The following is a 204,733-nucleotide window of genomic DNA, read 5'->3' on the forward strand; positions in this document are numbered from 1 at the left end:
CCCAAACACCGCAACCCCTTTTTCAACGAAAATCATAAATTCATACAAAAATTCAAATAACATACTGATATGTATATAGTTATTTTCCAGACTAATACTGCCCATATTTTAACCACCGCTCCAGAAAGAGGAGTTCAAGGCGTATTTTTCCCTCATAAGGCGGCAGAATCGCATTCATTCACACCTTTTGCACCCTCCGGCATAAGGCCGGATATGGAAAAAGCCTGCCACTATCTGGCAGGCTTTTCGAATTCTCCCGTTCTGGCGGCAAGTCAGAAGAGACGCCCCTTTGCCCGGAATATCGGCGGCACAAGCAGCACGATATAGATACAGCCACAGATAACCGTCAGTAGCCAGAAACGGGTAAAAATCATCCCCATCATCACGACCATCGCCATAAAGAGGAAGATGGTGAGCCCTTTCGGGATACGGATAGCCTTGGGCGAGATCGTCTTGATCCGCGAGATCATCAGAAGCCCCACGATCCCGACCCAGATCGCGACCGCCACCGGCATCTGGCGCGCATCGGCGATCCCCGAAAGTGTCAGGAAAACCGGCATGAGGCAGAGCCCCGCACCAGCCGGAGCGGGAACTCCGGTGAAATGGCGCATCGATTCCGGCTCGGAGCGCATCACGTTGAAGCGCGCGAGGCGCAGGCACCCTGCCCCCGCGAAGGCCAGCACAAAGACCCAACCGAGAGAATTGGTCTCGCCTAGCGCAAACTGATAGACCAGCAGCGCCGGCGCGACCCCGAAGCAGAGAAAATCGGACAGGCTGTCCAGCTCGGCCCCGAATTCGGAGGTTGCCCGTAAACGGCGGGCCAGCAGCCCGTCCATGCCATCGATCACCGCCGCCAGCACGATCAGGACTACCGCCGTCTCGAATTTGCCCGTCATTGTGAACCGGATCGAGGTCAGCCCAAGGCACATGCCCGAGATTGTGACCAAATTGGGGATCAACTGCAGGAATGGTAGCCTGTCTTCGCGCTCGGCCATCTTGCCCTCCTTAACGCTGGCCGCCCAGTCGCGGCTCTTCTGTCGATGTGAGATCAGCTAGCACGGTTTCCCCCGCAATCATCGTCTGACCGATCACAACCTGCGGCGAGACGCCTTCGGGGAGATAGATATCGAGGCGCGAGCCGAAGCGGATCAGACCGAAACGCTCGCCGGTCAGCAGGCTCTGCCCCTCCTTGGCCTCGCACAGGATGCGGCGCGCCACGAGACCCGCGATCTGCACCACACCATAGGACCGTCCGTCCTGCATCTGCACGGCCAGACCGTTGCGCTCGTTCTCGGAGCTTGCCTTGTCGAGCGACGCATTCAGGAACTTGCCCGGATGATAGGCGACGCGGGTGATCTTGCCCTCATAGGGAAGACGGTTCACATGGCAGTTGAACACGCTCATGAAAACCGAGATGCGGGTCAGCGGCTGATCCCCCAGCCCCAGCTCGACCGGCGGCACTGCGGGCTCCAGCAGAGAGACGATCCCGTCGGCGGGCGAAACCATCAGGCCGTCACGCAGCGGCGTGACCCGCTCGGGGTCGCGGAAGAAATAGTAGCACCACACGGTGAGGCCGACACCGATCCAGCCCAGAGGCTCGCAGATCAGGAACAAGACCACCGTCACAGCGGCGAAGATCGCGACGAACTTGCGCCCCTCGCGGTGCATCGGCTTAATGAAGGTAGAAAGCATTGAGACGGACATAATGGCCCTTTCTGGTGTTTTTCCGACAGCTAGGAAAATCCGGGCGGATATGCAAACCGTATCATGCCTTTGTCGCCGCGCCCAGAGCTCTGCCCGTTGCTCTGCCCACCGCTTCAGCCGGGCGCGGGAGCGGCGCTCGTGGCCGGATATCAGGCGAGCGCGGGCCGGTCTTCCTCGGTCACGTAGCGTTCGGCGGCCTTGGCACGGCGCCGCGCCTGCACCACCAGCCCCTCGATCGGCATGCCGCGATCAAGACGCAGCCAGTCCTTTTCGATCACCGCATCAAATCCCGCAAGTTCCAACAGCTCTGCCAGATGCGCCTCGGAATGGGCATAGCGGCGCGATGGGCGCAGCAGATAGGCTTCGGCGCCATCATGGCACTCGACGGTAAACGCCAGCCGCCCATCCTCGCGAATCGCCCCCGAACACCAACCGATGATCTGCTCGAGCGCGCCAAGATAGGCAAAGACATCGGCTGCCGTGACCAGATCCCACGCATCCCGCACCGGCGCGAGTGTCCCCAGATCGCGCTTTTCAAGCACCTGATAGCACCCTTTGGCCTCGGCCTCGCGCAGCATCTCTGACGAGATATCCCAGCCTTCCAGCCACTGGACACGATCCGCAAGCGCCAGCCCCATAAGCCCCGTGCCGCAGCCCAGATCGAGCCCACGGCTGTAAGTGCCCGCAAGACCTGCCGCGATCAGCTCCGGCGCGCGGTATTCAAGCTTCTCGACAAGCGATTCCTCGAAACCCGCCGCATATTGGTCGAACAGTGCCTCGACAAAAGCGACCGGCATCGCGTTAGAGAGCGAGCGTGGCATCAGCAGGTCGAGCTTCAGACTGGCGCCAAGCGTATCCGCCGGATCGAGTTCCAGAACCTGCTCGAATGCCTGCTGCGCCTGTGGCAGCCCCGCATCGGCACGGATCTCGCCCAACCGGAACCATCCCGCCACCCAGCCGGGCGCTCGCTCAAGCGCCTGCTCGTAAAGCTCGGCTGCCGCTTGAGGATCATCGGGAAGATAGGATTCGGCATAATCGGCACGGCGATCTGCCAAGAGATCGCCTGACGTCATCGCAAAGGGAATCATGTCGGTAAAACGCCTTGAGACGGAGCCAATTCTCCGTCAGCGCGCTTTATTCGACCCGTAGGACAAGTCAAGAAAATATGCGCCACCAGAGAGACGCGCTTACTTGCGCCGCACGAGATAGGTGAGCACCTCGCCCCTCTCCTCTGCGCGGATCATCTCATGGCCCGTTTGCGCGCAGAAATGTGGAACATCCACCCATGAGGCGCCATCGGTTGCTTCCAGAAGCGCCACGGCCCCCGAGGGTAGCCCCTCGAGAACCTTACGCAACCGTAGCACCGGCAGCGGGCACAAAAGCCCCTTGGCATCGATCCATGTCGTATCATCATCCATGCCGCGAAGATGGGGATGTAGGCGAGGGTTGTCTACCGCTCTTTTATCCGCGTGAACATCTTCGTGACCGTCGCCGATAAGAGAAGTGACCGACACAGAAATCTAATGTATGCGGTCTTGCATGTTAGATGCACAGCTTGTCCTTGATGCCGCCTTCCTCCCTGCCCTGCTTGTTGCGGTGCTGGCAGGAGTTTTGTCCTTCCTCAGCCCCTGCGTGCTGCCGATCGTCCCACCTTATCTGGCCTTCATGGGCGGAGTATCGGTCTCGGATATGCAGGGCGGCCAATCGAGCGCGCGCGGCAAGGTGCTGCTGGCGGCGGTGTTCTTTGTTCTGGGATTGTCGACGGTATTCCTGCTCATGGGTATTTCGGCCTCTGCGGTCGGTCGCGCGCTTGGTCCCTACCAGGAATGGCTCACGAAAGGCGCAGCCATCATCGTGATGGTCTTTGGCGCGCATTTTATCGGCGTATTCCGCATCGGGTTCATGGATCGCGAGGCACGTTTCAACACCGGCGATACGGGTGGCTCGGCACTGGGGGCCTATGTGCTGGGGCTTGCCTTTGCGTTCGGGTGGACCCCCTGCCTCGGCCCGATCCTCGGGGCGATCCTCAGCGTGGCAGCCTCCGGCAGCGATGTAACACGCGGGGCCGGGTTGCTGGCTGCCTATGCGGTGGGTCTGGGCATTCCCTTCCTGCTGGTCGCCGCCTTCTTTCCCAAGCTTCAGGGAGTGATGCGCTGGATGAAACGGCATATGGGCCGGATCGAGAAGATCTCGGGGCTTCTTCTATGGACCGTCGGTCTGATGATGCTGACCGGCCAGTTCACCGATTTCAGCTTCTGGCTGCTCGACACCTTCCCCTTCCTCGCGGTGATCGGCTGACCTCCCCCGATCATATGGATTCTACGGCCTGCCCCCGAATAACCCGTCAAATATTGGGGTATTTTAATACCAAAATTGTAAGACTTTGTTTTATCTGGCTTTTATAGCAATCAATGGGCTTGCTTTTAATCTGAAGATCGTGGAAAAGCCCCCAATCTGAATTCACAACCCGTCAAGGGACGATCTTATGAACACCTATACCGCAAAACCGGCGGAGATCGAAAAGAAGTGGATCCTGATCGACGCTGAAGGCGTCGTTCTGGGCCGCCTCGCGTCGATCGTCGCAATGCGTCTGCGTGGCAAGCACAAAGCCACCTTCACGCCGCACATGGACATGGGCGACAATGTCATCATCATCAACGCCGACAAGGTGCAGATGACTGGCAAGAAGCGCGAAGACAAGACCTACTACTGGCACACCAACCACCCGGGCGGGATCAAGTCGCGCACCGCGCGCCAGATCCTCGAGGGCAACCACCCCGAGCGCGTCGTGATCAAAGCCGTCGAGCGTATGATCTCGCGTAACCGTCTGGGCCGCGCCCAGATGTCGAACCTGCGCGTCTATGCCGGTGCCGCGCACCCGCATGAAGCACAGTCGCCCGAAGTTCTCGACGTCAAGTCGCTGAACAAAAAGAACACCCGGAGCTGATCATGGCTGAAGAACTCAAATCCCTCGACGATCTGAAGTCGGCCGTATCGGGCGTTGAAACTGCTGGCGAAACCACTGTTTCGATCCACCGCGAGCCCGTCCGTGATGCGCAAGGCCGCTCCTACGCGACCGGTAAGCGTAAAGACGCAGTTGCACGCGTGTGGGTCAAGCCGGGCACCGGCAAGGTCACCGTGAACGGCAAAGAGATGAAGGAATACTTCGCTCGCCCCGTTCTGCAGCTGATCGTGAACCAGCCCTTCGGCATCGCAGGCGTGGAAGGCGAATTCGACGTCTACGCGACTGTTGTTGGCGGCGGTCTGTCGGGTCAAGCAGGTGCCGTGAAGCACGGTATCTCGAAAGCCCTTCAGGTATACGAACCCGCTCTGCGCCCGGCGCTGAAAGCCGCAGGCTTCCTGACCCGCGACTCGCGCGTTGTTGAACGTAAGAAGTTCGGTAAGCGCAAAGCACGCCGTTCGTTCCAGTTCTCGAAGCGCTAATCTTCGCGACAATACTTTCCGGAAAGGGCCTGCCGCCGCGCAGGCCCTTTTCTTATGTCCGAACCCACACGGTCATATTTCTCACAAAGAGCGTAATTTTAGGCCGCCTGACCTTCTGATAAACCTTTGTTAACCATTCGTTGACGAAAAACAGATTGTGTTTTCCACAAGGCAACGTCTATTGTCGTAGTTATGTTGGTGTATCGTCACGCGATGTGACCCACACCCACGGATTTCGCTGACTTCCGGTCGGAAGGTCTGCGCGGCATTCGCGCGGCCCCGTCCAGGATCAACCGATTGGCCGCAAGGCCGTAGCCACGCCGGGCAACCCGCTCATGGGAAGAACGGCAACAGTTTGGGGGCAGATCTTAGGGTCCTACCCCGCTTTTAGGATGAAACGCGATGACGCGAGTGGATAGACCAAGGAAGATGTCGGGCAGGCCAAACGCCGCCGCCTTCCCTCTGGCACCTCGCGCTCACGCCCCAAAAACAGACCACAGACCCCGCCCGCCCGGCTTATGCCGCGTGCGGGTGCCTCTGTGGGAAAGCAGGATAAATGGCAAAGAAGATGCTGATCGATGCCACGCACGCGGAAGAAACCCGCGTGGTGGTTGTGGACGGGAATAAAGTCGAGGAATTCGATTTCGAGACGATAAACAAGCGCCAGCTCGCGGGAAATATCTACCTCGCGAAAGTGACGCGGGTCGAGCCCTCGCTTCAGGCAGCGTTCGTTGATTACGGCGGAAACCGCCACGGATTCCTCGCATTCGCCGAGATCCACCCCGATTACTACCAGATTCCCTCCGCTGACCGCGAGGCGCTCCTGGCCGAAGAACAGGCCATGGCGCAATCCGATGACGAGGAAGAGGACAAACCACAGCGTTCGCGCCGCCGTCGCCGCTCTTCCCGCAAGGATGACAGCCCCGCAGCTCAGGCCGAAGCCGCTGCCGCAGATGAAACTCTGCGTTCGGAAGACATTCCGGGCATGGGTGTTGCCGATCCGACCGACGAGGACGACCAGCACGAGGATCAGGGCTCGCTCGACGATCTCTCGGATGATCAGGATGACGATAACGCCTCCGAGAGCGATGACGATATCGAGTCGGTTGCCGAAGAAGATGTAACCGAAGAGATCCGCCGTCCGCGCAAACCCCGCGCACGCCGCTTCAAGATTCAGGAAGTCATCAAGGTCCGCCAGATCATGCTGGTCCAGGTCGTCAAGGAAGAGCGCGGAAACAAAGGCGCGGCCCTGACCACCTATCTCTCGCTTGCAGGCCGTTACTGCGTTCTGATGCCCAACACCGCGCGTGGTGGCGGCATCTCGCGCAAGATCACTAATGCACCCGACCGCAAGAAACTCAAGGAAATCGCCTCGGAACTGTCAGTTCCGCAGGGCGCGGGCCTCATCATCCGCACGGCCGGCGCTCAGCGCACCAAGACCGAGATCCGCCGCGATTACGAATACCTTATCCGCATGTGGCAGCAGATCCGCGAACTGACGATGAAATCGGTCGCCCCTGCCCCCATCTATGAGGAAGGCGATCTGATCAAACGCTCGATCCGCGATCTCTACTCCAAGGATATCGACGAGGTTCTGGTCGAGGGCGAGCGCGGCTACCGTGCGGCCAAAGACTTCATGCGGATGATCATGCCCTCGCATGCGAAGAACGTGAAGCACTATGCCGAGGCGCTGCCGCTTTTCGCGCGCTATCAGGTCGAGGGCTATCTGGCCTCGATGTTCAACCCCGTAGTGCAGCTGAAATCCGGCGGTTATCTGGTGATCGGCGTGACCGAGGCCCTCGTGGCCATCGACGTCAACTCTGGCCGCGCCACCAAAGAAGGCTCGATCGAGGAGACTGCGCTCAAGACCAATCTCGAGGCTGCGGAAGAGGTCGCCCGTCAGGTGCGCCTGCGCGACCTTGCCGGTCTGATCGTCATCGACTTCATCGATATGGACGAGCGCAAGAACAACACCGCCGTTGAAAAGCGGATGAAAGACAAGCTCAAGACCGACCGCGCCCGCATCCAGGTGGGCCGTATCTCGGGCTTTGGCCTGATGGAAATGTCGCGCCAGCGTCTGCGCCCGGGGATGATCGAATCCACGACGCAGCCCTGCTCGCATTGCCACGGCACGGGCCTCATCCGCTCGGATGACAGTATGGCGCTGCAGGTCCTGCGCGCAATCGAGGAAGAAGCTACCCGCAAACGCGCCCGCGAGGTGCTGGTGCGTGTGCCGGTCGCCGTGGCCAACTTCCTGATCAACCAGAAGCGAGAGCATATCGCGCTGATCGAGAGCCGCTATGGTCTGTCTGTGCGTATCGAGGCGGATCCGGCGCTTGTCTCGCCCGATTACACGCTCGAGAAGTTCAAGACGGCCACGCGTGTGGTGGCGGAAGTGACCTCGAATGTGGTCCATGCCAGTGCCGAATTCATGACCGAGCTCGAGGAGTTCGACGCCGCCATCGACGCGGAAACGGCGGATGCGGAAGACGAGGACGCACCGGAGACCCTGACAGACACTCCGAGCGATACGACCAGCGAAGAAGGCCCGAAGAAAAAGAAACGCCGCCGTCGTCGCCGTCGGAAGTCCAACGGTGAGCAGAACGGTATCGAGGGTGAGTCGGATGACGAGAGCGCCGAGGATGCGGACGACCTCTCCGAAGAGAGCGCGGAGGACGAGACGGTAGACACCGAAGAGGCCTCCAAACCGAAACGTTCGCGTTCCCGCTCGCGCCGCCGCTCGAAATCGGATGCGGACACCGATGCCGAAGCGGATGCCGAGCCTCAAAAGGCGGAAGAGGCAGCGGAGCAACCGGCTGAAGAGACTGCACCGGAAGATGCACCCAAGCCGAAGCGCACCCGCTCGCGGAGCCGGAGCCGCTCGCGCAAAGACGAGACCGAGGCCGCATCAGAAGCATCGACGAATACGGTGGAGAACGCGCCTGTTCAGGCAGAAGAGGCGCCCGTCGCAGAGGCCGCGCCCGCGCCCGCCGAGCAACCTGCCGCCGAGCCCGTTGCCGAGGCTTCAGCGGATGAGGGGCTGGCCGAGATCGCCGCGCCTGCCGCGCCGGTCGCACAAGCCGAGACCACGCCGGAGCCTGCACCCGAACCGGCAATGGCGGAAGATCAGCCCGACGCGCCCACCGCTCCCAAACGTCGCGGCTGGTGGAACGCAGGAAATTAACTTACGGAGGCCGGGCTCAGTCCCGGCCTCTTTCCTATCCGGTGCGTGCATCATTCGGGTCCCCCGCCTGCAACCACCCGATATTAAAAAAGGCGGGGTAGCCCCCGCCTTTTTGCCAGTCGAAAAGTCCTTGCCCGAACAGGGTCAGAGGTAGTCCTGACGGGCCAACCCGTATTTGGCCATCTTCTCGTTCAGCGTCCGGCGCGGTAGGCACAGCTCGTCCATCACGCTGGCAATCGAGCCCTTATGGCGGCGCATCGTATTATCGATGAGCATCTTCTCGAAATTCTCGACATATTCCTTGAGCGGCTTGCCCTCGGTGGTGATGGCCGGAATCGAGCTGTCATTGTCATCGGTCATCAGAAGCGAGGCGATCGAGCCCGACCCCCTACGAGACTGCAGCACGGCACGCTCGGCCACATTGATCAGCTGGCGCACATTGCCCGGCCACGGCGCCTGCAGAAGCTGGGCAGCTTCCTGTGCCGTCAGCTCGGGCGTGTCGCAGCCATATTCATCGGCGAACTGCTCGGCCAGACGCGCGAAGATGGTCAGCACATCCTCGCCACGGTTGCGCAGCGGCGGCAACGTGATCTTCAGCGCGGCCAGACGGAAATAGAGATCGGGACGCAGCACATCCTCAAGCGTCATCCCCTCGCCATGCTGGTTACAGATCGCCACGATCCGTGTCTCGGCAGGCACCCCCTGATCGGAGATGAAGGTCAGAAGGCGCGCTTGCAGTGATTGTGACAGCGCCTCGATATCCTCGAGGCAGAGCGTGCCACCACGGGCCTTCTCCACCAGCGGCAGGCCGCTTTCGACGGGGCCGAATAGCATCGACGCAAGATCTTCCTCGGAATAGGCCGCGCAGGAGACCGTCACCATCGCCTTGCCCGCGCGCGAGCCCGTGGCATGGAGCGCATGCGCCACCAGCGTCTTGCCGGTGCCCGTCTCGCCATCGATCAGCACATGGCCATCGGCTTGGCTCAGATCCAGAATATCCTCGCGCAGACGCTCCATCGGCTCGGACGTGCCGATCAGCTTGCCGATCATCTGCTCGCCATTGGCCAGATCCTTGCGGATCGCACGGTTCTCGAGCGTCTGGCGGCGTGCTTGGGTCGCGCGCTTGGCCAGTTCGTTCATCCGGTCCGGATCGAAGGGTTTCTCGAGGAAGTCCATCGCGCCCAAGCGCATCGCCTCCACGGCCATCGGCACATCGCCGTGGCCGGTGATCATGATCACCGGCAGACCGCTATCCACGCCCATCAGACGCTTGAGGAATTCCATGCCGTCCATTCCCGGCATCCGGATATCGGAGATCACCACACCGGGCCAATCTGCCCCGATTTCCTTCAGCGCGGCCTCGGCGCAGTCATAGCTGACCGTGTCAAAGCCGGACAGCGCGAGCCATTGGCTGACGGATTGGCGCATGTCTTCTTCATCATCGACAATCGCAATCTTCATCATTCGTGACATATCGTTCTCCGTGGCGCGTTCAGGTCAAGCACGCTCTTCATCTGTTATTGTTTCATCCGAAAGCAAAGGCAGGCGCAATTCGAATACGGCGCCCCCCGCTTCGGCATTCCGGGCCGTTAGACGGCCGCCAAGGTCGCTGGCGATCGAAGACGAAATCGCCAGCCCCAATCCGGTTCCCTCTCCGGGCTTCTTCGTCGTCCAGAAAGGCTCGAAGAGTTTCTCGAGATCCGCGATCCCCGGCCCGTTATCACGCACCGTGAGAACCGCCTGCGCCCCGTCGGAGAGCAGGATCTCGATCTGCGGTTCGGGAGTTGACTTCGTGGCATCCAATGCGTTGCGCAGGAGGTTGATGATCACCTGCTCCAGCCGGATCCGGTCGGCGGTGACCATGACTGCATTGCGCGGTAACGTGCGCGTAATCTGCACCGTGCGCGATTTCAGCTGCGGCTCCATCATCGAAAGCGCCGACGAGACCGCGTCGCGCAGATCCACCGGCTCGAAGGCCGTCCCGCCCTTGCGGGCATAGGATTTCAGCTGGCGGGTGATCGCGCCCATCCGGTCGATCAGATCGTCGATCCGCTGGAAGCTGGTCATCGCCTCCTCGCCACGCTTGCGCTGCAGCAGGAGCCGCGCGCCCGCCAGATAGGTCTTCATCGCGGCCAGCGGCTGGTTCAACTCGTGACTGACCGAGGCCGACATCTCGCCCAGAGCCGCCAGTTTGGAGCTCTGTGCCAGTGTCTGCTCGGCCACGGCGAGTTCCTTCTGCGCCTTCTCGCGTTCGGCGATCTCGCGTGTCAGGCGAGCATTGAGCGCGCGCAGTTCCTTCGATTCCTGTCGTAGCGCCAGAGACTGCATCCGTGCCCTGCGCGAGAGCCAGTAGAAAGCCAGAGCGAGGAAAATGGCAAAGCCCATGATCTCGAGCGCCAGCACAGCATTCACCCGTTCGCGGACCGAATCATAAGAGGTGAAGGCGATCATCTTCCAGCCGCGGAACGGGATGCGGGTATCGGTCTGCATCACCCCCGCACCGCCCAGATAGGCATCTGGCGGTTCATTGGCAAAATCGGCGGTGGCCTGCAGCGCGCGCTGGATGGCGGTGGGCGCATCCCGCGCCTCCAGCGCCTCGGCCATCGTCAATCCGCGCCAACGGGGTTCGGTCGTCAGGATAATTTTGTTATCGTTATTGGTTACGGCCACCGCATCCGAAATCCCGGCCCAGGCCCGCTCGAATTTCGCGAGATCAGCCTCGACCACGATCACGCCCAAGGGGGTGCCATTGGCAGTAAGGAGCCGCGAATAGTTGAACTCGGTGCCGGTGCTCTCCATGGAATCGGTGGTGAAGACCGTATCGCGCGAGCGTTGCGCCTCCACGAAGAAGGGCGCCGAGGCATAGCTCGTGCCGATCAGGTTGCGGTTGGTGGCCGCAACCACCCGCCCCGACAGATCCAGAAGCCGCACCGAGGCCGCCGAGACATCATCGCGGGCCGAGATCAGCGCCGCCGAGGTCTCCGAGAAATCACCGCTCGAGAGCGAGCGCGTCAGCGCCGGATCGCGGGCCAGCAAAAGCGGCACGATCGACATCCGCTGCAATTCCGAGATCAGGTTCCCCGTATAGAGCGCCAGACGCAGCTCGGTGCGCACGCGGGTTGTCTCGGTAAACCGCTGGGTGAGCCACGCATTGGTGAACCACATGGCCCCTGCGGCAAGGCACAGGATGCCCAGCACCGCCAAGCGCACAAGAATACGCCCGCGTCGTGTCCGATCGCGGGGCGCAGGTCTTGTCTCGAGGGTCAAGGTGCTCGCCATGGGCCAAATTTAGGCGATGGCCCAAGGCGCAACAAGTGTCAAAGCTTCACGCGGTGACGAGACCGTCCAGCAGGGAGCGGAAAAGCGCCGCCCCGTCGGTGCCACCATGATTGGCATCCACCGCCCGCTCGGGGTGGGGCATCATGCCCAGCACGCGGCGGTTCTCGGACAGCACACCGGCAATATCATCAACCGAACCATTGGGGTTGGCGCCATAGCGGAAGGCCACACGGTCCTCGCCCTGCAGCGCCTTCAGCCCTTCGGCGTCAATCTGGTAATTGCCGTCATGGTGGGCGATCGGGATCAGGATCTCCTGACCTTTGGAATAGCCCGCCGTAAACGCGCTCTCTTCGGTCGAGACCACCAGCGGCACCGGCTTCGAGATATATTTCAGCCCGCCATTGCGCATCAGAGCGCCCGGCAGGAGGCGCATCTCGGTCAGGACCTGGAAGCCGTTGCAGACGCCGATGACATAACCACCCTTGCCCGCATAATCGACAAGCGCACGCCCGATCGGCGATTGAGCGGCGATCGCGCCACAGCGCAGATAATCGCCATAGGAGAACCCGCCGGGGACGCCCACGACGTCCACCCCTGCCGGCAATTCGGTTTCTTTGTGCCAGACACGAATGACCTCGGCACCGGCTTTCTCGAAACCGACGATCAGATCACGGTCGCAATTCGACCCGGGAAAGGTGATGACGGCTGCCTTCATGGCGGGGCTCCTGTCTTCCAGCTGCGCTAAACATTGCGGAGGAGAGCGCTGCGCTCTCCCCGATCTCGTCTCAGACGATTTCGACCGTGTATTGCTCGATCACGGTATTGGCCAGAAGCTTCTCGCACATGGCCTGCACTTCGGCTTCGGCAGCGGCCTTGTCGGCGGCGTTCAGATCAAGCTCGATCACCTTGCCCTGACGGACGCCTTCGACGCCCGCAAAACCGAGCGCGCCAAGCGCGTGGCGAACAGCTTCACCTTGCGGGTCCAGAACCCCATCCTTGAGCATCACGTGAACGCGGGCTTTCATCGGTGTCATCCTCTGCAAGTCTTGAGGGCAGCGCGCTGCCTTTTGGTCTGTCGGGACCGGGCCTGCCGGTCCCTGTTCAATTTGTGTCGGTCCCGCCCACAAGGACAAGACCGCGGTTTGGTCAATTGATCAGCGTCGGCGCTGCGCCATTGCCCTGCTCAGGCAGCACGCCAAGACGTTTGGCCACTTCGCTATAGGCGTCTGTCAGGCTGCCCAGATCGCGGCGGAACACGTCCTTGTCGAGCTTCTGGCCGGTTTTCACATCCCAAAGGCGGCAGCTGTCGGGGCTGATCTCGTCAGCCACGATAAGGCGCATGAAATCGCCTTCCCAGATGCGGCCGATCTCGATCTTGAAGTCGACCAGCTTGATGCCCACGCCAAAGAAGATCCCCGACAGGAAGTCGTTCACGCGCAGCGCCAGCGCCACGATGTCGTCGAGATCCTGCTGGCTCGCCCAGCCGAAGGCCACGATGTATTCTTCCGGAACCAGCGGATCGCCGAGCGCGTCGTTCTTGTAGCTGTATTCCACGATCGGACGCGGCAGCGGCGTGCCCTCTTCCAGACCCAGACGCTTCGCGATGGAGCCTGCGGCGAAATTGCGCACGATGACTTCAAGCGGCACAACCTCGACCTGACGGATCAGCTGCTCGCGCATGTTCAGACGGCGAATGAAGTGGTTCGGGATACCGACATTGGTCAGACCGTTCATGAAGAACTCCGACAGGCGGTTGTTGAGCACGCCCTTACCGTCGATCACGTCCTTCTTCTGCGCGTTGAATGCCGTGGCATCGTCCTTGAAATACTGCACCAAGGTACCCGGCTCCGGGCCTTCGAACAGGATCTTCGCTTTACCTTCGTAAATCTTCTTGCGCCGGGGTGCCATGTGCTCTCCACTCGGATGATGACCCGGGCACGCCCCATGCGCGCCGATCGGACAGTCGGGCCAATCATGCCCTTTCCCGCCCCTATAGGCCAAGCCCTCTTTCCCCGCAAGCCTGCAACGCAGTCCAAAGGTTCCCGACAAGGCATTTCGCAGGGTTTGCGGTCTGTCGCACGGCAAACCGGCACAACCTCCGCCTGCCTGTCGAATGCTCTGCTCAGGATTATTAAGCTCGTGTAAGGGCATTGTGCCTAATCTTGCCGGCAAGACATGAACGGAGAATGTGATGCGGCATTACGGCAAGGTTACCGGAGACGATGCAGCCCGAGCAAAGGCCTGGCCGGAGCGGCCCGCGACCACGGCGCGCGAGGCGGTTCTGCCTGCACAGAGCCCCCCGAAAGCCGAGATCATAGCCGAAACGGCGCGCCTTCTGGATTACGAAGGGGCGGAGCACCTTGCCGATGACCCGCAACAGATCGCGCCCAGAACCCAGTCGTTGGCATGGGGCAAGGCGATCCGGCGCCAGATTGCGGCTATCGTCATGCTGGCCTGCTTTGCGTGGATCCTGCGCGACCGTGTCACGGGGCTCGATTATGCCGCGATTCTCGCCTCTCTCGGGCAGGTCTCGGCATGGCAATGGCTGGGCGCCGCACTGGCGACGCTGGCCTCGTTCGCCGCCCTGGCCAATTACGATGCCCTGATCCACAAGATCATGGATACGGGGCAGAACGAGGGCCAGAGCAAACGCGCAGGCTGGGTGTCCATCGCCATCTCGCAGACCGTAGGCTTCGGCCTGATTTCGGGCGCGCTCGTGCGCTGGCGCATGTTACCCGGTTTCTCGATGATCGAGGCCTCCAAACTGACCGCCATGGTGGCCGCTACCTTTCTGGCGGGGTGGGCCGTCGTCACGGCGATGGTGGTGATCGTCACCCCCGTGCAGCTGCCGGGCCTGCCGATCTTCGCACTTCAGGGTTTCGCCCTTTTGGGACTTCTCTTGGGCGGCGCGGTCGCGGCCCTCGCTCTATGGAATCCGGTGGTCAAAATCGGCAAATGGCAGCCACGCCTGCCGAGCTTGCCGGTCATGGGACGCATCCTGTGGCTTACCATCGCCGATACCGCCTTCGCTGCGCTGGCGCTTTGGGTGCTGATGCCTCCCGATACCGTCCACCCGCTGATCGCGCTCTATCCGGCCTTCCTGCTGGCGCTGGGTGCAGGGTTCATTTCCGGCACACCGGGCGGCGTCGGGCCGTTCGAGGTCACGCTGCTCATGCTTCTGCCGGGCGCCGAACAGGCTCCGCTTCTGGCCGCGATCGTTGCATGGCGGGCCGTCTATTACGGCGCGCCTGCCGCGCTGGCGCTGGCGGTACTGGCACTGGGGGCGCCTGTGCGGCACATTCCGCCGCGTGGCCGTCTCGTGCCTGCCGCGCCTGAATATACTCCCCGAATCGCGGAGCTCGCCCGCCTGAGCCCCCATGCCGAATTCGGTATCTTGCGCCAGGGTGAGCATTTCGTGCTACTGGGCGAGAATATGCGCTCGGGCTGGATGGTCGGACAGACGCAGCAGGCGCTTGTGGGAATGCGCGACCCGGTGGGAGAGACGGACCTGCGCGAGATGCTTCGCGCGCTGCGGATCGAGGCACGCGCGCAGGGCCGTCTGGCCTGCCTCTACAAGGTCCATGCACGCACCGCACTCGAGGCGCGCAGGCTTGGCTGGTCGGTGGTGCCGGTGGCACAGGAATGCTGGCTCCGGCCGGACCGGTTCACGCTTGACGCCCCCGCCATGTCGGGACTGCGGCGCAAGCTGCGCAAGGCAGCCAAGGCGGGCCTTACCTGCGAGCATTGCATGACTCAGATGCCGATGGCGCAGATGTCCGAGGTCGCCGCCGAATGGACCACCGCACGCGGCGGCGAGAGAGGCTTTTCCATGGGCCGTTTCACCCCCGATTATGTCAGCGAACACGAGGTTGTTCTGGCATGGTTCGATGGACGGCTCGTAGGATTTGCCAGTTTCCATGCCAATGATCATGAATGGGCGCTGGATCTGATGCGCACCAGTGATGACGCCCCCGACGGCACGATGCACCAGCTCATCGTCACCGCCATCGCGGCCGCCCGTGAGATGGGTTGTCCACGGCTCTCGCTTGCGGCTCTTCCTCCCCGTCCCGACCAGATCGAGGGCCCCGCCGCCATGATCTGGCGGCGCGCCGAGAGGGGTCATGGCGCGGCGGGGCTACGCCAGTTCAAGATGGGTTTTGCTCCGCATCTCACCACGCTCTATGTCTCAGCCCCCTCGGCTTCGGCACTTGCGCTGGCCTGTGCGGATATCGCCCGTATCATCCGCAAACCGCCCGCCCTCCGACCGGCGCGCGATCCGGATGGATCGGGCGTCTGGACACATGAGATCACCGATCGCGGCGGAGAACATTAGACTCGCGGTAGGGCCTACTTTGAGTCTTCGGCTCTGACAGGGCCGGACGTATCGCAACCGCCAAACTGCCCGCGCTTTCACAGGCCTGCATAATCAACAGGCAGATGTCGCAAGGATGTGATGGTTTTCACGGTTTCCGGAAGAGGGAAGATCTTTTCTTAATTCTTCGCCGCCCCATAATAGGAAAGTAAGGAGATTATCATGCCGTTGCCGACCTTTCTCTTACTCCTCGTCGCTGTCATTACTGCAGCAGGGGTCACGCTTTGTCTGGCAGTCTCGCTCGGGGTGCCGGCGCCCGCCCTTGCGCTCGCGCTTTTATGCTGTGTGGGCGTTGCGCGCATGATGGAGCGGGTCGAGTAGACATCGGCATATCGGCTTCCGCAGGGCCGCAAGGACCGGACCCCGCGTAATCCTCAGATCGCGAGACCCTGACGACCGGCAAGATCGGTGACGAACTGCCATGCAACGCGCCCCGAGCGCGCCCCGCGCGTGGCCTGCCATTCGATCGCTTCGGCACGGAGCATCTCGTCGGAAATCTCGATCCCGTAGGTATCGCAGTAGGCACGGATCATCTTGAGATAATCATCCTGCGAACAGGGATGGAAGCCCAGCCAGAGGCCGAACCGGTCAGAAAGCGAAACCTTTTCCTCCACCGCCTCACCCGGATTGATCGCTGTCGAGCGCTCGTTCTCGATCATATCGCGCGGCATCAGATGGCGACGGTTCGATGTGGCGTAGAGGATGACATTGGCAGGCCGCCCTTCGATCCCGCCATCGAGAATGGCCTTCAGCGATTTGTAATGGCGGTCATCGTGATCGAAGGACAGATCATCGCAGAACAGGATGAAGCGGACATCCGGCGCCGCGCGGAGATGCGCCAGCAGCCGCCCGACAGATGGCAGATCATCGCGCGACAGTTCCACCAGCTTCAGCGGCAGCCCCTGCGCCACAGCCTGCGCATGCGCCGCCTTCACGAGCGAGGATTTCCCCATCCCCCGCGCGCCCCAGAGCAGCGCGTTATTGGCGGCCCCACCGCGGGCAAATTGCAGCGTATTGGCCAGAAGCGTGTCGCGCGAGCGTTCGATCCCCTGCAACAGCTCGAAGGCCACGCCATTCACCTGGGCCACCGGATCCAGCCGGTCCGGCGCCGTGCGCCATGCAAAGGCGGTGGCCGCGGTAAAATCGGGCGCGGGCATCGGCGCGGGCGACATCCGCTCCAGTGCATCGGCGATCCGCCCCAGTGCGTCAGCCCGACTGACGCGGGGCGAGACAGTGGCAAGATAGTCGAGAATCCGGCCCTCCTCCGCGTCGCCGAGTGGCCGCTGACCATCAAGAAACTGCACAAGAACATCCTCGCGCAGCCCCGTGGCCGTCCCCAGATCCTGATTGGTCAGCTTGCGCCGTGCCAGCTCGTGTTTCAGATCTTGGCGATGCATCGGGCTCCTCCTTCGAAATCGGCCCCGGACATGCAGAGCATCTCCGGGGCCTTGTCATTCATCGTGTCGGACGGTCAGGACGATCTGGTCTCGTCGTCCCCATCGTCTTCCTCGTCTTCCTCGTCTTCCTCGACCCATGTGCCATCGGCCCGCATCCGCGCTTCGCGGTTCCGTTCGATCCGCCGCACTAGGAAGATCGACACCTCATAGAGCCCATAGACTACCACGAAAAGAATCACCTGCGAGATCACATCCGGCGGTGTGGCAATGGCAGCAACGATCAGGATCGCGACCACCGCATATTTGCGCACACTGGCAAGCCCTGCAGCCGAAACCAGCCCCGCCTTTCCCATCAGCGACAAAAGCACAGGCAGCTGGAAACAGATTCCGAAGGCCATGACGAATTTCACGGTCAGCGAGAGATATTCCTGCACCGAACCCTGGAAACCGATGGCCGCCATGTCATTGGCCGCCTTGCCCTCCGGCGTGAAGTTGCCCTGCTGGAACCCCAGGAAGAACTGGAAGGCCAGCGGAAGAATGACGTAATAGGCAAAGGCCGCACCGAGGAAGAACATCACCGGCGAAGCGATCAGGAAGGGCAAAAAGGCATTCTTTTCGGTCTTGTAGAGGCCAGGCGCAACAAACCGCCACATCTGATAGGCGATCACCGGGAAGGACAGTGCGAAACCGCCCATGAAGGAGATCGTCACCGCAACAAAGAAACCTTCCTGCAGCTTGATGAGATACAGCCCGCATTCCTGCCCGCGATCGGCAAGCGCGCCGCAGATCGGGTGGGTCAGGAAGTTGAAAATCGGGTTCCAGACCGTGTAGCAGGCCACCATCGCAACGATGAAAGCGGCCAGTGAATACAGGATACGGGTGCGCAGCTCGGCAAGATGCTCGATCAGCGGCGCGGCGCTATCTTCAATATCATCCTCGGCGCTCATGGCGTCTCTTTTCTTTTCTCGTCAGCGCTTGCCGCCCTGGTGACGGGCTCCGGAGCCTCGGCCTCGGAGACGGTGACCGGCAGATCCGGCTCGTCCTCGATCTCGTGGGGCGCGACATCACTTGCCGTGCTTGCGGAATCGGGGCTCTCGAGATTGGGATCGGGCTGGGCAACAGGGGCGCTGGTCTTTTCGACCTTCTCGGCCTTTTTGGGCATCGAAGGCTGCCACTTTTCGAACTTGTCCGTGGCACGTTCCAGAGCATCAAGGCCAAGCGCCTTTTTCGAGGTCATCCCCTTGAGCTCTTTTGTTGTCTCGGCGATGCCGGCCTGATCGGCCGCATCCTCCATCGCCCGCGAAAATTCGCGCGCCATGGCTTTGGCCTTACCCGTCAAACGGCCAAGGGTCCGAAACATTACAGGCAAATCCTTCGGCCCGACGACGATCAATGCGACCACGCCGATGACCAGAAGTTCGCTCCAACCGATATCAAACATTCAGGGCCTCCAGCCGCTGGCTCGCAGCTCAGACCTTGTCTTTCTTGTCCTCGGGGGTCACGTCACGAGCGTCAGTTTTCGAGGGCTCGTTGCTGGCATCCTCGATCTCGTTCGAGCTGTCCTTCACGCCTTTCTTGAAGGCCGTGATCCCCTTGCCGACTTCGCCCATCAGCGACGAGATCTTGCCGCGTCCGAACAGGACGAGAACCACAACAGCGATCAGAAGAAGGCCCGGAAGGCCGATATTGTTCAGCATAGTCTACTCCACACGCGCGGCCGGAGCACACAAGGCTTTGCGGCTCAGACCAAATCGGAGACAACGTTTATGGCCTCGGGCCCCGCAATCAAACCCCCAATCGTGCCAGTTGACATGAATTTTAAGCAACAGCTCCGGATTCGCCCAATATCTAGGCAACCATTTTTCGCTCCGACGGAATCGACACTGGCCCCAAAAGACCGGCTATGGCACAAACAGTGTAAGTTGAATTTTCGGGGATCAGATGCCAGCCACCGACTATCTTACCGCTTTCGTGACGCTTTTCGTCGTGATCGACCCGATCGGTCTGGCGCCCGTCTTCATCGCATTGACCAGCGGCGTGCCCGCGGCCAAGCGCCGGAGCATCGGGTTTCGGGCCGTAACCATCGGCGCGGGGTTGCTGACCCTATTCGGCCTGTTCGGACAGAATATTCTCGATGGAATCGGCATTTCCATGCCCGCTTTTCGCATTGCGGGCGGTGTCTTGCTGTTCCTGACCGCGCTCGACATGCTGTTTGAACGCCGCACCAAACGCCGCGAGGGACAGGGCGAGGAGCATGTGCAGGACCCCGATCATGATGACCCCTCGGTCTTCCCGCTTGCCACACCGCTAATCGCCGGACCCGGCGCTATGGCGTCGATGATCCTGCTGATGGGGCAAGGCGATGGTAGCACGTTGCACATCCTCGCCATTCTGGGCGTGATGCTGGCCGTGCTGGCCTGTGTAATGGCGCTTTTCGCCATCGCCGCGCCGGTGGAGCGGCTTCTTGGCCGGACGGGCGTGATGGTGGTCACGCGGCTTCTGGGCATGCTGCTTGCCGCGCTTGCCATCCAGTTCATCCTCGACGGCCTGCACCGTGCAGGCGTCACCGACGTGCTCTAGCGCATTGTTTCCGATTTCTGGATAGCGGACATACGATGACAGGCGACGATATCGGTCAATTTGTCTATCTGATCCTTCTGCTGACGGTGGTTGGCGGCTATGTCATGTTCGATTTCCGCCGCAACCTCTCGCGCAGGCTCCAGCAACTGGCGGTCTGGGCCCTGCTCCTGCTGGGGCTTCTTGCCGCGATGGGACTGTGGAGCGACATCCGCAAAACGGTACTTCCCGCACAGGAGATCGTGGGCGAGAACCGGATCGAGGTCCCCAAATCCGCTGACGGCCATTTCTACCTCGTCGCCAAAATCAACGGCACGCCGGTGCGCTTCGTCGTGGATACGGGGGCCACCAATATCGTGCTGTCGCTCGCGGATGCCCGCAAGGTCGGCATCGACCCCGACCGGCTTGCCTTCATCGGCCGTGCCAGCACTGCCAATGGAGTGATTCGAACCGCTTCCGTCCGGCTCGACAGCATCGAAGTGGGGCCGATCCATGACACCGACGTCCCAGCCAGCATTAATGGGGGCGAAATGGACGGATCATTGCTCGGAATGACCTATTTGAGCAAATTCGCGCGCATCGAGTTCAATCGTGATAAGCTTATCCTTGAGCGCTAAGGCTTTATTTGCGATCAAACGAAATAAACATTATATTAAAACATATTATCTGATGAATCTTCTTCCGGCCATGTATTTGTGCAGCGGCCCGATCTGGCAGGATGCCAGCCACCAAACACGAAAGGATCGCTACAATGGTTCCGGCCTCGGATGTGGCGCAAAATGATGAAGTGACAACCCTGTCGCCCGAGGAGATGACCCATCGCGCGCGCGAGGCTGCATGTCTTCTCAAGGCGCTGTCCCATGAGGGGCGCCTGATGATCCTGTGCCACCTGACCGCAGGCGAACGCTCGGTCAGCGACTTGGAGGTGCTATTGAATGCCCGTCAGGCCGCCGTTAGCCAGCAACTGGCGCGTCTGCGTCAGGACGGGCTGGTCTCGACCCGCCGCGATGGCAAGACCGTCTATTATTCGATCCGCGACGAACGGGTAAAACGTCTTCTGACCACCATGTACGAGTTGTTCTGCGTCTGACGGGGCGTGTTTTCCGGTCACGCACCTGCATTGAGCACGATCGTGATCTTTTCCCTATGACCAAATAGGGATAAAGCCTGTGACGCAATCACAGCGATTTAGAGGACCGTCATGCACGATATTCGCGCGATCCGTGAAAACCCCGAAACCTTCGATGCCGCTCTGGCACGCCGCGGGCTGGAGCCGATGTCGGCCACGATCCTCTCGATCGATGAAGCCCGCCGCCGTGCAATCCAGACCGCCGAGGAAGCCAAAGCCGAGCAGAACGCCGCCTCCAAGAAGGTCGGCGCCGCCAAAGCCGCTGGTGATGACGCAGAATTCGAGCGTCTGCGCGGGCTTGTGGCCGAGAAAAAGGCCGAAGTGGCCGCCATGCAGACCGAAGCCGGTGCAAAAGATGCCGAGCTGCGCGATCTGCTGCTGACCATCCCCAATCTCGTGCTTGACGAGGTGCCTGAAGGCGCGGATGAGGATGATAACGTCGAGATCCATAAGTGGGGCGAGGTTCCGAGCTTCAGCTTCAAGCCGAAAGAGCATTTCGAGCTGGCGGGCGTTGGCACCAATATGGACTTTGAAACCGCGGCCAAACTCTCCGGCTCGCGCTTTGTGGCGCTGCGTGGCGGTGTGGCCCGTGTGCACCGCGCCTTGGCGCAATATATGCTCGACCTGCATGTCGACAGCCATGATCTTGTCGAAAACATCACCCCCGTTCTGGTGCGTGATGAGGCGATGCTGGGCACCGGCCAGCTACCGAAATTCTCGGAAGACAGCTACCAGACGACCAATGGCTGGTGGCTGATCCCCACCGCCGAGGTCACGCTGACCAATTTCGCCAGCGGTGAGGTCTGGGACGAATCCACCCTGCCGCGCCGCTATGTGGCCCATACCAACTGCTTCCGTTCCGAGGCAGGCTCGGCTGGTAAGGACACCTCGGGCATGCTGCGCCAGCACCAGTTCGAGAAGGTCGAGATGGTGACCATATGCCATCCCGAAAAAGCCATCGAAGAACACGAGCGTATGGTGAAATGTGCCGAGGCCGTGCTCGAAGGGCTGAACCTGCCCTACCGCCGCATCATCCTGTGCACCGGCGATATCGGCTTTGGTGCGCAGAAGACCTATGACCTCGAGGTCTGGCTGCCCGGTCAGGACACCTATCGAGAGATCTCCTCTGTTTCCACCTGCGGCCAGTTCCAGGCCCGCCGGATGAATGGCCGCTTCAAGCCCGCAGATGGCGGCAAGCCGGAATTCATGGCCACGCTGAACGGATCGGGTCTGGCGGTGGGCCGGTGCCTGATTGCCGTGCTGGAAAACGGCCAGCGCGAGGATGGCTCGGTGGTTCTCCCCGAGGTCTTGCATCCCTATCTGGGTGGCAAAACGATGCTTGTCGACGGGCGTCTCGTTTAAGCGTCACGACATCCGCATGACAGTTATATGAAATCTCTGCGCTCCCATGACATGGATCATGGGAGCGTTCTGCATTTTGTGTTAATCTCGGGGCCAGGCAAAGCCAAGGGAGTGCCCTGATGGACCGGACGTTTCTCGACATCCAAGCCACCGCGCGCAAGATTTGCGCGCTCGACAACCAGGCGGTGGCCGAATTCATCTGGCAGCTGCGGCAGGACCGCAAGCTGACGAAACTGGTGCATGCGCTGAACGAGGCCGCTTCCGAAAGCCGCCCAGACGCCCGCGCGGCGCTCGATCATCTCGGTTTCGTCTGAGGAGCGGGAACCCGTCGCGGATCGGGCGCGTTAAGCCCTGTTAGAAGCCGTTTAGGACAACCGCACATGGTCCGCCCCTCCTCCCCGCCGTCATTCCGTCTGAAAGCCGTTCTGGTTCTCGTGGCGGTTGTGGCCTTTGTCGTCTCTCCGATCTGGTCGCCCTCGTTCAAAGGGTATGACCCGACACAATTCCCCAATCCGGTCGACGCTCCCGCGATCCAGCCCGCCGGATGGGCTTTCTCCATCTGGTCGCTGATCTATCTCTGGCTCGTGGCCCATGCCCTTTGGGGGCTTTTGCGCCATAACGATGATGCGGGGTGGGACCGCACGCGGCTTCCGCTCCTGCTCTCCACCGGATTAGGTGCCAGCTGGCTGGTCGTTGCGACATCCATGCCGTGGCTGGCAACTCTGCAGATCTGGCTTATGTGGGCGCTCGCGCTCTGGGCAATGATGCGCGCACGCGATGCCGGCCAACCCGCCCTCTGTGCTGGACCCATCGGGCTCTATACGGGCTGGCTCACCGCCGCCTCCGCCGTGGGCACCGGCGTTGTGCTGATCGGCTATAATATCGGCTCCGAGATTACGGTGACGCTGCTGATGCTTTGCGTTGTTGCCGCAATCAGCCTCGCGATCGTTCTGCTGGCCCGTCCGCCGCGCACATTCGCGATTGCCGTAATCTGGGCCCTGATCGGGGTGATCGCGGCAAATTGGGGCGATGGCGTGGTCATGCTGCCGGCATCGATCTTCGCGCTGGCACTCGCAGCTGTGGCCTGGCGCGACCTGCTGCCCAAAGCCCAGGCCGTCGGGCGGTAGAGGGGGCCGCGACCCGACGCGAGGCAGCCCCTTCCATGTCTGCGTCAGGCGGCGGCCATCGCGGGACGACTGCGCCGGCGTCGCGCAAGCCCCAGAAGCGCCAGAGCCGAGCCGAAGAGCCACATCGCGGCAGGAACCGGCACGGCCGAGAGGTTGGTCGTCTCGCCTGTCAGCGGGTCCATGGCATAGCTGTCGCCCGCTGCGGTCTCGGTGGTCGTAACGCCGAACAAGATACTCTCGAAACCCGAGAACATGATCGAGAACCCGTCCTCGAAGACATAGGTCATGATGAGGCTCACGGTATCGAATGTCGAAGTGAAGGCGTCATCGGCATAGCCTTCGAACCAGAGTGTATCGGTATCATCCGCGCTATCGCCACCGTAGAAGACACTATCGAGCCACCCTGTCGCACTGGTGCCGGTGATCGTTAGCGTATCGGCCCCGTCACCGAGGTAAAAATCCCCGACAAGCGTCGCGCCCGCCCCAATCGTCACCTCATCATCACCACCGAACAGTTCGACAGCCGTGCCGGACAGGCCAGTAATAGACACATCGCTCGTGAAGTTGAGGCTGTCCATGCCGGAGGCCCCGCCCGAAATCGCGACCTGACCGGTGATACTTCCCGAGAAACCTGCGGAATTATAGTAACTGTCATCAACCGTGACCGCGCCGGTGCTGGTAGATGTCGCCTTAATCGCTGTGCCATTGGCGCTGGAAATATCCAGATTGTCGCCACGCACAGCGACCGCATTACCGACGACCGCATCGCCGGAACTCTCCATGCTTGAATCATAGCCATAGACATAGACATAGACATAGGCTGTGCCATCCGTGTCGACGATCCCGCCATTGGTGGCACTCACACCGGAGTTATAAAGCGTCAGAGTTGCGTAACTATCGGTGTCGATGACATCTCCCGAGGTTACGGAGACATCCGTGCTCCGGCTAATCGTAAGACTACCGTTTCCTCCCCCCGTGAGCAGCGGCGCCGAATAGCTCGATCCACCCATATTTGCGAGGTAAAGCGAGAGATACCCCCCTGTCTCGACAACACCGAGCGACTGGTTTGAAGATGCCGTGAAATCGGTAAACACGGCGGAAAGGCTGTCTCCCTCCTCTGCTACGGCGAGATGATCGGAGACGGTTACCGGACCGTAAAAGTCGGCATAGCCGGAACCGGTTACTGCAACATCCGCAGAGACATCGCCATAGCTATACACTTCCCCGCCATAGCTATTTCCGCCGTCAAGATCGAATGCGTAGCTGCCGCCGGAAATCGTGCCGTAGCTGTGCATGATGCCGCGCGCCATTGTCACGGCGGTATCGCTCGCAATCTCGCTTCCGTCGCGCGTGAAGACGTAGCTATACCCCTCTGTCGTCAGGCCGCCATCCACCGTGCCATTCACGACCACGATGGCGTCCTCGCCCGCGTCAATCGCCCCCGTCGTCGCGGCTGCGGATACCAGCACCGACGTGTCGCTATAGCCGCTCAGATCGAAACCCGAAAAGACACCGCTCCCGCAATAGGCGGAGGTGTTCGTGCCGTAAATGAAACTGCATGTTGCCGCTTGGGCGAAACTTGGCGCAACCAGAAGTGCGGCGCCGACAGGTAGAAATAGTCTGATCATGGGGTCCCCCAAAAGAAAATCTACTTCCTTGGGTGTATCTCTGATCTTCATATGTCGCGCGCAGGTTGTGCCAAATTCGTATAGAATTGACGTAGCGTCATGCGTGACTACGGATTAAGCACGATTGACGCTGCGTTAGGCATAAACAAAACCCCGCTTTCGCGGGGTTTGCTATCAGTCTTCCGATTTGCTGGCGCGTTTTGCGGCGGCATTGGCTTTGTGGGTAGCCTTTTTCTTGGCGTCCACGTGCTTCTTGAGCCGCGAGGGAATCGACTTCTTTCTGTCCTTATAGGGGTTTTCCTTGCCCTGATCGCGGAAATAGATCCGGATCGGCGTGCCGCCCATATCAAAGGTCTCGCGCAGGCCGTTGACCAGATAGCGGCCATAGGCTTCGGGGATCTTGTCGGTATGGGTTGCCTTTACCACAAATCCCGGCGGACGGGTCTTGGCCTGGGTCATGTAGCGCAGCTTGATACGGCGACCGCCCGGAGCGGGTGGCGGGTGCGCCTCGGTCATGGCCGAGAGCCAGTTGTTCAGCTTGGCGGTCGGCACACGGCGGTTCCAGACCTCATGCGCCTTCAGGATCGCGGCATGCAGACGGTCGAGCCCCTTGCCGGTCTTGGCCGAGACGGTCACCAGCGGCGCGCCTTTCAGCTGCGGCAGAAGACGTTCGAACGCCTCGCGCAGTTCCAGCAGTTTCGCGGGCTTGTCATCCTCGAGGTCCCACTTGTTCGCGGCGACCACAACAGCACGGCCTTCGGTTTCCGCGAAATCCGCGATGCGCAGATCCTGCGTCTCGAAGGGGATATTCACATCCAGCAGAACAACCACGACCTCGGCAAAGCGCACGGCGCGCAGGCCATCGGCGACCGAGAGCTTCTCGAGCTTCTCGTTCACACGCGCCTTCTTGCGCATACCTGCCGTGTCCCAGATACGCATGGGCGTGCCCATATAGTCGGTTTTCACCGAGATCGCATCGCGGGTAATGCCCGCCTCGGGGCCGGTCAGCAGGCGGTCCTCGTTGAGGATCTTGTTGATCAGCGTCGATTTACCGGCATTCGGACGGCCGATCACGGCCAGCTGCAGGGGCTTGGCGGCAGAGGGCGGGATATAGGCGGGAATATCATCCTCACCGAGTTCCTCGTCGATCACCACATCGGTTTCGGGGATCGCGGCCACGTTGCGCGCGGCGAACTCGTCGGCCATCGGACGCAGGACGTGATAGAGCTCGTCCATGCCCAGACCATGTTCTGCGGAAATCTGCATGGGCTCGCCCAGACCGAGGCTCCATGCCTCAAGCGCACCGGCCTCACCCGCCGAGCCTTCGGCCTTGTTGGCCGCCAGAATCACATTGGCATTCTTGCGGCGCAGGATATCGGCAAAGATCTCGTCGGCAGGGGTCACCCCTACACGCGCATCCACGACGAAGAGGCAGATATCGGCCTCCTCGACGGCGCGTTCGGTCAGGCGGCGCATACGTCCCTGGAGGCTGTCATCCTCGGCCAGTTCCAGACCGGCGCTGTCGATCACGATGAACCGCAGGTCGCCAAGGCGCGCATCGCCCTCGCGCAGGTCACGGGTCACGCCGGGTGTGTCATCGACAAGCGCCAGACGCTTGCCGACCAGACGGTTGAACAGGGTCGACTTGCCGACATTGGGGCGACCGACGATCGCGAGGGTAAAGCTCATAAGGCCCTCCTTGGGCGGCGCAGCCCCGGGCGGGATACGCAGATTCGAACGCGTCTCCTACACGGGACGCGGGCGCGGGTCAAATCCTCATACAGGAAAACCGCGGCGGGGAAAAGAAAACCGGGCATTTGCCCGGCTTTCCTTTTGACTTAGCGATAGGCCAGAAGCTTGCCGTCGCGGGAGACGACATAGAGCGTGCCGCCCGCCACCACCGGCGCCGAGGCCGCGCCCCCCGGAAGCGGCGCTTCCGAGATCAGCTTGCCCGTTGCCGGATCGAAAACCCGCAGACGCTCGTCCGAGGACGCCACGAACAACTTGTTGCCCGCCAGAACCGGCCCGTAATGGACATAGATCGCCTGCTGCTTCTTGGCTTTTTCCTTGATGTAATAGGGCATCGGCACCGAATAGATCTCGGCGCCCGTGGCAGCATCGAGCCGCGTGAGCTTGGCCTCGTCGGACACGAGGAAGACCGAACCGCCGGCCACGACCAGCGGCGAGTTCGCCCCCGTCTTGGCGACCCATTTCTGCTTGCCCGACGCCAGATCGAAGGCTGCGGACCGGCCAGCCGAGGTGCCGGCATAAACCACATCGCCCGCGATGACCGGATCGCCCGTCAGGTCGACGACCGATCCGAAAGCGCGGCCCAAACGACGGCCCGGCACACGCGCCTGCCACATATCGAAGCCACCTTTGGGCAGCGTGGCCATCAGATCGCCCGAGGGGAACGGGAAGACGACCGTGTTACCGCCCACTGCGGGGGCCGAGACTCCGGTCATCGCCGAGGGCGAGGCGCCCCCCTGCATCTGCCATTCGACCTTGCCGTCGCTCTCGCGAATGGCCCAGGCGGAGCCGTCACGCGCCACGACATAGACGAGACCGCCCGAAACGGTCGGTGCGCCGCCAAGGGAGACGCCGAAATCCTGCCGCCAGCGGATAGTGCCCGAGGCCGCATCCACGGCCACCAGTTCGCCATAGCCCGTGGTGACAAACAGCGTATTGCCATCAGCCGCCAGACCGCCGCCCGAGGCCGAGCCTGCGGTCTCGTTGGCGGGGAGCAGATTGGCGCGCCAGAGGGTCTGGCCGGAGGTCGAGGTCGCTGTTACATCGGTATGGCTGTCGAGAGTAAAGATCCGTCCGCCCGAGACCACCGGATCGGCGGTGATGCGGTAGCGTTTCGCATCGCCCTGACCGATACCGGCCTGCCACAGAAGCGTGGTGCCCTGCCCGATCGCCGCATTGGGCGCATGATGCGAGGCATTGCCCGCCCGCTGGGCCCAGTCGGCATTGGAGGTCACGGCAGGCAGGTTGAGCGCGGTCGAGGTTACGGGCGCGGGGCCCGACGCGCTATCGGAAAGCACATCCCGCGGATCGAGCCTGTCACCCTGCAGGATCACTTCCTTTTCGCAGGCGGATACCGCCAGCATCATGCCAAGGGCCGCCATTTTGTGAATAAGCTTCACCGCGCTACTCCTGCCGTCAATGTTACATCGCAATGGCGCGGGCAACCTGCCCGCGCGAGGGGTTTACCCCTGCTTCGTCTCACCACCTAGGGCGGTAATCAGCTGTGTCAGGCGCTGTTGCACGCCAGAGGTCAGACCGGCCTCCTGCAGCATCTCCTGCGCGCGCTTGATCGCCTCGTCGGTTTTGCCGGCCTCGACCAGCACCAGAACCTGCTGTTCCTGTGCCAGTTCCGAATAGGGCGCGCCGGGCTTGGCCAGATCGGCCAGCATCGCATCGCGCTCGGAAGCGGGCATATCTGCCCCCTGCGCAAGGATCAGCTTGAGCCGCGCCATATCGCGCAGGCTGGCAGGCAATGCCTGATTGTCGGCGGCTGCCTGAAAATGGGTCACGGCCGCGTCGCGCTTGCCGTCATCGATAGCCTGCGAGCCTGCCATCAGATCCAGCACGCCGGCGCGCGCGCCATCGGCTTCGATCCCCTTGAGCGCCGCCAGCGGCTCCTTGCCCTGCACGGCGGCCATCACGCTATCGCCAAAGCTCTCGGCTGCGGCATCATGCTTGCTGGTCTGGATCTCGTTCCATGCCGCCCCGCCTACGATGGCGATCACGGCAACCACGCCCAGCCAGCCCCAGCGCTTGAGCACGCGGTAAAGACGGTCGCGACGCACCTCTTCGGTGACTTCGTCGATAAAGCTGTCGGTCTCGCTCACAGGCGGGCCTCCTTCGTCTTTGTCTGCGGAAATGCAAGATTCCCGCCGCTCGGGCATCGCTGCCCGCATCTGTCCGGCACTACTTATACGCAAGCCGGAGGTCGCGGCAAGGGCAGCTGCTCACGCGCTCAGGCCTGCGAGCCATCTTCGTGATCGATTTCCGCCGATTGTCGCGCCCACATCTGGGCATAGCGCCCCCCTTGGGCAAGCAGCGCCTCGTGGCGGCCCTGCTCGACGATGCGTCCCGCCTCCATCACGACAATCTGATCCGCATCGACGATAGTCGACAGGCGGTGGGCGATGGTGATCACCGTGCGCCCCTGCCCCGCCTCTGCCAGCGAGGCCTGAATATCGCGCTCGGTCTGGGTGTCGAGCGCCGAGGTCGCCTCGTCCAGAAGCAGGATCGGCGGGTTCTTCAGGATGGTGCGGGCGATCCCCACGCGCTGCTTCTCGCCGCCCGAGAGTTTGAGCCCGCGCTCGCCCACCTGCGTGTCATAGCCCTCGGGCAGGCTTTCGATGAAGTCATGGATGCGGGCGGCCTTGGCGGCGGCAATGACTTCCTCGCGCGTGGCCTGCGGGCGCGCATAGGCAATGTTGTAACCCACCGTGTCGTTGAACAGCACCGTATCCTGCGGAACGACCCCGATCGCATCATGGACCGATCCCTGCGTCACATCGCGCAGATCCTGCCCGTCGATGGTGATCGCCCCGCCCGTCACATCGTAGAACCGGAACATCAACCGCCCGATGGTGGATTTTCCAGACCCCGACGGCCCGACCAGCGCCACAGTCTGCCCTGCGGCGATATCAAGGCTAATCCCCTTCAGAATGGGGCGTTCGGGGCTATAGTGGAAGTGCACATCGTGGAAGGAGATCCGCCCGCCCTGCACCTGCAAGGCAGTGGCCCCTGCCTTGTCCTGCACCTCGGGCTGCTGTTCCAGAAGATCATGCATCTCGCCCATATCGGTCAGGCCCTGCCGGATATTGCGATATACCGAGCCCAGGAAGTTCAGCGGTGTGGTGATCTGGATCATGTAGGCCTGCACCATCACGAAATCCCCCACGCTGAGGGTGCCGCGCATGGTTTCAATCGCCGCCATCACCATCACTGCACAGAGCCCCGCCGAGATGATCAGCGCCTGACCGGCATTGAGAAAGGCCAGCGAGCGGTCAGTGCGGATCGCGGCCTTCGCATACTGATCCATAGAGACGTCATAGCGGTCGGTTTCCCAACGGTCGGCATTGAAATATTTTACCGTCTCGAAATTCAGCAGGCTGTCGATGGCCTTCTGGTTGGCCTCCTGATCGGCGGCATTCATCTCGCGGCGCACCTGCACCCGCCATTCGGTGATTTTCAGCGTGAAGCTCACATAGGCGGCAATCGTGACCAACAGCACCAGCGCATAGCGCCAGTCGAAGGCCAGCGCGAAGATTACCAGAACAAAAACCAGCTCGATGATCAGCGGCACGATGTTGAACAAAAGGAACGAGAGCACGAACTCGATGGCCTTCACCCCGCGCTCGATAATGCGCGAGAGCGCCCCTGTGCGCCGCCCGATATGGAAGCGCAGCGACATCGCATGCATATGGCGGAAGGTCTGGATCGCCATCCCCTGCAGCGCGCGCATCCTGACCGGCGCGAAGATGGCATTGCGCAGCTCGTTCACCCCCGAGGAGAGAAACCGCGCCACGCCATAGGCCACGGTCAGCGATACCGCTCCCAGAGGCAGCAGAAGTGCCGGATCGCGGGCATCGCCGGACAGGGCATCAACCGCTAGCTTGTAAAGATAGGGCGTGCCCAGCGTCACCGCCTTGGCCCCCACCAGCAAAAGCATCGCCCAGACCACAGTGCGCTTCACCCATGCCGCATCCGAGGGCCAGAGATAGGGCAGGATGAAGCGGATCAGCTTCATCCCACGCTTGCGGTCGGCTCTGGCGGCATCGGAAGGCAGGGAGGTATCGGGCGGCATATCTGGCGTCTTTCGGCTGGATGGCGAAGCGCGACCCTAAAGAACGCCACGCATATTGCCAAGCACCCCCGCGTCAGACACCCCGCTATCGCCCGCTCAGCGCGGCAGGTTGAAGACCTGTCCGGGATAGATCAGATCGGGATTGCGGATCTGGTCACGATTGGCGTCGAACACCCGCACATAGAGGAACCCGTCGCCATAGGTCTCGCGCGCAATCGCCCAGAGCGTATTGCCGGGCTGAACGGTCAGGATCCTGGTGCCCTCTCCCGATCTGTCTGCCACCGCATTGGCGAGGCTTTCGGGCGTCTCGCGCAGGAAGGGGGTCTCGGCGCGCGAGACGACCTTGCCATCCGCATCCACCGCATCGACGCGCAGCCGATAGGTGCCGGGCGCGATATCGGGCAGGCTCAGTTGCCAGCCCGTCTTGTCACGCGCGGCAGGCGTCGAGAGCGCCACCTGTTTGTTATCGAGATAGATGACGAGCTGGGCATCCTCGGCCAGACCGCGCCCCGCGATCACCACCTCGCCCTGTGGATCATAGGAGAGCGTATCGATTGCCAGACGGTCGAGCGCCGGACCCAGCACGCGGGCACTGGTCGCGTCGGTCACGATGGAGCGCGGCGGCTCGGTGACCGCGCTTACCGGCGCGGCGGCCATATCCGCCTCCGGAGCGGATGCCACGGAGGATGCGGGCTGGGCGATGTTCGCAGGCATCGTGGCATCGGATGTCGCCGCCGCAAGCGCCTGCGGTTCCAAGGGCGCGATCTGCAGACTCTCGGGGCTCTCCACCGGCGCCTGTCCTGCCGGCGTTATCCGCAGGCCCACCGATTGTGGCTCGCCGGAGGGCACCACATCGAACTGGGTGGCAAAGGCTCCATCGGCATCGCTCCGGGCTTCGGCCATGACCTCGCCATCGACCAGAATCTCGACCCTCGCATCGGGGGCGGCCCGACCGGCCAGCGTCACTGCCCCGTCAGAGGCGACATGGAGATTGTCGAACCGGCCCATATCGGGGTCCTCCGACATTTCGGGGGTCTGCGGTGCGGGCATATCCTGCGAAGAGGCCGCCTGTGTCACCCCATCCACCGCCCGGACCTCTTTGGCGGGCTCGGGGCTCGCTCCGCTCTCCTGCACCGGATCGACGGAACGCTGCGTCCCCAGCAGCACCAGAAGAACGGCCACAGCGGCAACGCCTGCGCCGATAACGGTCCGTGTCGTGGAAATGTTACTCATGGCATGCGAACTCCTCGGGACCCGCACCCCGCGCTCTTCCCTTGCGAGAGCCTAGCGGCGCGCGTATGACCATACAACACGTTATTACGGGCAATTTACGCTCAAAGACGCTGATATTCCGTGAAAAAAGGAAAGAGACCCCATGACCCAGCCCCAAATCTCCGTCTGCGTCTTCTGTGGATCGCGTCTTGGCGCGAAGGAAAGCTATGCGGAGGCGGCCACCAAGACAGGCGAGATGCTGGCCAAGCGCGGCTGGCGACTGGTCTATGGCGCGGGTGATGTGGGGTTGATGGTCACGGTGGCGCGCGCGGCCCAAGAGGTAGGCGGTGCCACCTTCGGCGTGATCCCCGAGCATCTCTTCTCGCGCGAGGTCGGAAAGCGCGATCTGACCACCTATATCGTCACCGAGACCATGCACGAGCGCAAAAAGGTCATGTTCATGAACTCGGATGCGATCGTGCTCCTGCCGGGGGGGGCTGGGTCGCTCGACGAGATCTTCGAGGTGCTCACATGGCGCCAGATCGGGCTGCATGGTAAGCCGATCCTGATCCTCAATACCGACGGCTACTGGGAGCCCCTGCGCGCCCTGATTGATCAGTTCATCAACGAGGGGTTTGCCGATCCGAGCATCGGCGAGTTCCTGATCTGGGCCGATACCGTGCCCGAGCTGGAAGCGGCATTGGCCGGAACATTCGACGCCTGATCGCGGATCTCAGGGCGCGGGCGCGGATTTGCGCGCCCCTGCCCTGAACCCCGCCACCGAATAGAGCGCCAGCGCCACCCAGATTAGAGGCAGCACCACCATCTGCACCTGCGAGAGCGGGTCCTGTAGCACCAGCACCGCAACGAAAAGCTGCAGACTGGGGTTGAGATATTGCATCAGCCCGACCGTCGCCAGCCGCAGGCGTTGGGCGGCGTAGGAAAACAGCATCAGCGGCACGGCGGTCATGCCCGCAGACAGGAGCAAAAACGCCGTCTCGGTCGCATCGCGCCCGAAATGGCCCGAATGGGCGGGACCGAACCAGCCCAGTTCCAGCCCCAGCAGATAGACTGCTGAAATGGGTGCCAGCACCAGCACCTCGACCGTCACGGTAACCAGAGGCTCGGTGCGAAGTTGCTTCTTTATCAGCCCGTAAAGCCCGAACGTCACCGCGATCACCAGCGGGATCACCGGCGCATGACCCTCGGCAATGCCCATATAGAGCACCGCCAGCGTGACCAGCGCGATCGCGGCCAGCTGCAACCGCCCTAGCCTCTCGCGCAACACGAGCACCCCCAGAAGCACGGACAGGAGCGGAAAGATATAATAGCCGAAGCTGGCCTCTACCGCGTGATTATGCTGGATCGCCCAGACATAGGTGAACCAGTTGCCGCTGATAAAGATCGCGGCCAGGGCGATAATCATCAAAGAGCGCGGACGCAGCGCCTCGCGCAGCGCCGCCAGCCGTCCCGTCAGGGCGAGGATAATTAGGAACAGGATCGCCGACCAGAGCGTGCGATGCGCCAGAACCTCGATCACCGGCACCTCGCGCAGCACGGCAAAAAAGAGCCCCGACAGGCCCCACATCGTGCAGCAGACGACCATCGCGATCACACCTTTTCCTGCCTCGCTCATCATTTCCCGCTCCACTATCACTCGCGTTCCTAGGACCGGCTCTTGCGCTTTTCGCCCGTCATTGACAACCCATGATGATAAGCCTGCTTGATACCGGACGCCAATAAACAACGCCGCCCCTCAAGGGACGGCGTCAGGTCAACCAGTGGATAGGCCGCGCTCAGGCCGCAAGATCGGCGCAAAGCCAGCGTTCGATCTGGTCGCGCGGAGCGTTGGTATAGGTTTTGGGGATCTCGGCCACCAGCTTGTCGGCGACCTCCTTGTGCAGCGCAGGCCTCAATACACCCAGCACCTTGGGGCTGGCGGCGATCACGAGGCGCTTGAAGGCGCCTTTATGGGCGAGCTTGTAGAGTTGCTCGGCCAGATCCTCGGCGAAACGGTCCTTGGCGAGCTGGTGCCAGTCGGTCTCGTCAAAGGCGGATTTCTGGCCCGGCCCGTTATCGGCCATCCGCCCCGGTCGGTCGGTGCCTTGTGCACTGTCGGGCGGGTTGTCCTGCGTCTTTACCTCTCGGACCTCGAGATTGGGGTCTTTGGAATCGGTGATGTTCTCCAGAAACAGCGCCTTCTCGCCATCGGCGATCACCACCCATGTTCCGGTCTCGAGTTTCTTGGTGTCAAACTTGGCCATGAGGGGCCTCCTTCTCTCCATATTCGGTGAGAGGAAAACGCGCGCAGTGGCGGGCCGTTCCGACACGCGCGTTCACGGCTGAGTGGGAACCCGTGCCGCAAAAGAAAAGGCGCCCCGAAGGACGCCTTTCCCGAAAACCTGCCGCTCGCGATTACAGGCGCGAGGCAACGTTTTCCCAGTTGACCAGCTTGTCGAGGAAGTTCGACAGATAGGCCGGACGCTTGTTGCGGAAATCGATGTAGTAGGAATGTTCCCACACGTCGCAGCCCAGAAGTGCGGTCTGGCCGAAGCAGAGCGGGTTCACGCCATTCTCGGTCTTGGTCACCTTCAGCGCGCCATCGGTGTCTTTCACGAGCCACGCCCAGCCCGAACCGAACTGGCCTGCGCCAGCGGCTGCGAACTCTTCCTTGAACTTGTCGACCGACCCGAAGGACTCGGTGATCGCTTTTTCCAGCTCGGAAGGCATGGATTTGCCGGTCGGGCCCATCATTTCCCAGAACTGGGTGTGGTTCCAGTGCTGCGAGGCGTTGTTGAAGATACCGTTCTGCGCGACAGCCGACGCGTTATAGGTGCCCTTGATGATCTCTTCGACCGATTTGCCTTCCCATTCGGTGCCAGCGATCAGCTTGTTGCCGTTATCGACATAAGCTTTGTGGTGGATATCATGGTGATATTCCATCGTCTCCTTCGACATGCCCAGATCGGCAAGTGCGTCATGAGCATAGGGAAGTGCGGGAAGTTCGAAAGCCATGGGTAAACCCCTTCTTGACAGATAGTGAATGTCTTCGCGCTCAATAGAAGCCCGCTAACCGAGGAGGTCAAGGGGGGTCATCCGGCGATCAGGGGCTTATTGCAGTGTTTCCCTCAACTATTTCAGGGCATTGCGCATCAGTTTGAAAGGTTTGCCTGCCGTGGTGCAACCCTGCACAGTTTCTGTCCCGAAATGGAAGATTGCCGGAAGATGGGCACAGGCCTAGCTTTGGATCAAACGGGCCTGATGCCCGACAACTGGAGATCGAGATGTCTAAGAAAATTGCTATTCTTGTCGGGTCTTTGCGCAAAGGCTCTTTCAACCGGATGATCGCGCAGACGCTGGTGGAGCAGGCCCCCGAAGGCTACGAGTTCGCCTTTGTCGAACTCGGCGATCTGCCGCTCTACAACCCCGATCTGGACGAGGGCGATGTGCCCGCAGCCTGGACACGCCTGCGCGGCGACATCAAATCCGCCGATGCCGTGATGTTCGTGACGCCCGAATATAACCGCTCGGTCCCGGCCTCGATCAAGAACGCGCTCGATGTGGGCTCGCGCCCCTATGGCGAGAGCGTCTGGGCCGGCAAACCGGCGCTTGTGGTCTCGGGCTCGATGGGCGGCATCGCGGGATTCGGCGCCAACCACCATCTGCGCCAGTCGCTCGTCTTCCTCGATATGCCGGTGCTGCAACAGCCCGAAGCCTATATCGGCGGCATCCATACGCTGTTCGACGAGGCGGGGAACATGACCAATGACGGTACGAAAGACTTCATGGGGACGATCATGAAAGCCTTCGATGCCTGGATCAAGAAGCTGGCCTGATCGCGCTGGCCCGATCGCGTTGGCAAGACAGAAAAAGGGCGCCCCGCGGGGCGCCCTTCCTGTTTGCGTGTGGTGGCTCAGCTCTCGGGCCGCATCATCCGCGCCATGAGACCGTCCTTCAGGACATAGTGGTGGAAAAGTCCCATCGCGGCATGCGCCCCCGCAAGGATCAGCAGAGCGTCGGCGCAGAGCTTGTGGATATCGCCCGCCGCATCGATCCCCGCAAACCACATGGCCATCCCCAGAAGCGGCACGGCAAAGAGCAGGACATACAGAAGGCGATGCCCCCAGACGCCTGCCACATGCAAAAGCCCCTGACCCGGAACGTCAGGACCCCCGCGGGCCTTGCGCAGACCAAAACGCACCACGACCAGCACAAGAACGGCGACGCCCACCCAGACATGGATCTGCGGGTTGAGCTCGAGCGGGCCCGTGCTGCCGTCAAGGCGGTTATCGACCGCACGTCCCATGCCCTCGCTATAGAACCAGTTGAATACCACCAACACCGCCACAGCCCAATGCAGCAGGATCTGGATCCCTGAATATCCCGTTCTTCGTGCCATCACAGCCTTTTCCCTTCGACAGACGCGGAGCGATCTTCCGCAACCACCGCAGACTGCAACCCGAGGCTTACAGGAGGCTTACGGTAGAACCGGAAACGCAAAACGCGCCGGGAAGGCCCCCCGGCGCGTTTTCTTCCGTCATCGGAACGGATTTCAGAAGAGTTCGCCACCCTTGCGCGCGCTGACTTCCAGCAAGCCCATCAGATAGGTGGCGTAGGAGCGGAAGCAGACGAGCGAGAGCTGCTCCTCGCCCGACCACCAGACCGCCGCCGCCGTCTGGGCGGTGCGGGTGCGGCGCACCTCGTCCTTTGCCATCATCGCGAAATCGATGGGCGAGATCTTCATCACTACCTCGGCGGCACGCGCCCCCGTCACGGTGAAGATCGAACGCGCCTCGGAGACATTGGCCACAAGGAAATGCTCGCCCTTGAGCGCGGTCTCCATCGCCTGCGCCACAGAGACGGCATCGGCGTAGGGCACGAGGATCAGAAGCTCGTCGGGGCTCATCCACAGCACCGATTTCGCGCCCTTCGAGATCACCTTGCGCGGCTCGGGCAGCGACAGCCCCAGCCATTCCAGCGCATCGGCAAGTGCTTTTGACCCGAAATCGGCGCGCAGGGTGATCATCCCCTGCAGGCCCCCTTCCGCCACGGTGCAGAAACCGGACACCGTCTTGCCATTCAGCGCACTTACAGCGGTCATTGCCTCAGACATCCTGTTTTGCTCCTTCTTTGTCGAAGAATACCGGATCGACGATCCGACATTTCACGAGACCGGTTTCGTTCTGGAACTCGATCTCCTCGCCCATCCGCTCGGGACCACGATGGACAAGCGCCATCGCGATGCCCTTCTTGAGGGTCGGCGAGTAATAGGTCGAGGTCACGCGGCCTTGGGTATTGCGCTGGCCCATATCGTTATTGCCGGGCGCGGGTGCATAGACGCCATCAGGCAGTACCGAGCCGTCCAGCGTCTCGAGCCCCACCAGACGCCAGCGATCGGGGCTGGCCATGGCCTTACGGGCATGGGCGCGTTTGCCGAGGAAGTCGTCCTTCTTCTTGGAGATCGCCCAATGCAGACCCAGATCCTGCGGGATCACGGTGCCATCGGTCTCGTCGCCGATCATGATGAAGCCCTTCTCGGCGCGCATGACGTGCAGCGCCTCGGTGCCATAGGGCATCACGCCGAATTCCTGACCGGCTTCATAGAGCTTCTCCCAAAGCGCCAGACCCATATTGGCAGGGGCCGCGATCTCGTAGGACAACTCGCCCGAGAAGGAGATACGGAAGATGCGCACCGGAATACCGCCCAGCTCGCCCTCTTTCCATTCCATGAAGGGCAGCGTCTCTTTGGACACATCCATGCCGCCGAGTTTCTCCAGAAGCTTGCGGGCTTTGGGCCCGACCACGGCGATCTGGGCGTAGTTCTCGGTCACGTTGGCGGTATAGACCTTCCAGTCCCACCACTCGCATTGCAGCCAGTCTTCCATCCAGTCGTGGATATGCGCCACACCGCCCGAGGTAGTGTGCACGAGGAAGGTGTCCTCCGACAGGCGCGCCACCACACCGTCATCCATCAGGAAGCCGTTCTCGTTACACATCAGGCCATAGCGGCATTTGCCGACCTTCAGCGTGGACATCATGTTGGTATAGAGCATATCGAGGAATTTCCCCGCATCCGGCCCTTTGACCAAGATCTTGCCCAGCGTCGAGGCATCGAGCATCCCCACATTCTCGCGGGTATTCAGGATCTCGCGATTGACCGACTGGCGATGCGTCTCGCCCGCTTTGGCATAGGTATAGGGGCGGCGCCACTGGCCGACCGGTTCCCAATGGGCGCCCATCTTCTCGTGCCAGTCCTGGATCGGTGTGCGGCGCAGCGGCTGGAACAGATCGCCGCGGGCCTCTGCCGTAACCACACCGAAGGAGATCGGCGTATAGGGCGGACGGAAGGTGGTGGTGCCGGTGGCGGGGATCGCCTGACCCAGCGCATCCGACAGAACCGCCAGACCGTTGATATTGGAGAGTTTGCCCTGATCAGTGGCCATGCCGAGCGTGGTATAGCGCTTGGTATGTTCGACCGATTCATAGCCCTCACGCGCGGCCAGCTGCACGTCCGAGACCTTCACATCGTTCTGGAAATCGAGGAAGGACTTGAACTTGAGTGCCTCGGGCGCGCCCGCAGGCATCTGCCAGACCGCCATCATCGGTGCCTCGGGTTCGCATTGCATATCAACGCCCGCCTCGGTGCCGATATCCGCGAGCGACAGCTTGCCATTGGCCGCACCGACCGGCTCGCAGAGCGCCGCGCCATCATGGCTGAGCGGCGGCGCCGCGAGGTTCGGCACGAACATCGCCTGCGCCTCGTCCCAGTTCAGCTTGCCCCCCACATGCGACCACAGGTGCACGACCGGCGACCAGCCGCCCGACATGGCGACACAGTCACAGGCGATGGTCTCGATAACGCCACCCTCGCCGTTCTGGGCGCAGATCTCGACGCCGGTCACGGCTTTCGAGCCGAGCACCTTGGTGATGCCACGGCCCTCGAGGATCCGCACGCCGCGCGCCTTCAGCTCCGCCGCCAATGCGCCGGTTGCCGCAGGGCGGGCATCCACGATCGCAGGCACCGAAAGGCCCGCATCCAGAAGCACCTTGGCGGTGCGGTAGGCATCGTCGTTATTGGTGACCACAACGGTGCGGTCGCCCGGGCTTACGGCCCAGTTCACGACATAGTCGCGCACCGCCGAGGCCAACATCACGCCCGGCACATCGTTGCAGGCAAAGGACAGCGGACGCTCGATCGCGCCGGTCGCGGTCACGACCTTGCCCACGCGCATCCGCCACAACCGGTGACGCGGCTTGCCGGAGCCCGGCTCGCTATCGCCCGCGGTATCATAGCCCAGAGCGTAACCGTGGTTATAGAGCCCCGAAATCATGAAGCGGGTGCGCAGGGTGACATTGTCCATCGCTTCCAGTTTGGCGATGGAGGCATCGATCCAGGCCTGCGGCTCCATGCCCTCGATCAGGCCGCCATCGACCGGCGCACGACCGCCCCAGGCGGCGGTCTGTTCGACCAGCCAGACGCGCTTGCCCTCGCCCGCAGCCTTCAGCGCCGCCGCGATACCGGCCACGCCGCCGCCCGCAACCAGCACGTCGCAATAGGCATAGATCTGTTCGTAGCGGTCGACATCGGCCTCTTTGGGCGCATCGCCCAGACCCGCCGCACGGCGGATGATCGGCTCGTAGAGATGCTTCCATGCGGCTTTCGGACCCATGAAGGTCTTGTAGTAGAAGCCTGCGGGGAAGAATTTGTAGAGCTTGTCGTTGATGATGCCCACATCCGTCTCGAGGCTCGGCCAGTGGTTCTGGGTCTTCACCTCGGCCTGATCGAAGAGGAGCGTCGTGGTGGTGCGCTGGTCGGGCTCGAAACGGGCATTGCGGCCCAGACCCACGAGTGCGTTGGGCTCCTCGGCACCGGAGCCCACGAGGCCGCGGGGACGGTGATATTTGAACGAGCGGCCGAGCAGCGTCTGGCCATTACCGAGAATGGCCGAGGCCAGCGTATCGCCCGCATAGCCGCGCATCGGACGGCCGTTGAAGGTGAAGGTCAGGGATTTCGCGCGGTCGATCAGGCGACCGCCTTTGGACAGACGGGTGCTCATTTGCTGTAACCTTCGAAGTCGGGGCGTTTGGCGCGGATGGCGTCGATGACGTCTTGCGGCGGCTCTTTGGTCTGGGCCGAATAGGTCGCAAAGACTTCCAGCGTCACGGTGCAGCGCGCCGCCAAAAACCACTTGCCGCAGCCTGCGGAATGGCGCCAGCGTTCGAAATGGACGCCCTTGGGGTTCTTGCGCGTGAAGAGATAGTTCTCGAACTCGGCATCGCTGGAGCCCGGCCCGAAGCGCGTCAGATGCGCCTCGCCGCCATAATGCAGTTCGGTTTCCTCGGCTTTGATGCCACAGCAGGGGCATTGAAGGATCAGCATATGCGCGCTCCCTGAAGACGGGGGCGCGCCTGGGTGCTGCGCCCGTTAGTTGTTGTTGTCACCCGGCAGATCGATCTGGATCTCGGGCTCATCCTTTTGCGGGACATCGCCGCCCGACCAGATATACCAGCCAAGGCCCGCGACGATGACGATGAGCGCCCCGATGAGGAAGCTCTTGGTGTTGCCGCTACCGTTACCTTCGGACATGTGTCGTATTCCTTCTGAAGCATGTTCAGAGGCGTAACAGAGCCGTGAGCGGAATGGTTCCGCCCGCAAATATCTTTTTCTGCCGTGGCAGGCAGATGCCCTGCCCAGACCGACACCGTGCCCATCAGTGTGCCACCCCTGCGGCCACGGATTCGTCCACGAAACGGCCTTCGGTGAAGCGGTCGAGGCCAAAGCCCTTGGCCAGCGGTCCCGGCTCACCCTTGGCGATCAGCTCGGCCATCGCCCAGCCCGACCCCGGAATGGCCTTGAAGCCACCCGTGCCCCAGCCGCAATTGACGAAGATGTTCTTGACCGGCGTTTTCGACAGGATCGGCGAGTGGTCACCCGTAATATCCACGATCCCGCCCCATTGGCGCAGCATTTTTAGCCGCGAGACAATCGGATAGGTCTCGACGAGCGAGCGCACGGTTTCCTCGATGGTATACCACGAGCCGCGCTGCGAATAGTTGTTGGGGTGATCGATGCCACCGCCCAGAACCAACTCGCCCTTGTCGGATTGGCTGATATAGCAATGCACGAGGTTCGCCATCACGACAACGTCGATACAGGGTTTGATCGGTTCAGACACCCAAGCCTGCAGCGCCACCGATTCGAGCGGCAGACGGAAGCCCGCCATATTGGCCACGGTGCCCGCATGCCCTGCGGTCACAATCGACAGCTTCTCGCAGTCAATCGCGCCCTTGGTGGTGTCGACGCCGCGCACCTCGCCATTTTCGGTGCGGATGCCGGTGACTTCGCATTTCTGGATGATATCCATGCCCATATTCGAGCAGGCCCGTGCCAGACCCCATGCGACCGCATCGTGGCGCGCGGTGCCGCCGCGCTCCTGATAGAGCGCGCCCAGCACCGGATAGCGCGGCCCGTCGATATTGAGAATCGGCACGAGGCTCTTGACCTCTTCGCGCCCGATCCACTTGGTCTCGATGCCCTGCAGCTGGTTGGCATAGACGGTGCGCTTGTAGCCGCGCATCTCATGCTCGGATTGCGCCAGCATCAGAAGGCCGCGCGGCGAGAACATGATATTGTAGTTGAGGTCCTGGCTCAGGCCCTCGTAGAGCTGGAGCGCCTTGTCGAAGATGCCGGCCGAAGGGTCCTGCAGGTAGTTCGAGCGGATGATCGTGGTGTTACGGCCCGTATTGCCGCCGCCGAGCCAGCCTTTCTCGATGATCGCGACATCCTTGATGCCATGGACCTTGCCCAGGTAATAGGCGGTCGCCAGACCATGTCCGCCCGCGCCGATCACGATGACCTTGTATTTGCGCTTGGGCTCTGGGCTGCGCCAGGCTTTTTCCCATCCGGCGTGATAGCGCATCGCCTCGCGCGCAACGGCAAAGATGGAATATTTCCGCATGCCCCGGCTCTCCTGTCCTGAAATCATCCAACACGGGTCACCGCCCGTCTTCTCCTTTTTGATGGACCCGAGCGCCCGAGGAAACCCCGCCAGTCGCGGCATTTTTCGTCTAAATGCGACACGCGTTTAAAATGACGCGATTTCGCGACACATAACAGGCATTCGCCATGCGAATACCGGTGCCGCAGACCCGCTCCGGAAGGGCCGCGGATCACGGTCTCGTTCCCGCCACGCGCTCTATAAGGCTTCCGTCCCTCCACGAATTTCCCTAAGGGAGACAGGAATGAAGGGGATTGGGTTATGCTGTTCTGGATTGTAGTCGCGATTGTCTTGCTGCTCGTGGCGTTGGTCTTTCTGTCGGCGCTCTGGCGCCTGCGCATGGAAGGGGATGAAAACGACATCACCGAGAGCGCGGATATGCGCGTCTATCGCGATCAGCTGAGCGAGGTCGATCGCGACCGCGCCCGTGGCACCCTCTCCGAAGATGATGCCGGGCGCGCGCGGATCGAAATCTCGCGCAAGCTCCTCGAGGCCGATCGCGCAGCCCGCGCTGCCGCCCGTCCGCCGCGCTCCCCGAAAACGGCGCGGATCGCGGCGAGCGTGGTGATTCTGGCCTGTCTGGGCGGGGCCGTCGCGCTTTATGCCTATCTGGGCGATGACGGTTATGCCGACCAGCCCATCGGCACCCGCCTGGCTCTGGCCGATGAGAGCTATCTGGGCCGCCCCCATCAGGATCAGGCCGAGGCCGATTTTGCCAAAACCTTCCAAAAGCCCAAGGTCGATGCACAATTCGCAGCCCTCATGGACAAGCTGCGTCAGGCCGTGAAGGACCGCCCCGATGATCCGCAGGGCCTGCGTCTTCTGGCGCGCAACGAGATCACGATGGGCAATTTCGCCGATGGTGTCGCGGCGCAACAACAGCTGATCAAGGTGCTGGGCGACAAGGCCACAGCCGATGATCAGGCCGACCTCGGAGAGTATATGGTGATCGCGGCGGGTGGTCTGGTGACCCCCGAGGCCGAGGCCGCCTTCGGTCAGGCCGTGCAGCTAGATAAGACCAACGGGCGGGCGCGGTATTATATCGGGCTGATGATGGCCCAGAACGGCCGCCCCGACCGGACCTTCCGCATCTGGGATGCGCTTCTGACCGATAGCAAGGCCTCGGATGACTGGGTGAAACCGATGCTCGCCAATATGCCTACCATCGCGTGGCTCGCAGGCCAGCCCGATTACCAGCCGCCCGAATTAGGCCGCGACGGCCCGAGCCTGAGCGATCTGGTCGCCGCCCAGAAACTGCCGCAGGCACAACGCGCGGGCGCGATTGGCGACAAGGTGGATGCGCTTCAGGCCCGCATGGCCAATCAGGGCGGTAGCGCCGAGGATTGGGCGACGCTGCTGGCGGGGCTGCGGCTTCTGGGGCGCGATGATCAGGTCACCGCGATCCTCTCGGAGGCGCGTGGCACCTTCGCCAAGGCCCCCGAGGCGCTAAAGCTCCTGGATCAGGCGGCCAAGGGCACATGGCCTGCCGATGTCACCGCCGATCTGCCCGGTCCATCAGCAGAGGATGTGAAAAATGCCGAGAGCCTGTCGGCGCAGGATCGCCAGCAGATGATTCAGGGCATGGTCGACGGGCTGGTCTCGCGGCTGGAAACCGATGGCGGCTCGGCCGCCGAATGGACCCGCGCCCTGCGCGCCCTGATGACCCTCAACCAGAAAGACCGTGCGCACGATCTTCTGGCCAAGGCACAAACCGCTTTGGCCGCGGATCAATCCGCGCTAGAGGAGGTGATCGCCACCGCCAAGGAGCTCGGGCTCGACCAATGATCCACGAAGATATCGCCGAATTCGCAGCAGCCCTCCCCCGTATGGGGTCGATCCTCGGGCTCGATCTGGGCACCAAGACCATCGGGGTTGCGGGCTCCGATATGCTGCGCTCGGTCGCAAGCCCGATCCTGACGATCAAGCGCACCAAGTTCACCGCCGATGCCGAGGCGCTGTTCAAGATCGTGGCCGAGCGCGAGACCTGCGCCATCATCCTCGGCCTGCCGCGCAATATGGACGGCTCCGAAGGCCCGCGCGCGCAATCGACGCGCGCCTTTGCCCGCAATATCGCCCGCATGTGCGAACTGCCCATCGGCTATTGGGACGAACGCCTGTCTACCGTGGCCGCCGAACGCGCCATGCTGGAGGCAGATCTCTCGCGCGCCAAACGCGCCGAGCGGATCGACAATGTGGCGGCGAGTTTCATCCTGCAGGGCGCGCTCGACCGGCTGGCCAATCTGCGAGGCTGATATGGCGCGCATCAAGAGCCCCTGCCGCAATATCTGCAGCTTCGACCAGCCGAGCCAGACCTGCCTCGACTGTCACCGCAAGATCGACGAGATTGCGCGCTGGGGAACCATGTCGCATATGGAACGCCAGAAGATCCTCAAGGACCTGCCGCGCCGCCGCAAGGAAGCGGCCCGTAACTAGGGCTCCGCGATCAACCGACCGGATAGACGAAACAGCGGTCGCGGCGGATCATCAGCCACATCGGCGTGCCCGCTTTGGGCAGGAAGACATTGGGCACGGTGGCCTTGAGCACCGAGCCGTCATAGTCCATCCGGAATTCCACAAGGCTCTCGCGCCCCATGAAACGGGCGCGCTCCACCACGCCGCGCGCGGCGGTGCCGTCCTGCGGCGTGGGCAGTGGCCCCTGACCGGCACGGTCGAAATCGATCTTCAGATGCTGCGGGCGGATCACGATGTCCACCTCGGACCCGTCGGCCCGACCGGGGGCCAGAAACTCGCCAAAGGCGGTGCGGGTCAGCGCGCCCTGCACACGGGCGCGGATCACATTGATATCCGAGAAGAACGCCGCCGCCGCCCGATCCACCGGCGCATTATAAAGGTTATAGGGCGCCCCGCCCTGCACGATCCGCCCGCCGCGCATCAGAAGGATCTCGTCGGCCATGCGCATGGCCTCCTGCGGCTCGTGGGTGACCAGCAGAACGGCGGTGCCTTCCTCCTTCAGAAGCGAGAGCGTCTCGTCGCGGATATCGTCGCGCAGCCGTTCGTCGAGCCCCGAGAAAGGCTCGTCCATCAACAGGATACGCGGACGCGGCGCCAGCGCACGGGCCAGTGCCACACGCTGCTGCTCGCCCCCCGACAGCTCGTGCGGGAAATGGTCGATATGATGGGCCAGATGGACGCGCGCCAAAAGATCCTCGACCCGTGCCCGTTTCTCGCGCGCAGGGTCGGAGAGCCCGAAGGCCACGTTATCGGCCACCGACAGATGCGGGAACAGCGCGAAATCCTGAAACATCAACCCGATGGCGCGGCGCTCCGGCGGCACGCGGAACACGGTATCGCAGATCAGCTGGCCATCGACAAAGATCTTGCCGCGATCTTGCATATCAACGCCCGCGATCATCCGCAGCGTCGTGGATTTGCCACAGCCTGACGGACCCAGCAGGCAGGTCACCTGCCCCGCCTGAATGGAGAAAGACACATCGCGCACCACCTCCCGCCCTTCGAACGAACGGAAAAGCCCCTGCACTTCGAGGCGCGGGGTCACGTCGAGGCGCGGGGTCGGGGCGGTTGCAGTCATCTCGGTCCTGTCGCGTGGCACATCGTGAGGCAATCCATAGAGAAAAGCTCAAGCTTTGCCAATATTGCGATCGGGGCAAGGCGACCGCCCCGCCCCGACGCGATCACACCGAGATATTGGCCGCCCCGCCATCGAGCGAGATATTCTGGCCCACGATGAAGCCCGCATGCTGCGAGCACAGGAACGCGCACATCGAACCGAACTCGGTCGAAGTGCCGTAGCGCCCTGCCGGAATGGTCTTGGCACGGCGCGCCTGTGCCTCCTCCATGCTGATGCCCTCGGCCTTCATCACGCCGCTATCGAGCGAGATCGCGCGGTCGGTCGCGTGGATACCGGGCAGCATGTTGTTGATCGTGACGCCATAGCCTGCCACCTGCCGCGAGGTTCCCGCCACAAAACCCGTCAGCCCCGAACGCGCCGAATTCGACAGGCCCAGCTGCGCGATGGGCGCCTTGACCGATTGCGAGGTGATGTTCACGATCCGGCCCCAGCCGCGATCGATCATGGTCGGCAGAACCGCCTGCATCATCGCGATCGGCGCCAGCATATTGGCATCGAGCGCCTTGATGAAATCGTCGCGGTTCCAGTCCGACCAGAGGCCGGGGGGCGGGCCGCCCGCGTTATTGACAAGGATATCGGCCCCCTCGCCGGCCGCCAGAACCGCCTTGCGGCCATCTTCGGTCGTGATATCGGCCGCAACCGGCGTGACCTTCACGCCATATTTTCCGGCGATCTCCCGCGCCGTCGCCTCGAGCACATCCGCTGATCGCGCATTCAGCACGATCTCGACGCCCGCCTCCGCCAGCGCCTCGGCACAGCCGCGCCCAAGCCCCTTGGAGCCTGCACATACGATTGCCTTTTTATCCCAAATTCCCAGATCCATCGGCCCCTCCTGTCATCAAATCCTCCAACAGCTATCACCTGCAGTCCCCGCCGCAAGCCCAGGATTGACACAGTCACGCCTTTCTTAAGTCATCGTCAGGGAATATAGGTTAACATCAAGGCCCAAAGCCAAGATACTGCCATTCCATGAGCCACGCGACATTGCAAACGACCCAAACCGTTCACGTCTTCGATGCCAGCCTTTTCTGGGTGACAGCCGGTGCCAATCAGGGCGACGGGCTGGATCTGGCCGAATATTGTGTGCCGGGCGATATCTACCAACTCGACCGCGAGGCCGTGCCGATGAAACTGATGGTCGAGATCGAGGGTGACGCGCAACTGATCGCCTCGGGCTCCGAGGTCGGGCAAGAAGGCGACGCGCTCGAACTGGTCTCGCGCCATGTGCTGATGGCCCCCGAAGGCGATAGCGTCGATATCCTGCTTCTGATCAATCGCGCGGATGATACGCTTTACGCGCTGCCCATGTCGCCGATTGCCGCGCGGGTCGATTATACGCTGCTGGAGGCACATGAGGATGCCGGCTCGGCGCGGCTGACCGATCTGATCTGCGTGGCCTTTACCGCAGGCACCATGATTACCATCGCGGGCGGCGCGCAGCGTCCGATCGAGGCGCTGAAAACCGGTGATCGCATCCTGACCCGCGACAACGGCCCGCAGCCCCTGCGCCTTGTGACCAAATCCACCATGCGTGCCTTTGGCAGCTTCGCCCCCGTCGTGATCTCGCGCGGGACGCTGGGCAACGAAGGCGATCTGGTGGTCAGTCCGCATCATCGGCTGTTTCTCTATCGCCGTGGCCAAGCCCGCATCGGCACGACCGCCGAACTACTGGTGCAGGCCAAACACCTCGTCGATGACGAGCATGTCTGGCGGCGCGAGGGCGGTTATGTCGATTACTACGCGCTGATTTTCGACCGGCACGAGATCATCTATGCCGAAGGAATTCCGATCGAGAGCCTGATGGTGACCAAGGCAAGCCTCTCGCAGATGCCCGACCAGCTGACCGCCGATATCCGCGCGCGCCTGCCCGATCTGGCGCATAAGCCGCATTTCGGCACGGAGGCGGGGCGCGATCTCCTTGAGAAGGTCGGGCGCGACAAGCTGTTCAGCCGCAAGAAGAGCTGAGATGTGGCGCCCCTAATGGGTGCGCAGCGCGTCGATCAGCTCCGGTTTCGACATTTTCGAGCGGCCATCGATGCCGATCTCCTGCGCACGGGCGTAGAGGTCGGCTTTGGTCCAGTCCTCATAGGGCGGGGCTTTGCCACCTTTTTGCGACGGGTGCATGTTCGGGTTGGCCTTCGCATTCGAGATACGCGCCGCCTTTTCCTTCGACATTCCCTCCTCGCGCAGGGTCTGGTAGAGATCTTCGTCCTTCAGACTGGGATTGGCCATGATGTCCTCCTTTGGGGACAAAACCGTCATCGGGCCCCTCCGGTTCCCGCTGCGGATGAGGGCCCTCATACCCTGCCCCGACCCTGCGCTTCACAATTGCCATAGGTGCCGCGCCATTGTATGAGGCGCATCATGAGCAACCGTCCCGCACTCCCGCCCGAAATCGCCCGCCGCCGGACCTTCGCGATCATCTCGCACCCCGACGCTGGTAAGACCACACTCACCGAAAAGTTCCTGCTTTTCGGCGGCGCCATCCAGATGGCCGGACAGGTCCGCGCCAAGGGCGAGGCACGCCGGACGCGCTCGGACTTCATGCAGATGGAAAAAGATCGCGGCATCTCGGTCTCGGCATCGGCAATGTCCTTCGATTACAAGAACTTCCGTTATAATCTGGTCGATACTCCCGGCCACTCGGATTTCTCGGAAGACACCTACCGGACCCTGACGGCGGTGGATGCGGCGATCATGGTGATCGACGGGGCCAAAGGCGTGGAGAGCCAGACCCAGAAGCTCTTCGAGGTCTGCCGGTTGCGCGACCTGCCGATCCTGACCTTCTGTAACAAGATGGACCGCGAATCCCGCGAGGTCTTCGAGATCATCGACGAGATCCAGGAAAACCTCGCCATCGATGTGGCACCGGCCTCCTGGCCGATCGGTGTTGGCCGCGATTTCCTTGGCGCCTACGATATGCTCAATGACCGTCTCGAGCTGATGGACCGAGCGGACCGGAACAAGGTGGCGGAATCCATCAAGCTGGACGGGCTCGACGACCCGAAACTGGCCGACCATATTCCCACAGATCTGCTGGCCAAGCTGCGTGAGGAGATCGAGATGGCGCGCGAGCTGCTGCCGGCCTTCGACCGCCAGTCCTTCCTCGAGGGCCATATGACCCCGATCTGGTTCGGCTCGGCCATCAACAGCTTCGGCGTGAAGGAACTGATGGACGGGATCGGCAATTACGGCCCCGAGCCGCAATTCGCCAATGCCGCCGAACGCCAGATCGCGCCCGACGAGAAGAAGGTGCAGGGCTTCGTGTTCAAGGTGCAGGCTAATATGGACCCCAAGCACCGCGACCGCGTGGCCTTCGTGCGGCTGATCTCGGGGCATTTCGAACGCGGCATGAAACTGACCCATGTACGCTCGAAAAAGCCGATGGCGATCTCGAACCCCGTGCTCTTCCTCGCCGCCGACCGCGAACTGGCCGAGGAGGCCTGGGGTGGCGATATCATCGGCATCCCCAACCACGGCCAGCTGCGCATCGGCGATGCGCTGACCGAGGGCGAGATGCTGCATATCACCGGCATCCCCTCCTTTGCGCCGGAACTCCTGCAATCGGTGCGGGCGACCGACCCGATGAAGGGCAAGCATCTGGAAAAAGCACTGATGCAGTTTGCCGAGGAAGGCGCCGCCAAGGTCTTCAAGCCGATGATCGGCTCGGGCTTCATCGTGGGCGTCGTGGGCGCGCTGCAATTCGAGGTTCTGGCAAGCCGGATCGAGCTGGAATACGGCATTCCGGTGCGGTTCGAGCCCTCGCAATTCACCTCGGCCCGCTGGGTCTTGGGCAAGGAAGAGGCGACAGAGAAGCTGGTCAATGCCAACAAGCAGCATATGGCCACCGATAATGACGGCGATCCGGTCTTCCTGACCCGCCTGCAATGGGACATCGACCGCGTTGTGCGCGACTATCCCGATGTCACGCTTTCGGCGACCAAAGAGCTGATGCAATAACGCGCCCGCCCCCGTTCAGCGGGGGCGTTTGCGTTATCTTGCCCCTCCCCCGACGGTCGGCCCGAATATGGCGCTCCACCGCGCCAATGGCCGTTCCCGAAAGAAAGAACCGCGAATGACGACGCCTCTCCCCCCCGATCTGGTCACTCGCCTCTGCGATGCCGCAACCGCGCCGGACGATATCGTGACACTCGAGGCGCTGCTGGCCTGCTGGCTCGAGGATCTGCGCAAGCCTCTGGCGGAGACCGAGGAGGCCAGCTGGGCCGAACTGTGTGTCTTCGAGCTGACCGATTACCCCGAGCATATCCTGCAGTTCATCGAGCTGGCCCTGCCCCGCCTGTCGGCCCCTGCCGAGGCAGTGATGCTGGCTGCAGGGCCGTTGGAGGATGTGATCAACGCCCATGGCCTTTTGGTGATCGAGCGGCTCGAGGCACTGGCCGCGCAGTCCCCGCGCTTGCGTTTCGTGCTGACGGGAGTCGAGTTTGCCGAGACAGCGGATGCCGCCCAGAGCCATGTGATCGAGCGGATCGCCAGCCTGCGGGCCGAGGCGATGGCGCAGGGTCTGACCAGAGGCGGGCCGTTGCCACCGCCGGATCCGCGCCCCGCCTGATCCCCCATCTGATCCACACATAGAAAAACGCCCGCCAATCCGGCGGGCGTTCTGCATCTCTCGGGCGGGACGGATCAGTTGACCGTCAGATCCAGAGAGATCTCGCAATTGAGAAGTTTCGAAATCGGGCAACCGGCCTTTGCCGCCTCTGCCGCCGCGCGGATCTTTTCGGCATCGCCCGCCGAGGTGACCTTGCAGGTCAGCTCCGAGGATTTCACGGCAAAGCCGTCACCTTCCTTATCCATCGAGATTTTCGAGGTGGTCTCGATCACCGCATCGGTAATCTCCGCACCGGTCAGCTGGCCAGAAAGCGCCATCGAGAAACAGGCCGCATGGGCCGCACCGATCAGCTCTTCGGGATTGGTGCCGGGCTTGTCCTCGAAACGGGTGTTGAAGCCGTAGGGCTGGGCATCGAGGGCTTTCGACTGCGTCGAAACGGTGCCTTTGCCCTCTTTGATGGTGCCTTCCCAATGGGCGGAGCCGCGTTTGACGATCATATCTGTCTCCTTCAGAACTTGTGTAACTTGCATGGATAACGCCGCCGCCTGCCCTCCTGTTCCATCCCCGGCTAAAGGATAAGGATTGCCCTGAAGTCATTTACATTGGTCAGCGTTGGGCCCGGCACGACCTGCTGCCCAAGAGCGGCGAAGAACCCGTGGCTGTCATGCACGGCCATCGCCTCCGGGGCGCTCACACCCAGCCTATGGGCAAGGGTCAGCGTGCCGGGGCCCACCCATGCGCCCGCCACCTCCGCCGAGCCATCCACCCCATCGGTATCGCAGGCCATCGCCCAGATCCGCGGTGCGCCCGCAAGCGTCAGCGCCAGCCCCAGCATATATTCGGCATTCGGCCCGCCACTGGCCGTGGCCGATTTGCCTCTCTGGGTCACGGTGCATTCGCCGCCCGACAGCAACAGAAGCGGCTTGGTGCCCTTGGCCGAGAGATCCATCGCCAGACGGGCCTGTTTCGCGGCCAGATCGCGGGCCTCGCCTTCGAGCGCATCGCCCAGGATCTCGACACCGATCCCTTCGGTCTGCGCAAGCTCGGCCGCGGCCTCGAGCGAAACGCTAGGCGCGGCGATAATCTCGGTCGTGGCACGCGAAAGGCGCGGATCGCCCGGAGCCACCACACCGGTGGGCCCGTCCAGCACCGCCCGCACAGATGCGGGCAGATCCAGCTTGAACATATCGGCAATCGCGCGTGCATCGGCGGAGGTCGTGGCATCGCCCACGGTCGGCCCCGAGGCGATGAAGGCCGGATCATCTCCGGGCACATCCGAGATCATCAGCGTGCGCATCCGGGCCGGATAGGCCGCAGCCGCCAGCTGCCCGCCCTTCACGCGGCTCAGATGTTTGCGCAGCACATTCATCCGGTCGATCGTGGCACCCGATTCCAGCAAGGCCCGGTTCACGGCCTGTTTCTCGGCCAGAGTAATCTCCCCCGCAGGCGCACATAAAAGCGCCGACCCACCGCCCGAGATGAGCGCGATGACCGTATCATCCTCGCCCAGCCCCTCCAGCAGATCCAGCATCCGGCGCGTGGCCTCGACGCCCGCCTGATCGGGAACCGGATGCGCAGCCTCGACGATCTCGATCCCCTTGGTCGGGCGGCCATAGCCGTAACGGGTGATCACCAGCCCCTCACAGGGCCCCCAGACCGATTCCACCGCTTCGGCCATCCGCGCCGAGGCCTTCCCCGCCCCCACGATCACCACGCGGCCGTCGGGTTTGGGGCCCAGCGCTTCGGGCACGCAGATCATCGGATCGGCGGCGGCGACGGCGGCGTTGAACAGTCTGTGCAACAGGGCGACGGGTTCGGGCATCGGTATTTTCGGGACCAAGGAAACCTCCTGCAATAGAAAAGGGGGCAGTCACCTGCCCCCCGTCATGTCACTCGGCAACCGTGATACGGCCATCGGTATAGGGTTTCACCGGCCCGTTTGCAGCCATGTATTCGGCCAGCACATCTGCCAGATCGGGGCCATAGTCGTAGACATTGGTAGCATCGGTCCCGAACATGGCATAGCCATCACCGCCCGCGCGGACATAGTTGTTGGTCACTACACCATAGGTGGCCTCGGGGTCGATCGGCGCCCAGTCTCCATCCTTCATGACCATCACATCCGAGATGCGCGATCCGGCCTCGGCCGACGGCGTCACGGTATATTTCAGCCCGCCCACCTGCGAGAAGCGCCCTGCGACCTCCTCCATCTGGCTCGCGCCATTTTCCAGCGCGGCCACGATGACCGAGCCTTTCGCGTCGAATGTGGCAAGCGTATTCTGGAACGGCAATACCGTCAGCACATCGCCCATCGTTACATCCCCCGCCGGCAACGAGGCCCGGAGCCCCCCCCCATTGGTGATCGCGATGGTGATGCCCTGATCCTTCACACGTTCAATCATCGCATCGGTCATCAGATCGCCCATCGGGCATTCCTTCAGGCGGCAGACATCGCGCGAGCCGTCAATGGCATCGGTGGATTGCGCCACCACCTTCTGGCGGATCTCCTCGAGCGGTTTGGCAAGCTCGGTCAGACGCGCCTTGGCCTCGGGGTCTTCGGCGACCGAGGCATCGAGCAGGATCGGCTGACCTTCGGTCGATTTGACCACACCGGCATCATCGAAGGTGACCGTAAGATCGCCCAGATATTTGCTATGCGCCGAGGCCGTGACAATCGCCGTCTTGCCAACCATGGTCGGATAGGACCCCTCTGCCCCCTCCATATCGCCCAGAAGCGTATGGGTATGGCCGCCCACGATCACATCCAGATCCGGCACCGCCTTGGCGGTTTCCTGATCCACATAATAGCCCGAATGCGACAGCAGGATGATCTTGTCCACGCCTTCGGCCTTGAGCTTTTCTACCTCTTCCTTGATGACAGGCACCGGCTCCGAGAAGGTGATGTTCTTGCCCGGGCTCGACAGGATCGCGTTATCCTGCGCGGTAGTCCCGATCAGGCCGATCTTCTGCCCGCCCACCTCAAGCACCACCGATTTCTTGATCTTGCCATCGAGCGCGGGCTCTTTCGACACATCGCCATTGGCCATCAGCATCGGGAAATCGAGCGCGTCAATATATTTACCCAGCACCTCCGGCCCGTCATCGAACTCGTGATTGCCCACGACCATCGCCTGATAGCCCATCATATCCATGAACTCGGCCGACGCCTTGCCCTTGTAATAGGTATAGAACAGCGTGCCCTGGAACTGGTCGCCCGCATCCACGAGGATCGAGTTCTCGGCCTTGGCACGCGCCTCCCTGATCGCCGTCACCTGACGCGCGGTGCCGCCAAAGCACTCCCCCGCGTCATTATCCTCGGTGGAACAGGTCGAATCATATTTGTTGATCGGTTCGAAGCGTGCATGGAAATCATTCGTGTGCAGAATGGTCAGCGTATAATCGGCATGGGCAGCACCTGCGGCCGTAAGCCCCGCCATCAGCGCAATTCCCGCCACGCGCGTTTTCAGAAATCCTGTAGACATCAAAATCCTCCACTCAGGTCATCGCCAGTCTCGCAAATTTGACCGGACTGTCAAAACTCTGTGTGACATTGCCCCGAGGTGAGGCCGATTTTCGCCGCTTTCGTGAAAGAGATTGATTATTTCCGCGCCATTGGGCATGTGAAACCCATGCTTATATACAAGATCTTCCGCCCCGCCGAATGGCAGGCTCTCCAATCGCAGGGATCGACCTCGGGCGCGCCCATCGATCTCGCCGACGGCTATATCCATATCTCGACCGCAGAGCAGGTGCGCGAGACCGCTGCCAAGCATTTCGCCCAAGCCGGTGATCTGGTGCTGGTCAGCCTTGAGGCCGACACTCTCGGTAACGCCCTCCGATGGGAGGTCTCGCGTGGCGGGGCGCTCTTCCCGCATCTTTACCGCGATATGACCATGGCGGATGTGATCGCCCATATGCCCCTGCCCCAAGGCCCCGAGGGCCATATCTTTCCGGAGACCCTGTAAATGCCCTTGATCGAGAGCCTCGGCCTGCGCTCGCTGCACCAGTTGAACCCCGAAACCGCCCATGGCCTCTCGATCAAGGCCCTCGCCGCCGGCCTCGTGCCGATGAAAGGCGTCTGGACCAGTCCGCGCGTTGCCACGCAGGTGGCGGGTCTCGATCTTCCCAATCCGGTGGGGCTTGCCGCAGGTTTCGACAAGAATGCCGAGGCCGTGGCCCCCCTCATGCGGGCGGGCTTCGGCTTCATCGAGGTGGGCGCTGCCACGCCCCGCGCCCAGCCCGGAAACCCCAAGCCCCGCCTCTTCCGCCTGACCGAGGACCGCGCGGTCATCAACCGTTTCGGCTTCAACAACGAAGGCATGGAACCCATCTCGCACCGCCTTGCCGCCCGCCCCACGGGCATTCCGGTGGGCCTCAATCTGGGCGCCAACAAGGATAGCGAGGACCGCGCCGCCGATTTCGCCAAGGTGCTGGCCCATGCAGGCCCCTGGCTCGATTTCGCCACCGTCAATGTCTCCTCGCCCAATACCGAGAAGCTGCGCGACCTGCAGGGCGCCGAGGCCCTGACGGCGCTCCTTTCGGGGGTGATCGCGACCCGCAACACGCTGACCCGCCCGATCCCCGTCTTCCTCAAGATCGCCCCCGATCTGACGGATGCCGAGATTGACGATATCGCACAGGTCGCCAGAACCACCGGTATCGACGCGATCATCGCCACCAACACCACCCTCTCGCGTGAGGGGCTGCAAAGCCCCTATGCACCGGAAAAGGGCGGCATGTCCGGTGCGCCTCTCTTCGAGACATCCACCCGCGTGCTGGCGAAACTCTCGCAGGCGACCGATGGGCAGATCCCGCTGATCGGCGTGGGCGGCATTTCCTCCGCCGAGGACGCCTATCAGAAGATCCTCGCAGGTGCCTCCGCGGTGCAGCTCTACTCGGCGCTCGTCTATCACGGGCTCTCGCTCGCGGACCGGATCGCCCGCGGTCTCGACACACTTCTCGAACGCGACGGCTATGCCAATATCGCGGACGCCACCGGCAAGGGGCGCGACGCATGGCTCTGACACTCTGGCACAATCCGCGCTGCTCCAAATCCCGCGAGACCCTCGCGCTGCTGCAGGCGCGGGGCCATAGCCCCGAGATCCGTCTCTACCTGACAGATGCTCCCAGCCGCACCGAATTGGAGGCCGTCATCTCCAAGCTCGGCCAGAGCGCAGACACCCTTGTCCGCTGGAAAGACGCGAAGGGCCTGATCGAACGCGACGCGGATCACGACACGATCCTCGCCACGCTTGCCGAAAACCCGAAACTCATCGAGCGCCCGATCCTGATCACCGGTCAATCCGCGCGCCTCGGCCGCCCGCCCGAACAGGTGCTGGAAATCCTCTGATCTTCCAGCGTCCCTAAATATCCCGGGGTGAATGGCCCGGAACGGGCCAGAGGGGCAGCGCCCCTGTTCGACCCGATCGAACAAAACATCCGGATCATTCAATTGGACCGATAAGCCAGTCTCCCCCATGATCAGGGCATCCCAGACGGAGGATGCCCCATGATCGCGCAGAACCGCCCCACCCTTATACCGGGCCTTGCCCTCTGTGTCGCTGTTGCCGCAGTGGCGTTCGGGCTCCACACGCTGCCCGCCCTCTCGGCCTTCTCGCCCCTGATCCTTGCCATCATGCTGGGCATGGCCTTCAATACGCTGTGCCCGCTCTCTCCCTCCTGCGCGGAAGGCATCGCGTTCAGCCTACGCTATATCCTGCGCGCGGGCATCGTGCTTCTGGGCCTGCAGCTGACCTTCGGACAGGTGGCCGAGATAGGGGCCGGCGGGCTCGCAACCATCCTCCTCACATTGCTTGCGACCTTTTTCTTCACACGCTGGCTCGGGCGAGTGATGGGTGTCCCGCGCGGGCTCACCGATCTTATCGCAGCCGGCACGTCGATCTGCGGGGCTTCGGCGGTGATTGCCGTCAATACTGTCACCCGCGCGCGCGAGGAGGATGTGGCCTATGCCATCGCCTGCGTGACGGTCTTCGGCTCGGCCTCGATGCTGCTCATGCCGCTGCTCGCCCCGCTTACACCCCTCGGACCCAAAGCCTTCGGCATGTGGACAGGCGCCTCCATCCATGAGGTCGCGCAGGTCGTGGCGGCAAGCTTTCAGGGGGGCGATACAGCAGGGCATTTCGGGACTATTTCCAAGCTGACCCGCGTCATGATGCTGGCGCCGATGGTGCTTCTCCTCGGGATCGGCACGAGAAACAGAAATACCGGGCAGACAACCACCCCCGCAGGCGCTCCGGTGCCGTGGTTCGTTATGGGCTTTGTAGCGATGGTCGCCATTTCTTCCACTGGCTGGCTGCCCCCGCCCGTTGTCGAAGCCAGCAAAACGATCGACCAGATTCTGCTGACCATCGCCCTGGCAGGAATGGGACTTTCGACCGATCTGCGTAAACTGGCGGCAGCCGGTCCCCGCCCCGCGCTGCTGGGGGGCGCCGCATGGCTCTTCATCTCGGGCGTCAGCCTGTTATTGATAACGCTCATCCAGTGACAGAAAGGCATGCGCCATGACCCTCGACCAGCTTCGGATCTTTCTGGCGGTGGCCGAACGCGAGCATATCACCCGTGCGGCAGAGGCGCTCAACTTGACCCCGAGCGCCACCAGTTCGGCGATCTCGGCGCTCGAAACCCGCCATGCGGTGAGGCTCTTCGACAGGATTGGGCGGCGCATTGTGCTCAGCGATGCCGGACGCCATTTCCTGCCCGAGGCCCGCAGGCTACTGGCTCATGCCGCCCGGACCGAGCGGGTGCTGGAGGATCTGGCGGGGCTTGCGCAAGGCCATCTGCGGCTCATCGCCAGCCAGACAGCGGGCACATACTGGCTGCCGCCGCTGCTGGCACGCTACCGGCAGGCCTATCCGGGGATCACGCTCGATATCCGGCTCAGCAATTCCGAGACCGCGGCGCGGGCCGTGCGCGATCTCGAGGCGGATCTGGCGGTGATCGAGGACGCGTGCCATGACGATCTGCTTCTCGTCGAGCCGCTGGTGCGCGACCGGATGATGCTTGTGCGCGCCAAGGCGCAAGCGGGCCAACCTCTGGACCCGCGGACGCAGGACTGGGTGCTGCGCGAGCACGGCTCCGGCACACGCGCCATTTTCGACCGCTGGCTCGAGAGCCAGAACATCGCCCCCGCCGATCTGAGCCCCTTGCTGGAGCTGCCCTCCAACGAGGCCGTGCGGGCAGCGGTCGAGGCGGATGCTGGCGCGAGTATCCTCTCCGAGATGGTGGTAGCCTCTTCGGTGGCGGCAGGACGGCTTGACTGCGTGGCGCTCGATCTGGCCCCACGCCCCTTTTCGCTCCTGCGTCACCGCGAACGTCCCTTTACCCGCGCCGAGGCCGCCCTTGCTGCCATTCTGCGCGGCAAAACAGGTGGTGGAACAGCAACGCGGAGCTAGAATCCCCGTGAAATCCAGCATGTTCCTGCCCATTCACAGGATCTTCTGTTGCGCTTTGCCGAAATCGCCGCACTTATCGGGCTGAGCACGATATCCGGAGCATTTGATGACAGATTCTCACCCCTCCCGCCGTCAGGTCCTCGCCTCCGCCCTCGGGACCGGCGCCTTTTTCCTTCTGCCCGAGCTGGCGCGCGCCCAGAGTGACGAAATTGCCCACGGCATGGCGCTCGGTCAAGCCGAGCCCTTCTCCTATGACATGCTGCGCGACATGGCCCGCGACCTCTCCAAAGGGCCCTATAACGCGATGAAGGTGGCCGACCCCGAGATCATCCAAGCCATCGATTATGACGCGCATGGCAAGATCAAGTTCCGCAAGGATCATGCGCTCTGGGGCAATGGCGATGATTACCCCGTGCATTTCTTCTTCCCCGGCAAGTATTTCCCCGATCCGGTCCACATCTATTCGGTGAGCGGCAACATGGCACGCGAGGTGCCGTTCTCCAAAGACTACTTCACCATTCCCCAAGACAGCCCTGCGCAGAACCTGCATAACACCGAAGGCTTTGCGGGCTTCTCGGTGCAGGACCGCAAACATAATGCCGACTGGATGGCGTTCCTTGGGGCCTCCTACTGGCGCACGGCGGGCTACTCGGGACAGTTCGGCCTGTCCGTGCGGGGCCTTGCGCTCGATACGGCGGTGGCCCAGGGCCCCGAGGAATTCCCCCGTTTCACCCGGTTCTGGCTCGAAGAGCCGGAAGATGGCAGCTTTGTCACCTATGCGCTTCTCGAAAGCCCGCGTGCGACCGGTGCCTACCGGATCGTCTCGCGTCTGGGCGGCGGGGTCGTGCAGGATGTCTCGGCCGATATCTTCCTGCGCGGCGATGTGAACCGGCTCGGGATCGCGCCGCTGACCTCGATGTACTGGTTTGGCAAACATGACCGTCAGGTTTCGCCCGACTGGCGCCCCGAGGTGCATGACAGCGACGGGCTGGAAATCCATACCGGCAGCGGCGAGAAGATCTGGCGACCGCTGAACAACCCGCCGCGCGTGATGGCCAACAGCTTCCATTCGCCCAATGTCAAAGGCTTCGGCCTTGCACAGCGCGAACGCGATTTTGCGCAATATCAGGATGATGGTGTTTTCTACGAGAAACGGGCCACCGCATGGATCGAGCCGAAAGAGGGTTGGGGCGAAGGGGCTGTGACCCTCATCGAGATCCCGACCGATGACGAGACCATGGATAATATCGTGGCCTTCTGGACCCCCTCGGACGCAGCCACCACCGGCACCGAGTTCAACGTGAATTACACGCTGAGCTGGGTGAAGGATGTGCCGGTGCCGCGCGAGAAGGCGCAGTTCACTGCGATCCGGATCGGCACTGGTGGTGTGCCCGGACAGGACCGCCCCGCCAACACGGTGAAGATCGTCTGCGATCTGGACAGCACCGGCCTGCAGGGGCTGAGCCGCGCCGACGGGCTGGAACCCAATGTCACCACCTCGGTGGGCGTGATCTCGATGCAGACCGCCTTCCCCGTGGTGGGCGCCGACTATTGGCGTGCGATCTTCGATCTCGATTTCTCGGCCATCGCGGCGGATAATAACGACCCGATCGACCTGCGCGTCTATGTGGATAACAAGGGCGAGGCGATGACCGAGACGTTGATCCTGCAACTCTTCCCCTCGCAGCTGCGCGAATTGCTGGCCAGCCACGGCTGAGCCTCGCCGATCAGGACACACCACCACATAAAGGGAGGCGAAGGCCTTCCTTTTTCTATGCCCGACATGTCAGACGGGGCGGGCCTGCGCCGCAAAACACCCCGCCTTGGCATAATGCAAATGGACATAGGCGACAGCCTCATTACCCGCGAAGATCCCTGCAAGCGCCGTATGAAGATCCGCACCTGAAACGAGATCGGGCTCCAGCATCATGTCACCATGATCGAAGGGCCGGACGGAAATGAGCCGGTGGCGCAGCGCCTGTGGCACCTCCCCCGGCTGCGGCTGGGCACGCTCCACGCCCTCGCGCACGAAGATCGCGTGAGAGGCGCGATAGGGGGTCTGGGCCGGTTGATGTTCGTAATTGAGCAAAAGGACCGTCTCGCCTGCCCGTGCATCCTCAAGGCTGACACGGCACGGCAGGGCATCGCGTTCGGTGACCCGCATCCGGCAGATCCGGCGCGTGGCAAGCGCCTCGTCAGTCATCTGGAACAGTTCGACAAAGGGTTCGACGGGAAGGGCATGGATCTGGAAAGGCATCGGGGTCTCCGTGGATATGACACGAAAACCTTAGCCCCTATGCCCGCAGCTGGCCGACCCGAAACCTGTGCAAAGACCTCATCTATCAAGAGGTCTCGTAAAGTTCCAATGGCAGCCCGTCGGGGTCCTGGAAGAAGGTGAAGCGCGCATTGGTGAACTCGTCTACACGGACGGGTTCGACCTCGACCCCGTGCTCCTGAAGGCGGGCACACCACGCATCCAGATCATCGACGGCAAAGGCCAGATGGCGCAGACCCTGCGCCTCGGGGCGCGTGGGACGCGCAGGAGCATTCGGGAAGGTAAACAGCTCGATCTGCACGCCCCCCTCCATACCGAGATCCAGCTTCCAGCTTTGGCGCGCCTCGCGATAGGTCTCGGCGATGACGGACATTCCAAGCACTTCCGTATAGAAGTGCTTGGAACGCGGATAGTCCGAGGCGATCACCGCCACATGGTGCGGACGCAGCCGGTCGCTCATGCGGCGCCTTTCTTCGAGAAGAGGCCAAAGACCGGCTTGATGACGAAGGTCGCCAGCGGGATCATCAGCACCAGCCCGAAGACCAGACCGAAGATACCGTCGAAGAAGGCGGTCACCGCCCAGGACACCAGGCCCTTCAGGCTCTCGCCCACATGTTCAGACACCGTCTCGGCCTGATGGTGGATCCAGTCATAGGGGGCCGGGAAGCCCAACTCGGCGATCCCGTGCAACAGGATATTGCCGCCGACCCAGATCATCGCCGCCGTGCCCACGATCAGCAATGCCTTCATGAACACCGGCATAAAATGCAGGATACCGCGGCCAAAGGCACGGGTGCCCGAGAGTTTCGCGTTTTCGGCAAGCCAGAGCCCCACATCATCGGCCTTCACGATGATCGCGACGCCGCCATAGACAAGCGCCGTGATCCCCACCGCCACAAGCGCCAGCGTGATCGCCTCCATCCAGATCGGATCGCCCTCAGGCAGCGCCGAAAGCGCGATGGTCATAATCTCGGCGGAAAGGATGAAATCGGTTTTCACCGCGCCTTTCACCTTTTTCTCCTCGAGATGGGCGCTGTTCTGTTTGCCGCCTGCTGTCTCATCGGAGCCGTGATCCTCGGAGGGGTGGAACAGATGCCAGATCTTTTCCGCACCCTCGAAGCACAGATAGGCCCCCCCCAGCATCAGAAGCGGCGTGATCGCCCAGGGCGCGAAGCTCGACAGGATCAGCGCCAGAGGCAGCAGGATCAGAAGCTTGTTGCGGATCGACCCGAGCGCGATTTTGCCCACGATCGGTAATTCCCGCGCGGGCGCGAAGCCATGGACATATTTCGGCGTCACCGCCGCATCATCGATCAGCGCGCCTGCGGCTTTCGCACCCGCCTTGGTTGCCTGAGCGGCCACGTCATCGACGGAGGCCGCCGCCACCTTGGCGATACCCGCCACATCATCCAGAAGCGCCAGAAGGCCGCTCATATGTCTCTCCACTCTCATTATCCGCCATGCGGGCCTCAAACCATCAGAGTATGGTCTCACCCGCGCAGGCGCAACGCGCTAAACCCGTATGCGGGTCCACAATTCATCCTTGCCCTTGCAGCGCCCCGCGATATGTTCCACAACTCGATCTGACATGCTGTGCGCCGCAAAGCAGCAAGACAGCGGCGACCAAAAGAAAGGTGCCCGAAATGCTCGATATGAATGCAAAACCCACCGAAGAGATCGATGTCCGCGAGGTCTTCGGAATTGACAGCGATATGAAGGTCAAGGGATTTGCCGAGCGCACCGACCGCGTGCCGGAAATCGACCCGACCTACAAATTCGACCGCGATACCACGCTGGCCGTGTTGGCAGGCTTTGCCTATAACCGCCGCGTCATGATTCAAGGCTATCACGGCACGGGAAAATCCACCCATATCGAGCAGATCGCCGCGCGGCTGAACTGGCCCTGTGTACGGGTCAACCTCGACAGCCATGTCAGCCGGATCGACCTGATCGGGAAAGATGCGATCAAGCTGGTGGATGGCAAGCAGGTTACCGTGTTCCACGAGGGCATCCTGCCGTGGTCGCTGCGCAATCCGACCGCGATCATTTTCGACGAATATGATGCAGGCCGCGCCGATGTGATGTTCGTGATCCAGCGTATCTTGGAGGCCGAGGGCAAGCTGACTCTGCTGGACCAGAACGAGGTAATCACGCCGAATCCCTATTTCCGCCTCTTCGCCACCGCGAATACCGTGGGTCTGGGCGACACGACCGGCCTCTATCACGGCACCCAGCAGATCAACCAGGGCCAGATGGACCGCTGGTCGCTGGTGGCCACGCTGAACTATCTCAGCCACGATGCCGAGGCCGCGATCGTCCTGTCGAAGAACCCCAATTACAACAACGAGGCAGGCCGCAAGACCATCAGCCAGATGGTGCATGTGGCCGACCTCACCCGCACGGCCTTCATGAATGGCGACCTGTCCACCGTCATGAGCCCGCGGACCGTCATCGCATGGGCGCAGAATGCGCGCATCTTCAACGACGTGGGCTATGCGTTCCGCCTGACCTTCCTCAATAAATGCGACGAACTCGAGCGCCAGACCGTGGCCGAGTTCTACCAGCGCCTGTTCGATGAGGAACTGCCCGAGAGCGCGGCCTCGATCGCGATCTGATCGCCTTGAGCGCGGCCCTCACAGGGCCTGAAAATCTGGAAAGCCGGAGCCTCTGCTCCGGCTTTTTTTACGGTTTGGAAAGCAAAACCGGCGAAGCTCTGCGCATGATGATTTACATGCGCCTTGCCCTCAGTCTCTCTATCGCCGGTCTTCTGGCCGCCTGCGAGCCACAATATGCGGCCCGCGATGTTCTGCGCGAATGCCAGACACTCTATCTCGAAAACGATCGGTTTACCGATGCCAATCTGGCCTCCGAAGCCATGAATGGCTATCGCGGTCCGCATGTGCCCTCGATGCATGCGATGCTGATCCCGCAGAAAAGCTACAAGCCCCGCAAGGTCGAGCAATGTGACGAGATCCTTGTGCTGGAACGTCGCCTGCCCGGACGCTAACGCGCATTGAAAAAGGGTCCGGAAGCACCGGACCCTTTCCCGTTGACTGCGGCGCTCGGCCTCAGCCCTGAAGCGCGGGCTTCGTCAGGTTGCCCCAGAACTCCATATCGCCCAGCAGCTCGTCCAGCGTGGGGTCGATATGATCGGGGAAGGCTTTGGCGTCCCGCTCGGTCATATTGGCAAAGAAATCCGCCCCCGCGATATGGACCGCGCCGCGCACCGGCACCATGCCGAAATTGATCGCGATCACACGCAGATGCTCGGCGGCGCGCATCGCCCCCGACGGACCGTAGCCCACGATCCCCAGCGGCTTGCGACGCCAGCCAGTATAGGCGTAATCGAAGGCGTTTTTCAGAACACCCGGGATCGAGTGGTTATATTCGGGCGTGACCACGATGAACCCGTCATAGCCCTTCAGCAGATCGTTCCACTTGCCCTTCGCGCCCCCTTCGGGCTCGGAATAGGCCGGTGCCATCGATTCCTCGAAATGCGGCAGCAGATGGTCACGCAGGTCGATCAGATCGAACTGGAACGCCTGACGGTTGGCGGTTTTTTCCATGAACCATTCGGTCACGACATCGGCAAAGCGGCCTTCGCGGGTGGTGCCGACGATAACGCCGATTTTCAACGGATCTGCCATGGGTATCTCCTATATATGCCGGGGCATATCCGCCCCCGTTGCTGGCCAAGTTAACGTGCAGAAATGTGGCGGCAACCCCCAGTTCGGTGCAGAGCCGCACGAAGCTTGCGCAGGCCTGGCCCCTGCCCATCCGATCTGCGGCACACAGGCCGCGCTTCTCCTCTTGCGAAGGGCCAGACGTGGTGCTTTATCTTGGGCATGAGCAAGCCCATCGACAACCCCGCCGATCCGTTCAAGAAAGCCCTCGCCGAGGCGACCAAAACCATGGCCGACCGCCCTGAGTTGACGGTCAGCTACACGGTCGACCCTTCCGGCTCGACGGGCGATACGATGCGCCTGCCGCAGGTCTCGCGCAGGATGACGCGCGACGAGGTCCTGCTGGCCCGCGGCACCGCCGACCAGCTGGCGCTGCGTCTGCGCCATCACGATGCGGGCACCCACGGGCGCTACCGCCCCTCGGGCGATATGGCCGCGGCGCTGTATGAAGAGATGGAATTTGCCCGCTGCGAGGCCTTGGGCGCGCGCGACATGCCGGGCACGCTCTCCAATATCGACGTCAAGATCTCGCATGAGGCGCTGCGCAAGGGCTATAACCAGATTCGCAACCAGTCCGAAGCGCCCTTGCATGTGGCCGCGGGCTATATGATCCGCGAGATGGCCACGGGACGCCCCCTTCCCCCGGGCGCCTCGAATATCCTCGACCTGTGGAAACCCTTCATGGAGCAACAGGGGATCAATCTCGACAAGCTGCAGGATGTGCTGGCCGACCAGACGGCATTCGCCAAATTCTCGCGTCAACTGATCTCGGATCTGGGCTATGGCGACCAGCTGGGCGATGACCCGGATGACGAGATGGGCGATGACGGGGATGATGCCGAGGAGGCCGCCCCCGAGAATGATCGCGGCGAGATGGAAGAACAGGAGCAGCAGGATCAGGAAGATGCTGACGCCTCTCCCGAGCGTGCGCAGGAAGAAACGCAGGACCAGCAGCAGGCCGCAACCTCGACCGAGGAACTGGCCGACCCTGCCGATGGCGAAGAGGTCGAGATGCCCGACCCCGACGCCGCCCTTGAGCCTCCACCACCACCTGCCGCCTCTGATGCTGACCCGAATTATACGGTCTTCCGCACCGAGTTCGACGAAGAGATCATGGCCGAGGATCTGGCAGAAGTGGCCGAACTGGAACGCCTGCGTGCTTATCTGGACCAGCAGCTGGAGCCGCTCAAAGGTGCCGTCTCGCGGCTGGCCAACAAGCTGCAGCGCCGTCTGCAGGCCCAGCAGAACCGCTCGTGGGAATTCGACCGCGAGGAAGGCATGCTCGATGCGGGCCGTCTTGCGCGCGTCGTGGCCAACCCGACCACGCCTTTGTCCTTCAAGATCGAGCATGACACCGAATTCCGCGACACGGTGGTGACGCTCCTGCTGGATAATTCGGGCTCCATGCGCGGGCGCCCGATCTCGATTGCCGCGATCTGTGCCGATGTTCTGGCGCGCACGCTGGAGCGCTGCAATGTGAAGGTGGAGATCTTAGGCTTTACCACGAGGGCGTGGAAAGGCGGCCAGAGCCGCGAGGAGTGGCTCAATGCGGGCCGTCCGCAGCAACCGGGCCGTCTGAACGACCTGCGCCATATCATCTACAAACGCGCTGACACGCCGTGGCGCCGTGCGCGGCCCAATCTGGGTCTGATGATGAAAGAGGGTCTGCTGAAGGAGAATATCGATGGCGAGGCGCTCGAATGGGCGCATAAGCGCATCGCCAAGCGCTCCGAGGCGCGCAAGATCCTGATGGTGATTTCGGATGGGGCGCCAGTGGATGATTCCACGCTCTCGGTGAACCCTGCCAATTTCCTCGACAAGCATCTGCATGATGTGATCGCCATGATCGAGAAGCGCCGCGCGGTCGAGCTGCTGGCCATCGGGATCGGCCATGACGTGACCAAATATTACAACCGCGCCGTCAAGATCTCGGATGCCGAGGAACTGGCCGGCGCCATGACCGAACAGCTGGCGGGCCTCTTTGACGCCGATCCGCGCAAGCGCGCGCGTGTTCTGGGCATGCGGAAGGTCGGCTGATGTTTCAGGATTTCACGGTCAAGACGAACCCCGAAACAGGGGCACCCCGTCTGGCGGCCCTGCGCGATGTGCTGGCCTCACGCGGACTTGCGGGCTTCATCGTGCCGCGCGCCGATATCCATCAGGGCGAATATGTGGCTGATCGCGATGCACGGCTTGGCTGGCTGACAGGCTTTACCGGCTCGGCGGGCTTCTGTGTGGTGCTGCCCGAGATTGCGGGCGTGTTTATCGACGGGCGCTACCGTGTCCAGGTGCGTTCCGAGGTGGATCTGGCCGTTTATACGCCGGTCAACTGGCCACAGACACAGGCAGGCGCGTGGATTGCCGAGCATCTGGCCGAGGGCCAGATCGGCTTTGATCCGTGGCTGCATACCCATAGCGAGATCGAGGCGATCCGTAAGGCGCTGGCCAAGACGCGCGTGACGCTGGTGCCTGTGGATAACCCTATCGACGAGATCTGGACGGACCGCCCTGCCCCGCCGCAGGCCCCTGCCCGCCAGCATCCGCCGGAATTTGCGGGCGAATCTTCGGCCGACAAGCGCGCGCGCTTGGGTGCGGCTCTGGAGGATGCCGGCGACACGGCGGCCGTTCTGACTCAACCCGATTCCATCTGCTGGCTCCTCAATATCCGCGGTGATGACATTGCCCGCAATCCGCTGGTGCAATGCCTTGCAATCCTGCAAGCGGATGGCAGGGTAGATCTGTTTGCCGAGCCCGCCAAATTCTCGCCCGAGCTGCTGGCCGGACTGGGCCCCGATATCACGCTCTGCCCGCCCGATCAGTTCGGCGCGGCGCTTTGCGCGCAATCGGGATCGGTGCTGGTTGATCCGGCCACCGCGCCCTATGCGGTCGGACCGATCCTGTCGGAAGCCGGCGCCACGCCGCATTATGCTTCCGATCCCTGCGTTCTGCCCAAAGCGCGCAAGAATGCCGCCGAGATCGCGGGCATGAAAGCCGCCCATCACCGCGATGCCTGCGCGATGGCCGAGTTTCTGGCATGGCTCGATGCGGAGGCCCCCAAAGGCAATCTGACCGAGATCGACGTGGTGACCGCGCTGGAAAACTGCCGCCGCGCCACCAATGCCCTGACCGAGATCAGTTTCGATACGATCTGTGGCGCGGGGCCTGACGGGGCCATCGTCCATTACCGTGTGACCGAAAAGACCGACCGCGCCGTGAATGCGGGCGAGTTGCTGCTGGTGGATTCGGGCGGGCAATATGTGGATGGCACCACCGATATCACACGCACCATTGCCGTGGGTCCGGTCCCCGAGGAGGCCCGCGCACCCTATACACGCGTGCTCAAAGGCATGATTGCGCTCTCGATGGCGCAATGGCCCGAGGGCGTGGCCGGCAGCCATCTGGATGCGCTGGCGCGGATGCCGCTCTGGCAGGCCGGTCAGGATTATGACCACGGCACCGGCCATGGTGTGGGCGCGGCGCTGTGTGTGCATGAGGGGCCGGTGCGGATTTCGCGCGCCTCGACCCTGCCCATTGAAACGGGCATGATTCTTTCAAACGAGCCGGGCTATTACCGCGATGGCGCGTTCGGCATCCGGATCGAGAATCTGGTTCTGGCCACTCAGGCCGCAAAATCCCCCGAGGCCGACGAGAGCCGCCGGATGCTGGCCTTCGAGACCCTCACATGGGTGCCGATCGACACCCGTCCCGTGCTGGTCGATCTGCTGGACCCGCCCGAGCGCGACTGGCTCAACGCCTATCACGCGGACTGTCTGGAGAGGATCGGGCCGCATGTCTCGCCCGCGACGCGGGATTGGATGGAGAAGGCCTGCGCGCCGATCTGACCCTATATCACGCGGCCTTCGGGCCGCGTTTTTCTTGGCCGCCTCACAGCCTGTCCGGACAGGAAAACAGGACACCAGAAAAGCAAAAAGCCCCACGAAGGGGCTTTTGCTTCTCCATCCGGAGAATGGTGCGGTCGAGACGCCTTGCTATGAGCGTAAGATTATATTATTTTCCAAATTATACAATGTGTTGAATATCACCTCCTCATGTCTTGTGTCCTAATTGGCCTTCTGATTGTGTCTCAAAACAGACAAAAACAGGCAAGCGCGACAATCTGACATTTCAGACCAATAGGTGACTCCAAGACAACCAATCGAGCGACTTTCCATGAAAAAAACAGTTCACTTGCAATCAATCGTACAAGCACATACCGCACTTGATGAAACAGCCTTCAATAAATTTCTTAACCTTTCTCAACAAAATGCGGAGGCAAAGAAAATAAAGCGACGCGAAATAGAAAGCTTGCGCTTACTAGTGGACGCTATCCAAGCAGGATCTAATGAGGGTAATATTTTAGATTATTTCTATTTTGGATATGAGATTCCACAGATCAGTAAAGAATTTGATCTTCTTAGGTTTGGTGCCGATTATATAGTGAACATTGAATTAAAATCGTCCACGAATGTGGAAGCAATATTTAAACAACTAAAAAGAAACAAATACTATTTAGCAGCCTTGGGAAAACCTATCTTTAATTTCGCATACGGCAGCGACTCCAACCAGCTGTATCAATTGGGTTCAGAGGATAGCCTAATAGAAACAAGCGTAAGCGAATTAATTAATGTATTATCCGAGCAAAACATTGAAAATATAGGAAATATAGACAACCTCTTTGATCCAACGGTGTACCTTGTCTCCCCCTTTAACACCGTTAAGAAGTTTCTTAATGGCGAATACTTTTTAACAAGCGAACAAGAGGAAATACAAAAGAACATCCTTCAACTCTCTATGAATTCAGGCAAAGAGCGACTCGTTACGTTACAGGGAGCGGCAGGCACTGGAAAAACCCTTTTAAGCTACGACATTATTAAATCACTGATGAATGCTGGCCTCAAAGCGCTCGTAGTTCATGTCGGAATGCTAAACCCAGGTCACGGAGAGCTTATCAAAGAGGGTTGGAGGATCAAAGCAATTAGAGACTTAAGAGCAGAACATCTAAAAAGCTACGATGTGATACTATTTGACGAAGCACAAAGATTTAGAAACGGTCAGCTTGAGGCCTTTGAAGCGAAAATCCGAGAACTGAAATCTATGTGTATCTTTTCCTATGATGCACAACAAACACTGTCTACCGCTGAGACTAGGCTCGAAGTCGGCGAAAAACTAAGTTCAATTTCCGACGCCAATCACTACAAGCTCCGTGGCAAGAAAATTCGCACAAACAAAGAGATCGCGACTTTCATAAAAGGTTTGTTCGATCAAAGTGAAAATGCCTTCACAACCCAAACTGATAAAATTGACATCCTATATTTTAGCGATGCCAATAGTGCCCGTGCATATCAAACTAGCTCGAACGAAGAACATTGGACTACTCTACGACTGACACCTTCACATTATAACAGGAATGAATACCACAATCAGTATTCCTCTCATACCGACAAAACTTCTCACGAAGTTATCGGACAGGAATTTGATAATATAACCATTATATTAGATGAATTGTTTGACTACGATTCTAATGGGTTACTCACCTATAATGGAAGAACATATTACGACGCCACCAAGATGCTCTTCCAAAACATTACGAGATGCAGAAAACGCATTAGGATATTAATCATTGGAAACAAGAAACTCTTGTCTCGGTGCATGACCCTATTGCGCCCTTCCTGCACGCTTCTCGAAAACCAACGGGGTTAATTTTTATATCATACGGTTTATGTAAAATAACACTCTACGACTGATTTTCAGAGTAACAAAAGAAATCTGGGGCTACTGGCTTTGATCGCTCGGAGCCCACCTTTTCTTATAGTTCCTCTAAGTCTCTAATACTGAGGCTTTGATTAGATATCGATAAATTAATACCATGCGCCCTGATAGATGACGGAATATTTAGCCGTAGATTTGCAATTGAAGGGAATTGTCATGCTGAAAGCCGATTTACCCCCCATGGAGTATCCTGCGGTATGCAGTCAACAGCGCGACCTTAATTTCAAGAAGAAACACTCCACGAAAACTCCGACTGATAGTAGGATGGCAATTTATTCTTAGAAGACTCCGTCCCATTGAGCCCTGCCCATATGAGACGTCTCGCCGAGCAACGATAACTGTCTCACTGAAGTTGTGTATTGACATTTTGAGACATATGATGTCTTCGGTCTAAGACTCCAAAGAGACATAAGGAGACGGGACATGGGCCTAATCGGATATGCAAGAACCTCCGCGACCGACCAGAAGGCAGGCTTAGAGGCGCAGCTTCGGGAGCTCGAACAAGCGGGATGCGCGAGGGTCTATCAAGAGCAAGTCTCTTCGGTGGACCTCCGGAACCGTGAGCAATTCGCAGCGGCGCTCGACTACATCCGAGAAGGTGACACACTGGTGGTCACGAAGCTGGACCGTCTGGCCCGCTCTATGGCCCACCTAATGACCATTCTTGAAGAGCTGGACAAGAAGGGGGCGCACCTCCGCATCCTCGCGATGAACCTCGACACAAAGTCATCTACGGGGAAGCTGATGTTGAATGTCCTTGGGAGCGTAGCGCAGTTCGAGCGGGAAATCATGATTGAGCGGCAGATGGAGGGCATCGCCAAGGCCAAGGCTCAGGGAAAGTACAAAGGCCGGAAGCCCACCGCCGAGACCAAGCGACAAGAAGTGAAGGCCTTACACGCTGAGGGCATTGGTCCGACCGAAATTGCCCGAAGGCTGAACCTCGGCAGGGCTACCGTCTACCGCATCCTCGGAGCAGACAAGGTGGAATAGCGGGGCCGGAGCGGAACCGCAAAGGCAAGAGAGCATATCCCCTCGGCTAGGCACCCCAAGAGACTCCGGCGAAATTAACCCCGACCTTTGAACCACAAACATCGCAACTCAACTTCCGGCTCCCTGCGTCCGCGCACGGGGGCCTTCTCCATATCGATTAACGCATCATGTCATCGCAACAGGAAACACACATGCCCAAATCAAGCTTCACCCGCAGCCGTCGCCCCATCGCCTTCTTAAACGACCTTGAGGCCGCTCGAAGAATTCATCTGCCAACAGCGCCTGTTATTCAGCGCGGCACATACTGGAAGTCTATTTCACTCCGACCCGAGGTCTTTACCTTCGTCGACACTCTCAGGACCCATCTGCAAGCAAGAACGGGTTACTACCTGACCCCAACGGAAATCATAGCCGCTGCCCTTTCAGTAGCTGCCCAGCGCATGACGTCTGCTGACTTCTCGCCTTATAAACTCGATGGACAATATGAGGAGTAAGATCGTGTGCCCCAAATGCGGTGCCGTCTTTTTCCTCAAGCGCACCAATCAACGTTATTGCAATCCTCAGTGCACAAAGAAGGCAAGCCGCAATCTGTCACGAGGCTCTCGCACGATATCGACAAGCCCAGAAGCGGTCGCGCGATGTCGGAAACACTACGGGCGGGCGAACGACTTGGCCGAGTGGATTTACTCCTCTCCGCCCCAAAAGCGACTAGGCATGATGGCCGAATTACTTGAAGCCGCCATCCATCACGACGCCCATCTGCGCAATATTCTAACCGACCCTACGCTACTCAGGGCAACCCCTCTTGATCGACACCTCTTCTATCGGCGGTCGCCAGCCAGTTATCGCACAATCGCGCAAGCCGCAAATGCCTACTGCAAGAAGTTCTGGGGTGTCGGCGTGAGGACTTTCCTGAACGCACGCCCACAAGACTTATCGGCGGAGCCTTTCCTCTAAATACGCCGCCGACAACACGGCTAATCCTCCCTCCACACATATAATGGTAACCACGCGCCCCCCGCTGGGTCTGCGCTGTTCCGCAACTTCCGTCCATCTCACACCAGAAAACTGTCCACGCTCGCCCTGAGCGCTGGGCCGATACCACATATCCAATCCAGAAAGCACCCAAATGAACACAAACTACCTTCAGTGCCCGACCGAATGCATTGACCCGCCCAGAATAGACGTCTTTACAGCAGCATCCTGCAACAGCAACAACTTCTATAAGACCGGAGCGTATGGGGTCTACGTACACGTTTTTGACGAAAACGAAGTTCTTCAATCAATGCGAACTCTCTCTGAAAGTGCATCACAGACGACAAACATGCGTATGGAGATGACTGCTGTATGCGAAGCACTAGAAAGCATACCGGAGGCAACATTCGCTGCAATCAACATATACGTTAATGCAAGTGCGATAGCCGATGGCATGAACTCGTGGCTGAAAAGATGGAAACAAAGCGGCTGGACAACAGAAGATGGAGAACTTGTAGTAAACCGCGACCTCTGGATGAGAATGGAGAAAGCGACCGTGAATAGGCTGGTCTACTTCAATACGGTGAAAGATAACCCCTCCACGACCCTCACCAGCAAAAAGGCCGGGGCACTGGCGAAGAGGACCCGCTGTAACTCGGAAAGAAGCCTATAAAGGCTCTTTGTAGTTGAGTGGGGCTAGCCATGCTTATCCTGAAGGCAGATACTCCGAGGGGGTATTTCTCTTGGGTCTATAAGCATGGCAGTCTTCTCGCATCCTGACGACGATATTACACTCTACGAAACCGGCTTTGAAGAAGACCTTTTTGGTCGGCGCGTTGTCGGTGAGAGGCTATCAGAGGTCGTACGACGTTTTAACGACCCGTTGGTCATCGCACTTGACGGAAGGTGGGGGACCGGAAAATCGGTATTCCTAAAGAAGTGGGTGGGCGAACATAAAAAAGCCCCTCATGACGAAACCATCACAGTCTATTTCGACGCGTTTGCAAATGACTATCTAGCAGACCCTTTAGTGGCCCTCACAAGCGCGCTTTTAGAGCGTTACGCCGTTCAGAGCTCTCAGCTACAACCCAGTAAAGTTGAGAAGCTCAAAGCAGCTGGCGAAAAGATATTCAGATACTCGAAGCCCTTGGCTAAAATTGCCCTAAGCGTGGCCTCGGCGGGTGTTACAACCCAAATCGAAGGCCTCACCAAGGTTGCCGTTGAAGCTGCGGAAGGTGAAGTATCTGGTGCAATAGATTCCATTTGGACACGGGAGGAAAATCGCAAGACAGCAATGAGCGAATTCAGGCAAGCGCTAGAAGACTGCACGAAAGACCGCGAACCGAGCGATCCAAGCGCAGAAGATATTACGAAGCGCCGCCTTGTGTTCGTCGTAGATGAGTTGGACAGATGCCGTCCTGACTTTGCCCTAGAGGTACTAGAAGTCATTAAACACTTCTTCTCTGTTTCAAATGTCCATTTCGTTCTAGGAGTGAACCTGACCGCGCTCGAAAATAGCGTCAAAGCCCGTTACGGCGAAGGTATAGATGCCACAGCCTACCTCCAGAAATTCTTGAGCTTCAAGATGTCGCTCCCTAGCAAGGGGGAAGGACAGGATTTCCCGACTACCCTAGTATACTTGATGACCATTGGTCAAAAGATGGGTCTTCACAGAAACATACTCGAAGAACTCCGGACGCAATTGCGCATCGTGTCGCAAAACAACCATGTCTCCATAAGGGACGTCAGCAAAATTCTATCACTTTCGGCTTTGCTGCCCATTGAGGCACAAGAAAACACTCGCGTTGATGGATATCGAAAAACAGCTATTTCATTGCTTATCAGCAAAGTCGTAGCGCCTGAGATTTATCAAAAACTAGTCAGCGTATCTCTGACGCAAGCTGAACTGGAGAGGTACCTTGGCGTCACGTCCCAACTCATTGATCGAGACCCAACGAAAGATAACCCTCTTTATAATAACGAATTACATTCTCTCTTTAACATGTGGCTTTTCCTTCTAAGTGACGGCGAAACCCCGTGGCAACCTCAATCTGAAGGCGAAGCGGGCCAGTTCGGCAACCATCCGTCGAGAGCACAATTCGATTTCCGCGCACGACAATTCAAAGAAATTCCCGCGACGTTGGACCAAACATGGCTGGGTGTCTTCGAATACACCACATAGGTGACCGATCACGGCAAGCCCTGATGAGCCAACCGCATTGCGTCAGTAGCCGCCTTTAACTTCGCTTCGTCGCCGCCATAGAACCTGTCACCGACGCCCCCAAGGGAATGTCCGAGGATACGATTTTCATCCCTCTGGGGCACACCCGCAGCGACCAACAGGTCTTTCATGTTATGACGCAGCGAGTAGACCACATGGCGACGATTGGAGGTTTCCTTCCGTAGATGCTTCATGAGCGCCTGCGAAACGGCATCAGGGCCTGCCTCGTAGCCATAACGGGCAAACAGTAGTGTTTCACCTTGCGCCCTCTCAAGGGCCTCTTTGGCGGCTTCTAGAGCGTCCCCAACCAGAGGCACCAGACGGTTCGACACCTTGGTTTTCAGTCGGCGGTCCTCATGCCAAGTTACTTTGATATGGGGATATTCGACATTCACCTTGACATCTTCAACCCGAAGGCCGACCACTTCAGCACCTCGACATCCAGTCCCTTCCAGAAGCCGCCAGATCAAGCCCAGCGCAGGCTCACGAAGTTTCCCCTTCATGCGTTTGCGCATGGCGAGGAGAACATCTTTCGGTAAGGGGTCTCGCTTCTCCCACTCGCTTTCTGGCGCACCATCCTTCTTGCCGAGATCGAGTTCATCAAACGGGTTTCGCGCCCTGCCCTGCAAATCAAACTCACGAATAGCGGTGGCGACAATGGCCCTGACCATATCGAGTTCACGGCGAACCGAGGACGCGGCCAATTTTTCGCCGTTCTGCTTCGTTGCGTTCAACATATCATCCCGCAGTTTCCGCGCGTGCTCTCGCTTTAAGCCAACCAAAGTGAGGCCCTCGAGCGAACCTAGCGCATCCTCAACACGCCGACAGACCCTATCCAGGCGGTTCTTTTGATTTCGCCCTTGCGCGTCATTCATCCGTTCTTTGCGGTAAATCTCAACGGCATCCCTGAAAGTGACCTCAGGAGGCACAGCATCAGGCGTCGCAACGGCGCGGTACAACATGCTATCCGAGCCATTACGTTGCAACTCGTCTGCAACTAAGTCACGAGCGTCCATTTCATCGGCAGCACCAACTACGCCAGCAATAAGGGTCTCCGCCTGTTTAAGTGCATCTTTCCACTTCTCCCGAGGGGACAGACCACCAATTGTGGACAGCTTACGCTTCTCTTTGGCGACGAGAAATTCGAAACGCTTGAGAAGCAGGGCGTGTTCGGTGACCAATGCGCCACCCTCACGGGCGACCATTGGGACCTGAAAGAACTCCGCCCCTAGGGCTTCCGCAACAGCTTTCGGGAAGCGACGACGAAACCGCTTGCGACCGCCGGATAGCTCATCAACATATTTCAACTTAAGCAAAACCACCAATTAGAGTGTCCTTGTTTGTGTCCCAAATGTGTCTCGGGCAAGGCTCTAACTGGATGATTTCCAATAACATCATCCCTTTAGAAGGGAGTGTTGGTGCGGTCGAGAAGACTCGAACTTCCACGGGAGTTACCCCACAGCGACCTCAACGCTGCGCGTCTACCAATTCCGCCACGACCGCACTGTCTCTGGCTTGGTGAGGGCTATCTAGCGGGTGGCGCGGGCGTTGAAAAGAGGAAAAATGCACTTTGGCGATTTTTTCTTTGATCTCCGCCCGTTCCCCCTTTTTTATAAGGGTTTGCGGGCTTGCATCCTTGCCCCGAAAGCGCGACATCAGGGGAAATTCCGGAGGATGCCATGGTAGAGTGGATACATTCAGACAGGCCCGTCGCTTATGAGGAGGCCTTGGCCTTCATGGAAGCCCGTGTGGCCGCGATTCATGCCGGCGAGGCCGAGGAAGCCATCTGGCTTCTCGAACATCCGCCCCTCTATACGGCGGGCACCTCGGCACAGCGCGAGGATCTGGTCGATCCCGACCGCTTCCCCGTCTATGAGGCCGGTCGGGGCGGGCAATATACCTATCACGGGCCGGGCCAGCGCATCGCCTATGTGATGCTCGATCTCAACCGCCGTGGCCGCGATGTGCGCGGCTTCGTGCAGAAGCTCGAGAACTGGGTCATCGCGGCGCTTGCCGATTTCAACGTGAAGGGCGAGATCCGCGACGGTCGTGTGGGGGTCTGGGTCGAGCGCCCCGACCGTCCACGCGGTATCGACGGATCACTGGCCGAGGACAAGATCGCGGCGATCGGGGTAAAGCTGCGCAAATGGGTCAGCTTCCACGGCATCTCGATCAATGTCGAACCGGATCTGGAGCATTTCACGGGAATCGTGCCCTGCGGGATCAAGGATCACGGGGTCACCAGCCTTGTCGATCTGGGCCTGCCGGTGGAACTTGGCGATATCGACGCCGCCCTTATGGCGCATTTCCCCGAGATCTTCGACCCTAGCGAAATTGATGCCCGCTAAGTGAATACCTATATCGGGACTGATTGTGTTATCATACCGACCATGTCCGGTGGCCCGCCTACCGGCCAGAGGACTGACCTAAGGACCCTTGCGATGAAGATCAGCCGTTATGCCACACTCGCCGCCATCGGTACAACTCTGGCCTGCGCCACCCCCGTTTTCGCGCAGGATGCTGCGAAGGGCGAGAGTGATTTCCGCACCTGCCGCTCCTGCCATGCGATCACCGCCCCCGACGGATCGGCGATCGTCAAAGGCGGAAAGGTCGGCCCCAACCTCTATGGCGTGATCGGGCGCAAGGTCGGCAGCCTCGCAGGGTTCCGCTACAAGGACGGGCTGAAATCTCTGGGTGATCAGGGTCTGGTCTGGACCAAGGCCGAGCTTGAAGCCTATATCACCGACCCGACCGGCTGGCTGCGCGAGAAAACCGGCGACAGCTCGGCGCGCTCGGGAATGACCTACAAAGCCAAAAGCGGTCAGGCCGATATCGCCGCCTATCTGGAATCGGTCGCGAAATAGGCGCGACCCGAACCCGCCTTCCGATGCCCGCCCCGTCCGGCGGGCATTTCCTTTCGAGCGGTTTGACTGTATTGCGGGCTCGATTCCGCCCTTCAGGAGACCCGACATGCCGCAAGAGACCGCCAGCCCACAGCCCGCGACCATCGGCTCGGCGCGGTTTTCCGACCACAAGACGCTCGGCATCCTGTATCTCCTGACGGCGCTGGTGGTCGGGCTGATCTCGGTGCTGTTCACGGTCTATATGCGGCTCGAGCTGATGGAACCGGGGGTGCAGTATCTGTGCTCGGAAGGCACACGGCTCTGGCCCGGCACGGCGCCCTGTTCGCCCAATACCGCCTTGTGGGAAATGCTGGCCGCCTCGCACGGGGTGCTGATGATGTTTTTCGTGGCGATCCCCGGACTTTTTGCGGGCTTCAGCTCCTATATCCTGCCACTTCATCTGCGCGCACCCGAGCTGGCCTTCCCGCGGATGAACCGCAGCGCCTACCAGCTCTATGTGCTGGCCTGCCTGATGGGCGTGGGCGCGCTCTTCTCGGCCCATACTGCTCCTATCGCCATTGCGGCCCTCTTCGTCATGGGACTTTCGACGATTCTGACCGCGATCAATATGGTCACGAGCGTGCTGAACATGCGCGGCGCGGGCATCACCTTGCACAACGCCTCGCCCTTCGCATGGTCGATCCTTGTGACGGGGGCAATGGTGCTCTGCGCGCTACCGGTGCTGGCGGGTGCGATCACCATGATGCTCGACCCAGCCTACCGCCGGATCATCCATAGTGACGACCCCGAACTTTACCGCCAGATCCTGTGGTTCTTCAGCCATCCGCAAATCTATATCATCATCCTGCCGGGCTTCGGGATCATCTCGCAGATCGTCACCACCTGCGCAGGGCGCCCCCTGTTTGCCCAGAAAGCGGTGATCTATGCGATGCTGGCGATCGGCCTTCTGGGCTTTGCCACATGGGCGCATTACATGTTCACCCGCGGGCTGATGGCGGGATCCGAAAGCGGCTTCACGCTGGCGGCCACGATCGTGGGGCTTCCCACGCTGGTGATCCTGTTCTCCTGGGTGATGACACTGGTGCAGGCGCGGCCCCTGTGGCGCACGCCGTTGCTATGGGCTCTCGGTTTCATCTTCCTCTTTGTCGTGGGCGGGCTGAGCGGGTTGCTGCTAAGCGGCGCGCCGCTCGATATCGACCATGCCAGCACCTATTTCGTGGTGGCACATTCGCATTATGTCATGAGCCTCGGTGCGATCTTCGCCCTCTTTGCGGGGATCTATTTCTGGATCGGCAAGATGACGGGGCGCGCCTATCCCGAATGGATGGGACAGCTGCATTTCTGGCTGATGTTCATTGGTACCAACCTGACCTTCTTCCCGCAGCAGATTCTCGGGCAGGAAGGCATGCCGCGCCGGATACTGGACTATCCGCAGCAATTCGCCCTGCTCAACCAGCTTTCCTCTCTGGGCACCTTCCTGTCCTTCGCGTCTTTCCTGCTGTTCATCGCAACGATCCTCTGGACCCTTCTGGCAGGCCGCAGGGAGGCGATGCCCGTCTGGGTTCACGCGCAGATGAGCCCCGAATGGACGCTGCCCTCACCGCCGCCTGCGGACTGTTTCGAGACGCGGATCTAGCCTCCATTCAGGCAGGGCCAATAGGCAGACAGCGGTATTGGCGCTCGACTGTCAGCGCCGCGGAGCGTGCCCATTCGTCGGATTTTCGGTTCACGCTGGCTTCGAGCGATCCACCGCTCGATACACCTGCCTTGAGCACCGAGATCAGCGTCTTGGCAAAGACCGGACCGTAGGAAGCGATCTCGTGTTCATAGGCCTGATGGGCCTTTTGTGCACGGGCACGTGTCTCCCGCTCGTCCGCTCCCTTGCTGCAGGCATAGGCAAGCTTGCCACCGCTCTGGCTCGAGAAGGACAGGATCTCGCGATCTGGCATGGCCGACTGCACCTGCCCCGTCGGATTGGTACAGGCTGCCACTGCGCCAAGCATCATAACCCCCACAATCGGCTTCCACTGTATCATGCCAGACATACGACCCCTTCCGCTGAGTTAACGGGGGAGGGGTGTGAAGATCATGGGCTTCAAATGCAAGTCACGGCTTCGCAAGGTGGCGGGGATCGGCCTGCCGCTCAGTGTCCGCCGAGCATATGCGGGAGCACGGAATGCGCGAGCTCTTCCAGTTCGCCAATCGTCAACTGGTCAAACATATCGCGCGACATGCCCCGCAGGTCGCGTTCTTTACGCAGGCCCTTGCGGGCCGCCAGAGCCACCTGCGCTGCGCGGGCATTTGAAACCGAAATCATATCCATCCTTCAACCCTTTCTTACACGTCACTAAAGAATGCCAATGAAGGGATTAAAGATGGGTTCCGACACAACCTGAAGATTAGGCAGATTTGTGCCGGATACGGCGTGATACGCATAAAAAATGGCGGCAAAAGCCGCCATCTCCATCCGCCCCATGCGCCTGTCAGGCCGAGAGCCGGTCCTTCACGCGCGGACCGACAGACGCGAAATCCATCTGGCCGGTATATTTGCCCTTCAGCACGCCCATGACACGGCCCATATCACGGATCGAGCTGGCCTCGATCTCGGCGATTGCCGCATCGATGGCCGCCTTGACCTCGTCATCATTGAGCTGGCGCGGCAGGAAGGTCTCGAGGATCTTGATCTCGGAAAGCTCTTGCTCCGCCAGCTCCAGCCGCCCGCCCTCTTCATAGGCCCGCGCGCTTTCATGGCGCTGCTTCACCATCTTGCCCAGAATCTGCATCACGTCGGCATCGGTGATCTCGTGTTCCTCACTGGTGCCGCGCATCGCGATCTCGCGATCCTTGATGGCCGCATTCACCAGACGGAGCGTCGACAGACGCGCCTGATCCTTGTCGCGCATCGCCTCTTTCAAGGCGGCGTTAATTTTTGCGCGCATGTCCACGGCAAAACCCCTCTTCATGTTCAAGAGGGCAGGATACTCCGATCGTCACAAAGGCACAATACAGCTAAGCTATTGTATTTAATGTATATCATGTTTTCTCTTTGAGGTCTTGACCATTGGGGCTTACGCTCGTAGGTTCCGGCAGATTTTGCCCCGGGGAGTCGCGCCATGTCTGCAAACCACCAGTCATCCGAAAAACCCACCGCGCTGATCGCGCTGGCGGACGGACAATTGTTCTACGGGAAAGGCTTCGGTGCCACCGGTGAAACCGTCGCGGAACTCGTGTTCAACACCGCCATGACGGGTTATCAGGAGATCATGACCGATCCGTCCTATGCAGGTCAGGTCGTTACCTTCACCTTCCCGCATATCGGCAATGTCGGTGTGAACGCGGAAGATGACGAGACCCAGGATCCGGTTGCCGCCGGCATGGTCGTCAAATGGGACCCGACGGAGCCGTCAAGCTGGCGTGCAACCTCGAACCTCGTCGACTGGCTCGAGAAGCGTAACCGGATCGGTGTGGGTGGCATCGATACCCGCCGCCTGACCCGCGCGATTCGCCAGCTGGGCGCCCCGAATGTGGCCATTGCCCATAATCCCGACGGTGTTTTCGACATCGAGGCGCTGGTCAAGAAGGCCCGTGACTGGTCCGGTCTGGTCGGCCTCGACCTCGCCAAGGACGTGACTTGTGCACAATCCTACCGCTGGAACGAAATGCGTTGGGCATGGCCGGATGGCTACGCGCCGCGCACCGAGGAAGGCAAGAAGGTCGTCGCTATCGATTTCGGTGCCAAGCGCAATATCCTGCGCTGCCTGGCCTCCGCCGGCGCCGATGTGACCGTGCTTCCCGCGACCGCGACCGCCGAGGAGATCCTCGCGCTCAACCCCGATGGGGTGTTCCTGTCGAACGGCCCGGGCGACCCTGCCGCGACCGGTGAATATGCCGTGCCGATGATCAAGGACATCCTTAAGACTGACCTACCGGTCTTCGGGATTTGCCTTGGACACCAGATGCTTGCGCTGGCTCTGGGTGCCAAGACCATCAAGATGAACCACGGCCATCACGGCGCGAACCACCCCGTGAAGGATCTCACCACCAACAAGGTGGAGATCACCTCGATGAACCACGGTTTCGCCGTGGACAGCCAGACGCTGCCTGAAGGTGTGACCGAAACCCATGTGTCGCTGTTTGATGGCTCGAACTGCGGGATCGCTATGGAAGGCCGGCCGGTCTTCTCCGTGCAATACCACCCCGAAGCCAGCCCGGGCCCGATGGACAGCTACTATCTGTTCGACCGTTTCATCGCCGCGATGAAATAATCCCCACAGAGTTATCCACAGCTTGGAGGGCGTTTTCCCGTGATGGAAAACGCCCTTTTCATTTGTAGTTAACGTTTGATTCAACTTTTAGGCGAAATCTTGTCCTCAGTTTTAGCCTGGGGGCGAACGCATGAAAACGACTCTCTACGGTCAGAAGGCCGTATCCTCGGACAATCTGTCCGACCTGACCGCGCGGCTGGCCAAGCCCAAGCGGCGCGTGCCACCGCCGAGGCGGGCACAGATCGGCCGCACGCCACTTGGCCAGATCCTTGTCGATATGGGCTATCTCAGCCCGGGGGATCTACTGAAAGCGGTATCGCTGCGCGGGCGCGAGGAGGCACGGCTCGGCGATATCCTGATCGCCCATGGCTGGATCACCGAGACCCAGCTGATGGACGCCTTGGCCCAGCAGTGGAACGCCAGCCCCTATGATCTGGCGCAGGATCCGCCCGATCCACGGCTGATCGACGCAATCGGGGCCGAGCTGTGCTGCACCAAGGTCATCGCGCCGGTCAAACGGGTGGGTGGCGCGACGCTCGTGGCCTCCGCCCATCCCGATCTCTTCGACGAGATCCGCAAGGAACTGCCCGAAGCCTATGGCCCCTACCGGATGGTGATCTCGACCGAGCGCGCCATCACCGACAGTCTTCTGGCGCGCAGACAGACCCATATGATCCGCCGCGCCGAATCGCGCGTCGCCTCGGAAATGAGCTGCCGCCTGCGCGACGAGCGCCGCGCCGCGGTTTTCCTCTTCGGCCTCCTGTTCAGCACGGCATTGGGGCTGATCGCGATGCCGCTGGTGGTGTTTTCCATCATCACCGCCTGGGCGATCCTTACCCTTCTCCTGACCACGGGGCTCAAACTCTGGGCCGGCATCACCCAGATCCGCCACAAGGACAGCCTGCCCACGACGGGAGCGGCAGCCCCCGACCGCTTACCGGTGATCTCCATCATGGTGCCGATGTTCCGCGAGCCCGATATCGCGCCGCGGCTGGTGGCACGGATGTCGCGCCTGCATTATCCGCGCGAGCTCCTTGATCTGGTGCTGGTCGTCGAGGAGGATGACCATATGACACGCGATGCGCTGGCCCGCGCCGATCTACCGCGCTGGATGCGCGTCCTTCCGGTGCCCGACGGGCCGATCAGGACCAAACCGCGTGCGCTGAACTATGCACTCAATTTCTGCCGCGGGAGCATCATCGGCGTCTATGATGCCGAGGACGCCCCCCATCCCGACCAGCTGCACACCATCGCGCGGCGCTTTGCCCATGCACCCGCCGATGTCGCCTGCCTGCAGGGCGTGCTCGATTATTACAATCCCTCGACGAACTGGCTCTCGCGCTGTTTCACTATCGAATATGCGACATGGTTCCGGATGATCCTGCCCGGTGTGGCAAAAGCCGGATTCGTGGTGCCGCTGGGCGGCACGACACTGTTTTTCCGCCGTAAGGTGCTGGAGGATCTGGGCTGCTGGGATGCGCATAACGTGACCGAGGATGCCGATCTGGGAGTCCGGCTGGCCCGCAAGGGCTATCGCACCGAACTGGTGTCAACGGTTACACAGGAAGAGGCCAATTGCCGGATGCTGCCATGGATCAAGCAGCGCTCACGCTGGCTCAAAGGCTATGCCATCACATGGGCCGTGCATATGCGCGACCCCAAGCGCCTGATGCGCGATCTCGGGCCCCGTCGGTTCTGGGCGTTTCAGGTGATGTTTCTGGGATCACTCTCGCAATATGTGCTGGCGCCGCTTCTGTGGAGTTTCTGGCTGATGGTCTTCGGGCTGCCGCATCCGATCGAGATGTTGCTGAGCCCGTTCCAGATCAAACTACTGGTGGCGGGGTTCATCACCGCCGAGCTGGTCAATATATGCCTCGCGGTCTGGGCGGTCCGCGGCGAAAGCCACCGGTTTCTGATCCCATGGGTGCCTACGATGCAGCTCTATTTTCCGCTCGGCGCGCTTGCGGCATGGAAGGCGATCTACGAACTCATCGAGAAGCCGTTCTACTGGGACAAGACGACCCACGGGATTTTCGATCTCCATATCACGCTTCCGGGCACCACCAACGAGCAGGCTCCGGCCATGCAGGCCAGCCCTCCGCGTCCGAAACGCGCGCCGTGGATCAACTGAGTGCGATCAGGAGGGTTGACCACCGTGAGCGCGGGCATCGCTCTGGAGCCGGGTGACGAAAGCCTCCGAGATATGGGCCCGCAATGCGGCCCCCGCCTCGTCCTCGTCGCCTGCCGCTATCGCATCGACGATTCGCTGATGCTCGGCCAGAGCGACCTCGCCACGGCCCTCCGCCGCCAGCGACGTGGTCGCCAGAAGCGCCATGGACCGGTGCACGAGATCGAGCTGCTGCACCAGATAGCGGTTATGCGAGGCCAGATGGATCTGCCGGTGGAACCGCTTGTTGGCACGGCTCAGCGCGATCGGATCGCCCAGCTTCTGATGATCTTCCTCGATCATCGACTGCATCACCCGCACTTCTTCGGGCGCGGCATGGCGGGCGGCCAGACGGGCGGCCAGTGCCTCCAGCTCGGCGCGCACGGTATAGAGCTCGGCCAGCTGGTTGTGATCGAGCGAGGCCACGATCAGCGAGCGCCCGTCGCGCGCCAGCATGGATTGCGTCTCGAGCCGTTGCAGCGCCTCGCGCACCGGCGTACGCGATACGCCCAGCCGCTCGGCGAGCTCCGATTCCACCAGCCGGTCGCCCGGCTTATAGGTTCCGGCGTCGATCGCTTCGAGGATCAGCGTGTAGGCGTCTTTTTGCATTATCTGGCTCGCATATCTGGTCGGGAGACCTTAGGAGCCAGCGCCCGCTGTGACAAGCACAAGAAGTGCGACATTTACACTCCGTCCCGAACCGCGCTAAGCATCGGCTATGAGCCACGCATCCCCCCTCCCCGCCGCCATCGACACCAGTGCCTTCGGCCATGTCACCGACTGGGTCTTCGATCTCGACAACACGCTTTACCCGCCCGAAGCTGCGCTCTTCGCGCAGATCGAGGTGAAGATGGCGGATTATGTGATGCGCACCCTGAAGGTCGATGCGGCCCGCGCCAATCATCTGCGCAGCCATTACTGGGCCCTTTACGGAACCACGCTGGCGGGGCTGATGCATGAACACGGTATCGATCCGGTGCCCTTCCTGCACGAGGTCCACGACATCTCTTTCGATGCGCTCCTACCCGATCCCGCGCTTGCCGCGGGCATCCGCGCGCTGCCCGGTCGCAAGATCATCTATACCAACGGCTCGGCACCCTATGCCGAACAGGTGCTGGCCGCACGCGGATTGAGTGGATTGTTCGACGGGATCTATGGTGTCGAACATGCTGATTTCCATCCCAAACCCCGCGCCGAGGCCTTCGAGATGGTCTTTGCCAAGGCCGGCATCACCCCCGCGAAAGGCGCGATGTTCGAGGATGATGCCCGCAATCTCGAGGTGCCGCATGGTCTGGGAATGCAGACGGTCCATGTCGCTCCCGAGGCGCTTGAGGCAGATCATATCGGCCATCACACAAATGACCTAAGCGGCTTCCTGACGGCGCTTGCAAAGGCCGGCGGATCTGGCCTTTGACGACCGCCGCGCTATAATTGCGCCAAGACCGCTTCACAGAAAGATCCTTGCCATGACCGCAGAACCGACCCAGACCGACATCCTGATTTCGGGTGGTGGCGTGGCGGGCCTGACCGCCGCCTGCGCGTTCGGTTCGGCGGGCTTGCATGTCATCTGCGTCGATCCTGCGCCGCCCGTGACCGATGGTGCGGCGGCAGGGGCCGATATGCGTTCAACCGCCTTCCTCCAGCCCGCCGTCGAGGTGCTCGAGGAGGCGGGGCTCTGGGCGCGGCTTGCCCCCCATGCCGCCGCATTGCAGATCATGCGCATTGTCGATGCCGGTGGCGACACCCCCGTGGCGCGGCTTACGCGTGATTTCGATGCCGCCGACATCTCGGATCAGCCCTTCGGCTGGAACCTGCCCAACTGGCTCTTGCGCCGCGAGATGGTCGCCCGTCTCGACGAGCTGCCCAATGTCGATTTCCGCGCGGGCGTGGCCACCACCGGCCTCGTGACCCGCCGCAACGAGGCGCGCGTCACCCTGTCGGATGGCACCCATGTTCAGGCGAAGCTGGTGATCGGCGCTGACGGGCGTGACAGCTTCATCCGGCAGGCGGCGGGCATTCCGGCCAAGATCCACCGCTATGGTCAGAAGGCACTGGCCTTTGCCGTAACCCATCCCATCCCGCATGAGAATGTCTCGACCGAAGTCCACCGCTCGGGCGGGCCGTTCACGCTGGTGCCGCTCCCCGACCGCGACGGGCAGCACTGCTCGGCAATCGTCTGGATGGAACGTGGTGCGGAGGCCGACCGCCTAGCCACGCTCGAGAAAGACGCGTTCGAGGCGGAGATGTTCGAGCGTTCGACCGGTATCCTCGGCCCGCTGACGCTGGTCACCCGCCGTGCGGTCTGGCCGATGCGGATGCAGCATGCCGAGCGGCTGGCTGGCGAGCGCGTGGCGCTGATTGCCGAAGCCGCCCATGTTATGCCGCCCATCGGTGCGCAGGGGCTGAATATGAGCCTCGCCGATATCCGCTGCCTGCTGGATCTGTGCCGCAAATACGAGGCCGATCTGGGCAGCACCGAGATGCTGACCGCCTATCACCGCGCCCGCTGGCCCGAAATCCGGGCGCGGATTGCGGGGATCGACCTGCTGAACCGCGCCTCCATGCTGGCCCCGCGCCCGCTGCGCGATCTGCGGGCGGGCGCGCTCGGCGCGATTTACGGGCTCAAACCCGTGCGCCGTCTGATGATGCGCGCGGGTCTGGGCCTGAAATGATCAGGCGGGTTCGCTGAGCGCGAGCCCCCCTTCCTCTTCGAGAAACGCCACGATCTCGGGCACGCCCTTACCCGCCTTCAGCTGCGCCATCACATAGGGCCGCGCGCCGCGGGCCTTTTGCGTGTCGCTTTCCAGAAGCACCGGATCGACACTCACATAGGGCGCGAGGTCGGTCTTGTTGACCACCAGCATATCCGAACGCGTCACCCCCGGCCCCCGCTTGCGCGGAATATCCTGCCCCGCCGCCGTGTCGATCACATAGATCGTCAGATCGGCCAGCTCGGGGCTGAAGGTCGCGGCCAGATTGTCCCCGCCCGATTCGATCAGCACCAGATCCAGATCGGGGAAGGCCTTGTTGAGATCGGCGATCGCGGCCAGATTGATCGAGGCATCCTCACGGATCGCCGTGTGCGGGCAGCCCCCCGTCTCGACGCCGCGGATACGCTCGGCGGGCAGAACCTGCGCCCGCATCAGCGCCTCGGCATCCTCGCGGGTATAGATGTCATTGGTCACCACCGCCATCGAGCAGCGCCCCGCCAGCGCGCGGCAGAGCTGTTCGGTCAGGGTCGTCTTGCCCACGCCCACTGGGCCGCCAATGCCGACGCGCAAAGGTCCGTTTGCCATGGTTCTCTCCTTTTTCAGGTCTTGAAGATGCGCACATCCAGCGTTTCGTGCAGCATCGATCCCAGATCGGCGCGGAACGCGGCTCCTGCCAGATCATCCAGACCGGCATGGGCCGCGCGGGCACTGATCCGTGAAATATCGTCATGCAGGGCCGCAAGCACCCGCTGCCCCTGCGCCTGCCCGAGCGGCACGAAGCGAACCGCGCAGGACACAAGATTCGAGGCGAAGCCATGCAGGAAAACCGCGATAATCTCCTCGCGCGGCAGATCCAATGCGCGCGCCGCCTGCGCCACCGCAACCGGCAGCGCGATCTCCTCCGGATCCTCCCCACCCATCATCTGCGCCTGCGCACGGGCAAAGGCCGTGCCCTGATCGAGCGTCTCGCGCAGGCGTTCGGCACTGGCCGCAAGCGCGCGCGCCGTGGCATCCAGATCGTCCGCGTCCTGCCCCGCCAGCCCGCGGGCCAGCAGGACGGCATCATTCCACCCCGCCCCATGTGAGAGGATATCGGAAAGCCACAGGCGCAGCCCCACCTCGTCACGGACCTCACCTGCAGAAATCGCCTGCTCGAGCCCGTGGCTATAGGCGAAGGCACCGGTCGGAAAGGCCGGAGACATCCACTGGACGAGCGACAGAAGAGCGGAGGCGGTCATACAGGCCTACCCGTGGCTGTGGTCGTGATGGTGGTGACCATGACTATGCCCGTGATCGTGGCCGTGATCGTGGTCATGGGAATGCCCATGGTCGTGGCTATGGCCATGCTCGTGCCCCATCGTCCGGCCCATACCATAGGCACCACTTTCGGGGGCAAAGGGAGCAACGGCCTGCACGACATCCGCCCCGAGTTGTTTCAGCATCGCCTCGAGCACATGATCCTGCCGGATCACCAGACGGTCTGCCTCGATCTGGCAGGGCGTGTGACGGTTACCGATATGCCATGCCAGCCGCGCGAGATCGCCGGTGACCACCAGCACCGGCTCCTCGGCGCAGGTCACCTCGATCCGGCGACCATCCGAGAGGACAAATGCCTCGCCACCGCGCAGATTGGTGACCTCGGGCAGATCGACCAGAAAGCCCTCGCCCGTCACCGTCACCAGTTTCTTGCGGCGCAGGAAGCGGCCCTCGTAATCGAGCGCCACCTGTCCATCGGCTTTGTCCCAGTGGCCTGCGGGCTCGATGGTGGAAGAGATGATTTTTTCGCTCATATTCGCCTCGTTATTAGATAGGTCTTTACCATTATCGGGAGATGCTCGCCTTAAGGATGAAACAGAGAGAGCCATCATGCCCGACCCCCGCGCCCCGATGTCGCCTGCAGACGAGCTTGCACAGATCCGGATCCAGATCCAGCGGCTGCGCCAGCGCGAGGCCGAGCTGCGCGAGGCATGGCTGGCGCAGGCCGATATGCCGCGCATCGGCCAATGGCACAAGGTCGAGCTGTTTACCTGCCGCGAGCGGATCTTCGATCCGCGGCTTCTGCCCGACGAGATCCGCAAGAACCCGTCCTATACCCGCGAGAAGATTACCCGCTCGATCCGCCTGCGCCGCAAATCCAAGGTGGATGCGCTCAGCCATCTGCCCGAACTCGCCAAGATAGAACCGCCCGCACCCCAGAAGATCCTGTTCCGGCGTCATAACGCCAGTTGAGTGCCGCGGGCGGATCATCTCAATACAGGAAGTAGCGCTGTGCCAGCGGCAGCTCGGAGGCCGGTTCGCAGGTCAGCAACTCGCCATCCGCCCGCACCTCGTAGGTTTCAGGATGCACCTCGATCTTGGGACGTGCGGCATTGTGGATCATATCCGCCTTGCCGATCCCACGCGTGCCTTTTACCGCCAGAACCTGCTTCTGCAGCCCCAGCTTGGCCGCCACACCATTGGCCTCGGCCGCCTGAGAGACAAACGTCACAGCCGACGCCCCGAGCGCGCCGCCATAGGAGCCGAACATGTTGCGGGTGTAGAAGGGCTGCGCGGGGATAGACCCGTTCGGATCGCCCATCTGCGCCGAAACGATCATCCCGCCCATCAGCACCATCTCGGGTTTCGCCCCGAAGAAGGCGGGGTTCCACAGCACAAGATCGGCGCGTTTGCCGACCTCGACCGAGCCGATATGTTGCGAGATCCCGTGGCAGATCGCAGGGTTGATCGTGTATTTCGCAATGAAGCGTTTGACGCGGGCATTGTCGTTATCGCCGGTTTCCTCGGCCAGACGGCCGCGCTGTTTCTTCATCTTGTCGGCGGTCTGCCAGCAACGGATGATCACCTCGCCCACGCGGCCCATCGCCTGACTGTCGGAGGAGATGATCGACATCGCGCCCATGTCATGCAGGATATCCTCGGCGGCGATGGTCTCCTTGCGGATGCGGCTCTCGGCAAAGGCCACATCCTCGGGCACCTTGTTATCGAGGTGGTGGCAGACCATCAGCATATCCAGATGCTCTTCCACCGTATTGCCGGTATAGGGCCGCGTCGGGTTGGTGGAGGACGGGATCACGTTCTCCTCGCCCACCACGCGCAAAATATCGGGCGCGTGGCCACCACCCGCGCCCTCGGTATGGAACGCGTGGATCGTGCGGCCATTGATCGCGGCCAAGGTGTTCTCGACAAAGCCGCTCTCGTTGAGCGTATCGGTATGGATCATCACCTGCACATCCATATCCTCGGCCACCGAAAGGCAGCAATCGATGGCGGCGGGGGTGGTGCCCCAATCCTCGTGCAGTTTCATGGCGCAGGCGCCGGCATTGACCATCTCGACGAGCGCCTCGGGGCGCGAGGCATTGCCCTTACCCGAGAGCGCGAGATTCATCGGGAAGGCGTCAAAGGACTGCAGCATCCGCGAGATATGCCACGGACCGGGCGTACAGGTGGTAGCCAGCGTGCCATGCGCGGGGCCGGTGCCGCCGCCCAGCATCGTGGTGATGCCCGAGGCCAGCGCATCTTCGATCTGCTGGGGACAGATGAAATGGATATGCGCATCCATGCCGCCTGCGGTCAGGATACGCCCCTCGCCCGCGATCACCTCGGTGCCCGGACCGATGATGATATCCACGCCCGGCTGGGTGTCGGGGTTCCCGGCCTTGCCAATCGCATGGATACGGCCATCGCGCAGCGCGACATCGGCCTTGTAGATGCCGGAATGGTCAACGATCAGCGCATTGGTGATCACGGTATCGACCGCTCCGCCTGCGCGGGTGATCTGGCTCTGGCCCATACCGTCGCGGATCACCTTGCCGCCGCCGAATTTGACCTCCTCGCCATAGGTGGTCAGGTCGCGTTCGACCTCGATGATCAGATCGGTATCGGCAAGGCGCACGCGGTCGCCGGTGGTCGGGCCGAACATATCGGCATAGGTCGCGCGGGAAATCTTGGCGGGCATCTCGGGCCTCCCCTCACATAGCGTTGTAAAGGCGGCGCAGGTCCTCGCTGCGACGCTTGGTCAGTTCTGTCTTGCACATGGCCACGGCCATCGGCTGCATCGAGCCACCGTCATATTCCAGCCCCTCGGCCATGCAGGCGGCATCGCGATAAGCGATCCATGCCCGCTGCGCCTCCAGAAGCGCCTCGGCCTGTGCCGCGCCGCGCGATTTCGCGCGGGTGCGGGTCTCGGCATAGGCGGCGTTCAGATCCGCATCGGCGGCCTCGTAGTCCTGCCCTGCACAGGCCGTCATGTCGGCCTGCGTTTGGGGCGCCTGGCAATCGAGCGCCCAGACAGGGCCCGCTCCGGCCCCCATGAGGCAAAGGCCGAGAACGGCTGCGGTGACGCGTTTCATCTTTTCTTCCCCGGTATGGCCGGGCCACGCTTGGCCAGACGTTTCACATTGGCCCGTGTGCGCCGCGCCACAGGGCGCAAGGCGGCATGGACGACGGTCTCGGGCGGCTTGCCAGATGCCGCGGCCTGCGTGGCCTTGGTCAGGCTTTCCACGGCAGCCTTCTGTTTCTCGGCCACCATGCGGGTCATCTCGGAGGGCGCCATCGACCAGAAACCGGCCATTCCGGCCACGCGCATGGCGATCACCATCTGCGCCTCGCCCATCATGCGGGCATATTCAAACCACAAACGATAGGCAGTAACTGGCGACATGGCATCCTCCTTGGGGGTTACAGTTTGCCCATGACCTTCTGGTTGAAGCCCCAGACCTCGCGCGCACCGCGATAGGGCACCAGCGTGACCTCGCGCGACTGGCCCGGCTCGAAGCGCACGGCGGTGCCCGCCGCGATATCCAGCCGGTAGCCGCGCGCTGCCTCGCGGTCGAATTGCAGACCCGGATTGGTCTCGGCAAAATGGTAATGGCTACCGACCTGGATCGGACGGTCGCCGGTATTGGCCACCAGGAGGGTGACAGGGGTCAGCCCCTCATTCAGCGTGATCTCGCCAGCGGCGGGAAGGATTTCACCGGGGATCATGTGCTTACCCCGCGAAAGCCAGCGCGAGACCGGCCGCAGCCGTCGCCACTCCCAGACCGCGCAGCGCGAAGCGGTGGATCACACGGCCAAAGACCATCCCCGCCACATGCAGACCGGCAGTGGCGAGCGTAAAGCCCGCGAAATAGGCCGCCATCCCATGCGCCGGACCTTCCGCTCCATGTGCCCAGCCATGCGCCATGCCAAAGAGCGCCACCATCGGCACCAGTGCCGCCACCGGCAGACGTGCCGAGAGCGCCACGATTGCGCCCAGAACGATGATCGAGGCAAGGATCAGCGGCTCGACCGAGAAGAACGGCACGCCATGCGCGCCCATGGTGGCACCGACCAGCATGGAGCCCACAAAGCCCGCAGGCACAGCCCAGAGCGCACGGCCACCCAGTTGCACGGCCATCAGACCAATGGCCACCATCGCCAGAATATGGTCAGCCCCGCTCAGCGGGTGCGCGATACCTGCCATAACGGTGCCGGCCTCATGGCCCGGATGCGCCATGGCAACGCTCGGCAGAAGGGCGGCGGCGGCGATGGTTTTCTTGAGATGTTTCATGGGAGTTCCTCGGTATCAGCGAATAGGGTGGTGGACGGTCACGAGTTTCGTGCCATCGGGGAATGTTGCCTCGACCTGAATGGAATGGATCATCTCGGGGATGCCCTCCATACATTGTTCACGGGTGATCACCTCGGCGCCGGTTTCCATCAGCTCGGCCACCGACTGGCCCGCGCGCGCGCCCTCGACCACGAAATCCGAAATGATCGCGATCGCCTCGGGATGGTTGAGTTTCACACCACGCTCCAGCCGCCCGCGCGCCACCATGGCGGCAAGGCTGACCATCAGCTTTTCCTTTTCCCTCGGGGTCAGGTTCATCTTATCCCTCTTCCTAAATCTGCCAGACGCGCGGTGCGGGCACATTGCCCCGCAAGACCGCCATCACCCGCAGCAATTGTTTGCGTAGCGGCCAGCCATCTCTGGCGATACACCGCATGATCACCTTGCCATCAAAACCGGAGGCTGCCGCCTCGACGCCCTCCTCGTCAAGCACATCCCGCACACGACCAACCGCATCCTCGGCGCCCTGACAGCACATCACCATCGTGGCAAAAGCACGGGCATCGCCCAGTAACGCGCCACGGTGCCCGAGCTCGGCGGTGCCCATCACAAAGGGCTCGATCATCACAGGCCTTCCCGCACGGCGGATCTCGCGCCGGTCGCGCAGGCCCAACGTGCCGACGGTCTCGCCCATCGCATGGCGCCCCAGCACCACGGACTCCAGCATCAGGCAGCCCGCATCAGGCGCCAGATCGATCACCGTGTGCCGGTCGATATGGGAGCGGTCGAACAGGATCGTCTCCTGCGGCACCCAGTCAAGCCAGCTGCCCGCCCCCACCCTGTGCGTTACCCGCACGGTGGCCGCACCGTCATCGGCACGGTAAGCGCGCTCGGCCGCCTGGGTGGTGGCCACCACGCGGCCTCCTTCGATATCAAGCGCATAGGACAAGGTATCGCCCGAGGTCAGACCACCCGAGGTATTGAGAAACACCACCTCCGGCACCGCGCCCACACGCGGCAGCTGCGCCTTGGCCGAGCCGCGCTGGCGCAGCCCTTTCAGCCGACCGGCCTCAAAGCGCACGGCGGCATCGCCATGGCTGCGCTGCATCTGCGGGGAACTCTTGTGATCAAACATCATGCGTCCTTTTCCCGCCTCTTCTCGGTATTTATGCCCGAGGTCCATGCTGCCCCCAAGCCAAGAGCCTGATTTTCCCTATCATTGAGGCGGAATGTTCATAAAGTAACCAAACGGCGTATTTTTGAGCACTACCCGAGCGGTCCGAGACGGCGCTCCTCGGAGAGCATCACATTCGCTTCGACATGACCAACCGCCGGAAGCGTCATGATCCGCCGCCGGAGCACCCGCTCGAAATCGGGAATGTCACGGGCGGTCACCTGCAACCGGTAATCGAACTGGCCCAGAACGTGCTGGATCACCTGCACCTCCGGAATCGCCCCTGCCGCGCGCTCGAAATCCTCGAGGCTAACGCGGCCTCGCGTGGCGAGCTTGATCCCCAGAAACACCGTCACGCCAAAGCCCACCGCCGCACGGTCGATCACCGCCCGCGTGCCCGCCAGCACGCCGGCATCCTGCAACCGCTTCACCCGCCGCCATGCGGAGGGCTGCGACATCCCGAGCCGCCGCCCCAAAGCACCTGCATTCAACGTTCCATCCTCGGCCAGCGCGCGCAGGATCTGACGATCGATATCGTCGAGCGCGATCATAGCGGCAACTCCGTGCTATCCTTCACCTTGGAAATCAGCATCAGCGCGTCGGTCTCCTGGATATGCGGCAGGGACAGGATCTGGCTACGGTAGATCTGCTGGTAATGCGCCATGTCACGGGCAATCACATTGAGCCGCACATCGGTCTGGCCAAGAAAGGTCTGGATCTCGATCACCTCCGGCACCTTACGGGCGGCCTCCAGAAACTGGTCGAAAGCCCGCGGATTTGTCTTGTCGAGCGTGAAGCGCAAGGACACTTCGACCTCCCACCCCAAGGCCCGCCAGTTGATGATCGCCTGCCGCCCCTGCAAGACCCCCTCGGCCTGCATCTTCTCGATCCGGCGCCAACAGGTGGCCGTGGTCAGCCCCGCCCGCTCGGCCAGATCGGCATTGCTCTGCGCCGGATCGGCCATCAGATGGCGCAAGATCCGCCGATCCACATCATCAAGTTGCATGAATATTTCATCCAGATCGAAAATTACGAATTACAATTTCGATATTACGCATATTTTATTCCGATCGTCATGGGAATTTTTGTCTGAACCTGTATTGTGGCCCCAACCGCAAGTGGAGGAAAGAACATGCGTGTATTCTATGATCGCGACTGCGATGTGAACCTGATCAAGGATCTCAAAGTTGCTATTCTCGGCTATGGCAGCCAGGGCCACGCCCATGCGCTGAACCTGCGCGACTCGGGCGCAAAAAAACTTGCCATCGCGCTGCGCGAAGGCTCGCCCTCGGCCAAGAAAGCCGAAGCAGAAGGTCTGGCCGTCATGGGCATCGCCGAAGCCGCTGCTTGGGCCGATGTTATCATGTTCGCCATGCCCGACGAACTGCAGGCCGAAACCTACAAGAAATATGTGCATGACAACCTGCGCGAAGGTGCAGCGATTGCCTTTGCCCACGGCCTGAACGTGCATTTCGGCCTGATCGAGCCGAAAGCCGGCGTCGATGTCATCATGATGGCGCCCAAAGGTCCGGGCCACACCGTGCGTGGCGAATACGTCAAAGGCGGCGGCGTGCCCTGCCTCTTCGCAGTCGAAACCGACGCAACCGGCCGCGCGCAAGACATCGCGCTGTCCTATTGCTCGGCTATCGGTGGCGGCCGCTCGGGCATCATCGAGACCAATTTCCGTCAGGAATGCGAAACCGACCTCTTCGGCGAGCAAGCCGTTCTCTGTGGCGGTCTGGTCGAACTGATCCGTTGCGGCTTCGAGACCCTCGTCGAGGCCGGCTACGAGCCGGAAATGGCCTATTTCGAGTGCCTGCACGAAGTGAAACTGATCGTCGACCTGATCTATGAGGGCGGCATCGCCACCATGGATTACTCGATCTCGAACACCGCCGAATACGGCCAATATGTCTCGGGCCCGCGCATCCTCCCCTACGAGGAAACCAAAGCCCGCATGAAAGCCGTCCTCAAGGACATCCAGACCGGCAAATTCGTGCGTGACTTCATGCTCGAAAACTCGGTCGGCCAACCGACCCTCAAAGCGTCGCGCCGCGCCAATGACGAGCACCCGATCGAACAGACCGGTGCGAAACTGCGCGAGATGATGCCCTGGATCGGCAAAGGCAAGCTGGTCGACAAAGCGCGCAACTGATCGCGTCCGACCCGACCTGAAGGAAGGCACCCTCCGGGGTGCCTTTTTCCTTTCCGCCTTCCAGCGCCTCCAAATATCCCGGGGTGAATTGGCGCGAAGCGCCAAGAGGGGCAGCGCCCCTGCGACCGCGCCACAAATAAGCCCCCTATCGGGACGCGCTCCGCAAGCATTCGCTTGCCCAGCCCCTTCGGCCCGCCTATAAGGCCCCCATGACATTTTGTGACCACATCCTGCGAATTACCGGCCCGGCGCTCTGACGCGTCAGGGTAGCCGGGTGATGTGTGCCAGATGACGGGCAGGCACTGCGCCGCCCGACCGATCCCCTTCCAAGGATATGCTCCCTATGTGTGCCGACACGACCGACAAATCCGTCGATTACCACGATACCGTCTTCCTGCCCGAAACCGATTTCCCGATGCGCGCGGGCCTGCCCCTGCGCGAGCCCGAATGGCTCGAGCGTTGGGCGAAGATCGGCATCTATGACCGGCTGCGCGAAAAAGCCCAAGGCCGCACCCCCTTCACGCTGCATGACGGCCCTCCCTATGCCAACGGGCATCTCCATATCGGCCACGCGCTGAACAAGGTGATCAAGGACATCATCACCCGTTCGCACCAGATGATGGGCCATGACGCGCGCTATGTTCCGGGCTGGGATTGCCACGGCCTGCCGATCGAATGGAAGATCGAGGAGCAATACCGCAAGGCCGGCAAGGACAAGGACGAAGTTCCGGTCATCGACTTCCGTCAGGAATGCCGCAAGTTTGCCGAAGGCTGGGTCGATATCCAGCGCGAGGAATTCAAGCGCCTTGGCGTTTACGGGAATTGGGACGACCCCTACCTGACCATGAATTTCCACGCCGAGCGCGTGATCGCGGAAGAGTTCATGACCTTCCTGATGAATGGCACGCTCTATCAGGGCTCGAAACCCGTGATGTGGTCGCCGGTCGAGAAGACCGCGCTGGCCGAGGCGGAGGTCGAATATCACGACCACACGAGCCACATGATCTGGGTCCGCTTCAAGCCCAAGGCCGATGTGCTGGACGGCGCTTCGGTCGTGATCTGGACCACCACGCCCTGGACCATCCCGCAAAACCGCGCAGTGGCCTATGGCCCGTCCATGTCCTACGGCCTCTACCGTGTGGATATTCCCGCCGACAAATCCACGGCGGAAGCGGGCGAGCTGATCGTGCTGGCCGACAAGCTGGCCGATGATGTGATGAATTCCGCCAAGGTCGAGGGCTATTCGCGCATCCGCGATGTGGCGACTTCGGAATTCGAGGGCGTGATCCTCAACCACCCCTATGCGGGTGTCGAAGGCGCCAATGGCGAGTGGGATTACGATGTCCCCATGCTGCCGGGCGATCATGTGACCGATGATGCGGGCACGGGCTTTGTCCATACCGCGCCGTCGCATGGTGATGACGACTATCAGCTGGGCCTGAAATTCGGCCTCAAGATGACCTATAACATCGAGGCCGATGGCTCCTATCGCGCTGATCTGCCGCTCTTTGCCGGCATGAAGATCGTGGCCGATGATGGCAAGGACGGGCCCGCCAATGTGGAAAACATCAAGCAGCTGGCCTATGCTGGTGCGCTGCTGTCCAAGGGCAAGCTGAAGCACAGCTATCCGCATAGCTGGCGCTCGAAAGCGCCGCTGATCTATCGCAACACGCCGCAATGGTTTGCCGCCATCGATGCGAAAATGGAGGACGGCATGGGCACCTATGGTGACACCATCCGTCAGCGCGCGCTGAAATCCATCGAGGAACTGGTGACCTTCACCCCCGAGCGCGGCAAAAACCGCCTGCATTCGATGATCGAGACGCGCCCCGACTGGGTTCTGTCGCGCCAGCGCGCCTGGGGCGTGCCGCTGACCTGCTTCACCAAAGTCGGCGCCAAACCCGATGCCGAGGACTTCCTGCTGCGCAACGCGGAAGTGAATGCCCGCATCACCGCAGCTTTCGAGGAAAAAGGCGCCGATGTCTGGTATGAAGAGGGCTTCAAGGCCCGCGTGCTCGATGGCATCGTGAACCCCGAGGACTACAATCAGGTCTTCGACGTGCTGGATGTATGGTTCGACTCTGGGTCCACCCATGCCTTCGTGCTGCGCGACCGTGAAGACGGCACCCCCGATGGCATCGCGGATGTCTATCTGGAAGGCACCGACCAGCACCGTGGCTGGTTCCATTCCTCGCTCCTGCAGGCCTCGGCCACCAAGGGCCGTGCGCCATATCGCAATGTGGTCACCCATGGGTTCACGCTGGATGAGAAGGGCATGAAAATGTCCAAATCCATCGGCAACACCGTCGCGCCGCAAGAGGTAATCTCGGAATATGGCGCCGATATCCTGCGTCTGTGGGTGGCACAGGCCGATTACACCGCCGACCAGCGGATCGGTCCGAAAATCCTCAAGGGCGTGGCTGATAGCTATCGCCGCCTGCGCAACACGCTGCGCTATATGCTCGGCGCGCTGAAGGATTTCGACGAGAGCGAGCGTCTGGATGTTTCGGAGATGCCCGAGCTCGAGCGCTTCATCCTGCACCGTCTGGCGGAGCTCGACGCGGAAATCCAGGCAGATTACCGCGCCTTCAACTTCCAGTCCGTGTTCCAGAAGCTCTTCACCTTCTGCACGATCGAGCTGTCGGCCTTCCATTTCGACATCCGCAAGGACGCGCTCTATTGCGACCCGGCAGACAGCACCCGCCGCCGTGCCGCCCGCACGGTGATGGACATCCTGTTCCATCGCCTGACCACATGGCTCGCGCCGATCCTGCCATTTACGATGGAAGATGTCTGGCTGTCGCGCTTTGATGGTGCGGAGGCCTCGGTCCATCTCGAGGACTTCCCCGAGACGCCTGCCGAGTGGCGCAATGCCGCACTGGCCCAGAAATGGGAGGCGATCCGCCGTGCCCGCCGTGCCGTGACCGCAGCCCTCGAGGTGCAGCGCCGCGACAAGGTGATCGGTGCCTCGCTCGAGGCGGCACCCGTTGTGCATGTGGAGGATGCGGAGCTTTTGGACGTGCTGAAAACAGTGCCCTTCGAGGATCTGTGCATCACTTCCGGCATCACGCTGACGGCGGATGCCGCCCCTGCCGAAGCCTTCCGCCTGCCCGATGTGGCCGGTGTGGCCGTGGTCTTCGAGATGGCCGAGGGCGAGAAATGCGAACGTTGCTGGCGCATCCTGCCGGATGTCGGCACGCACCAGCACGCCCATACCTGCAAACGCTGCAACGATGCGCTCGGCTAAATCGGGCTGTATGGCAAAACAAAACGGCGCTCCGATCGGGGCGCCGTTTTTCGTTGCTGCCTTGGAACAGGCCCGATCAGCTCCGGCTCACGCCCGCCAGAATCGCGGCAGGAACAGCACCAGCACCGACAGAAGCTCCAGCCGACCGAGAAACATGCCAAAGGACATCAGCCATTTGGCAGTTTCGGGGAAGCTTACGATTGAACCGTTGGCCGACACCTCCGGCCCCCAACATGGCCCGACATTGGCGATCGCCGTCCATGCAGCGGTAACCGCCGTGCGTGTTTCGAGCCCGGTCAGTGCCAGTGCAACGATCAGCAGGCCGAAGCTGAGAATGAAGAAGGAGAAGAACGCCATCACCGAGTTGACCACATCTTCCGTCACGGGATGCCCGTCATAGCGGATCAGCGTCACCCGATGCGGACTATAGAGGCGGCGCACCTGTGCCTTGATCGACTCGATCAGGATCAGATAGCGGAAGACCTTGACCGAACAGCCCGTCGAGGCGGTGCAGCCCCCGATCAGCCCGACAACGATCAGGATGACAAAAGCCAGATGCCCCCATTGGGTAACATCGACCGAGGAATAGCCCGTGCCGGTGAAGGTCGAGACGACGTTGAAGATCGTCTCGCGCAGCGTCGGCCAGAACGGATCCTCGTGGCGGAACAGGCGGTAGATGACGATGATCAAGATCGCGTAGAGATGCCAGCGAAGGAAGGCGCGCACCTGAGGATCACGCCAGATCGGACCGGCATCACCTTTCACCAGCTGCACGAAACGGATGAACGGCATCGCCGCCAGTAGCATGAAGACCGAGGCCACATATTCGGGCGCCCCGAGGAACGCACCGAAGCTCTTGTCCTCGCTGGAAAAACCGCCTGTGGAGATGGTGGTCAGCGAATGCAGGATGGCATCATAGAAGCTCATCCCCGACAGCATGAACGCCCCGCAGCAGAGCACCGACAGCCCCAGATAGATACGGATCAGCGCGCGGGAAATCTCGCGGGCGCGCGGCAGCACCTTTCCCAGCGTATCGAAACCCTCGGAGCGGAAGAACTGCATGCCCCCGACCTTCATCACCGGCAGGAAGATCATCGCGACGATGATGATCCCGAGCCCCCCGAGCCATTGCAGGATCGCGCGCCAGAGATTGGCCGAATGGGGCAGATCGTCGAGCTTTGGGATAACCGTGGTGCCTGTCGTCGTCATCCCCGACATCGCCTCGAAATAGGCATCTGTGAACGAGAGATGCGGCGCCCCGATCATGAAAGGCAGCGCCCCCATTGCCGGCAGCGCCACCCAGACACCGCTGGTCAGCACGAAGCTCTGCCGCAGATCCAGCACCTGCCCCAGACTGTCATGGGCCGCCAGCGCCAGTAGCCCGCCGACGATCACACAGATCATCGCGCTCTCGGTGAAGGCCTGCCAGTTGGGGTCACCGCGATACAGATCCAGCGCAGCCGGAATCAGCATGAAGATGCCCAGCGCGGTAATCAGAAGACCAATGATATAGCCCACCGGGCGCAAATCCGTCATGGCCTCTGCTTTGCCCGAAGCGCGCGTGCTGTCAATAGGCTGGCCGCTCCCGCCATGAGACGCGGTGTTTTGGATGCAAATTTCGGCAGTTCACGCCAGGCCTGCAAAAACTGGTCGTTTTGGTAAATAAAACTCTCCGGTTTTGCATATTCTCAAAGCCTCCACACTTGCGCCGCAGCGCGGCACCGCTAGGCTAGCCATAAGGAAGAGTAGGAGGAGTAAGGCGCTATGTTCGAGAAGATCCTTGTCGCCAACCGTGGCGAGATTGCCATTCGTGTTATGCGTGCAGCCAATGAGCTCGGCAAGAAGACGGTCGCCGTCTATGCCGAGGAGGACAAGCTGGGCCTGCACCGGTTCAAAGCCGATGAGGCCTATCAGATCGGCCGCGGCCTCAGCCCTGTGGGTGCCTATCTCGCCATCGACGAGATCATCCGTGTGGCAAAGCTCTCGGGGGCGGATGCGATCCATCCGGGCTACGGCCTTCTCTCCGAGAATCCCGATTTCGTCGAGGCCTGTGCGAAGAACGGCATCACCTTCATCGGCCCCAAGGCCGAGACGATGCGTGCGCTGGGCGACAAGGCCTCCGCACGCCGCGTGGCGATCAAGGCCGGTGTGCCGGTCATCCCCGCGACCGAGGTGCTGGGCGATGATTTCGATGCGATCAAGGCAGAAGCCGCCGAAATCGGCTATCCGTTGATGCTCAAAGCCTCGTGGGGCGGTGGCGGGCGCGGCATGCGTCCGATCAATGGCCCCGAGGAACTGGTCGAGAAGGTCCGCGAGGGCCGTCGTGAGGCCGAGGCCGCCTTCGGTAATGGCGAGGGCTATCTCGAGAAGATGATCCTGCGCGCGCGCCATGTCGAGGTGCAGCTTCTGGGCGATACCCATGGCGGGCTCTATCACCTCTATGAACGCGACTGCACCGTGCAGCGCCGCAACCAGAAGGTCGTCGAGCGCGCCCCTGCCCCCTATCTCTCGGAGGCCCAGCGCGAGGAGGTCTGCCAGCTGGCCCTGAAGATCGGTCAGGCGGTGGGCTACCAGAATGCGGGCACGGTCGAGTTCCTGATGGATATGGACAGCCAGGAGTTCTACTTTATCGAGGTCAATCCGCGCGTGCAGGTGGAACATACCGTCACCGAGGAGGTGACCGGCATCGATATCGTGCAGAGCCAGATCCGCATTGCCGAAGGCGCGACGCTGGCGGAAGCGACCGGCGTGGCGGCGCAGGAGGGCGTGCACCTTCTGGGCCATGCGATGCAGTGCCGCGTGACCACCGAGGATCCGCAGAACAACTTCATCCCCGATTATGGCCGCATTCAGGCCTATCGTTCGGCCACCGGTAACGGCATCCGTCTAGATGGCGGCACGGCCTATGCGGGTGGCGTGATCACCCGATATTATGACAGCCTTCTGGTCAAGGTCACCGCACGCGCCGCGACGCCCGAACAGGCAATCGCGCGGATGGACCGTGCCCTGCGCGAATTCCGTGTGCGCGGTGTGTCCACCAATATCGATTTCGTCATCAACCTGCTCAAACATCCGACCTTCCTGGATATGAGCTACACGACGAAATTCATCGATACGACGCCGGACCTGTTCGATTTCAAATCCCGCGCCGACCGTGGCACCAAGATCCTGAACTATATTGCCGATATCACCGTCAACGGCCATCCCGAGACGGCAGGCCGCGCCAAGCCGCCAGCCGATGCCAAGCCCCCTGTCGTGCCGCAGCTTGACGGCACGGTAAAGCCCGGCACCCGTAATCTGCTGGAGGACCAAGGCCCGCAGGCCGTGGCGGACTGGATGAAGGCGCAGACGAAGCTTCTGCTGACCGACACCACCATGCGCGATGGCCACCAGTCGCTGCTGGCGACGCGCATGCGCTCGATCGATATGATCAAGGCGGCCCCCGTCTATGCGGCCAATCTGGGCGACCTCTTCTCGGTCGAATGCTGGGGCGGTGCGACGTTTGACGTGGCCTATCGGTTCTTGCAGGAATGCCCGTGGCAACGCCTGCGCGACATCCGTGCCGCCATGCCCAACGTGATGACGCAGATGCTGCTGCGCGCCTCTAACGGTGTGGGCTATACCAACTACCCCGATAATGTCGTGCAGTTCTTCGTGAAACAGGCCGCCACCTCGGGCGTGGATGTCTTCCGCGTCTTCGACAGCCTCAACTGGGTCGAGAATATGCGCGTCGCGATGGATGCGGTGATCGAGGCAAACAAGGTCTGCGAGGGCACGATCTGCTATACCGGCGATCTGCTGGATCCGGCGCGCTCGAAATATGACCTGAAATACTATGTCGGCATGGCCAAACAGCTTGAGGCCGCTGGCGCCCATGTTCTGGGGCTCAAGGACATGGCGGGGCTTCTCAAGCCCACACAGGCCGGAATGCTGGTGAAGGCACTGAAGGAAGAGGTCGGCCTGCCGATCCACTTCCACACCCATGACACCTCGGGCGTTGCCGGTGCGACCATTCTGGCGGCGGCAGAGGCCGGAGTGGATGCGGTCGATGCGGCGATGGACGCCTTCTCGGGCGGCACATCGCAGCCCTGTCTGGGCTCGATAGTGGAGGCTCTGCGCCATACCCCGCGCGACACGGGTTTGGATATCGAGACCATCCGCCGGATGTCGAACTATTGGGAAGCCGTGCGCACCCAGTATGCGGCTTTTGAATCAGGCATGCAGGCCCCCGCATCGGAGGTCTATCTGCACGAGATGCCCGGCGGCCAGTTCACCAACCTCAAGGCGCAGGCCCGTTCGCTCGGCCTCGAGGAACGCTGGCACGAGGTGGCGCAGGCCTATGCCGATGCCAACCAGATCTTCGGCGATATCGTGAAGGTGACTCCCTCCTCCAAGGTCGTGGGCGATATGGCGCTGATGATGGTGGCGCAGGGGCTGACCAAGTCCGATGTGCTCGATCCCAAGCGCGAGATGTCCTTCCCCGATTCGGTGGTGGACATGCTGCGCGGCAATCTGGGCCAGCCGCCCGGAGGCTGGCCGGAAGCGATCTCGAAAAAAGTGCTCAAGGACGAGCGCGCCTCGACGGAGCGTCCCGGTGCGCATCTGCCCGCGGTCGATCTCGAGGACACCCGCGCCAAGGTTTCCGAGGAACTGGATGGCAAGGAGATCGATGACGAGGATCTCGCCGCCTATCTGATGTATCCCAAGGTCTTCACCGATTATGCCCGCCGCCACGAGACCTATGGTCCCGTGCGCGCGCTTCCCACGCCCGTCTTCTTCTACGGGATGGAACCCGCCGACGAGATCTCGGTCGAGATCGGCGCCGGCAAGACGATGGAGATCCGCTATCAGACGGCCAGCGAAACCGACGAGAAAGGCGATGTGAAGGTCTTCTTCGAACTCAACGGCCAGCCGCGTGCGGTGCGCGTGCCCAACCGTGCCGTGAAAGCGGCCACCAAGGCCGCGCCCAAGGCCGATGCGGGTAATCCGAACCATATCGGCGCACCCATGCCGGGGGTTGTGGCCTCCATTGCGGTCAGCGCGGGCCAGAAGGTCAATCCGGGTGACCAGCTGCTGACCATCGAGGCGATGAAGATGGAGACAGGTCTATCGGCCGATCGTGCGGCCACGGTGAAGGCTGTGCATGTCACACCCGGCGCGCAGATCGACGCCAAGGACCTGCTGATCGAGCTGGAATAACGAAAAGGGCGCCGCGAGGCGCCCTTCTTCGTTTTCTCTCGCAAAATAGCGGGGAAGCGATACTCAGAGCTTGTCGAAGAACTTGTCGACTTCGGTTTTCGCTTCCTCTTTGGTCTTGCCGTATTTCTGCTGGATCAGCCCTTCGAGCTTCTCACGGTCGCCTTCGGCCTGCGTGATCTCGTCGTCGGTCAGCTTGCCCCACTGGGCCTTGACCGATCCGGAAAGCTCTTTCCATTTGCCTTGGATCATATCGGTATTCATAGCAGTACCTCCGTAATCTCGCGCATCTTGCGCGGTTCACTAGGATAACGTCGAAGCCGTGATACGGTTCCGCCGGCGCCTGCCCACTTCTGATGCGCCACCCTGATCAGGGCGCTGCGGGATCACCGCACGATTCGGCGTGCAAACACGAATTTCCCCGCCCGATCCGGCGGGCAGCGGTGGCTGCACGATGTAACCCCCCCGGCCTTCTGGTGTATTTCCCTGTCTGGCTTCACCCGAGCGATAGGCATCGGAAAGAAAAATCATAATTCCGGTTTTTTCCTCTTGCAGGGTCCAGCTCTATCCCTTAAATCGCCCCTCACCGAAACGGTGCGGGCGTAGCTCAGGGGTAGAGCATAACCTTGCCAAGGTTAGGGTCGGGCGTTCGAATCGCCTCGCCCGCTCCAATTCGGTGAATACCCAGCCTCGTAAGAGGTTTTGTCGTGAAGTGCGGGCGTAGCTCAGGGGTAGAGCATAACCTTGCCAAGGTTAGGGTCGGGCGTTCGAATCGCCTCGCCCGCTCCACGACAACAACATAGCTCGGTGCGGGCGTAGCTCAGGGGTAGAGCATAACCTTGCCAAGGTTAGGGTCGGGCGTTCGAATCGCCTCGCCCGCTCCAATCAAAAGACCTCCCTCGCGGGAGGTTTTTTGTTTTTGCGCCATTCCTATCCGCCATGGTTCCGCTCGCCCCTTGGCAAGGACCGATCCCCCGCCCTATAAGGCCCCCAAGACAACAAGGGACAGGCCCATGCGCAAGGCGACCATCACCCGCAAGACCCATGAGACCGCGATCGAGGTCACCGTCGATCTGGACGGCACCGGTGTCTATGACAACCAGACCGGCGTCGGCTTCTTCGACCATATGCTGGACCAGCTTTCGCGGCACTCGCTGATCGACATGACGATCCGCGCCAAGGGCGATTATCACATCGATGATCACCACACGGTCGAGGATGTGGGGATAGCATTGGGTCAGGCGCTGACGCAGGCTCTGGGCGACAAGAAGGGCATCAACCGCTACGGCCATTTCGCGCTGGCAATGGATGACACGCAGGTGCGTGCGGCGCTCGATCTCTCGGCACGCCCCTATCTGGTGTGGAACCTGCCCTTCCCGACCGCCAAGATCGGCACATTCGACACCGAGCTGGTGCGCGAGTTCTTCCAAGGGCTCTCGACCCATGGCGGGGTCACGCTGCATGTCGATCTGGTGCATGGTATCAACAGCCACCATATCGCCGAAGCCGCCTTCAAATCGGTCGCGCGCGCCCTGCGCATGGCGGTCGAAACCGACCCGCGCATGGCAAGCTCTCTGCCCTCGACCAAAGGGGCGCTGTGATGACCCTGACCGCACTTGTCGATTACGATAGCGGCAACCTGCATTCGGCGCAGAAAGCCTTCGAGCGGATGGCGCGCGAGACCGATGCGGGCACGATCGTCGTGACTTCGGACCCCGATGTGGTGGCCAAAGCCGACCGTATCGTGCTGCCGGGCGATGGGGCGTTTCCGTCCTGCCGCGCGGCGCTGAGCCATTTCACGGGGCTTTACGAGGCGATCTCGGAGGGCGTTACCGCTGGCAAACCCTTCATGGGGATCTGTATCGGCATGCAGATGCTGGCGACCCGCGGGCTGGAATTCAGCGAGACCCAAGGCTTTGGCTGGATCCCGGGCGAGGTGGTGAAGATCACCCCTGAAGATACCGCGCTGAAGGTGCCGCATATGGGCTGGAACGATCTGGTGATCGATCATGCGCATCCTGTCTTCGACGGCGTGAAGACCGGCGATCACGCCTATTTCGTCCATAGCTACCATTTCCGCGTCGAGGATCCGGCACACCGGCTGGCACATGTGGATTATGCGGGCGATGTGACGGCGATCGTTGGGCGCGACAATATCATCGGCACCCAGTTCCATCCCGAGAAAAGCCAGGCCACCGGCCTGCGTATCATTGCCAATTTCCTCGGCTGGAAGCCGTAACTACCGGAGACGACCATGATCCTCTATCCCGCCATCGACCTCAAAGACGGCCAATGCGTGCGCCTTCTTCATGGTGACATGGACAAGGCCACCGTCTTTGGCGATGACCCGGCCGCACAGGCCGCGAAATTCGAGGCCGCAGGCTGCGAATGGGTGCATCTGGTGGACCTCAACGGCGCCTTTGCCGGCGAGCCGGTGAATGCTGCAGCCGTCGAGGCGATCCTTGCGCGTATCAAGGTCCCCGCCCAGCTGGGTGGGGGTATCCGCGATATGGCCACCATCGAGCGCTGGCTGTCGAAGGGCCTCTCGCGCGTGATCCTCGGCACCGTGGCGGTGGAAAACCCCGATCTGGTGCGCGAGGCGGCAAAAGCCTTCCCCGGCCAGGTGGCTGTGGGGATCGATGCGCGCAATGGCCGCGTGGCGACAAAGGGCTGGGCCGAGGAGACCGATGTGATGGTCACCGATCTGGCGAAGAGCTTCGAGGATGCGGGTGTGGCCGCGATCATCTATACCGATATCATGCGCGATGGCGCGATGGGCGGCCCGAATATCGAGGCGACCGAGGCGCTGGCGCGCGCTGTGTCGATCCCCGTGATCGCATCCGGCGGCGTCTCGTCGCTGGCGGATCTTATCGCGCTGCGCGATACCGGCGTGATCTCGGGTGCGATCTCGGGGCGGGCGATCTATGATGGTGCACTGGATCTCTCGAGTGCGCTTTCGGCCCTGAAAGGCTAAGGGGCTCTGCCCCCTCTTGGGCCCCGGAAAGGGGCCCAATTCACCCCCGGGATATTTCCGGACGCTGGAAATCCGAGGGGCTGCAAGATGGCGCGAAAGGAGCGCGAGACATGCTGAAGACGCGGATTATTCCCTGTTTGGACGTGGCCGACGGGCGCGTGGTGAAGGGCGTCAATTTCGTCAATCTGGTGGATGCGGGCGACCCTGTGGAGGCGGCCAAAGCCTATGATGCGGCGGGCGCGGACGAGCTGTGTTTTCTGGATATCCATGCCACCCACGAGAACCGTGGCACGATGTATGATCTGGTGCGTCGCACCGCCGAGCAGTGTTTCATGCCGCTGACCGTGGGCGGCGGCGTGCGCAGCCATGAGGATGTGCGTAAGCTGCTGCTCGCAGGGGCCGATAAGGTCTCGTTCAACTCGGCCGCCGTCAATGATCCGGATGTTATCGCGGCCTCGGCCGACCGCTTCGGCAGCCAGTGCATCGTCTGCGCCATTGACGCCAAGACGGTAGAGCCCGGCCGCTGGGAAATTTTCACCCATGGGGGGCGCAAGCCCACCGGTATCGATGCGGTGGAATTTGCCCGCACGGTGGCGGCCAAGGGTGCGGGCGAGATTCTCCTGACCTCGATGGATCGGGACGGCACGCGGGCGGGGTTCAATCTACCGCTTACGAAGGCCATTTCCGATGCGGTGGATGTGCCGGTGATCGCCTCGGGCGGGGTGGGCACTCTGGACCATCTGGTGGAAGGGGTGACCAAGGGCGGCGCGAGTGCGGTGCTGGCGGCCTCGATCTTCCATTTTGGCGATTATACGATTGGCGAGGCCAAAGAGCATATGGCGCGCGCCGGTATTCCGATGAGGCTTGCATGAACACGCTCGAGAAACTTTACGACACCGTTGCCTCACGCAAGGGCGCCGATCCGGAAACCTCCTGGACGGCAAAACTGTTTGCCAAGGGTCCCGAGAAATGCGCCGAGAAATTCGGCGAGGAAGCCGTAGAGGCAATCATCGAGGCGGTAAAGGGCGACAAGGCGCGGCTGACCTCGGAGGCGGCCGATACGCTCTACCATCTGATGGTGATGCTGGCCGCGCGCGATGTAACGCTGGCCGATGTGTTTGCCGAGCTGGAACGCCGCGAAGGCACCTCTGGCATTGCCGAAAAGGCCGCGCGCCCCAAATGAGCCTGACGGGGGCGTGATTTGCCCCTTGGCGCAACCGGTATAGGATCAGACCCATGTTCAAATCGCTTCTCGCGGCCCTGTCCGCCCCCGAACCCGATCCGCTGAATACCGATGATTGCGAGCTGGCGCTGGCCGCGCTTCTGGTGCGGCTCGCCCGTGCAGATGAGGCCTATACCGAGGAAGAGCGCGAACGGATCGGGCGTGTGCTCGTCGGGCGCGGGTTCTCGGCGGAAGACGCCCGGGCTTTGCGCAGGGATGCCGAGGAGCTGGAGGCGCAGGCCCCCGATACCGTGCGCTTCACCCGCGCGCTCAAGGAAAAGGTTCCCTATGGCGACCGTGCTTCGATTCTCGAGGCACTGTGGGAGGTTGCGCTGGCTGATGGAGAACGCGACGCCGATGAGGATGCGCTGATCCGCCTGACGTCCAAGCTTCTGGGCATCACCGATGTTGATTCCGCCCTCGCCCGTCAGCGGGTGGAAGAGCGGCACGCGGCCCTGTCGGAGAACGCCTCCTCTACAGGCCAAACCAAAGGCCCCTGGGGCGCGTGATTGGCGCGTAAATCTTGAGCGCTTGGCTGACCGGCCGGTAAAATTCGACCAATCGGTCGATACGGGATTGCCTCATGGGGCCTCTTTGCTACATTTTAGGGCAAAGATGCTACCCAAAGAAGGTCTCCGTGACAGTTCCTACCCGTTCCTCCAGTGCCGAACCCGTGATCGAAATCCGTGATCTCTACAAGAGTTACGGCGAGCTGGAAGTTCTCAGGGGCGTTTCGATCAAGGCACGCCAGGGCGATGTCGTCTCCCTGATCGGATCCTCGGGCTCGGGCAAATCCACCCTCCTGCGGTGCTGCAATCTACTGGAAGACAGCCAGAAGGGCGAGATCCTGTTCAAGGGTGAAAGCGTAGGGTGGCGCGGCACGGGCCTTGCGCGGCGTCCATCGGACCGCGCCCAGGTCACGCGGCTGCGCACGAATCTCTCGATGGTGTTTCAGCAGTTTAATCTGTGGTCCCATATGAGCGTCCTGCAGAATGTCATGGAAGCGCCGGTCACCGTGCTCGGGCGCGACCCCAAGGAGGTCGAGCCGCTGGCGCGGGACTATCTGGCCAAGGTCGGCATTGGCGATAAATGCGACGCATGGCCCGCCCAGCTGTCGGGGGGCCAGCAGCAACGCGCGGCGATCGCGCGGGCGCTGTGCATGCAGCCCGAGGCGCTTCTGCTCGACGAGCCGACCTCCGCGCTCGACCCCGAATTGCAGCAGGAAGTGGTGAAGGTCATCAAGGAACTGGCCTCCGAGCACCGCACGATGATTCTGGTGACCCATGATATGCGGCTGGCCCGCGATGTGTCCGACCATGTCGTGTTCCTGCATCAGGGCAAATTGCTGGAGGAAGGACCGCCCGAGGAAATCTTCGGCGCGCCCAGATCCGAGCGGCTGCAACAGTTCCTGTCGGCCACCGCGCCGGCATAACCACCCAAAACAGATCAACAAACAGAACTCACAGGGGAATTCTCATGAAAAAACTGCTTATGGCTGCCAGCGCAATGACGCTTTGTGCTACGGCTGCTCTGGCACAGGATGTCGTGCGTATGGGGACCGAGGGCGCCTACCCTCCCTATAACTATATCGACGATAACGGTCAGGTTGCGGGCTACGAGCGCGAGCTGGGCGACGAACTGTGCGCACGCGCCGAGCTGACCTGCGAATGGGTCACCAATGACTGGGATTCGATCATCCCGAACCTTCTGTCGGGCAACTATGACACCATCATGGCCGGCATGAACATCACCAAAGAACGTGCCGAGACCATCGCTTTCACCGAGAACTACACCCCGCCGGCGGCCTCCAAATATATGGCGCTCGATGAGGGCGTGGATCTGAAAGGCGCGATCGTGGCTGCGCAGGTGAACACGCTGCAATCGGAATATGTGGCCGGTGCAGGCGAGACGCTGGCCGAATACGCCACCCTCGACGATGCGGTTGCTGCCGTGCGCAATGGCGAAGCCGATGCGGTGTTTGCCGATTATGATGCGCTCAAGCCCTTTGCCGAGGAAGGCGATCTGAAATGGGTCGGTGATGACGTGCAGCTGGGTGATGGCGTCGGCATGGGGCTGCGCCAGTCCGATACCGAGCTGAAAGACAAGTTCAACAAGGCCATTGAATCGATGAAAGCCGATGGCACGCTGAATGACCTGATCACCAAATATTTCGGCGAAGACGCCCAACACTACTAAGGAGCAGCGGGCGGGTCTATCCCGCCCCTCTTATTCCCGATGTTCGACAGCTGCACCGACCCTTCCGCACTTTCCGGCCTTGGCTGGCTTCTGTGCTATCTGACCACCGGCAAACACCTGATGTTCTATGCCTCGTTCGGCACGGTTCTGGCATTGCTGGTCATTACCGCTCCCCTCGCCCTTGCCTTCGGCTTCGGCGGTGCGCTGGCGGCGCGCTCGAACATCTTGCCGCTGAGGATCTTTGGCAAGGCCTATACCGCGATGGTGCGCGGTGTGCCCGATATCATCTTCTTCCTCTTCGTTCCGATCGCCCTCGATCAGGGACTGGAATATATCCGCCACGTCACGCTCTGCCCCGACTGGACAGAGCCCGTGCGGCAGAACATGAACTTCCTCGTCTGTCCCGCCGCCAAACTGCCGCCCAATTCCGCGCCTCAGATCTGGCACGAGATCTACGGCTTCATCCTTGCCGTGGTGGCCTTCGCGGTGGTGTTCGGGGCCTTTGCCTCGAATGTGCTCTTTGGCGCGATGAAGGCCGTGCCGCGCGCGCAGCTTGAAACCGGTGAGGCCTATGGTATGAGCCCGCGCCAGATCACGCGGCGTATCCTGATCCCGCAGATGTGGGTCTATGCGATGCCGGGCCTGTCAAACCTGTGGATGATCCTGATCAAGGCGACGCCCCTCCTGTTCCTGCTGGGCGTCGAGGATATCGTCTATTGGGCGCGCGAGCTGGGCGCCACCAAATCCGGTATCTATGACTATCCCCATCCCGACTGGCGCATCTGGTATTTCCTCGCCCTTCTGGTCTTCTACCTGCTGATGACGAAAATCTCCGAATGGGCATTCGCCCGCATCAATGCGCGGCTTTCGCGCGGTCAGGCCACACTGGCAGGCGAAAAAATGCGAAAGGCCGCAGCATGAGCGACAGCTGCATTCAGATCATCCAGGATTACGGGCTGCGTTCCATCGGGCTGGGCGAGCGTGCCCTGCCCCGCACCGATTTCACCCTGTGCCACGAATTCACCCTGATCGGCTCCGGCATGATCTGGAACATCTATTTCGGGGTGTTGGCGCTGGCTTTCGGTTTCCTGTTTTCCACAGCCCTCGCGCTTGGCAAGAATTCGGAAACACTGTGGCTGCGCAAACCGGCAGACTGGTTCGTCTTCCTGTTTCGCGGCTCGCCCTTGTTCATCCAGTTCTTTCTGGCCTATGAGCTGCTCAGCGCCCTGCCCCGCAGCGGGTTCGACGTGCTGGGGATCACCATCGAGACCTCGTGGGTGACGCGCGCCTGGGCAGGGGCGACCTTGGTGCTATTTCTCAACACCTCCGCCTATGCCGCCGAGATCTTCTACGGCGCGCTCCGCTCGGTGCCCAAGGGCGATATGGAGGCGGCGGATGCCTATGGCTTCTCGGGCTGGAAGAAATTCCGCAAGATTACATGGCCTACGATGCTGCGGCTTGCATGGCCCTCCTATACCAACGAGGCGATCTTCCTGTTCCATTCGACGGCGCTGGTGTTCTTCTCGGGCTTCCCGGCCTTCCGTCAGGAGGGTGATGCGCTCTATTATGCAAGCTACATTGCCGACAAGACTTTCAATCCCTTCGTGGCCTATCCGATTGCGGCGTTCTATTTCGTCTGCCTGACCCTGATCGTGATCTCGGTCTTCGGACTGATCAATCGCCGGCTGAACCGCCATATGCCGGGCGCGGTGGGCAAATTGAAGATTCGTCCGAATCTCATCCGGTAATCACAATATATAAAACACAACCTGCGGCTTTTGCGCTGCATTAAACAGGACCGTAGCCCATGGCGGCTGCGGTTTCGAATTCGTGGCATCTGATTAAATAGCAACCAGGAAACGGTGGGATTCGATTAATATATACGCCAAAAGAAAACAAAATAATTTAAGCAGGCTCAAATAAGACAGAATATATGCGGATATATGCTGTGTAGTGTTTAATATATTTGTGTCACAAAAGCGTGCATGTTAGCCAATCCCTGTTCACGGCCCGAGGGCCCTCAACAGGGGAAAACAATATGTCGATCAAGACCATTCTTCGCGCAACCACTGCCGCCGCTTTCTGCGCTGTGGCAGGTTTCGCGCCCGCCCATGCCAAAGACAGCTTCATGCTCGCGCATGCGATGAACACCGAGCATGTCTTCCATTCGATCTCCGAGGAATTCATTGCCGATATGGGCGATGATGTGAGCATCGATTACCACCCCGCAGGCGATCTCGGCGACTGGACCTCGCTCTTCGAGCAGACCATGCAGGGCGTGGTGCCGATGACCCTGACTTGGGGCGCGTCCGAATTCGACCAGCGTCTTGATCTCAGCTGGCTGGGCTACGTCGTCGACAACTGGGACGATGCAAAGCGCGTCTATGGTCCGGGTTCGGAGATGCTGGAGGTCTATAACGACATCCTGCATGACATGGACCTGCACGCGATCGGCCTGATCCCGACCGATTTCGGCTCGGTCGTCATCCGCAAGGGCGTCAAAGCCCGTCCCGTCAACTTCCCCGCCGATGGTGCCGGCGTGAAGATCCGCGTGCCCGGGGTGGCGATTGCCGTCGACCGCTTCAGCAATCTGGGCTTCTCGGCCGTGCCGATCCCGCTGGCCGAAGTCTATACTGCACTGCAGCTGGGCACCGTCGATGCGCGCGCCTTCTCGACCGCCGTCGAGACCTATGACATGCGCGACGTGCTCGATGCCAATATCCTGACCAATGACTATTTCGAAACCGCCTTCTGGCTGGTGAACAAGGACTGGTGGGACAACCTCCCCGAGGACGAGCGCAACGAGATCCAGGCCAATGCCGACAAGGTCATCGATCACGCATGGGCCGATGCCCAGTCCAAGAGCGAGGACTTCCTCCAGAAATCCGCAGATGCGGGGGTCGAGATCGTCCACCTGAACGATGACCAGATGGCCGCGGCCAAGGAGATCGTCTACGCGACCGAATGGCCCGAGATGGAAAAGATCGTGGGTCCTGAAATCATGGGCAAACTGCGCAAAGCGGCGGGGATCGAGTAACCCCGCCCCTGCCCGGCACCGCAACCCCGGTGCCGGGCCTTTCCTTTCCTCTTTCCCCGCTAGGCTTTCATGACCCGATCATCCAAGCAGCATCCGCACGAACCGGTCGGTGCGGATAGCTATATCTATGTCGCAGAAGTCGACGCGACCGACATTCCCGACCAGCTGACCGCCATCCCCGAATGGCAGCCCACGGGCTTCTATGGCGCCGTGATGCGGGCCGAGACGTTGCTGTCGGGGCTGATCTTCACGCTCCTCTTTGTCTTCGGCCTCGCACTGGCCGGGCTGATGTTCGCGCAGGTGCTGCTGCGCTATGTCTTCCACTCGCCCTTCGTAGGCATCGAGGAGATCGCCCTTCTCTTCGGCGTCTGGATCTATTTCCTCGGCATGGCCTATGTGACGCGCAATGGCGAGCATATCCATGGCGGCATTCTCACACTGGTGGTCAAGACGCCGCGCACCATTCAGGCCGTCCGGATGTTGATGACCGTGCTCTCGCTGATCGCGGCGAGCGTCTTTGCCTATTACGCCATCCGCTATGCGATGTTCGAGATCGACAAGAACCGCATGAGTTCCTACATGCGCTGGCCGCGCTGGCTATGGTCCTCGTCGCTGATCGCGGGCTTTGGTGGCATGGTGCTGTATCTGGTGCTGCAATTCATCAATCAGTTCTGCGTGTTCCGCAACCCCGCCCTCGCGGCGAAAGGGGGTGACCAATGACGATCTTCTTCCTCTCCATGGCCCTGATCGTGGTGCTGCTGCTGGCCGAGATGCCGATTGCACTGGCCTTCGGCTCGGGGGCGCTGGTCTTCGGGCTGGCGAGCGGCTCGGATGTCTCGTTCCTTCTGCCCTATGCCTACCAGACCACCTCCAGCTTCGCGCTGCTGGCGCTGCCGCTCTTCGTTCTGGCAGGCACATTGATGGCCGAAGGCGGGATTTCCGAACGCCTTCTCAACTTCGTCAACTCGCTGGTTGGCCGCGTGAAGGGCGGTCTGGGGGCCGTGACCGTCATCACCTGTGCGCTGTTTGGCGCGATCTCGGGCTCGTCCTCGGCAGCGATTGCAGCCATCGGCCAGATCATGATCCCGCGCATGATCCGTGAGGGCTACCCCGCAGGACATGCGACGGCGCTTGTGGCCTGCTCGTCGGTTCTGGCGCTGATGATCCCGCCCTCGATCCCAATGATCGTCTTCGCCATCACCGGCGGCATCTCGGTGGGCGCGGCGTTCCTGTCGACCCTGATCCCCGGCATCCTGCTGGCCGTCATCTATGTCGTGCTGAACTTCATCTTCCTGCGCAATGTCGACACCATCAAGGTCGAGGAGAAGCTGACCTTCGACCAGTCGGTAAAGACTATCGGCCGCTCGGGGGTAAAGGCGTTCTGGGCGCTCCTGATGCCGGTCCTCATCCTCGGCGTGATCTATTCGGGCATCGCCACCCCTACCGAGGCCGCGGCCATCGCGCTGGTCTATGCGATCCCCGTGGGCTTCTTCATCTACAAGGGCCTGACACTGCGCAGCTTTGCGACCTCCTTCGTGCGTTCGGCCATCACCACCGGCTCGATCATCTCGGTGCTGTTCTTCCTCTTCATGATGAGCCGCGCGATGATCCTGCAGCAGATCCCCAAAGAGGTGGCCGAGGCGATGCTGTCGCTGTCGGACAACAAATATGTCATCCTGATCCTCATCAATATCGTGCTTCTTTTCATCGGCATGATCGTGGATGACATCTCGGGCTCGGTTCTGGCCGCGATCATCTTCCTACCGGTCATCAACGAACTGGGCATCCACCCGATCCATTTCGCGGCCATCGTTGGCACCAATCTGGGCCTTGGCAACGTCTCCCCACCCTGTGCACCGATGCTCTACATGGCTGGTGGCGTCTCCAAGCTGACGCTCGACAAATATCTCAAACCAACGCTGAAATTCCTGATCTTCGGGCATTTGCCGATGACGATGATCGTGACCTTCTGTCCCGATCTGTCGCTCTGGCTGCCGCGCCTGTTGATGGGCATCCAGTAAAAGAAAGGCCCGAGGGATCAACTCGGGCCTTTTTCTATCCGCTTGGGGACAACGTCTCAGAATGCGTAGGTCTCAGAAGGTTGGCGGTGTGCAGGCACTGATCACAACACAGCGCACAGCGCCGATATTGCGGAAACGGTGCGGTTTGGTGGACGCGAATTTATAACCATCCCCCACTTGCAGCACCTCGACCTCGCCATCGACCTCCAAAAGCAGCTCGCCCTCGATCACGAACCCCGCCTCCTCGCCCTCATGGGTATAGGGCTCGCCGGTATCAGCGCCCGGCTCGTAGGTTTCGTAGAGCATCAGAAGCGAGCTGCCTTGGGAATAGCCCAGACGCTGCAACTTGGCCGCAGGAGACAGCGGGTTGATGCCCGAGCCATCCACCTGTTCGGGGGTGATGCGCTCCAGTTCGTCATGTCGGAACACGAACTTATCCACAACCGCCGCATCGCTTTCGAAAAACTCGGACAGGGTTAGATCGAGCGCTTCGAGGATTTTCTTGAGCGACGAAATCGACGGGCTCGTTTTGTTGCCCTCGATCAGCGAGATCATCCCGTTGGTGATGCCTGATTTCGCGGCCATTTCCCGCTGTGACATCTTGCGCGCCTTGCGCACGGCCTTGAGCCGTGCACCCACATCAAATTCCATCGCCTGTCCCGTTTGTATCCTTACGTCCGGAACATTTTCTTAGCAGGGCAACGGATTAATGACGAGAAAATCACGCAAATCCGAGCATTTACCGTAATTTTATTCGGGATATGCAAAAATATTAAGCAACCCTGCACGATCACCCCGGTTTATAGCCCAAGGCGGGGCATCTCGATCTTCGGGCAGCGGTCCTGCACCACGGTCTTTCCTGCCTGCTCCGCAAGCTCCGCGGCCTCGGCATTCGCCACCCCGATCTGCATCCAGACCGTGCGCAGCGACGGCAGATGCTCCAGCGCCTCGCGAGTGATCTCGGGCACCGCGTCGGAGCGGCGGAAGATATCCACCATATCCACCGCGATCCCGTCGGGGATCGAAGCGAGATCGGCATAGACGGTCTCGCCCAACTCGCTCTGCCCCGCCAGCCCCGGATTGACGGGAATCACCCGATAGCCTTTGCCTTGCAGGAATTTCGCGACCATATGCGACGGCCGGTCCGTGTTGGCAGAATAGCCGACCACGGCAATCACTTTGGTGGCTGTAAATATTTCGCGCAGGGTGGTGTCGGTCGTCATCGGCTTTACTCCCTTTTTCAGTCCCTTGCGGGAATCCTTCAAAAAAAAGCGCCCCGACCATAAGGCCTGGGCGCGAGTGCGGAACGAGGGACAGTGAACAAGGCGCAGCGGTTCCGAGTCTGCGCCTCCTGCCTATCAAGTTAGAAACGGCGGCGGCCATTTAAAGGCCCCGTCGCTATTCTCTCGACTATGTGATCCGTAAGATCGATTTTTTCGCGCGCCGTGGCAGTTCTGTCACGATTGCGCAGGGAGGCGACTGACAGCCGCATAAAGCGAAATCGCCGCGGCATTCGAGACATTGAGCGATCCGAAATCCGCTGCGAAGGGGATTTTCACCAGATGATCACACAGCTCGCGGGTGCGCTCGCGTAGCCCCGGCCCCTCGGCGCCCATCACCAGCGCGATCGGCAGATCGGAGGATTTCGACAGACCCTCGGCCAGCGTCATCTCCGCCTCACCCGCGAGACCATAGACCACATAGCCGATCTTCTGGAGCTGCTCGATGGCATCGCCAAGGTTCTGGATGCGCAGATAGGGCTGCCGCTCCAGCGCGCCGGAGGCGGTTTTCGCCAAGGCGCCGGTCTCGGGCGCCGAATGGCGATGCGGTGCCACAACGGCCCGCGCGCCGAACACCTCCGCCGAGCGCAGGATCGCACCCACGTTATGGGGATCGGTCACGCGGTCGAGAAGCACCACCACCGGAGAGCCCTGCCCCGGTTCGCAGACATCCACCAGCTTGCCCCAGTCGAGAGGCTTCACCTCGAGTGCCGCCCCCTGATGGACCGAATCCTCGGAGATCGGCACGTCCTTGGTAAAGCGGCGCACATCGACGATCTCCGGTTCCATGCCCGATTGTGCGATGGCCTCGGCCAGTTTGTCGGCGGCATTCTTGGACAGGACCAGACGCAGTCGCGTGCGGTTGGGATTAAGCAGCGCATCACGCACCGCATGAATACCGAACAGCCATACGGTTTCCGCCGCCGCTGCGCGTTTCGAACGTTCTTTGTCGATGACCCAAGACGGCTTCTTCATCGGATTCCCCTTATATACTTGATCTTCTTCCTGCGCATTTGCGCGCCAATTGGCAAGCCCGAGAAAGAGTTGCAAGAAAAATCGAAAAAGGTGCTTGACGGTCCCCGCCACTCTCCGTAAAAGCCGCCACACAGCGTCGGGTGACGTGCTGCAAGGTGCGGCAGCGGACTGTAACTCCGCCGGGGAGACCCACGCCTGGTTCGATTCCAGGGTCACCCACCACTACCCCTCAGGGGTTCTGGTGATACGCTGTAAGCTCCTGAAAAATATGTGATTAGGAAAAGACATAGCTCTGTCTTTTCTGGCAGCGTTGCGCTTAGTATACTCGCAACATTCGATCCGGAGCCCTTCATGTCGCAACAATCGTCAGAAGAAAACTTCATCGTGCTCTGCATCGCCCAGCGGGGGCGGCTCGAGCATGAGGCCGTGGTCTTTACACGCTCTTTCCGCGCGACAAACCCCGAGTTCAAGGGACGGCTTATCGTGGCCGAACCCACAGGTGTGCGCTGGCGCGAGCCCACCACCCTCACGCCGGAGATCCGGGCCATTCTCGAAGAGGACGGCGCCGAGATCCTGCCCTTCGAGAATCGCCATTTCGGCGAAGACTATCCCTATGGCAACAAGATCGAGGCGCTGGCCGCCCTTCCGGCCCAACCTTTCATCTTCTTCGATACCGATACCGTTTTCACCGCGCCCCTGCCTCCGCTCGATTTCAGCTACCCGACCGCCTCCATGCGTCGCGAGGGCACATGGCCCGAACCGCCGCTTTATGGACCGGGCTATCACGAAATCTGGAAATGCCTCTATGACCGGTTCGGCATCGCCTTCGAGCCGACGCTCGATCTGAGCCAGCCCGAGGAATTCTGGAAACGCTTTCTCTATTTCAACGCGGGCTGGTTCATGGGCGCTGATGCGCAGGAATTCGGCGCGCGCTTCCTGCGCTTTGCGCTTTCCATCCGTGACGAGACGCCCGATGAGCTGGCCTGCCAGTCGCTCGACCCCTGGCTCGATCAGATCGCACTGCCGCTGGTCATCGCCTCGCTCGGCGGCGGCCGTCCGCCCGCAAGCCTCGACGCGCTCGACGGGGCGTCAAGCTGCCATTACCGCACGCTTCCCCTTCTCTATGCCCGAGAGAGCGAAAGCGCCATCGCGATGGTCGAAGAGGTCTGCACGCCCAACCGGATCAAAAAAGTGATCAAGGCCTATGAGCCGATCCGCAAACTCGTGCTACAAGGGAAAGGCAAGAAGATCCGCGCGCTCTTTGACCAGAACGACCTGCCGCGCCGCGAGAAGGTCATGCGCAACCGGATCAAGCGCGAAGGGCTCTGGCTACGATAGCTTTGCGCGCCCTACAACCGGCCCTTCCGGCAGGAGCGCTCCGGCGCGGGCACCCTGTGCAAGCTCCTGCCAATATGGGCAGCGCTTTGCCGAAGTCTCCGGTAAAATCACCCATCAGGGTGGTTCGCCGCTTTCCTTGAAAGCCGTTCTCGGCTACCAGTAACAAAACACCAAAACGGTGCCTTTAGGCCCCGATGAGACGCACCGAGCCAGACCATGAAACCTCAATTCGCCCTGAATTTCGCGGACGAAACCGTCAGCCTCCTTGCACGCCACAGCTATGGCTGGATGGCGCATGGGCAGGTCCGGCTCGATGACGAGGCGGGGCTCGAGGCAGGGATGGCCGCGCTGCGCGCCAAGGTGATCGAGCTGGGCGGGGCGGAGTTTGCCACCAAGCTCGTCATTCCCGCCTCGCAAATCCTCTATACCGCAGTGCATGCCCCCGGCCCGACCATCGCCGAGCGCCGCCGCCAGATCGAGGCCGCTCTGGTTGGCATGACACCCTATCCGGTGGAAGATCTGGTCTTCGACTGGTCCGGTCCCGGAAAGACGGTGCATGTGGCGGTGATCGCACGCGACACGCTGCGCGAGGCCGAGGATTTTGCCGAAAGCCACGGAATGCGGCCTGTCTCCTTCGTTGCACTGCCGCAGGGCGAGGAGTTCATGGGCGAGCCGTGGTTTGGCCTGACCACCTATGCGCCCGAATATCTGGCGCAGGGCGATTATGTGCAACCCGACCACAAGGCCATCGTGATCTGCACCCCCGAGGAAGGCGCCGCGGCCATCGCCGCAGCCCAAGCCGCCTCCGAGGCCGCGGAAGCCGAGGCGCGCGCCGCCGAAGCGGCCCGCGTTGAGGAAGAACGGCTGGAATATGAGCGCCTCGAAGCTGAACGGCTCGAACAGGAACGGCTGGAACACGAGCGCATCGAAGCCGAACGGCTCGAACAGGAACGGCTGGAACACGAGCGCCTCGAAGCCGAGCGGCTCGAACAGGAACGGCTGGAGCGCGAGCGCCTCGAAGCCGAGCGGCTCGAACAGGAACGGCTGGAGCGCGAGCGCCTCGAAGCCGAGCGGCTCGAACAGGAACGGCTGGAGCGCGAGCGCCTCGAAGCCGAGCGGCTCGAACAGGAACGGCTGGAGCGCGAGGAGGCCGAGCAAGAGGCCGCGCGGGCGACATATGCCCGTTCCGCGCAGGACTACGAGCCTGCCGAAGCGGAGCCCGCTCAATCCTATGGCGCTCCTGCCGCTTATGACACCGGCAGATATGTTATGGACCCGCCGCAATGGCAGGACGAAATTGACGACATGCCCGAGGATATGCACGACACCCTGCATGCCCGGACGCCGCGCAGCTCGCTGGCCGAGGAACTGGCGGTCTATGGTCAGGAGCCGAGTGAGGAAGAGCGCCGTGAAGCCGAATATGGCAGCGACTTCGGCGCCGAAAGCGGCCCCTATACCGAGGACGAGTTCGCTGAAAGCCCGCAGGCCGCCTCCGCGACGATCGGGGCTGCCGACCGCGCCAGCGCCCAGGCACAGAGCTGGCAGAATGGCGGCTCGGACCGGATCTCGATCCCCGAGAGCGATCTCGACCGGCTGCGTGCCGAATTCGGCGTCGAACGGCCCGAAGATATGCCCGGCAAGAATGCCTCGCTCGCCGCACAGAAAGCCGATGCCGAACAGGCTGCGGCAACGCCCAAATTGAGCGGGGCGCGCCGCGACCTGCCCGCCATCGGCAAGGGCCCTGCCCTGCATGCCGAACGTGGGAACGAAAAAGAGCCTACGGCCAGATCCACGCCCGAACGCAAGGCAGGCGAGCTTCGCAAACCGGTGATCGCCCCTGTCACGGAGGGCCCCCCCCTGTCGCGCAAACCGGTCGCGGCAGAGGATGCAACCAACCCGCAGGGACGTGTCTCGATCACTGCCCGCGTCAGCCGCGCGGCAGACGAGGAAGATGATGCCCCCGCAGGGGATCTGTCGGAGCGTATCGGTGGCAAGCCGAAATATCTCGGGCTGATGCTGACTGGCGTGCTGATCCTCGTCCTGGCCATTCTGGCGATGCTCATGGGCAACGGCTCCGAGAGCGAGGACCTGCCCGCGGCTCAGGAGCAATCCGCACTCTCGCCGGACGCTGCCCGGACGGAAAGCGCACAGACTGACAGTGCTCAGGCCGACGCTGGTCAGGCCGACGCTGGTCAGGCCGACACTGCGCAAACAGATACCACACAGACCGAAAGCCCTACCGCTACAGAACCGGCCACTGCCGAGGCGACCGCCAGCGATACGGCCTCGGCAACCGCCGAAGCGCAGCCCGTCGCTGCAACCGGCAGTGTCGATATGCTCGACACCCCTGCAAAGCGCGACCCCGAACCGACAGTGCCTGACGCCCCCCCACCCTATAACCAGCTGGCCCGCATCCAGCCTGACGGCACGGTGACCCCCACCACCGAAGGCGTGTTGATGCCTGGCAATTACATGCTGGTGGCGGGCGAACCGCCCAAGACCCCGCGCGCGCGTCCGCAGGATGTGGCCTTTGCCTATACCGAAGCGACCGGCAAGCCGATGCCCTATCAGGCGCCATCGCTGAAGGGCAAAACACCGCGGCTACGGCCCGAGAGCGTGGTTAAGGCGGCTGAGGCCGCCGCTAATGCCCCCATCCCCGTGGCAGCCGCCCTACCCGAGACGCAGGGCCCCGCCGCCAAGCCTGCCGCGAAACCCGAGGAGCCGCAGGCCGCAACGCAGAGCGCCCAGACAGATAACGTCACAGAAGCGGCCCCGCAGACCAGCGATCCGCGTCTCTCGAGCGCCTCTCCCCTGCGCGCCCGTCCGGCAACGGTTGCCTCAGCGGCACAGGCGGAAGCGGAGCGGCGCGCCGCCGAGCAAGAGGCAGCCGCGCAGGCCGCAGCCGCGCAAGCCACGGCCACCGACCAGGCGGTGACCGTATCGCGCCGCCCCCTCGGCCGGCCACAGAATTTCTCGAACGCGGTGCAATCGGCTCTTGCGGCGGCGATGGCCAGCACACCTGTAGCGGCAGCCCCTGCTCCCGCTCCACGGCAAACCGCCCGCACCGCGACACCTGCACCGCAACCGCAGCGACAGTCACAACCGGAAGCCGAAGCCGATGACGAGCCGGAGGCCAGTTCCGCGCCCACTCTGCCGACCTCGGCCTCGGTGGCCAAAGCCGCCACCAGCGATAACGCCATCAAGCTCAATCAGGTTAATCTGATCGGCGTCTATGGCGGCACGACCAGCCGGCGCGCCCTCTTGCGCATGCCCAATGGCCGTTTCGTCAAGGTGCAGATCGGCGACAAGTTCGATGGCGGACGCATCACGGCGATCAATGACAATTCCCTGACCTACCAGAAGGGCTCGCGCGCCTACCGCATCAACCTGATCGACGGCTGATCTTCGCCACTCCCGATCCGGCCTGCGGCAATTGCACTTGCCCCACACGAAAATTCGAGTTTTTTCGCGCCAGTATCTGGACTAGCCTTGCAGCACATCCTGCTTGGTCATCCGTGCATGACCCCTCGCGCGTCTCCCGCGCCGAATTGAAAGACGATCGCACAAATGGAAGCTTTTCTGCTTCAGGCCACCCTGTATCTGTTCGCCATGATCATTGCGGTGCCGCTGGCGACACGGGCCAAGCTCGGGTCGGTTCTGGGCTATCTGATCGCGGGGTTGATGATCGGGCCGGTGCTGGGCCTGACCGGTTCGGAAATGGACGATCTCCAGCATTTTGCCGAATTCGGTGTGGTGATGATGCTGTTCCTGATCGGGCTCGAACTGGAACCCCGCGCGCTCTGGGCGATGCGCGACAAGCTGGTGGGCTTGGGCGGGCTGCAGGTGGCAATCACGCTGGTGGCGGTCACGGCCTTTGCCATGGCCTTCGGGCAGCCACTCTCGGTGGCGCTTGCACTGGGCATGATCTTCTCGCTCAGCTCGACCGCCATCGTTCTGCAGACCCTGAACGAGCGCAAACTGATGCAGACCCCGGGCGGGCGATCCACCTTTGCCGTGCTGCTGACGCAAGATATCGCAGTGATCCCGATGCTTGCGATCCTGCCCCTGCTGGCACAACCCGGCGCGCGGGCGCTGGCCAAGGCCGAGGCGCAGGCGCATAATCCGGTCTCGGCCTTTATCGCGACCCTGCCCGGCTGGGGCGTAACACTATTGACGCTGGCCGCCGTGGCGCTGGTCGTGCTGGCGGGCCATTATCTTGTGCGCCCGATGTTCCGCTTCGTGCAAAGCACCCGCCTGCCTGAAATGAACACCGCCACCGCCCTGCTGATCGTGGTGGGGATCGCCACGCTGATGAATATGGTGGGGCTCTCGCCCGCACTCGGCACGTTCCTTGCGGGCGTAGTTCTGGCCGATAGCGAATTCCGCCACGAACTGGAAGCCTCCATCGAGCCATTCAAGGGCCTGCTGATGGGGCTCTTCTTCATCACCGTGGGCGCTGGCATCAATTTCGCCGTCTTCTTTGCGGCCCCGTTCGAAATCACCGGGATCGTCATCGGGGTGGTCGCGTTGAAGATCGCTGTCCTCTACGGCCTCGCGCGCCTCTTCAAGATGCAGGGGCGCGACAGGTCGCTATTCACACTCGGGCTGGCACAGGCGGGGGAATTCGGCTTTGTGCTCGTGTCCTTCGCGGTCAGCCAGCGGATCTTTCCCAATGATCTGGCCGAGAAGATCCTGCTGGTCATCGCGCTCTCCATGCTGATCACACCGCTCCTGTTCATCCTGCAAGGCGCCTTGGCTTCGCGACTGCGCGAGGAGACACCAAAGCCCGACGAGATCGACGAGCAGCAACCGATCATCATCGCCGGCATCGGCCGCTTCGGGCAGGTGGTGAACCAGCTGGTCACCATGTCGGGCTTCCGCACCACCATGCTCGATAACGACCTCAAGATGATCCAGTTGATGCGCACCTTCGGCTATAAGGGCTATTTCGGCGACCCGACTCGACCCGAACTGCTGGCCGCCGCAGGCATCATGAAAGCGCAGGTGCTGGTGGCCGTGCTGGATGACAAGGATGCGGTGACGCGGCTTGTGACCTACGCCCGAAAACTCCGCCCCGATCTGCATATCATCGCTCGTGCCCGCGACCGCGTGCATGTCTACGAGCTGTATAAAGCCGGTGCGAATGACATCGTGCGCGAGATGTATGACAGCTCGTTGCGCGTCGGGCGCTATGTGCTGGAGAATGTGGGGCTGTCGGATTACGAGGCTGCAGAACTGGAGAAAATCTTCTTCAAGATGGACCGTGCCATGGTGCGCGATCTTGCGGAGGTCTGGAAACCGGGTGTGCCGATCGAACAGAACCACGAGTATATCGCAAGAACCAAGGAGAAGAATGCGGGCCTGCAGGCGGCCATCGCGCAGCGGTTCGCGATGCGTGGGGACAACGCCCCGCCCCCCAAGGTGGATACCGACCGGCCTGCCAGCGTGGGTGAGCTGGACGACTGATCCCGACACCAGAAATACAAAAAGCGGGCCACTCGGGGCCCGCTTTTCTATCAGGAAAGCGATATGGTCAGGCGGCGGCGCGGCTGTCGAGCACTTCGTCGACTTTCTTTGCCGCACCGGCCTCGTCAGTGCCCGAGACAGCCGCGATCTCGCGGGTCAGACGCTCGAGCGCGGCTTCATAGAGCTGACGCTCCGAGTAGGACTGCTCGCGCTGGTCATCGGCGCGGTGCAGGTCGCGCACAACTTCCGCAATGGACAGCAGATCGCCGGAATTGATCTTCTGTTCGTATTCCTGCGCACGACGCGACCACATGGCGCGCTTCACCTTGGCCTTACCCTTGAGCGTGTTCAGCGCGCGGGTCACCTCGTCTTCGGAGGCAAGACCACGCAGACCGGCCTCGGTCGCTTTGGCGGTCGGCACGCGGAGGGTCATTTTATCTTTTTCGAAGGAGATAACAAAAAGCTCGAGCTTCAGGCCCGCAATCTCTTGCTCTTCGATCGACATGATCTTGCCGACACCATGAGCGGGATACACAACGTAATCGTCAGGGCGGAATTCCGATTTCTTCTTGGTCATTCAGTCGCTTCCTTGCAGGCAATCCGTTCGGCCCGTTCCCACAGCGAAAAAGACACCCTCCGGCTGCCGAAGCGCCGCGCGGGTGCCATATATCTGTGAGATCACTGAGACGGTGAGCATGCCGTAACAGAGGGGTCCGGATCTATTATGGCCTGACTATACCATAAAAACGACGATCAGAAAAGCACGGCGTCAATACCGCGCCATGACAAGATTAACAAATCCTTTACGCCGGAAACCATGTTGCGGCGGATACCGCCCGCTCAACAGTCATGACAAAGCCGGGAAGGCGCGTTGCACATCCCGGCTTCGTTCAAAAAACCAGTGAGGCAGCAAAGGCTTACTGATCGCCCTCGCCCGGCGCCTCGGAGAAATATTTCTCCATCTTGCCGGTTTCGCCGTCATATTTCTCGTGATCGGGCATCGGATCTTTTTTCTGCGTCAGAACCGGCCACAGTTCGGAATATTTGCGGTTCATCTCGACCCAGTCTTCCATTCCCGGCTCGGTATCGGGACGAATCGCGTCCGCGGGGCATTCCGGTTCACACACACCACAATCGATACATTCGTCGGGATGGATCACCAGCGTGTTCTCGCCCTCGTAGAAGCAATCCACCGGGCAGACTTCGACGCAATCCGTGTATTTGCAGTTGATGCAGTTGTCGGTAACGACATAGGTCATGGCACGAATCCGGACATTATTGGACGTTTCAGGCTTGGTAGCCCTATGAGGGCCATGATGCAAGACGCCCCTGCCACCTAAGCCACGCATAAGACGGGACTTGTGGAAAACGCAAACAGATCAGGCGCGCTGTTCTTCCCGATCCGGACCCGACGAAACATCCGTTCCATCCAGATCGCGGTAGAGCAGACGGGCTTCCGGCGCAGGGCCGCGGCGTTCGCCGCATTCGAGCACTTCGAGCACCCGCACCCCGCCCCCCAGTGACAGGGTCAGAATAGTGCCCGGGCCGATGGACCGCCCGGGCTTGGTGATTTTCTGACCGTTGATCCGCAGTTTCCCCCCCGACACCAGAGCGGCGGCCAGCGTGCGCGTCTTTACGAACCGCGCCTGCCAGAGCCATTTGTCGATGCGGATCTGCGGACCCTCGGACATCGGACTTATTTCTTGTCCTTGAGGCTTGCGAGAATCGCGAAGGGGCTATCGGGATCCATCGGCTTTTCTTTCTTCGGCGGGCGTGCCTCGAATTTCTGGCCACCTTTGGGGGCACCTTTGCCCTTGTTACCTGGCTTGCCGCCACGGCGTTGCTCGCCATCGTTGCGACGATTGCCTTCGGAGCGGCGCTTGCCACCTTGATTGCCACGTCCTTCACCCTCACCGGCCTCGCGGCGCGGTGCACGGTTACGGGCCCGCGGCACCCATTTGAAGGTATAGAACACCTCCATCTCGGGGCCTTCGGAGGCAGAGGCTTCGGTCTCTTCGGCGACAACACTCTGTTCTTCGGGGATCGGGTTGATGGCTTCGCCCTCGGGCTTGACCTGCGGCGCGGGTGCCGCCTTGGCTTTCTCGCGCTCGCCCTTCTCGGCCTCGTAGCCCAGACCCTGCATCAGGTCCGAGAACTGCTCGAGCGTCATGCCGGTGATCGACAGCATGTCGGGATTGGCCTCGAAACCGCCACGGCTATCCTGGCTGCGCAGAAGATCGGCCAGACGTTCCAGCATGTCGATACGGATCGCACGGGCACCTGCCGGGCGATAGCCCGCGCGGATATAGGCGGTGCGGTCGACCGTCTCCACATTGGGGATCGTCACCAGACCCGGGGGCGGGCTTTCGGGGAAATCATCCAGACCGTCGAAGAGCGAGGCCAGAACCAGACGCAGACGCGTCGGCGCGGGCTTTAGCAGTTGGGTCTGGAAGATGGTGTATTGGCCGAAGCGCACGCCATGTTTGCGCAGGAGGCCACGCGCCTCCTGATCCAGATCCTTGACCTCGTTGGCCACATCCTCGCGCGGGAGGATGCCCATGCCCTCGACCAGACGGAACGCGAAGCCACGGGCAAGACCGGTCACACCCTCATCGCGCGACATCGACAGCAGCGGCTCGAAGAGCGCTGCCACCTTGCGGTCGATGAAATGCTGCAGGCGGCGCGTGACCTTCTCGGCCACATCGGCACCGGCCTCGTCATCGACGAAGGCCTGCACGGAGGGCTTGAGGGGATCATCGCTTTTCACCAGCTTGCCGACCGCGGTCGTGCCCCACATCAGGCCACCCTGTTCGGTGAAATCCATTTCTGTGTCGGGGGCATTATAGAACCGGTCCGCCCGCAGGCTGAATTCCGGCTTGAGTGCCTCATAGGCCGCGCGGGCCAGCATTTTCGCCTCGTCGGGGCTGGACGTGCCGTCCTGCTGGAAGCGGAACCCATCCAGACGGCCGGCGAATTCGCCTTCGACCGTCACTTCACCCTTGTCGTTCACCTCGGCCACGAGGGTCTCCTTCTGCTTGAGCCGCCGCAGCAACACACTGGTGCGCCGGTCCACAAATCGTTGGGTCAGCGCGCTATGCAACGCATCTGACAATCGGTCTTCTACAGCGCGCGTCTCCTCGCGCCAATGCAATTCGTCTTCGACCCAGCCTTTTCGCTGCGCGACATAGGTCCATGTGCGGATAAACGCCAATCGGCGCGATATGGCATCGATATCGCCATGCACCCGATCAATCCTTTCGACCTGACGTGCCAGCCAGTCGCCGGGCACACCTTTTCCGGTCTGCAAGAACTCGAAAATCCGCGCCAGAAGCGTTGCATGTTCCATTTCGGAAATCGAGCGGAAATCCGGAATACGGCAAACATCCCACAATAGCCGCACATCTTTTGGGCTGGTGACGCGGTCGATCACCTCGGGCATCGCGGTCAGCGTTTTGAGCGCGCGCAGGTCATCCGCCTCGCGGCCCCGTGTCAGGCGCTCGTGCTGGGGCTGCATCTCGAGCGAGGCGATCAGCCGGTCGGTCGTGCCGAATTCCAGCTTGGAATTGCGCCATTGCAGCCGGTCGAGCGGCGCGAAACGGTGGTTTTCCACCGCCTCGACCACGCCCTCCTCGAAAGGCCGCGCCTCACCGGTCACACCGAAAGTGCCATCGGTCTTGTAGCGCCCTGCCCTTCCTGCGATCTGGCCGATCTCGTAGGGAAAGAGCGAGCGCATTCGGCGGCCATCGAATTTCACCGTCGAGGAAAAGGCCACATGGTCGATATCGAGGTTCAGACCCATGCCGATCGCATCGGTCGCCACCAGATAATCGACATCGCCATTTTGATACATGGCAACCTGCGCGTTACGGGTGCGCGGGCTCAGCGCCCCCATCACCACCGCACAGCCGCCCTTCTGGCGACGCAGCAGTTCGGCGATGGCATAGACGTTATCTACCGAAAAACCCACGATCGCCGAGCGCGGCGGCATCCGCGAGGTCTTCTTGGAGCCCGAATAGGTCAGGTTCGAAAATCGCTCGCGGCGGGTGAACTGCACCCGGTCCACCAGCGCGACAATCGCGCCCTTCATGGTCTCCGAGCCCAGCAGAAGCGTCTCGTGCAGACCCCGCGCATTCAGCAGCCGGTCGGTAAAGACATGCCCCCGCTCCGGATCGCCACAAAGCTGGATCTCGTCGAGCGCTAGAAAATCCACGCCCATATTGTCGGGCATGGCCTCGGTCGTGCAGACCCAATACTGGGTGCGCTCGGGCACGATGCGCTCCTCGCCTGTCACCAGCGCCACAACGGAGGGGCCGCGCATGGCCACGATCCGGTCATAGACCTCGCGCGCCAGAAGGCGCAAAGGCAGACCTATCATGCCGGTGCGGTGGCCCAGCATACGTTCGATGGCATAATGCGTTTTGCCGGTATTGGTCGGCCCAAGGACCGCGGTCACTCGCCCAGACATAGTTCCTTTCGCGCAGGGGGCAGCTTCAAAGAGGCGTGCCACCCAGCATTTTTTCAAGCCGGTCGATTGCGTCTTTCACATCCTGCTGATGCGGATTCAAGCCGAAAGAGGCCTGATAGGCCTTCAGCGCACGCTTATTATCACCGGTTTCCTCGAGGATCATGCCAATTCCCGCCAAAGCGACCCATTGGCGCGGCTCGAGCCGCAATGTCTGCGCCAGATCGGAGATTGCCGGACCATAGAGCCCCGCCATGTAATATGCCTGCGCGCGCGTATTCCAGCCCTCGGCGAAATCGGGCGCATGGTCGGTCAGCGCGGTCAGATGTTCGATCGCGGCCTCGGTATCGCCCTGATCGAGCGCATCCTCGCCGCGCTTCAGCAGCAGATCCATCGCCGCCGATCCCGAACGCGACCAGGCCCGCTCTATATCGGATTGCGCACGCGCCCATGCGGCATTGTCAGGATCGGCCAGCTCGCTGAAAGCGCCATCCACCGACGAATCGGCATGCTGCTGGGCGGGTTGGCTGGCCGATTGCGCCCAGACACTCCCCGAAATCAGGCAAATAGCCGCCGCGCCGCCAAAAAGCCGCCGCAAAGAAACGAAAAATTTGTCTGTCCATTGGATCGTGCTCATGGTGAAAGAGTACCTGAAACGCGTTCGAAATCGAGCCTGAAAATATCACAATTCGGAGCACCCTATGAGTAAAGTCATTGCCGCCGCCGTCGAAGCCCTTGAAAAGCGTCTTCCCGAAGGGTTTCCACAGGTCGCGAAATTCGTGATCCATGACGAAGGCGCGATCATTGTGGACCCGAATGGCGTGCGCGCAGGCGGGATCGACACGCCGTCCGAGGTGACGCTGAGCGCCACGCGTGACACGTTCGAAGGCCTGCTGGGCGGCACCGTGAACCCGATGAGCGCCTATATGACCGGCAAGCTGAAGCTCGACGGACCGATGGGGCTGGCGATGCAGCTGGGGCAGGCCTTAGCGAAATGATCCCCGCCCCCTTCCATGCCGATCTGGCCCGCGGGCCCGAAGGCGGACAAGCCTTCTGGCTGGAGACGGCGGACGGAGTGCGCATCCGGCTCGGCCTGTGGCGCGGCCCGCAGCATCCGCGCGGCACCGTTTTCCTGTTGCCCGGCCGGACCGAATATATCGAAAAATACGGACCTGCCGCAGGTGATTTCGAGGCGCGCGGCTTTGCCATGCTGACCGTGGACTGGCGCGGACAGGGGCTGGCCGACCGCGCACTGGACAACCGGATGAAGGGCCATGTGACGCATTTCGACGCCTTCCAGACCGATCTCGACGAGGTTCTCGAGGCCGCGCATGCGCTGGACCTGCCGCGCCCCTGGTTCGTGGTCGGACATTCGATGGGCGGCACCATCGCGCTGCGCCGGTTGCTCGATGGCAGCCCCTTCGCGGCCTGCGCCTTCTCGGGGCCGATGTTCGGCATCAAACTCCCGCCACCCGTGGCGCTGATCCGCAAACCGCTCGCCAATCTGATCCGCCAGCTCAGGATCACCGGCCTATTCCCTCCCGGAATGGGACCTGCCTGCTATGTGCTGAACACGGAATTCGAGGATAACCTACTGACCAAGGACCGCGACATGTGGGCGTTTTTGGTCGAGCATGCCGCCCGCGTGCCCGAACTGTCCCTGGGAGGACCGACCCTTGGCTGGGCGGCGGAAGGCGTGCTGGAATGCGACCGTCTGGCCCAACGCCCCTCGCCCGATCTGCATTGCTACTGTTCGGTCGGCACCGACGAGCGCGTCATCGATATCGCTGCGGTCGATCACCGCATGCGTGGCTGGCGCAAGGGCACGCTCGACTGGATCGACGGGGCCGAGCACGAGGTCATGATGGATACGCCCGAGCGGCGCAAGCGGTTCTTTGACGGCTGTGTCGGGGCGTTCGGGAAAGCCCTTTAGATCTTGATCTCGGAAAATCCGTCACGCAGCACATCCGACCATGCCTGCGACATGGCCATGAACTGCGGGTCCTGTGCCTCGATACGGGTAGTCTCGCTCACCGCGAGATCGCCATCGCGGATAACGGCAAGATCAAGCGGCATCCCCACCGACAGATTCGAGCGCAGGGTCGAATCCATCGACAGCAGAACCGCCTTCTTGGCATCTTCCAGCGGTGTGGTTTTCTGCACCACACGGTCGAGGATCGGCTTGCCGTATTTATGCTCGCCGATCTGCAGGAACGGCGTGTCCTCCGTCGCCTCGATAAAATTGCCCTCGGGATAGACGAGGAACATCCGCATCGCGCCGTTCTGACGCTGCCCTGCCACGATCATCGACGCCGAGGTCGACACCTGGCTCATTTCCATCTTGGCATTGATCGAGCTGCGCACCCGCGCCAGCGTCGCCCCGATGATCTCGGCAACTTTCAGCATGGTGGGCGCCAGCATGATCGAGGTCTCGGCGGTGGCCTCGGGGTCTTCGATCGCTTCGCGCAGCTGGGCGATCGTGGTCTGGGTGACCGACAGCGAGCCCGCCGTCATGACCGTTATGACCCGTTCGCCCTTCGCCTCGAAGGTGAACATCTTCTTATAGGTCGAGATGTTATCCAATCCGGCATTGGTCCGCGTATCGGACAACAATACCATTCCGGCATCCAGCAACAGTCCGACGCAATAGGTCATTCTTATCCTCGGGCGATTCGTTGAGCACTCATTACATCGCCGATTTATTGCTGGACGCTTTCCAGAGCAACGGAAACCTTCATGCGCTCCTCGCCCATACCCTGTGCAATCCCGCGGATCGGTGCCGCATCCTGCGCGTCAAGCCCCGAACCGATACGAATATAGCGCGCATCCGGACAGCAGCGATTGGCCGGATCGAACCCGACCCAGCCGTAATTCTCCACAAACAGCTCGGCCCATGCGTGGCTGGCCTCGTCGCGCTCGCCCTCACCCTCGCCAAAGAGATAGCCCGTCACATAGCGCGCGGGCACATCCAGCGCGCGCGCCATGGTGATCAGCACATGCGCCTGATCCTGACATACGCCCTTCTTGCGATACAGCGCCTCGGAGGCGGTGGTTCTGGCCTCGGTCTCGCCGGACTGGTATTCGACCTCGTCGGCCGTCAGACGGCATAGGCGGTGCGCCTGCTCCAGAGGCTCTTCCTTGCCCGTCACGCCCTTGGCGGCCAGCGCCGAGAGCGTGCCGTCGTCATGGGTCAGAGCGGTCTCGCGCAGATAGGCCAGAGGGTTGATCGTTTCGCGATGGCCGCGCAGCATGCCCGCCGTATCGGCCGTCTCGACACGGCCCCGCACGGTGATGCGCAGCTGCTCGAGAGGCCCGCGCACGGACCAGCCCTCGATCCTGTCACCCGCCCCGTCACGGAAGGCGCCGCCAAGGACGCCCCCCTGCACGGCCACATCCCAGTCGATGACCCGCTGCCCGTCATGGCGCGAGGCAAAGAGCCTGAGCGACTGAACGGAGCTGCGCATGGGCGCATCGTAATCGTAAATCGTTACATGGTTGACGGTCAGGATCATCTTGCCTCACCCGATAGATAGGTCTCGAACACGGTCGAGGTCAGGCCGGAGACCTCGCCGATGAAGCGGGTCAGGAACTCGTGCAGCCCCTCGTCGAAAATATCCTCGACCTCGGCTTTCTGCAGCTCGCCCAGAAGCGCGCGGGCCCGCATCTGCGGCAGCCCCGATTTGCGGTAGTCGCGGGCAAGGCATTCCAGATGGTAGGTCACCTTCTCGGCGGCCGTGATCAGCGAGCGCGGGCTCTGCGGATTGAGGATCAGGAAATGCGCGATCTTGCGCGCCGTCAGCTCGCCGCCATAGGCGAAATGGAAGGCGCGATGCGCCTGCAGCGTGCGCAGCAGTGTGTGCCACTGATAACTATCGAGCTCAGATCCCACAAAATCGAGCGACGGCAGCAGAACGTAATATTTCACATCCAGAAGCCGCGCGGTGTTATCGGCCCGCTCCAGCGCGAAACCGATATTGAGGAAATGGTAGCCGTCATTATGCAGAAGCGTCGAATCGATGGCCCCACGCACCATGGTCGACTGGCGCGAGACCCATTCGGTCAGGTCGGTCAGTTCCAGCTCGGAGCGCGGTCGGCGTTCAAGCTGGCGCAACTCCTGAAAGGCCATGTTCAGCACGTCCCAGAGCTGGCCCGAGATCGCGGTGCGCACGATCCGCGCATTTTCGCGGGCCCGCTCGATACAGGAAATCACGGAAGACGGGTTGTCACGATCGAAGAACATATAGCTCTCGATATTGCGCTGCACCGGATCGCCATATTTATCGGCAAAGCCGTCAGCGGTGCCCGAGGCCTGTAAAAGGCTCTCCCACTCGCTGCGATAGCCATCGCCATTGGCCTGCGGGATCATGGTGATCCGCGCGCCCACTTCCAACAGGCGGGCCATGGTCTCCGCCCGCTCGATATAGCGGGCAATCCAGAACAGGTTTTCGGCGGTCCGGCTCAGCATGCCACCTCTCCTCTCGAAACGGGTGGCAATTCCGGCGTAATTGTCTCTCGGCATGGCTTCCCCCTCATTCCGCCAGAACCCAAGTGTCTTTAACGCCCCCGCCTTGCGAGGAATTCACCACCAAAGAGCCTTCGGTCAGCGCAACGCGCGTCAGACCTCCGGGAACAAGTTCAATCTTCTCACCCACCAGACAGTAGGGCCGCAGATCCACATGGCGCGGAGCCACGCCCTCGTTGACAAAGGTCGGCGTCGTCGAGAGCGCCAGCGTCGGCTGGGCAATGTAATTCTCGGGATCTTCCTCGATCTTGCGACGGAAGATCTCGATCTGCTCCTTCGTGGATTTCGGGCCGACCAGCATGCCGTAGCCGCCCGAGCCATGGACCTCTTTGACCACCAGTTCCGGCAGGTTGGAGAGCACATATTTCAGATCGTCCGTTTTGGCGCATTGCCATGTGGGCACGTTCTGCAGGATCGGCTCCTCGCCCAGATAGAAGCGGATCATCTCGGGCACGAATGTGTAGACCGCCTTGTCATCGGCCACACCTGCACCGGGCGCCGAGCAGATACTGACACCGCCCGAACGGTAGCAATCCATCAGGCCGGGCACGCCCAGCATGGAATCGGGACGGAAGCAGAGCGGATCAAGGAAAGCATCATCGATCCGGCGGTAGATTACATCTACCTTCTTGGGGCCCTCGGTCGTGCGCATCCACACGAACCCGCCCTCGCAGAAGAGATCGGGCCCCTCGACCAGTTCGACCCCCATCAGATCGGCAAGGAAGCTATGCTCGTAATAGGCCGAATTGTAATGGCCGGGCGTCAGGATCGCGATGGTCGGGTCCTTGTCGCATTTGGCAGGCGCCACGGAGGCCAGCGTGCGCCTGAGCGCCTCGGCATAGCCATCGACCGGCTCGATCCGGTTCTCGTGGAACAGCTTGGGGAACATCCGCATCATGATCTCGCGGTTCTCCAGCATGTAGCTGACCCCCGAGGGCGTGCGGCAGTTATCCTCCAGAACGTAGAAATCCTCGGGGCCGGTGCGCACTAGATCGATGCCCACGATATGGCTGTAGATCCCCATGGCGGGTGTGAAGCCCATCACCGCGCGCTCGAAGGCCTCGTTCTGATAGACAAGCTTGGCAGGGATCTTGCCCGCCTTCACGATCTCGGCCTTGTTATAGACATCCTTGAGAAAGGCGTTCAGCGCACGGGCGCGCTGCTTGATGCCGGCCTCCAGCTTGCGCCATTCCTTCTGCGTAAAGACACGCGGGAACATATCGAAAGGGATCAGCCGGTCGGGGTCGCCGCCTTCACCATAAACGGCGAAGGTAATGCCGATGCGGCGGAAGAGCTGCTCGGCTTCGGCCTGCTTCATCTGGCGCAACTCGGCAGGCATGGAATTGGTCCATCCCTCTAGCCGCGCATAGGGCTCTCGCACCGAGCCTCCATCATACATCTCATTGAAATGTTGGATCATTGCGCCTCGACTCCTTCACCTCTTAAGGGAAGATTAGGCAACGCATTCACCAAGGGGAAGCGAACCAGTCCCTGCGGCCGTCTTTCTGCTTTGAAAAATGTCGTAAAATTAGACCTATGCTTATAATTTAAGCAATCCCTCCGGGTTCCCCCCGACGCCCATCGCCGAAGCAACATCGCACACTCCCCAGCGCAAAACTCGACATCTTGCACTTATTTTTTGATCGTTATGAATATAATAATTTGGGCATTTCCGCAGAATGGCAAGCGCGGCGCATAAAAAATTGTAGGAAGTATGACATTGTGGTCAATTCCCCGATGTCCCGCCGCTGCCCCTTCCCCTCGCTGCCCATGCAGCCTATCTCTTGGGAGACACGGAAAAGAGGACATGATGACACTTCATCTCAAAACCCCCGTCATGGATGCGAATGCCACCGCAGGGACCGGCAAGTTCGGCGCCCTGCCCGAATGGGACCTGAGCGACCTCTATCCCGCACCGGATAGCCCCGAATATGCCGCCGATATGGCCAAGGTCGAAAAGGACTGCGCGAGTTTCGCCGCCGATTATGAGGGCAAACTGGCCGCACTTTCGGGCGCGGAAATGGCCGAGTGTATCCGCCGCTACGAAGAGATCGAGACCACTGCCGGACGTATCATGTCCTATGTCGGCCTACGCTATTACCAGAACACGGTCGATCCCGACCGCGCCAAGATGATGTCGGACGCGCAGGACAAGATCACCGCCTACACCACGCCTCTGGTGTTCTTCAGCCTCGAGTTCAACCGCATCGAGGACGAGACCTACAAGGCACAATTCGCCGATGCCGGCGCCGCGCGCTATAAGCCGGTTTTTGACCGTATGCGGGCGATGAAACCCTATCAGCTCTCGGACGAGCTGGAGAAATTCCTGCATGACCAGTCGGTTGTGGGATCGGCTGCGTGGAACCGCCTGTTTGACGAGACCACCGCCGCGCTGGAATTCACGGTGAATGGTGAGGCGCTGAACCTCGAATCGACCACCACGCTTCTGGCCGATCATGATCGCGCCACCCGCGAGGCGGCCGCGCGCGAGTTGGCCCGCGTATTCGGCGCCAATATCAAGCTCTTCGCCCGTGTGCACAACACACTGGCCAAAGAGAAGGAGATCGAGGACCGCTGGCGCAAGATGCCGTCGGCCCAGGCTGCGCGTCATCTCTCCAACCATGTCGAACCCGAGGTCGTCGAGGCGCTGCGTAACGCGGTTGTGTCCGCCTATCCCAAGCTCTCGCACCGTTATTACGCGCTCAAGGCCAAATGGATGGGCCTCGACAAACTGCAGGTCTGGGACCGTAACGCGCCCTTGCCGATCGAGGCTCCGCGCGATGTGCAATGGTCCGAGGCCCGCGCGATTGTCGATGAGGCCTACGGCGCCTTCGATCCGCGCATGGCCGAGCTCGCCAAGCCCTTCTTCGAGCGCGGCTGGATTGATGCCGGCGTCAAACCGGGCAAGGCTCCGGGGGCGTTCGCGCATCCGACGGTGACCACCGTCCACCCCTATGTGATGCTCAACTACCTCGGCAAACCGCGCGATGTGATGACGCTGGCGCATGAGCTGGGCCATGGCGTGCACCAATGTCTGGCCGCCGGTCAGGGCGAGATGCTGGCCTCGACGCCGCTCACATTGGCCGAGACGGCCTCGGTCTTCGGCGAGATGCTGACCTTCCGCAAGATGCTCGAAAAGGCCAAAACGCCTGCCGAGCGCAAAGTGCTGCTGGCTGGCAAGGTCGAGGACATGATCAACACGGTCGTGCGCCAGATCGCCTTCTACGATTTCGAGTGCAAGCTCCACGCCGCGCGGCGCGAGGGCGAGATGACGCCCGACCAGATCAACGCGCTGTGGATGTCGGTGCAGGGCGAGTCGCTCGGTCCGGCTTTCGAGTTCATGGACGGATACGAGACCTTCTGGACCTATATCCCCCATTTCGTCCACTCGCCCTTCTATGTTTATGCCTATGCCTTTGGCGACGGGCTGGTGAACGCGCTTTACGCCACCTATGAGGGCGGGCTTGACGGCTTCCAGGAGAAATATTTCGACATGCTCAAGGCGGGCGGCTCGAAACATCACAAGGAGCTGCTGGCCCCCTTCGGCCTCGACGCCTCGGACCCTGCCTTCTGGGACAAGGGCCTGTCGATGATCGCGGGCTTCATCGACGAGCTGGAAGCGATGGAAGAAGCCTGAAACTCAAAAGCCGCCCCAAGGGGCGGCTTTTTCTTTGAGCCTGCAAACGGTTACAGGCGGATCGTCGAGATAAGCCGCCCGTAATCGGCCTCTTTGGCATGGGTGGTGCGGCGGAAGGAATAGAAGCGGTCCGGCTCGGCATAGGTGCAGCGCCCGATCCATTCGGCCTGCCCCACGCCCGCGTCGCGCAGCCGCTGAAGCCCGAAGGACGGCAGATCGAACATCGGGCGGCCATTGGGACCACCGGCGAAGAAGCGGCTATAGGCAGGATCTTTCATCAGGAAGGTCTCCATGAACTCCTCGCCCACCTCATAGGCCGCCTGACTGATGCAGGGCCCGATCACCGCGCAGATGCGTCCGCGCTCGGCGCCAAGGGTCTCCATCGCCTCTACGGTCGCCTCCAGCACCCCGCCCAAAGCGCCTTTCCAACCCGCATGGGCGGCGCCGATCACGCCGGCCTCGGGGTCGGAAAACAGCACAGGCTGGCAATCCGCCGTCAACACCGACAGCACCACACCGGGCGTTTTTGTCACCAGCCCGTCAGCTTCCGGTGCGGGCTGCGCGGGATCTTCAACCACGGCAGCCAGTGCCGAATGGACCTGCCGCATCGAGGCGAGCTGGGCGGGCTCGGCCTCCATTGCCTCGGCCACACGCGCACGGTTGACCTCGACCGCCGAACTCAGATCGCTCGAGGCCACTCCACAATTGAGCCCCGAGAAAATCCCCGAGGACGCCCCGCCCTTTCGGGTAAAGAAGCCATGCCGGACGGGGCGCAGCAATGGGGACGTCAGGATTTCGAGCGTGGTGGCCATCGTATCTGTCATCTTCTTCAGCTTCTATTGGAACTCGGACATACAAACCCCGCCCTCGGGCGGCAGGCTTTACCGGCAGATCATCCGGCGGGCGCAAATCCCGGCGGCATCGGCGCGCCCTGCGGGACAAAGGCAAGCGCCTTGAACAGCTGACCCATTTCAGAGGGGTGGGTCAAGCGGCGATGCGCGGCAATATGGTCCTCGAGCGCCGCGTCACTCAGCTTCCCCGCCAATGCCTGTGCCCGCTGGGTGATGCCGAGACGTTCCAGCAGCACGCCCTGCGCCGTCATCTCGCTGACCGCCAAACCTGCCGCAACGGCCGCCTGTGCCAGAGGCTCGAAATCCACATGCGCGGTCAGATCCGCCTGACCCGGACAGGCGAAGGGATCAACCGGCTCATGCTTCTCAAGCGCTTGAAATGTATCGCCCAAACTACGCCAGCCGCCGTAATCGACAAAGATCGCCATGCCGCCATGCCGCACCCGCGCGGCCACCGCCTCGACCACGGGCACGGCCTGCGGACAGATCTCGACGATATCGCCCGGACGGGTCAGGGCAAAACGCGGCTCGAGCAGCGCAAGGCGGGTCGCGGGCGAAAGCCCCGCGCGCAGGGTATCGTCCTCGGCCCCGACCTGCGTCTCGGCCCAGCCCGTCTCGGTGCGCGTAAACTGCCGGATCGGCAGGGCATCGATGAATTCATTGGCCACGAAAAAGAGAGGCGCCGTTTCGGGAAGGTCTTCGACCCTCTCGCACCACGTCACCTGATGGTGCTCGAGCGTTTTCGCCTGCACCTCGCGCAGGGTGGGTGAGGCCTCGACCAGATGGATATCGGCGGCCTCCAGCATCCCCGGCACACGGGCCAGAACCCGCAGGATATCGGCCATCAGTGTGCCGCGTCCCGGTCCCGCCTCGGCCAGCGTGAAACACGCAGGCGCCCCCTGATCCATCCAGACCTGCGCCAGACACAGGCCCAGCATCTCGCCAAAAAGCTGACTGATCTCGGGCGCGGTAATGAAATCGCCCGCCTGCCCGAAAGGATCACGGGTCGCGTAATAGCCCGCCTGCGGGTCCAGAAGACAGGCCGCCATATAGTGATCGAGCCGCATCGGACCATCCGCACGGATCGCCGCAAGCAGCCGCGATTTCAGATCCCCGCTCACGCAGTCCCCACCTTGGGCCTGCGCAGCGCCCGTATCAGGATTGCGAGCCCGATGATGATCATCGGCAGCGACAGGACCTGCCCCATCGACAGACCGAACTGGCCCAGTTGCACCACATAGCCCATCGGGTTGGTGGCGGTCACGAATTGCGGATCGGCCTGACGGAACAGTTCGACAAAGGCACGCGAAAGGCCATAGCCCATCAGGAAGATGCCAAAGGCCGCCCCCGGACGGCGCAACAGCCCGCGCGAGACCAGCACCCACAGAAGCAGCCCCAGCACGATCCCTTCAAGGCCGCCTTCATAAAGCTGCGAGGGGTGACGGGCGCACATGCCGTCCACCTGTCCCGCGATCCCCAGACAGGTCTGCGCGGCCTCCCCCGGAAAGATCACGCCCCATGGCACATCGGTCGGATGCCCCCAGAGTTCGGGCTTGATGAAATTGGCGATCCGGCCCAACAGAAGCCCGATCGGTGCCACCACCGCGGCGGCATCCCCCACCGACCAGACTGGCAGGTTATGGCGGCGACAATAGAACCAGACCGCGATCACGGTGCCGAGGAACCCGCCATGGAAGGACATACCCCCCTTCCACACCATCACGATTTCAAGCGGGTGGCTCAGATACCATGCGGGTTCGTAAAACAGCACAAAGCCCAGCCGTCCACCGAGAATGACCCCCACGATCACCCATGTCAGCAGGTCTTCCACCTGTTTGGCGGGCATCGGCGCCTGACCGCCCCAGAGGGTTGGCGCCTTCATCAGACGCATGATGATGAACCACCCCGCCAACAGCCCCGCGATATAGGCCAGCGCATACCAGCGGATAGGCAGATCCAGCACCGGTATGACAAAGGCATTCGGGTCGATCTGCGGAAATGCAATCGCCAGTGGCAGCATCGGGCTGTCTCCTTGGAAGGGCCGCGAACGGGGCCGTGAAATCGTTGTCGCGCGATGGCCGGAGAAAGCCTTCCCCGCCACCGGAAGTCAAGCCGTGGAGGCGGCAATCTGGCGGCCCGCACTGGCTTGTCAGGGAGCGGGCCGCACTGCGGCGCCGCGCTCGGGACTTGTCAGCGGGGGTGCAAACCCTCATATATGAGGCAACTGAAAGCCCTAGCCCGAGGATGGGAAGAGATCATGACCGCGCCCAACAAACTCTTTGACGAGATGTCCAAGCTGATGACCAATGCAATGGGTGTTGCTCAAGGCGCCCGCACCGAGGCCGAGACGGCGATGAAATCGTGGATGGACCGCTGGCTGGCCGAACGCGACTTCGTGACCCGTGAGGAATTCGATGCTGTCAAAGCGATGGCCACCAAGGCCCGTGAGGAGAACGAGGCACTCAAAGCCCGTCTGGACGCGCTCGAAACCAAGGGCTGAGCCACGCGCTGCATGAGTCAAAAAGGGGGCCATGTGCCCCCTTTTTCTTGGCCGTGTTTCATCCCCGTGCGGCCCGCGCCTTTTGCAAAAGCGTGCTCACGCCCGCACTCATCGCCAATGCACCGGCCTCGATCTCGGCAAAAGGCACCATCCGCGCCTCCATCGCATCATCGCCCGCCACAGGCTGCGGGTCGTCGGCATGGCAGGCGATCGCCACCAGATAGTAATGCCATGCCACCGCGCCCGCCGCGTCCCGCGTGATGAAATCACCCGCATCGATTTGCGACCCTGCCCGCGCCACAACGCCGGTTTCCTCCCGAAGCTCGCGCGTTGCTGCCTGAGCCACCGTCTCGCCCCAATCGACCTTCCCGCCCGGAAACCCCCAGAGCCCCGCATCGGGCGGGTTACGGCGGCGCACCAGAAGCGCATGGGTCTGGGTGAGACAGACCGCGAGAACGCCCAGCCGCGGCTCGGTCATGGGGCGCTCAGCCGCGTCTGGCCGGTGAGGCGCCCCGATACCGAATAGACCAGAACACGACCATCCTCGGTCACTACGATGATCCGGTCGGGCTGCATCGTGACCGAGGCCGCCTTGGTCCCTTCGGGCAGTGAAATCGTCTCTGGCAGGGTCAGCTTATTCTCGCTCGGTTGATTGAAGCGGATGACAAGCAGCGTCACGATGGTTAGAAGGCCCGCAATCATGGTGACGGCAAGGGCTGTCACCAGCCATTTGAGAAAGCGCAGCTCTGGCAAGGGCGCGTCGGGATCGGAGATCGGATCGGACATGGAACAGCGTATCCTTCGCATCGAAATCGGGGAAGAGCCCCCTGCCGACCGTCTTGATAAGGCTTTGAGCGCACTTGTGCCAGAAGAAGAAAACCTCTCGCGCTCGCGGTTGGCGAAACTGATCGCCGATGGCGCGGTCACCCGCGAGGGCGTGGCGGTGACCGAACAGAAGACCAAGGTCGCGGCAGGCGAGGTCTACGAGATCACCGTGGAGGCCTCGCGCGAGGTCGAGACCGTGGCGCAGAAGATCGATCTGGAGATCTTGTGGGAAGATGACGATCTGATCGTCATCAACAAGCCCGCCGGCATGGTGGTCCACCCCGCCCCCGGCACGCCCGATGGCACGCTGGTCAATGCGCTTTTGCACCATTTCGGTGGCAATCTGTCGGGGATCGGCGGCGAGAAGCGCCCGGGTATCGTGCACCGGATCGACAAGGAGACCTCGGGGCTTCTGGTGGTGGCCAAATCCGATGCCGCCCATCACGGGCTGGCCAAACAGTTCGAGAAACACACGGTGCACCGCCACTATATGGCCGTGTGTCACGGGGTGCCCTCGGCAGCCGATCCGCGTCTGCGCGGTACCAAGGGTGTGAATTTCGAACAGGGCGGCGTGCTCAAGATCACCTCCCAGCTCGCGCGCCACAAAACCGACCGCCAGAAACAGGCTGTATGCTTTGACGGCGGGCGCCATGCGGTAACGCGGGCACGCACGGTCGAGGACCTGCAGGGCGTTGCCGCGCTGATCGATTGCTGGCTCGAGACGGGGCGCACCCACCAGATCCGTGTGCATATGGCGCATGCGGGCCACGGGCTGATCGGCGATCCGGTTTATGGCGGGCGGCGCAAGCTGCCGAAATCGCTGGGCGAGGCAGCCATCGATGCGGCGGCGGATTTCCCGCGTCAGGCGCTGCATGCCGCCACCTTGGGCTTTGTCCATCCGGTGACGGGCGAGGAGCTGGAATTTTCTTCGCCGCTGCCCGGCGACATGGAACAGCTACTGACCGCGCTCCGCGGAAATGTTTCAATCTGAACCGATTGGTTCACTTAAACGTCACATGATGCGCCTTTCGCTTGCAAGCGGCGGGCGCATGTTCTTTTCTATTCCCCAGCCAAAGGTCATTTCGGACCCATCGCCGCCTTTACGCGTTAAGGTTTCTGAAACGACATCTTGTAACAGATGGCCCGCCTTCCCATATCGGGCCGTCAAGACGGAAAGAAAGGGGTTCACATGTCGAGTTATACCAACCTTCCAGCCCCAAGCCCTGAACAGGGGCTGAACCGCTATCTTCAGGAAATCCGCAAATTCCCCCTGCTGGAGCCCGAAGAAGAATATATGCTGGCCAAACGCTGGGTCGATCATCAGGACGCGGAATCCGCGCACAGGATGGTCACTTCACACCTGCGTCTGGCCGCCAAGATCGCGATGGGCTATCGCGGCTATGGTCTGCCGCAGGCCGAGGTGATCTCGGAGGCGAATGTGGGCCTGATGCAGGCCGTGAAGCGCTTCGATCCCGAGAAGGGCTTCCGCCTTGCCACCTATGCAATGTGGTGGATCCGCGCGGCCATTCAGGAATATATCCTGCGTTCGTGGTCGCTGGTGAAGCTGGGCACGACCTCGGCGCAGAAGAAGCTGTTCTTCAACCTGCGCAAGGCCAAGTCCCGTATTGGTGCCTATGAGGATGGCGATATGCGGCCCGAGAATGTGGCCCAGATCGCCCATGACCTGAATGTGACCGAGGATGAGGTTATCTCGATGAACCGGCGTCTGTCGGGCTCGGATGCCTCGCTCAATGCACAGGTCGGCGCCTCGGAAGAGGGGGCCGCGCAATGGCAGGACTGGCTCGAGGACGAGGATGCCGATCAGGCCGAGGCCTATGCGGAGAGCGACGAGCTGAACACGCGCCGCGAGATGCTGATGGGCGCCATGGATGTGCTCAACGACCGCGAGAAGGATATTCTCATGGAGCGCCGACTGCGCGAGGATCCGGTGACGCTCGAGGATCTCTCCGCGAAATACGACGTCTCGCGGGAACGTATCCGCCAGATCGAGGTGCGCGCTTTCGAGAAGCTGCAAAAGCGCATGCGCGAACTGGCCGCCGAAAAGGGTATGAGCATTCCCGCCTGATCCGGCCTGATCCGGCCTGATCCGGCCTGATCCGGCACGGGGCTTTCATTAAGCCGCGGCAGTCCCCTGCCGCGGCTTTTGTATTAGAGTTCGATGGGCTTAAGCACTTCGGGCTCGATCACATCCACCCCCGGCAGGCCCTTGACCATTTCTTCCGCCGATTGCTCCAGAAGCGGGAAGGTCTTGTAATGGCACGGGATCACCGTCTTGAAATCGAAGTATTTCCTGGCCGCCCAAGTGGCCGCTTTCATATCCATCGTAAAATGGCCGCCCGCGCAGAGAATACCGATATCGGGGGCGTGGTATTCGCCCATCCAGGCCATATCGGCCATGATGTCGGTGTCGCCCGAGAAATAGATGCAGCGCCCCTCGCCCTTGATCATGAAGCCCGATTCGGTGCCGGTATAGATCGGGCCGTTCGGGCCATCCATGCTCGAGGAATGCGACGCATTGACCATGGTGACCTTGGCGCCGCCCAGATCGACGGTGCCGCCCTTGTTGAAGCCCATCGTCTCGATCCCCTCGGCCTCGGCCCAGTAGCTCGCAATATCGGCAATGCACACCACCGGAATGCCCAGCTCGCGCGCGATGGCCACGGTATCGGCGGAATGGTCCCCATGGCCGTGGCTCAGAAGGATATGGGTCGCCCCCGAGATGGCCTCGGCGCGACTGCTTTCGGGGAAGGTCGGATTGCCCGCAAGCCAAGGGTCGATCAGCAGGGTCGCGCCCTCGATCTCGAGACGGAAGCCGGAATGGCCGAGCCATGTGAGTTTCATGGTTTTCTCTCCTTTTCATGGGTCATCAGGAAGATTTCCTCCCAGACTGTAGGCGGCAGGGCGAGAAAGGGAAGAGCAAGCGCCCGATCGTGACCGCTTCTCCTTGAACGCGCGGGGTCTTGCCGCTAAACCCGTGCCAAATCCAGCGGAGAAACATATGTCCATCGACATCGATACCGCCCGCAAGGTGGCGCATCTGGCCCGCATCAAAGTGGCCGAAGACAATCTGCCCGAGCTGGCCTCGGATCTTTCCAACATGCTCAACCTCATGGAGCAGCTCACCGAGGTGGACGTCGAGGGCGTCGAGCCCATGACCTCCGTCAGCCCGCAGCGCCTCAAGCGCCGCGTCGACGAGGTGACCGATGGCAATTATCAGGACAAGATCCTCAAGAACGCCCCCGATGCCCGCGAGGGCTTCTTTGCCGTGCCGAAGGTGGTGGAATGACCCTCAATACGCTGAAAATCTCCGAAGCCCGTGACGCGCTGCGCAAGGGCGAGACGACCTCTGTCGAGCTGACCGAAAGCTGCCTGAAGGCTATCGAGGGCGCGGATGCGCTCAATGCATGGTCGGCCAAGACCCCCGAGATGGCGCTGGATATGGCCAAGGCCGCCGATGCCCGCCTCAAGTCAGGCGATGCGCCTGCCATGTGCGGCATCCCGCTGGGGATTAAGGATCTCTTCGCGGTCAAGGGCGTGCCCACGCAGGCAGGCTCGAACATCCTCAAAGGCTTCAAGCCCGAATATGAATCCACCGTCACCCAGAACCTTTGGGATGCGGGCGCGGTCATGCTGGGCAAGCTCTCGATGGATGAATTCGCGATGGGCTCGTCCAACGAGACCGCCTGCTACGGCCCCGCGATCAACCCGTGGAAGGTCGATGACAAAGCCCGCACGCCGGGTGGCTCCTCGGGTGGCTCGGCGGCGGCCGTGGCGGCAGACCTCTGCCTGGCGGCGACCGGCACCGATACCGGCGGCTCGATCCGCCAGCCTGCGGCCTTCACCGGCATCACCGGCATCAAGCCGACCTATGGCCGCTGCTCGCGCTGGGGTGTTGTGGCCTATGCCTCTTCGCTCGATCAGGCGGGCCCGATGACCAAGGACGTGCGCGATGCGGCGATCATGCTGCAGGCGATGTGCTCGCATGACCCCAAGGATTCGACCTCGACCGAAATCGCGGTGCCGGATTTCGAAGCAGCCCTGACTGGCGATATCCGTGGTAAGAAAATCGGCATCCCGCGCGAATACCGCCTCGACGGCATGCCCGAAGAGATCGCGGCGCTCTGGGATAACGGTATGGCGATGCTGCGCGATGCCGGCGCCGAGATCGTGGATATCTCGCTGCCGCATTCCAAATACGCCCTGCCCGCCTATTACGTCATCGCGCCGGCAGAAGCCTCGTCCAACCTCGCGCGCTATGACGGGGTGCGCTATGGCCACCGCGCGACATTGGGCAAGGGGGACGGCATCGACGACATGTATGCCAAGACCCGCGCCGAGGGCTTCGGCCCCGAGGTGCAGCGCCGCATCATGATCGGCACCTATGTGCTCTCGGCTGGCTTCTATGACGCCTATTACAACCGCGCCCGCAAGGTGCGCGCGCTGATCAAGCGCGATTTCGAGCAAGCCTTCGCCGCAGGGATCGACGCCATCCTCGCGCCGACCACACCCTCCTCGGCCTTCGCCATCGGCGAGATGAAGGATGCCGATCCGGTCAAGATGTATCTCAATGACGTGTTCACGGTCACCCTCAACCTTGCCGGTCTGCCGGGCGTTTCGGTGCCGGTTGGCCTTGATAAACAGGGGCTTCCGCTCGGCCTGCAGCTGATCGGCCGTCCGTGGGAAGAGGGCGAGCTGCTCAACCATGCTCTTGTGCTCGAACGTGCGGCAGGCTTCAATGCCAAGCCGAACCAATGGTGGTAATGGAGTAACCGCATGCGCGCGCCAGTTCTTGGACTTTCACTGACCCTCTCCGTGCTGGCGCTTGCCGCCTGCCAGCCGAGCGTGCCGAATTCGGCCGCCGGTGTGGGCGCACCCGCCATCGGGGGCAATGAAAGCTATCGCGATTATCTGGCGCAGCGCGAGTCGCAGCTTCAGGGCAGCACCGCCGGTTCCACGACCACCGCGGCATCGGGTCAGCCGATGTCGGCCATGGGCACGACCGCTGCGGCGGCCGCCCCCGCCAATGACCCCAACGCACAACTGGGGGCCGACACGCTGGCGGCCCTCAACGCGACGGCCCCGCAATCGGGCGGGCAGCAGGTCACCGATTACGCCCCTGCCTCCTCGCCCTATTCGAGCACCGCAACAGCGGCCGAGCGCGCAGAGGACACGTTCACCGCCCCTGCCCCCGCACAGAAGACCGCGGGCGACACCTATAGTGCAGCATCGGGCTCCGGCGGCCCCAACCTTGCCGCCTATGCGCTCTCGGTCAATAACCAGCCGGGCCAGTCGGTCTATACGCGCGGCGGGATCAAGTTCAATTCCACGACAAAGGCCTGCGCGAAATATGTCTCGCCCGACAAGGCGCAGATCGCCTTCCTGGCCAATGGCGGTCCCGAGAAGGATCCGGGCAATCTGGATCCCGATGGCGACGGTTTCGCCTGTGGCTGGGATCCGCGCCCGTTCCAGGCCGCCCGTAACTGATGACAGAGCCCTTCCCCTCGCCCAACCATGGAGAGCGACGGGAAGGTGCGCGCCCTGACCATGTCGTCCTGCATTTCACAGCCATGAAAGACATGGCCTCGGCCCGGGAGCGCCTGTGCGATCCGGCAGCCGAGGTCTCCGCCCATTGGCTCATCGGCAATGATGGCACGATGATGCAGCTGGTCGACGAGGCGCGCCGCGCATGGCATGCCGGTGTCGGACACTGGGGCGACTGTAGCGATCTGAACTCCCGCTCCATCGGGATCGAGCTCGACAATCCCGGTACACGGCCGTTTTCCCATACACAGATGGCGGCGCTCGAAGGGCTGCTGGCCCGTATCTTGCGCCAATGGCAGATCCCGCCGCAGAATGTGATCGCCCATTCCGACATGGCACCCGCCCGCAAATTTGACCCGGGTCCGCGATTTGACTGGGCACGTCTGGCCCGACAGGGGCTGGCGGTCATGCCCTCGCAACCGGTAGACGGTCTGGCACCGGATATGGCGCAATTCCTGACGCTGGCGCAGCTCTTCGGCTATACCTCGCCCGATCACGATCGTATCCTGCCTGCTGTCCGTCTGCGTTTCCGCCCCTTCCATGACGGACCGCTCGACAGCACCGATATGGGCCTGATCGCCGCCCTCGCCCGCGATTACGGGCAGGATGGCGACCAGTGGCGAGCCTGCCAGCGCGGCGCCCCTAGCCGCGCTGCGCCTCGAGGATCTGCAGGATCTCCTTGGCGGCGGTCGGGATGTTGGTGCCCGGACCGAAGATCGCCTTGACCCCCGCCTTTTTCAGGAAGTCATAATCCTGCTGCGGGATGACGCCGCCGCAGATCACGATGATGTCCCCGGCATCCTTGGCTTTCAGCGCCTCGATCAGCTGGGGCGCAAGCGTCTTGTGACCGGCTGCCTGCGACGAGATCCCCACCACATGGACGTCATTATCCACCGCATCCTGCGCCGCCTCTTCCGGCGTCTGGAACAGCGGCCCCACATCCACGTCGAAGCCGATATCGGCGAAAGCCGTGGCGATGACCTTTGCACCGCGGTCATGACCGTCCTGCCCCATCTTCACCACCAGCATCCGCGGGCGGCGGCCCTCGGCCTCGGCAAAGGCCTCCACATCACGCTGGATCTGGGTAAAGCCCTCATCCCCCTCATAGGCCGAACCATAGACCCCCGCGAGGGTCTTCACCTCGGCGCGGTGACGCCCGAATTCCTTCTCCATCGCCATCGAGATCTCCCCTACCGAGGCCCGCGCCCGCGCGGCCTCGACCGCCGCCTCGAGCAGGTTTCCCCCCTCCGCGGCGCGGCGCGACAGCTCGTCCAGCGCCCCCTGACAGGCCGCCTCGTCGCGGCTCGCCCGCATCTGTGTCAGCCGCGCGATCTGGCTCTCGCGCACCTTGACGTTGTCGATATCGAGAATATCGATCGGCTCTTCCTGCGCCAGACGGTATTTGTTGACCCCCACGATGACATCCTGACCACGGTCGATCAGCGCCTGACGTCTGGCCGCCGTCTCCTCGATCCGCAGCTTGGGCATGCCCGAGGCCACGGCCTTGGTCATGCCGCCCATCTCCTCGACCTCCTCGATCAGCTTCCACGCCTCCTCGATCAGGTTCGCCGTCAGGCTCTCGACATAATAGCTGCCCGCAAGCGGATCGATCACATTGGTGATGCCGGTTTCTTCCTGCAAGATCAGTTGGGTATTGCGGGCGATCCGCGCCGAGAAATCGGTAGGCAGCGCAATTGCCTCGTCGAGCGCATTGGTATGGAGCGATTGCGTTCCGCCCAAGGCCGCTGCCATTGCCTCATAGGCGGTGCGGATGACGTTGTTATAGGGGTCCTGCTCCTGCAAAGACACGCCCGAGGTCTGGCAATGGGTGCGCAGGATGCTCGATTGCGGGTTCTGGGGCGAAAATTCCGCCATGATCCGCGACCAGAGCGTGCGGGCCGCGCGCAGCTTGGCCGCCTCCATGAAGAAATTCATCCCGATCGCGAAGAAGAAGGACAAACGACCGGCGAATTTATCCACATCCATACCGGCGGCAATGGCCGTGCGCACATATTCGCGCCCGTCGGCCAGCGTATAGGCCAACTCCTGCACGAGATTCGCGCCTGCCTCCTGCATATGATAGCCGGAAATCGATATCGAATTGAACTTCGGCATCTCGTTCGCGGTATACTCGATAATATCCGCGATGATCCGCATCGAGGGTTCGGGCGGATAGATATAGGTATTCCGCACCATGAATTCCTTGAGAATATCGTTCTGGATCGTGCCCGAAAGCACGTCCTTGTCATGGCCCTGCTCCTGCCCCACCACGATGAAATTTGCCAGAATCGGGATGACCGCGCCATTCATCGTCATCGAGACCGAGACCTTATCCAGCGGAATGCCATCGAACAGGATCTTCATGTCCTCGACCGAGTCGATCGCCACACCGGCCTTGCCAACATCACCCACCACGCGGGGGTGGTCACTGTCATAGCCACGGTGGGTCGCCAGATCGAAGGCCACCGAGATACCTTGCTGGCCGGCCGCCAGCGCACGGCGATAGAACGCGTTGGATTCTTCGGCCGTGGAGAAGCCCGCATATTGCCGGATCGTCCATGGGCGGCCGGCATACATCGTAGCTTTGGGGCCGCGGGTATAGGGCGCGATCCCGGGCATCGTGCCCAGATGGTCCAGCCCTTCAGTATCGGCCGCCGTATAGAGCGGCTTCACACGGATGCCCTCCAGCGTCTCCCAGTCGAGACTGTCCAGAGGCTTGCCGCGCAGCTCCTTCGCCGCGAGTTCAGCCCATTCCGCTTGCTTGTCGGCCTCGGTTTTGCTGGTCATCGACCCATCCTTCCTCCGTGAGAGGCATGGCCGAATATCCTCCCGGCGCGGCACCTCCCGTTTCCATGATTGCCAGATCCCTGCGACCACGGCGCAGGGTTTCCAGCTCTGCCTGATAACGCGCGGTCATCTGACCCCGCTGCATAATGCTGAACGGCATATAGCCCCGGCCCAATTGCCCCTGAACGGCGGCGGCGGCATTCGCGCGCTCAACCGCAACGGTGAGGCCCGGCGTCAGGCTGAGTTTCGGCGCCAACCGTCGCAGAAGAATCTCGTGACGGCCCGCCATCGCCTCATGCGTCCAGACCTGAGGGCGCACCCCGAAAGCGCCCTCGACCGCATCGATCACACAGGGCCAGCCACGCCCGTTCTGCGCCAGCATCCGCAGCCGCTGGGGCGTTGCCGCCTCGCCGCCACGCACCCGCTCGACCGCCAGCATCGAGGCCCACCACGCATCATAGCGCCGGATCCCCATTGCGACGCCCGTCAGATGCGGGCCGAGCACCATTGCCACCCGTTCCAGTCGTCCGCGCGCATCGGGGTAGAGCATCCCGTAGCTCAGGCAATGCGGGATCGACCCGATGAGGTTCTCCTCGCTGATGATCAAGGTGTGGAAGCCCTGATCCTCGATCCTGTCGATCTCCATCCGGATCCGCGTGGTCGAGCGCCGCGCCGAGAGGATATCCTGCGCCGAGACCAGATCGGCGCGCTTGATCAAGCCCGAGAACAGCCCCGCCCGCGTGCGCTCCGGTCCCCAGAAAGCCACCCCCTGACGCGACAGGATGCCCGAATTCGCAAGCATCCAGTTCTGAAACGAGGTTGTGGCCGTGCGGTGGACCCCTAAATGTAGTATAACGTCCAAGAGAAAGCTCTTTCCAGAAAGCGCGTCTGGCAATGTGCCGCGACTCCACGCGGGGACAGGCCCCGAGGCCGAGTATGCGCCGCGATCTCTGGAAAACTGCTTAACGGGAGGATTTGAATTGAGTTTTAATAACGAAATCAGGGGCCGACGGGTCGCTAAACAATCTGTCGCCGGAATGACGACAATGGCACCATTCTGGTTAGCGGCATTTTTTCTTGCCTTTCCAATACACAGCGCTCTTGCGCAGGATCCGGCGCAACCGAAGGATGAACCACGTCTGGCGCAGGCCCAGCCAGTAGTCCCTTTCGCTCCGATTCCCGCAGATATGGCGAATTTGAATGATTTCGTCTGGCAGAAACGCCCCGTCGTGGTCTTTGCCGACAGCCCCGCAGACCCCGCGTTTGCCGACCAGATCGCCGAGCTGGAAGACCGCTGGCCAGAACTTGCGGCCCGAGATGTGGTGGTGATCACCGATACCGACCCCGCCACGCCCAGCGAGATCCGCCGCAAGCTGCGCCCCACGGGGTTCGCGCTGGTGATCCTCGCCAAAGACGGGACAGTGGCGCTGCGCAAGCCGCTGCCATGGACGGGGCGCGAGGTGATCCGGTCGATCGACAAGATGCCGCTGCGCCGCGAGGAGATCCGCCGCGGCGCCCTCAGCGCGGAGAGCCCCCCGCGCCTCGCAGGCATTCTATGATCGACCGTGGCGCTCATTCGAACTCCATGATCACGTCATCCACCTTCAGCGAGGCACCCGCTTCGGCATTGACCGATTTCACCACGCCGCGGCGCTCCGCGCGCAGGATGTTCTCCATCTTCATCGCCTCGACGGTAGCCAGCGCCTGACCTTCCTGCACCTCGTCGCCCGCCGCGACATTGATCTTCACGACCAGTCCAGGCATCGGGCACAGAAGCAGTTTCGAGGTGTCGGGCGGCAGCTTCTCGGGCATCAGCTGATAAAGCTCGTGCTGGCGGGGTGACTGCACCAGAACCTTCAGATCCGCGCCACGCAGCCGGATACGATAGCCCATCGAGACCTTGCCGACCTTCAGCACCAGAGGCGCCCCGTCCACCAGCAGCTCGGCCAGCTGGTCCCCGGGCGTCCAGTCCGAGCTGACACGCAGCGTGGTGCCATCGTCGAAGCCGACATCGGCCCCCGCACGATCGGCATGGATCGTCACGCGATAGGTCTCGCCCTGAAGCGTCACCACCCAGTCATCGCCCACCTTGCGCTCGTGATTGCCCAGCGTTCCGGAAATCCGCGTGCGCCGGATCTCGGCGACCCGCTCCATCGCCGCAACCGAGGCCGCCACCTGCTTGAGCATATCCGCCCCGAGCGTCACCCCCTCGAACCCTTCGGGATATTCCTCGGCAATGAAGGCGGTGGTGATATTGCCCGAGATGAATCGCTCATGGTCCATCACGGCGGCGCAGAACGGCAGGTTATGCCCGATGCCTTCCACCTCGAACCGGTCGAGCGCCACGCGCATCTCCTCGATCGCATCGGCGCGGGTCGGGCCCCATGTGCAAAGCTTGGCGATCATCGGGTCGTAGAACATCGAGATCTCGCCACCCTCGTAGACGCCGGTATCGTTGCGCACGATCCCGCCAGAGGCGGTCTGCCCCTGAACCGGCGGACGGTACCGCGTCAACCGGCCGATAGAGGGCAGGAAGTTGCGATAAGGATCCTCGGCATAAAGCCGGCTCTCCATCGCCCAGCCATTGATCTTCATATCATCTTGGCGGATCGACAAAGGCTCGCCATTGGCCACGCGGATCATCTGCTCGACCAGATCGATACCGGTGATCAGCTCGGTCACCGGATGTTCGACCTGCAGGCGGGTATTCATCTCGAGGAAATAGAAGTTCTTGTCACCATCGACAATAAACTCGACCGTCCCAGCCGAAGTATAGCCCACCGCCTTGGCCAGAGCGACGGATTGCTCGCCCATAGCCCTGCGGGTCTCGGCATCGAGGAAGGGCGAGGGCGCCTCCTCGATCACCTTCTGGTTCCGCCGCTGGATCGAGCACTCGCGCTCGTTCAGCCAGATACCATTGCCATGCGCATCACAGAGCACCTGGATCTCGATATGGCGCGGCTGGGTGACGAATTTCTCGATAAAGATCCGGTCATCGCCGAAAGAACTGGCCGCCTCGTTCTTGGAGGACTGGAACCCCTCTCGGGCCTCCTGCGCGTTCCACGCGATCCGCATCCCCTTGCCACCGCCACCGGCAGAGGCCTTGATCATCACCGGATAGCCGATCTCTTCCGAGATCCTCACCGCCTCCTCGGCATCCCCGATCAGTCCCATATAGCCCGGAACCGTATTGACCCCCGCCTCCTGCGCGATCTTTTTCGAGGTAATCTTGTCGCCCATCGCCTCGATCGCCTTCACCGGCGGGCCGATAAAGGCCACGCCAGCCGCCTCCAGTGCCTCGGCAAACTTGGAGTTCTCCGACAGGAAGCCATAGCCCGGATGCACGGCCTCGGCGCCGGTCTTGGCGATCGCCTCCATGATCCTGTCGATCACGATATAGGACTGGTTGGCGGGTGGCGGGCCGATATGCACCGCCTCATCGGCCATTTGCACATGCAACGCCTGCGCATCGGCATCCGAATAGACGGCCACCGTCTGGATGCCCATCTCGCGTGCGGTCTTCATCACGCGACAGGCGATCTCGCCACGGTTGGCAATCAGGATCTTCTTGAACATCGGCTTTCCTCCCTCGGGGGGAAGGCAAGCCCGCGGGCCCGAAGGTCAGCCGCGGCCTTCCCTCCATCCCACTCTGTTCCTTCTGTCATCCGGCACGAAAAACGCCACCGGAGCGCATGGCACCGATGGCGTTTCCCGAATAGTCCTACGGCACGGACGGCGAGCGTCCGTGTCGCGAAACTCAGTAGCTGCGCGAGCAGACACCCGCGTCGTCGCAGAGCGCACCTGCGCCCGCGCCAAGTGCGGCACCTGCAACAACGTTATTGTCGGTCGCGTCGGCAACGAGCGCGCCTGCACCTGCGCCCACGAGCGCGCGGCCACCATCGCTGTTGAGGAAGCCGCCATTGCCATAACCGTTACCCGACTGGCAGCCTGCGAGTGCTGCGGTTGCGCCGAGGATCGCGACGAGAATTGCCGATTTACGCATAGGATTTCTACTCCGTGAAAAACTGTGTTCCGATGTGAACCTAGTGCGGAATACGAAGAAGAAAAGCGGATTCGTGCACAGCTGCGCGCAAGCGCGCGCCCCTCGGCAAAGCCTTGCCGAAGCTGAGAAAAAATCCGCTTAGAAAAACCGGAGGAAGACACGCTGACGCCGCGGAAAAAATCCGACCTGACATGGGCAGGATGCACCATGAGGTCAGGTCGGCAAGTTCCAACAGGGAGTTTCCTCTCGAGAGAGGCATCAGTCCAGATAGCTCCGGGCTGATAGAAATCAACCTGCGCGCGATGGGCGTCTCTTGCAACCCCCGACGCGGAGGCAGCAGCAAGAAATTGCCGTTTTCTATCAGACCCGTGTCGCATCAGTCCCAATCGTCCTCGTCATTCTCGTCCCAGTCGAACGCGCCGGGATCGGCGAAGACCTCGGGGAAGGAACTTTCGGCCCGACGCCGGTCGATCTTCAGAAGCGCCTCATAGGACTCGGGATCGAACGGATCTTCCGCGGCCACGACCTCACGGCCGAACAGCCAGCTGATGCGGCCCGCATCCAGATTTCCGCGCTCGAAAGGCTCCTCGCCGAAATAATTCCACAAAGCGGCCATGAAGCCTTCATCGGCCTTACGGTCCATCGCCGCACGGTCCTTGAACCGCTCACGGCGGATGATCTTCGTCGCGCCCTTTTTGTTGGCACGGCGGATGACGAATTGGTGATCGGTGCTGGGCAAACGCCCGGGGAAACCACGGTGTTTCAGCATTTGGCGCCTCTCTTCTCCGGAGCGGTCTCCGGTCTAGTGTTCGTCACGCGGCAGGGGATGCTCCATGCCGGATGCGGAATCATGGCCAGACGCGTCTGCGCTGGCATAGTCCTCATAAACACTTCTGAAGGCGCTGTCCGTCCCAGATTGGCGCAATCGGCCAGAAGTTGGGGGCGGATCAAAGGTTTTTCGGGGGTGCAGGCAGGGGATGCCCCCTGCCCGCGAATAAGGTCAGAGCTTGCTGTGGTAAACGGGCTCTGCGGTGACCGGCTCGGCCGGCATCGGCGCCGGAGCGGGCTTGGGCGCGCAGGCAGCCATGAAACCAACGAGGCCAAGCGCGAGAATGAGTTTGGTCGACATGTTCTTCTCCTTTTCACACCCTGGGAACGCATCCCGAACGGGGTGAGCATGATTGGGAAGGACGCCGTTAAGACACAGGTGAAATCCCCTGTGGCCAACGACCCCAAGCCGGTACGGCTCACGCAGATCCTAGCAGATTCTAAAGGCTTGCACAGAGCCATCACATTCCCATTATCATTTTCCCGCCGATGGCGCATCAGAACATCTCTTCTTCGCAGCGCTCGCCGGAAATCGCATATCCTGCAATAAGTTGCGTGGCTTCGGGGTCGGATGTGCCGAACACCACGGGACGGTCGGCAAGCGAGATCACAATCTGTTGGGGCTGCGGTCCGACAGCGGACAGATGTGGAAGCGCGAAGCTCTCGCACAGCGCCAGCATATCCCCCATCGCGGTGTCGTCATCCTCGGTCAGATCGCGCATGAGGAAGAAATGCCGGATCGTCAGCCCCTCGGGTCCGCTGGCATCGGTCTGGCTGGTCAGCCATTCGACATGGCGCCCCGAGGGAACAGCGACCGCCACCCTTGACGCCGGCATATCCGCCGCCGCGACCTGCCCCGCACCAATAACAGCCACCAGAGCCAACACCCTCCGGCACAGCGTTATGGGCAGACACCCCCAAACCCTCATCCTGACCTCTTACAGCGGAATATTATCGTGCTTCTTCATCGGCATACTGCGTTTCTTGGAGCGCAGCGACGCAAAGGCCCGCGCCACACGGCGGCGCGTCGAGCGGGGCTGGATCACCTCGTCTATGAACCCCTTCTCGGCCGCAACGAATGGATTGGCGAAGCGGTCCTCGTAGTTTTTCACCCGCGCGGCGATCTTCTCGGGCTCGCCCAGCTCGGACCGGTAGAGGATTTCCACCGCTCCCTTGGCGCCCATCACCGCAATCTCTGCCGTGGGCCATGCGTAGTTGAAATCGCCCTTCAGATGTTTCGAGCTCATCACGTCATAGGCGCCGCCATAGGCCTTGCGGGTAATCACCGTGACCTTGGGCACCGTCGCCTCGCCATAGGCGAACAGGAGTTTTGCCCCGTGTTTGATAACTCCGTTATATTCCTGCGCCGTCCCCGGCAGGAAGCCGGGCACATCGACAAAGGTCAGGATCGGAATCTCGAAACAGTCGCAGAAGCGCACGAAGCGCGCGGCCTTGCGCGAGCTGTCGATATCGAGACATCCTGCCAGCACGGTCGGCTGGTTGGCCACCACCCCCACGGTCTGCCCTTCGAGCCGGATGAAACCAGTGATGATATTGCCCGCGAAATCGCGCTGGATCTCGTAAAAATCGCCTTCATCCGCAACCTTGGTGATCAGCTCTTTCATATCATAGGGCATGTTCGGATTGGCGGGGATCAGCGTGTCGAGGCTGTCCTCAACCCGCGCCACGTCATCGAAGAAGGGCCGCACGGGCGCTTTCTCACGGTTTGACAGCGGCAGGAAATCCACCAGACGGCGGACCTCGTAAAGTGCTTCGACATCATTCTCGAAGGCCCCATCCGCCACCGAGGATTTCTTGGTATGGGTCAGCGCGCCGCCCAGCTCTTCTGCGGTCACCACCTCGTTGGTGACCGTCTTCACCACATCGGGGCCGGTCACGAACATATAGGAGCTGTCCTTCACCATGAAGATGAAGTCGGTCATCGCGGGGCTGTAGACCGCGCCGCCCGCACAGGGCCCCATGATCACCGAGATCTGCGGGATCACGCCAGACGCCTCGACATTGCGCTGGAACACATCGGCATAGCCCGCAAGCGAGGCCACACCCTCCTGGATCCGCGCCCCGCCCGAGTCGTTCAGCCCGATCACCGGCGCGCCATTCTGCATCGCCATGTCCATGATCTTGCAGATCTTCTCGGCATGGGTCTCGGAAAGCGAGCCACCGAAGACGGTGAAATCCTGCGAGAACACATAAACCATACGGCCATTGATCGTGCCCCAGCCGGTCACCACCCCATCGCCATAAGGTTTGTCAGCCTGCATGTCGAAATCCACGCAGCGATGGGTCTTGAACATGTCGAATTCTTCAAAGGAGCCCTCATCGAGCAAGAGCTCGATCCGCTCGCGCGCCGTCAGCTTGCCCTTCTTGTGCTGCGCGGCAATGCGGCGCTCCCCTCCGCCCAGACGGGCCTGTGCGCGGCGGTCCTCAAGCTCTTGCAGAATATCTCTCATGAAACTCCCCTCTCCTTGCCCCGACAGTATGCAGGCGCAGGGTAACATCAAAGCGGAATTCGGAAAATTTGCAAACTATTGGCAAAGCCTGCGTTGCTAATTGCATAATCTGCTAATAAACCGAAGGAAATAAGGCTATTCGTCACGCAACAAGCCGATGGTCGCCGACACATTCTACTGGCCAGCCTTACGCGGAGCGCGGCGCGGGTCAAGCGCGCAATAGGTCAGCGGCCCAAAATCAACACCGCTTTCGCCGCAAATGCGAAATACTTAATCCAGTGACTCGATCCAGCGGCGGGTTGCCCCCGCCGGCACCGGCGCGATCCGGTGGCCGCGTTTGAAAGCCTCGCGCTCCAGCGGGGTCGCGTAGCCCCCGAGCACAAGCTCCTGCGTCAGATATTCGCGCGTGAAGGCCTCGCGCCCGCCAAGACGCTCGTATTGCGCCACATGTACCAGCTCATGCGCGATCAGATACGGGTCCTCCTGACGCGCCGCGATCCCGTAGCCGAAGGTGATCGCCAGCGCGTTTGCGGGCTTATAGACCCTGGCAAGGGCCTTATTTTTCGGCGCGGGGAACCTCCCCTGCCATGCGAGAACACGCACCCGCTCGGGGTGATGCACACCGGCCTTTAGCGCATAACCCGTCTCGACCGCGTTCAGCGGACGCCCCTCGGAGAGGATACGCGCCTCCATCGGGTCCAGCTCCGCCATCGCGGCGGGCATCAGCGCCTCCACTTGCGCACGGATCTGTGCGGAAGGATGCGCCATCTGCGCCAGATCGGCCTGCGTCAGAGGCTCGGGCGCACAGCCTGCCAGACCGGACCCAAGCCCGCAGGCCATCAGCACAACCAGACTGAATTGACGCATATCCACCCCCGAAAACTGGCGGCAGCTAAACCGAAACCGCACGCAAAGGCAATTGACCAAACGGGGTTTGCATATGTATCAGCGGGTTTGCAAAGGAGATCAGGCATGGCGACACCCAAACTCTATGCAGGCATCAAACTGCGCGAGACCCGCACCCGTCTGAGCCTGACCCAGAAGGTCTTTGCCGACAGGCTGGGCGTGTCCCTGCCCTATCTCAACCAGATGGAAAACAACCATCGCCCCGTCTCGGCACAGGTGGTGCTGGCGCTCGCCTCCGAATTCGGGCTGGATGTGACCGAGCTTTCTGCAGGCGATGCCGAACGTCTGGTCTCGGACATGACCGAGGCTCTGGCCGACCCGATCTTCGCCGACGCCTCGACACCGATGGCCGATCTGCGGCTTGCGGCCTCCAATGCACCGGCACTGGCGCGATCCTTCCTCGAACTCCACAGCGCCTATCGCCGCACCCACGAGAAACTCGCCTCGCTGAATGCCGCTCTCGGTCAGGATGCCAGCACCGTGCAGAGCCCTTGGGAAGAGGTGCGCGATTTCTTCCATTACTGCGACAATTACATCGATGCGGTCGACCGTGCAGCCGAACATTTCGCTCGCCCCGATGGCACACGCGCCGAGCCGATCCCGCGGGCGATCGAGGCGCTGGAGGCCCGTGGCATCCGCGTGCAATTCGCCGATATCTCGGGCGTGCGCGAGCGCGACGGGCGCATCATCACCATTGCCCGCCATGCCAAGAAATCCACTCAGGCCTTCCAGCTGATGCATCAGGTGGCGCTGATCACCCAGAACGAGCTTCTGGAGGCCACTCTGGATCTGGCGCGCTTCCAGTCGGAAACCGCACGTTCCATCGCCAAGATCGGGCTGGCCAACTATTTCGCGGGCGCGGCCGTGATGCCCTATGTCGAGTTTCTGGAATCCGCGCAGGACAACCGCCACGATCTGGAAATCCTCGCCGAGCTGTTCGGTGCCTCCATCGAGCAGGTCGCCCACCGCCTCTCCACGCTCCAGCGACCCGGCGCCAAGGGGCTCCCCTTCTTCTTCATGCGCCTCGATCAGGCAGGCACCATTACCAAGCGCCACTCGGCCACACGGCTGCAATTCGCGCGGTTCGGGGGCTCCTGCCCGCTCTGGATCGCGCATCAGGCGTTTGAAACCCCCACCCGCTTCCTGCGCCAGCTGGCGGAGACGCCGGACGGCGCGCGTTATCTGTGTATCGCGAAGGACGTGTCCAAGCAGGGTGGCAGCTTCCATGCCCCCGTGCGGCGCTATTCGCTCTGTCTGGGCTGCGAGGTCAGCCATGCCAAGGATGTGGTCTATGCCGATGATATGGAGCTGGGTAATCCACGCGCCTATGAGCCGATCGGCATCTCCTGCCGGATCTGCGAGCGCCGCAACTGCCACCAGCGCTCGGTGCCGCCGCTCGAGCGCAAACTGACCGTCGATCTCGACCGGCGCGGCCTTCTGCCCTACGACATCGCCTGACATGACGAAGCCTCCGGCCCGAGGACCGGAGGCTTCAGGATCTCTATGGTGGACACCTCAGGCCGCTGTCACTTCCTGCGCCAGAGCCCGTGCGATCTGGTCCTTGAGCATCGCGCGTTTCTTGCGCAGATCCACCTCGGCCAGCGCCTCTATTGGCTGCACTCCCTCCATCGCGCGCTGGACCTGCTCGTTGATGGCCTCGTATTCCTCCATCAGACGCGCGGCATGCGGATCGGCCGCCTTCAACTCGCGCAGCTGGACACGATATGCGGGGAATTCGACACTCAGGGTATGAAGATGTTCAGTCATTCCGGACCTCCGCCTTTCTGGTTTGCGAGGTCATGATACCAAAGGCGCGGGTGACGCTCTTTGATACGGATCAAGGCGGTGTCAATGCGCGCGGACCCAACCGGCCTTCCGGGCCTCGGCCTCGGTGCAGAACCATCGCTCCCCCTTGGCCGTGCTGATCTTGGTGGCGGCATAGGAGGCCGAGCCCGGCATGTGGTAGAGCTTGCCGTTTTTCGAGATATTGCCCTTGATCGTGCAGCCTGCCGAGGCCCTGCTGTCGGGGGCGTCGTTCTTATGCGCGCGGTATTCGGCGGGGGTCTGGAATGTCCCTGCCCAGAGGCCGCGCTTGGCGATCATCGCGGATTTCTCCTGCGAGACATAGGCTTTGGAATAGGTCTGATAGGCCATCGCATAGCCCTGCACGACCATCTGCGCGCCGATATCCTGCCCTTTGGCCTTGCAGACCGCAATCAACCGGCCATAGCGATCCGAACTGCCGCCCGTGCAGGCCACTTTGCCTGCGGCGAGTTTACGCATGAGACCTGTCGCCTCGCGTCCACACGCCCAGCCACGACCATCCGCTCGGGTGCAGTTCTGGCTGCTTTCGGGCGCGTCGATCCCGGAGATACGGATCTTGCGATGGTTGATCTCCAGCGTATCGCCATCGACGACACGCGCCTTGCCGGACACGGTTTCGGCCAGCACGGGCGGGGCGCAGGCGATCAAAGCGATCAGCAGAACATAAACAAAACGAAACATGCCCCACATATCGCGGGGCATGCCGGTATTGTCCAGAGATATCTCAGTTAACCCAAGGGGCTAGCGGCGGATTAACGCTGGGAGTTCTCCCAGTCGGGGTGGAACCACGGCTCGCTATTCTCGGCAGGCAAACGGCGGCCAAGGATATGGTCGGCGATCTTCTCGCCCACCATGATCGACGGACCGTTGAGGTTGCCATTGGTCACGCGCGGGAAGATCGAGCTATCGGCCACGCGCAGCCCCTCGACCCCGATCACGCGGCCATCGGGATCGACCACCGCATGGATGTCATCGGCACGGCCCATACGCGCAGTGCCACAGGGATGATAGGCGCTCTCGGCATGCTCGCGCACGAAATCATCCAGCGCCTCATCCGAGGTCACATCCGAGCCCGGCTGGATCTCGCGCGCCACATGGCGGGCCATCGAGGGCTGATCGAAGATCTCGCGCGTCAGACGCAGGGTCTTGCGCCAATCCACCCAGTCCTGATCCTCGCTCATATAATTGAAGAAGATCCTTGGCTTGTCGCGCACATCGCCTGAACGCAGCGAGACACGGCCCCGCGAGGCCGCCCGCATCGGCCCGACATGGACCTGGAAGCCATGCCCCTCGGCCGAGGCCTTGCCGTCATAACGCACGGCCAGCGGCAGGAAGTGATACTGGATATCGGGATAGCGCACGCCCTTGTCCGAACGGATAAACCCGCAGGCCTCGAACTGGTTCGACGCGCCCAGACCAGTCTTGGTAAAGAGCCATTGCGCCCCCACCCAAGCCTTGCCGAAGATATTCCAGTATTTGTAGAGCGTGATCGGCTCTTTCGCGGCATATTGGAAATAGACCTCGAGATGGTCCTGCAGGTTGCCGCCCACACCGGGACGGTCGGCCAGAACCTCGATCCCATGCTCGCGCAGATGGGCCGCAGGCCCCACGCCCGAGAGCATCAGGATCTTGGGCGTATTGATCGAGCTTGCGGCCACGATCACCTCGGCGCGGGCAGAAATGACCTGCTTCTTGCCTGCCTTCTCGACCTCGACACCGATCGCACGCTTGCCGTCAAAGACCACGCGCAACGCAAGCGCCTTGACCACAGCCAGACGGTCCCCGAACGCCTTCTGGCCGGGGCGCAGATAGGCATTGGCCACGGACCAGCGACGGCCTTTATAGATGGTGGCCTCCATCGGGCCGAAGCCTTCCTGACGCTCGCCGTTGTAATCGGCGGTATAGGCATAGCCCGCCTCCTGCCCCGCCTGCACGAAGGCATCGAAGAGCGGGTTCTTGCGCGGGCCACGGCTGACATGCAACGGACCGGACGTGCCGCGCCAGTCACGGTCACCGCCATCTCCGGCGCCATGCCATGTTTCCTGCCGTTTGAAATAGGGCAGCACATCGGCATAGCTCCAGCCCTCGGCGCCTTGCTCGGCCCAGTGCTCGTAATCCCCTGCATGGCCACGCACATAGACCATCCCGTTGATCGAGGACGACCCGCCGATCACCTTGCCGCGCGGGGTCGCCAGCACGCGCCCGCCCAGACCCGGCTCGGGTTCGGACTGGAAGCCCCAGTCATACATGCCCATATTCATCGGATAGGACAGAGCGCCCGGCATCTGGATGAAGGGGCCGGCATCCGACCCCCCATGCTCGATGATCACCACGCGCTTTCCGGCCTCGGCCAGACGGTAGGCCAAAGCCGTGCCGCCGGAGCCTGCACCAATCACAACATAATCAGCTTCTACGCTCATATTCCAATCGCTCCATCACTCGGGCCATCACTCGGGGACCATTGCCTTTCAGGCCGTCACGCACGGGGGAAAACAGGACGCCGGTTCAGGGGGGCGCGCACGCCCCCCGCTTCAATTGTTACCAAGGGCTGTCGACAGGATTCAGGCCGACATAGACGCCTTTGACCTGCGTATAGGCCTCGATCGCATGGCGCGAATTCTCGCGCCCAAAACCGGAAGCTTTCACCGGACCGAAGGGCATCTCCACCGGCGTCAGGTTATAGGCATTGATCCATGTGGTGCCGGCTTCCAGATTGGCGACCACGCGATGGGCGCGCGCCAGATCACGGGTAAAGACACCCGCCGCCAGACCGAATTGCGTGTCATTGGCCCGTGCCACGACCTCGTCCTCGGTCTCGAAATCGAGCACCGACATGACGGGGCCGAAGATCTCCTCGCAGGCGATGGACATATCGTCCTTCACATCGGCAAAGACGGTCGGCTCGACGAATTGGCCGTCGAGCGCAGTGCCGCCACAGACCAGCCGCGCGCCTTCGGCCTTGGCTTTCTCGAGATAGCCCGCCACCTGCTCGTATTGGCGCTTGGTGATCAGCGGGCCGAAATCGGTCGCCATATCCATCGGGTCACCCATACGGATCTTGGCGGTGCGCTCGGCCAGCTCCTTGAGGAACTGCTCCTTGATCGACTTATGCACGAAAACGCGGGTGCCGTTCGAGCAGATCTGGCCCGAGGAGTAGAAGTTCCCCAGCATCGCCGCACCGACGGCATCCTTGATCGAGGCATCCTCGAACACGATCAGGGGCGATTTACCGCCCAGCTCCATCGTCACATGTTTCATATGCGGCGCGGCTGCGGCATAGACCTTGGCCCCCGTCGGCACCGAGCCCGTCAGCGAGACCTTGGCGATGCGCGGATCGGTGGCGAGCTGTGCGCCCACGGCACCAAAGCCCTGCACGACGTTATAGACGCCCGCAGGCACCCCCGCCTCGATGAAGATCTCGGCCAGTTTCAGCGCGCCGAGCGGCGTCACCTCGGAGGGCTTGAACACCATCGCATTGCCGGTCGAGAGTGCGGGCGCGGCTTTCCAGCAGGCGATCTGGCTGGGGTAGTTCCACGCACCGATCCCGCCGCAAACGCCCAGAGGCTCGCGCAGCGTATAGGCGAAATCCCCGCCCAGCGGCATGGTCTCGCCGGTCAGCGTCGCCGCAAGACCCGCGAAATACTCGAGCGAATCCGCCCCCGACGGCCAGTCCGCCACCAGCGTTTCCTGCAGCGGCTTGCCGGTATCGAGCGTCTCCAATGCGGCCAGCTCGTCATTGCGCGCGCGGATGATTGCCACGGCGCGGTTGAGGATGCGCCCGCGCTCGGCAGGTGCCAGTGCGGCCCATTCCTTCTGCGCGCGCACGGCAGACGTAATGGCCTTTTCCATCACCGCGGGCGTTGCGGCATGAAGTTTCGCGATAACCTCGCCCGTATAGGCATAGGTGACCTCGATCACCTCGCCTGCGGTATCCTCGATATAGTCGCCATCAACAAAGTGGCTTGCTTTGGGTTGTGCCTTCACCGGTGACCCTCCAACTCTCGATCCAGATATTCCATGATGATTCCGACCGCGCGTTTGGGGTCGGCAGGCCCGTCGACCAGAGCGGCACGGATATAGACGCCGTCGATCAACGCCCCCAGCCCCTCGGCCACAGCCATCGCGTGGCGGCCCACCAGAGGCCGCAACGCGTAGAGAAGATTCGATTGCAGACGGCGCTGGTAGATGGCCAGCAGCCTGCGTGCATTCTCGTTTTTCTGCGCCAGAACATAGAAGTTCAGCCATGCCGAGATCGCTTCAGTCTGGAAGCTGCCTTCGGCAAAATTGCCCCGCACGATCGCCCGAAGCCGTTCTTCCGGATCGGTTTTTCCGCGCAGCGCGTCGCGCACCTCCTGCCCGTAGGTGCTCAGGATATGCTGCATCGCGGCCAGAAAGATCTGGTCTTTCGATCCGAAATAGTGATGCGCCAGCGCCGAGGACATCCCTGCACGTTTGGCGATCTGCGCCACCGTTACCTCCAGCGAACGGGCCTCGCCGACACAGGCGATGGTGGCGTCGATCAACGCTGCTTTTCTAATCGGTTGCGCGCCGACTTTGGGCATTAGCTCTATTCCTGACTCAGAAATTACTTGCATTCCTTGGCTACAAGATAGTTTATTGACTCGTCAATCAAGAAAAATCTTAGAAAAAATCTGGAGTGCTTATGACCTATCGTTCCCTTCTTATCGCGACTGCTGCCTCGATGACCTTTGCGGTTTCGGCGCAGGCGAAAGGATGCGACGAAGTGGTATTTTCCGATGTCGGCTGGACCGATATCACCGCGACAACCGCTGTAACGACCAAACTACTCGAAACGCTGGGCTACCGGACCGAAACCCGCGTTCTTTCCGTCCCCGTCACCTATACCGCTCTTGCAAATGGCGATGTTGATGTATTCTTGGGCAACTGGATGCCCACCATGCAGGCCGATATCGCCCCCTATGTGGAGGCAGGCACCGTCGATACCGTGCGCACGAATCTCACCGGTGCGAAATATACGCTGGCCACCAATGCCGCCGGCGCCGCGCTCGGCATCAAGGATTTCTCCGATATCGCCAAACATGCCGACGAGCTGGGAAATCAGATCTATGGCATCGAGCCGGGCAATGACGGAAACCGGCTTATTGAAGACATGATTGACGCAAACGCGTTCAATCTTGCCGATTTTAACGTAGTCGAAAGTTCAGAACAGGGGATGCTGGCGCAAGTTGGTCGTGCAACCAACCGTGATAAGCCCATCGTTTTTCTGGGCTGGGCACCGCATCCGATGAATGCCAATTACACGCTGACCTATCTTTCGGGCGGCGATGACTGGTTCGGGCCGGATTACGGTGGCGCGGAAGTGCGCACCAATACCACCGCAGGCTATGTCGATGCCTGCCCCAATGTCGGGAAATTGCTGCAGAACCTCGAATTCTCGCTCGATGCGGAAAATACACTGATGGGGGCCATTCTCGATGAGGGCGAGGACCCCGAAGACGCGGCCACAGACTGGCTGGAAGCGCATCAGGACGCGGTCGCGCCGTGGCTCGAGGGCGTGACCACCCGTGACGGCAAGGACGCTTTCACCGCCTTTCAGGCTGCGATGAACAAGTAATAACAGAGAGCGGTAGAATATCTGCCGCTCCACCTTGCTCCGGGAGGCCGGAGCAAGAACCAGGGAATGACGGAGTACACTCATTATGGAATGGTTCTCAGGGATCGACTGGAAGATCCCCGTAGGTGACGCCGCCGAAACGGTGGTCGACTGGCTCAAGGACAATGCGGCAGGCTTCTTCGACTGGCTGTCGATGGTGATGGAAAACCTGATCGACGCGGTGCTGTGGCTCTTACAGACGCCTCCGCCGCTGGTGCTGATCCTCGTCTTCGTGGCGCTGACATGGGGCCTGCAGCGCAGCTGGAAGAAATGCCTGATCGTTGCACTGGGGATGTTGTTCATCCTCAATCAGGATTACTGGAAAGACACGACCGAGACGCTGTCGCTGATCCTTGTCAGCTGTATCGTCTGTATGGGCATCGGCGTGCCTCTGGGCATTCTGGCCGCGCGCAAACGCTGGATCTATTCCGGCATGGAGCCCGTGCTCGATCTGATGCAGACGCTGCCGACCTTCGTCTATCTGATCCCCGCCGTGATCTTCTTCGGCCTCGGCATGGTGCCCGGCCTGATCGCGACAGTGATCTTCTCGCTGCCCGCCTCCATCCGCCTCACCTATCTGGGCATCTCCTCGACCCCCACCGCGCTGACCGAAGCCGCCGAAGCCTTCGGTGCGACCTCGTTCCAGAAGCTGTGGAAGGTCGAGCTTCCTGCCGCCTTCCCGCAGATCATGGTGGGCCTCAACCAGACCATCATGCTCTCGCTGTCGATGGTGGTGATCGCCACGCTCGTGGGCGCGGGTGGCCTCGGCACGCCGGTGATGAACGGGCTCAACCGCATGAAACCCGATCTGGGCTTTGAATCGGGCTTTGTCATCGTGGCGCTGGCGACCGTGCTTCGCCTGATGCTCGAAGTGCGTAAGGAGAAGTAAGATGGCGAAACCTGCAATCGAATTCGACAATGTTTCCATCGTCTTCGGCGAAGCTCCCCTGTCGGCCCTGCCCTTGATGGACGAAGGAAAAACCCGCGCCGAGGTGAAGGACGCCACCGGCCAGGTGCTGGGTGTGCATAACTGCTCGCTCAAAGTGGCCGAGGGCGAGATCCTCGTGCTGATGGGTCTCTCGGGCTCGGGCAAATCGACGCTCCTGCGCGCGGTCAATGCGCTCAACCCCGTCTGCCGCGGCTCGGTTCTGGTGAACACGCCCAAAGGCCGTGTGGATGTCAGCCATGCTAAGGGCAAGGACCTTCTCAATGTCCGCCGCCACCATATCGCGATGGTCTTCCAGCAATTCGGCCTGCTTCCTTGGCGCTCGGTGCGCGAGAATGTGGGCCTCGGGCTGGAGCTTGGCGGCATGTCCAAGGCGGAACGTCGTGCGAAGGTCGAGCACCAGCTGGAGCTGGTGGGTCTTGCGCAATGGGCGGATGTCCGTGTGGGCGAGCTGTCGGGCGGCATGCAGCAGCGTGTGGGTCTGGCGCGTGCCTTCGCCACTGACGCACCGATCCTGCTGATGGACGAGCCCTTCTCCGCGCTCGACCCGCTGATCCGCGCCAAGCTGCAGGACGAGCTTCTGGAGCTGCAGGCCAAGCTGAAACGCACGATCATCTTCGTGAGCCACGATCTCGACGAGGCCTTCAAGATCGGCAACCGCATCGCGCTGATGGAAGGCGGGCGTATCGTTCAGGTGGGCACCGCCCGCGAGATCATCGCCAACCCGATCGACGAATATGTGCAGGATTTCGTCGCGCATATGAACCCGATGGGCGTGCTGACCGCCGAGGATCTGGCCGAGGATGGCCCCGCCGAGGGACCGGTTCTGGCCGCGCATGCACCGGTCAAGGACGTGATGCAGCTCCTGCGCACGCATCCTGTCGTCGCGCTTGACGACGGGCGCAAGATCACCCGCGAAGGGGTGATCGGCAAGCTGATCGACCCACAGGGATCAGCGGCATAAGCCATAGCACCGACAAACGAGAACGCGCCCCGAGGGGCGCGTTTTTCAGATCTGCTTGGTGGCACCGGCCAAGGGCGTCACACGCCGCTTCAGCCGCGCCTCGCGCCACGCCATATAGCTGACCGACGACACGATGATCGCCCCGCCAGCGATCACATAGGGGTCGACCGCCTCGCCAAAGATGAACCAGCCCGCAGCCGACGCCCAGACCAGCTGCAGGAAGACCACCGGCTGGGTCGCACTGATGGGGGCCGCCGCAAAGGCCCGTGTCATGGCATAATGGGCCAACGTTGCCAGCACCGCCACCAGCCCCAGAAGCCCCGCTTCCTTGAGCGTGACCGGCTGCCATTGCGCAATCGCCAATGGCGCGAGGCAGACCGCCACAACCAGCGTCAGCATCCCGACGATCTCGGTCGGCGCGGCGATGCCCGTCAGGCGCTTGGCCAGAAGGTAGGAGCCGCCGAACATCACCGCCGCCGCCAGCTGCGAATAATGGCCCGGCGTGATCTCGCGCAGACCCGGACGCAGGATGATCAGAGCGCCGACCAGCGCCACGACGATCGCAAGTATCCGCCGCCATGCGATCCCCTCGCCCAGCAGGAGCGCTGCGCCAAGCGTCACCACGATCGGGTTGAGATAACCGATGGCGGTGACATCCGCGATCGGGATTCGCGCCATCGCATAGAACCATAGCAGCACCCCCGCCGCATTGAACGCCCCGCGCAGCCCGAAGAGGCCCCATGTTTTAGCCGGATAGCCCTTGCGCAGGATCCGCCATAGCACTGGCGCCATGAACACGATCCCCCACGCATAGCGGATAAACCCCGATTGCGCGGCGGGCAGTTCGGCCCCCAGATAATGCACGATGATATTGACCATGGTGAAGCACAGCGTCATGGCCAGCATCCACAGTATGGCGATTGTGGGCGCATTGCCCGCGATTTGGGTCTTGTGTTCCATGGCGCGAGTTTTGTCACAGCCCTTGGGGAACACAAGCGTTCACATGTATGCTTACATTTCCATCACAGCCAACCGCCATGCCACCGACAGCAAGAGACAGCCAACGCCAAGATCGAGGATCTGCCACGCCCGCGGCTTGGCGAAAACCGGCGCGAACAGGCGCGCCCCATAGGCCAGCGCAAAGAAGAAGCTGAAAGAGGCCACCACCGCGCCGAAGCCGAACTGCAGGCCCTGCGCAGGAAACTGCGCCGACACTGCCCCCAGCAGCAGAACCGTATCGATCCAGACATGCGGATTGGCCCATGTAAGCACCACCATCACCCCCAGAACCTTGCGCAGGGGCTCGGCCTGACCCGAGGCAGGATCGAGATGCGCCTCGCCGCGCCATGCGGAGCCGAAGGCACGCAGCGCATAATAGGTCAGGAACACCACGCCCCCCCAGCGCAGGAGCGGCGCAAGCCATGGCAGCCCCGAGGTCAGCGCCCCGAAGCCCGACACGCCAAGCGCGATCAGCGCCGCATCCGAGACGGCACAGAACAGCGCCACCGCAAAGACATGTTCACCCCTGAGCCCCTGCCGCAGCACATAGGCGTTCTGCGCCCCGATCGCCACGATCAACCCCAGCCCGATCCGGAACCCTGCAAATGCCGCATCCATAGTCTGTCCTTTCCGTTTTGCGCTCTATCGCATAGGCGGTGCTTCAGGCATACTGAATTGGATTACATCTAATTAAGGCAGGCTAATGCTGGACTATCCCGCCCTTCAGGCGCTGGCCATGGTCATCGAGACCGGCAGTTTCGAGGCCGCGGCACAGGCGCTGCGCGTCACGCCATCGGCGGTCTCGCAGCGGATCAGATCGCTGGAGGACCGGATGGGCGCGGTTCTGGTGATCCGCGGCCAGCCCTGCACCGGCACCGCCGAGGGTCTGCGGCTGGCGCATCATCTGGCGCAGGTCCGGCTGCTGGAACAGGGGCTTACCGGGCAAGGCGTGGCGCGGCTGCGGGTGGCCATCAATGCCGACAGCCTTGCCAGCTGGGCGCTTCCGGCGCTGGCGGGCCTCGGCGCGCTTTTCGATCTGGTGATCGAGGATGAAACGCAATCCGAAGGCTGGCTCAGGCGCGGCGAGGTAATGGCGGCGGTCACCACCAATCCGGTTGCGGTTGCGGGCTGCGATCTGAGCCCCTTGGGTAGGATGCGCTATATCGCCTGTGCGACGCCCGGTTTCATCGCCCGCCATTTCCCGCAGGGCGTCACGGCACAGGCGCTGGAAACGGCCCCCGCGCTGGTCTTTTCGGCCAAGGACGGGCTACAGGCGCTCTGGGCGCGCGAGCGTCACGCGATGACCCGCCCCCTGCCCGCGCATCACATCGGATCGACACACGATTTCCTGCGGGCGGGATGTCTGGGGATGGGCTGGGCGCTCCATCCCGAAGCATTGGTGCGCGACCATCTGGCCTCCGGCGCGCTTGTCATGCTGGACGAGAAACCGATGGAGGTCGCGCTTTACTGGCAATCGCTGCGTAACCTCAAAGACGCGCTGGCGCCGCTGTCACAGGCGCTGCGCCATGCGGCACGGGGCGCGCTGAGCCCGATGGTTTAGCTGGTGCAGGCCCTCCGGGCGCGTTAGGGAAAGCCCGCGCGGGAGATCACGGGCGAGAAGGAGACAGGCAATGGGCTGGCAGATTACGGGTGGAGAGGTTCTGACGCAGGATGGGCTGGCAGAGGGTGGATTGACGCTCGATCACGGCCTGATCGGCACGGGTCCGGCCTCCCGCCATCTGGATGCGACGGGCTTCTGGGTGCTGCCGGGCATTGTCGATCTGCATGGCGATGCCTTCGAGCGCCATCTGGCTCCGCGTCGTGGCATGGTGGCGGATCTGGGCGCCAATCTGGACTTTGTCGAAGGCGAGCTGGCCGCCTGTGGCATCACTACGGCGTGGCTTGCGCAATTCTGGTCTTGGGAGGGCGGCATGCGTGGCCCCGAATTTGCCACCCGTCTGGCACGAGCCCTGCAGGCCGCCGACCTGCGCCTCGATATGCGGATGCAGCTCAGGCTCGAGACCCATATGACCCACGATCTCGGGCCCGTTTGCGACCTGATCCGCGAGACGGGGATCGATTATCTCGTGTTCAACGACCATCTGCCGCATAAGGCGCTGGAAACCGGACGCAAGCCGCCACGGCTGAATGGCTCGGCGCTCAAGGCGGGGCGCTCCCCCGAGGCACATCACGAGATGATGCTGGCCCTCAAAACCCGCGACCCAGAGGTCGACAGCTTCGTGCGCGCCATCCTGCGCGCCCTGCCCGACTTGCGTTTCGGGTCGCATGATGATGACGCGGATCTGCGCGACATCTGGGCGGGTCGCGGAGTCCGGATCTCGGAATTTCCCGTGTCGCATGCTGCAGCCAGCAAGGCGCAGGATCAGGCGGTGATTATGGGCGCGCCCAATGTGCTACGGGGCGGCTCGCATAACCGCGGCTCGGTCAGTGCCTCCGATCTGGTAGCCGAAGGTCTAGTGGATGCGCTGGCCTCGGATTACCACTATCCGGCGATGATCGGTGCGGTCTTCGCGCTGATCGAGCGGGGCATCTGCGATCTGGCTCAGGCATGGCGACTGGTCTCGGCAGGGCCTGCACGAATGATGGGGCTCGAGGATCGTGGCCGGCTGGAGATGGGCCTGCGCGGCGATGTGGTGATCCTGTGCCCCGAGCGCCGGCGGGTGATGGGCTGTTTTGCGGCCGGACGTCCGGTATTCCTGTCGGGCGAGCTGGCGGAGCGGCTGAACTGAAAAGGTCGGGGAAATCCCCGACCTTCTGAGTGTTTCCCGCGGGCCTCAGGCCTTGAGGTTCGGGATGATCTGTTTCTTGCGCGACATGATGCCCGGCAACACGACGGTATCGCCCGATACCGAGCACCCGAAGGACGCTTCGGCGATCTGCTTTACGGTGTCATTGGGCACCAAGAGCGTGGCTTCCTCGTTGAGGATATCGATGATGAACAGCAGAACCTCATCGGCGTCGTCTTCCTTGGCCACGGCGGGCATCGCCGCCATCAGCGCATCCTTGCGGTCCAGAAGAACCTTCGGTGCGGTGGTTTCCAGAACCGAGACGCGCAGACCGGTCGAGCCCACGGTATATTCCTTGGAATCCATACGCAGCAGCTCGGCTTCGGAGAATTCCGACACATCGGATTTCGCCTCGAACATCTTGGTCGCCAGATCATTGATCGAGATACCGAGATCGGCGGCCAGCTTCTCGCAGACGGCGCGATCATGATCGGTCGTGGTGGGCGAGCGGAATTCGAGCGTATCCGACAGGATGCAGGCCAGCATTGCGCCCTTGATCCCCGTAGGCGCCTTGGCCAGATCCTCGCCGATCAGATCATGTATGATGGTTGCCGTGCAGGCCAGCGGACGGATCGTGATATCGATCGGACCTTTGGTTTCCAGACCGCCGACCAGCTTGTGGTGATCGATGATCGCGGTGATATCGGCGGCGTTGATATCAGCGGGCAGTTCGGCGGGGTTGTTGGTGTCGACGATGACGACCTTCTCGCCAGCGTCCACGCCCGAGATGATCTCGGGCTTGTCCAGACCGAAATGCTCGAGCACGAAGGCGGCTTCGGTGTTGGGCTCGCCCAGAAGGCAGGGCTTGGCGTCGATGCCCTTCACTTCGTTGAGATACCACGCCCAGATGATGGGCGAACCGGTCGAGTCGGTGTCGGGCGATTTATGGCCAAAAACCTTGGTGGTCATCGGATTCCTCGGATTTGAATGACTTTGGACAATGTCTTAGACGCTGCGCGCGGGATTGTCACCTAGCGCCGCCGCTCAGAAGGTCAGCTTCCGCATCACCGGCGAAATCTGCCAGCCTTCCTGCGCAAGCAGCGTCAGAAGGCCGTCCCCGCCCACCATGTGCAGCGCCCCTGCCGCCACCATGATCGGCCCTTTGGCTGCCGCCTTCTCAATGACGGGCATCCAGTTGCGGTTGCGGGTGGTGATCAGAAGATCATGGGTGATCGCCAGCTGGTGGGTCACCGCGGCCGGATCCTCCCCGCGATCAAGCGCCTGCCGACGTTCGAACTCCCAGATCAGCTGGATCTCGCCGCGGGCATAGAGATCGGCCATGGTCGCCATCGTGGCATCGCCATCCTCCGTCGCCTCCATCGCCGATTTCAGCATGGCGATCTCGTCCTCTTGCGGGACGCCCTCCATCAGGGTGAACAGCGTGTCAAAGGGTTCGAGCGGCATGATTGGCACGTTGCGGGCCTGCGCCTCGGCCATCATACGCTTGTCCACCCCGCCCTGCCCCGCCTGCAGACTGCCAAGCATACAGCGCGGCATCGACAGGGTAATCATCACGAAGGAGGGCTGCATCTTGGCCAGCAGCGGCGCGGGAATACCGCGATCGGCCCCAAGCTGTCGCAACGCCTGCCAATCACGCTGCGACATCATATCGGGCAGCGTCTTGTCCGCCATGAACATCAGATCGGACCGCTCACCCATCGCCTTCTGAAGCGCGGCTTCCTCATCCGGCCCCGCTTCGACCAGCAACGCGGAGATCTTGTCGAATTCGGGCAGAAGAGCCTGTTGCAGTGCCAGATGGCGCGGATCGGGCACATGGTTGGTTCCGACCAGAATGATGGACTGCGTGCCCTTGGTCGCGCGCCAGACAACACCCTGTCCGTAAGCCGTCTGACGGGCCTTCTCGGTGAGCGCCATCCGCGTGGCGCGGGGCATCGCATCAAAGAGATTACGCCCCGTACAGGCCGCCTCCGCGGCTATGGGCGCAAGAACTCCGCCCAGAACCAGCACCGCCTGCAACAGACGTGACTTCAGGTGTTTGCGCAGCATCCGACCCCTCCCGTGATGACCTTCCCCACTCTAGCGCGCGCGCCCCTCAATGCCATCCCCCCAATAGGAACCGATCTGGGCGAGCGCGGCGGAAATCGCAAAATCCGCCCCTGTCGAGGCACATGTCAGGCGTTATGAAATTTGTCGCAAAAAAATCTGGGGCGGGGTGTTGACACGAAGGGGGGGCAATGCCTAACTCCGGCATCGTTAGCACTAAGCAACAACGAGTGCTAAAAGCAACAACTCAGTTTTGGGAGTGACCCAGATGGCATTCAAACCGCTTCATGACCGTGTTCTGGTCAAGCGCGTCGAGAGCGAAGAAAAGACCAAGGGCGGCCTGATCATCCCCGACAGCGCGAAAGAGAAGCCGGCAGAAGGCGAAATCGTTTCGGTGGGCGAAGGCGCACGTAAAGATTCGGGCGAGCTGATCGCACCCTCCGTCAAAGCAGGCGATCGCGTTCTGTTCGGCAAATGGTCGGGCACCGAGATCACGCTGGAAGGCGTCGAGTATCTGATCATGAAAGAATCCGACATCATGGGCATCATCGCGTAAGCCACCCGCTTACCTGATCCCTGATTTCAAGAAATTCCAGTCAAGGAGCCAAAGATATGGCAGCCAAGGACGTAAAATTCGGCACCGACGCACGCAACCGCATGCTCAAGGGTGTCAACATCCTCGCAGACGCAGTCAAAGTGACGCTGGGCCCCAAAGGCCGTAACGTCGTTCTCGACAAATCCTTCGGCGCACCGCGCATCACCAAAGACGGTGTCTCGGTCGCGAAAGAGATCGAACTCGAAGACAAGTTCGAGAACATGGGCGCGCAAATGGTGAAGGAAGTCGCTTCCCGCACCAATGACGAAGCCGGCGACGGCACCACCACCGCAACCGTTCTCGCTCAAGCCATCGTTCGCGAAGGCATGAAATCGGTCGCAGCGGGCATGAACCCGATGGACCTGAAGCGCGGCATCGATCTGGCCACCACCAAGGTTGTCGAAGCGATCAAAGCGGCTTCGCGTCCGGTCAACGACACCAACGAAGTGGCTCAGGTCGGCACCATCTCGGCAAACGGCGAAGCCTCGATCGGCACGCAGATCGCGGAAGCGATGCAGCGCGTCGGCAATGACGGCGTGATCACTGTCGAAGAAAACAAAGGCATGGAGACCGAAGTCGAAGTCGTCGAAGGCATGCAGTTCGACCGCGGCTACCTCTCGCCCTACTTCGCGACCAACCACGACAAGATGACCGCAGAGCTCGAAGACTGCCTCATCCTGCTCCACGAGAAAAAACTCTCGTCGCTGCAGCCGATGGTCCCGCTTCTCGAGCAAGTGATCCAGTCGCAAAAGCCGCTGCTGATCATCGCGGAAGACGTTGAAGGCGAAGCGCTGGCAACTCTCGTTGTCAACAAACTGCGCGGCGGCCTGAAAATTGCTGCGGTCAAGGCACCGGGCTTCGGCGATCGCCGTAAGGCCATGCTGCAGGACATCGCGATCCTGACCGGCGGTCAGGTGATCTCGGAAGATCTGGGCATGAAGCTGGAAAGCGTCGGCATGGACATGCTGGGCACCGCGAAAAAAGTCTCGATCACCAAAGACAACACCACCATCGTGGACGGTGCTGGCGACAAGGCCGAGATCGAAGCACGCGTTTCGCAGATCCGCACCCAGATCGAGGAAACCACCTCGGATTACGACCGCGAGAAGCTGCAAGAGCGCGTTGCCAAACTGGCAGGCGGTGTTGCTGTCATCCGCGTGGGCGGCCTGACCGAAGTCGAAGTGAAAGAGCGTAAAGACCGCGTTGATGACGCGCTGAACGCAACCCGCGCCGCTGTCCAAGAGGGCATCGTTGTGGGTGGTGGTGTTGCTCTGGTTCAGGGTGCGAAAGCGCTTGAAGGCCTGACTGGCGCCAATAGCGACGTGAACGCAGGTATCGCCATCGTGCGCCGCGCGCTGGAAGCGCCGCTGCGCCAGATCGCGGAAAACGCAGGTGTTGACGGCGCGGTTGTCGCTGGCAAGATCCGTGAATCGACCGATCTGAAGTTCGGCTTCAACGCGCAGACCGAAGAATATGGCGACATGTTCGCATTTGGCGTCATCGACCCCGCCAAAGTGACCCGCACCGCGCTGGAAGACGCAGCCTCGATCGCAGGCCTGCTGATCACCACCGAGGCGATGGTTGCCGACAAGCCCGCTAAAGAAGGCGCAGGCGCGCCGGATATGGGCGGCATGGGCGGCATGGGTGGCATGGGCGGCATGATGTAATCAGCCCCCTTCCATTTGTGGAAGCTTCGGGAAAGGGTGCCTTCGGGCACCCTTTTTCTTTGCGCGATGCCCCGGACAGCAACGAAAGATGAACAAATGTCCACGGGGTGAACTATTATGCAACGCAATCAGAATTTCGGATAATACAACCTGATTTTTCACAATCAGCGGTTGCTCGCCGAAACTTCCTCGAATACGAATCATTAACTAAGTTTTGTGCGTAAATAGTCTGTGGTGGCCTCGGAAGCGGGTCTGAAATGAATGCTGATTTCTCTTCGGCCCTGAGCCGACCCAAACATGCCGATCTGCGGAATGCCGTCATCGAATCCCTCAAGGAATCGCTCTCGGCCTTGCGTGACTTTCTTGGCATGGAAACGATCTTCGTTTCCGAAATAGAGGACGGGCAGCTTTGGTTCCTCGCCGTCGATGAAGCGTCGCCCTTTCTGACGCCGCTGATCCCCGATAACTGCATGAAGCTCGACCGGACATTGTGCTACTGGGTCTGCAATGACATCCTGCCTCAGGTCATTCAGGGGAATGATCCGGTCATGCAGACCGTCCGTCGCCTCCGCGAGGACGAGAATTTCCAGATCGGCCTGCACATGTCGGTGCCGATCACCATCCATCCAGGACTACCCTTCGGAACGATCTGCTGCTTCTCGATGAAAGAGCGCGCGCCGCTCAGCGATCAGGAAATCCGCATATTCCGCACGATGGCCGATATGATCTCGACCAACCTGCGGCTTCAGGCGAAGATATCGGGCTATGTCGAACCGATCGGGGAAGACCTTGCTCGCATGCTCAGCGCCCCGAGCATCCGGCCCGTATTCCAACCCATCCTCCATTTTGCCTCGGGCAGGACCTATGGCTTCGAGGGGCTGTCGCGCTTTACAGATATGCCGCACTACAGCCCGCAGGACATGTTCAGGCTGGCTACCCAATATGGAATGGGGCCCAAGCTGGAGCTGAACGCCACCAACAGCATTCTTGACGAGGCAGAGCGCATGCAGTGCCGCTCGCTCGTCTTCCTCAACCACTCCCCTGACAGCCTTCTGGCCCCTTCCCTACAGGCACGGCTCGAGAGCTACCTGAAGAGTGATCGGCAGCGTGGCCTTGCGATCGAGATTTCGGAACAGGCTGTCATACAGGATTTCAGCAGGCTCGAGCATCGCCTCTCGGCGCTCCGCGAGATCGGCGTCAAGATCGCGCTGGATGATGTCGGTCAGGGCAATGCGGGCCTAGCACATATCCTCGCCCTCAAACCCGATCTCATCAAGCTGGACCGTGTCGTGGTTGCGGGTCTCGAGGCGCATCGCGAGAACCGCGCGATGGTGCGCGCCCTTCTGCGGTTTGCCAAGGATATCGGCTGTGAACTGATTGCCGAAGGCATCGAGCGGGAGACCGAGCGCGCGATCCTGATGGAGCTGGGTGTCGAGCTGGGTCAGGGCTTCCATCTGGGCCGTCCGGCCCCCCTCCCCCTCCTGCATTAGGGCGTAATCTTTTAATACACGTCCCAGTCGTCGTCATGGCGCACAGGACCGATAGCCAGCCAGTCCGAACGCACGCGCGCGATCTTGGAATCTCCCCATGTGCGGAACACGATAACGAAGCCTTCCGTGGTAATCATATCGGCGGAGATATCCATCCGCGGATTATGTTGCTGGTCAATATCCCACATGGATAGCGTTACCTGCACCTTGGGCACGGCTGCATAGGGCTCGTCGAACGTGACGATGCGGCGCAGCTCGCGCGGGCCGGTGCCCGTCCACATCTGGCCACCATCCTGATAATCGGAAAAGAGCACGAGTGTTCCTTGGCTAACGCCAACAATCTGTGCATCTATCTTCAGCATCAAGGCGCTCCGTCTGCAAACACTATTACTCTGGACCCATTAAGTAAAAAAAAGCCCCACAACATTGCGGGGCTTTTTCTGAAAAGGTTGCTGTCTCAGCCGAGCATATGCGACCCGAGAGCCTCCATGTCCGCGAGCATTTTCGCGGTCATTTCGGCCACCGACGGGCTGGCTTCGTCATTGGCCTTACGCGCTTCCGCCACCAGTTCGGCGGCAATCTCTGCCGTGAACTCGGAGGCAGGAAGGGCGCGCTCGGCCAGAACGGAGATCCCCTCTTCGGAGATCTCGGCAAAGCCGCCTGTTACGGCATAGCTTTCCTCGCCCTTCTCGGACACGATCGTCAGCTTGCCGGGGCGCAACGAGGTGATGGTAGGCGCATGGCCCGGCATCACCGTCATGTCGCCCTCGGCACCGGGGACGAGAACCTGCGTGGCTTGAACGGAAGCGAGCTTCCGTTCGGGGGCCACGAGATCGGCTTGCATCGTATTGGCCATCAGCCGCCTCCTTACGCGTTAGCCGCGAGTTTCTCGGCTTTGGCTTTCACTTCCTCGATGCCGCCAACCATGTAGAAGGCTGCTTCCGGCAGGTGGTCATATTCGCCAGCGACAACGGCCTTGAAGGACGCGATCGTATCTTCCAGCGGAACCTGAACACCGTCGGAGCCGGTGAAGACTTTTGCCACATCGAACGGCTGCGAGAGGAAGCGCTGGATCTTACGCGCGCGTTGCACGGTGATCTTATCTTCTTCCGACAGTTCGTCCATGCCGAGGATCGCGATGATGTCCTGCAGCGATTTGTAGCGTTGCAGGATGTTCTGGACTTCGCGAGCCACGTTATAGTGCTCTTCGCCGAGGATCTGCGGATCCATCATGCGCGAGGAGCTGTCGAGCGGGTCCACGGCCGGGTAGATACCCAGTTCGGAGATCGCACGCGACAGAACGGTGGTTGCGTCGAGGTGGGCGAAGGTGGTCGCCGGTGCCGGGTCGGTAAGGTCGTCCGCCGGAACGTAGACGGCCTGGATCGAGGTGATCGAGCCCTTCTTCGTCGAGGTGATGCGTTCCTGCATCGCACCCATATCCGTGGCGAGCGTCGGCTGGTAGCCCACTGCCGAAGGAATACGACCCAGAAGTGCGGACACTTCCGAACCTGCTTGGGTGAAGCGGAAGATGTTGTCCACGAAGAACAGAACGTCCGAACCCGAGGTGTCGCGGAACTGCTCTGCGATCGTCAGACCGGTCAGAGCGATACGTGCACGGGCCCCCGGAGGCTCGTTCATCTGGCCGTAGACCAGTGCCACTTTCGATTCCGCAAGGTTATCGGGGATGATAACGCCGGATTCGATCATTTCGTGATAAAGGTCGTTCCCTTCACGGGTCCGTTCACCAACACCAGCGAACACGGAGTAACCCGAGTGCACTTTTGCGATGTTGTTGATCAGTTCCATGATCAGAACGGTTTTACCAACACCTGCGCCGCCGAACAGACCGATCTTACCGCCCTTTGCATAGGGCGCGAGAAGGTCGATCACCTTGATGCCGGTCACGAGGACCGAGCTTTCGGTGGATTGCTCGGCGAAGTCCGGTGCGGGCTGGTGGATCGCGCGGACTTCGTCCTTGGCCACGGGGCCCTGTTCGTCAACGGGCTCGCCGATGACGTTCATGATGCGACCGAGGGTCGCCGGACCAACCGGCACCGAGATCGGAGCGCCGATATCGGTCACGGCCGCGCCACGGACCAGACCTTCGGTCGAATCCATCGCGATGGTGCGGACGGTGCCTTGACCGAGGTGCTGGGCAACCTCCAGCACGAGGCGGTTGCCGTTGTTGGTGGTCTCGAGTGCGTTGAGGATCTCGGGCAGGCCGTCTTCGAACTGAACGTCCACGACGGCGCCGATGACCTGCGTCACTTTGCCATGCTTTGCCATTTGTGTGTTTTCTCCGGTTCGGTCAGAGCGCCTCGGCGCCCGAAATAATTTCCGTAAGCTCGGTGGTGATTGCGGCCTGACGGGAACGGTTGAATTCCACGGTCAGGTCGTCGATCATATCGCCGGCGTTGCGCGTTGCGTTGTCCATTGCGGACATCCGTGCGCCTTGCTCCGAGGCAGCGTTTTCCAGAAGCGCCGTGAAGATCTGCGTTGCCACACCACGCGGCAGCAGGTCATGCAGGATCGCTTCTTCGCTGGGCTCGTAGTCATAGACTGCCGAGGCACCAGCTGCCTCTTCCGGTGCGTCGAAGGTCGCAGGGATGATCTGTTGCGCGGTCGGGATCTGGCTGATCACCGACTGGAAGCGCGAATAGAAAATCGTCGCAACATCGAACTCGCCTGCATCGAAGCGGGCCAGAACGTTCTTCGCAATGGATTGCGCATCGACATAACGAAGGTTCTTCACCCCCGACAGATCGACGTGATCGATGAACAGGTCACCAAGCTCGCGGCGCATCGAGTCGCGGCCTTTTTTGCCGACGGTGATGATTTTCACCGTCTTGCCTTCGGCCTTGAGTTTTGCGGCAGCTTGCTTTGCCTTCTTCGCGATATTGACGTTGAAGCCGCCGCAAAGGCCGCGCTCCGCCGTCATCACCACGAGAAGATGCACCTGCTCGGAACCCGTCCCGGCCAGAAGCCGGGGCGCGCTATCAGAGCCGCCCACCGAGGCGGCCAGCGATGACATTACAGCGTTCATACGCTCGGCGAAGGGCCGCGCGTTTTCGGCTGCGTCTTGGGCGCGGCGCAATTTTGCTGCCGCGACCATCTGCATCGCCTTCGTGATCTTACGAGTGTTCTTGACACTCGCGATCCGGTTTTTGAGGTCCTTAAGGCTGGGCATATCCCTATCCTTCCGGGCCGCTTACGCGAACGTCTTTGCGTATGCTTCGATTGCTGCTTTCAGCTTGTCAGCTGCTTCGCCCTTGATCTTGGGATCTTCGTTGGTGATCCAGTCAAGCACGTCTTTCTTGGACGAGCGCAGGAAGGTGATCAGACCGGCTTCCCAGCGGGTCACTTCCTTCACGTCGACCTTGTCGAGGAACCCGTGGGTCCCTGCGAAGATCACAGCAACGATCTCGGCATTGGTCAGCGGCGAATATTGCGGCTGTTTCATCAGCTCGGTCAGACGTGCACCACGGTTCAGAAGCTTCTGGGTCGCGGCGTCGAGGTCGGAGCCGAACTGGGCGAAGGCGGCCATCTCGCGGTATTGCGCGAGTTCCAGCTTCACGGCACCAGCCACCGATTTCATCGAGTTGGTCTGAGCGGACGAACCCACACGCGAAACCGACAGACCGGTGTTCACTGCGGGGCGGATGCCCTGATAGAACAGGTCGGTTTCGAGGAAGATCTGACCATCGGTGATCGAGATCACGTTGGTCGGGATGAAGGCACCCACGTCACCGCCTTGGGTTTCGATAACCGGCAGAGCGGTCAGCGAGCCGAGGCCGAACTCTTCGTTCAGCTTGGCCGAACGTTCCAGCAGGCGCGAGTGGAGATAGAACACGTCGCCCGGGAAGGCTTCACGCCCCGGCGGACGACGCAGAAGAAGCGACATCTGACGGTAGGCTACAGCCTGCTTGGTGAGGTCATCATAGATGATCAGGGCGTGCTTGCCGTTATCACGGTAGTATTCGGCCATTGCGGTTGCCGCATAGGGGGCCAGATACTGCATCGGTGCCGGATCGGAGGCGGTTGCCGCGATCACGGTGGTGTAGGCCATAGCGCCCGACTCTTCGAGCTTCTTCACCAGCTGGGCAACGGTCGAACGTTTCTGACCGATAGCCACATAGAAGCAGTGCAGCGCATTCGCCGGATCTGCGTCATTGTAGACTTTCTGGTTCAGGATGGTGTCGAGCGCGATTGCGGTCTTGCCGGTCTGACGGTCACCAATGATCAGCTCGCGCTGGCCACGGCCGATCGGGATCATCGCGTCAACCGACTTGATGCCGGTTGCCATCGGCTCGTGCACCGATTTACGCGGAATGATGCCCGGTGCCTTGACGTCGGCCACACGGCGCTCGGTCGCCTCGATCGGGCCCTTGCCGTCAAGCGGGTTACCAAGTGCGTCAACCACACGACCCAGGAGCGCGTCACCGGCGGGCACGTCAACGATCGAGTTGGTGCGCTTGACGGTGTCGCCTTCTTTGATGTCCCGGTCGGAGCCGAAGATAACGATACCGACATTGTCGGCTTCGAGGTTGAGCGCCATGCCGCGGATGCCGCCCGGGAATTCGACCATCTCGCCCGCCTGGACATTGTCCAGACCGTAGACGCGCGCGATACCGTCACCGACGGAGAGCACGCGGCCGACTTCGGCGACCTGGGCATCCTGCCCGAAATTCTTGATCTGCTCCTTGAGGATCGCAGAGATCTCAGATGCCTGGATACCCATTATCCAACCTCTTTCATGCTAGTCTGGAGGGAAGCGAGCTTCGAGCGGATCGAGGTATCGACCATGCGCGAGCCCAGCTTGACGATCATGCCACCGATGAGGGTCTCATCGACTGCAACGTTCAGTTGAACGGTTTTACCCGTCTTTGCCGCAAGCGCATCGGCCAGTTTGGCCTGCTGCTCTTGGGACAGTTCGGTTGCGGAAGTCACGTTTGCGGTGACCTCGCCTTTTTCTTCCGCGATCTTCGCGCTCAAGGCACTCAGGAACATCGGCAGCAGATACAGACGGCGCTTTTGCGCCAGAAGGCCCAGCGTGTGGGTCATCGTTGCGCTCAGGCCCATGGCCTTTGCAATCGCCTCGATGGAGGCTTCCTGCTCTTCGCTCGAGTAGAGCGGGCTCTTGATCAGCCCCTGCAGATCGGCGCTCTCAGACAGCGCGACCTCCAGAGCATCGATCTCGCCCTTCAGCGCATCGAGCTGACCGGAGTCTTTGGAAATTTCAAAAACCGCCGTTGCATAACGGTCGGCGATGCCTGCGGAAATTGAAGCTGGTTCGGACACGGCCACCCTTCCGATGTTAATCCTCCACATGCAGCCTCCCGCTCCTGAAGGAACGGAAGGAAAATATGGAGATCTCCTCAGGGCGCGCCCACGCTCGCCCTCGTTTCGGTGTCAGGATGTAACAGAGCGATCCCCACCCCGCAACCTTCTTGCGCACTAACCCGTGAACATAGCCGACAGTTTCTGACTGTTTTTTAGGCTTCTCGCGCTATCTTCTTCCAGATTATGCCAATGGGCTTGTCTACTGCCCGTAAAACAAGGGATTCCGCGCGTAGCGTGTCACGAATCTGCGGCAATATGCCCCAGCATCTAGATTTCCCGAAAGGTTCTGGGTGTTACATTTGTGTCGCGCCCATGCGTTGCACGCCAAGACGGCTCGGTTGCCGGCTTCGTGGCCCCTTCCAGAATCGACAGTGGCTTGCGCACCCGTGCTCCAAGACCCGGCCGGCGCGGCTGTGTCACCTGTTTCGACACTTCCAGCATGACAACCCCCGCCGCCAGCAGCCCCGAAATCTTCTGCCCGACCCCTTCCCACATCTGCGCCGAGCGCAACCAGAACCGCCGGTGCGAGGGTGGAATATAGAGCGCTGCGGTATGACGTTCGGGGACGAACCCGTTGCGGCGCGCCAGAGCATCAAGTTGCGACAGCGTATAGGGTTTCCCAAAACCGAACGGCGTTGTCTCGCGCGGTGCCCAGAGCCCCGCGCGGTTCGGCACGATCAGAAGCGCCCGTCCTCCCGGTCCCAGCACACGCCAGCATTCCTCAAGCAATTCGCCCGCGTTATCGGATTGCTCGATGGCATGCATCACTACCAGCCGGTCCACCAATCCCGTCTCGAGCGGCCATTGCACCTCTTCGGTCAGCACCGAGACATTCGGCTCGCCCGCAGGCCATGGCATCACGCCTTGCGGTGCAGGCATGAGCGAGATCACCCGGCGGGAATTGGCCAGATAGGGTCGCAACAGGGGCGCCGCAAACCCGAAACCCGCGACCGTCCGCCCTGTGGCCCCCGCCCCTTCCGCAGGCCAGAGAGACAGCACACGGTCCCGTAGCGCGCGTTGTGCGACGCGCCCCAACTGTGTGCGGTAATAGAAATTTCGCAAATCAAGCACATCTACATGCATTGCAGCTCGGGTCCCATTCGGCTTAGCCTGCCCTAAACATAGTGAAGGTTCTCGAAAACACCATGACCATCGAACTTACCGTCGTTCCCTGCCTGAGCGACAATTACGCCTATATCGCCAAGGACACCGCAACCGGAGCCGTAACTCTGATCGATGCGCCGGAAGCGGGACCGATCATGGAAGCGCTCAAGGCGCAGGATCTCAAACTCGACGGCATCCTGCTGACCCACCATCATGACGACCATATCGCGGGCGTGGCCGAGATCCGTGCCCGCACCGGCGCCAAGGTTATCGGTGCGGCGGCCGATCGCCATCGTCTGCCGCCGCTGGATGTGGTGGTCGAGCCCGGCAACCAGATCCGGATCGGGTCGGACGACGTGCAGGTGATCGATGTATCGGGCCATACGGTCGGCCATGTGGCTTTCTACTTTCCGCAATCGGGGATGGTCTTTACCGGTGACAGCCTGATGGCATGGGGCTGTGGACGCCTGTTCGAGGGCTCGCCAGCCCAGATGCTCGAAAGCCTGCGCCGGATCGCGGCGCTGCCCGAGGGGGTCATCGTCTGCTCGGGCCATGAATATACCGAGTCCAACGGCCGGTTCGCGCTCAATCTCGAACCCGCCAATCCGGCGCTGAAATCGCGGATGCGCGATACGATGGCGCGGCGCGGACGGGGTGAACCGACAGTGCCCTCGACCTTGGCACTGGAAAAGGCAACGAACCCGTTCCTGCGGGCGGACGACCCCGACCTTTGTGCCGCTCTGGGTCTGCCCTCGACCGCCTCGGCACTCGATGTGTTCACCAAAGCGCGTCAGGCGAAAGATCAGTTCTGAGATCTTTCGGCCGCATCCGGTGCGGGATCGGCATCATCCCCCCGCGCCGCTTGCGCCTTGGCACGGCGCAGACGGATCGCATCGGCAATAAAGAACCGCGCCAGCGTCCCGTAAAGCGGCTCGGGCGAGACAAAACGGGCCGTGCCGTAGCCGATCATCGAGGCGGCCATGACCGGCACGATATTGCTGTGGCTACCCGTCATCTCGATGATAATGACAAAGGCGGTCATCGGTGATTGCACCACACCCGCAAAATATCCGGCCATCCCGAGGATCGACGACAGGCCGATATTGGTGCCCATAATCAATGCGATAGAGGACCCAAGGCCAGCTCCTACAGCCAATGATGGCGCAAAGAGCCCGCCCGGAATGCCCGAAACAGTGGCCGCGACCGTGACGATCAGTTTGCCGAAGAAGAAGGTGACCGGCAACGCCTCGCCCTCGATGGCGCTGCGCGCCTCGCCATACCCGGTGCCAAAGGTCGCCCCCGCAAAGGCGAAACCGATGATGGCCGTGATGATACCGCAGGCGAGCGCTTGCCAGAGGGAGCGGCGGAACCCGTTACCATTGGCTTTCCAGCGCCGGATCCGGCGTGTGAGATTGATTACCAGCCGCGAGAAAAGCGCCCCAAAAAGCCCTCCCGTGACCCCGCAGACGACCACGAGCCCCAGATCGCGCGGCAGTTCGCCGATGGAGTCCGAGATGCCGAAATAGGTATAGTTGCCGAGGAGGCTGAGCGAGGCGACGCCCGCGATGATCACCGCCGAGAGCACGATCCCGTTCGTGCGCGACTGGTAGCTGCGGCTCATTTCCTCGATGGCGAATACGATCCCCGCCAGCGGAGTGTTGAACGCTGCGGCAATTCCAGCGGCGGAGCCTGCGAGGATCAGCCCCCGCGAATGCGCCATCCCGCCGATGCTCGCCGATTGCAGCATGATCGCCGAGCCGATCTGCACGGTCGGCCCTTCGCGCCCGATTGAGCCTCCCGAGAACAGCCCCAGCACCGTCAGGAAAATCTTCCCGAAGACAATTTTGAGCGACAACAGTGCCGTGCGCTCTCCCGGCTCGGTCAGCGATTGCGCGGCAATGGCCTGAGGAATACCAGAACCCGAGGTTCCTGGGAACAGGGTGAGCGACAGATAGGCGCAAAGCAGAAACCCCAGAGGCGTGATGATCAGGGGCAGCCAACTGCGCCCCGAGCCCACCGTGATATGGCGGAACAATTCCTGCGCATAGTCGGCGGCAGTGGCGAAACCGACCGAAATCACCCCGATCGCAATCGCACCGAGCCAGAAGATGAGGCGCGATTTCCACAGTCTGCGCGATGACACCATCGCACGGGACCGACGCAGCATAGCGTTTCGGGAAATTTTATATCTGCGCATATCCAAACCTTCGGGCTGACATGCCTCCCTAGTGCCCCGAGGTCATATGTTTCAACCCTCTTGTCATGAAAAATGCGGGCGAATTGTCGCAATCATGCTTATTATTGGCAAGGTGCCCTGCCCCATCGTCGGACATCGTCCGAGGCCAGCGCTGAACGCGGTGAATCAGCCCTCTCCCGCACCGCCTATTTTTTAATCAAAAATTGTCGAAATTTTACGTCGAATCTTTTACAGCCTGTTGATTTCATGGACGCGATACCCCATTTTGGCAGCCCAGCTTCGGTAAAGGCCGTTTTGGTTACCTTCTGTTCACTTTTCCAGCAGAGCCTGAAACTTATCCGGAATTTGCATCAAGGGTCTTGAAGAGCGCGAATTTCCACCGAAGTTTAATAGTATGAGGCCAGGTTGGTGAGAGAGTCGTTCTGACGCGCTCGCCAACATAGGAAAGGAGCACCACATGCCTTCGTTCTCGACTACTTTAGAACAAGCAATCCATGGTGCGCTGGCACTGGCCAACGCGCGCCGGCACGAACTGGCGACGCTTGAGCACCTGCTGCTGGCGCTGATCGACGAACCTGACGCGAACCGTGTCATGCGAGCCTGCTCGGTCGATCTGGACGAACTTCGTCAAACCCTAACCGACTTCATCGATGATGACCTGTCGACCCTGATCACAGAGGTCGAAGGCTCCGAAGCGGTGCCCACTGCTGCTTTCCAGCGCGTGATCCAGCGCGCGGCCATCCATGTCCAATCCTCCGGCCGCTCCGAGGTGACCGGCGCCAATGTGCTTGTCGCGATCTTCGCCGAGCGCGAGTCGAATGCGGCCTTCTTCCTGCAGGAGCAGGAGATGACCCGTTATGACGCGGTGAATTTCATCGCACACGGCGTGGCCAAAGATCCTGAATTCGGCGAGAACCGTTCGGTGACAGGTGCCGAGGAGGAAGAAACCCCCAAAGCCGATACCACCGCGCATCAGTCCGAGCGTGAAGGTAAGGAGTCGGCTCTGGCGAAATACTGCGTCGATCTGAACAAGAAATCCAAGAAGGGTGACATCGATCCGCTGATCGGTCGTCATGAGGAGGTCGAACGCTGCGTGCAAGTGCTCTGCCGCCGTCGCAAGAACAACCCGCTCCTCGTGGGTGATCCCGGCGTGGGCAAAACCGCGATCGCGGAAGGTCTTGCGCTGAAAATTACGCGCGGCGAGACACCCGATATCCTGAAGGGCTCGACGATCTACTCGCTCGATATGGGCGCCCTTCTGGCGGGCACCCGCTACCGCGGTGATTTCGAAGAGCGTTTGAAGGCGGTCGTGAAGGAACTCGAAGAACATCCCGATGCGATCCTCTTCATCGACGAGATCCATACGGTCATTGGCGCGGGTGCGACTTCCGGCGGTGCAATGGATGCCTCCAACCTGCTGAAACCGGCGCTGGCCGGCGGCAAGCTGCGCTGTATGGGCTCCACCACCTATAAGGAGTTCCGCCAGCACTTCGAGAAAGACCGCGCCCTGTCGCGCCGGTTCCAGAAAATCGATGTAAATGAGCCCTCGACCGCCGATGCCGTCAAGATTCTCATGGGGTTAAAACCCTATTTCGAGGAGCACCACGACATCCGCTTCACCAACGAGGCCATCAAGACTGCAGTGGAATTGTCGGCCCGTTACATCCATGACCGCAAACTGCCCGACAAGGCGATTGACGTGATCGACGAGGCCGGGGCTGCGCAACACCTGCTGCCCGATAGCAAGCGCCGCAAAACGATCTCTCCCAAAGAGATCGAGAGCGTCGTGGCCAAAATCGCGCGCATTCCCCCGAAAAGCGTATCGAAAGACGACGCCGAGGTTCTACGCGATCTGGAGAAAACGCTCAAACGTGTGGTCTTCGGTCAGGACAAGGCAATCGAGGTTCTTTCGGCTTCGATCAAGCTGGCGCGGGCCGGATTGCGCGAGCCCGAGAAGCCGATCGGTAACTACCTCTTTGCCGGTCCGACCGGTGTAGGTAAGACCGAGGTTGCCAAACAGCTTGCCAGCTCGCTCGGCGTCGAGATGCTGCGTTTCGACATGTCGGAATATATGGAGAAACACGCAGTCTCGCGTCTGATCGGCGCACCTCCGGGCTATGTCGGCTTCGATCAGGGTGGCCTTCTGACCGATGGCGTCGACCAGCATCCGCATTGCGTCTTGCTGCTGGACGAGATCGAGAAAGCGCACCCGGATGTCTATAACATCCTGCTGCAGGTGATGGATAACGGGAAGCTGACCGATCATAACGGTCGTCAGGTCGATTTCCGCAATGTTATCCTGATCATGACCTCGAACGCAGGTGCATCGGATATGGCGAAAGCCGCCATCGGCTTCGGTCGGGATCGGCGCGAGGGCGAAGATACCGCCGCCATCGAGCGGACCTTCACGCCGGAATTCCGCAACCGTCTGGATGCCGTGGTCAGCTTCGCGCCTCTGCCGCGCGAGACGATCATTCAGGTGGTCGACAAGTTCGTGCTGCAACTCGAGGCCCAGCTGATCGACCGCAACGTCCATATCGAGTTGACGCCGGAAGCCGCCAACTGGCTGGCCGAGAAAGGCTATGACGAGCGTATGGGCGCCCGCCCGCTGGGTCGCGTGATCCAAGAGCACATCAAGAAACCGCTGGCGGAAGAGCTGCTCTTCGGCAAGCTGACCAAAGGTGGTCTTGCGAAGGTCTCGGTGAAGGACGACGAGATTGTCATTGAAGCCGAAGAGCCCGGCAAGCCGCGCATCTCCGGTTCCAAGCCGCCGCTTCTAACGGCCGAGTGAGCCGCGCCCTCGCGTATCTTTTCGTTTCGGCCCCGCGCTGCGGGGCCGAAACTGTTTTGAGGGCTACCCTGATGGGTGCGAACGAACCGCCCGGTACGTAAGCCCTTCCCTATTCCAATTCGAGATCCGTCCTCCAGCTGCCTTGATTGACCCATCCGCAAACAGCCGATGACTGCCAGACCAAAGTCAGTTTCAACGATCCATAGGCTCTACGCCCATGGAACTATCGGCGATCTGCCTCCCTGATCTGCGGGTTTAAGGAAGGGCCGCCCCATTTCCCGGACCGTTTTTCGGCGGCGCTGAGGTTGCCTATAGGTCATGCTGCAGCCTTCAAATCGAGACCTTGATGGCCTCTTGGTGTTCTAGGATATCATCCACTTTCCTGTGCCGGTCTCAAACGCGTTCAGATAGACGCATTCGTAGTTCAACGACCGCAAAAGCCGCGCGATCATCACGTTATCCATCCATCTGCCTCGCCCGTCCGCCGATATCTTCAAAGTTGCGTCTGCGAGGATCTCCGTGAAGCGTGGGCTTGTGAACTGCCTGCCATAGTCCGTGTTGAATATCTCGGGCTCTCCATGCCGTGGCGGTTTCCTCCAAGGCCTCGATGCAGAACTCCACATCCATGGCATTCGGCAGACGCCACGACAGAACCCGGCGCGTCGCCCGATCCATAATGGCGACCAGGTAACGGAACCCGCGCTGCATCACGATGTAGGCGATGTCGGCCTGCCAGACGTGATCGGGCCGCGTGTCTGGTAAATCCATATAAAATACATACACTTACGGATCTCCAGAGATGGCCGCGAGGTCCTGGGCCTTTGATAAACAGCCCGCAGATCCATCCTGGCCATGAGCCTTCGGACTCGCTTGCGCCCAACGCAATATCCTTCACCACGCAGATGCCGCCCCATCTGGCGGCTACCATAAAACGACCTCTCCATGAACTGCGCGTCGACAAGCTTCATCAAGGCTAAGTTCAACGGCGGCCCGGATCTGCTCGGGCTGTAAAACGCCGAGCGGCTGAGCCCGTGCAAGGCGCATTGTCGCAGGATCGACAGCTCGGGATGATGGGGAGCGATCATGTCCCGCCACAGCTATACCCTCGCCGTCGCCAGCGGCGCTCGAACCGGTGGCGCCACAACGGCTCGCCTCGCGCTCAAAAATCCCGCTCTACCACGAGCTGGCCGATCTTCGCATGCAGCTTCTCGATCTCGCCCTCGCTCGCTGCGGCCTTTCCCGAGAAGATCCCCGATATGCGCTTGGCGCTTCCATGCGTTGATTACCGTCTGATGCACGCCGTACTTGGCCACCAGTTCGGCGATCATCGCTTCCCCGCGGATCGCCCCGCCTGCCACTTTCGCCTTGAACGTCAGCCCCATAGTTCTTCCGTTATCCAGCCATGCAGTTCGTCCTCGTTGACGGTAAGCTCGAGCCAGACTGTCCGAGCTTCGCGGGCCACCTCAACGACTTCCCCCTGCGCTAAGCTATTACCCGTCTAACTGGCGGGTTCTGCTCGCGATGATCCTATAGAGACGCATCGGCGCCACAGGCCGGATCAGGCAGGCAGGCTCATCGCCCCCTTAGCGCTCGGTCAGTTTCAGCTCGATCCGGCGGTTCGCAGCGCGGGCCTCGGCACTATCGCCCTCTGCCACCGGACGGTATTGGCCAAAACCGGTCGCTGCAAGCCGCTCGGGCGGGAATTTCAGATCGTCGATCATGTAGCGCACCACCGAGAGCGCGCGGGCCTGACTGAGCTCCCAGTTGTCGCGGAACTGTCCGTTGCCCGAGAGCGGCACGTCATCGGTATGGCCATCCACACGGATAATCCAGTCGAGCTGAGGTGGGATTTCGGACGCAAGCTCGTCAAGAAGCGCGGTGACCTGCTTGATCTGCGCCTTGCCGGCATCCGACAGCGTGGCCGAGCCTTGCGGGAACAACACCTCGGAGGAGAAGACGAAGCGGTCGCCGACGACCTTCACGCCTTCGCGCCCTTGCAGAATCTTCGACAGACGCCCGAAGAATTCCGAGCGATAACTTGCCAGATCTTGTGCCTCAGCTTCGGCCTTCTTGCGGGCCGCCTCTTCCAGCGCGGCACGCCGTTTCTGCTCTGCGGCAAGCTGGGCCAGCGCGGAGTTCAGTTGGGTTCCCAGAGATTCGATCTGGCTTCTGGATGTGGCAGACCGGCTCTGGCTGTCATCGAGCACTGCTTGCAACTGGCCGAGCTGCCCGCGAAGCGCAGCGATCTGCTGGTTCAATAACTCGACCTTGCGGGCGGCCTCTGTCGAAATCGACTTCTGATCTGCCAGAGCCTTATCCGCCACAGCCTTTAGCGCTGCCTGACGCTCGGCTTCGGTCAGCTGTTGGTCGAGCCTGCCCTGTAGATCCTCCCGCGCGGCCTGTGCCGCCGCCAGCTTGGTCAGCGTGTCCTCGGCCTGTTTGCGGGCCTCTTCCAAAGCCAGCGTCATGGCAGAGATCTCGTCGCCCGAGGATTGCAGCTTGGCGCGCAGATCATCGATCGTCGCCTGCGAGACACGGAGCTTCTCGTCAGATGCGTCGGCCTGCGCCTGCTGGGCGGCCAGAAGCTGGGCGACCTGCGCCTCGAAGGCAGTAATTTTCTCCCCTGCGGCATCCAGATCGGATTGCCGGTCCTTCAGCTGCCCCGTCAGATTGGCGATCAGGGTCGCCTGACGCTGGGCCGCCGTCTCGGCATCGGTCAGGCGGGTTTCGAGCGATCCAACTTTCTGGCGCGAGAGCGAGAGCGCCTGAGCCAGACCATCGACCGTATCATTGAGCGAGGCCAGCTCGTTTTCCTGAGTGTCGACCTGCTGGCGCAGCACCGATTGCACCACCATGAAAATCGAGAGCACAAAGATCACGACCAGAAGAAGCGCGGTCATCGCATCTACGAAACCGGGCCAGATATTGGTAGAAAAGCGTTGCCGCCCGCGCCGCGCCAGAGCCATCTCAGCTCTCCCGCGGGCGGGCGAGAATCGCGCGCGTCATCGCGGCGAAATCATGGCGCAGCTCGGCCATACTCTCCTGACGGCCCGCCGACATCTCCTCGAGAATCCGTGCCATCTGCCCATCCATCGAGCGCAGACGCATCCGCATCTCGGCGTCATTTTCAGCAGAGAGATCAGAGGCATAATAGGCAGCCATCGTCTCGAGCGCCATCACCAGCCGGTCCTGACCATCGGCCATGCGCTGCAGGCTCTCGGCCTGTGCGGCGCGCGCGGCGATCTCCGTATCAAGGCGCTCGGAGAGCCCCTCCATCACATGCGCGAGCTGGCCCAGACGCACATCCACCTGACGGCGCGAGCCCTCGCTCGAGGCAAAGAGCCCGTTGAGCTGGTTCATCTGCTCGGCCATATGATCGAGAACCTCGATCACGGCCGATTCCTCGCCGTCGCCTCCGGCAAAGCTGAGGCGGCTGATCGAGCTGATCCATTCCTCCAGCTCGCGGTAGAACCGGTTCTGGCCATGGGTCACGAACAGCTCCAGAAGTCCAACAATCAGCGAGCCCGCAAGCCCAAGGAGCGAGGACGAGAACGCCGTGCCCATCCCCCCCAGCTGCCCCTCGAGACCGGTCATCAGATTGTCGAAGACACTCAGCCCCGACTGACCGTCCTGCGGAGCCAGCGCGCGGATCGTATCGACCACGGCGGGCACCGTCGTGGCCAGCCCGTAAAACGTCCCCAAGAGCCCGAGAAAAATCAGAAGCCCCGTAACATAGCGGGTGATATCGCGGCCCTCATCGATCCGCTCGGCCACCGATTCGAGGATCGAGCGGCCCGCAGAGGTCGAAATATCGGCACGCTGGCGTGCTCCCAAAAGAGCCGCCAGCGGCGCCAGCATTACCGGCGCACGCACATTGGGACGCCCTGGACGGTCAGCGGCAAAGCTCTCGAGCCAGCTGACCGCCTTGATCAGCTGCACCACCTGCCAGAAACAGGCCAGAACCCCGAGCACGAAGGTGATCAGGATCACCCCGTTCAGCCACGGGTTCGACAGGAAGATCGGGAAGATCCGCGCATAGGCGAAGACGGCCCCTGCGGCCACCAGCCCCAGAACCACCAGCATCATGAAGATCTGCCGGACCGGTTGGGAGAATTGCGCTTCGAGTTTCAGCTTGGACATGGGGAGGGGCCCGATTTACCTGTTAACTTGGCGTTGACCCTAGCCGCCCGCGCGCATTTGTCCAAGGGCTATCAGGAGATCAGGCGCATCCCGTCAGATGGCGCACTCTTGCGGCCAACCAGTCGAGATCGGGATCGGCGATGCCGAGTGTGCCCAGATGCTGCGCCGTATTGTAGAGGTAGTCGCAATTCGGGCCCATTCGGCCACAGGATCGGGCAATGATCCGCGCCTGTTCCTCGAGCGTATGGTGGCAATATTGGGGATTGGCGGGGTCCACCACATAGGTCACCGCCTCGACCACCCGCCCGTCGGCGAGCGCCACCGGCAGGATCCGCTCCTCATAGGCGCTCGAGACCAGCTCCCGATCACGCAGATAGGCCAGCACGTCCGCTTCCTCGCCGGCTTTCGCGCGCAACGCCACACCGGCACAGACGGCGTTTTCCTGTGCATCAAGCGCCAGCACCAGCCCCGGATTTTCCTCGGTGCCGCGATAATGGATGGAGGTCATGCAAAACGAACGGTGCCAGCCCTTGAGCCGACCAAGGGACTGTTCCGCCACCTCGAATCCCGGTTTCCAGATGAGCGAGCCATATCCGAAGACCCATAACGTTTTGTTCATGCCTCTGGTCCTTTCGTCTTTGGCCGAATAGAGAAAATACGACGAGCTGTGAAGAGGTGTATAATGCGCAAACTGGTAGGTCTCATCATCATTCTGTGCGTGGTCTTCGGTGCCTACTGGATGCTGGTATCGCGCGAGATCGAAACACGGGCCAAAGCGCTGATTGCCACGGCCGAGGCGGCCGGATGGGGCTCTGCGCAGGCGGTGGCCGTAGGTGGTTTCCCGACCCGTTTCACCGCGAATTTCGAATCGCCCGAGCTGACACAGCCTGATGGTGGCTTCTCCTGGTCGGCCGAATACGCGCAGCTGAACGCCGGTGTGTTCCGCCCGACCGATATCACCATGAACCTGCCCGAAGAGGTGGATCTGGGCTATGCGGGTCACGATTTCACCCTGTCAAACCTGTCAAACCGGCTGGATGTATCTCTGGGTCTGGCCAAGACCCTGCCGCTGAATTCTGCAAAACTGGTGTTGGACCAGCCCGAGATCAGCGGCGAGAAGATCGATTTCGGAGCCAACCAGATTGTCGTATCGCTCCAGAAGGCCGAGGACAGCGCTGCAGCCATCACCGATCCGAACGAGGCCGACAGCACGCTCACCCCTGCCCATGCCTATAAGATCGGCATGGATATGGACGCCGTGCAGATCCCGCTGGATGTGCTGTCCGACCTGCTTCCGCAGGCCAAAGCCGCTGGCTCCTTCCTGGCCGACCAGATCGACCAGATCCATCTGGATGGCGCGGTGGGCACCGCGACACCGCTCGACAATAGCAGCCTCGAGCGCGCCCCTGCCCTGCAGACCGTCAAGATCAATGATTTCACGCTGGACTGGGATTCGAAACTGGTCACTGCCAAAGGTGCGCTGACCATCACCGAGACCGGTCAGCCCGAGGGCGAGATCACGCTGGGCACGCCCGACTGGCAGGCCTGGCTGGGCGTGGCGGTGGATGCGGGGCTGATCCCGCGCAACCGCGTGGATATGGTGAAACTCCTCGTGTCACAGATGGCGGGAAAATCGGGAGAGCTGGAGCTGCCGCTGACAATCCGCGCAGGACAGATGAAGCTCGGGCCCATTCCGCTGGGCGAGGCACCGGTGATCCAGATCCCCGACTCCGCGGAAGGTTAAAAAAGGGCCCCTCGGGGCCCTTTTCCATTACATCGTTTCGGATGGCTTCGGCTGGCGCCCGAAATCGGGCGCATCGGTATCCTGCCCCGCATCGATGATGCCGCGGCGGATTGCGCGGGTGCGGGTGAAATACTCGTGCAGCATCTCGCCATCACCAGTGCGGATCGCGCGTTGGAGCACGAACAACTCCTCGGCGAAGCGGCCCAGGATATCCAGCGTCGCCTCTTTGTTGGTCAGGAAGACGTCGCGCCACATTGTCGGATCGGAGGCCGCAATCCGTGTGAAATCGCGAAAGCCCGAGGCCGAATACTTGATGATTTCCTGATGGCTGACACGGCGCACATGGTCAGCCACACCCACCATCGTATAGGCGATCAGGTGCGGGCAATGCGAGGTCACCGCCAGTGTTATATCGTGATGCGGTGCATCCATTGTATCAACGCTCGCCCCGAACCCCTCGAGATAGGCGCGCAGCAAGGCCAGCGCCTGAGGCTCGGTCTCCTCGGATGGCGTCAGCAGCCACCAGCGGTTGACGAAGAGCGTGGCAAAGCCCGAACGCGGCCCCGATTGCTCGGTGCCGGCCAGCGGATGCCCCGGGATGAAATGCACACCCTCGGGGATATGCGGACCCACGGCCTCCACCACGGCCTGTTTGACAGACCCGGTATCGGTGACGATCGCGCCCGACTTCAGATGCGGGGCGATCTCGGCGGCAACCGCGCCCATCGCGCCCACCGGCACGCAAAGCATGACCAGATCGGCATCGCGCACCACCTCGGCCAGACTGTCACAAACCGTATCCACGAGCCCGATCTCGCGGGCCGTCTCGCGCACCTCCGCGTCGCGGTCAAAGCCCGCGACGGAACCGGCAAGCTTTTTCCAGCGGGTCGCATGCGCCACGGAAGAGGCAATGAGCCCCATCCCGATCAGCGCGACTTTCGGAAAGATCATGAGAGATCACCTGCCATGAACTGTGCCTTGAACTGGCCGATCAGATGGGCCACCCGGCGGCAGGACGGCTCGTCGCCCACGGTGATACGCAGGCAATGCGGCAGGTTGTAGCTGGCGACACGGCGCACGATAATGCCCTCGGATTTCAGATACTCGTCGCAGGCCTCGGCCTCGGCGGGCGAGGTGAAACGGGCGAGGATGAAATTCGCGGTCGAGGTATCCGACGGCACGCCCTTCTCGGCCAGCGCCTCGGCCAGCCATGCGCGCAGACGGGTATTGTCATTGCGGCAGCGTTCAAGCCAGTCCTGATCGCGCACGGCGGCCTCGGCGGTTTCCAGCTGCGCGGTGGACATGTTGAACGGCCCGCGCACGCGATTGAGCACGTCGATAATGGTTTTCGAGCCATAGCCCCAGCCCACACGCAACCCGCCAAGACCATAGATCTTGGAGAAGGTGCGGGTCATGATGACATTGTCCAGACGGGTCGCGATATCGGCGCCGCCATCATAGCCTTCCACATATTCGGAATAGGCGGAATCGATCACCAGAATGGCCTGCTCCGGCAGGCCACGGGCCAGACGTTCCAGCTCGGCAGGCGCGATCATCGTGCCCGTCGGGTTGTTGGGATTGGCAATAAAGACAAGCTTGGTGTTTTCGTTGCAGGCCGCGAGGATCGCATCCACATCGGTCGTGCGGTCACGTTCCTTCACCTCTACCGGCGTGCCACCGGCAGCCATGGTCGAAATGCGGTACATCAGGAAACCGTGCTCGGTGAACACCACCTCGGAGCCTGCGCCGACATAGGCCTGACAGAGCATGTGGATAATCTCGTCCGAGCCCACGCCAATGATGATCTTCTGCGGATCGAGCTTATAGACATCCCCGATGGCCTGACGCAGCCCCGCATGGTCGGTGGATGGATATCGATGCATCGAATGGGCACAACGCGCAAAGGCTTCTTTGGCTTTATCGGACGGCCCGAACGGGTTCTCGTTCGAGCTGAGCTTCACCGCATCCGTGCGGCCAGCCACTTTGGACGCCCCGCCCTCGTAGAGCGCGATATCCATAATTCCGGGTTGCGGTTGAATTTGGTCATTCATGATGCATCTACCCTCATCTTGCGCCGTCTCTTTATCTGCGGTCCAAGTGATTTTCCAGCAATCTTTGACCAGTGTTCCGAATTGGCCGGATTGCGTGGGAGATGCCCCACATATTTATGAAAAACTAACTCAAGTTTTAAAATTACACCCCGCTTATCGCTCCGCCGTTGACAGATTTACGCCTCATTTAGAATTCACAACTTACGCGTTATCAGGCGAAAGGAGCTCCAACAGAAAATGTCTCATGCACTGATATATACGGCCCCCCCACTGGCCTTTGCGACGACGTTCCTCTGCGCATTGGGCCTACCATCCTTGGCAAGGGCCGACAGCCTGCAGGATGTCTTCATGTCCTTACCCAAGGACAAACGGATCGCGGTCAAGAAGACCCTGAGCCGTTACCAGCTCTTTGTCGGCCGGATCGACGAGCGCTGGACCCCCGGAACCGAGCGCGCCTTGCGCCGCGGTGCCGAGGAAATCGCGTATCGCTCGAGTTCCTACAGCCGTCCGCGGCTGAATAACGAAGCGAATACAGCCATCTATATCGAAAAGCTCCAGAACGGGGACTTCGGCGATTATTTCCAGAAGGAAGCCCATGCACAGCTCTGGTCATTCCTCAGCATGTTCAACGACGGCTGAAGCCAGCCGTCGCCACAGCGGCGAAACAGACCCTTTGAAAACGTGAAAAGCCGCAGTGATCCACTGCGGCTTTTCGTATTTCGATCGTAATCGGCAAAGACGAAGGGGGGCCCGAAGGCCCACGCCCTTAGTTCTTTGCGTAGAATTCGACGACGAGGTTCGGTTCCATGACAACCGGATACGGAACGTCCGACAGACCCGGGGTACGGGTGAAGGTCGCGGTCAGTTTCGAACCGTCGACTTCCAGATAGTCGGGGATGTCACGCTCCGCCGAAGCTTGCGCTTCCATCACGAGAGCCATTTGCTTGGACTTCTCGCGAACTTCAATCACGTCACCCTCTTTCACGCGGTAGGAGGGGATGTTCACGCGCTTGCCGTTGACCAGAACGTGGCCGTGGTTGACGAACTGACGGGCCGCGAAGACGGTCGGCACGAATTTCGAGCGGTAGACAACCGCGTCCAGACGGCGCTCGAGCAGACCCACCAGGTTCTCACCGGTATCGCCTTTAACACGCTCTGCTTCGCCGTAGATGCGACGGAATTGCTTTTCGGTCAGATCGCCGTAGTAGCCTTTCAGCTTCTGCTTGGCGCGCAGCTGGATACCGAAGTCCGACAGTTTTGCCTTGCGGCGCTGACCGTGCTGACCCGGACCGTATTCACGACGGTTGACCGGGGACTTGGCGCGGCCCCAGATGTTCTCGCCCATGCGGCGGTCGATTTTGTACTTGGCAGACGTGCGTTTGGTCACGGCTGATCTCCTTCTCTAAGTTCCGAAGGGCGTTGTCCTCCTCCGGCCTTGCGACCGGCGACAGGTTTTCTCTTGCGAGATCCACCAACACCAATGAAAAACCGGCAGCCTGCGCCACCGATCCGCGCGCTTATACAGCCACCTTCCCCACTGTCAACGCCAAACACGGGCGCCTCCGGGGATTCAGGCGAGAAAAGCCCGCCGCGCTCAGAACCGGATATCCAGCCGCAGATCGCCCACGACCTGCCCTTCGGGCTGGCCAACATATTCCTCCGAGAGCCATGTCGCCCCGTAGCTCAACCGCATATTGTCCCAGCTATGGCTGACAAAGGCACGCAGCCGGTAACGTGTGTCCTCCGCCTCGACGCCGCCTTCAGGGAAGAGATTGCTATGGCCGACATGGGTCACGTCCGCGCCCAGCCCGAAGGTCGTTCCGCCGGTGTATTTATCTCCCAACCCCATATAGAGCCGGCCCAACGTATCGTCGCGCAGCCACAGCATCGGCTGCGGCGCATTGATCAGCAGATCGACGCCGGCCGTCAACAGATCCTCGTCGCCGCTCTTGCCAGACACGAACGGCACCAGCCGCGTTTGCGGCCCCAGCTCCACCGGATAGCGCAACTCTGCCGCGACCATCGGCCAGATCTCGTCACCCAGCTGGTTATCCTGCGCCGCGCTCGGATCGGGCTGGTCCAGCAGATCATGCAGCTCTTTCTGGACTTTGCCGGGCAATGTGTCCGGACCGATCCCCACCAGACTGAAACCGACCATGCCCTGCCAGCCACCTTGCTCGAAATAGCTGCGCGCGCTCAGTTCGGAGCGGCTGACATAGCGCCGGTCCTGCGCGGCGGGGCGGGTCAGAGATTGCGGGGCGATCACCGCCCCGCTCAGGCGGAACTCCCACAAGGCAAAGGGCTGCGCGGGAAGTGTGGCCTCCGGCGCGCGCCCCGCCAGAACCGATACACTGATCCCCCCGCTCTGCCAGCGGTCATGACCATCCCCGATCAGGTCGTTATACTGGAAGCGCGACCAGCCGAGATACTGGAAGCCCGAAGCGTTCTCGGAGCAGGCGGGTGCCGCAAGCCCCGCATATGCCGCCAGAAGGCCGGCAATCAGTCTGAAGGATGCGCACATCGGATGTCCCTATCTATCCCTGCACCGACACTGCCACAGCGGGGCAAACGTGCAAGATATTCCCTCTGCGCCGCCACCGCGCCCGAGGCCTGCGTTGCAGCAAGATCACGCTGAACGCCGCGTCAGTGACTCATAAGTCACGCCAGCCCTGCAAAGCCCTTGCTCCGGCCTGTACTTGGTGCTTGATGGACGAGGTTCCGACAGCCTGAAGCGAATCCACCACCGGCCCAAACCGCGTGATGCCGGGTACCTTCAGACGCGTAACGGACATCCGCCCTACCGCTGCCACGGAGGGCATTGGGGGTGCCATCCTTTGCTGCTCGCGGGGATGGCACCCTTTCTCACGAAATTTTATGTCCCGTTTCCCCCACATAACGAGACATTGCGAAAGCGCATGGCGGTTTTGCCTGTTCTTCCGATCGCGCTTGCGCTAAAGCTGCGCCCCGAAAGCGGGGCTCGTGTCCGTGATCCCCGCAAGCCATTGCCCAAAGAAAGGGAGCAGCCAATGCCCTATTATCGTTCCCGCAGATCGACCCATGGCCGCAATATGGCGGGGGCGCGCGGATTGTGGCGCGCAACCGGCATGAAGGACGGCGATTTCGGCAAGCCGATCATTGCGGTCGTCAACTCCTTCACGCAATTCGTCCCCGGCCACGTCCACCTGAAGGATCTGGGCCAGATGGTTGCCCGCGAGATCGAGAACGCGGGCGGCGTTGCCAAGGAATTCAATACCATAGCGGTCGATGACGGGATCGCCATGGGCCATGACGGCATGCTCTATTCGCTCCCCTCGCGCGAGATCATCGCGGATTCGGTCGAATATATGGTCAATGCGCATTGCGCCGATGCGATGGTCTGCATCTCCAACTGCGACAAGATCACCCCCGGTATGCTGATGGCCGCGATGCGCCTCAATATTCCGGTCATCTTCGTTTCGGGTGGCCCGATGGAAGCGGGCAAGGTCACCATCAACGATCTCGAGAAGGCCGTAGACCTCGTCGATGCGATGGTCGTGGCCGCCGATGACAAATATACCGATGAGGAAGTGGCCGAGTTCGAGGCCAATGCCTGCCCCACCTGTGGCTCCTGCTCGGGCATGTTCACCGCCAACTCGATGAACTGCCTCGCCGAGGCGCTCGGTCTCGCGCTTCCGGGCAACGGCTCGGTTCTGGCCACCCATGCCGACCGCAAGGAGCTGTTCCTCGAAGCGGGCCGCAAGATCGTCGAGATCACCAAGGCGCATTACGAGGACGAGAAGCCGGGCCTCCTGCCCCGCGACATCGCCAATTTCAACGCTTTCGAGAACGCCATGTCGCTCGATATCGCGATGGGCGGTTCGACCAATACCGTGCTGCACCTCCTCGCCATCGCACATGAGGGCAAGGTCGATTTCACGATGGACGATATCGACCGTCTCTCGCGCAAGGTGCCGGTCCTGTGCAAGGTCGCGCCCGCCAAGGCCGATGTCCATATGGAAGATGTCCACCGCGCCGGTGGCATCATGGGCATCCTTGGCGAGATGAACCGCGCAGGGCTGATCCATGCCGATTGCCGCACCGTGCACTCGGAGACGATGTCCGAGGCACTGGCCAAATGGGATATCGTCACCTCGAATTCGGACAAGGTCGACAGCTTCTATCGCGCGGCCCCGGGCGGCGTGCGCACCACCGAAGCCTTCTCCACCGAGAACCGCTATAAGGAACTCGATCGTGACCGCGTGAATGGCGTGATCCGCTCGGGCGAACATGCCTTCTCGAAGGATGGCGGTCTGGCCGTGCTGTTCGGGAATATCGCCCTAAACGGCTGTATCGTGAAAACCGCGGGCGTGGACGACTCGATCCTCAAATTCTCGGGCCCTGCCCGCGTCTTCGAGAGCCAGGACGATTCCGTCTCGGCCATTCTCACCGGCAAGGTGAAAGAAGGCGAGGTGGTGGTGATCCGCTTCGAGGGCCCGCGCGGCGGTCCGGGCATGCAGGAAATGCTCTACCCGACCTCCTATCTCAAATCCAAAGGTCTTGGCGCGAAATGCGCGCTGCTGACCGATGGGCGCTTCTCGGGCGGCACCTCGGGCCTCTCCATCGGCCACGTCTCGCCGGAGGCAGAAGAAGGCGGTACGATCGCCCTTGTGCAAGATGGCGATCTGATCGAGATCGACATCCCGAACCGCACGATCAACCTTGCTGTGGCCGATAACGAGCTGGCCGCGCGCCGCGAGGCAATGGGTCCGCTGCCGTGGAAACCGGCCGCCCCGCGCAAACGCGCCGTGTCGACCGCGCTCAAAGCCTACGCGATGCTGGCCTCTTCGGCAGCCAAAGGCGGCGTGCGTATCCTCCCCGAGGACCAGTAACCAAGGGGCACCAACAGGAGGACCGGCCGCAAGGCCTGTCCGACATATCGCGCAAAACCCGTCCCGCAAGGGGCGGGTTTTTCCATTTGCTAAACGGCGCGCCGGAAGAGGACATGCGCCACGACCTGGGTCAGCAGCGCCATCACCCCGCCGATCAGAGTGCCAATCACCCGCACCTCGGCATTCTCGACCAAGGCCGCATTGCCCATCGTGACCATCAGGACGATTGTGGCCGATAGAAGTGCGACAAAGACCGGAAAGCCCAAGGGTAGAAACAGGATCGCCGCGGTGCCCGTCAGCACGAACAGGACCGGCAGCACCCAATGGCCCGGCAGGACCATCACCACTATCGTCGCCGCCAGACAGCCCAGCACCGTGGTCACACATCGCGTGACAAGGCTCGCGCGGGTGGCCTTCAGGTCGGGGCGCAGGACAAAAAGTGTGCTCATCGGAGCCCAATAGGGCCGCGACAGCCCCATCATCAACGCCAGCCCCAAGGCCAGCGCCACGGCCACCCCCGATTGTGCCGCCTGCCACCCCATTGTCAGGATCGGCGCCCCTTCGTGATCAACTCCCATCACATTATCCCAGCGGCGGAAGCCCGACCAGGACCGCAGCCCCCGGATCACGCAATGCTCGAAACCCAGCACAAGGACATGGGTCGCCACAACCAGCACAACCAATTGCCACGGAGCCTCCGCCTGATCAAAAAATAGCGCCGAAAGGCCGAAAAACAGCCAGCTCTGGATCGAGAGCCACCACAGTGCCTTATCGAGCCGCGACAACGCCCCGACCAGACAGGCCCCCAAGATCATCGCGGGCCAGACAAGGCTGACGCCGCCGAGCGTCAGCGTTCCAAGCAGGACACCCGCAGCGATGGCGAAGCCCTTCCCCAGAACATCCAGCACCGCCAGCAACCAACGCCGTCCGGCGACCTGCCGCCCCAACCCGGTCGAGGCCGAGAAGGTTACCCCCAGCACAGCGATCTGTTCGGGACGCGACAGATCTCCTGCCTGCGAGAGCCATGTCGCGACAGAAAGCGCGATAAAGGCAGGCACAGCCTGCACCCAGTTCAATGTCTCCAGCTTTTCCACCACGCGCCCCCATATCCGGTCATAGCTAGATGCCGCGGGCGAGGCTGCAAGTCAAAGGGCCTCCCCCTGAAGGAAGGCCTGTCTCAGCTTCTTTCGGGAAACGCCTTATTCGGCAGGCGCATGCGCCTCCTGATCCGAAGCCTCGGGCGCGGTCTTGGGCTCTGGCAGGACCAGCGACAGGATGATCGCGCTCAGGCCCGACAGGGTGATCGGCGTCGCGACGACCTGCTTGAGAAGAGTCGGCAGATGCTGGGTCGCCTCGGGCACCAGCGTCACACCGAGGCCGAGACCGAAGCTGACCGCCATGATATAGACGCGGCGCTGGTCCATCGGTTGGGTCGAGAGGATGCGGATACCGGCCACCGCGATCGTGCCGAACAGCACAAGCGTCGCGCCGCCCAGAACCGGCTTCGGAATCAGCATGAAGATCGCACCGAGGATCGGGAAGAAGCCCATGATCACCAGAATACCCGCGACATAAAGGCCGACATGACGCGAGGCCACACCGGTCATCTGGATCACGCCGTTATTCTGGCTGAAGGTCGTGTTGGGGAAAGTGTTGAAGATCGCCGCGATCCCCGAATTCACCCCATCGCCCAGCACACCACCTTTGATACGTTTGAGATAGAGCGGCCCCGAGACCGGCTGGCCTGACACAACGGAGCTGGCGGTAAGGTCCCCCGAGGTCTCGATGGCGGTCACCAGATAGAGGAAGGCCATCGGAATGAAGAGCCCGAAGTCGAAATTCAGACCATAACGGAACGGGATCGGCAGCGCGAAGATCTGCGCATTGGCAAGCGGCGCGAAATTTACCATGCCAAGCGCCATGGCCACCAGAGTGCCCACGATCAGCCCCACCATGATCGCCCCGATCCGCAGCATGGGCTTGCCCATGAAGGTGCAGATCAGGATCACCACGGTCACGATCGCGCCCAGCAACAGGTTGACCGGCTGGCCAAGATTCTCGCCCGCCATCGCGCCACCGGCAAAGTCGGTAAAGCCCACCTTCACGAGGCTTAGCCCGATAATGGTGATGACGATACCCGTCACGGTCGGGTTGATGATGCGCTTGAGCTTGTCCATGAATTGCGAGAGCACGATTTCCACGAGGCAGCCCACAAGCGACAGGCCGAAGATCATCGCAAGGATATCTTCGGGCGAGCCACCCCGCCCTTTCACAGCCATACCGGCGGCTAGAATCGCGCCGAGGAAGGCAAAGGAAGTGCCCTGCAGGCTGAGGAGCCCCGAACCCACCGGCCCGATCCTGCGACACTGGATAAAGGTTGCCACACCGGAGACGAAGATCGCCATCGAAATCAGGTAAGGCACCTGCTCACCTAAGCCTAGCACCCCGCCGATCACTAGAGTGGGCGTCACGATCCCGACGATGGCGGCGAGGATATGCTGGAAGCCCGCAAGTGCGGCCTTTGCCGGCGGCGGGCGATCCTCCAGCCTGTAGATCAGAGAGATGGGATCAGCCATGTCGCGCTCCTCCTCGGTGGCTATTGCCCCCTGATTGGGCGCGTTTGCCATGGGGATGGAAAGATGGGAGCTTGCAACTGAAAGACGTATTTCCCCAACCGCCGCACTTCTGCCAAAAAAAAGAGCGCGCCGGCTTGGCGCGCCCAAATAGGGATCAGAGTGGAAATCAGGCGATACGCCGCTCGAGCGCCATACCGGTGAACATCGCAATCACAAAGACCAGCCCGCCCGGCCCGGCATAGCTGAGTGACGCAATCGCGGGACCCGGGCAGAACCCGCCCAACCCCCAGCCCACCCCGAACATCAGCGCCCCCAGGATCAACTTACGATCGATCCGGTGCGAGGGAGCCGCGGGATAGGGCTCTCCGAGCGGCGAGCGCTCGCGCTTGGCCGCAATACGCCACGCCACCACCATCGGTAGCACTGCTCCGCCGAGCACGAAGATCAGCGTCGGGTCCCACTCGCCGAAAATATCAAGAAATCCCTGGACCTTCTGGGTATCGGTCATTCCCGAGAGCATCAGCCCAAGGCCGAAGACCACGCCAGACAGAAGCGAGATTAGAATACGCATCAGATCACCCCCAGTACATGGCGCGCAATTGCTACGGCAACCATGCCGAAGCCGACATAAACCATCGTCGCGATAATCGAGCGCCGCGAAAAACGTGACATCCCGCATACCCCGTGACCGGAGGTGCAGCCATTACCGAGGCGCGCGCCAAACCCGACCAGAAGCCCCGCAACAATCAATAAGAGCCAGTTCGGGGTGACATGGGCCTCGGGTGCGTGCCACAGGAGGGCCACCAGCGCAGGTGCGCCAACAAGCCCAAGCGTAAATACCACGCGCTCACGGAATACCGCCCCAGCCGGTTGCATAAGTCCGGCCAGAATACCGCTCGCCCCCATGATACGGGCATTGAGGAGAAGCATGAGAACCGCAGCCCCCCCGATCATGAGGCCACCCAAAAGTCCCCAGAACCAGTCAATCGACATTTCCGCAGCCCTCTCCTGACGTTGACATCTTCCATAATACAAATTCAATTTATAATATATGATAAATCCGCGCGGGCGCAATAACGCGCTCACCATTTTCCCGCTCAGCCAGCTGAAAACTGGACGGTTTGGGCAGGAATTCTCAGACCTTTCATCACGATGGCGGGCTCGTGGCATCATCGTGTGATCTTGCCCCCTGAAGCGTGAGGTGCTCCCCATTTCCCGGACAGTTTTTGGGCGGCGCGAAGCTTGCCTGCTGATCGTGCTGCCGCTTTCAGATCGAGGCCTTGATGGGCCGCGAAGGTTGTTTTGCCACCTCAGCCGAATGGGGGCGCTTGGTGTTGTAGAAGGTCATCCACTTTCCGATGCCGAGCCGGGCTGCCGTGCCTGTCTCAAACGCGTTCAGATAAACGCATTCGTATTTCAGCGACCGCCAGAGCCGTTCGATCATCACTTTATCCATCCACCGGCCTCGTACGTCCATCGATATCTTCACGGTGGCGTCCGAGAGGATCTTCGTGAAGCGCGGGCTTGTGAACTGACTGCCTTGGTCGGCGTTGAATATCTCAGGTTTTCCATGCAGTTGCATGGCCTCTTCCAAAGCCTCGATGCAGAATTCCACGTCTATGGTATTTGACACACACCAGGATAGAACCCGCCGCGTCGCCCAATCCATGATGGCCACCAAATAGAGGAACCCGCGTTGCATCGGGATGTAAGTCATGTCTGCACACCAGACGTGATCGGGCCGCGTAATGGATAGATCTCGTAGTAATTACGGATACTTGCGGTGCTCCGGATGCTGGTCTTGCCCCACTGAAGTGGTCCACCTTTTGGGATAATTTATCCCGTATGATGGAGGACGACTTCGATGGCAGGCAAACGCGAAAAGCCGGAAGATATTGTCATGAAGCTGCGTCAGGTTGAGGTTTTGCAGGGCCAAGGCGCGAAACTGGCAGATGCGGTGCGCCAGATTGGCGGTGAGGCATGTGCCCGCCACTGATGGTGTGGATGGCCCCACCAAACGGCATCGCGATGTGCCAGGGTGGGTATGTTTCCAGCC

General features: G+C 61.5%; 200 protein-coding genes, 5 tRNA genes and 2 pseudogenes. 92 read left to right on the top strand and 115 right to left on the bottom strand.

Going from position 1 to position 204,733, the window contains the following annotated elements:
- Window positions 1-272 precede the first annotated feature (272 nt).
- The 4 genes from pssA to VSX56_RS10160 all read right to left on the bottom strand — a co-directional run bounded on the left by pssA (window position 273) and on the right by VSX56_RS10160 (window position 3,122).
- A complete protein-coding gene (gene pssA / locus VSX56_RS10145) occupies window positions 273-995 on the bottom strand; it encodes a CDP-diacylglycerol--serine O-phosphatidyltransferase (protein WP_339113058.1) in 723 nt (240 codons plus the stop codon).
- A 10-nt stretch (window positions 996-1,005) separates the two neighbouring features.
- Window positions 1,006-1,704: a phosphatidylserine decarboxylase gene (locus VSX56_RS10150; RefSeq protein ID WP_339113059.1), complete on the bottom strand. Its 699-nt coding sequence runs from the start codon at window positions 1,702-1,704 to the stop codon at window positions 1,006-1,008.
- Window positions 1,705-1,853: 149 nt separating this feature from the next.
- Window positions 1,854-2,792, bottom strand: coding sequence for a class I SAM-dependent DNA methyltransferase (locus VSX56_RS10155; protein WP_350936840.1), 939 nt, complete (start codon window positions 2,790-2,792; stop codon window positions 1,854-1,856).
- Window positions 2,793-2,891: 99 nt separating this feature from the next.
- Window positions 2,892-3,122, bottom strand: coding sequence for a sulfurtransferase TusA family protein (locus VSX56_RS10160; RefSeq protein WP_339113061.1), 231 nt, complete (start codon window positions 3,120-3,122; stop codon window positions 2,892-2,894).
- 121 nt (window positions 3,123-3,243) lie between these two features.
- Here VSX56_RS10160 and VSX56_RS10165 point away from each other — a divergent pair, with 121 nt between their 5' ends.
- The 4 genes from VSX56_RS10165 (at window position 3,244) to VSX56_RS10180 (ending at window position 8,332) form a co-directional block, all read left to right on the top strand.
- Entirely contained in the window at window positions 3,244-4,002 is a 759-nt protein-coding gene (locus VSX56_RS10165) for a cytochrome c biogenesis CcdA family protein (RefSeq protein WP_350936842.1), read from the top strand.
- Between the two features lie 187 nt (window positions 4,003-4,189).
- Window positions 4,190-4,651: a 50S ribosomal protein L13 gene (rplM, locus tag VSX56_RS10170; RefSeq protein WP_339113063.1), complete on the top strand. Its 462-nt coding sequence runs from the start codon at window positions 4,190-4,192 to the stop codon at window positions 4,649-4,651.
- A 2-nt stretch (window positions 4,652-4,653) separates the two neighbouring features.
- Window positions 4,654-5,148 (top strand): 30S ribosomal protein S9, encoded by a 495-nt coding sequence (rpsI, locus tag VSX56_RS10175; RefSeq protein WP_339113064.1) that lies wholly within the window; start codon window positions 4,654-4,656, stop codon window positions 5,146-5,148.
- Window positions 5,149-5,704: 556 nt separating this feature from the next.
- Window positions 5,705-8,332, top strand: a complete 2,628-nt coding sequence (locus VSX56_RS10180) for an Rne/Rng family ribonuclease (protein ID WP_350936846.1) — start codon at window positions 5,705-5,707, stop codon at window positions 8,330-8,332.
- 144 nt (window positions 8,333-8,476) lie between these two features.
- Here VSX56_RS10180 and VSX56_RS10185 read toward each other — a convergent pair whose 3' ends face one another.
- The 5 genes from VSX56_RS10185 to purC form a co-directional block, all read right to left on the bottom strand.
- On the bottom strand, window positions 8,477-9,805 hold the full coding sequence (locus VSX56_RS10185; protein WP_350936848.1) for a sigma-54-dependent transcriptional regulator: 1,329 nt from the start codon (window positions 9,803-9,805) through the stop codon (window positions 8,477-8,479).
- Window positions 9,806-9,829: 24 nt separating this feature from the next.
- Window positions 9,830-11,611, bottom strand: coding sequence for an ATP-binding protein (locus VSX56_RS10190; protein WP_434096023.1), 1,782 nt, complete (start codon window positions 11,609-11,611; stop codon window positions 9,830-9,832).
- Between the two features lie 46 nt (window positions 11,612-11,657).
- Window positions 11,658-12,326, bottom strand: a complete 669-nt coding sequence (purQ, locus tag VSX56_RS10195; protein WP_350936850.1) for a phosphoribosylformylglycinamidine synthase subunit PurQ — start codon at window positions 12,324-12,326, stop codon at window positions 11,658-11,660.
- A gap of 70 nt (window positions 12,327-12,396) precedes the next feature.
- The gene (purS, locus tag VSX56_RS10200) at window positions 12,397-12,636 is read right to left on the bottom strand and encodes a phosphoribosylformylglycinamidine synthase subunit PurS (protein ID WP_339113069.1); all 240 of its coding nucleotides are present in this window, start codon (window positions 12,634-12,636) and stop codon (window positions 12,397-12,399) included.
- Between the two features lie 121 nt (window positions 12,637-12,757).
- A complete protein-coding gene (gene purC / locus VSX56_RS10205) occupies window positions 12,758-13,519 on the bottom strand; it encodes a phosphoribosylaminoimidazolesuccinocarboxamide synthase (protein WP_339113070.1) in 762 nt (253 codons plus the stop codon).
- Window positions 13,520-13,802: 283 nt separating this feature from the next.
- Here purC and VSX56_RS10210 point away from each other — a divergent pair, with 283 nt between their 5' ends.
- Both VSX56_RS10210 and VSX56_RS10215 read left to right on the top strand, forming a co-directional pair.
- Entirely contained in the window at window positions 13,803-15,944 is a 2,142-nt protein-coding gene (locus tag VSX56_RS10210; RefSeq protein ID WP_350936853.1) for a bifunctional lysylphosphatidylglycerol flippase/synthetase MprF, read from the top strand.
- 201 nt (window positions 15,945-16,145) lie between these two features.
- Window positions 16,146-16,304 (top strand): hypothetical protein, encoded by a 159-nt coding sequence (locus VSX56_RS10215; protein ID WP_339113072.1) that lies wholly within the window; start codon window positions 16,146-16,148, stop codon window positions 16,302-16,304.
- A 53-nt stretch (window positions 16,305-16,357) separates the two neighbouring features.
- Here the strand turns inward: VSX56_RS10215 and VSX56_RS10220 are convergent, their stop codons facing one another.
- The 4 genes from VSX56_RS10220 to tatA form a co-directional block, all read right to left on the bottom strand.
- Window positions 16,358-17,155, bottom strand: a complete 798-nt coding sequence (locus VSX56_RS10220; RefSeq protein WP_350937104.1) for an ATP-binding protein — start codon at window positions 17,153-17,155, stop codon at window positions 16,358-16,360.
- A 299-nt stretch (window positions 17,156-17,454) separates the two neighbouring features.
- On the bottom strand, window positions 17,455-18,327 hold the full coding sequence (tatC, locus tag VSX56_RS10225) for a twin-arginine translocase subunit TatC (RefSeq protein ID WP_350936855.1): 873 nt from the start codon (window positions 18,325-18,327) through the stop codon (window positions 17,455-17,457).
- Entirely contained in the window at window positions 18,324-18,821 is a 498-nt protein-coding gene (gene tatB / locus VSX56_RS10230) for a Sec-independent protein translocase protein TatB (protein WP_350936857.1), read from the bottom strand. The genes tatC and tatB overlap by 4 nt, the downstream gene beginning before the upstream one ends.
- Before the next feature lie 28 nt (window positions 18,822-18,849).
- Complete coding sequence (gene tatA / locus VSX56_RS10235; protein WP_339113075.1) at window positions 18,850-19,077, bottom strand: twin-arginine translocase TatA/TatE family subunit; 228 nt, start codon at window positions 19,075-19,077, stop codon at window positions 18,850-18,852.
- Between the two features lie 244 nt (window positions 19,078-19,321).
- Here tatA and VSX56_RS10240 point away from each other — a divergent pair, with 244 nt between their 5' ends.
- The 6 genes from VSX56_RS10240 to VSX56_RS10265 all read left to right on the top strand — a co-directional run bounded on the left by VSX56_RS10240 (window position 19,322) and on the right by VSX56_RS10265 (window position 23,575).
- Window positions 19,322-19,960, top strand: a complete 639-nt coding sequence (locus VSX56_RS10240; RefSeq protein ID WP_350936860.1) for a MarC family protein — start codon at window positions 19,322-19,324, stop codon at window positions 19,958-19,960.
- A gap of 35 nt (window positions 19,961-19,995) precedes the next feature.
- Window positions 19,996-20,574: a retropepsin-like aspartic protease family protein gene (locus VSX56_RS10245; RefSeq protein ID WP_339113077.1), complete on the top strand. Its 579-nt coding sequence runs from the start codon at window positions 19,996-19,998 to the stop codon at window positions 20,572-20,574.
- 134 nt (window positions 20,575-20,708) lie between these two features.
- Window positions 20,709-21,047, top strand: a complete 339-nt coding sequence (locus tag VSX56_RS10250; protein WP_339113078.1) for an ArsR/SmtB family transcription factor — start codon at window positions 20,709-20,711, stop codon at window positions 21,045-21,047.
- A gap of 111 nt (window positions 21,048-21,158) precedes the next feature.
- A complete protein-coding gene (gene serS, locus VSX56_RS10255; protein ID WP_339113079.1) occupies window positions 21,159-22,448 on the top strand; it encodes a serine--tRNA ligase in 1,290 nt (429 codons plus the stop codon).
- A 119-nt stretch (window positions 22,449-22,567) separates the two neighbouring features.
- Entirely contained in the window at window positions 22,568-22,762 is a 195-nt protein-coding gene (locus tag VSX56_RS10260; protein ID WP_339113080.1) for a hypothetical protein, read from the top strand.
- A gap of 66 nt (window positions 22,763-22,828) precedes the next feature.
- Entirely contained in the window at window positions 22,829-23,575 is a 747-nt protein-coding gene (locus tag VSX56_RS10265) for a TspO-related membrane protein (RefSeq protein ID WP_350936863.1), read from the top strand.
- 44 nt (window positions 23,576-23,619) lie between these two features.
- Here the strand turns inward: VSX56_RS10265 and VSX56_RS10270 are convergent, their stop codons facing one another.
- The 6 genes from VSX56_RS10270 to VSX56_RS10295 all read right to left on the bottom strand — a co-directional run bounded on the left by VSX56_RS10270 (window position 23,620) and on the right by VSX56_RS10295 (window position 32,263).
- Window positions 23,620-25,203: a VPLPA-CTERM sorting domain-containing protein gene (locus VSX56_RS10270; protein ID WP_350936865.1), complete on the bottom strand. Its 1,584-nt coding sequence runs from the start codon at window positions 25,201-25,203 to the stop codon at window positions 23,620-23,622.
- A gap of 174 nt (window positions 25,204-25,377) precedes the next feature.
- Entirely contained in the window at window positions 25,378-26,892 is a 1,515-nt protein-coding gene (gene der / locus VSX56_RS10275; protein WP_339113083.1) for a ribosome biogenesis GTPase Der, read from the bottom strand.
- Window positions 26,893-27,041: 149 nt separating this feature from the next.
- On the bottom strand, window positions 27,042-28,352 hold the full coding sequence (locus VSX56_RS10280) for an outer membrane protein assembly factor BamB family protein (protein WP_339113084.1): 1,311 nt from the start codon (window positions 28,350-28,352) through the stop codon (window positions 27,042-27,044).
- A gap of 63 nt (window positions 28,353-28,415) precedes the next feature.
- On the bottom strand, window positions 28,416-29,060 hold the full coding sequence (locus tag VSX56_RS10285) for a tetratricopeptide repeat protein (protein WP_339113085.1): 645 nt from the start codon (window positions 29,058-29,060) through the stop codon (window positions 28,416-28,418).
- A gap of 128 nt (window positions 29,061-29,188) precedes the next feature.
- A complete protein-coding gene (locus tag VSX56_RS10290) occupies window positions 29,189-31,030 on the bottom strand; it encodes an ABCB family ABC transporter ATP-binding protein/permease (RefSeq protein ID WP_350936868.1) in 1,842 nt (613 codons plus the stop codon).
- A 96-nt stretch (window positions 31,031-31,126) separates the two neighbouring features.
- Window positions 31,127-32,263 (bottom strand): LysM peptidoglycan-binding domain-containing protein, encoded by a 1,137-nt coding sequence (locus VSX56_RS10295; protein WP_350936870.1) that lies wholly within the window; start codon window positions 32,261-32,263, stop codon window positions 31,127-31,129.
- Window positions 32,264-32,405: 142 nt separating this feature from the next.
- Between VSX56_RS10295 and VSX56_RS10300 the strand changes: the two genes are divergently transcribed.
- Window positions 32,406-32,966: an LOG family protein gene (locus tag VSX56_RS10300; RefSeq protein ID WP_350936872.1), complete on the top strand. Its 561-nt coding sequence runs from the start codon at window positions 32,406-32,408 to the stop codon at window positions 32,964-32,966.
- 9 nt (window positions 32,967-32,975) lie between these two features.
- Here the strand turns inward: VSX56_RS10300 and rarD are convergent, their stop codons facing one another.
- The 3 genes from rarD to VSX56_RS10315 form a co-directional block, all read right to left on the bottom strand.
- Complete coding sequence (gene rarD / locus VSX56_RS10305; RefSeq protein WP_350936874.1) at window positions 32,976-33,881, bottom strand: EamA family transporter RarD; 906 nt, start codon at window positions 33,879-33,881, stop codon at window positions 32,976-32,978.
- A gap of 157 nt (window positions 33,882-34,038) precedes the next feature.
- Window positions 34,039-34,506 (bottom strand): baeRF12 domain-containing protein, encoded by a 468-nt coding sequence (locus VSX56_RS10310; protein ID WP_350936876.1) that lies wholly within the window; start codon window positions 34,504-34,506, stop codon window positions 34,039-34,041.
- Between the two features lie 151 nt (window positions 34,507-34,657).
- Window positions 34,658-35,257, bottom strand: a complete 600-nt coding sequence (locus VSX56_RS10315; RefSeq protein ID WP_339113091.1) for a superoxide dismutase — start codon at window positions 35,255-35,257, stop codon at window positions 34,658-34,660.
- Window positions 35,258-35,526: 269 nt separating this feature from the next.
- Between VSX56_RS10315 and VSX56_RS10320 the strand changes: the two genes are divergently transcribed.
- Window positions 35,527-36,078, top strand: coding sequence for an NADPH-dependent FMN reductase (locus tag VSX56_RS10320; protein WP_350936878.1), 552 nt, complete (start codon window positions 35,527-35,529; stop codon window positions 36,076-36,078).
- 77 nt (window positions 36,079-36,155) lie between these two features.
- On the opposite strand, the gene VSX56_RS10325 is transcribed toward VSX56_RS10320, so the two are convergent.
- The 6 genes from VSX56_RS10325 to VSX56_RS10350 form a co-directional block, all read right to left on the bottom strand.
- Window positions 36,156-36,641: a cytochrome b gene (locus VSX56_RS10325; RefSeq protein WP_350936880.1), complete on the bottom strand. Its 486-nt coding sequence runs from the start codon at window positions 36,639-36,641 to the stop codon at window positions 36,156-36,158.
- 153 nt (window positions 36,642-36,794) lie between these two features.
- On the bottom strand, window positions 36,795-37,355 hold the full coding sequence (locus VSX56_RS10330) for a sarcosine oxidase subunit gamma (protein WP_350936882.1): 561 nt from the start codon (window positions 37,353-37,355) through the stop codon (window positions 36,795-36,797).
- Window positions 37,348-40,299: a sarcosine oxidase subunit alpha family protein gene (locus VSX56_RS10335; protein WP_350936884.1), complete on the bottom strand. Its 2,952-nt coding sequence runs from the start codon at window positions 40,297-40,299 to the stop codon at window positions 37,348-37,350. The genes VSX56_RS10330 and VSX56_RS10335 overlap by 8 nt, the downstream gene beginning before the upstream one ends.
- Window positions 40,296-40,622, bottom strand: a complete 327-nt coding sequence (locus VSX56_RS10340) for a sarcosine oxidase subunit delta (RefSeq protein WP_339113096.1) — start codon at window positions 40,620-40,622, stop codon at window positions 40,296-40,298. The genes VSX56_RS10335 and VSX56_RS10340 overlap by 4 nt, the downstream gene beginning before the upstream one ends.
- 45 nt (window positions 40,623-40,667) lie before the next feature.
- Window positions 40,668-40,829, bottom strand: coding sequence for a Sak single strand annealing protein (locus VSX56_RS10345; protein ID WP_339106941.1), 162 nt, complete (start codon window positions 40,827-40,829; stop codon window positions 40,668-40,670).
- Window positions 40,830-40,953: 124 nt separating this feature from the next.
- The gene (locus VSX56_RS10350; protein ID WP_339113097.1) at window positions 40,954-42,201 is read right to left on the bottom strand and encodes a sarcosine oxidase subunit beta family protein; all 1,248 of its coding nucleotides are present in this window, start codon (window positions 42,199-42,201) and stop codon (window positions 40,954-40,956) included.
- 300 nt (window positions 42,202-42,501) lie between these two features.
- Between VSX56_RS10350 and ccmI the strand changes: the two genes are divergently transcribed.
- Genes ccmI through VSX56_RS10365 form a run of 3 tightly spaced genes read left to right on the top strand, consistent with a single transcriptional unit; the run spans window position 42,502 to window position 44,673 of the window.
- Entirely contained in the window at window positions 42,502-44,025 is a 1,524-nt protein-coding gene (gene ccmI, locus VSX56_RS10355) for a c-type cytochrome biogenesis protein CcmI (protein WP_350936887.1), read from the top strand.
- On the top strand, window positions 44,022-44,492 hold the full coding sequence (ruvX, locus tag VSX56_RS10360) for a Holliday junction resolvase RuvX (protein WP_339113099.1): 471 nt from the start codon (window positions 44,022-44,024) through the stop codon (window positions 44,490-44,492). The genes ccmI and ruvX overlap by 4 nt, the downstream gene beginning before the upstream one ends.
- 1 nt (window position 44,493) lies before the next feature.
- The gene (locus VSX56_RS10365; RefSeq protein ID WP_339113100.1) at window positions 44,494-44,673 is read left to right on the top strand and encodes a DUF1289 domain-containing protein; all 180 of its coding nucleotides are present in this window, start codon (window positions 44,494-44,496) and stop codon (window positions 44,671-44,673) included.
- Between the two features lie 10 nt (window positions 44,674-44,683).
- Here the strand turns inward: VSX56_RS10365 and VSX56_RS10370 are convergent, their stop codons facing one another.
- Together VSX56_RS10370 and VSX56_RS10375 are read right to left on the bottom strand one after the other, a co-directional pair.
- Window positions 44,684-45,790, bottom strand: a complete 1,107-nt coding sequence (locus VSX56_RS10370) for an ABC transporter ATP-binding protein (protein WP_339113101.1) — start codon at window positions 45,788-45,790, stop codon at window positions 44,684-44,686.
- Between the two features lie 103 nt (window positions 45,791-45,893).
- The gene (locus VSX56_RS10375) at window positions 45,894-46,673 is read right to left on the bottom strand and encodes an SDR family oxidoreductase (protein WP_350936891.1); all 780 of its coding nucleotides are present in this window, start codon (window positions 46,671-46,673) and stop codon (window positions 45,894-45,896) included.
- Between the two features lie 146 nt (window positions 46,674-46,819).
- On the opposite strand from VSX56_RS10375, the gene VSX56_RS10380 reads away from it, so the two are divergent.
- Window positions 46,820-47,815, top strand: coding sequence for a Hint domain-containing protein (locus VSX56_RS10380; protein WP_350936894.1), 996 nt, complete (start codon window positions 46,820-46,822; stop codon window positions 47,813-47,815).
- Window positions 47,816-47,827: 12 nt separating this feature from the next.
- Here VSX56_RS10380 and VSX56_RS10385 read toward each other — a convergent pair whose 3' ends face one another.
- Complete coding sequence (locus VSX56_RS10385) at window positions 47,828-48,082, bottom strand: Rho termination factor N-terminal domain-containing protein (RefSeq protein ID WP_350936896.1); 255 nt, start codon at window positions 48,080-48,082, stop codon at window positions 47,828-47,830.
- Between the two features lie 120 nt (window positions 48,083-48,202).
- Here VSX56_RS10385 and VSX56_RS10390 point away from each other — a divergent pair, with 120 nt between their 5' ends.
- Both VSX56_RS10390 and VSX56_RS10395 read left to right on the top strand, forming a co-directional pair.
- The gene (locus tag VSX56_RS10390; RefSeq protein ID WP_339113105.1) at window positions 48,203-49,810 is read left to right on the top strand and encodes a peptide chain release factor 3; all 1,608 of its coding nucleotides are present in this window, start codon (window positions 48,203-48,205) and stop codon (window positions 49,808-49,810) included.
- Window positions 49,811-49,925: 115 nt separating this feature from the next.
- A complete protein-coding gene (locus tag VSX56_RS10395) occupies window positions 49,926-50,420 on the top strand; it encodes a DUF6869 domain-containing protein (protein ID WP_350936899.1) in 495 nt (164 codons plus the stop codon).
- Between the two features lie 74 nt (window positions 50,421-50,494).
- Here the strand turns inward: VSX56_RS10395 and VSX56_RS10400 are convergent, their stop codons facing one another.
- The 3 genes from VSX56_RS10400 to VSX56_RS10410 all read right to left on the bottom strand — a co-directional run bounded on the left by VSX56_RS10400 (window position 50,495) and on the right by VSX56_RS10410 (window position 53,902).
- Window positions 50,495-50,917, bottom strand: a complete 423-nt coding sequence (locus VSX56_RS10400) for an OsmC family peroxiredoxin (protein ID WP_350936902.1) — start codon at window positions 50,915-50,917, stop codon at window positions 50,495-50,497.
- A gap of 71 nt (window positions 50,918-50,988) precedes the next feature.
- Entirely contained in the window at window positions 50,989-52,242 is a 1,254-nt protein-coding gene (locus tag VSX56_RS10405; protein ID WP_350937106.1) for a glycerate kinase type-2 family protein, read from the bottom strand.
- A gap of 67 nt (window positions 52,243-52,309) precedes the next feature.
- Window positions 52,310-53,902, bottom strand: a complete 1,593-nt coding sequence (locus VSX56_RS10410; protein ID WP_350936904.1) for a bifunctional metallophosphatase/5'-nucleotidase — start codon at window positions 53,900-53,902, stop codon at window positions 52,310-52,312.
- Window positions 53,903-54,049: 147 nt separating this feature from the next.
- Here VSX56_RS10410 and VSX56_RS10415 point away from each other — a divergent pair, with 147 nt between their 5' ends.
- The 6 genes from VSX56_RS10415 (at window position 54,050) to VSX56_RS10440 (ending at window position 59,549) form a co-directional block, all read left to right on the top strand.
- Window positions 54,050-54,385: a DUF952 domain-containing protein gene (locus tag VSX56_RS10415; protein ID WP_350936906.1), complete on the top strand. Its 336-nt coding sequence runs from the start codon at window positions 54,050-54,052 to the stop codon at window positions 54,383-54,385.
- Complete coding sequence (locus VSX56_RS10420) at window positions 54,386-55,444, top strand: quinone-dependent dihydroorotate dehydrogenase (RefSeq protein ID WP_350936908.1); 1,059 nt, start codon at window positions 54,386-54,388, stop codon at window positions 55,442-55,444.
- A complete protein-coding gene (gene arsC, locus VSX56_RS10425; protein ID WP_339113111.1) occupies window positions 55,435-55,770 on the top strand; it encodes an arsenate reductase (glutaredoxin) in 336 nt (111 codons plus the stop codon). Before VSX56_RS10420 ends, arsC begins: the two co-directional genes overlap by 10 nt.
- A gap of 159 nt (window positions 55,771-55,929) precedes the next feature.
- The gene (locus VSX56_RS10430; protein ID WP_350936912.1) at window positions 55,930-56,925 is read left to right on the top strand and encodes a YeiH family protein; all 996 of its coding nucleotides are present in this window, start codon (window positions 55,930-55,932) and stop codon (window positions 56,923-56,925) included.
- 16 nt (window positions 56,926-56,941) lie between these two features.
- Window positions 56,942-57,832: a LysR substrate-binding domain-containing protein gene (locus VSX56_RS10435; protein ID WP_350936914.1), complete on the top strand. Its 891-nt coding sequence runs from the start codon at window positions 56,942-56,944 to the stop codon at window positions 57,830-57,832.
- 106 nt (window positions 57,833-57,938) lie between these two features.
- Window positions 57,939-59,549 (top strand): OpgD/OpgG family glucan biosynthesis protein, encoded by a 1,611-nt coding sequence (locus VSX56_RS10440; RefSeq protein WP_350936917.1) that lies wholly within the window; start codon window positions 57,939-57,941, stop codon window positions 59,547-59,549.
- 69 nt (window positions 59,550-59,618) lie between these two features.
- Here the strand turns inward: VSX56_RS10440 and VSX56_RS10445 are convergent, their stop codons facing one another.
- The 3 genes from VSX56_RS10445 to VSX56_RS10455 all read right to left on the bottom strand — a co-directional run bounded on the left by VSX56_RS10445 (window position 59,619) and on the right by VSX56_RS10455 (window position 61,541).
- Window positions 59,619-60,089, bottom strand: coding sequence for a DUF1203 domain-containing protein (locus VSX56_RS10445; RefSeq protein WP_350936919.1), 471 nt, complete (start codon window positions 60,087-60,089; stop codon window positions 59,619-59,621).
- An 85-nt stretch (window positions 60,090-60,174) separates the two neighbouring features.
- A complete protein-coding gene (gene gloA2, locus VSX56_RS10450) occupies window positions 60,175-60,567 on the bottom strand; it encodes an SMU1112c/YaeR family gloxylase I-like metalloprotein (RefSeq protein WP_339113116.1) in 393 nt (130 codons plus the stop codon).
- Complete coding sequence (locus tag VSX56_RS10455) at window positions 60,564-61,541, bottom strand: DUF808 domain-containing protein (RefSeq protein ID WP_350936921.1); 978 nt, start codon at window positions 61,539-61,541, stop codon at window positions 60,564-60,566. The genes gloA2 and VSX56_RS10455 overlap by 4 nt, the downstream gene beginning before the upstream one ends.
- A 209-nt stretch (window positions 61,542-61,750) precedes the next feature.
- Here VSX56_RS10455 and cobS point away from each other — a divergent pair, with 209 nt between their 5' ends.
- Window positions 61,751-62,722 carry a cobaltochelatase subunit CobS gene (cobS, locus tag VSX56_RS10460; protein ID WP_339113118.1) on the top strand — a complete coding sequence of 324 codons (972 nt, stop codon included), beginning with the start codon at window positions 61,751-61,753 and terminating at the stop codon, window positions 62,720-62,722.
- Window positions 62,723-62,826: 104 nt separating this feature from the next.
- Window positions 62,827-63,114 carry a hypothetical protein gene (locus tag VSX56_RS10465; RefSeq protein ID WP_339113119.1) on the top strand — a complete coding sequence of 96 codons (288 nt, stop codon included), beginning with the start codon at window positions 62,827-62,829 and terminating at the stop codon, window positions 63,112-63,114.
- 61 nt (window positions 63,115-63,175) lie between these two features.
- Here the strand turns inward: VSX56_RS10465 and VSX56_RS10470 are convergent, their stop codons facing one another.
- On the bottom strand, window positions 63,176-63,754 hold the full coding sequence (locus VSX56_RS10470) for an NADPH-dependent FMN reductase (RefSeq protein WP_339113120.1): 579 nt from the start codon (window positions 63,752-63,754) through the stop codon (window positions 63,176-63,178).
- Window positions 63,755-63,952: 198 nt separating this feature from the next.
- On the opposite strand from VSX56_RS10470, the gene cobT reads away from it, so the two are divergent.
- From cobT to VSX56_RS10505, 7 genes are all read left to right on the top strand, one after another.
- On the top strand, window positions 63,953-65,827 hold the full coding sequence (cobT, locus tag VSX56_RS10475) for a cobaltochelatase subunit CobT (RefSeq protein ID WP_350936925.1): 1,875 nt from the start codon (window positions 63,953-63,955) through the stop codon (window positions 65,825-65,827).
- Window positions 65,827-67,632 (top strand): aminopeptidase P family protein, encoded by a 1,806-nt coding sequence (locus VSX56_RS10480; protein ID WP_350936927.1) that lies wholly within the window; start codon window positions 65,827-65,829, stop codon window positions 67,630-67,632. The genes cobT and VSX56_RS10480 overlap by 1 nt, the downstream gene beginning before the upstream one ends.
- Before the next feature lie 328 nt (window positions 67,633-67,960).
- Window positions 67,961-69,490: a DNA/RNA helicase domain-containing protein gene (locus VSX56_RS10485; protein WP_350936929.1), complete on the top strand. Its 1,530-nt coding sequence runs from the start codon at window positions 67,961-67,963 to the stop codon at window positions 69,488-69,490.
- 492 nt (window positions 69,491-69,982) lie between these two features.
- Window positions 69,983-70,549: a recombinase family protein gene (locus VSX56_RS10490; protein WP_350936932.1), complete on the top strand. Its 567-nt coding sequence runs from the start codon at window positions 69,983-69,985 to the stop codon at window positions 70,547-70,549.
- A 191-nt stretch (window positions 70,550-70,740) separates the two neighbouring features.
- Window positions 70,741-71,043 carry a hypothetical protein gene (locus tag VSX56_RS10495; protein ID WP_350936934.1) on the top strand — a complete coding sequence of 101 codons (303 nt, stop codon included), beginning with the start codon at window positions 70,741-70,743 and terminating at the stop codon, window positions 71,041-71,043.
- Between the two features lie 635 nt (window positions 71,044-71,678).
- Window positions 71,679-72,197: an RNase H family protein gene (locus tag VSX56_RS10500; protein WP_350936936.1), complete on the top strand. Its 519-nt coding sequence runs from the start codon at window positions 71,679-71,681 to the stop codon at window positions 72,195-72,197.
- A gap of 84 nt (window positions 72,198-72,281) precedes the next feature.
- Window positions 72,282-73,706, top strand: a complete 1,425-nt coding sequence (locus VSX56_RS10505) for a KAP family P-loop NTPase fold protein (protein WP_350936938.1) — start codon at window positions 72,282-72,284, stop codon at window positions 73,704-73,706.
- An 8-nt stretch (window positions 73,707-73,714) separates the two neighbouring features.
- Here VSX56_RS10505 and VSX56_RS10510 read toward each other — a convergent pair whose 3' ends face one another.
- Both VSX56_RS10510 and VSX56_RS10515 read right to left on the bottom strand, forming a co-directional pair.
- Entirely contained in the window at window positions 73,715-75,067 is a 1,353-nt protein-coding gene (locus VSX56_RS10510; RefSeq protein WP_350937108.1) for a tyrosine-type recombinase/integrase, read from the bottom strand.
- Window positions 75,068-75,161: 94 nt separating this feature from the next.
- A tRNA-Leu gene (locus tag VSX56_RS10515) sits at window positions 75,162-75,248 on the bottom strand.
- A 176-nt stretch (window positions 75,249-75,424) separates the two neighbouring features.
- Between VSX56_RS10515 and lipB the strand changes: the two genes are divergently transcribed.
- The 3 genes from lipB to VSX56_RS10530 all read left to right on the top strand — a co-directional run bounded on the left by lipB (window position 75,425) and on the right by VSX56_RS10530 (window position 78,245).
- Entirely contained in the window at window positions 75,425-76,093 is a 669-nt protein-coding gene (gene lipB / locus VSX56_RS10520; RefSeq protein ID WP_350936940.1) for a lipoyl(octanoyl) transferase LipB, read from the top strand.
- Between the two features lie 93 nt (window positions 76,094-76,186).
- A complete protein-coding gene (locus VSX56_RS10525) occupies window positions 76,187-76,609 on the top strand; it encodes a c-type cytochrome (protein WP_339113124.1) in 423 nt (140 codons plus the stop codon).
- Between the two features lie 106 nt (window positions 76,610-76,715).
- Complete coding sequence (locus VSX56_RS10530; protein ID WP_350936944.1) at window positions 76,716-78,245, top strand: cbb3-type cytochrome c oxidase subunit I; 1,530 nt, start codon at window positions 76,716-76,718, stop codon at window positions 78,243-78,245.
- A gap of 7 nt (window positions 78,246-78,252) precedes the next feature.
- Here VSX56_RS10530 and VSX56_RS10535 read toward each other — a convergent pair whose 3' ends face one another.
- The 3 genes from VSX56_RS10535 to VSX56_RS10545 all read right to left on the bottom strand — a co-directional run bounded on the left by VSX56_RS10535 (window position 78,253) and on the right by VSX56_RS10545 (window position 79,554).
- The gene (locus VSX56_RS10535) at window positions 78,253-78,654 is read right to left on the bottom strand and encodes a hypothetical protein (protein ID WP_339113126.1); all 402 of its coding nucleotides are present in this window, start codon (window positions 78,652-78,654) and stop codon (window positions 78,253-78,255) included.
- A 98-nt stretch (window positions 78,655-78,752) separates the two neighbouring features.
- Window positions 78,753-78,926: a DUF3008 family protein gene (locus VSX56_RS10540; protein WP_350936946.1), complete on the bottom strand. Its 174-nt coding sequence runs from the start codon at window positions 78,924-78,926 to the stop codon at window positions 78,753-78,755.
- A 166-nt stretch (window positions 78,927-79,092) separates the two neighbouring features.
- A complete protein-coding gene (locus tag VSX56_RS10545) occupies window positions 79,093-79,554 on the bottom strand; it encodes a GatB/YqeY domain-containing protein (protein WP_339113128.1) in 462 nt (153 codons plus the stop codon).
- A 168-nt stretch (window positions 79,555-79,722) separates the two neighbouring features.
- Between VSX56_RS10545 and carA the strand changes: the two genes are divergently transcribed.
- Both carA and VSX56_RS10555 read left to right on the top strand, forming a co-directional pair.
- Window positions 79,723-80,874, top strand: a complete 1,152-nt coding sequence (gene carA, locus VSX56_RS10550; RefSeq protein WP_350936949.1) for a glutamine-hydrolyzing carbamoyl-phosphate synthase small subunit — start codon at window positions 79,723-79,725, stop codon at window positions 80,872-80,874.
- A gap of 130 nt (window positions 80,875-81,004) precedes the next feature.
- On the top strand, window positions 81,005-83,005 hold the full coding sequence (locus VSX56_RS10555) for a glycosyltransferase (protein ID WP_350936951.1): 2,001 nt from the start codon (window positions 81,005-81,007) through the stop codon (window positions 83,003-83,005).
- Window positions 83,006-83,011: 6 nt separating this feature from the next.
- On the opposite strand, the gene VSX56_RS10560 is transcribed toward VSX56_RS10555, so the two are convergent.
- Window positions 83,012-83,650 (bottom strand): GntR family transcriptional regulator, encoded by a 639-nt coding sequence (locus VSX56_RS10560; protein ID WP_339113131.1) that lies wholly within the window; start codon window positions 83,648-83,650, stop codon window positions 83,012-83,014.
- Window positions 83,651-83,759: 109 nt separating this feature from the next.
- On the opposite strand from VSX56_RS10560, the gene VSX56_RS10565 reads away from it, so the two are divergent.
- Window positions 83,760-84,455 (top strand): pyrimidine 5'-nucleotidase, encoded by a 696-nt coding sequence (locus VSX56_RS10565; RefSeq protein ID WP_339113132.1) that lies wholly within the window; start codon window positions 83,760-83,762, stop codon window positions 84,453-84,455.
- A gap of 52 nt (window positions 84,456-84,507) precedes the next feature.
- Window positions 84,508-85,713 carry a UbiH/UbiF family hydroxylase gene (locus VSX56_RS10570; protein WP_350936954.1) on the top strand — a complete coding sequence of 402 codons (1,206 nt, stop codon included), beginning with the start codon at window positions 84,508-84,510 and terminating at the stop codon, window positions 85,711-85,713.
- On the opposite strand, the gene ureG is transcribed toward VSX56_RS10570, so the two are convergent.
- From ureG to VSX56_RS10585, 3 genes are read right to left on the bottom strand one after another with little or no spacing between them, the layout of a single operon-like run.
- On the bottom strand, window positions 85,714-86,337 hold the full coding sequence (gene ureG, locus VSX56_RS10575; protein WP_339113134.1) for an urease accessory protein UreG: 624 nt from the start codon (window positions 86,335-86,337) through the stop codon (window positions 85,714-85,716).
- A 14-nt stretch (window positions 86,338-86,351) separates the two neighbouring features.
- Window positions 86,352-86,990 carry an urease accessory protein UreF gene (locus tag VSX56_RS10580; protein ID WP_350936956.1) on the bottom strand — a complete coding sequence of 213 codons (639 nt, stop codon included), beginning with the start codon at window positions 86,988-86,990 and terminating at the stop codon, window positions 86,352-86,354.
- Window positions 86,991-86,996: 6 nt separating this feature from the next.
- Complete coding sequence (locus VSX56_RS10585) at window positions 86,997-87,542, bottom strand: urease accessory protein UreE (RefSeq protein ID WP_350936958.1); 546 nt, start codon at window positions 87,540-87,542, stop codon at window positions 86,997-86,999.
- A gap of 76 nt (window positions 87,543-87,618) precedes the next feature.
- Here VSX56_RS10585 and VSX56_RS10590 point away from each other — a divergent pair, with 76 nt between their 5' ends.
- Window positions 87,619-87,981: a hypothetical protein gene (locus VSX56_RS10590; protein WP_350936961.1), complete on the top strand. Its 363-nt coding sequence runs from the start codon at window positions 87,619-87,621 to the stop codon at window positions 87,979-87,981.
- Window positions 87,982-88,000: 19 nt separating this feature from the next.
- Here VSX56_RS10590 and ureC read toward each other — a convergent pair whose 3' ends face one another.
- The 9 genes from ureC to VSX56_RS10635 all read right to left on the bottom strand — a co-directional run bounded on the left by ureC (window position 88,001) and on the right by VSX56_RS10635 (window position 93,480).
- Window positions 88,001-89,707 (bottom strand): urease subunit alpha, encoded by a 1,707-nt coding sequence (gene ureC / locus VSX56_RS10595; protein WP_350936963.1) that lies wholly within the window; start codon window positions 89,705-89,707, stop codon window positions 88,001-88,003.
- 13 nt (window positions 89,708-89,720) lie between these two features.
- Window positions 89,721-90,101: a lysozyme inhibitor LprI family protein gene (locus VSX56_RS10600; RefSeq protein WP_350936965.1), complete on the bottom strand. Its 381-nt coding sequence runs from the start codon at window positions 90,099-90,101 to the stop codon at window positions 89,721-89,723.
- Window positions 90,098-90,412 (bottom strand): antibiotic ABC transporter, encoded by a 315-nt coding sequence (locus tag VSX56_RS10605; protein WP_350936967.1) that lies wholly within the window; start codon window positions 90,410-90,412, stop codon window positions 90,098-90,100. The genes VSX56_RS10600 and VSX56_RS10605 overlap by 4 nt, the downstream gene beginning before the upstream one ends.
- A 17-nt stretch (window positions 90,413-90,429) precedes the next feature.
- Entirely contained in the window at window positions 90,430-90,735 is a 306-nt protein-coding gene (locus VSX56_RS10610; protein ID WP_350936969.1) for an urease subunit beta, read from the bottom strand.
- Window positions 90,736-90,739: 4 nt separating this feature from the next.
- Window positions 90,740-91,300 (bottom strand): HupE/UreJ family protein, encoded by a 561-nt coding sequence (locus tag VSX56_RS10615; protein ID WP_339113142.1) that lies wholly within the window; start codon window positions 91,298-91,300, stop codon window positions 90,740-90,742.
- Window positions 91,301-91,315: 15 nt separating this feature from the next.
- Window positions 91,316-91,618, bottom strand: a complete 303-nt coding sequence (locus tag VSX56_RS10620; protein ID WP_350936971.1) for an urease subunit gamma — start codon at window positions 91,616-91,618, stop codon at window positions 91,316-91,318.
- Between the two features lie 13 nt (window positions 91,619-91,631).
- Complete coding sequence (locus VSX56_RS10625) at window positions 91,632-92,435, bottom strand: urease accessory protein UreD (RefSeq protein ID WP_434096025.1); 804 nt, start codon at window positions 92,433-92,435, stop codon at window positions 91,632-91,634.
- Window positions 92,436-92,566: 131 nt separating this feature from the next.
- A complete protein-coding gene (locus VSX56_RS10630) occupies window positions 92,567-93,025 on the bottom strand; it encodes an Lrp/AsnC family transcriptional regulator (RefSeq protein WP_350936973.1) in 459 nt (152 codons plus the stop codon).
- Window positions 93,022-93,480, bottom strand: a complete 459-nt coding sequence (locus VSX56_RS10635; RefSeq protein WP_339113144.1) for an Lrp/AsnC family transcriptional regulator — start codon at window positions 93,478-93,480, stop codon at window positions 93,022-93,024. Before VSX56_RS10635 ends, VSX56_RS10630 begins: the two co-directional genes overlap by 4 nt.
- A 126-nt stretch (window positions 93,481-93,606) precedes the next feature.
- On the opposite strand from VSX56_RS10635, the gene ilvC reads away from it, so the two are divergent.
- Together ilvC and ileS are read left to right on the top strand one after the other, a co-directional pair.
- Complete coding sequence (ilvC, locus tag VSX56_RS10640; protein WP_350936976.1) at window positions 93,607-94,629, top strand: ketol-acid reductoisomerase; 1,023 nt, start codon at window positions 93,607-93,609, stop codon at window positions 94,627-94,629.
- Between the two features lie 343 nt (window positions 94,630-94,972).
- Window positions 94,973-97,876 carry an isoleucine--tRNA ligase gene (gene ileS / locus VSX56_RS10645; protein ID WP_350936978.1) on the top strand — a complete coding sequence of 968 codons (2,904 nt, stop codon included), beginning with the start codon at window positions 94,973-94,975 and terminating at the stop codon, window positions 97,874-97,876.
- A gap of 87 nt (window positions 97,877-97,963) precedes the next feature.
- Here the strand turns inward: ileS and VSX56_RS10650 are convergent, their stop codons facing one another.
- Window positions 97,964-99,412 (bottom strand): TrkH family potassium uptake protein, encoded by a 1,449-nt coding sequence (locus VSX56_RS10650; RefSeq protein WP_339113147.1) that lies wholly within the window; start codon window positions 99,410-99,412, stop codon window positions 97,964-97,966.
- A gap of 228 nt (window positions 99,413-99,640) precedes the next feature.
- Between VSX56_RS10650 and VSX56_RS10655 the strand changes: the two genes are divergently transcribed.
- Complete coding sequence (locus VSX56_RS10655; protein WP_350936981.1) at window positions 99,641-103,075, top strand: pyruvate carboxylase; 3,435 nt, start codon at window positions 99,641-99,643, stop codon at window positions 103,073-103,075.
- Between the two features lie 63 nt (window positions 103,076-103,138).
- Here the strand turns inward: VSX56_RS10655 and VSX56_RS10660 are convergent, their stop codons facing one another.
- Window positions 103,139-103,336 carry a CsbD family protein gene (locus VSX56_RS10660; RefSeq protein ID WP_339113149.1) on the bottom strand — a complete coding sequence of 66 codons (198 nt, stop codon included), beginning with the start codon at window positions 103,334-103,336 and terminating at the stop codon, window positions 103,139-103,141.
- 332 nt (window positions 103,337-103,668) lie between these two features.
- On the opposite strand from VSX56_RS10660, the gene VSX56_RS10665 reads away from it, so the two are divergent.
- From VSX56_RS10665 to VSX56_RS10740, 16 genes are all read left to right on the top strand, one after another.
- Window positions 103,669-103,743, top strand: a tRNA-Gly gene (locus tag VSX56_RS10665).
- A gap of 43 nt (window positions 103,744-103,786) precedes the next feature.
- Window positions 103,787-103,861: transfer RNA gene (locus tag VSX56_RS10670), tRNA-Gly, on the top strand.
- 20 nt (window positions 103,862-103,881) lie between these two features.
- Window positions 103,882-103,956 (top strand) — tRNA-Gly (locus VSX56_RS10675).
- 129 nt (window positions 103,957-104,085) lie between these two features.
- Window positions 104,086-104,673, top strand: coding sequence for an imidazoleglycerol-phosphate dehydratase HisB (gene hisB / locus VSX56_RS10680; RefSeq protein ID WP_339113150.1), 588 nt, complete (start codon window positions 104,086-104,088; stop codon window positions 104,671-104,673).
- Window positions 104,673-105,311 carry an imidazole glycerol phosphate synthase subunit HisH gene (hisH, locus tag VSX56_RS10685; RefSeq protein ID WP_350936984.1) on the top strand — a complete coding sequence of 213 codons (639 nt, stop codon included), beginning with the start codon at window positions 104,673-104,675 and terminating at the stop codon, window positions 105,309-105,311. The genes hisB and hisH overlap by 1 nt, the downstream gene beginning before the upstream one ends.
- A 15-nt stretch (window positions 105,312-105,326) precedes the next feature.
- Complete coding sequence (gene hisA, locus VSX56_RS10690; protein ID WP_350936986.1) at window positions 105,327-106,046, top strand: 1-(5-phosphoribosyl)-5-[(5-phosphoribosylamino)methylideneamino]imidazole-4-carboxamide isomerase; 720 nt, start codon at window positions 105,327-105,329, stop codon at window positions 106,044-106,046.
- 110 nt (window positions 106,047-106,156) lie between these two features.
- On the top strand, window positions 106,157-106,918 hold the full coding sequence (gene hisF, locus VSX56_RS10695) for an imidazole glycerol phosphate synthase subunit HisF (RefSeq protein WP_339113153.1): 762 nt from the start codon (window positions 106,157-106,159) through the stop codon (window positions 106,916-106,918).
- Entirely contained in the window at window positions 106,915-107,229 is a 315-nt protein-coding gene (locus VSX56_RS10700; protein ID WP_339113154.1) for a phosphoribosyl-ATP diphosphatase, read from the top strand. The genes hisF and VSX56_RS10700 overlap by 4 nt, the downstream gene beginning before the upstream one ends.
- Window positions 107,230-107,282: 53 nt before the next feature.
- Window positions 107,283-107,777 (top strand): tellurite resistance TerB family protein, encoded by a 495-nt coding sequence (locus tag VSX56_RS10705; protein ID WP_350936989.1) that lies wholly within the window; start codon window positions 107,283-107,285, stop codon window positions 107,775-107,777.
- 128 nt (window positions 107,778-107,905) lie between these two features.
- The gene (locus VSX56_RS10710; RefSeq protein WP_350936991.1) at window positions 107,906-108,700 is read left to right on the top strand and encodes an ABC transporter ATP-binding protein; all 795 of its coding nucleotides are present in this window, start codon (window positions 107,906-107,908) and stop codon (window positions 108,698-108,700) included.
- A 44-nt stretch (window positions 108,701-108,744) separates the two neighbouring features.
- A complete protein-coding gene (locus tag VSX56_RS10715) occupies window positions 108,745-109,464 on the top strand; it encodes a transporter substrate-binding domain-containing protein (RefSeq protein ID WP_339113157.1) in 720 nt (239 codons plus the stop codon).
- Between the two features lie 39 nt (window positions 109,465-109,503).
- Window positions 109,504-110,385: an ABC transporter permease gene (locus VSX56_RS10720; RefSeq protein WP_339113158.1), complete on the top strand. Its 882-nt coding sequence runs from the start codon at window positions 109,504-109,506 to the stop codon at window positions 110,383-110,385.
- On the top strand, window positions 110,382-111,212 hold the full coding sequence (locus VSX56_RS10725) for an ABC transporter permease (protein ID WP_339113159.1): 831 nt from the start codon (window positions 110,382-110,384) through the stop codon (window positions 111,210-111,212). The genes VSX56_RS10720 and VSX56_RS10725 overlap by 4 nt, the downstream gene beginning before the upstream one ends.
- Window positions 111,213-111,502: 290 nt before the next feature.
- The gene (gene dctP, locus VSX56_RS10730) at window positions 111,503-112,501 is read left to right on the top strand and encodes a TRAP transporter substrate-binding protein DctP (protein WP_339113160.1); all 999 of its coding nucleotides are present in this window, start codon (window positions 111,503-111,505) and stop codon (window positions 112,499-112,501) included.
- Between the two features lie 69 nt (window positions 112,502-112,570).
- A complete protein-coding gene (locus VSX56_RS10735; RefSeq protein ID WP_350936995.1) occupies window positions 112,571-113,221 on the top strand; it encodes a TRAP transporter small permease in 651 nt (216 codons plus the stop codon).
- Window positions 113,218-114,522, top strand: a complete 1,305-nt coding sequence (locus tag VSX56_RS10740; RefSeq protein WP_350936997.1) for a TRAP transporter large permease — start codon at window positions 113,218-113,220, stop codon at window positions 114,520-114,522. Before VSX56_RS10735 ends, VSX56_RS10740 begins: the two co-directional genes overlap by 4 nt.
- 72 nt (window positions 114,523-114,594) lie before the next feature.
- Here VSX56_RS10740 and VSX56_RS10745 read toward each other — a convergent pair whose 3' ends face one another.
- From VSX56_RS10745 to rlmB, 3 genes are all read right to left on the bottom strand, one after another.
- Window positions 114,595-115,173, bottom strand: coding sequence for a cupin domain-containing protein (locus VSX56_RS10745; protein ID WP_339113163.1), 579 nt, complete (start codon window positions 115,171-115,173; stop codon window positions 114,595-114,597).
- A gap of 149 nt (window positions 115,174-115,322) precedes the next feature.
- Window positions 115,323-115,745 (bottom strand): CoA-binding protein, encoded by a 423-nt coding sequence (locus VSX56_RS10750; protein ID WP_339113164.1) that lies wholly within the window; start codon window positions 115,743-115,745, stop codon window positions 115,323-115,325.
- A gap of 234 nt (window positions 115,746-115,979) precedes the next feature.
- Window positions 115,980-116,777 carry a 23S rRNA (guanosine(2251)-2'-O)-methyltransferase RlmB gene (gene rlmB / locus VSX56_RS10755; protein WP_350937000.1) on the bottom strand — a complete coding sequence of 266 codons (798 nt, stop codon included), beginning with the start codon at window positions 116,775-116,777 and terminating at the stop codon, window positions 115,980-115,982.
- 138 nt (window positions 116,778-116,915) lie between these two features.
- On the opposite strand from rlmB, the gene VSX56_RS10760 reads away from it, so the two are divergent.
- The 4 genes from VSX56_RS10760 (at window position 116,916) to VSX56_RS10775 (ending at window position 123,581) form a co-directional block, all read left to right on the top strand.
- Window positions 116,916-116,999, top strand: a tRNA-Tyr gene (locus VSX56_RS10760).
- A gap of 129 nt (window positions 117,000-117,128) precedes the next feature.
- Window positions 117,129-118,115 carry a GT-B fold glycosyltransferase domain-containing protein gene (locus tag VSX56_RS10765; RefSeq protein WP_350937003.1) on the top strand — a complete coding sequence of 329 codons (987 nt, stop codon included), beginning with the start codon at window positions 117,129-117,131 and terminating at the stop codon, window positions 118,113-118,115.
- A 216-nt stretch (window positions 118,116-118,331) separates the two neighbouring features.
- Window positions 118,332-121,517: a hypothetical protein gene (locus VSX56_RS10770; RefSeq protein WP_350937005.1), complete on the top strand. Its 3,186-nt coding sequence runs from the start codon at window positions 118,332-118,334 to the stop codon at window positions 121,515-121,517.
- Between the two features lie 165 nt (window positions 121,518-121,682).
- Entirely contained in the window at window positions 121,683-123,581 is a 1,899-nt protein-coding gene (locus VSX56_RS10775) for a monovalent cation:proton antiporter-2 (CPA2) family protein (protein WP_350937007.1), read from the top strand.
- A gap of 67 nt (window positions 123,582-123,648) precedes the next feature.
- On the opposite strand, the gene VSX56_RS10780 is transcribed toward VSX56_RS10775, so the two are convergent.
- The 5 genes from VSX56_RS10780 to VSX56_RS10800 all read right to left on the bottom strand — a co-directional run bounded on the left by VSX56_RS10780 (window position 123,649) and on the right by VSX56_RS10800 (window position 128,680).
- Window positions 123,649-124,158 (bottom strand): CarD family transcriptional regulator, encoded by a 510-nt coding sequence (locus VSX56_RS10780; RefSeq protein ID WP_339113169.1) that lies wholly within the window; start codon window positions 124,156-124,158, stop codon window positions 123,649-123,651.
- A gap of 340 nt (window positions 124,159-124,498) precedes the next feature.
- Window positions 124,499-124,840 carry a ferredoxin FdxA gene (gene fdxA, locus VSX56_RS10785; protein ID WP_339113170.1) on the bottom strand — a complete coding sequence of 114 codons (342 nt, stop codon included), beginning with the start codon at window positions 124,838-124,840 and terminating at the stop codon, window positions 124,499-124,501.
- 120 nt (window positions 124,841-124,960) lie between these two features.
- Complete coding sequence (locus tag VSX56_RS10790; RefSeq protein WP_350937010.1) at window positions 124,961-125,272, bottom strand: RNA-binding S4 domain-containing protein; 312 nt, start codon at window positions 125,270-125,272, stop codon at window positions 124,961-124,963.
- Window positions 125,273-125,277: 5 nt separating this feature from the next.
- Window positions 125,278-128,046 (bottom strand): helicase-related protein, encoded by a 2,769-nt coding sequence (locus VSX56_RS10795; RefSeq protein ID WP_350937013.1) that lies wholly within the window; start codon window positions 128,044-128,046, stop codon window positions 125,278-125,280.
- Window positions 128,047-128,071: 25 nt separating this feature from the next.
- Window positions 128,072-128,680, bottom strand: a complete 609-nt coding sequence (locus VSX56_RS10800) for a tetratricopeptide repeat protein (protein WP_339113173.1) — start codon at window positions 128,678-128,680, stop codon at window positions 128,072-128,074.
- Between the two features lie 64 nt (window positions 128,681-128,744).
- On the opposite strand from VSX56_RS10800, the gene VSX56_RS10805 reads away from it, so the two are divergent.
- A complete protein-coding gene (locus VSX56_RS10805; RefSeq protein WP_339113174.1) occupies window positions 128,745-129,041 on the top strand; it encodes an SCP2 sterol-binding domain-containing protein in 297 nt (98 codons plus the stop codon).
- Window positions 129,038-129,976, top strand: a complete 939-nt coding sequence (locus tag VSX56_RS10810; protein WP_339113175.1) for an alpha/beta fold hydrolase — start codon at window positions 129,038-129,040, stop codon at window positions 129,974-129,976. The genes VSX56_RS10805 and VSX56_RS10810 overlap by 4 nt, the downstream gene beginning before the upstream one ends.
- Here VSX56_RS10810 and VSX56_RS10815 read toward each other — a convergent pair.
- The 4 genes from VSX56_RS10815 to VSX56_RS10830 form a co-directional block, all read right to left on the bottom strand.
- The gene (locus tag VSX56_RS10815; RefSeq protein ID WP_339113176.1) at window positions 129,973-130,698 is read right to left on the bottom strand and encodes a proteasome-type protease; all 726 of its coding nucleotides are present in this window, start codon (window positions 130,696-130,698) and stop codon (window positions 129,973-129,975) included. The genes VSX56_RS10810 and VSX56_RS10815 overlap by 4 nt on opposite strands.
- Before the next feature lie 44 nt (window positions 130,699-130,742).
- Window positions 130,743-131,555, bottom strand: a complete 813-nt coding sequence (locus VSX56_RS10820; protein WP_339113177.1) for a transglutaminase family protein — start codon at window positions 131,553-131,555, stop codon at window positions 130,743-130,745.
- Complete coding sequence (locus VSX56_RS10825) at window positions 131,552-132,508, bottom strand: alpha-E domain-containing protein (RefSeq protein ID WP_339113178.1); 957 nt, start codon at window positions 132,506-132,508, stop codon at window positions 131,552-131,554. Before VSX56_RS10825 ends, VSX56_RS10820 begins: the two co-directional genes overlap by 4 nt.
- A gap of 64 nt (window positions 132,509-132,572) precedes the next feature.
- On the bottom strand, window positions 132,573-133,985 hold the full coding sequence (locus VSX56_RS10830; protein ID WP_339113179.1) for a circularly permuted type 2 ATP-grasp protein: 1,413 nt from the start codon (window positions 133,983-133,985) through the stop codon (window positions 132,573-132,575).
- A gap of 390 nt (window positions 133,986-134,375) precedes the next feature.
- Between VSX56_RS10830 and VSX56_RS10835 the strand changes: the two genes are divergently transcribed.
- Window positions 134,376-136,202 (top strand): M3 family oligoendopeptidase, encoded by a 1,827-nt coding sequence (locus VSX56_RS10835; protein ID WP_350937017.1) that lies wholly within the window; start codon window positions 134,376-134,378, stop codon window positions 136,200-136,202.
- A 50-nt stretch (window positions 136,203-136,252) separates the two neighbouring features.
- Here VSX56_RS10835 and pgeF read toward each other — a convergent pair whose 3' ends face one another.
- The 3 genes from pgeF to lgt form a co-directional block, all read right to left on the bottom strand.
- Window positions 136,253-137,026: a peptidoglycan editing factor PgeF gene (gene pgeF, locus VSX56_RS10840; protein WP_339113180.1), complete on the bottom strand. Its 774-nt coding sequence runs from the start codon at window positions 137,024-137,026 to the stop codon at window positions 136,253-136,255.
- A gap of 68 nt (window positions 137,027-137,094) precedes the next feature.
- Window positions 137,095-138,120 carry a class I SAM-dependent methyltransferase gene (locus tag VSX56_RS10845; RefSeq protein WP_339114530.1) on the bottom strand — a complete coding sequence of 342 codons (1,026 nt, stop codon included), beginning with the start codon at window positions 138,118-138,120 and terminating at the stop codon, window positions 137,095-137,097.
- Between the two features lie 50 nt (window positions 138,121-138,170).
- A complete protein-coding gene (gene lgt / locus VSX56_RS10850; protein ID WP_339113181.1) occupies window positions 138,171-139,073 on the bottom strand; it encodes a prolipoprotein diacylglyceryl transferase in 903 nt (300 codons plus the stop codon).
- A 237-nt stretch (window positions 139,074-139,310) separates the two neighbouring features.
- Between lgt and VSX56_RS10855 the strand changes: the two genes are divergently transcribed.
- Complete coding sequence (locus tag VSX56_RS10855; RefSeq protein WP_339113182.1) at window positions 139,311-139,553, top strand: accessory factor UbiK family protein; 243 nt, start codon at window positions 139,311-139,313, stop codon at window positions 139,551-139,553.
- A gap of 58 nt (window positions 139,554-139,611) precedes the next feature.
- On the opposite strand, the gene VSX56_RS10860 is transcribed toward VSX56_RS10855, so the two are convergent.
- Together VSX56_RS10860 and VSX56_RS10865 are read right to left on the bottom strand one after the other, a co-directional pair.
- Window positions 139,612-140,031 carry an NUDIX hydrolase gene (locus VSX56_RS10860; RefSeq protein ID WP_350937020.1) on the bottom strand — a complete coding sequence of 140 codons (420 nt, stop codon included), beginning with the start codon at window positions 140,029-140,031 and terminating at the stop codon, window positions 139,612-139,614.
- Window positions 140,028-140,339, bottom strand: a complete 312-nt coding sequence (locus VSX56_RS10865) for a DUF6476 family protein (protein ID WP_350937022.1) — start codon at window positions 140,337-140,339, stop codon at window positions 140,028-140,030. The genes VSX56_RS10860 and VSX56_RS10865 overlap by 4 nt, the downstream gene beginning before the upstream one ends.
- On the opposite strand from VSX56_RS10865, the gene VSX56_RS10870 reads away from it, so the two are divergent.
- Window positions 140,338-141,369, top strand: a complete 1,032-nt coding sequence (locus VSX56_RS10870; RefSeq protein WP_350937024.1) for an RluA family pseudouridine synthase — start codon at window positions 140,338-140,340, stop codon at window positions 141,367-141,369. The genes VSX56_RS10865 and VSX56_RS10870 overlap by 2 nt on opposite strands.
- Window positions 141,370-141,567: 198 nt before the next feature.
- Entirely contained in the window at window positions 141,568-142,464 is an 897-nt protein-coding gene (gene rpoH, locus VSX56_RS10875) for an RNA polymerase sigma factor RpoH (RefSeq protein ID WP_339113186.1), read from the top strand.
- Window positions 142,465-142,547: 83 nt separating this feature from the next.
- Here the strand turns inward: rpoH and VSX56_RS10880 are convergent, their stop codons facing one another.
- On the bottom strand, window positions 142,548-143,240 hold the full coding sequence (locus VSX56_RS10880) for a metal-dependent hydrolase (protein WP_339113187.1): 693 nt from the start codon (window positions 143,238-143,240) through the stop codon (window positions 142,548-142,550).
- A gap of 157 nt (window positions 143,241-143,397) precedes the next feature.
- On the opposite strand from VSX56_RS10880, the gene gatC reads away from it, so the two are divergent.
- Genes gatC through VSX56_RS10900 form a run of 4 tightly spaced genes read left to right on the top strand, consistent with a single transcriptional unit; the run spans window position 143,398 to window position 146,665 of the window.
- Window positions 143,398-143,685: an Asp-tRNA(Asn)/Glu-tRNA(Gln) amidotransferase subunit GatC gene (gene gatC / locus VSX56_RS10885; RefSeq protein ID WP_339113188.1), complete on the top strand. Its 288-nt coding sequence runs from the start codon at window positions 143,398-143,400 to the stop codon at window positions 143,683-143,685.
- Complete coding sequence (gene gatA / locus VSX56_RS10890; protein WP_350937028.1) at window positions 143,682-145,160, top strand: Asp-tRNA(Asn)/Glu-tRNA(Gln) amidotransferase subunit GatA; 1,479 nt, start codon at window positions 143,682-143,684, stop codon at window positions 145,158-145,160. The genes gatC and gatA overlap by 4 nt, the downstream gene beginning before the upstream one ends.
- Before the next feature lie 12 nt (window positions 145,161-145,172).
- On the top strand, window positions 145,173-145,883 hold the full coding sequence (locus VSX56_RS10895; RefSeq protein WP_339113190.1) for a hypothetical protein: 711 nt from the start codon (window positions 145,173-145,175) through the stop codon (window positions 145,881-145,883).
- Entirely contained in the window at window positions 145,883-146,665 is a 783-nt protein-coding gene (locus tag VSX56_RS10900) for an N-acetylmuramoyl-L-alanine amidase (protein ID WP_350937030.1), read from the top strand. Before VSX56_RS10895 ends, VSX56_RS10900 begins: the two co-directional genes overlap by 1 nt.
- On the opposite strand, the gene scpA is transcribed toward VSX56_RS10900, so the two are convergent.
- Both scpA and VSX56_RS10910 read right to left on the bottom strand, forming a co-directional pair.
- Entirely contained in the window at window positions 146,583-148,727 is a 2,145-nt protein-coding gene (scpA, locus tag VSX56_RS10905; protein ID WP_350937033.1) for a methylmalonyl-CoA mutase, read from the bottom strand. The two genes, VSX56_RS10900 and scpA, sit on opposite strands and share 83 nt — an antisense overlap.
- Complete coding sequence (locus VSX56_RS10910; RefSeq protein ID WP_350937035.1) at window positions 148,684-149,529, bottom strand: hypothetical protein; 846 nt, start codon at window positions 149,527-149,529, stop codon at window positions 148,684-148,686. Before VSX56_RS10910 ends, scpA begins: the two co-directional genes overlap by 44 nt.
- Window positions 149,530-149,914: 385 nt before the next feature.
- Here VSX56_RS10910 and VSX56_RS10915 point away from each other — a divergent pair, with 385 nt between their 5' ends.
- Window positions 149,915-150,286, top strand: a complete 372-nt coding sequence (locus VSX56_RS10915; RefSeq protein WP_339113194.1) for a DUF4174 domain-containing protein — start codon at window positions 149,915-149,917, stop codon at window positions 150,284-150,286.
- A gap of 13 nt (window positions 150,287-150,299) precedes the next feature.
- Here the strand turns inward: VSX56_RS10915 and VSX56_RS10920 are convergent, their stop codons facing one another.
- The 7 genes from VSX56_RS10920 to VSX56_RS10950 form a co-directional block, all read right to left on the bottom strand.
- A complete protein-coding gene (locus tag VSX56_RS10920) occupies window positions 150,300-152,303 on the bottom strand; it encodes an acetyl-CoA carboxylase biotin carboxylase subunit (RefSeq protein ID WP_350937038.1) in 2,004 nt (667 codons plus the stop codon).
- A 181-nt stretch (window positions 152,304-152,484) separates the two neighbouring features.
- Complete coding sequence (locus VSX56_RS10925) at window positions 152,485-152,730, bottom strand: hypothetical protein (protein ID WP_339113196.1); 246 nt, start codon at window positions 152,728-152,730, stop codon at window positions 152,485-152,487.
- Window positions 152,731-153,106: 376 nt separating this feature from the next.
- Complete coding sequence (locus VSX56_RS10930; protein ID WP_350937040.1) at window positions 153,107-153,499, bottom strand: hypothetical protein; 393 nt, start codon at window positions 153,497-153,499, stop codon at window positions 153,107-153,109.
- 231 nt (window positions 153,500-153,730) lie between these two features.
- Window positions 153,731-153,859, bottom strand: a complete 129-nt coding sequence (locus tag VSX56_RS10935; RefSeq protein ID WP_339113198.1) for a hypothetical protein — start codon at window positions 153,857-153,859, stop codon at window positions 153,731-153,733.
- Window positions 153,860-154,055: 196 nt separating this feature from the next.
- Window positions 154,056-154,433: a DUF6497 family protein gene (locus VSX56_RS10940; RefSeq protein WP_350937042.1), complete on the bottom strand. Its 378-nt coding sequence runs from the start codon at window positions 154,431-154,433 to the stop codon at window positions 154,056-154,058.
- A gap of 63 nt (window positions 154,434-154,496) precedes the next feature.
- The gene (locus VSX56_RS10945) at window positions 154,497-156,029 is read right to left on the bottom strand and encodes an acyl-CoA carboxylase subunit beta (RefSeq protein ID WP_339113200.1); all 1,533 of its coding nucleotides are present in this window, start codon (window positions 156,027-156,029) and stop codon (window positions 154,497-154,499) included.
- A gap of 270 nt (window positions 156,030-156,299) precedes the next feature.
- Complete coding sequence (locus VSX56_RS10950) at window positions 156,300-156,896, bottom strand: hypothetical protein (RefSeq protein ID WP_350937045.1); 597 nt, start codon at window positions 156,894-156,896, stop codon at window positions 156,300-156,302.
- A 105-nt stretch (window positions 156,897-157,001) separates the two neighbouring features.
- Here VSX56_RS10950 and VSX56_RS10955 point away from each other — a divergent pair, with 105 nt between their 5' ends.
- Entirely contained in the window at window positions 157,002-158,393 is a 1,392-nt protein-coding gene (locus VSX56_RS10955; protein ID WP_339113202.1) for a helix-turn-helix domain-containing protein, read from the top strand.
- 57 nt (window positions 158,394-158,450) lie between these two features.
- Here VSX56_RS10955 and VSX56_RS10960 read toward each other — a convergent pair whose 3' ends face one another.
- The 5 genes from VSX56_RS10960 to betI form a co-directional block, all read right to left on the bottom strand.
- On the bottom strand, window positions 158,451-158,702 hold the full coding sequence (locus VSX56_RS10960; protein ID WP_339113203.1) for an HP1242/YdcH family protein: 252 nt from the start codon (window positions 158,700-158,702) through the stop codon (window positions 158,451-158,453).
- A gap of 81 nt (window positions 158,703-158,783) precedes the next feature.
- Complete coding sequence (locus VSX56_RS10965) at window positions 158,784-159,461, bottom strand: thermonuclease family protein (protein ID WP_350937048.1); 678 nt, start codon at window positions 159,459-159,461, stop codon at window positions 158,784-158,786.
- A 50-nt stretch (window positions 159,462-159,511) separates the two neighbouring features.
- On the bottom strand, window positions 159,512-161,179 hold the full coding sequence (gene betA / locus VSX56_RS10970; protein WP_350937050.1) for a choline dehydrogenase: 1,668 nt from the start codon (window positions 161,177-161,179) through the stop codon (window positions 159,512-159,514).
- A 118-nt stretch (window positions 161,180-161,297) separates the two neighbouring features.
- Entirely contained in the window at window positions 161,298-162,743 is a 1,446-nt protein-coding gene (gene betB / locus VSX56_RS10975; RefSeq protein ID WP_350937052.1) for a betaine-aldehyde dehydrogenase, read from the bottom strand.
- Window positions 162,740-163,321, bottom strand: coding sequence for a transcriptional regulator BetI (gene betI / locus VSX56_RS10980; protein WP_339113207.1), 582 nt, complete (start codon window positions 163,319-163,321; stop codon window positions 162,740-162,742). The genes betB and betI overlap by 4 nt, the downstream gene beginning before the upstream one ends.
- Before the next feature lie 101 nt (window positions 163,322-163,422).
- Here betI and choX point away from each other — a divergent pair, with 101 nt between their 5' ends.
- The 3 genes from choX (at window position 163,423) to choV (ending at window position 166,304) form a co-directional block, all read left to right on the top strand.
- On the top strand, window positions 163,423-164,355 hold the full coding sequence (choX, locus tag VSX56_RS10985; protein WP_339113208.1) for a choline ABC transporter substrate-binding protein: 933 nt from the start codon (window positions 163,423-163,425) through the stop codon (window positions 164,353-164,355).
- An 85-nt stretch (window positions 164,356-164,440) separates the two neighbouring features.
- Window positions 164,441-165,283 (top strand): choline ABC transporter permease subunit, encoded by an 843-nt coding sequence (gene choW / locus VSX56_RS10990; RefSeq protein ID WP_339113209.1) that lies wholly within the window; start codon window positions 164,441-164,443, stop codon window positions 165,281-165,283.
- A 1-nt stretch (window position 165,284) separates the two neighbouring features.
- Window positions 165,285-166,304 carry a choline ABC transporter ATP-binding protein gene (gene choV, locus VSX56_RS10995; protein WP_339113210.1) on the top strand — a complete coding sequence of 340 codons (1,020 nt, stop codon included), beginning with the start codon at window positions 165,285-165,287 and terminating at the stop codon, window positions 166,302-166,304.
- 45 nt (window positions 166,305-166,349) lie between these two features.
- On the opposite strand, the gene VSX56_RS11000 is transcribed toward choV, so the two are convergent.
- Window positions 166,350-167,264: a DMT family transporter gene (locus VSX56_RS11000; protein WP_339113211.1), complete on the bottom strand. Its 915-nt coding sequence runs from the start codon at window positions 167,262-167,264 to the stop codon at window positions 166,350-166,352.
- Window positions 167,265-167,315: 51 nt separating this feature from the next.
- Window positions 167,316-167,921 (bottom strand): LysE/ArgO family amino acid transporter, encoded by a 606-nt coding sequence (locus VSX56_RS11005; protein WP_350937056.1) that lies wholly within the window; start codon window positions 167,919-167,921, stop codon window positions 167,316-167,318.
- Between the two features lie 85 nt (window positions 167,922-168,006).
- Between VSX56_RS11005 and VSX56_RS11010 the strand changes: the two genes are divergently transcribed.
- A complete protein-coding gene (locus VSX56_RS11010; RefSeq protein ID WP_350937059.1) occupies window positions 168,007-168,864 on the top strand; it encodes a LysR family transcriptional regulator ArgP in 858 nt (285 codons plus the stop codon).
- Window positions 168,865-168,934: 70 nt separating this feature from the next.
- Window positions 168,935-170,053 carry an alpha-D-ribose 1-methylphosphonate 5-triphosphate diphosphatase gene (locus VSX56_RS11015; protein WP_350937061.1) on the top strand — a complete coding sequence of 373 codons (1,119 nt, stop codon included), beginning with the start codon at window positions 168,935-168,937 and terminating at the stop codon, window positions 170,051-170,053.
- Between the two features lie 45 nt (window positions 170,054-170,098).
- Here the strand turns inward: VSX56_RS11015 and VSX56_RS11020 are convergent, their stop codons facing one another.
- Window positions 170,099-171,019, bottom strand: a complete 921-nt coding sequence (locus tag VSX56_RS11020) for a manganese-dependent inorganic pyrophosphatase (protein ID WP_350937063.1) — start codon at window positions 171,017-171,019, stop codon at window positions 170,099-170,101.
- Between the two features lie 75 nt (window positions 171,020-171,094).
- Complete coding sequence (locus tag VSX56_RS11025) at window positions 171,095-172,117, bottom strand: TraB/GumN family protein (protein WP_350937065.1); 1,023 nt, start codon at window positions 172,115-172,117, stop codon at window positions 171,095-171,097.
- 265 nt (window positions 172,118-172,382) lie between these two features.
- On the opposite strand from VSX56_RS11025, the gene groES reads away from it, so the two are divergent.
- The 3 genes from groES to VSX56_RS11040 all read left to right on the top strand — a co-directional run bounded on the left by groES (window position 172,383) and on the right by VSX56_RS11040 (window position 175,866).
- Window positions 172,383-172,670, top strand: a complete 288-nt coding sequence (groES, locus tag VSX56_RS11030; RefSeq protein ID WP_339109315.1) for a co-chaperone GroES — start codon at window positions 172,383-172,385, stop codon at window positions 172,668-172,670.
- Window positions 172,671-172,726: 56 nt separating this feature from the next.
- Complete coding sequence (gene groL, locus VSX56_RS11035) at window positions 172,727-174,376, top strand: chaperonin GroEL (protein WP_339113217.1); 1,650 nt, start codon at window positions 172,727-172,729, stop codon at window positions 174,374-174,376.
- Between the two features lie 257 nt (window positions 174,377-174,633).
- Entirely contained in the window at window positions 174,634-175,866 is a 1,233-nt protein-coding gene (locus VSX56_RS11040) for an EAL domain-containing protein (RefSeq protein ID WP_350937069.1), read from the top strand.
- Between the two features lie 11 nt (window positions 175,867-175,877).
- On the opposite strand, the gene VSX56_RS11045 is transcribed toward VSX56_RS11040, so the two are convergent.
- The 7 genes from VSX56_RS11045 to VSX56_RS11075 form a co-directional block, all read right to left on the bottom strand.
- Window positions 175,878-176,228 (bottom strand): H-type lectin domain-containing protein, encoded by a 351-nt coding sequence (locus VSX56_RS11045; protein WP_350937071.1) that lies wholly within the window; start codon window positions 176,226-176,228, stop codon window positions 175,878-175,880.
- Between the two features lie 95 nt (window positions 176,229-176,323).
- Complete coding sequence (locus VSX56_RS11050) at window positions 176,324-176,722, bottom strand: F0F1 ATP synthase subunit epsilon (RefSeq protein WP_339113220.1); 399 nt, start codon at window positions 176,720-176,722, stop codon at window positions 176,324-176,326.
- Between the two features lie 11 nt (window positions 176,723-176,733).
- Window positions 176,734-178,152 (bottom strand): F0F1 ATP synthase subunit beta, encoded by a 1,419-nt coding sequence (atpD, locus tag VSX56_RS11055; RefSeq protein WP_350937074.1) that lies wholly within the window; start codon window positions 178,150-178,152, stop codon window positions 176,734-176,736.
- Between the two features lie 22 nt (window positions 178,153-178,174).
- Complete coding sequence (locus VSX56_RS11060) at window positions 178,175-179,053, bottom strand: F0F1 ATP synthase subunit gamma (RefSeq protein WP_350937077.1); 879 nt, start codon at window positions 179,051-179,053, stop codon at window positions 178,175-178,177.
- A 21-nt stretch (window positions 179,054-179,074) separates the two neighbouring features.
- On the bottom strand, window positions 179,075-180,604 hold the full coding sequence (atpA, locus tag VSX56_RS11065) for a F0F1 ATP synthase subunit alpha (RefSeq protein ID WP_339113223.1): 1,530 nt from the start codon (window positions 180,602-180,604) through the stop codon (window positions 179,075-179,077).
- On the bottom strand, window positions 180,604-181,164 hold the full coding sequence (locus VSX56_RS11070) for a F0F1 ATP synthase subunit delta (protein ID WP_350937111.1): 561 nt from the start codon (window positions 181,162-181,164) through the stop codon (window positions 180,604-180,606). The genes atpA and VSX56_RS11070 overlap by 1 nt, the downstream gene beginning before the upstream one ends.
- A gap of 309 nt (window positions 181,165-181,473) precedes the next feature.
- On the bottom strand, window positions 181,474-182,289 hold the full coding sequence (locus tag VSX56_RS11075) for a methyltransferase domain-containing protein (protein ID WP_339113225.1): 816 nt from the start codon (window positions 182,287-182,289) through the stop codon (window positions 181,474-181,476).
- A gap of 62 nt (window positions 182,290-182,351) precedes the next feature.
- Here VSX56_RS11075 and gloB point away from each other — a divergent pair, with 62 nt between their 5' ends.
- Window positions 182,352-183,122, top strand: coding sequence for a hydroxyacylglutathione hydrolase (gene gloB, locus VSX56_RS11080; RefSeq protein ID WP_339113226.1), 771 nt, complete (start codon window positions 182,352-182,354; stop codon window positions 183,120-183,122).
- Here the strand turns inward: gloB and VSX56_RS11085 are convergent.
- Window positions 183,113-184,477: a chloride channel protein gene (locus tag VSX56_RS11085; RefSeq protein WP_339113227.1), complete on the bottom strand. Its 1,365-nt coding sequence runs from the start codon at window positions 184,475-184,477 to the stop codon at window positions 183,113-183,115. The two genes, gloB and VSX56_RS11085, sit on opposite strands and share 10 nt — an antisense overlap.
- 487 nt (window positions 184,478-184,964) lie before the next feature.
- Here VSX56_RS11085 and clpA point away from each other — a divergent pair, with 487 nt between their 5' ends.
- The gene (clpA, locus tag VSX56_RS11090; RefSeq protein WP_339113228.1) at window positions 184,965-187,298 is read left to right on the top strand and encodes an ATP-dependent Clp protease ATP-binding subunit ClpA; all 2,334 of its coding nucleotides are present in this window, start codon (window positions 184,965-184,967) and stop codon (window positions 187,296-187,298) included.
- A 383-nt stretch (window positions 187,299-187,681) separates the two neighbouring features.
- On the opposite strand, the pseudogene VSX56_RS11095 reads toward clpA, so the two are convergent.
- From VSX56_RS11095 to VSX56_RS11110, 4 genes and pseudogenes are all read right to left on the bottom strand, one after another.
- Window positions 187,682-188,680 (bottom strand): annotated as a pseudogene (locus tag VSX56_RS11095) (IS3 family transposase); the annotation flags it as partial.
- A 201-nt stretch (window positions 188,681-188,881) separates the two neighbouring features.
- A complete protein-coding gene (locus VSX56_RS11100) occupies window positions 188,882-190,264 on the bottom strand; it encodes a peptidoglycan -binding protein (RefSeq protein ID WP_350937081.1) in 1,383 nt (460 codons plus the stop codon).
- Window position 190,265: 1 nt separating this feature from the next.
- Window positions 190,266-191,438 carry a biopolymer transporter ExbB gene (locus VSX56_RS11105; RefSeq protein ID WP_339113230.1) on the bottom strand — a complete coding sequence of 391 codons (1,173 nt, stop codon included), beginning with the start codon at window positions 191,436-191,438 and terminating at the stop codon, window positions 190,266-190,268.
- A 79-nt stretch (window positions 191,439-191,517) separates the two neighbouring features.
- Window positions 191,518-192,057, bottom strand: a complete 540-nt coding sequence (locus VSX56_RS11110; RefSeq protein WP_339113231.1) for a gamma-glutamylcyclotransferase — start codon at window positions 192,055-192,057, stop codon at window positions 191,518-191,520.
- A 63-nt stretch (window positions 192,058-192,120) separates the two neighbouring features.
- Here VSX56_RS11110 and VSX56_RS11115 point away from each other — a divergent pair, with 63 nt between their 5' ends.
- Complete coding sequence (locus VSX56_RS11115; protein ID WP_339113232.1) at window positions 192,121-193,182, top strand: DUF2125 domain-containing protein; 1,062 nt, start codon at window positions 192,121-192,123, stop codon at window positions 193,180-193,182.
- A 27-nt stretch (window positions 193,183-193,209) separates the two neighbouring features.
- Here the strand turns inward: VSX56_RS11115 and VSX56_RS11120 are convergent, their stop codons facing one another.
- Entirely contained in the window at window positions 193,210-194,133 is a 924-nt protein-coding gene (locus VSX56_RS11120) for a prephenate/arogenate dehydrogenase family protein (protein WP_350937085.1), read from the bottom strand.
- A complete protein-coding gene (hisC, locus tag VSX56_RS11125; protein ID WP_350937087.1) occupies window positions 194,130-195,233 on the bottom strand; it encodes a histidinol-phosphate transaminase in 1,104 nt (367 codons plus the stop codon). Before hisC ends, VSX56_RS11120 begins: the two co-directional genes overlap by 4 nt.
- 348 nt (window positions 195,234-195,581) lie before the next feature.
- Between hisC and VSX56_RS11130 the strand changes: the two genes are divergently transcribed.
- Window positions 195,582-195,872 carry a hypothetical protein gene (locus VSX56_RS11130; RefSeq protein WP_339113235.1) on the top strand — a complete coding sequence of 97 codons (291 nt, stop codon included), beginning with the start codon at window positions 195,582-195,584 and terminating at the stop codon, window positions 195,870-195,872.
- 127 nt (window positions 195,873-195,999) lie between these two features.
- Here VSX56_RS11130 and rpsD read toward each other — a convergent pair whose 3' ends face one another.
- Window positions 196,000-196,620 (bottom strand): 30S ribosomal protein S4, encoded by a 621-nt coding sequence (rpsD, locus tag VSX56_RS11135; protein WP_350937090.1) that lies wholly within the window; start codon window positions 196,618-196,620, stop codon window positions 196,000-196,002.
- Window positions 196,621-196,827: 207 nt separating this feature from the next.
- Window positions 196,828-197,754 carry a lipid A-modifier LpxR family protein gene (locus VSX56_RS11140; RefSeq protein ID WP_350937092.1) on the bottom strand — a complete coding sequence of 309 codons (927 nt, stop codon included), beginning with the start codon at window positions 197,752-197,754 and terminating at the stop codon, window positions 196,828-196,830.
- 505 nt (window positions 197,755-198,259) lie between these two features.
- On the opposite strand from VSX56_RS11140, the gene ilvD reads away from it, so the two are divergent.
- Window positions 198,260-200,101 (top strand): dihydroxy-acid dehydratase, encoded by a 1,842-nt coding sequence (gene ilvD / locus VSX56_RS11145; protein ID WP_350937095.1) that lies wholly within the window; start codon window positions 198,260-198,262, stop codon window positions 200,099-200,101.
- Between the two features lie 89 nt (window positions 200,102-200,190).
- On the opposite strand, the gene VSX56_RS11150 is transcribed toward ilvD, so the two are convergent.
- The 5 genes and pseudogenes from VSX56_RS11150 to VSX56_RS11170 all read right to left on the bottom strand — a co-directional run.
- On the bottom strand, window positions 200,191-201,195 hold the full coding sequence (locus VSX56_RS11150; RefSeq protein ID WP_350937097.1) for an FUSC family protein: 1,005 nt from the start codon (window positions 201,193-201,195) through the stop codon (window positions 200,191-200,193).
- A gap of 105 nt (window positions 201,196-201,300) precedes the next feature.
- Window positions 201,301-202,677 (bottom strand): uracil-xanthine permease family protein, encoded by a 1,377-nt coding sequence (locus VSX56_RS11155; RefSeq protein WP_339113240.1) that lies wholly within the window; start codon window positions 202,675-202,677, stop codon window positions 201,301-201,303.
- A 166-nt stretch (window positions 202,678-202,843) separates the two neighbouring features.
- Window positions 202,844-203,248 (bottom strand): DUF6691 family protein, encoded by a 405-nt coding sequence (locus tag VSX56_RS11160; protein WP_350937100.1) that lies wholly within the window; start codon window positions 203,246-203,248, stop codon window positions 202,844-202,846.
- The gene (locus tag VSX56_RS11165) at window positions 203,248-203,670 is read right to left on the bottom strand and encodes a YeeE/YedE family protein (RefSeq protein WP_339113242.1); all 423 of its coding nucleotides are present in this window, start codon (window positions 203,668-203,670) and stop codon (window positions 203,248-203,250) included. The genes VSX56_RS11160 and VSX56_RS11165 overlap by 1 nt, the downstream gene beginning before the upstream one ends.
- A 274-nt stretch (window positions 203,671-203,944) precedes the next feature.
- Window positions 203,945-204,472: pseudogene (locus VSX56_RS11170) on the bottom strand (IS3 family transposase); the annotation flags it as partial.
- 69 nt (window positions 204,473-204,541) lie between these two features.
- On the opposite strand from VSX56_RS11170, the gene VSX56_RS11175 reads away from it, so the two are divergent.
- A complete protein-coding gene (locus tag VSX56_RS11175; protein WP_350937113.1) occupies window positions 204,542-204,673 on the top strand; it encodes a hypothetical protein in 132 nt (43 codons plus the stop codon).
- Window positions 204,674-204,733 lie beyond the last annotated feature (60 nt).

It is taken from the genome of Thioclava kandeliae (assembly GCF_040297545.1).
Lineage (GTDB): Bacteria > Pseudomonadota > Alphaproteobacteria > Rhodobacterales > Rhodobacteraceae > Thioclava > Thioclava kandeliae.

What these genes read in the sequence shown, in the direction of transcription:
- VSX56_RS10830 (WP_339113179.1), bottom strand. Translation starts at nt 133,985, where the DNA reads ATGATCCAACATTTCAATGAGATGTATGATGGAGGCTCGGTGCGAGAG.
- VSX56_RS10865 (WP_350937022.1), bottom strand. Translation starts at nt 140,339, where the DNA reads ATGTCCGATCCGATCTCCGATCCCGACGCGCCCTTGCCAGAGCTGCGC.
- VSX56_RS10765 (WP_350937003.1), top strand. Translation starts at nt 117,129, where the DNA reads ATGTCGCAACAATCGTCAGAAGAAAACTTCATCGTGCTCTGCATCGCC.
- VSX56_RS11115 (WP_339113232.1), top strand. Translation starts at nt 192,121, where the DNA reads ATGCGCAAACTGGTAGGTCTCATCATCATTCTGTGCGTGGTCTTCGGT.
- VSX56_RS11015 (WP_350937061.1), top strand. Translation starts at nt 168,935, where the DNA reads ATGGGCTGGCAGATTACGGGTGGAGAGGTTCTGACGCAGGATGGGCTG.
- VSX56_RS10390 (WP_339113105.1), top strand. Translation starts at nt 48,203, where the DNA reads ATGAGGCGCATCATGAGCAACCGTCCCGCACTCCCGCCCGAAATCGCC.
- rpoH (WP_339113186.1), top strand. Translation starts at nt 141,568, where the DNA reads ATGTCGAGTTATACCAACCTTCCAGCCCCAAGCCCTGAACAGGGGCTG.
- VSX56_RS10580 (WP_350936956.1), bottom strand. Translation starts at nt 86,990, where the DNA reads ATGACCGCCTCCGCTCTTCTGTCGCTCGTCCAGTGGATGTCTCCGGCC.
- VSX56_RS10735 (WP_350936995.1), top strand. Translation starts at nt 112,571, where the DNA reads ATGACCCGATCATCCAAGCAGCATCCGCACGAACCGGTCGGTGCGGAT.
- tatA (WP_339113075.1), bottom strand. Translation starts at nt 19,077, where the DNA reads ATGCTGAACAATATCGGCCTTCCGGGCCTTCTTCTGATCGCTGTTGTG.
- VSX56_RS10920 (WP_350937038.1), bottom strand. Translation starts at nt 152,303, where the DNA reads ATGTTCAAGAAGATCCTGATTGCCAACCGTGGCGAGATCGCCTGTCGC.
- VSX56_RS10540 (WP_350936946.1), bottom strand. Translation starts at nt 78,926, where the DNA reads ATGATTTCGGTTTCAAATGCCCGCGCAGCGCAGGTGGCTCTGGCGGCC.
- VSX56_RS10455 (WP_350936921.1), bottom strand. Translation starts at nt 61,541, where the DNA reads ATGAGCGGCCTTCTGGCGCTTCTGGATGATGTGGCGGGTATCGCCAAG.
- VSX56_RS10965 (WP_350937048.1), bottom strand. Translation starts at nt 159,461, where the DNA reads ATGCCCCGCGATATGTGGGGCATGTTTCGTTTTGTTTATGTTCTGCTG.
- betA (WP_350937050.1), bottom strand. Translation starts at nt 161,179, where the DNA reads ATGAGCGTAGAAGCTGATTATGTTGTGATTGGTGCAGGCTCCGGCGGC.
- VSX56_RS11010 (WP_350937059.1), top strand. Translation starts at nt 168,007, where the DNA reads ATGCTGGACTATCCCGCCCTTCAGGCGCTGGCCATGGTCATCGAGACC.
- VSX56_RS10375 (WP_350936891.1), bottom strand. Translation starts at nt 46,673, where the DNA reads ATGGATCTGGGAATTTGGGATAAAAAGGCAATCGTATGTGCAGGCTCC.
- groES (WP_339109315.1), top strand. Translation starts at nt 172,383, where the DNA reads ATGGCATTCAAACCGCTTCATGACCGTGTTCTGGTCAAGCGCGTCGAG.
- VSX56_RS10780 (WP_339113169.1), bottom strand. Translation starts at nt 124,158, where the DNA reads ATGACCAAGAAGAAATCGGAATTCCGCCCTGACGATTACGTTGTGTAT.
- VSX56_RS10335 (WP_350936884.1), bottom strand. Translation starts at nt 40,299, where the DNA reads ATGAGCACCCGTCTGTCCAAAGGCGGTCGCCTGATCGACCGCGCGAAA.
- hisA (WP_350936986.1), top strand. Translation starts at nt 105,327, where the DNA reads ATGATCCTCTATCCCGCCATCGACCTCAAAGACGGCCAATGCGTGCGC.
- VSX56_RS10320 (WP_350936878.1), top strand. Translation starts at nt 35,527, where the DNA reads ATGTCTAAGAAAATTGCTATTCTTGTCGGGTCTTTGCGCAAAGGCTCT.
- VSX56_RS10250 (WP_339113078.1), top strand. Translation starts at nt 20,709, where the DNA reads ATGGTTCCGGCCTCGGATGTGGCGCAAAATGATGAAGTGACAACCCTG.
- VSX56_RS10480 (WP_350936927.1), top strand. Translation starts at nt 65,827, where the DNA reads ATGTTTCAGGATTTCACGGTCAAGACGAACCCCGAAACAGGGGCACCC.
- VSX56_RS10930 (WP_350937040.1), bottom strand. Translation starts at nt 153,499, where the DNA reads ATGCTGAAACACCGTGGTTTCCCCGGGCGTTTGCCCAGCACCGATCAC.
- VSX56_RS10860 (WP_350937020.1), bottom strand. Translation starts at nt 140,031, where the DNA reads ATGACCGAGCCGCGGCTGGGCGTTCTCGCGGTCTGTCTCACCCAGACC.
- groL (WP_339113217.1), top strand. Translation starts at nt 172,727, where the DNA reads ATGGCAGCCAAGGACGTAAAATTCGGCACCGACGCACGCAACCGCATG.
- VSX56_RS11005 (WP_350937056.1), bottom strand. Translation starts at nt 167,921, where the DNA reads ATGGATGCGGCATTTGCAGGGTTCCGGATCGGGCTGGGGTTGATCGTG.
- VSX56_RS10800 (WP_339113173.1), bottom strand. Translation starts at nt 128,680, where the DNA reads ATGAGCACGATCCAATGGACAGACAAATTTTTCGTTTCTTTGCGGCGG.
- hisC (WP_350937087.1), bottom strand. Translation starts at nt 195,233, where the DNA reads ATGAATGACCAAATTCAACCGCAACCCGGAATTATGGATATCGCGCTC.
- gatC (WP_339113188.1), top strand. Translation starts at nt 143,398, where the DNA reads ATGTCCATCGACATCGATACCGCCCGCAAGGTGGCGCATCTGGCCCGC.
- choX (WP_339113208.1), top strand. Translation starts at nt 163,423, where the DNA reads ATGACCTATCGTTCCCTTCTTATCGCGACTGCTGCCTCGATGACCTTT.
- clpA (WP_339113228.1), top strand. Translation starts at nt 184,965, where the DNA reads ATGCCTTCGTTCTCGACTACTTTAGAACAAGCAATCCATGGTGCGCTG.
- VSX56_RS11110 (WP_339113231.1), bottom strand. Translation starts at nt 192,057, where the DNA reads ATGAACAAAACGTTATGGGTCTTCGGATATGGCTCGCTCATCTGGAAA.
- ureC (WP_350936963.1), bottom strand. Translation starts at nt 89,707, where the DNA reads ATGCCCGCCAAGATTTCCCGCGCGACCTATGCCGATATGTTCGGCCCG.
- VSX56_RS10610 (WP_350936969.1), bottom strand. Translation starts at nt 90,735, where the DNA reads ATGATCCCCGGTGAAATCCTTCCCGCCGCTGGCGAGATCACGCTGAAT.
- purC (WP_339113070.1), bottom strand. Translation starts at nt 13,519, where the DNA reads ATGGCACCCCGGCGCAAGAAGATTTACGAAGGTAAAGCGAAGATCCTG.
- VSX56_RS10560 (WP_339113131.1), bottom strand. Translation starts at nt 83,650, where the DNA reads ATGCAAAAAGACGCCTACACGCTGATCCTCGAAGCGATCGACGCCGGA.
- VSX56_RS11085 (WP_339113227.1), bottom strand. Translation starts at nt 184,477, where the DNA reads ATGCTGCGTCGGTCCCGTGCGATGGTGTCATCGCGCAGACTGTGGAAA.
- VSX56_RS10245 (WP_339113077.1), top strand. Translation starts at nt 19,996, where the DNA reads ATGACAGGCGACGATATCGGTCAATTTGTCTATCTGATCCTTCTGCTG.
- VSX56_RS10160 (WP_339113061.1), bottom strand. Translation starts at nt 3,122, where the DNA reads ATGGATGATGATACGACATGGATCGATGCCAAGGGGCTTTTGTGCCCG.
- VSX56_RS10420 (WP_350936908.1), top strand. Translation starts at nt 54,386, where the DNA reads ATGCCCTTGATCGAGAGCCTCGGCCTGCGCTCGCTGCACCAGTTGAAC.
- VSX56_RS11140 (WP_350937092.1), bottom strand. Translation starts at nt 197,754, where the DNA reads ATGTGCGCATCCTTCAGACTGATTGCCGGCCTTCTGGCGGCATATGCG.
- VSX56_RS10505 (WP_350936938.1), top strand. Translation starts at nt 72,282, where the DNA reads ATGGCAGTCTTCTCGCATCCTGACGACGATATTACACTCTACGAAACC.
- VSX56_RS10240 (WP_350936860.1), top strand. Translation starts at nt 19,322, where the DNA reads ATGCCAGCCACCGACTATCTTACCGCTTTCGTGACGCTTTTCGTCGTG.
- VSX56_RS10380 (WP_350936894.1), top strand. Translation starts at nt 46,820, where the DNA reads ATGAGCCACGCGACATTGCAAACGACCCAAACCGTTCACGTCTTCGAT.
- VSX56_RS10165 (WP_350936842.1), top strand. Translation starts at nt 3,244, where the DNA reads ATGTTAGATGCACAGCTTGTCCTTGATGCCGCCTTCCTCCCTGCCCTG.
- VSX56_RS11040 (WP_350937069.1), top strand. Translation starts at nt 174,634, where the DNA reads ATGAATGCTGATTTCTCTTCGGCCCTGAGCCGACCCAAACATGCCGAT.
- lgt (WP_339113181.1), bottom strand. Translation starts at nt 139,073, where the DNA reads ATGCTGCCACTGGCGATTGCATTTCCGCAGATCGACCCGAATGCCTTT.
- VSX56_RS10565 (WP_339113132.1), top strand. Translation starts at nt 83,760, where the DNA reads ATGAGCCACGCATCCCCCCTCCCCGCCGCCATCGACACCAGTGCCTTC.
- VSX56_RS10945 (WP_339113200.1), bottom strand. Translation starts at nt 156,029, where the DNA reads ATGAGAGATATTCTGCAAGAGCTTGAGGACCGCCGCGCACAGGCCCGT.
- VSX56_RS10795 (WP_350937013.1), bottom strand. Translation starts at nt 128,046, where the DNA reads ATGTCTGGGCGAGTGACCGCGGTCCTTGGGCCGACCAATACCGGCAAA.
- VSX56_RS10955 (WP_339113202.1), top strand. Translation starts at nt 157,002, where the DNA reads ATGGCGACACCCAAACTCTATGCAGGCATCAAACTGCGCGAGACCCGC.
- choW (WP_339113209.1), top strand. Translation starts at nt 164,441, where the DNA reads ATGGAATGGTTCTCAGGGATCGACTGGAAGATCCCCGTAGGTGACGCC.
- VSX56_RS10300 (WP_350936872.1), top strand. Translation starts at nt 32,406, where the DNA reads ATGACCCAGCCCCAAATCTCCGTCTGCGTCTTCTGTGGATCGCGTCTT.
- VSX56_RS10845 (WP_339114530.1), bottom strand. Translation starts at nt 138,120, where the DNA reads ATGCGGCTCGATCACTATATGGCGGCCTGTCTTCTGGACCCGCAGGCG.
- VSX56_RS10485 (WP_350936929.1), top strand. Translation starts at nt 67,961, where the DNA reads ATGAAAAAAACAGTTCACTTGCAATCAATCGTACAAGCACATACCGCA.
- VSX56_RS10950 (WP_350937045.1), bottom strand. Translation starts at nt 156,896, where the DNA reads ATGCGTCAATTCAGTCTGGTTGTGCTGATGGCCTGCGGGCTTGGGTCC.
- VSX56_RS10470 (WP_339113120.1), bottom strand. Translation starts at nt 63,754, where the DNA reads ATGGCAGATCCGTTGAAAATCGGCGTTATCGTCGGCACCACCCGCGAA.
- VSX56_RS11000 (WP_339113211.1), bottom strand. Translation starts at nt 167,264, where the DNA reads ATGGAACACAAGACCCAAATCGCGGGCAATGCGCCCACAATCGCCATA.
- atpD (WP_350937074.1), bottom strand. Translation starts at nt 178,152, where the DNA reads ATGGCAAAGCATGGCAAAGTGACGCAGGTCATCGGCGCCGTCGTGGAC.
- VSX56_RS10530 (WP_350936944.1), top strand. Translation starts at nt 76,716, where the DNA reads ATGCCGCAAGAGACCGCCAGCCCACAGCCCGCGACCATCGGCTCGGCG.
- VSX56_RS10915 (WP_339113194.1), top strand. Translation starts at nt 149,915, where the DNA reads ATGGCGAATTTGAATGATTTCGTCTGGCAGAAACGCCCCGTCGTGGTC.
- gloA2 (WP_339113116.1), bottom strand. Translation starts at nt 60,567, where the DNA reads ATGAGCGACCGGCTGCGTCCGCACCATGTGGCGGTGATCGCCTCGGAC.
- VSX56_RS10660 (WP_339113149.1), bottom strand. Translation starts at nt 103,336, where the DNA reads ATGAATACCGATATGATCCAAGGCAAATGGAAAGAGCTTTCCGGATCG.
- gatA (WP_350937028.1), top strand. Translation starts at nt 143,682, where the DNA reads ATGACCCTCAATACGCTGAAAATCTCCGAAGCCCGTGACGCGCTGCGC.
- VSX56_RS10410 (WP_350936904.1), bottom strand. Translation starts at nt 53,902, where the DNA reads ATGTCTACAGGATTTCTGAAAACGCGCGTGGCGGGAATTGCGCTGATG.
- ileS (WP_350936978.1), top strand. Translation starts at nt 94,973, where the DNA reads ATGTGTGCCGACACGACCGACAAATCCGTCGATTACCACGATACCGTC.
- VSX56_RS10770 (WP_350937005.1), top strand. Translation starts at nt 118,332, where the DNA reads ATGAAACCTCAATTCGCCCTGAATTTCGCGGACGAAACCGTCAGCCTC.
- VSX56_RS11075 (WP_339113225.1), bottom strand. Translation starts at nt 182,289, where the DNA reads ATGCATGTAGATGTGCTTGATTTGCGAAATTTCTATTACCGCACACAG.
- VSX56_RS11175 (WP_350937113.1), top strand. Translation starts at nt 204,542, where the DNA reads ATGGCAGGCAAACGCGAAAAGCCGGAAGATATTGTCATGAAGCTGCGT.
- VSX56_RS10155 (WP_350936840.1), bottom strand. Translation starts at nt 2,792, where the DNA reads ATGATTCCCTTTGCGATGACGTCAGGCGATCTCTTGGCAGATCGCCGT.
- VSX56_RS10295 (WP_350936870.1), bottom strand. Translation starts at nt 32,263, where the DNA reads ATGAGTAACATTTCCACGACACGGACCGTTATCGGCGCAGGCGTTGCC.
- VSX56_RS10925 (WP_339113196.1), bottom strand. Translation starts at nt 152,730, where the DNA reads ATGCGTAAATCGGCAATTCTCGTCGCGATCCTCGGCGCAACCGCAGCA.
- VSX56_RS10405 (WP_350937106.1), bottom strand. Translation starts at nt 52,242, where the DNA reads ATGCCCGAACCCGTCGCCCTGTTGCACAGACTGTTCAACGCCGCCGTC.
- VSX56_RS10960 (WP_339113203.1), bottom strand. Translation starts at nt 158,702, where the DNA reads ATGACTGAACATCTTCATACCCTGAGTGTCGAATTCCCCGCATATCGT.
- VSX56_RS10325 (WP_350936880.1), bottom strand. Translation starts at nt 36,641, where the DNA reads ATGGCACGAAGAACGGGATATTCAGGGATCCAGATCCTGCTGCATTGG.
- pssA (WP_339113058.1), bottom strand. Translation starts at nt 995, where the DNA reads ATGGCCGAGCGCGAAGACAGGCTACCATTCCTGCAGTTGATCCCCAAT.
- VSX56_RS11105 (WP_339113230.1), bottom strand. Translation starts at nt 191,438, where the DNA reads ATGTCCAAGCTGAAACTCGAAGCGCAATTCTCCCAACCGGTCCGGCAG.
- VSX56_RS10910 (WP_350937035.1), bottom strand. Translation starts at nt 149,529, where the DNA reads ATGCTTGCGAATTCGGGCATCCTGTCGCGTCAGGGGGTGGCTTTCTGG.
- carA (WP_350936949.1), top strand. Translation starts at nt 79,723, where the DNA reads ATGTCTGCAAACCACCAGTCATCCGAAAAACCCACCGCGCTGATCGCG.
- VSX56_RS10750 (WP_339113164.1), bottom strand. Translation starts at nt 115,745, where the DNA reads ATGACGACCGACACCACCCTGCGCGAAATATTTACAGCCACCAAAGTG.
- VSX56_RS10500 (WP_350936936.1), top strand. Translation starts at nt 71,679, where the DNA reads ATGAACACAAACTACCTTCAGTGCCCGACCGAATGCATTGACCCGCCC.
- VSX56_RS10720 (WP_339113158.1), top strand. Translation starts at nt 109,504, where the DNA reads ATGTTCGACAGCTGCACCGACCCTTCCGCACTTTCCGGCCTTGGCTGG.
- VSX56_RS10615 (WP_339113142.1), bottom strand. Translation starts at nt 91,300, where the DNA reads ATGAAACATCTCAAGAAAACCATCGCCGCCGCCGCCCTTCTGCCGAGC.
- VSX56_RS10815 (WP_339113176.1), bottom strand. Translation starts at nt 130,698, where the DNA reads ATGACCTATTGCGTCGGACTGTTGCTGGATGCCGGAATGGTATTGTTG.
- betI (WP_339113207.1), bottom strand. Translation starts at nt 163,321, where the DNA reads ATGCCCAAAGTCGGCGCGCAACCGATTAGAAAAGCAGCGTTGATCGAC.
- VSX56_RS11165 (WP_339113242.1), bottom strand. Translation starts at nt 203,670, where the DNA reads ATGTCGATTGACTGGTTCTGGGGACTTTTGGGTGGCCTCATGATCGGG.
- VSX56_RS10185 (WP_350936848.1), bottom strand. Translation starts at nt 9,805, where the DNA reads ATGTCACGAATGATGAAGATTGCGATTGTCGATGATGAAGAAGACATG.
- VSX56_RS10440 (WP_350936917.1), top strand. Translation starts at nt 57,939, where the DNA reads ATGACAGATTCTCACCCCTCCCGCCGTCAGGTCCTCGCCTCCGCCCTC.
- VSX56_RS10525 (WP_339113124.1), top strand. Translation starts at nt 76,187, where the DNA reads ATGAAGATCAGCCGTTATGCCACACTCGCCGCCATCGGTACAACTCTG.
- hisB (WP_339113150.1), top strand. Translation starts at nt 104,086, where the DNA reads ATGCGCAAGGCGACCATCACCCGCAAGACCCATGAGACCGCGATCGAG.
- VSX56_RS10620 (WP_350936971.1), bottom strand. Translation starts at nt 91,618, where the DNA reads ATGAACCTGACCCCGAGGGAAAAGGAAAAGCTGATGGTCAGCCTTGCC.
- serS (WP_339113079.1), top strand. Translation starts at nt 21,159, where the DNA reads ATGCACGATATTCGCGCGATCCGTGAAAACCCCGAAACCTTCGATGCC.
- cobT (WP_350936925.1), top strand. Translation starts at nt 63,953, where the DNA reads ATGAGCAAGCCCATCGACAACCCCGCCGATCCGTTCAAGAAAGCCCTC.
- VSX56_RS10700 (WP_339113154.1), top strand. Translation starts at nt 106,915, where the DNA reads ATGAACACGCTCGAGAAACTTTACGACACCGTTGCCTCACGCAAGGGC.
- VSX56_RS10370 (WP_339113101.1), bottom strand. Translation starts at nt 45,790, where the DNA reads ATGACTGCAACCGCCCCGACCCCGCGCCTCGACGTGACCCCGCGCCTC.
- VSX56_RS10385 (WP_350936896.1), bottom strand. Translation starts at nt 48,082, where the DNA reads ATGGCCAATCCCAGTCTGAAGGACGAAGATCTCTACCAGACCCTGCGC.
- ilvD (WP_350937095.1), top strand. Translation starts at nt 198,260, where the DNA reads ATGCCCTATTATCGTTCCCGCAGATCGACCCATGGCCGCAATATGGCG.
- rarD (WP_350936874.1), bottom strand. Translation starts at nt 33,881, where the DNA reads ATGATGAGCGAGGCAGGAAAAGGTGTGATCGCGATGGTCGTCTGCTGC.
- VSX56_RS10590 (WP_350936961.1), top strand. Translation starts at nt 87,619, where the DNA reads ATGCCCGACCCCCGCGCCCCGATGTCGCCTGCAGACGAGCTTGCACAG.
- VSX56_RS10310 (WP_350936876.1), bottom strand. Translation starts at nt 34,506, where the DNA reads ATGGCCAAGTTTGACACCAAGAAACTCGAGACCGGAACATGGGTGGTG.
- VSX56_RS10880 (WP_339113187.1), bottom strand. Translation starts at nt 143,240, where the DNA reads ATGAAACTCACATGGCTCGGCCATTCCGGCTTCCGTCTCGAGATCGAG.
- VSX56_RS10715 (WP_339113157.1), top strand. Translation starts at nt 108,745, where the DNA reads ATGAAAAAACTGCTTATGGCTGCCAGCGCAATGACGCTTTGTGCTACG.
- VSX56_RS10395 (WP_350936899.1), top strand. Translation starts at nt 49,926, where the DNA reads ATGACGACGCCTCTCCCCCCCGATCTGGTCACTCGCCTCTGCGATGCC.
- VSX56_RS10340 (WP_339113096.1), bottom strand. Translation starts at nt 40,622, where the DNA reads ATGCTGATCCTTCAATGCCCCTGCTGTGGCATCAAAGCCGAGGAAACC.
- ccmI (WP_350936887.1), top strand. Translation starts at nt 42,502, where the DNA reads ATGCTGTTCTGGATTGTAGTCGCGATTGTCTTGCTGCTCGTGGCGTTG.
- VSX56_RS10495 (WP_350936934.1), top strand. Translation starts at nt 70,741, where the DNA reads ATGCCCAAATCAAGCTTCACCCGCAGCCGTCGCCCCATCGCCTTCTTA.
- VSX56_RS10150 (WP_339113059.1), bottom strand. Translation starts at nt 1,704, where the DNA reads ATGTCCGTCTCAATGCTTTCTACCTTCATTAAGCCGATGCACCGCGAG.
- ilvC (WP_350936976.1), top strand. Translation starts at nt 93,607, where the DNA reads ATGCGTGTATTCTATGATCGCGACTGCGATGTGAACCTGATCAAGGAT.
- VSX56_RS10290 (WP_350936868.1), bottom strand. Translation starts at nt 31,030, where the DNA reads ATGCCGCCCGATACCTCCCTGCCTTCCGATGCCGCCAGAGCCGACCGC.
- VSX56_RS10585 (WP_350936958.1), bottom strand. Translation starts at nt 87,542, where the DNA reads ATGAGCGAAAAAATCATCTCTTCCACCATCGAGCCCGCAGGCCACTGG.
- rlmB (WP_350937000.1), bottom strand. Translation starts at nt 116,777, where the DNA reads ATGAAGAAGCCGTCTTGGGTCATCGACAAAGAACGTTCGAAACGCGCA.
- VSX56_RS10535 (WP_339113126.1), bottom strand. Translation starts at nt 78,654, where the DNA reads ATGTCTGGCATGATACAGTGGAAGCCGATTGTGGGGGTTATGATGCTT.
- VSX56_RS10270 (WP_350936865.1), bottom strand. Translation starts at nt 25,203, where the DNA reads ATGATCAGACTATTTCTACCTGTCGGCGCCGCACTTCTGGTTGCGCCA.
- VSX56_RS11025 (WP_350937065.1), bottom strand. Translation starts at nt 172,117, where the DNA reads ATGCTGCGCAAACACCTGAAGTCACGTCTGTTGCAGGCGGTGCTGGTT.
- arsC (WP_339113111.1), top strand. Translation starts at nt 55,435, where the DNA reads ATGGCTCTGACACTCTGGCACAATCCGCGCTGCTCCAAATCCCGCGAG.
- VSX56_RS10600 (WP_350936965.1), bottom strand. Translation starts at nt 90,101, where the DNA reads ATGAAACGCGTCACCGCAGCCGTTCTCGGCCTTTGCCTCATGGGGGCC.
- VSX56_RS10820 (WP_339113177.1), bottom strand. Translation starts at nt 131,555, where the DNA reads ATGATCCTGACCGTCAACCATGTAACGATTTACGATTACGATGCGCCC.
- VSX56_RS10490 (WP_350936932.1), top strand. Translation starts at nt 69,983, where the DNA reads ATGGGCCTAATCGGATATGCAAGAACCTCCGCGACCGACCAGAAGGCA.
- choV (WP_339113210.1), top strand. Translation starts at nt 165,285, where the DNA reads ATGGCGAAACCTGCAATCGAATTCGACAATGTTTCCATCGTCTTCGGC.
- hisH (WP_350936984.1), top strand. Translation starts at nt 104,673, where the DNA reads ATGACCCTGACCGCACTTGTCGATTACGATAGCGGCAACCTGCATTCG.
- VSX56_RS11045 (WP_350937071.1), bottom strand. Translation starts at nt 176,228, where the DNA reads ATGCTGAAGATAGATGCACAGATTGTTGGCGTTAGCCAAGGAACACTC.
- VSX56_RS10625 (WP_434096025.1), bottom strand. Translation starts at nt 92,435, where the DNA reads ATGTTTGATCACAAGAGTTCCCCGCAGATGCAGCGCAGCCATGGCGAT.
- VSX56_RS11020 (WP_350937063.1), bottom strand. Translation starts at nt 171,019, where the DNA reads ATGACCACCAAGGTTTTTGGCCATAAATCGCCCGACACCGACTCGACC.
- cobS (WP_339113118.1), top strand. Translation starts at nt 61,751, where the DNA reads ATGCTCGATATGAATGCAAAACCCACCGAAGAGATCGATGTCCGCGAG.
- VSX56_RS10725 (WP_339113159.1), top strand. Translation starts at nt 110,382, where the DNA reads ATGAGCGACAGCTGCATTCAGATCATCCAGGATTACGGGCTGCGTTCC.
- VSX56_RS10805 (WP_339113174.1), top strand. Translation starts at nt 128,745, where the DNA reads ATGAGTAAAGTCATTGCCGCCGCCGTCGAAGCCCTTGAAAAGCGTCTT.
- scpA (WP_350937033.1), bottom strand. Translation starts at nt 148,727, where the DNA reads ATGACCAGCAAAACCGAGGCCGACAAGCAAGCGGAATGGGCTGAACTC.
- ureG (WP_339113134.1), bottom strand. Translation starts at nt 86,337, where the DNA reads ATGGCAAACGGACCTTTGCGCGTCGGCATTGGCGGCCCAGTGGGCGTG.
- VSX56_RS10630 (WP_350936973.1), bottom strand. Translation starts at nt 93,025, where the DNA reads ATGATCGCGCTCGACGATATCGATCGTCAGATCCTGCGCGCGCTGGCC.
- VSX56_RS11100 (WP_350937081.1), bottom strand. Translation starts at nt 190,264, where the DNA reads ATGGCTCTGGCGCGGCGCGGGCGGCAACGCTTTTCTACCAATATCTGG.
- VSX56_RS10430 (WP_350936912.1), top strand. Translation starts at nt 55,930, where the DNA reads ATGATCGCGCAGAACCGCCCCACCCTTATACCGGGCCTTGCCCTCTGT.
- VSX56_RS10835 (WP_350937017.1), top strand. Translation starts at nt 134,376, where the DNA reads ATGACACTTCATCTCAAAACCCCCGTCATGGATGCGAATGCCACCGCA.
- VSX56_RS10415 (WP_350936906.1), top strand. Translation starts at nt 54,050, where the DNA reads ATGCTTATATACAAGATCTTCCGCCCCGCCGAATGGCAGGCTCTCCAA.
- VSX56_RS10895 (WP_339113190.1), top strand. Translation starts at nt 145,173, where the DNA reads ATGCGCGCGCCAGTTCTTGGACTTTCACTGACCCTCTCCGTGCTGGCG.
- VSX56_RS10705 (WP_350936989.1), top strand. Translation starts at nt 107,283, where the DNA reads ATGTTCAAATCGCTTCTCGCGGCCCTGTCCGCCCCCGAACCCGATCCG.
- VSX56_RS10350 (WP_339113097.1), bottom strand. Translation starts at nt 42,201, where the DNA reads ATGCGGAAATATTCCATCTTTGCCGTTGCGCGCGAGGCGATGCGCTAT.
- pgeF (WP_339113180.1), bottom strand. Translation starts at nt 137,026, where the DNA reads ATGACAGATACGATGGCCACCACGCTCGAAATCCTGACGTCCCCATTG.
- der (WP_339113083.1), bottom strand. Translation starts at nt 26,892, where the DNA reads ATGAGCTTTACCCTCGCGATCGTCGGTCGCCCCAATGTCGGCAAGTCG.
- VSX56_RS10900 (WP_350937030.1), top strand. Translation starts at nt 145,883, where the DNA reads ATGACAGAGCCCTTCCCCTCGCCCAACCATGGAGAGCGACGGGAAGGT.
- purQ (WP_350936850.1), bottom strand. Translation starts at nt 12,326, where the DNA reads ATGAAGGCAGCCGTCATCACCTTTCCCGGGTCGAATTGCGACCGTGAT.
- VSX56_RS11160 (WP_350937100.1), bottom strand. Translation starts at nt 203,248, where the DNA reads ATGCGTATTCTAATCTCGCTTCTGTCTGGCGTGGTCTTCGGCCTTGGG.
- VSX56_RS10215 (WP_339113072.1), top strand. Translation starts at nt 16,146, where the DNA reads ATGCCGTTGCCGACCTTTCTCTTACTCCTCGTCGCTGTCATTACTGCA.
- VSX56_RS10210 (WP_350936853.1), top strand. Translation starts at nt 13,803, where the DNA reads ATGCGGCATTACGGCAAGGTTACCGGAGACGATGCAGCCCGAGCAAAG.
- VSX56_RS10935 (WP_339113198.1), bottom strand. Translation starts at nt 153,859, where the DNA reads ATGTCGACCAAACTCATTCTCGCGCTTGGCCTCGTTGGTTTCATGGCT.
- dctP (WP_339113160.1), top strand. Translation starts at nt 111,503, where the DNA reads ATGTCGATCAAGACCATTCTTCGCGCAACCACTGCCGCCGCTTTCTGC.
- VSX56_RS10315 (WP_339113091.1), bottom strand. Translation starts at nt 35,257, where the DNA reads ATGGCTTTCGAACTTCCCGCACTTCCCTATGCTCATGACGCACTTGCC.
- hisF (WP_339113153.1), top strand. Translation starts at nt 106,157, where the DNA reads ATGCTGAAGACGCGGATTATTCCCTGTTTGGACGTGGCCGACGGGCGC.
- VSX56_RS10330 (WP_350936882.1), bottom strand. Translation starts at nt 37,355, where the DNA reads ATGTCTGAGGCAATGACCGCTGTAAGTGCGCTGAATGGCAAGACGGTG.
- VSX56_RS10790 (WP_350937010.1), bottom strand. Translation starts at nt 125,272, where the DNA reads ATGTCCGAGGGTCCGCAGATCCGCATCGACAAATGGCTCTGGCAGGCG.
- VSX56_RS10445 (WP_350936919.1), bottom strand. Translation starts at nt 60,089, where the DNA reads ATGCCTTTCCAGATCCATGCCCTTCCCGTCGAACCCTTTGTCGAACTG.
- VSX56_RS11130 (WP_339113235.1), top strand. Translation starts at nt 195,582, where the DNA reads ATGTCCTTACCCAAGGACAAACGGATCGCGGTCAAGAAGACCCTGAGC.
- VSX56_RS10570 (WP_350936954.1), top strand. Translation starts at nt 84,508, where the DNA reads ATGACCGCAGAACCGACCCAGACCGACATCCTGATTTCGGGTGGTGGC.
- VSX56_RS10870 (WP_350937024.1), top strand. Translation starts at nt 140,338, where the DNA reads ATGGAACAGCGTATCCTTCGCATCGAAATCGGGGAAGAGCCCCCTGCC.
- VSX56_RS10220 (WP_350937104.1), bottom strand. Translation starts at nt 17,155, where the DNA reads ATGTCGCCCGCGCCGATGCCCGCGCCCGATTTTACCGCGGCCACCGCC.
- VSX56_RS10260 (WP_339113080.1), top strand. Translation starts at nt 22,568, where the DNA reads ATGGACCGGACGTTTCTCGACATCCAAGCCACCGCGCGCAAGATTTGC.
- VSX56_RS10810 (WP_339113175.1), top strand. Translation starts at nt 129,038, where the DNA reads ATGATCCCCGCCCCCTTCCATGCCGATCTGGCCCGCGGGCCCGAAGGC.
- VSX56_RS11155 (WP_339113240.1), bottom strand. Translation starts at nt 202,677, where the DNA reads ATGGCTGATCCCATCTCTCTGATCTACAGGCTGGAGGATCGCCCGCCG.
- tatC (WP_350936855.1), bottom strand. Translation starts at nt 18,327, where the DNA reads ATGAGCGCCGAGGATGATATTGAAGATAGCGCCGCGCCGCTGATCGAG.
- VSX56_RS10555 (WP_350936951.1), top strand. Translation starts at nt 81,005, where the DNA reads ATGAAAACGACTCTCTACGGTCAGAAGGCCGTATCCTCGGACAATCTG.
- VSX56_RS10605 (WP_350936967.1), bottom strand. Translation starts at nt 90,412, where the DNA reads ATGTCGCCAGTTACTGCCTATCGTTTGTGGTTTGAATATGCCCGCATG.
- VSX56_RS10400 (WP_350936902.1), bottom strand. Translation starts at nt 50,917, where the DNA reads ATGATCGTCAAACGCGGCTCCGCCCATTGGGAAGGCACCATCAAAGAG.
- VSX56_RS11060 (WP_350937077.1), bottom strand. Translation starts at nt 179,053, where the DNA reads ATGCCCAGCCTTAAGGACCTCAAAAACCGGATCGCGAGTGTCAAGAAC.
- rplM (WP_339113063.1), top strand. Translation starts at nt 4,190, where the DNA reads ATGAACACCTATACCGCAAAACCGGCGGAGATCGAAAAGAAGTGGATC.
- lipB (WP_350936940.1), top strand. Translation starts at nt 75,425, where the DNA reads ATGGTAGAGTGGATACATTCAGACAGGCCCGTCGCTTATGAGGAGGCC.
- VSX56_RS10265 (WP_350936863.1), top strand. Translation starts at nt 22,829, where the DNA reads ATGGTCCGCCCCTCCTCCCCGCCGTCATTCCGTCTGAAAGCCGTTCTG.
- VSX56_RS10635 (WP_339113144.1), bottom strand. Translation starts at nt 93,480, where the DNA reads ATGCAACTTGATGATGTGGATCGGCGGATCTTGCGCCATCTGATGGCC.
- ruvX (WP_339113099.1), top strand. Translation starts at nt 44,022, where the DNA reads ATGATCCACGAAGATATCGCCGAATTCGCAGCAGCCCTCCCCCGTATG.
- VSX56_RS10345 (WP_339106941.1), bottom strand. Translation starts at nt 40,829, where the DNA reads ATGTCCGAAGGTAACGGTAGCGGCAACACCAAGAGCTTCCTCATCGGG.
- VSX56_RS10855 (WP_339113182.1), top strand. Translation starts at nt 139,311, where the DNA reads ATGACCGCGCCCAACAAACTCTTTGACGAGATGTCCAAGCTGATGACC.
- gloB (WP_339113226.1), top strand. Translation starts at nt 182,352, where the DNA reads ATGACCATCGAACTTACCGTCGTTCCCTGCCTGAGCGACAATTACGCC.
- VSX56_RS10655 (WP_350936981.1), top strand. Translation starts at nt 99,641, where the DNA reads ATGTTCGAGAAGATCCTTGTCGCCAACCGTGGCGAGATTGCCATTCGT.
- VSX56_RS10825 (WP_339113178.1), bottom strand. Translation starts at nt 132,508, where the DNA reads ATGCTGAGCCGGACCGCCGAAAACCTGTTCTGGATTGCCCGCTATATC.
- atpA (WP_339113223.1), bottom strand. Translation starts at nt 180,604, where the DNA reads ATGGGTATCCAGGCATCTGAGATCTCTGCGATCCTCAAGGAGCAGATC.
- VSX56_RS10650 (WP_339113147.1), bottom strand. Translation starts at nt 99,412, where the DNA reads ATGACGGATTTGCGCCCGGTGGGCTATATCATTGGTCTTCTGATTACC.
- VSX56_RS11050 (WP_339113220.1), bottom strand. Translation starts at nt 176,722, where the DNA reads ATGGCCAATACGATGCAAGCCGATCTCGTGGCCCCCGAACGGAAGCTC.
- rpsI (WP_339113064.1), top strand. Translation starts at nt 4,654, where the DNA reads ATGGCTGAAGAACTCAAATCCCTCGACGATCTGAAGTCGGCCGTATCG.
- VSX56_RS10465 (WP_339113119.1), top strand. Translation starts at nt 62,827, where the DNA reads ATGATGATTTACATGCGCCTTGCCCTCAGTCTCTCTATCGCCGGTCTT.
- VSX56_RS10775 (WP_350937007.1), top strand. Translation starts at nt 121,683, where the DNA reads ATGGAAGCTTTTCTGCTTCAGGCCACCCTGTATCTGTTCGCCATGATC.
- VSX56_RS10745 (WP_339113163.1), bottom strand. Translation starts at nt 115,173, where the DNA reads ATGGAATTTGATGTGGGTGCACGGCTCAAGGCCGTGCGCAAGGCGCGC.
- tatB (WP_350936857.1), bottom strand. Translation starts at nt 18,821, where the DNA reads ATGTTTGATATCGGTTGGAGCGAACTTCTGGTCATCGGCGTGGTCGCA.
- fdxA (WP_339113170.1), bottom strand. Translation starts at nt 124,840, where the DNA reads ATGACCTATGTCGTTACCGACAACTGCATCAACTGCAAATACACGGAT.
- VSX56_RS10740 (WP_350936997.1), top strand. Translation starts at nt 113,218, where the DNA reads ATGACGATCTTCTTCCTCTCCATGGCCCTGATCGTGGTGCTGCTGCTG.
- VSX56_RS10435 (WP_350936914.1), top strand. Translation starts at nt 56,942, where the DNA reads ATGACCCTCGACCAGCTTCGGATCTTTCTGGCGGTGGCCGAACGCGAG.
- VSX56_RS11120 (WP_350937085.1), bottom strand. Translation starts at nt 194,133, where the DNA reads ATGATCTTTCCGAAAGTCGCGCTGATCGGGATGGGGCTCATTGCCTCT.
- VSX56_RS10190 (WP_434096023.1), bottom strand. Translation starts at nt 11,611, where the DNA reads ATGGCGAGCACCTTGACCCTCGAGACAAGACCTGCGCCCCGCGATCGG.
- VSX56_RS10180 (WP_350936846.1), top strand. Translation starts at nt 5,705, where the DNA reads ATGGCAAAGAAGATGCTGATCGATGCCACGCACGCGGAAGAAACCCGC.
- VSX56_RS10365 (WP_339113100.1), top strand. Translation starts at nt 44,494, where the DNA reads ATGGCGCGCATCAAGAGCCCCTGCCGCAATATCTGCAGCTTCGACCAG.
- purS (WP_339113069.1), bottom strand. Translation starts at nt 12,636, where the DNA reads ATGAAAGCCCGCGTTCACGTGATGCTCAAGGATGGGGTTCTGGACCCG.